Source organism: Geothrix oryzisoli, assembly GCF_022808865.1.
GTDB classification, from domain to species: domain Bacteria; phylum Acidobacteriota; class Holophagae; order Holophagales; family Holophagaceae; genus Geothrix; species Geothrix oryzisoli.
Genome location: NZ_JAKZLB010000001.1, coordinates 1 through 225,377, shown reverse-complemented (window position 1 = coordinate 225,377; position 225,377 = coordinate 1). Strand labels below are relative to the sequence as shown.

At 68.7% G+C, this 225,377-nt stretch carries 196 protein-coding genes and 1 tRNA gene (1 of these 197 running past the window's edge); 89 read left to right on the top strand and 108 right to left on the bottom strand.

Annotated elements, in window-relative coordinates; genetic code table 11:
- The 4 genes in view from MLE43_RS00980 to MLE43_RS00965 are tightly spaced (at most 1 nt apart) and all read right to left on the bottom strand, a layout consistent with a single transcriptional unit that may run on beyond the window.
- Positions 1-795, bottom strand: partial view of a hypothetical protein gene (locus tag MLE43_RS00980; protein WP_243300831.1) — the 5' portion only. Its footprint begins 66 nt before the window's first position; 795 of the gene's 861 nt are visible here — the first part of the coding sequence; the start codon lies at positions 793-795; its stop codon lies beyond the left edge, outside the window.
- Entirely contained in the window at positions 792-5,549 is a 4,758-nt protein-coding gene (locus MLE43_RS00975; protein WP_243300830.1) for an alpha-2-macroglobulin family protein, read from the bottom strand. Before MLE43_RS00975 ends, MLE43_RS00980 begins: the two co-directional genes overlap by 4 nt.
- Position 5,550: 1 nt before the next feature.
- Complete coding sequence (locus MLE43_RS00970) at positions 5,551-6,495, bottom strand: DUF1175 family protein (protein ID WP_243300829.1); 945 nt, start codon at positions 6,493-6,495, stop codon at positions 5,551-5,553.
- Entirely contained in the window at positions 6,492-8,663 is a 2,172-nt protein-coding gene (locus MLE43_RS00965; protein WP_243300826.1) for a hypothetical protein, read from the bottom strand. Before MLE43_RS00965 ends, MLE43_RS00970 begins: the two co-directional genes overlap by 4 nt.
- 108 nt (positions 8,664-8,771) lie before the next feature.
- Between MLE43_RS00965 and hutI the strand changes: the two genes are divergently transcribed.
- On the top strand, positions 8,772-9,980 hold the full coding sequence (gene hutI, locus MLE43_RS00960; protein WP_243300824.1) for an imidazolonepropionase: 1,209 nt from the start codon (positions 8,772-8,774) through the stop codon (positions 9,978-9,980).
- A 69-nt stretch (positions 9,981-10,049) separates the two neighbouring features.
- Here hutI and MLE43_RS00955 read toward each other — a convergent pair whose 3' ends face one another.
- Complete coding sequence (locus tag MLE43_RS00955; RefSeq protein WP_243300823.1) at positions 10,050-10,283, bottom strand: HP1242/YdcH family protein; 234 nt, start codon at positions 10,281-10,283, stop codon at positions 10,050-10,052.
- 148 nt (positions 10,284-10,431) lie between these two features.
- Here MLE43_RS00955 and MLE43_RS00950 point away from each other — a divergent pair, with 148 nt between their 5' ends.
- The 3 genes from MLE43_RS00950 (at position 10,432) to MLE43_RS00940 (ending at position 14,268) form a co-directional block, all read left to right on the top strand.
- Complete coding sequence (locus tag MLE43_RS00950; RefSeq protein WP_243300821.1) at positions 10,432-11,370, top strand: ABC transporter ATP-binding protein; 939 nt, start codon at positions 10,432-10,434, stop codon at positions 11,368-11,370.
- Between the two features lie 52 nt (positions 11,371-11,422).
- Entirely contained in the window at positions 11,423-12,883 is a 1,461-nt protein-coding gene (gene guaB / locus MLE43_RS00945) for an IMP dehydrogenase (RefSeq protein WP_243300818.1), read from the top strand.
- A gap of 92 nt (positions 12,884-12,975) precedes the next feature.
- Entirely contained in the window at positions 12,976-14,268 is a 1,293-nt protein-coding gene (locus MLE43_RS00940) for a dihydroorotase (RefSeq protein ID WP_243300816.1), read from the top strand.
- Positions 14,269-14,334: 66 nt separating this feature from the next.
- On the opposite strand, the gene MLE43_RS00935 is transcribed toward MLE43_RS00940, so the two are convergent.
- Entirely contained in the window at positions 14,335-15,207 is an 873-nt protein-coding gene (locus MLE43_RS00935; protein ID WP_243300814.1) for a winged helix-turn-helix domain-containing protein, read from the bottom strand.
- Between the two features lie 268 nt (positions 15,208-15,475).
- On the opposite strand from MLE43_RS00935, the gene MLE43_RS00930 reads away from it, so the two are divergent.
- Complete coding sequence (locus MLE43_RS00930; RefSeq protein WP_243300812.1) at positions 15,476-16,021, top strand: hypothetical protein; 546 nt, start codon at positions 15,476-15,478, stop codon at positions 16,019-16,021.
- Positions 16,022-16,102: 81 nt separating this feature from the next.
- On the opposite strand, the gene MLE43_RS00925 is transcribed toward MLE43_RS00930, so the two are convergent.
- The 3 genes from MLE43_RS00925 to MLE43_RS00915 form a co-directional block, all read right to left on the bottom strand.
- Positions 16,103-17,146, bottom strand: a complete 1,044-nt coding sequence (locus MLE43_RS00925) for an NAD(P)-dependent alcohol dehydrogenase (RefSeq protein ID WP_243300809.1) — start codon at positions 17,144-17,146, stop codon at positions 16,103-16,105.
- A gap of 123 nt (positions 17,147-17,269) precedes the next feature.
- On the bottom strand, positions 17,270-17,779 hold the full coding sequence (locus MLE43_RS00920) for a hypothetical protein (protein ID WP_243300808.1): 510 nt from the start codon (positions 17,777-17,779) through the stop codon (positions 17,270-17,272).
- A 62-nt stretch (positions 17,780-17,841) separates the two neighbouring features.
- Positions 17,842-18,624: a TrmH family RNA methyltransferase gene (locus MLE43_RS00915; protein WP_243300807.1), complete on the bottom strand. Its 783-nt coding sequence runs from the start codon at positions 18,622-18,624 to the stop codon at positions 17,842-17,844.
- 105 nt (positions 18,625-18,729) lie between these two features.
- On the opposite strand from MLE43_RS00915, the gene MLE43_RS00910 reads away from it, so the two are divergent.
- From MLE43_RS00910 to MLE43_RS00890, 5 genes are all read left to right on the top strand, one after another.
- Entirely contained in the window at positions 18,730-20,337 is a 1,608-nt protein-coding gene (locus MLE43_RS00910; RefSeq protein ID WP_243300806.1) for an aromatic amino acid hydroxylase, read from the top strand.
- On the top strand, positions 20,334-20,579 hold the full coding sequence (locus tag MLE43_RS00905; RefSeq protein ID WP_243300805.1) for a 4a-hydroxytetrahydrobiopterin dehydratase: 246 nt from the start codon (positions 20,334-20,336) through the stop codon (positions 20,577-20,579). The genes MLE43_RS00910 and MLE43_RS00905 overlap by 4 nt, the downstream gene beginning before the upstream one ends.
- Before the next feature lie 71 nt (positions 20,580-20,650).
- Positions 20,651-21,301, top strand: a complete 651-nt coding sequence (locus MLE43_RS00900) for a hypothetical protein (RefSeq protein WP_243300804.1) — start codon at positions 20,651-20,653, stop codon at positions 21,299-21,301.
- The gene (locus tag MLE43_RS00895) at positions 21,294-22,454 is read left to right on the top strand and encodes a cytochrome c biogenesis ResB family protein (protein ID WP_243300803.1); all 1,161 of its coding nucleotides are present in this window, start codon (positions 21,294-21,296) and stop codon (positions 22,452-22,454) included. The genes MLE43_RS00900 and MLE43_RS00895 overlap by 8 nt, the downstream gene beginning before the upstream one ends.
- A 1-nt stretch (position 22,455) precedes the next feature.
- A complete protein-coding gene (locus tag MLE43_RS00890) occupies positions 22,456-24,228 on the top strand; it encodes a cytochrome c biogenesis protein (RefSeq protein ID WP_243300801.1) in 1,773 nt (590 codons plus the stop codon).
- A gap of 72 nt (positions 24,229-24,300) precedes the next feature.
- Here the strand turns inward: MLE43_RS00890 and MLE43_RS00885 are convergent, their stop codons facing one another.
- The 4 genes from MLE43_RS00885 to murD form a co-directional block, all read right to left on the bottom strand.
- Positions 24,301-24,807, bottom strand: a complete 507-nt coding sequence (locus tag MLE43_RS00885; protein ID WP_243300799.1) for a lipocalin/fatty acid-binding family protein — start codon at positions 24,805-24,807, stop codon at positions 24,301-24,303.
- Between the two features lie 52 nt (positions 24,808-24,859).
- Positions 24,860-26,263, bottom strand: coding sequence for an SLC13 family permease (locus tag MLE43_RS00880; RefSeq protein ID WP_243300798.1), 1,404 nt, complete (start codon positions 26,261-26,263; stop codon positions 24,860-24,862).
- 35 nt (positions 26,264-26,298) lie between these two features.
- A complete protein-coding gene (locus tag MLE43_RS00875) occupies positions 26,299-27,717 on the bottom strand; it encodes an FAD-binding oxidoreductase (protein ID WP_243300797.1) in 1,419 nt (472 codons plus the stop codon).
- Between the two features lie 89 nt (positions 27,718-27,806).
- Positions 27,807-29,129, bottom strand: coding sequence for a UDP-N-acetylmuramoyl-L-alanine--D-glutamate ligase (gene murD / locus MLE43_RS00870; protein ID WP_243300795.1), 1,323 nt, complete (start codon positions 29,127-29,129; stop codon positions 27,807-27,809).
- A 102-nt stretch (positions 29,130-29,231) separates the two neighbouring features.
- Between murD and MLE43_RS00865 the strand changes: the two genes are divergently transcribed.
- Entirely contained in the window at positions 29,232-29,990 is a 759-nt protein-coding gene (locus MLE43_RS00865; RefSeq protein ID WP_243300794.1) for an EAL domain-containing protein, read from the top strand.
- 58 nt (positions 29,991-30,048) lie between these two features.
- On the opposite strand, the gene MLE43_RS00860 is transcribed toward MLE43_RS00865, so the two are convergent.
- Positions 30,049-32,832 (bottom strand): immunoglobulin domain-containing protein, encoded by a 2,784-nt coding sequence (locus tag MLE43_RS00860; RefSeq protein WP_243300793.1) that lies wholly within the window; start codon positions 32,830-32,832, stop codon positions 30,049-30,051.
- Between the two features lie 320 nt (positions 32,833-33,152).
- On the opposite strand from MLE43_RS00860, the gene MLE43_RS00855 reads away from it, so the two are divergent.
- Both MLE43_RS00855 and MLE43_RS00850 read left to right on the top strand, forming a co-directional pair.
- Entirely contained in the window at positions 33,153-36,254 is a 3,102-nt protein-coding gene (locus MLE43_RS00855; RefSeq protein ID WP_243300792.1) for a TonB-dependent receptor, read from the top strand.
- A 50-nt stretch (positions 36,255-36,304) separates the two neighbouring features.
- Positions 36,305-39,613, top strand: coding sequence for a putative Ig domain-containing protein (locus MLE43_RS00850; RefSeq protein ID WP_243300791.1), 3,309 nt, complete (start codon positions 36,305-36,307; stop codon positions 39,611-39,613).
- Positions 39,614-39,753: 140 nt separating this feature from the next.
- Here the strand turns inward: MLE43_RS00850 and mraY are convergent, their stop codons facing one another.
- The 9 genes from mraY to MLE43_RS00805 form a co-directional block, all read right to left on the bottom strand.
- Complete coding sequence (mraY, locus tag MLE43_RS00845) at positions 39,754-40,842, bottom strand: phospho-N-acetylmuramoyl-pentapeptide-transferase (protein ID WP_243300790.1); 1,089 nt, start codon at positions 40,840-40,842, stop codon at positions 39,754-39,756.
- Between the two features lie 27 nt (positions 40,843-40,869).
- On the bottom strand, positions 40,870-42,219 hold the full coding sequence (locus MLE43_RS00840; protein ID WP_243300788.1) for a UDP-N-acetylmuramoyl-tripeptide--D-alanyl-D-alanine ligase: 1,350 nt from the start codon (positions 42,217-42,219) through the stop codon (positions 40,870-40,872).
- Positions 42,216-43,202, bottom strand: coding sequence for an L-threonylcarbamoyladenylate synthase (locus MLE43_RS00835; RefSeq protein WP_243300786.1), 987 nt, complete (start codon positions 43,200-43,202; stop codon positions 42,216-42,218). Before MLE43_RS00835 ends, MLE43_RS00840 begins: the two co-directional genes overlap by 4 nt.
- Positions 43,199-44,656 (bottom strand): UDP-N-acetylmuramoyl-L-alanyl-D-glutamate--2,6-diaminopimelate ligase, encoded by a 1,458-nt coding sequence (locus tag MLE43_RS00830; protein ID WP_243300785.1) that lies wholly within the window; start codon positions 44,654-44,656, stop codon positions 43,199-43,201. Before MLE43_RS00830 ends, MLE43_RS00835 begins: the two co-directional genes overlap by 4 nt.
- Positions 44,653-46,794, bottom strand: a complete 2,142-nt coding sequence (locus MLE43_RS00825; RefSeq protein ID WP_338029040.1) for a penicillin-binding transpeptidase domain-containing protein — start codon at positions 46,792-46,794, stop codon at positions 44,653-44,655. Before MLE43_RS00825 ends, MLE43_RS00830 begins: the two co-directional genes overlap by 4 nt.
- 55 nt (positions 46,795-46,849) lie before the next feature.
- Positions 46,850-47,218, bottom strand: coding sequence for a hypothetical protein (locus MLE43_RS00820; protein WP_243300783.1), 369 nt, complete (start codon positions 47,216-47,218; stop codon positions 46,850-46,852).
- 11 nt (positions 47,219-47,229) lie between these two features.
- Positions 47,230-48,189 (bottom strand): 16S rRNA (cytosine(1402)-N(4))-methyltransferase RsmH, encoded by a 960-nt coding sequence (gene rsmH, locus MLE43_RS00815; protein ID WP_243300781.1) that lies wholly within the window; start codon positions 48,187-48,189, stop codon positions 47,230-47,232.
- Entirely contained in the window at positions 48,189-48,671 is a 483-nt protein-coding gene (locus MLE43_RS00810; RefSeq protein ID WP_243300779.1) for a division/cell wall cluster transcriptional repressor MraZ, read from the bottom strand. The genes rsmH and MLE43_RS00810 overlap by 1 nt, the downstream gene beginning before the upstream one ends.
- 206 nt (positions 48,672-48,877) lie before the next feature.
- On the bottom strand, positions 48,878-49,225 hold the full coding sequence (locus tag MLE43_RS00805) for a histidine triad nucleotide-binding protein (RefSeq protein WP_243300778.1): 348 nt from the start codon (positions 49,223-49,225) through the stop codon (positions 48,878-48,880).
- A gap of 11 nt (positions 49,226-49,236) precedes the next feature.
- Between MLE43_RS00805 and MLE43_RS00800 the strand changes: the two genes are divergently transcribed.
- The 4 genes from MLE43_RS00800 to MLE43_RS00785 are packed head-to-tail and all read left to right on the top strand — an operon-like array spanning position 49,237 to position 52,507.
- Positions 49,237-49,692 carry a tRNA (cytidine(34)-2'-O)-methyltransferase gene (locus MLE43_RS00800; RefSeq protein ID WP_243300777.1) on the top strand — a complete coding sequence of 152 codons (456 nt, stop codon included), beginning with the start codon at positions 49,237-49,239 and terminating at the stop codon, positions 49,690-49,692.
- Positions 49,693-49,711: 19 nt separating this feature from the next.
- Positions 49,712-50,110 (top strand): cobalamin B12-binding domain-containing protein, encoded by a 399-nt coding sequence (locus tag MLE43_RS00795; RefSeq protein ID WP_243300775.1) that lies wholly within the window; start codon positions 49,712-49,714, stop codon positions 50,108-50,110.
- Positions 50,110-51,474, top strand: a complete 1,365-nt coding sequence (radA, locus tag MLE43_RS00790; protein ID WP_243300772.1) for a DNA repair protein RadA — start codon at positions 50,110-50,112, stop codon at positions 51,472-51,474. Before MLE43_RS00795 ends, radA begins: the two co-directional genes overlap by 1 nt.
- 31 nt (positions 51,475-51,505) lie before the next feature.
- Positions 51,506-52,507: a hypothetical protein gene (locus tag MLE43_RS00785; protein ID WP_243300762.1), complete on the top strand. Its 1,002-nt coding sequence runs from the start codon at positions 51,506-51,508 to the stop codon at positions 52,505-52,507.
- Between the two features lie 146 nt (positions 52,508-52,653).
- On the opposite strand, the gene MLE43_RS00780 is transcribed toward MLE43_RS00785, so the two are convergent.
- The 9 genes from MLE43_RS00780 to MLE43_RS00750 form a co-directional block, all read right to left on the bottom strand.
- Positions 52,654-53,367, bottom strand: coding sequence for a hypothetical protein (locus MLE43_RS00780; protein WP_243300760.1), 714 nt, complete (start codon positions 53,365-53,367; stop codon positions 52,654-52,656).
- Between the two features lie 283 nt (positions 53,368-53,650).
- A complete protein-coding gene (locus tag MLE43_RS00775; protein ID WP_243300759.1) occupies positions 53,651-55,378 on the bottom strand; it encodes an NAD(P)H-dependent flavin oxidoreductase in 1,728 nt (575 codons plus the stop codon).
- Between the two features lie 122 nt (positions 55,379-55,500).
- Positions 55,501-56,523 (bottom strand): ketol-acid reductoisomerase, encoded by a 1,023-nt coding sequence (gene ilvC / locus MLE43_RS00770; protein ID WP_243300756.1) that lies wholly within the window; start codon positions 56,521-56,523, stop codon positions 55,501-55,503.
- A 52-nt stretch (positions 56,524-56,575) separates the two neighbouring features.
- Positions 56,576-57,118, bottom strand: coding sequence for an acetolactate synthase small subunit (gene ilvN, locus MLE43_RS00765; RefSeq protein WP_243300755.1), 543 nt, complete (start codon positions 57,116-57,118; stop codon positions 56,576-56,578).
- 10 nt (positions 57,119-57,128) lie between these two features.
- Positions 57,129-58,859 (bottom strand): biosynthetic-type acetolactate synthase large subunit, encoded by a 1,731-nt coding sequence (gene ilvB / locus MLE43_RS00760; RefSeq protein WP_243300752.1) that lies wholly within the window; start codon positions 58,857-58,859, stop codon positions 57,129-57,131.
- Between the two features lie 106 nt (positions 58,860-58,965).
- Positions 58,966-59,091 carry a hypothetical protein gene (locus MLE43_RS14750; protein ID WP_275975980.1) on the bottom strand — a complete coding sequence of 42 codons (126 nt, stop codon included), beginning with the start codon at positions 59,089-59,091 and terminating at the stop codon, positions 58,966-58,968.
- Between the two features lie 305 nt (positions 59,092-59,396).
- Positions 59,397-60,533 (bottom strand): 3-isopropylmalate dehydrogenase, encoded by a 1,137-nt coding sequence (leuB, locus tag MLE43_RS00755; RefSeq protein ID WP_243300739.1) that lies wholly within the window; start codon positions 60,531-60,533, stop codon positions 59,397-59,399.
- A gap of 2 nt (positions 60,534-60,535) precedes the next feature.
- On the bottom strand, positions 60,536-60,667 hold the full coding sequence (locus tag MLE43_RS14745; protein ID WP_275975979.1) for a hypothetical protein: 132 nt from the start codon (positions 60,665-60,667) through the stop codon (positions 60,536-60,538).
- Positions 60,668-60,671: 4 nt separating this feature from the next.
- Entirely contained in the window at positions 60,672-62,231 is a 1,560-nt protein-coding gene (locus MLE43_RS00750) for a 2-isopropylmalate synthase (RefSeq protein ID WP_243300737.1), read from the bottom strand.
- Positions 62,232-62,364: 133 nt separating this feature from the next.
- Here MLE43_RS00750 and MLE43_RS00745 point away from each other — a divergent pair, with 133 nt between their 5' ends.
- The 4 genes from MLE43_RS00745 to MLE43_RS00730 are packed head-to-tail and all read left to right on the top strand — an operon-like array spanning position 62,365 to position 66,207.
- Positions 62,365-63,285, top strand: coding sequence for a LysR family transcriptional regulator (locus MLE43_RS00745; protein WP_243300735.1), 921 nt, complete (start codon positions 62,365-62,367; stop codon positions 63,283-63,285).
- Complete coding sequence (leuC, locus tag MLE43_RS00740) at positions 63,282-64,691, top strand: 3-isopropylmalate dehydratase large subunit (RefSeq protein ID WP_243300734.1); 1,410 nt, start codon at positions 63,282-63,284, stop codon at positions 64,689-64,691. Before MLE43_RS00745 ends, leuC begins: the two co-directional genes overlap by 4 nt.
- A 1-nt stretch (position 64,692) precedes the next feature.
- Positions 64,693-65,295, top strand: a complete 603-nt coding sequence (leuD, locus tag MLE43_RS00735) for a 3-isopropylmalate dehydratase small subunit (RefSeq protein ID WP_243300732.1) — start codon at positions 64,693-64,695, stop codon at positions 65,293-65,295.
- A 36-nt stretch (positions 65,296-65,331) separates the two neighbouring features.
- Positions 65,332-66,207, top strand: a complete 876-nt coding sequence (locus MLE43_RS00730) for a YicC family protein (RefSeq protein ID WP_243300731.1) — start codon at positions 65,332-65,334, stop codon at positions 66,205-66,207.
- A 3-nt stretch (positions 66,208-66,210) separates the two neighbouring features.
- Here MLE43_RS00730 and MLE43_RS00725 read toward each other — a convergent pair whose 3' ends face one another.
- Together MLE43_RS00725 and MLE43_RS00720 are read right to left on the bottom strand one after the other, a co-directional pair.
- Entirely contained in the window at positions 66,211-67,077 is an 867-nt protein-coding gene (locus MLE43_RS00725; RefSeq protein WP_243300728.1) for a hypothetical protein, read from the bottom strand.
- A gap of 2 nt (positions 67,078-67,079) precedes the next feature.
- On the bottom strand, positions 67,080-68,108 hold the full coding sequence (locus tag MLE43_RS00720) for a GntG family PLP-dependent aldolase (RefSeq protein ID WP_243300727.1): 1,029 nt from the start codon (positions 68,106-68,108) through the stop codon (positions 67,080-67,082).
- A gap of 66 nt (positions 68,109-68,174) precedes the next feature.
- Here MLE43_RS00720 and MLE43_RS00715 point away from each other — a divergent pair, with 66 nt between their 5' ends.
- From MLE43_RS00715 to MLE43_RS00675, 9 genes are all read left to right on the top strand, one after another.
- Positions 68,175-68,498 (top strand): winged helix-turn-helix domain-containing protein, encoded by a 324-nt coding sequence (locus MLE43_RS00715; protein WP_243300725.1) that lies wholly within the window; start codon positions 68,175-68,177, stop codon positions 68,496-68,498.
- A complete protein-coding gene (locus tag MLE43_RS00710) occupies positions 68,495-69,220 on the top strand; it encodes a hypothetical protein (protein WP_243300723.1) in 726 nt (241 codons plus the stop codon). Before MLE43_RS00715 ends, MLE43_RS00710 begins: the two co-directional genes overlap by 4 nt.
- A gap of 38 nt (positions 69,221-69,258) precedes the next feature.
- Positions 69,259-70,140, top strand: a complete 882-nt coding sequence (locus MLE43_RS00705; protein WP_243300722.1) for an undecaprenyl-diphosphate phosphatase — start codon at positions 69,259-69,261, stop codon at positions 70,138-70,140.
- A gap of 368 nt (positions 70,141-70,508) precedes the next feature.
- Complete coding sequence (locus MLE43_RS00700) at positions 70,509-71,270, top strand: ABC transporter ATP-binding protein (RefSeq protein WP_243300720.1); 762 nt, start codon at positions 70,509-70,511, stop codon at positions 71,268-71,270.
- Positions 71,270-72,460, top strand: a complete 1,191-nt coding sequence (locus tag MLE43_RS00695; RefSeq protein ID WP_243300718.1) for an ABC transporter permease — start codon at positions 71,270-71,272, stop codon at positions 72,458-72,460. Before MLE43_RS00700 ends, MLE43_RS00695 begins: the two co-directional genes overlap by 1 nt.
- A gap of 86 nt (positions 72,461-72,546) precedes the next feature.
- The gene (locus tag MLE43_RS00690) at positions 72,547-73,077 is read left to right on the top strand and encodes a TPR end-of-group domain-containing protein (RefSeq protein ID WP_243300716.1); all 531 of its coding nucleotides are present in this window, start codon (positions 72,547-72,549) and stop codon (positions 73,075-73,077) included.
- An 18-nt stretch (positions 73,078-73,095) separates the two neighbouring features.
- On the top strand, positions 73,096-74,085 hold the full coding sequence (locus MLE43_RS00685; RefSeq protein WP_243300714.1) for a gluconeogenesis factor YvcK family protein: 990 nt from the start codon (positions 73,096-73,098) through the stop codon (positions 74,083-74,085).
- Positions 74,086-74,189: 104 nt separating this feature from the next.
- Entirely contained in the window at positions 74,190-75,314 is a 1,125-nt protein-coding gene (locus MLE43_RS00680) for a DUF4388 domain-containing protein (protein WP_243300713.1), read from the top strand.
- A gap of 23 nt (positions 75,315-75,337) precedes the next feature.
- The gene (locus tag MLE43_RS00675) at positions 75,338-76,045 is read left to right on the top strand and encodes a hypothetical protein (protein WP_243300712.1); all 708 of its coding nucleotides are present in this window, start codon (positions 75,338-75,340) and stop codon (positions 76,043-76,045) included.
- A gap of 74 nt (positions 76,046-76,119) precedes the next feature.
- Here the strand turns inward: MLE43_RS00675 and truA are convergent, their stop codons facing one another.
- Complete coding sequence (gene truA, locus MLE43_RS00670; protein WP_243300711.1) at positions 76,120-76,911, bottom strand: tRNA pseudouridine(38-40) synthase TruA; 792 nt, start codon at positions 76,909-76,911, stop codon at positions 76,120-76,122.
- 363 nt (positions 76,912-77,274) lie between these two features.
- On the opposite strand from truA, the gene MLE43_RS00665 reads away from it, so the two are divergent.
- The 5 genes from MLE43_RS00665 (at position 77,275) to MLE43_RS00645 (ending at position 82,487) form a co-directional block, all read left to right on the top strand.
- Positions 77,275-77,571 (top strand): HU family DNA-binding protein, encoded by a 297-nt coding sequence (locus MLE43_RS00665; protein ID WP_243300710.1) that lies wholly within the window; start codon positions 77,275-77,277, stop codon positions 77,569-77,571.
- Positions 77,572-77,811: 240 nt separating this feature from the next.
- Positions 77,812-78,660, top strand: a complete 849-nt coding sequence (locus MLE43_RS00660; RefSeq protein WP_243300709.1) for a bifunctional hydroxymethylpyrimidine kinase/phosphomethylpyrimidine kinase — start codon at positions 77,812-77,814, stop codon at positions 78,658-78,660.
- A complete protein-coding gene (locus tag MLE43_RS00655; protein ID WP_243300708.1) occupies positions 78,657-79,844 on the top strand; it encodes a hypothetical protein in 1,188 nt (395 codons plus the stop codon). Before MLE43_RS00660 ends, MLE43_RS00655 begins: the two co-directional genes overlap by 4 nt.
- 145 nt (positions 79,845-79,989) lie before the next feature.
- Positions 79,990-80,979 (top strand): cation diffusion facilitator family transporter, encoded by a 990-nt coding sequence (locus MLE43_RS00650; protein WP_243300695.1) that lies wholly within the window; start codon positions 79,990-79,992, stop codon positions 80,977-80,979.
- A 35-nt stretch (positions 80,980-81,014) separates the two neighbouring features.
- Entirely contained in the window at positions 81,015-82,487 is a 1,473-nt protein-coding gene (locus MLE43_RS00645; protein ID WP_243300693.1) for a helicase HerA-like domain-containing protein, read from the top strand.
- Here the strand turns inward: MLE43_RS00645 and dusB are convergent.
- The 5 genes from dusB to MLE43_RS00620 form a co-directional block, all read right to left on the bottom strand.
- The gene (gene dusB, locus MLE43_RS00640; protein ID WP_243300692.1) at positions 82,484-83,464 is read right to left on the bottom strand and encodes a tRNA dihydrouridine synthase DusB; all 981 of its coding nucleotides are present in this window, start codon (positions 83,462-83,464) and stop codon (positions 82,484-82,486) included. The two genes, MLE43_RS00645 and dusB, sit on opposite strands and share 4 nt — an antisense overlap.
- A 138-nt stretch (positions 83,465-83,602) precedes the next feature.
- The gene (gene rho, locus MLE43_RS00635; RefSeq protein WP_243302317.1) at positions 83,603-84,865 is read right to left on the bottom strand and encodes a transcription termination factor Rho; all 1,263 of its coding nucleotides are present in this window, start codon (positions 84,863-84,865) and stop codon (positions 83,603-83,605) included.
- A 97-nt stretch (positions 84,866-84,962) separates the two neighbouring features.
- Complete coding sequence (locus MLE43_RS00630) at positions 84,963-85,799, bottom strand: alpha/beta fold hydrolase (RefSeq protein ID WP_243300691.1); 837 nt, start codon at positions 85,797-85,799, stop codon at positions 84,963-84,965.
- Positions 85,796-86,272: a SixA phosphatase family protein gene (locus MLE43_RS00625; RefSeq protein WP_243300690.1), complete on the bottom strand. Its 477-nt coding sequence runs from the start codon at positions 86,270-86,272 to the stop codon at positions 85,796-85,798. Before MLE43_RS00625 ends, MLE43_RS00630 begins: the two co-directional genes overlap by 4 nt.
- Positions 86,273-86,281: 9 nt before the next feature.
- The gene (locus MLE43_RS00620) at positions 86,282-87,340 is read right to left on the bottom strand and encodes an acyl-CoA thioesterase (protein ID WP_243300689.1); all 1,059 of its coding nucleotides are present in this window, start codon (positions 87,338-87,340) and stop codon (positions 86,282-86,284) included.
- A 148-nt stretch (positions 87,341-87,488) separates the two neighbouring features.
- On the opposite strand from MLE43_RS00620, the gene MLE43_RS00615 reads away from it, so the two are divergent.
- A complete protein-coding gene (locus tag MLE43_RS00615) occupies positions 87,489-89,096 on the top strand; it encodes a DEAD/DEAH box helicase (protein WP_243300688.1) in 1,608 nt (535 codons plus the stop codon).
- Between the two features lie 92 nt (positions 89,097-89,188).
- On the opposite strand, the gene MLE43_RS00610 is transcribed toward MLE43_RS00615, so the two are convergent.
- On the bottom strand, positions 89,189-91,672 hold the full coding sequence (locus MLE43_RS00610; protein WP_243300687.1) for a penicillin-binding protein 1A: 2,484 nt from the start codon (positions 91,670-91,672) through the stop codon (positions 89,189-89,191).
- Between the two features lie 29 nt (positions 91,673-91,701).
- Here MLE43_RS00610 and MLE43_RS00605 point away from each other — a divergent pair, with 29 nt between their 5' ends.
- From MLE43_RS00605 to MLE43_RS00585, 5 genes are all read left to right on the top strand, one after another.
- A complete protein-coding gene (locus MLE43_RS00605) occupies positions 91,702-92,580 on the top strand; it encodes an NAD(+)/NADH kinase (protein ID WP_243300686.1) in 879 nt (292 codons plus the stop codon).
- Between the two features lie 179 nt (positions 92,581-92,759).
- Positions 92,760-94,160, top strand: a complete 1,401-nt coding sequence (vorB, locus tag MLE43_RS00600) for a 3-methyl-2-oxobutanoate dehydrogenase subunit VorB (RefSeq protein WP_243300685.1) — start codon at positions 92,760-92,762, stop codon at positions 94,158-94,160.
- Positions 94,157-95,587 (top strand): 2-oxoacid:acceptor oxidoreductase family protein, encoded by a 1,431-nt coding sequence (locus MLE43_RS00595; protein ID WP_243300684.1) that lies wholly within the window; start codon positions 94,157-94,159, stop codon positions 95,585-95,587. The genes vorB and MLE43_RS00595 overlap by 4 nt, the downstream gene beginning before the upstream one ends.
- A 26-nt stretch (positions 95,588-95,613) precedes the next feature.
- Positions 95,614-95,877: a hypothetical protein gene (locus tag MLE43_RS00590; RefSeq protein ID WP_243300683.1), complete on the top strand. Its 264-nt coding sequence runs from the start codon at positions 95,614-95,616 to the stop codon at positions 95,875-95,877.
- 50 nt (positions 95,878-95,927) lie between these two features.
- Complete coding sequence (locus MLE43_RS00585; protein ID WP_243300682.1) at positions 95,928-96,467, top strand: DUF1579 domain-containing protein; 540 nt, start codon at positions 95,928-95,930, stop codon at positions 96,465-96,467.
- 44 nt (positions 96,468-96,511) lie between these two features.
- On the opposite strand, the gene truB is transcribed toward MLE43_RS00585, so the two are convergent.
- Positions 96,512-97,405, bottom strand: a complete 894-nt coding sequence (truB, locus tag MLE43_RS00580; protein WP_243300681.1) for a tRNA pseudouridine(55) synthase TruB — start codon at positions 97,403-97,405, stop codon at positions 96,512-96,514.
- On the bottom strand, positions 97,406-97,798 hold the full coding sequence (rbfA, locus tag MLE43_RS00575) for a 30S ribosome-binding factor RbfA (RefSeq protein ID WP_243300680.1): 393 nt from the start codon (positions 97,796-97,798) through the stop codon (positions 97,406-97,408).
- A 105-nt stretch (positions 97,799-97,903) separates the two neighbouring features.
- On the opposite strand from rbfA, the gene MLE43_RS00570 reads away from it, so the two are divergent.
- From MLE43_RS00570 to tpiA, 3 genes are all read left to right on the top strand, one after another.
- A complete protein-coding gene (locus MLE43_RS00570; protein ID WP_243300679.1) occupies positions 97,904-98,641 on the top strand; it encodes a class I SAM-dependent DNA methyltransferase in 738 nt (245 codons plus the stop codon).
- 70 nt (positions 98,642-98,711) lie between these two features.
- Complete coding sequence (locus MLE43_RS00565; protein ID WP_243300678.1) at positions 98,712-99,908, top strand: phosphoglycerate kinase; 1,197 nt, start codon at positions 98,712-98,714, stop codon at positions 99,906-99,908.
- A 68-nt stretch (positions 99,909-99,976) separates the two neighbouring features.
- Positions 99,977-100,711 carry a triose-phosphate isomerase gene (gene tpiA, locus MLE43_RS00560; protein ID WP_243300677.1) on the top strand — a complete coding sequence of 245 codons (735 nt, stop codon included), beginning with the start codon at positions 99,977-99,979 and terminating at the stop codon, positions 100,709-100,711.
- On the opposite strand, the gene MLE43_RS00555 is transcribed toward tpiA, so the two are convergent.
- Together MLE43_RS00555 and MLE43_RS00550 are read right to left on the bottom strand one after the other, a co-directional pair.
- A complete protein-coding gene (locus MLE43_RS00555; protein ID WP_243300676.1) occupies positions 100,712-101,452 on the bottom strand; it encodes a zf-TFIIB domain-containing protein in 741 nt (246 codons plus the stop codon).
- Positions 101,452-102,204: a hypothetical protein gene (locus MLE43_RS00550; RefSeq protein WP_243300675.1), complete on the bottom strand. Its 753-nt coding sequence runs from the start codon at positions 102,202-102,204 to the stop codon at positions 101,452-101,454. Before MLE43_RS00550 ends, MLE43_RS00555 begins: the two co-directional genes overlap by 1 nt.
- Before the next feature lie 191 nt (positions 102,205-102,395).
- Between MLE43_RS00550 and aroF the strand changes: the two genes are divergently transcribed.
- From aroF to MLE43_RS00530, 4 genes are all read left to right on the top strand, one after another.
- The gene (gene aroF / locus MLE43_RS00545) at positions 102,396-103,427 is read left to right on the top strand and encodes a 3-deoxy-7-phosphoheptulonate synthase (protein WP_243300674.1); all 1,032 of its coding nucleotides are present in this window, start codon (positions 102,396-102,398) and stop codon (positions 103,425-103,427) included.
- Positions 103,428-103,465: 38 nt separating this feature from the next.
- Entirely contained in the window at positions 103,466-103,810 is a 345-nt protein-coding gene (gene secG / locus MLE43_RS00540) for a preprotein translocase subunit SecG (RefSeq protein WP_243300673.1), read from the top strand.
- Positions 103,811-103,876: 66 nt separating this feature from the next.
- Positions 103,877-103,962, top strand: a tRNA-Leu gene (locus MLE43_RS00535).
- A 93-nt stretch (positions 103,963-104,055) separates the two neighbouring features.
- Positions 104,056-105,147 carry an A/G-specific adenine glycosylase gene (locus MLE43_RS00530; RefSeq protein ID WP_243300672.1) on the top strand — a complete coding sequence of 364 codons (1,092 nt, stop codon included), beginning with the start codon at positions 104,056-104,058 and terminating at the stop codon, positions 105,145-105,147.
- On the opposite strand, the gene MLE43_RS00525 is transcribed toward MLE43_RS00530, so the two are convergent.
- The 6 genes from MLE43_RS00525 to MLE43_RS00500 all read right to left on the bottom strand — a co-directional run bounded on the left by MLE43_RS00525 (position 105,116) and on the right by MLE43_RS00500 (position 110,182).
- Positions 105,116-106,099, bottom strand: coding sequence for a GHMP family kinase ATP-binding protein (locus MLE43_RS00525; RefSeq protein WP_243300671.1), 984 nt, complete (start codon positions 106,097-106,099; stop codon positions 105,116-105,118). The two genes, MLE43_RS00530 and MLE43_RS00525, sit on opposite strands and share 32 nt — an antisense overlap.
- Before the next feature lie 2 nt (positions 106,100-106,101).
- Positions 106,102-106,815 carry a tetratricopeptide repeat protein gene (locus MLE43_RS00520; protein WP_243300670.1) on the bottom strand — a complete coding sequence of 238 codons (714 nt, stop codon included), beginning with the start codon at positions 106,813-106,815 and terminating at the stop codon, positions 106,102-106,104.
- A 75-nt stretch (positions 106,816-106,890) separates the two neighbouring features.
- Positions 106,891-107,610 carry a peptidoglycan-associated lipoprotein Pal gene (pal, locus tag MLE43_RS00515; RefSeq protein WP_243300669.1) on the bottom strand — a complete coding sequence of 240 codons (720 nt, stop codon included), beginning with the start codon at positions 107,608-107,610 and terminating at the stop codon, positions 106,891-106,893.
- A 66-nt stretch (positions 107,611-107,676) separates the two neighbouring features.
- Complete coding sequence (locus MLE43_RS00510; RefSeq protein WP_243300668.1) at positions 107,677-108,957, bottom strand: LpqB family beta-propeller domain-containing protein; 1,281 nt, start codon at positions 108,955-108,957, stop codon at positions 107,677-107,679.
- Between the two features lie 56 nt (positions 108,958-109,013).
- On the bottom strand, positions 109,014-109,376 hold the full coding sequence (locus MLE43_RS00505; RefSeq protein WP_243300667.1) for an NUDIX domain-containing protein: 363 nt from the start codon (positions 109,374-109,376) through the stop codon (positions 109,014-109,016).
- Positions 109,373-110,182 (bottom strand): ribonuclease HII, encoded by an 810-nt coding sequence (locus MLE43_RS00500; protein ID WP_243300666.1) that lies wholly within the window; start codon positions 110,180-110,182, stop codon positions 109,373-109,375. The genes MLE43_RS00505 and MLE43_RS00500 overlap by 4 nt, the downstream gene beginning before the upstream one ends.
- A 205-nt stretch (positions 110,183-110,387) precedes the next feature.
- On the opposite strand from MLE43_RS00500, the gene MLE43_RS00495 reads away from it, so the two are divergent.
- The gene (locus MLE43_RS00495; RefSeq protein WP_243300665.1) at positions 110,388-112,436 is read left to right on the top strand and encodes a S1 family peptidase; all 2,049 of its coding nucleotides are present in this window, start codon (positions 110,388-110,390) and stop codon (positions 112,434-112,436) included.
- Positions 112,437-112,640: 204 nt separating this feature from the next.
- Here MLE43_RS00495 and MLE43_RS00490 read toward each other — a convergent pair whose 3' ends face one another.
- Genes MLE43_RS00490 through MLE43_RS00465 form a run of 6 tightly spaced genes read right to left on the bottom strand, consistent with a single transcriptional unit; the run spans position 112,641 to position 118,007 of the window.
- Positions 112,641-113,312, bottom strand: coding sequence for a glycosyltransferase family 2 protein (locus MLE43_RS00490; protein WP_243300664.1), 672 nt, complete (start codon positions 113,310-113,312; stop codon positions 112,641-112,643).
- Positions 113,309-115,108 carry a M61 family metallopeptidase gene (locus MLE43_RS00485; protein ID WP_243300663.1) on the bottom strand — a complete coding sequence of 600 codons (1,800 nt, stop codon included), beginning with the start codon at positions 115,106-115,108 and terminating at the stop codon, positions 113,309-113,311. The genes MLE43_RS00490 and MLE43_RS00485 overlap by 4 nt, the downstream gene beginning before the upstream one ends.
- A 20-nt stretch (positions 115,109-115,128) precedes the next feature.
- Complete coding sequence (locus MLE43_RS00480; RefSeq protein ID WP_243300662.1) at positions 115,129-115,830, bottom strand: TetR/AcrR family transcriptional regulator; 702 nt, start codon at positions 115,828-115,830, stop codon at positions 115,129-115,131.
- 59 nt (positions 115,831-115,889) lie between these two features.
- A complete protein-coding gene (gene miaE / locus MLE43_RS00475) occupies positions 115,890-116,486 on the bottom strand; it encodes a tRNA isopentenyl-2-thiomethyl-A-37 hydroxylase MiaE (RefSeq protein ID WP_243300661.1) in 597 nt (198 codons plus the stop codon).
- On the bottom strand, positions 116,483-117,331 hold the full coding sequence (locus MLE43_RS00470) for an EamA family transporter (protein WP_243300660.1): 849 nt from the start codon (positions 117,329-117,331) through the stop codon (positions 116,483-116,485). The genes miaE and MLE43_RS00470 overlap by 4 nt, the downstream gene beginning before the upstream one ends.
- Positions 117,332-117,353: 22 nt before the next feature.
- Positions 117,354-118,007 carry a DUF2520 domain-containing protein gene (locus MLE43_RS00465; RefSeq protein ID WP_243300659.1) on the bottom strand — a complete coding sequence of 218 codons (654 nt, stop codon included), beginning with the start codon at positions 118,005-118,007 and terminating at the stop codon, positions 117,354-117,356.
- A 69-nt stretch (positions 118,008-118,076) separates the two neighbouring features.
- Between MLE43_RS00465 and MLE43_RS00460 the strand changes: the two genes are divergently transcribed.
- The gene (locus tag MLE43_RS00460) at positions 118,077-118,778 is read left to right on the top strand and encodes a hypothetical protein (protein WP_243300658.1); all 702 of its coding nucleotides are present in this window, start codon (positions 118,077-118,079) and stop codon (positions 118,776-118,778) included.
- Here the strand turns inward: MLE43_RS00460 and elbB are convergent.
- Positions 118,775-119,452: an isoprenoid biosynthesis glyoxalase ElbB gene (elbB, locus tag MLE43_RS00455; RefSeq protein WP_243300657.1), complete on the bottom strand. Its 678-nt coding sequence runs from the start codon at positions 119,450-119,452 to the stop codon at positions 118,775-118,777. The genes MLE43_RS00460 and elbB overlap by 4 nt on opposite strands.
- A 75-nt stretch (positions 119,453-119,527) precedes the next feature.
- Between elbB and MLE43_RS00450 the strand changes: the two genes are divergently transcribed.
- From MLE43_RS00450 to MLE43_RS00425, 6 genes are read left to right on the top strand one after another with little or no spacing between them, the layout of a single operon-like run.
- A complete protein-coding gene (locus MLE43_RS00450) occupies positions 119,528-120,685 on the top strand; it encodes a pyridoxal phosphate-dependent aminotransferase (protein ID WP_243300656.1) in 1,158 nt (385 codons plus the stop codon).
- A 26-nt stretch (positions 120,686-120,711) separates the two neighbouring features.
- Complete coding sequence (locus MLE43_RS00445; protein WP_243300655.1) at positions 120,712-122,733, top strand: DUF4178 domain-containing protein; 2,022 nt, start codon at positions 120,712-120,714, stop codon at positions 122,731-122,733.
- Positions 122,733-122,912 carry a hypothetical protein gene (locus MLE43_RS00440; RefSeq protein ID WP_243300654.1) on the top strand — a complete coding sequence of 60 codons (180 nt, stop codon included), beginning with the start codon at positions 122,733-122,735 and terminating at the stop codon, positions 122,910-122,912. The genes MLE43_RS00445 and MLE43_RS00440 overlap by 1 nt, the downstream gene beginning before the upstream one ends.
- Positions 122,912-123,130: a DUF350 domain-containing protein gene (locus MLE43_RS00435; RefSeq protein ID WP_243300653.1), complete on the top strand. Its 219-nt coding sequence runs from the start codon at positions 122,912-122,914 to the stop codon at positions 123,128-123,130. The genes MLE43_RS00440 and MLE43_RS00435 overlap by 1 nt, the downstream gene beginning before the upstream one ends.
- Positions 123,123-124,658 carry a polyamine aminopropyltransferase gene (locus MLE43_RS00430; protein ID WP_243300652.1) on the top strand — a complete coding sequence of 512 codons (1,536 nt, stop codon included), beginning with the start codon at positions 123,123-123,125 and terminating at the stop codon, positions 124,656-124,658. The genes MLE43_RS00435 and MLE43_RS00430 overlap by 8 nt, the downstream gene beginning before the upstream one ends.
- Positions 124,659-124,668: 10 nt before the next feature.
- Positions 124,669-126,276: an FAD-dependent oxidoreductase gene (locus tag MLE43_RS00425; protein ID WP_243300651.1), complete on the top strand. Its 1,608-nt coding sequence runs from the start codon at positions 124,669-124,671 to the stop codon at positions 126,274-126,276.
- Here MLE43_RS00425 and MLE43_RS00420 read toward each other — a convergent pair.
- The gene (locus tag MLE43_RS00420) at positions 126,247-126,777 is read right to left on the bottom strand and encodes a histidine phosphatase family protein (RefSeq protein WP_243300650.1); all 531 of its coding nucleotides are present in this window, start codon (positions 126,775-126,777) and stop codon (positions 126,247-126,249) included. The genes MLE43_RS00425 and MLE43_RS00420 overlap by 30 nt on opposite strands.
- Positions 126,778-127,066: 289 nt before the next feature.
- Between MLE43_RS00420 and MLE43_RS00415 the strand changes: the two genes are divergently transcribed.
- From MLE43_RS00415 to dsrP, 4 genes are all read left to right on the top strand, one after another.
- Positions 127,067-128,866: a DUF2339 domain-containing protein gene (locus MLE43_RS00415; RefSeq protein WP_243300649.1), complete on the top strand. Its 1,800-nt coding sequence runs from the start codon at positions 127,067-127,069 to the stop codon at positions 128,864-128,866.
- A 77-nt stretch (positions 128,867-128,943) separates the two neighbouring features.
- Positions 128,944-129,516 (top strand): cytochrome c3 family protein, encoded by a 573-nt coding sequence (locus MLE43_RS00410; RefSeq protein ID WP_243300648.1) that lies wholly within the window; start codon positions 128,944-128,946, stop codon positions 129,514-129,516.
- The gene (locus MLE43_RS00405) at positions 129,513-130,445 is read left to right on the top strand and encodes a 4Fe-4S dicluster domain-containing protein (protein ID WP_243300647.1); all 933 of its coding nucleotides are present in this window, start codon (positions 129,513-129,515) and stop codon (positions 130,443-130,445) included. The genes MLE43_RS00410 and MLE43_RS00405 overlap by 4 nt, the downstream gene beginning before the upstream one ends.
- 4 nt (positions 130,446-130,449) lie before the next feature.
- The gene (dsrP, locus tag MLE43_RS00400) at positions 130,450-131,703 is read left to right on the top strand and encodes a sulfate reduction electron transfer complex DsrMKJOP subunit DsrP (protein ID WP_243300646.1); all 1,254 of its coding nucleotides are present in this window, start codon (positions 130,450-130,452) and stop codon (positions 131,701-131,703) included.
- Here the strand turns inward: dsrP and MLE43_RS00395 are convergent.
- From MLE43_RS00395 to MLE43_RS00370, 6 genes are all read right to left on the bottom strand, one after another.
- On the bottom strand, positions 131,700-132,782 hold the full coding sequence (locus MLE43_RS00395; protein WP_243300645.1) for an HD domain-containing phosphohydrolase: 1,083 nt from the start codon (positions 132,780-132,782) through the stop codon (positions 131,700-131,702). The genes dsrP and MLE43_RS00395 overlap by 4 nt on opposite strands.
- A gap of 126 nt (positions 132,783-132,908) precedes the next feature.
- Positions 132,909-133,355 (bottom strand): hypothetical protein, encoded by a 447-nt coding sequence (locus MLE43_RS00390; RefSeq protein ID WP_243300644.1) that lies wholly within the window; start codon positions 133,353-133,355, stop codon positions 132,909-132,911.
- Positions 133,355-134,884 carry a glutamine-hydrolyzing GMP synthase gene (gene guaA / locus MLE43_RS00385; RefSeq protein ID WP_243300643.1) on the bottom strand — a complete coding sequence of 510 codons (1,530 nt, stop codon included), beginning with the start codon at positions 134,882-134,884 and terminating at the stop codon, positions 133,355-133,357. The genes MLE43_RS00390 and guaA overlap by 1 nt, the downstream gene beginning before the upstream one ends.
- A 90-nt stretch (positions 134,885-134,974) precedes the next feature.
- Positions 134,975-136,744, bottom strand: a complete 1,770-nt coding sequence (locus tag MLE43_RS14740) for a DUF1570 domain-containing protein (protein WP_275975977.1) — start codon at positions 136,742-136,744, stop codon at positions 134,975-134,977.
- 107 nt (positions 136,745-136,851) lie between these two features.
- The gene (gene glyS, locus MLE43_RS00375; RefSeq protein ID WP_243300642.1) at positions 136,852-138,924 is read right to left on the bottom strand and encodes a glycine--tRNA ligase subunit beta; all 2,073 of its coding nucleotides are present in this window, start codon (positions 138,922-138,924) and stop codon (positions 136,852-136,854) included.
- The gene (locus tag MLE43_RS00370) at positions 138,921-139,835 is read right to left on the bottom strand and encodes a glycine--tRNA ligase subunit alpha (protein ID WP_243300641.1); all 915 of its coding nucleotides are present in this window, start codon (positions 139,833-139,835) and stop codon (positions 138,921-138,923) included. The genes glyS and MLE43_RS00370 overlap by 4 nt, the downstream gene beginning before the upstream one ends.
- A gap of 58 nt (positions 139,836-139,893) precedes the next feature.
- Between MLE43_RS00370 and MLE43_RS00365 the strand changes: the two genes are divergently transcribed.
- Entirely contained in the window at positions 139,894-140,427 is a 534-nt protein-coding gene (locus MLE43_RS00365) for a GNAT family N-acetyltransferase (RefSeq protein WP_243300640.1), read from the top strand.
- Positions 140,428-140,469: 42 nt separating this feature from the next.
- Here MLE43_RS00365 and MLE43_RS00360 read toward each other — a convergent pair whose 3' ends face one another.
- Entirely contained in the window at positions 140,470-142,260 is a 1,791-nt protein-coding gene (locus MLE43_RS00360) for a tetratricopeptide repeat protein (protein ID WP_243300639.1), read from the bottom strand.
- 132 nt (positions 142,261-142,392) lie between these two features.
- Between MLE43_RS00360 and MLE43_RS00355 the strand changes: the two genes are divergently transcribed.
- Together MLE43_RS00355 and MLE43_RS00350 are read left to right on the top strand one after the other, a co-directional pair.
- The gene (locus tag MLE43_RS00355) at positions 142,393-143,340 is read left to right on the top strand and encodes a carbamate kinase (RefSeq protein WP_243300638.1); all 948 of its coding nucleotides are present in this window, start codon (positions 142,393-142,395) and stop codon (positions 143,338-143,340) included.
- A gap of 23 nt (positions 143,341-143,363) precedes the next feature.
- Positions 143,364-143,657 (top strand): YciI family protein, encoded by a 294-nt coding sequence (locus MLE43_RS00350; protein ID WP_243300637.1) that lies wholly within the window; start codon positions 143,364-143,366, stop codon positions 143,655-143,657.
- A gap of 69 nt (positions 143,658-143,726) precedes the next feature.
- On the opposite strand, the gene MLE43_RS00345 is transcribed toward MLE43_RS00350, so the two are convergent.
- The 9 genes from MLE43_RS00345 to cysK form a co-directional block, all read right to left on the bottom strand.
- Positions 143,727-148,136 (bottom strand): PAS domain S-box protein, encoded by a 4,410-nt coding sequence (locus tag MLE43_RS00345; protein ID WP_243300636.1) that lies wholly within the window; start codon positions 148,134-148,136, stop codon positions 143,727-143,729.
- A gap of 375 nt (positions 148,137-148,511) precedes the next feature.
- Positions 148,512-149,066, bottom strand: a complete 555-nt coding sequence (locus MLE43_RS00340) for an OsmC family protein (RefSeq protein WP_243300635.1) — start codon at positions 149,064-149,066, stop codon at positions 148,512-148,514.
- Between the two features lie 198 nt (positions 149,067-149,264).
- Positions 149,265-150,230 (bottom strand): MlaD family protein, encoded by a 966-nt coding sequence (locus MLE43_RS14735; RefSeq protein ID WP_275975976.1) that lies wholly within the window; start codon positions 150,228-150,230, stop codon positions 149,265-149,267.
- Complete coding sequence (locus MLE43_RS00325; protein ID WP_243300634.1) at positions 150,227-150,832, bottom strand: ATP-binding cassette domain-containing protein; 606 nt, start codon at positions 150,830-150,832, stop codon at positions 150,227-150,229. The genes MLE43_RS14735 and MLE43_RS00325 overlap by 4 nt, the downstream gene beginning before the upstream one ends.
- Positions 150,833-150,891: 59 nt before the next feature.
- Entirely contained in the window at positions 150,892-151,680 is a 789-nt protein-coding gene (locus MLE43_RS00320; protein WP_243300633.1) for an MlaE family ABC transporter permease, read from the bottom strand.
- A gap of 38 nt (positions 151,681-151,718) precedes the next feature.
- Positions 151,719-152,528 (bottom strand): transporter, encoded by an 810-nt coding sequence (locus tag MLE43_RS00315; RefSeq protein WP_243300632.1) that lies wholly within the window; start codon positions 152,526-152,528, stop codon positions 151,719-151,721.
- A 10-nt stretch (positions 152,529-152,538) separates the two neighbouring features.
- On the bottom strand, positions 152,539-153,168 hold the full coding sequence (locus MLE43_RS00310; protein ID WP_243300631.1) for a CAP domain-containing protein: 630 nt from the start codon (positions 153,166-153,168) through the stop codon (positions 152,539-152,541).
- Positions 153,169-153,213: 45 nt separating this feature from the next.
- Complete coding sequence (locus MLE43_RS00305; protein WP_243300630.1) at positions 153,214-153,711, bottom strand: DUF4395 domain-containing protein; 498 nt, start codon at positions 153,709-153,711, stop codon at positions 153,214-153,216.
- Positions 153,711-154,676 (bottom strand): cysteine synthase A, encoded by a 966-nt coding sequence (gene cysK / locus MLE43_RS00300; RefSeq protein WP_243300629.1) that lies wholly within the window; start codon positions 154,674-154,676, stop codon positions 153,711-153,713. The genes MLE43_RS00305 and cysK overlap by 1 nt, the downstream gene beginning before the upstream one ends.
- Positions 154,677-154,803: 127 nt before the next feature.
- Here cysK and MLE43_RS00295 point away from each other — a divergent pair, with 127 nt between their 5' ends.
- Complete coding sequence (locus MLE43_RS00295) at positions 154,804-155,235, top strand: RrF2 family transcriptional regulator (RefSeq protein WP_243300628.1); 432 nt, start codon at positions 154,804-154,806, stop codon at positions 155,233-155,235.
- Positions 155,236-155,263: 28 nt separating this feature from the next.
- On the opposite strand, the gene MLE43_RS00290 is transcribed toward MLE43_RS00295, so the two are convergent.
- Positions 155,264-156,655, bottom strand: a complete 1,392-nt coding sequence (locus tag MLE43_RS00290; protein WP_243300627.1) for an alanine/glycine:cation symporter family protein — start codon at positions 156,653-156,655, stop codon at positions 155,264-155,266.
- 40 nt (positions 156,656-156,695) lie between these two features.
- On the bottom strand, positions 156,696-159,812 hold the full coding sequence (locus MLE43_RS00285) for a C45 family autoproteolytic acyltransferase/hydrolase (RefSeq protein ID WP_243300626.1): 3,117 nt from the start codon (positions 159,810-159,812) through the stop codon (positions 156,696-156,698).
- An 89-nt stretch (positions 159,813-159,901) separates the two neighbouring features.
- On the opposite strand from MLE43_RS00285, the gene MLE43_RS00280 reads away from it, so the two are divergent.
- Both MLE43_RS00280 and MLE43_RS00275 read left to right on the top strand, forming a co-directional pair.
- The gene (locus tag MLE43_RS00280; RefSeq protein WP_243300625.1) at positions 159,902-160,771 is read left to right on the top strand and encodes an RluA family pseudouridine synthase; all 870 of its coding nucleotides are present in this window, start codon (positions 159,902-159,904) and stop codon (positions 160,769-160,771) included.
- Positions 160,768-161,715: a diacylglycerol/lipid kinase family protein gene (locus MLE43_RS00275; protein WP_243300624.1), complete on the top strand. Its 948-nt coding sequence runs from the start codon at positions 160,768-160,770 to the stop codon at positions 161,713-161,715. The genes MLE43_RS00280 and MLE43_RS00275 overlap by 4 nt, the downstream gene beginning before the upstream one ends.
- A gap of 77 nt (positions 161,716-161,792) precedes the next feature.
- Here the strand turns inward: MLE43_RS00275 and MLE43_RS00270 are convergent, their stop codons facing one another.
- Positions 161,793-162,470 carry a hypothetical protein gene (locus MLE43_RS00270; RefSeq protein WP_243300623.1) on the bottom strand — a complete coding sequence of 226 codons (678 nt, stop codon included), beginning with the start codon at positions 162,468-162,470 and terminating at the stop codon, positions 161,793-161,795.
- 292 nt (positions 162,471-162,762) lie between these two features.
- Here MLE43_RS00270 and murC point away from each other — a divergent pair, with 292 nt between their 5' ends.
- Genes murC through MLE43_RS00255 form a run of 3 tightly spaced genes read left to right on the top strand, consistent with a single transcriptional unit; the run spans position 162,763 to position 167,344 of the window.
- On the top strand, positions 162,763-164,130 hold the full coding sequence (murC, locus tag MLE43_RS00265) for a UDP-N-acetylmuramate--L-alanine ligase (RefSeq protein WP_243300622.1): 1,368 nt from the start codon (positions 162,763-162,765) through the stop codon (positions 164,128-164,130).
- Between the two features lie 2 nt (positions 164,131-164,132).
- Positions 164,133-166,751, top strand: coding sequence for a M14 family zinc carboxypeptidase (locus MLE43_RS14730; protein WP_275975975.1), 2,619 nt, complete (start codon positions 164,133-164,135; stop codon positions 166,749-166,751).
- Between the two features lie 11 nt (positions 166,752-166,762).
- Positions 166,763-167,344 (top strand): UbiX family flavin prenyltransferase, encoded by a 582-nt coding sequence (locus MLE43_RS00255; RefSeq protein ID WP_243300621.1) that lies wholly within the window; start codon positions 166,763-166,765, stop codon positions 167,342-167,344.
- Between the two features lie 6 nt (positions 167,345-167,350).
- Here the strand turns inward: MLE43_RS00255 and MLE43_RS00250 are convergent, their stop codons facing one another.
- From MLE43_RS00250 to MLE43_RS00240, 3 genes are all read right to left on the bottom strand, one after another.
- Complete coding sequence (locus MLE43_RS00250) at positions 167,351-168,280, bottom strand: cell division protein FtsX (protein ID WP_243300620.1); 930 nt, start codon at positions 168,278-168,280, stop codon at positions 167,351-167,353.
- The gene (locus MLE43_RS00245; protein WP_243300619.1) at positions 168,277-169,362 is read right to left on the bottom strand and encodes a hypothetical protein; all 1,086 of its coding nucleotides are present in this window, start codon (positions 169,360-169,362) and stop codon (positions 168,277-168,279) included. Before MLE43_RS00245 ends, MLE43_RS00250 begins: the two co-directional genes overlap by 4 nt.
- Before the next feature lie 114 nt (positions 169,363-169,476).
- Entirely contained in the window at positions 169,477-170,478 is a 1,002-nt protein-coding gene (locus MLE43_RS00240; RefSeq protein ID WP_243300618.1) for a DUF4388 domain-containing protein, read from the bottom strand.
- Positions 170,479-170,584: 106 nt separating this feature from the next.
- Here MLE43_RS00240 and ribB point away from each other — a divergent pair, with 106 nt between their 5' ends.
- Genes ribB through trxA form a run of 3 tightly spaced genes read left to right on the top strand, consistent with a single transcriptional unit; the run spans position 170,585 to position 172,529 of the window.
- Complete coding sequence (ribB, locus tag MLE43_RS00235) at positions 170,585-171,700, top strand: 3,4-dihydroxy-2-butanone-4-phosphate synthase (RefSeq protein WP_243300617.1); 1,116 nt, start codon at positions 170,585-170,587, stop codon at positions 171,698-171,700.
- Positions 171,697-172,191, top strand: a complete 495-nt coding sequence (locus tag MLE43_RS00230) for a Crp/Fnr family transcriptional regulator (RefSeq protein ID WP_243300616.1) — start codon at positions 171,697-171,699, stop codon at positions 172,189-172,191. Before ribB ends, MLE43_RS00230 begins: the two co-directional genes overlap by 4 nt.
- A gap of 17 nt (positions 172,192-172,208) precedes the next feature.
- Entirely contained in the window at positions 172,209-172,529 is a 321-nt protein-coding gene (gene trxA, locus MLE43_RS00225) for a thioredoxin (RefSeq protein ID WP_043483480.1), read from the top strand.
- A gap of 80 nt (positions 172,530-172,609) precedes the next feature.
- Here trxA and MLE43_RS00220 read toward each other — a convergent pair whose 3' ends face one another.
- On the bottom strand, positions 172,610-173,521 hold the full coding sequence (locus MLE43_RS00220) for an ATP-binding response regulator (RefSeq protein ID WP_243300615.1): 912 nt from the start codon (positions 173,519-173,521) through the stop codon (positions 172,610-172,612).
- Positions 173,522-173,544: 23 nt separating this feature from the next.
- Entirely contained in the window at positions 173,545-174,822 is a 1,278-nt protein-coding gene (locus tag MLE43_RS00215) for a 3-deoxy-D-manno-octulosonic acid transferase (protein ID WP_243300614.1), read from the bottom strand.
- 59 nt (positions 174,823-174,881) lie between these two features.
- Here MLE43_RS00215 and MLE43_RS00210 point away from each other — a divergent pair, with 59 nt between their 5' ends.
- From MLE43_RS00210 to MLE43_RS00180, 7 genes are all read left to right on the top strand, one after another.
- Positions 174,882-175,892: a CobW family GTP-binding protein gene (locus MLE43_RS00210; protein WP_243300613.1), complete on the top strand. Its 1,011-nt coding sequence runs from the start codon at positions 174,882-174,884 to the stop codon at positions 175,890-175,892.
- Positions 175,893-175,979: 87 nt separating this feature from the next.
- A complete protein-coding gene (locus MLE43_RS00205; protein WP_243300612.1) occupies positions 175,980-178,487 on the top strand; it encodes a Tex family protein in 2,508 nt (835 codons plus the stop codon).
- Entirely contained in the window at positions 178,487-179,089 is a 603-nt protein-coding gene (locus tag MLE43_RS00200; protein WP_243300611.1) for a hypothetical protein, read from the top strand. The genes MLE43_RS00205 and MLE43_RS00200 overlap by 1 nt, the downstream gene beginning before the upstream one ends.
- A 21-nt stretch (positions 179,090-179,110) precedes the next feature.
- A complete protein-coding gene (gene lepB / locus MLE43_RS00195) occupies positions 179,111-179,986 on the top strand; it encodes a signal peptidase I (RefSeq protein WP_243300610.1) in 876 nt (291 codons plus the stop codon).
- Between the two features lie 4 nt (positions 179,987-179,990).
- A complete protein-coding gene (locus tag MLE43_RS00190) occupies positions 179,991-180,830 on the top strand; it encodes a S1/P1 nuclease (protein ID WP_243300609.1) in 840 nt (279 codons plus the stop codon).
- A 201-nt stretch (positions 180,831-181,031) separates the two neighbouring features.
- The gene (locus MLE43_RS00185) at positions 181,032-182,156 is read left to right on the top strand and encodes a GNAT family N-acetyltransferase (protein WP_243300608.1); all 1,125 of its coding nucleotides are present in this window, start codon (positions 181,032-181,034) and stop codon (positions 182,154-182,156) included.
- A gap of 327 nt (positions 182,157-182,483) precedes the next feature.
- Positions 182,484-184,556 carry a polysaccharide biosynthesis protein gene (locus MLE43_RS00180; protein WP_243300607.1) on the top strand — a complete coding sequence of 691 codons (2,073 nt, stop codon included), beginning with the start codon at positions 182,484-182,486 and terminating at the stop codon, positions 184,554-184,556.
- Between the two features lie 31 nt (positions 184,557-184,587).
- Here the strand turns inward: MLE43_RS00180 and MLE43_RS00175 are convergent, their stop codons facing one another.
- Positions 184,588-185,256, bottom strand: coding sequence for a sugar transferase (locus MLE43_RS00175; protein ID WP_243300606.1), 669 nt, complete (start codon positions 185,254-185,256; stop codon positions 184,588-184,590).
- Between the two features lie 7 nt (positions 185,257-185,263).
- Entirely contained in the window at positions 185,264-186,451 is a 1,188-nt protein-coding gene (locus MLE43_RS00170; protein ID WP_243300605.1) for a DegT/DnrJ/EryC1/StrS family aminotransferase, read from the bottom strand.
- A 283-nt stretch (positions 186,452-186,734) separates the two neighbouring features.
- On the opposite strand from MLE43_RS00170, the gene MLE43_RS00165 reads away from it, so the two are divergent.
- A complete protein-coding gene (locus MLE43_RS00165) occupies positions 186,735-187,367 on the top strand; it encodes a PilZ domain-containing protein (protein ID WP_243300604.1) in 633 nt (210 codons plus the stop codon).
- Positions 187,368-187,389: 22 nt separating this feature from the next.
- Entirely contained in the window at positions 187,390-189,036 is a 1,647-nt protein-coding gene (locus MLE43_RS00160; RefSeq protein ID WP_243300603.1) for a right-handed parallel beta-helix repeat-containing protein, read from the top strand.
- Between the two features lie 13 nt (positions 189,037-189,049).
- On the opposite strand, the gene MLE43_RS00155 is transcribed toward MLE43_RS00160, so the two are convergent.
- From MLE43_RS00155 to MLE43_RS00115, 9 genes are read right to left on the bottom strand one after another with little or no spacing between them, the layout of a single operon-like run.
- Positions 189,050-189,910: an NAD-dependent epimerase/dehydratase family protein gene (locus tag MLE43_RS00155; RefSeq protein ID WP_338029061.1), complete on the bottom strand. Its 861-nt coding sequence runs from the start codon at positions 189,908-189,910 to the stop codon at positions 189,050-189,052.
- Between the two features lie 11 nt (positions 189,911-189,921).
- On the bottom strand, positions 189,922-191,124 hold the full coding sequence (locus tag MLE43_RS00150) for a glycosyltransferase (RefSeq protein ID WP_243300601.1): 1,203 nt from the start codon (positions 191,122-191,124) through the stop codon (positions 189,922-189,924).
- Positions 191,121-192,491 carry an O-antigen ligase family protein gene (locus MLE43_RS00145; RefSeq protein ID WP_243300600.1) on the bottom strand — a complete coding sequence of 457 codons (1,371 nt, stop codon included), beginning with the start codon at positions 192,489-192,491 and terminating at the stop codon, positions 191,121-191,123. The genes MLE43_RS00150 and MLE43_RS00145 overlap by 4 nt, the downstream gene beginning before the upstream one ends.
- Positions 192,488-193,597 (bottom strand): glycosyltransferase family 4 protein, encoded by a 1,110-nt coding sequence (locus MLE43_RS00140; protein WP_243300599.1) that lies wholly within the window; start codon positions 193,595-193,597, stop codon positions 192,488-192,490. The genes MLE43_RS00145 and MLE43_RS00140 overlap by 4 nt, the downstream gene beginning before the upstream one ends.
- The gene (locus MLE43_RS00135; RefSeq protein ID WP_243300598.1) at positions 193,594-194,580 is read right to left on the bottom strand and encodes a glycosyltransferase; all 987 of its coding nucleotides are present in this window, start codon (positions 194,578-194,580) and stop codon (positions 193,594-193,596) included. The genes MLE43_RS00140 and MLE43_RS00135 overlap by 4 nt, the downstream gene beginning before the upstream one ends.
- Positions 194,577-195,977 (bottom strand): oligosaccharide flippase family protein, encoded by a 1,401-nt coding sequence (locus MLE43_RS00130; RefSeq protein ID WP_243300597.1) that lies wholly within the window; start codon positions 195,975-195,977, stop codon positions 194,577-194,579. Before MLE43_RS00130 ends, MLE43_RS00135 begins: the two co-directional genes overlap by 4 nt.
- 37 nt (positions 195,978-196,014) lie before the next feature.
- Positions 196,015-198,204, bottom strand: coding sequence for a polysaccharide biosynthesis tyrosine autokinase (locus MLE43_RS00125; RefSeq protein ID WP_243300596.1), 2,190 nt, complete (start codon positions 198,202-198,204; stop codon positions 196,015-196,017).
- Positions 198,205-198,212: 8 nt separating this feature from the next.
- Positions 198,213-198,674 carry a low molecular weight protein-tyrosine-phosphatase gene (locus tag MLE43_RS00120; RefSeq protein WP_275975974.1) on the bottom strand — a complete coding sequence of 154 codons (462 nt, stop codon included), beginning with the start codon at positions 198,672-198,674 and terminating at the stop codon, positions 198,213-198,215.
- 44 nt (positions 198,675-198,718) lie between these two features.
- Positions 198,719-199,810: a polysaccharide biosynthesis/export family protein gene (locus MLE43_RS00115; protein WP_243300594.1), complete on the bottom strand. Its 1,092-nt coding sequence runs from the start codon at positions 199,808-199,810 to the stop codon at positions 198,719-198,721.
- Between the two features lie 270 nt (positions 199,811-200,080).
- Here MLE43_RS00115 and MLE43_RS14725 point away from each other — a divergent pair, with 270 nt between their 5' ends.
- Complete coding sequence (locus MLE43_RS14725; RefSeq protein WP_275975973.1) at positions 200,081-200,728, top strand: acyltransferase; 648 nt, start codon at positions 200,081-200,083, stop codon at positions 200,726-200,728.
- 24 nt (positions 200,729-200,752) lie between these two features.
- On the opposite strand, the gene MLE43_RS00105 is transcribed toward MLE43_RS14725, so the two are convergent.
- Genes MLE43_RS00105 through MLE43_RS00090 form a run of 4 tightly spaced genes read right to left on the bottom strand, consistent with a single transcriptional unit; the run spans position 200,753 to position 205,887 of the window.
- Positions 200,753-201,217: a hypothetical protein gene (locus tag MLE43_RS00105; RefSeq protein WP_243300593.1), complete on the bottom strand. Its 465-nt coding sequence runs from the start codon at positions 201,215-201,217 to the stop codon at positions 200,753-200,755.
- On the bottom strand, positions 201,214-203,082 hold the full coding sequence (locus tag MLE43_RS00100; RefSeq protein WP_243300592.1) for a tetratricopeptide repeat protein: 1,869 nt from the start codon (positions 203,080-203,082) through the stop codon (positions 201,214-201,216). Before MLE43_RS00100 ends, MLE43_RS00105 begins: the two co-directional genes overlap by 4 nt.
- Complete coding sequence (locus tag MLE43_RS00095) at positions 203,075-204,139, bottom strand: 3-dehydroquinate synthase (RefSeq protein ID WP_243300591.1); 1,065 nt, start codon at positions 204,137-204,139, stop codon at positions 203,075-203,077. Before MLE43_RS00095 ends, MLE43_RS00100 begins: the two co-directional genes overlap by 8 nt.
- On the bottom strand, positions 204,136-205,887 hold the full coding sequence (locus tag MLE43_RS00090) for a M28 family peptidase (protein WP_243300590.1): 1,752 nt from the start codon (positions 205,885-205,887) through the stop codon (positions 204,136-204,138). The genes MLE43_RS00095 and MLE43_RS00090 overlap by 4 nt, the downstream gene beginning before the upstream one ends.
- A gap of 91 nt (positions 205,888-205,978) precedes the next feature.
- Between MLE43_RS00090 and MLE43_RS00085 the strand changes: the two genes are divergently transcribed.
- The 4 genes from MLE43_RS00085 to MLE43_RS00070 are packed head-to-tail and all read left to right on the top strand — an operon-like array spanning position 205,979 to position 210,442.
- Positions 205,979-207,766, top strand: a complete 1,788-nt coding sequence (locus tag MLE43_RS00085) for an ABC transporter ATP-binding protein (protein ID WP_243300589.1) — start codon at positions 205,979-205,981, stop codon at positions 207,764-207,766.
- A 46-nt stretch (positions 207,767-207,812) separates the two neighbouring features.
- On the top strand, positions 207,813-208,964 hold the full coding sequence (locus tag MLE43_RS00080; RefSeq protein WP_243300588.1) for a shikimate kinase: 1,152 nt from the start codon (positions 207,813-207,815) through the stop codon (positions 208,962-208,964).
- Positions 208,965-208,992: 28 nt separating this feature from the next.
- Complete coding sequence (locus MLE43_RS00075) at positions 208,993-209,733, top strand: metallophosphoesterase family protein (protein WP_243300587.1); 741 nt, start codon at positions 208,993-208,995, stop codon at positions 209,731-209,733.
- 13 nt (positions 209,734-209,746) lie between these two features.
- Positions 209,747-210,442, top strand: coding sequence for a PilZ domain-containing protein (locus MLE43_RS00070; RefSeq protein ID WP_243300586.1), 696 nt, complete (start codon positions 209,747-209,749; stop codon positions 210,440-210,442).
- A 159-nt stretch (positions 210,443-210,601) separates the two neighbouring features.
- Here MLE43_RS00070 and MLE43_RS00065 read toward each other — a convergent pair whose 3' ends face one another.
- From MLE43_RS00065 to MLE43_RS00040, 6 genes are read right to left on the bottom strand one after another with little or no spacing between them, the layout of a single operon-like run.
- Positions 210,602-212,074: an MFS transporter gene (locus MLE43_RS00065; RefSeq protein ID WP_243300585.1), complete on the bottom strand. Its 1,473-nt coding sequence runs from the start codon at positions 212,072-212,074 to the stop codon at positions 210,602-210,604.
- A gap of 29 nt (positions 212,075-212,103) precedes the next feature.
- Positions 212,104-212,391 carry a hypothetical protein gene (locus MLE43_RS00060; RefSeq protein WP_243300584.1) on the bottom strand — a complete coding sequence of 96 codons (288 nt, stop codon included), beginning with the start codon at positions 212,389-212,391 and terminating at the stop codon, positions 212,104-212,106.
- Positions 212,391-212,645, bottom strand: coding sequence for a sulfur carrier protein ThiS (thiS, locus tag MLE43_RS00055; RefSeq protein ID WP_243300583.1), 255 nt, complete (start codon positions 212,643-212,645; stop codon positions 212,391-212,393). Before thiS ends, MLE43_RS00060 begins: the two co-directional genes overlap by 1 nt.
- The gene (locus MLE43_RS00050) at positions 212,642-213,886 is read right to left on the bottom strand and encodes an NAD(P)/FAD-dependent oxidoreductase (protein ID WP_243300582.1); all 1,245 of its coding nucleotides are present in this window, start codon (positions 213,884-213,886) and stop codon (positions 212,642-212,644) included. The genes thiS and MLE43_RS00050 overlap by 4 nt, the downstream gene beginning before the upstream one ends.
- Positions 213,887-213,903: 17 nt before the next feature.
- Positions 213,904-215,754 (bottom strand): aldehyde ferredoxin oxidoreductase family protein, encoded by a 1,851-nt coding sequence (locus MLE43_RS00045; protein ID WP_243300581.1) that lies wholly within the window; start codon positions 215,752-215,754, stop codon positions 213,904-213,906.
- A gap of 12 nt (positions 215,755-215,766) precedes the next feature.
- Entirely contained in the window at positions 215,767-216,243 is a 477-nt protein-coding gene (locus MLE43_RS00040; RefSeq protein ID WP_243300580.1) for a 4Fe-4S dicluster domain-containing protein, read from the bottom strand.
- Between the two features lie 317 nt (positions 216,244-216,560).
- Here MLE43_RS00040 and MLE43_RS00035 point away from each other — a divergent pair, with 317 nt between their 5' ends.
- Positions 216,561-217,454 (top strand): polysaccharide deacetylase family protein, encoded by an 894-nt coding sequence (locus tag MLE43_RS00035; RefSeq protein ID WP_243300579.1) that lies wholly within the window; start codon positions 216,561-216,563, stop codon positions 217,452-217,454.
- Position 217,455: 1 nt separating this feature from the next.
- Here MLE43_RS00035 and MLE43_RS00030 read toward each other — a convergent pair whose 3' ends face one another.
- A complete protein-coding gene (locus MLE43_RS00030) occupies positions 217,456-219,180 on the bottom strand; it encodes a hypothetical protein (protein WP_243300578.1) in 1,725 nt (574 codons plus the stop codon).
- Positions 219,181-219,324: 144 nt separating this feature from the next.
- On the opposite strand from MLE43_RS00030, the gene MLE43_RS00025 reads away from it, so the two are divergent.
- Positions 219,325-220,356, top strand: a complete 1,032-nt coding sequence (locus MLE43_RS00025; RefSeq protein ID WP_243300577.1) for an alpha/beta hydrolase family protein — start codon at positions 219,325-219,327, stop codon at positions 220,354-220,356.
- Positions 220,357-220,465: 109 nt separating this feature from the next.
- Here MLE43_RS00025 and secD read toward each other — a convergent pair whose 3' ends face one another.
- Genes secD through tgt form a run of 3 tightly spaced genes read right to left on the bottom strand, consistent with a single transcriptional unit; the run spans position 220,466 to position 224,829 of the window.
- Positions 220,466-223,312, bottom strand: a complete 2,847-nt coding sequence (secD, locus tag MLE43_RS00020) for a protein translocase subunit SecD (protein WP_243300576.1) — start codon at positions 223,310-223,312, stop codon at positions 220,466-220,468.
- Positions 223,313-223,368: 56 nt separating this feature from the next.
- Positions 223,369-223,680, bottom strand: coding sequence for a preprotein translocase subunit YajC (yajC, locus tag MLE43_RS00015; protein WP_243300575.1), 312 nt, complete (start codon positions 223,678-223,680; stop codon positions 223,369-223,371).
- A complete protein-coding gene (tgt, locus tag MLE43_RS00010) occupies positions 223,681-224,829 on the bottom strand; it encodes a tRNA guanosine(34) transglycosylase Tgt (protein ID WP_243300574.1) in 1,149 nt (382 codons plus the stop codon).
- A gap of 262 nt (positions 224,830-225,091) precedes the next feature.
- Between tgt and MLE43_RS00005 the strand changes: the two genes are divergently transcribed.
- On the top strand, positions 225,092-225,377 hold a 286-nt coding region (locus MLE43_RS00005; protein WP_243300573.1), incomplete at its 3' end, for a hypothetical protein.

The following is a 225,377-nucleotide window of genomic DNA, read 5'->3' as shown; positions in this document are numbered from 1 at the left end:
GGTCCAGCGGCGCTCCTGGTCGGTGCCGCCGTCCAGCAGGGCCTCGAGGCGGACCCGGGTCGGCCGGCCGCCCCGCCAGCCGCTGATCCATTTCAGCGTGTAGGTACCCGGTGGCGGGGTCTCGTGGGTGTATTCGCCGGACCAGCGCAGCATGCCGCCCGAGGGCGTGCGGCGCCCCCCCTGGGCCAGGGCCCCGTCCGGCTCCTGCACCTGGAGGCTGCCGCCGGGGTACTCGTCGCCAACCTGCAGGGACACCACGCGGAGGCGGGTCCGCGCCGTGGACACCCACCAGCTGCGAACCACTTTCAGGCCCGAATCCGGTTCCAGGATCTCCAGCCGGTTCTCGCCATTCTGGGCGGTGAGCTCGGTGTGCAGGGTGGTGCCCACGCTGGCCTGCCAGCGCAGCGCCGCACCGTTGAACCACACCTGCAGGGTGCGCGTCCGCCAGGCGTTGCGGGCGGCCTCGGCCTCCCGGGCCAGCCGTTCCTGCCGGAGCTGCTCGGCGGTGCGGGTGTCCTCCGTGCGAAGCTCGTCCTCGCCCCCCCCTTCCTCATCGAAGAACCGGGGCTGGGCCTGGTCCTTGGGCGGGTTGGGATCCCGGGGGTCCACCAGCTTGATCCGCAGGTTCACGGTGCGGTCCCCGGACCACCCGCCGAGGGCCGGCGACAGCTCCAGGCGCCACTGCTTGAGGTCGGGTACATAGGCCACCACGGGCTGGGGCCTGGTCGTCCGCGCCTTCTGGGCGCCCAGGAGAGGGGCTGTCAGCAGGAGGGGGAGAACCAGCAGCGGCCTCATCGCGCACCTCCATCCAGGACCTTCAGGCCCGCGCCATCACAGGTGGCCCACTGCCCTTCGTCCGACATGAGGCTCAGCTTGGCCGGCCGCAGCCGGTAGCTGCCCGCCATACCCGCCCGCAGGAGGATCCGCACCGTGTGGGTGTCCCAGCTCCAGGTCCGGGGGAACAGGAAGGTCACTTTGTCTGCGTGAACCTCGATGCGGGGCTTCGTCCAGGTTTCGGTGGCCCCCTCGTCCGTGAAGGACTTCCCTTCGAGGACGAAGCCCTCCAGCTTCACTGTGGGATTGAGGCCACCGGGGACGGGCACCTCCAGCATCACGTAGTCCGCGTCCCGGTCCGTGCGGAAGGACACCTCCATCCAGGCCTCCTCGCCTGCGTTCAGGGTCCCCGTCCAGCGCTGGCGGATCCAACCTTGGCGGGCATTGCCGGTTTCCTGCGGCGTCTTCAGCCGCCAGAGGCTGCGGGTCACGGACAGCCGCAGAGCCGAGGAGGCGTCGCCCTTGGGGATGGCCGCGGCACTGCCGGGCACCTGGTAGGCATAGGTCCACACCAGCAGGCCCTTGCCGCTGGCGGTGAGGGTGACGGGCTTCGGCTCCGCCATGGCGTAGCTGCCCGGGCGGGACTCACGGGCGTTCCACCGGCGGGGCTGGGGCCGTTCCTTGAAGTCCCAGGTGGGGCCACCCTGCACGGCCGCCTGGATGGCGAGCGGCCCCCAGTCCAGCTTGCGGACCTTCATCAGGTAGGGCAGCAGATCCACGATCTGGCCCGTGCTCCAGGTGGAGTACCAGCCGTAGCCGCGGTATTCCGAGGCCAGGAAGGTCTCGCCCTGGCGGATCAGCGGCGACTGGGGACGCGCCAGGCACAGAGCCTTCAGCGCCATCACCGTGGGCACCACATCACCCGAGGCATAGCTCCACCAGAACTCCCGGCGGCCCTCCCAGCGGGCCAGGCCGCCCTTCACCACGGCGCGCTGCTCCAGGCGCTCGATCAGCGCGGCCGTCCGCGGGTGCTTCGCCTGGGCGGCGGCCAGCGCCACCATGGCCAGCACGTGGTCACCGGGCCACTGTCCGCGCAGCACCTTGTCCGCGGCGCTGTCCAGCAGGCCCGCGAGGGGTTCGCCAGTCTGGGCCAGGGACACCAGCAGGAAGGCGGCATCCGCGGCGGGTTCCGTGGCGCGCCCGTGGTCGGCCCGGGCCTTGGGTGCAGATCCAGCCTGATCCGCCTGCCGGGCCACCTGCTGGAAGAGGTTCAGGGCCGCCATGCGGCCGCGGCGGTAGACCCCTTCATCCACGGCATAGCCCAGGCGCGCCATGGTGGCGAAGCTCTGGATGGCGTAGCCCGTCGTGTGGGGGTTGGCGTCCAGGCCGAAGTCCTTGGGCGCATACCAGCCCCAGCCGCCATTGGGCAGCTGATAGCCGTAGACCTTGAACACGCCATCGCGGATGTTGCGGTCCAGGTTCGTGAGCTGCTTCCAGTCCAGGTCCGGCATGGCGCCCTGCTTCACGAGGTCGGCCACCAGCAGGTTGGGCACGAAGCTCGAGAGCGTCTGCTCCACACAGCCGTAGGGATAGCCGATGAGGTAGGGCAGCGAGGGCGCGGCCAGGTGCTCCAGGTTGCCCACGGGCGTGAGCACCAGCGTCGCCTCGCCCTTGGCGCCCGGCGGGGTCGGGATGGTGAGGGTCTGGGAGCCTCCTTCCATCAGCAGGGAACCGGACATCGAGGCCGGGACGAGCTGGTCCTGGACGACGACCTTCTGCCGTTCGGCATCCTTCAGCCCGCCGCCTTCCACCCGGGCCGTCACCGTGAGCGGGCCGGTCTTGTCGGAGAACAGGGGCAGGGCGAAGCGGTACTCGCCCTGGTCCTGGAGGGTGAAGGTGCCATCGGGCGTCCCGGAGAAGCGGCCGTTCTGCACCTCCAGCCGGATCTTCCCCTGGATGGGCTGACCGGAGAGGTTGCGCACCAGGGCGATGGCCCGGGCCTCCTCGCCCACGCTCAGCGTGCGCGGCAGGGTGAGGGCCACCTGCAGGGGCTTCGAGGCTGGCTTCGAGGCCCGGCCCACACCCACCTTGGTATCGGCGGTGATTGCCGTGGCCGTGGCCCGCCAGGCGGTGAGGTTGTCCGGCAGCACCAGGTCCACGCTGGCCTTCCCGTCGCGGCCCGCAGCCACGAAGGGCACCCAGTGGGCCGTGTCCTTGAAGTTCTGGCGCACCTTGTCGTCGTCATCGGCCTTGAAGTCGCCGCGTTTCGTCTGCTTGAGGCTCCACACAGGGCGCTGCCGGCGCAGCAGATCGTGGAAGTTCCAGTCCGTGGAGCCGGAGCGCAGCACGCCGTGGCGGCGCGTGGGATGGAAGAAGCGCACCGGGTCGGGATGCAGTTCCTGGCTCAGGGCGTAGATGGCCTCATCCACCACGCCCACGCTGAGGTCCGCGGCGGAGGGCCTTCCGGAGGCATCCTTCACCTCCACGGAGACCTTCATGGGCTGGCCCGGCTGGTAGCGTTCCTTCTCGGTGGTGACGGCCACCTGGAGGCGGCGGTCGCGCTTCGGAACCCGGAGGGGCACTTCCGCCATCTGGCGGCGGCCCTCGCTCACGATCTCGAAGACGGCCCAGACATTGGGCTGCATGGCCGCGGTGACGGGGACTTCGATCAGGGCCGTGGTGCCCTGCACGGCGCGGCTCTGCTGCTGCCCAAGGCCTTCGTGCTCCAGCGCCCAGTGCAGGGTCAGCCTGGGCCGCGGCAGCTGCACGAGGATGCGGGCCGTATCGCCGGGCTGGTATTCGGGCTTGTCGGCGGCGGCGCGGAGGTCGGGCACGGCGGGCAGCGGCGTGCCTTCCGCCGCCACGGTGATCTGGCGCTGGGCGGTCACGGGCCGACCCTTGGAATCCCGGGCCTCGGCCACCAGCAGGAAGGCACCACCCTCGGGGATGCTCAGCATGGCCTGGGGGCCCCGGGCGGAGGCGATGGTCTCGCCGGGTTTCAGGGCCGTGGGTCGCGACCACCAGTAGGCGCTGTCCTTCTGGGCCACGATGCGCGCGGCCCGCAAGATGATGGGCACTCCCGACACCTCTTTGCCGTCCAAATCGAGGGCCCGCGCCGTCACCTGGAAGGGTTTCCCCGGCAGGGCCACCTGGCGGTCCGCGGCGATCATCAGCACCAGGTCGCCGGCGGCCGCCCGCACCTGAGCCTGGCCGCTGTTGCGCTGACCCGAGGCGTCGGCCACTTTCACGACCATGCGCCAGAGTCCGTCGCTTTCTGCCTTGAAGGTGGGCAGATCCGCCTGACCGTCATCGTCGAGCTCCAGCTGGCCGCTTTCCATCAACTCCGGGGCCGGACCGGCATCCTCCTCATCCCAGATCCAGCGGGCCTTGGGCGGCACCACCTTGTAGAGGAACCAGTCCGCCTTGGCGCCGCGCACCGCCGCGCCATAGAAGTAGCGGGCATTCGCATGGAAGGTCAGCGCGTCGCCCAGGCCCACCTTGCTCTTTTCGGATGTCACCTTCACCTCGAAGGCGGGCTTCACGAACTGCTCCACCTTGAACTCGGCCTGGCCGGGTCCCTGGGGCCCCTGGAACACCAGGCGGTAGAGGCCCAGGCGTCCCGCGCCCGGCAGGATGAACTGGGCGGCGTAGGTGCCGGTTTCGGCGTTCAGCAGCTTCGCCTGGCCTTCCGTCACCTTCGTGTCCTCGGGGTCGAGCACCGTGAAGGGCAGGCTCGCGGCCCCATTCACCACGCGGTTCTCCCCCTCGTCCACGCGGCGGAGGATGGCCTTGGCGAAGACCTCCTGGCCCGGACGGTAGAGCGGCCGCTCCGTGAACGCATAGAGGCGTTGGCGCACGGCGGCGGCGCTCTGGCCTTCACTGGCGAGAAGGGCGAAGCTCCCTCCGCTGCGGGCCAGAACCAGCCGGCGCACGCCTGGCGTGACCGTGGCCTCGGCCCTGCCGCCGCCATCGAAGGTCAGCGGCTGGACTTTGGCCCCTTCGAGGAGCTGGCCGGACACGCCGGCCTTCGGCGCGCCATCGCGCCCATCCACCGCCTGCACGCGGATCCGCAGGCCGTCCTGTTCCGACAGCAGCGCCAGATCGGTCACCATCCAGGGCACGTAGGCCGCCTCGCTGCCCCGCAGGATCTCCACCAGGTAGAGGCCCGTGGGCTGGGCCGGCAGCTGCACGCGGCTGGTGAAACCGTCATCACCGGATTCATCGTCCTCATGTCCCTTCTTCCCGGCGATGTCCTCGCTGACCCTGGGGATGATCTCGGTGACGAAGGTGATGCCCGGCTGTCCTTCGATGGGCAGGGCCGAGCCTTCGCGGACCCGGTCCGGGCTGGTACGGGCGGAGTGCAGCCGGTCCGTCTGCTTGGCCACATCCCGCAGGGTCCGGGTGGCGGTGCGATGCACGGTGACGAAGGCGCGGCGTCCGCCCCACAGGACCGCTTCTCGCAGCAGGTCGAGGGGATCCGAGACCCCGCGGCCCCCCGCCGCCGCGGCCTGGTTGCGGTCGGTCAGGACCTTCTTCAGGAAGGTTTCGGGATCTTCCACCCGGTAGATCCGGATGCGGGCTTCAGCCGGGATGGGACCGGCGGCCTCCAGCTGGCCCGGCTTCCCCGGGAGGGTCGGCCGCAGGGTGGCGAAGGCGCCGGTCCAGCCACCCTCGCGCCAGGGGGCTTCGGTGGCCCGCTTCTGGGCCGTACCGGCGGTCGGCAGCAGCAGGAGCGCCGGCAGCAACAGGGTGAGGATCGGTCGGAACCAGCGCATGTCAGGACCTGGGAAGGAATGGCTCGGAGGCTCCGCCCGCCAGCAAGCGCCAGCGGAAGAGGCCCAGGAACGAGGGATTTTCGGGTACGGGTCGGAAGTCGGGATCGGGGTGGTGCAGCAGATCATCCAGCCGGACGCGGCGGACCTCGCCGGGCTTCTGGGCGGTGCCGCTGCCCTCGGGTCCTGTGTGGTAGAGCAGCATGGGGGCGCCGTCCACATCCGGCCTCACGAAGGCCATGGCGTGGTCGGGCTGGGTGCGGGCTCCGCCGCGGGCGAAGAACACCAGGTCCCCGGGGCGGGCCAAGGCCGTATCGCGCCCCAGGGGCACACAGGCGAGACGCCGGAGGAAGGCACCCTTGGCGAAGGGGCGCGGCCCATCCGGTGTGGGGAACCCCTGCCGCCAGGCGGCACCGAGCGCGGGGGAGGGATCCTGGCCCGGGGCACCTTCGTTGAAGGCGACGCGGCTCCGCCACTCGGCCGTGTGCGGGGCGAGGGCCTCGCGGAAGGCGAAGCGGAGCAGACCCGCGCAGTCCCGTTGGGCGGGCTCCCAGGCGGGGCTGGGCGCCTCCACCTGCTGCTCGAGCAGCGCCACGAACCAGCTGCGGAAGGCCTCACGGTCGCCTTCATCCGGAAGGCCGCCCTGGAGCCGGGCGCCGGAGGCTGAAATGGACAGTGACTGTCGGAAGCCAGGCCAGGCCGTGACCTCCGCCACGACGGGCGCCTCGGCCACCAGGAAGAACCCTCCGGGCCCGCGCCAGGCCTGCACCCCGCGGACGCTCACGCCCCAGCCCGACCGACGCAGGCCCAGGAGCGAGCGACTTTCCACCCGGAGGCGGACCACGGGGTTGGCGGGGTCGGCCTCCAGGGTCGCCCGGTGCCGGACCGGCACCAGCGCGATCGCGGCGGCCAGCACGGCGCCCGCGGCCAACAGGAGGCGTGGATTCATCGGGGCCGCCCCTCCAGGCCGCCTGCGGTCCAGTTCCACTCCAGGCGCACGGGCCCCAGGCCCTTGAGGACGCCGAGGAAGGGGCCCAGGCTCCCCGCCAGCTCCGCGGCCGCCTCATCCTGGGAGGCCGATTCGCCGATCCACCAGCCGCTGCCTGTGCGGCTGCGGAGGAAGGCCAGCAGCAGGTTCTCCAGTTCGGAAGAAGCCCGAGCCCCATCCACCTCCATGCGCGCCCAGGCGCGGGAGTCGCTGTCGGCCAAGGTCGGGGCCTGGCCCAGGAGCCCCGCGGCCACAGCCTTCACGGCGGCCTCGTCCGTGCCCAGCACCAGGGTGTCGGCCACCACGATCCAGGCGGGCCGGAACGCCTGGGCGGTGAGAATGCGGTGCACCTCGGCGGCGCCGAGGGCCTGCTTCTGGTTCTGCCCCTGGAAGAGGCGCGGCAGGACCTTCTTCAGCAGGTTCTCCGCCTGGATCCGCCGGGCAGGCTGCAGGGGGAGGGCCAGGGCCAGGCTCGGGACCATGCCGGGCTCACCGAACCCGCCGAAGGCCGCCACCTTCCCCTCCTGCTGAGTCCGCATGGCCCGCCATGGATCCTCGCGCCGGAGCCGGGCCAGTTCCGTCAGGGCCGCCTTCTCGGCAGGATTCAGCGGCGGCGCCGTGACCCAGCCGTTCCAGAACAGAGCGGCGCCGCGGAGGTCCAGACAGGCCTGCAGCGCCGCCGCGTCCTGGCGGAGCAGGTTGCGCTGGCGGAGCTGCTCTTCCCCGCGGGCCACGGCGGCCTTGTACTCCGTCATCTGCGCGGGGCTGAGCGCCCGCCCGCCGTCTGCGAACTGGGGCATCTGAGGCACCGGAAGGTCGCGGGGATGGTCCACGCGCAACAGGGCCTCCACGAGCTTCTCGGTGGGCCCCGCCCCGAGCGCCACGGCCAGGGCCCCGGTACGCGGGGCGGCCTTGGCCACGAAGGGATTGGGCCAGGTGCCCTGCTGCGCGTTCACCTGCCGGCGGCGGAGGGCCTGGATCTCGAACGCTGCGTCCGCACCGATGCGCGGGGCCAGCCAGAAGGACAACTCGGTCTCCGACCCCATGGCCGACAAGGCCACCCGGGCCCACTCCGGGCGCTCGCCCAGGGTGGGAAAGGGACCCGGGAACAACAGCGCGCGCAGTGGGGCCTCGCGATCGCTGATCCAGGTGCCCTCGGCCATCTGGATCAAGTGGAAGACCCCACCGGATCCACGCAGCTGCTGGACTTCCGTGGAAGCCCCGGGGCCGGTCCACTTCACCACGCGGGAGCGGGCCCCCGCGCTCAGGGGGTTCAACTTGAGCAGGGCCATCATCAGCTGCGTCCGCGCCGGCAGATCACCTGGAACGAACACCAGGGTTCCCTGGATCCCTTCCGCGCCCTCCCGCGCGGGCCCGTAGTGCAGCACCCAGGCCTCGCGGTTCGCCAGGGGTTCCAGGGCCGGAGAGGCCTGCTTCAGCCATGGCTCCAGGTGCCGCACCGCGAAGCCCACGCGGCTGCCCTGGGCCAGCGCCGGGAGGATGCCGCCGGCAGGGCCGGCCTGGGCCGCCCCCTGCCCTCCGCCGAGGGAGACGAGCCGCTCGAGGTCGGGTCGCAGGCGCTTCAGGTGGATGAGCACGCCCGGCTGCGCGGCCTGGGCCAGGCCCTTCGGAAGGGCCGCCGTCCCAGATTGCGTGAACAGGGCCGGGCTGGGAATCCATTGGAACCGCCAGCCCGCTTTGTCCAGGTGGAGCCCCAGGCCATGAGTCCAGGGACGCTCCACGCGGTCCGGAGCACCCAGGTACGCGAAGGGGTCGGCGCCCGGACGCCGGTAGCCGATCCGATAGAGGGCGAGCGCCACCTCCGGATCCCCGGTCTTCAGGCCTTCTTCGGCCCAGACCGATGCGGTCCGTTGACCCAGGAAGGCCAGGGCCACCCGGCGGGCTTCGCCCCCTTGTTTCAGATGCTCCAGGAACTGATCCCACTGTTCAGCGGGCGTCATCTGGGCGAAGGGCACGGCCTGCCAGATGCGCTGCCCACGGCCATCCGTGCGGTAGGTGGACCAGTGTCCGGCCCGCTCGCGCGCCCAGGCCGGCACGGCCTCCTGGGCCGCCGCTCCGGAGGGCAGGAGCGCCCCCAGCACACACAGACCCTGCGCGAGTCGCCTCATGCCACGCCCCCTGCCCCGCACTGGAACCTCCGGTGTCGAGCGATGCTATCAAGCCCGGTCGCCGGCGCAAGGGACCTCGGGGGAATTATTTGCTGGCAGACTGATTTCATGTCGGATCGCCGTGTGCTCGTGAACCTCCGGGGCCTGCTGACCCCCGATCCCGCTCGAAGCTGGGCGGTGGACCGGGTCCCCGGGGCGGCCCTGGCCATGGAGAATGGCCGGGTGACCTGGCTGGGCCGGGAAGCGGACCTCCCCGCAACCTGGACCGATGCGCCCAGGGTGGACGGGGCTGGGGCCTGGGCCACCCCCGGCTTCGTGGATCCCCACACCCACCTGCTCTTCGGTGGCGACCGCTCGGGTGAGTTCAACCGCAGGCTCCACGGCGCCAGCTACCAGCAGATCGCCGCCGAAGGTGGCGGCATCCGGGAGACCGTGCGCGCCACCCGGAGCGCCTCGGTGGAGGAGCTGGTGGCCTCGGGCCAGGAGCGCCTGAAGGCCTTCCGCGAGCGGGGCGTGGTGCACCTCGAGTGCAAGACCGGCTATGGCCTGGAACTGGAGGCGGAATCCCGCCTCACGGCGGCCTACGCAGAGCTGAAGAAGCGGGGCTGGAGCCTCGATGTGACGCTGCTCCCGGCCCACGACCTCGCCCCTGAGTTCGCGGGAGACGCCGAGGCCAATGCCCGTGCCGTGGCCGAGGACTGGCTGCCGGAGCTGGTGCGCCGCCATCCCGGCGTGGCCCGGTTCTGCGATGTGTTCGTGGAGACCGGCGTGTACACCGCCGACCAGGGCCGCCGCATCTTCGAGGCGGGCAAGCGCCTGGGCCTGGTCCCCCGCGTCCATGCGGACGAACTCAGCTGGACCGGCGGGGCCGAGCTGGCCGCCGAGCTGGGCGCCGCCAGTGCCGACCACCTCATGTTCTGCAGCGAGGCGGGCATGCGGGCCATGGCCACCGCCGATGTCACGCCCGTCCTCCTGCCTGGCACCACCCTCTTCCTGGGCATGCGGGACTGGGCACCCGCCCGCAGGATGATCGAGGCCGGCTGCCGCGTGGCCCTGGCCACGGACTTCAACCCCGGGTCCTGCCCCTGCGTGGACCCCCTGACGATCCTGCGCCTGGGCTGTCTCCAGCTGCGCATGACCTTCGAGGAGGCCTTCACCGCGCTCACCCTGCACCCCGCCCGCAGCCTGCGCCGCCCGGACCTCGGCCACCTCTACCCCGGCGCCAAGGCCGACGTGCTGCTCTGGGATGTGAACGAGATGCTCGAGCTCGTGTACTGGGTGGGCGAGCCCTACCGGCCGAGGTTGCTGCCGGCGTAGTTCCCGCCCCGGCCCCAAAAACGAAGCCCCGGGCCGATTCCCGGGGCTTCTCCTGCGAGTGCGGAGGGCCTACTGTTCGGCGTGCTTTGAGGCCTCCTGCACGATGTGATAGATGCGTTCCTTGGCCCGGAGTTTGGTCTTCTTCAGTTCCACCTCCTCCAGGGATTCCTTGGCGGAGAGGGTGGGTTTCCTCTGGAGATCGCACAGGCGCGTGTCGGCGGCCCGGTGCTCTTCCATGAGCTTGCGGAATTCAAAGTGCTCCTTCATTAGGCGCTCCTGGAGATCTGGGCGCAGGAAATCCATGAATCCTCCTTGCCTGGGCGGGCCCGCCGCGGAACCCGCAGGGTGATCAGGTGGCCCAAGGGTAAGGCCCACCCAAGGGGCGTCAAGAGGCAATCCGGATTCACATGGAACCCGTTGACTTCCATCACTTCCATGCGATTCTTGGCCCATGTCCCTGGCCATCGACGCACTGCTCCTGGAACGGGTGGACGGGGTCCGTCTGCTGGGTCCCCTGGACCTCCGCCTGGACCCGGGAGAGCGCCTGGGCCTGGTGGGTGAGAGTGGTTCGGGGAAGAGCCTGCTGGTGCAGGCTTTGTTCGGCGTCCTGCCTCCTGGAGTGCGGCTGGCGGGGGGAAAGTTCACGGCTTTCGGCGTCCCGATGGACCAGCCCGGACGCGACCGGGACCTCATCCGGGGTGCCCGGATGGCCTGGATGCCCCAGGACCCCCGCCAGGCCCTGAACCCTCTGCTGTCCCTCGGCCAGCACTTGACCCTGCTGCCGGGTGTCCATCGGGGGGAGTCCCCCTCGGCCGCGCTGGAACGGCTGGGGCCCCTGCTCGAGCGTCTGGAGCTGCCCACGGGGGGGCCGTTCCTCGGCCGCTTTCCCCACCAGATCAGCGGCGGCCAGCGCCAGCGGATCTGCCTCGCCATGGCCCTCGCCTGCGATCCCGAGCTGCTGGTGCTGGACGAGCCCACGACGGCCCTGGATCCCCTGGCCGAGGCGGCCTTCCTGGACCTGGTCCTGGAACTCCAACGGCAGCGGGGTCTGGGTTTCCTGTGGATCACCCACGACCTGGCCCTGGCCTCCCGGGCCTGCGAGCGCCTCCTGGTCCTCTACGGTGGCGAGGCCATGGAGGCCGGGCCCGCCGCCCGCCTGCTTTCCGCCCCCCGGCATCCCTACACGGCCCGCCTCCTGACAGCCGCCCGGCGGCAGCCATCGTCGGAATCGGGCTTCCTTCCCGCCCCCCAGGACCGCCCCGCCGGGTGCCCCTTCCGGCCCCGCTGCCCCGATCCCGCCGGCACCTGTGGCGCCTGGGGATCCTGGCGCGGAAACCCGCATGACGGCCTGCGGTGCGAGCGGCCTCTGGAAGCCGCGCCTCCGGCATGAGACCATGGGATGCAAGGTCCCGCAGCCAGCGGGTCCGGATAAAGGCCCCCCGATGCTGACCTTGCCCCTGATGCACGCCCTCACCTTCGACGACGTCCTGCTCGTCCCCGGCTACTCGGAGATCCACCCCAACCAGGTGGACCTGGGTACCCGGCTCACGAAGGACATCGGCCTGCGCATCCCGCTCATGTCCGCGGCCATGGATACGGTGACGGAGAGCCGCATGGCCATCGCCCTGGCCCAGCTGGGCGGCATCGGCGTCATCCACAAGAACCTCAGCCCCGAGCGCCAGGCCGAGGAGGTGGACAAGGTGAAGCGGTCGGAATCCGGCATGATCACCGACCCCATCACCATCGGGCCCGACGCGCCGATCCGCGACGCCGAGGCCCTCATGGCCAAGTTCCGCATCAGCGGCGTGCCCGTGGTGGAGGGCCACCGCCTGGTGGGCATCCTCACCAACCGCGACCTGCGCTTCGAGACCCGCTGGGACATCCCCGTGCGCGAGGCCATGACCAAGGAGAACCTGGTCACCGTGCCCGTGGGCACCACGCTGCAGGAGGCCAAGGGCATCCTGCAGAAGCACCGCATCGAGAAGCTGCTGGTCGTGGATGCCCAGGGCCAGCTCAAGGGCCTCATCACCGTCAAGGACATCGAGAAGTCCATCGAGTACCCCAACGCCTGCAAGGATGCCCATGGGCGCCTGCGGGTGGCCGCGGCGGTGGGCGTGGGCAAGGAGCTGCTGGACCGCGCCGCCGCCCTGGTGGAGGCCCAGGTGGATGTCCTCTGCCTGGACAGCTCCCACGGCCACAGCAAGGGCGTGCTGGATGCTGTGAAGGCCCTCAAGCAGGCCTTCCCCGCCGTCCCCGTCATCGCCGGCAACGTGGCCACCTACCAGGGCGCCAAGGATCTCGCGAAGGCCGGTGCCGACGCCGTCAAGGTGGGCATCGGGCCCGGCTCCATCTGCACCACGCGCATCGTCACCGGCGCGGGCATGCCCCAGATCACCGCCGTCGCCGAGGCCAGCCGGGCCTGCCGCGAGGCCGGCGTCACCTGCATCGCCGATGGCGGCATCAAGTTCAGCGGCGACGTGGCCAAGGCCATCGCCGCCGGCGCGGACGCGGTGATGATCGGCAGCCTCTTCGCGGGCACCGATGAGGCTCCGGGCGAGACCATCTTCTATGCGGGACGGACCTTCAAGGCCTACCGCGGCATGGGCAGCCTGGGCGCCATGAAGCAGGGCAGCAAGGACCGCTACTTCCAGGAGGGCAAGGAGGACACCAAGCTCGTGCCCGAGGGCATCGAGGGCCAGGTGCCCTACAAGGGCAAGATGGGCGACCTCGTCACCCAGCTCATGGGCGGCCTCCGCGCCGGCATGGGCCTCAGCGGCGGCGCCTCCATCGCGGACTTCCAGGCCAAGGCCACCCTCGTCGAGATCAGCGGCTCCGGCCTCCGGGAAAGCCACGCCCACGACGTGATGATCACCAAGGAAGCGCCGAACTACCGGATGGAGTAAGGGCGCTGTCGACTGCCAGCTGCCGGCCACTGATAGCTGACAGCCGACAGCTGACAGCCCAAACTAGACCTGAAGGCATCCCCGGAGCTCCCATGTCCCTCCTCGTGAAGAACGTCCGCCTTGTGGATCCGGCGCAGAACCTGGACGGGCCCGGGTCGCTGCTGGTGGTCGAGGGGGTCGTGGCGGCCATGGGAGCCGATCTGGAACGCGATCCGCTGGCGGCGGGGGCCGAGATCCTGGATGGCGGCGGCGCCGTCCTGGCGCCGGGGTTCGTGGACCTCCATGTGCATTTCCGCGAGCCGGGCCAGACGCGCAAGGAGAGCATCGAGAGCGGCAGCCGGGCGGCGGTGGCGGGCGGGTTCAGCGCCGTGTGCGCCATGGCCAACACCAAACCCGTGAACGACAGCGTGGCCATCACCGAGATGATGCTCACCCGGGCCGCCAAGGCCGGCCTCTGCCGCTACTTCCCCATCGGCACGGTGAGCCGGGAGATGAAGGGCGAGGAACTCGCCGACATGGGCACCCTGAAGGCCGCGGGCTGCGTGGCCTTCTCCGACGACGGCCTGCCCATCGGCAACGCCTCGCTCATGCGGCGGGCCCTGGAATACACCCGCTGGCTGGACGTCCCCGTAGTGGCCCACGAGGAGGACAGGGAGCTGGCCGGCAAGGGCTACATGCACGAGGGCGCTGTGAGCGCCTCGCTCGGCTGCCTGGGCATCCCCGCCGCGGCGGAGGAGGCCATGGTGGCCCGCGATATCGTGCTGGCGGAGCACACGGGCGGCCACCTGCACCTGGCCCACCTCAGCACCAAGGGTTCTCTGCGGATGGTGCGGGACGCCAAGGCCCGCGGCCTGGCCGTCACCTGCGAGGTGACACCCCACCACTTCGCCCTGTCGGACAAGGAGCTGATGAAGTTCGACAGCGACTTCAAGATGAACCCGCCCCTCCGCACCGAGGCGGACATCCAGGCAGTCCTGGAGGCCATCGCCGATGGCACCGTGGACGCCATCGCCACGGACCACGCCCCTCACGGCTGGGACGACAAGGAAGTGGAACTGCCCATCGCCGCCTTCGGCGTCATCGGCCTGGAGACCGCCCTGCCCCTCACCCTGGAATTGCTCGTGAACCGCAAGGTCATCAGCCTCGCCAAGGCCATCAGCCTGCTCAGCTGGGAGCCCGCCAAGGTCTTCCATCTCGACCGCCAGGGCCTCGGCTGTCTCCGGCCCGGCACCTCCGCGGACTTCGTCCTCTTCGATCCGAACGCCCAGGTCCAGGTGGACCGTGCCTTCATCCAGTCCAAGTCCTACAACACACCATTCAAGGGCTGGAGCCTGCCCGGCAAAGTCCTCGGCACCTGGGTGGGTGGCGAGCGGGTGTGGGGCTGAGGAGCAGGTCCATCCACTCGGCGGGTTGCGTCCAAGCCCGCCATCCTCCCCTGCAGGGGCCATGGATCAAGTCCCCGGCGGAGAACCCTGGGCGGCCTGCTCCATGAGGAAAGCCGCAATGGCCTGATGCGCCCGGTGAAGATCCTCGGAGGAGACCTGGATCACCCGGTCGCCACGACCATGGCCCTGGGCATCGCTCAGGCTCATGGTGATGCGGTACCCCTGGGACTCCCTGGCCAAGGTCCAGGTGAGCCTCAGGCCATCGGGGGGCAGGGCCTCCTGCCCGGCGGATGCCGCCGCGACGGGCAGGACCTTCAACCGGGGCTCGGCCGCCAGATCCTGGGCCACTTGCCGGGTCAGGGCGGCAGCGAAGTAGTCCACCGCCGGGTCGCCGGTCACGTTCACCAGCGGGTGCATCACAAAGGCCACCGGCTTCGGCCTCAGGGTGGCCCACAGGATGGCGCCGGCGCCCAGGAGACCCAATCCCAGGGCGATCGACAGCCCCAGTTTCCACGTTCCCCAGCGCCGGTTGCCCCGAATCGCCGGGTGCAGGCTGGAGTTGGTGGAGGGCCGGAAGACCGGCATGGGGAAGGAGCCTGAAAGAGGAGGCGCCTTCCCGGGCAGGGGGAGCACCTTCCCGATGAAGCGGTAGCCCTTGCGGGGCACCGTCTCGATGTAGAGGGGCTGCTCGGCGGAGTCCCCCAGAACCTGCCGGAGCCGCCATGCCGCTGCATTGAGCCCATCCTCGAAACCAACGTGGATGTCCCCTTTCCACACCCGTTTCTGGAGCTCCTCGCGACCCACCACCTGTCCCGGCCGCTCCAGCAGGCAGAGCAGCAGCTTGAGCGGCTGCTCCTGGATGCGGACGCCCTCCTCCCCCTTCCAGAGTTCTCCGGTGGTGGGGTCCAGTTCAAAACCGCCAAAAGCCAGTCGGGTCATTTGGCACCACAGGTCGCGTGGCAAGTATGGGACCCACGGGGTCTTCTTCAATACAGGGATCTCACGCGGATCTAACAGCCGGGTCACGAGACACGGCCAAACCTCGCGATGGCCCCATACCCACGTTACAAACCACATCTAACCAATCTTTATGCCATAAGGCAGCCACCATGGCGCGGTGAGGCGCCCCGGCCAAGGTTTCCCCCTGCCGCAGCTTCGGCTGGGCATCCACCTGGGCCCGGCCGGGTCCCCTTCACGGAGGTGTTCCATGTTCCGACCCATCACCCTGCTCGCCCTGGCAGCCTTCTCCACCGCCCTGGTCGCGGACGACTTCGGCCCCGTGGTGAAGACCGCAGGCCTTGTCTTCCCGGGGAAGACCCACTTCGGAGTCGTCTGCAACTACGGCGTCACGAAGGAGCTGGTGGCCGACCTGCAGCGGGCCCTGCCCGACGGATCCACCCTCACGGTGATCGATGCGCGCTACCCCCTCCAGGTCGAGCGGGCGGCAGCCGTGCTCACTCAGCGGAAGGTCGAGCTCCTGGCCCTCATGCCGAGGGATCTGCTGGTCCACGACGGCTCGTCCTTCGCCACCCTGGTGGTCCACGGGGTCGCCGACCGGATTCCCGCCTTCGGAACCACCCCCGCCGCGCTGAAGAACGGCTGCGTCATGGCCCAGGGCCAGGCGACCAACTGGGCCCTGCTCTATGACCCGAAGATCAAGGGCATCATCGAGGTCACCGGGGCGGAGCCCATGCCCATGGGCACCAAGGGCGGCCCCCGGGCCACCCTGGATCTGGTGGCCGGCCCCTTCTGAATCGCCTTTCCCCTGGATACAGACGCCCCGCGATTGCGGGGCGTCTGTATTCAGGCTGCGGCTGCCGGCGGCACGGACCGGTCAGAGCGTCTTCATGTCCAGCACAAAGCGGTAGCGGACATCGTTCTTCAGCATCCGCTCGTAGGCCTCGTTCACCTGCTGGACGGGGATGAGTTCGATGTCGGAGACGATCCCGTGCTCGGCGCAGAAATCGAGCATCTCCTGGGTCTCCTGGATGCCGCCGATGAGCGAGCCGCTGAGGGTCTTGCGGCCGCCGATGAGCGCGTGGGCCGCCACCGGGGTGGGTTCAGGCGGCACGCCCAGCAGCACCATGGCACCCTCCACCCGGAGCAGGCCCAGGTACTTGTTGTAGTCGTGGGGGGCGGAGATGGTGTCGATGATGAGGTCGAACTGGCCCGCCAGCCGCTTGAAGGTGGCATCCTCCGAGGTGAGGCCGAAGTGGTGCGCGCCCAGCTTGCGGGCATCAGCCTCCTTCGACTTCGACGTGCTGAGCATGGTCACTTCGGCCCCCATGGCGGCGGCGATCTTCACGGCCATGTGCCCCAGACCGCCCAGACCCACCACGCCCACCCTGTCGCCCTTCTTCGTGTTCCAGTGGCGCAGGGGCGAGTAGGTGGTGATGCCCGCGCAGAGGAGCGGGGCTGCTGCGGCCAGGTCCAGCTTGGGGGAGACCTTCAGTGTGAAGGCCTCGTCGACCACGATGCTGGACGAATAGCCGCCGTAGGTCGGGGTCACCCGGTCCATCTCCGTGCTGTTGTAGCTCCAGGCCACGCCCTTCTCGCAGAACTGCTCGAGCTTGCGCTGGCAGCTGGGGCAGGTGCGGCAGCTGTCCACCATGCAGCCCACGCCGGCCAGGCCGCCGACCTTGAAGGCCTTCACATGGGCGCCCACGGCCGTGATCTTCCCGACGATCTCGTGGCCCGGGACCATCGGGTACTTGGAGCCACCCCACTCGTCCCGCACCTGGTGCAGGTCGGAGTGGCAGATGCCGCAGTAGGCGATCTCGATCTGGACATCGTGCGGCCCCACGGCCCGGCGCTCGATCTGGAAGGGCGCGAGGGCAGCGGTGGCGGAGGTCGCAGCGTAGGCTTTGGCGGTGGCCATGGGGACTCCTTGAAGGACAGGATTCCACTCTAGACCACGCGCACCTGGGAGTCAGAAGGCACCTTGGAGTGCGTGGCTTCCGGACATCCCGGTCGGCGATGTCCCTTCGAGAAATAGCCCTTGCTACTGGCGAAGGACGATCAGGTACCAGCCGAAGGCGGTCAGCAGGGGGATGTTCGGGCCTGTGCGCCGTTCAGGCGGGATCTCGACTTCCGCCTTCGTCCGGTGGGGCCAGGGCTCGCCTGGAGGCGAAGGTTCCAGCCGGAGCGTGAGCACCGCCTCGCCGCCCTTGTCCCGAAACGACCAGGTGCCTCGGCGATGGTCCGGGCGCCACGAGAAGGTCTCACCATCGGCGAAGGTGAGGTCCCCCCGGCCCAGGAAACCCGGGTGGAACACAGCCAGATCCTGGCTGGAACCCTTCTCGCGGATGTGGACCAGGGACGCCAGGATACCGGTCTGCCGGAAGGTCCAGCTGCGGTCCGCGGTCTCGGCCGTGGCGAAGGTGCGGCACAAGGGTTCCAGCGTGAGCCTCGCCACGACTTCGTCGCCGGCATGAAGTTCATACCGGGGCTCCCGCACTTTGGGATCCAGCCATTCAAGGGATGGCGAGGTGGGATGCTTCACGGCATTCATGGCGCCTCCTTTCCCGCGGGCCGCGGTCCGCGCCACCCCAAAGGTACGCCCCCGTGGGAGGCTTAGCCCGGCTCCACCATCCGGAACATGAGGATGGCCCCGGCGGCGGCCACATTGAGGCTGTCCATGCCGGAGGCCATGGGGATGGCCACGGCGCGGTCGCAGTGGGCCAGCTGGTCCGCATCCAGGCCCGTGTCCTCGGGACCCATCACGAGGGCGCAGCGGGCCGCGGGCCGCCAGGCGCGGGCGTTCTCCGCCTGCGGCGTGAGCGCGGCGGCGACGACCTCCGAGCCGGGGCCAGCAGCCTTCCAGTCAGCGAGAAAGGGCCAGGGATCCTCCACCCGCCACACCGGGATGCGCCAGATCGCGCCCATGGACACCCGCACCGTGCGGCGGCTCCAGAGACCCGGCCCCGGCCCCGCCAGCACCCCATCCAGTCCCAGGGCGGCCGCGCTGCGCAGCAGCAGGCCCAGGTTCTCGCCGTCGTAGAGCCTCGGCAGCACCAGCAGGCGCCGGGCCGGGAGCAGCGTCGAAGGCGGGGGCGGCGGGGGCACCTTCGCCAGGGCCATGAGGCCGCGATGGAAGGAGAAGCCCGCCAGTTCCGACAGGGCCTGCGGCTCGGCCACCAGCAGTTCCGTCCCGGCCGGAAGCAGGGCCCGCGCCGCTTCGGCGGCTGGGGTGGTCGCCGCCACGGATACGACCTGCAGGCGCCCCGCCCGGCCCGCCGAGAGCAGATCCTCCACGAGGATCCGGCCCTCGGCGATGAAGCAGGGTCCGTGCACCGGATGTTCCCGGGTGCCGGCGAAGCGCAGGTCGCGGTAGGGTTCCCAGGGGTCGAAGGGCATGGAACCAGGGTAGCCCGCCGCCGGCCGGATTCCCTGGACCTTTGTGGGTTCCCAGATTCAGGAATGGCGGGCGACGAGTCATTGATTTCGGATTAGAATTCAATGATGGCCTCCACCTCCGCGTCTCCCAGCCCCACCCAGCGCGCCATCGACCGGCTTCCGGCCCACCTGCGGCGCTATGTGGCGGCCCAGGACTATGAGGCGTACACCCCGCGGGACCACGCCGTCTGGCGGCACATCCTCCACCGCCTCGCCGACCGCCTGAAGGATACGGCCCACGGCAGCTACCTCACCGGGCTGGCGGCCACGGGGATCGGCCTGGAGCGCATCCCCAGCCTTGATGAGATGAACCTCAAGCTCGAAGGCCTGGGCTGGTCCGCCGTGGGCGTGCGGGGCTTCATCCCCCCGGCCGTGTTCACAGAGCTGCAGTCCCTGGGCGTCCTGGCCATCGCGGCGGACATCCGCAGCCACGAGCACATCGAATACACGCCGGCGCCGGACATCGTCCACGAAAGCGCGGGCCACGCGCCCATCCTCGCGGACCGCCGCTACGCGGACTACCTGAAGCGCTGCGGGGAGGCCGGGTTCCGCGCCATCGCCTCCGTGGAGGACCAGGCGGTCTATGAGGCCATCCGCAACCTCAGCGTGGTCAAGGAGGATCCCGAGGCCACCGGGACGGAAGTCCACCTTGCGGAGGAGCGGCTCCGGGCCGCCTCCGCCAGCCGCCGCTACGTGAGCGAAAGCACCAAGGCCAGCCGCCTCTACTGGTGGACGGCCGAATACGGCCTGGTGGGCGACCTGGCGGATCCGAAACTCTACGGCGCCGGGCTCCTCAGCAGCCTGGGCGAAGCCGCCCACTGCCTCACATCAGCCGTGGCCAAGGTGCCGCTGGGCCTTGGCTGCGTGGACACCGAGTACGACATCACCTGCATGCAGCCCCAGCTCTTCGTGGCCCGGGACTTCGATCACCTGTTCGCGGTGCTGGAGGCCTTCGAGGCCACCCTCAGCTGGCGCCGGGGCGGCGACCATGGCCTGGAGGAGGCCCTGCGGGCCCGCACCGTGAACCACCTGGGCCTGGAGGGTGGGCTCGAACTCACGGGCAAGGTGGTGGCGCGGATCCCCGCCCGCGGCGAGCTGGCCCCGGGACTGTCCACCGCCCTGGTGCGGGTGGAGGGCCCCGTGCTGCTCTCCCGGGGCGGTGTCGCGGAGGACCGTCCCTGGCCCGGCTCGGCGCTGGTGGCCTTTGGCCGCGGAGCCCTGCCCCCCCATGGCCCCTTCAGCCTGGACCTGCCCTCGGGGCTCTTTCTCACCGGCTTCCGGGTGGGCGAGCACGAGGTGATCAACCTGCGGGGCCACCAGGACGGCCGCCCTCTGGACCTGCCCAGCTGGGCCCTCCTCTTCCTCAGCCCGGGCCTGCCCTCCGTGGCCGGCGGCCCGGCAGACCCGGGCGCCTGGGACCGCTGGTACGGCGGGCTGGGCGCTTTTGCGGAAGGCGAGGCCGAGGCCCAGGCCCGGGCCCGCAAGGCCGCCTCGCTGCCCCCGGAGTTGGCCGGGCTGTACATGGAGGCCCGGGCCCTGAGAGAAGGGGGCCTCCCCAACGAAGCCCGGAGCCGGATCCTGGCCGGGAAGGCCCGCGCTTTCCCAGGCGAATGGCTCCTCCAGGCGGAGTTGGCTGAACTGGAGGCCACCCTGGCCCTGGAGGTGAAGCCGTGACCTGGATCGAACGGGACGGATGCCTGGTCCGGGAGTTCCGGACCCCGGACTTCATGACGGCCTTCCGGATTGTGACCGCCGTGGTGGAACCTTCCGAGGCCATGAATCACCACCCAGATATCATCTTTGGCTGGGGGCATGTCCGGATCACCCTCACCACCCACGACGCGGGAGGTATCACCGATAAAGACCAACAATTAGCCAAACTCATCGATGAAGCTGTCCAGCCTTTCGAACTGTAAGCCTTGCCCAATGTCACCTGTCTTCGCCCCGGAAGGTCCGGTATTCTGATGTGTCCCAGAGGAACCCCTTGTTGAAAACATCGACGCCTCCCCACCGCTCCCTGCCCTTCCTCCAGAAGGCCTCCCTGCTGGCCGGTGCCGGATTCCTGGCCCTGGCCGTCGGATGCAACCGAGACCAGGTGAGCCACTTCCGAGTGCCCAAGGAGGCGCCGACCGCCGGCTCCCCCATGGCCGCCATGGGCGAAGCCCCCGCTGGCATGCCCCTGGCCGAGGGCGACATGCCCGCCCCCCCCAGGCCCTCCGGCCAGGGCTCCCTGAAGTGGTCCCTCCCCAAGGGCTGGAGCGAGGCCACCGGCGAAGGGATGCGCTACGCCACCTTCAAGTCCCCGGTGGCCGGGCGCAACGAGGCCACCGTGGTGGTCCTGCCCGGACCCGCCGGCGGCGAGCTGGCCAACGTGAACCGCTGGCGCGGCCAGATCGGCCTGGGCCCCATCGACGAAGCGGCCCTGGCCGCCGCGCGGGTGGTGGTCAAGACCAAGGCCGGTGCCCTGAACGTCTACGACTTCACCAGCGAAGGCCAGACCAAGAGCCGCATGGTGGCCGGCCTGATCTCCACCCCCGACGGGAATACCTGGTTCCTCAAGCTCACGGGCGATGCCGGTCCGGTAGCCAAGGCCAAGCCTGATTTCATGCGCATCCTGGAGAGCCTCCGCCTTGATTAAGACACTCGCCTCCCGCATCTGGGCTTTCTTCAAGTCCTTCCAGCTCACCATCGTGCTGCTGGCCCTGCTCATGCTTCTCGTGGTGTTCTGCACCCTCGCCCAGGTGGAACTGGGCACGGCCGGTGCCGTGAACGCCTACATGCGCAGCTTCTTCGTCTGGCACCAGTTCAGCTTCCTGTCCTTCCCGGTTCCCACCTTCCCGGGCGGCGGCCTGGTGGGCCTCATGCTCACCCTGAACCTCATCGCCAAGACCCTCGACATCCAGCGCAGCTGGGCCAAGGCCGGCATGTGGCTGGTCCACGCGGGCCTGGTGATCCTGTTCGCCGGCGAGTTCGTGGCCGGCCTGATGCAGGTGGACACCAACATGTCCATCGAGGTGGGCCAGACCGTCAACTACGTCCAGAGCTACAAGAACATGGAACTGGCGGTCATCGACACCACGGATCCCACCTGGGACGAGGTCTACTCGGTGCCAGACACCCTGCTGTCCAAGGGCGGCACCATCGCCATCCCGGGCACGCCCATCACCCTGAATGTGAAGCGCTACTTCCCCAATGCCGAGCTCTCCAACCTGGGCGCCGGCGGGCAGCCTTCGGGCGCCACAGCCGGGATCGGCCCCAACGTCGCCATCGTCGAGCGGCCCACGGTCACCAACGACAACGAGATGAACATGGGGTCCGTCCTGGTGGAGCCCATCGCCGGAGGCCACAGCTACGGCATCTGGCTGGCCTCCATGGCCCTCGGCGCGCCCCAGTCCTTCACCCATGAGGGGCACACCTACTCACTCTCCATGCGCCTGCGCCGCCAGTACCTGCCCTACTCGTTCACGCTCAAGCAGTTCCGGCATGACGTCTACCCGGGCACCGACATCCCGAAGAACTTCTCGAGCCTGGTGCAGGTGGTGAACCCCTCCCAGAAGGAGTCCCGGGAAGTGCTCATCTACATGAACCAGCCGCTGCGGTACGAGGGCAAGACCTTCTACCAGGCGAGCTTTGGCAAGAACGACACGCTCTCTGTCCTTTCCGTGGTTGAAAATCCCGGCTGGCTTCTCCCCTATGTGTCGTGCGTGCTGGTCTCCCTGGGCCTGCTCGTGCACTTCGCCATCGTCCTGCGGCGCTCGCTGAAGCGGCGCCAGGACAAGAAGGAGGGCTGACATGACCTTCGTGCAGAAATACCTCGCCTGGGGCGCCGGCGTCCTCGCCCTGCTCATCGCGCTGATCTTCGCCCTGCCCGGCGGGAAGGTCCGCGGCTTCGACGCCGCCGGCTTCGGCAACATCCCCATCCTGGACGGTGGCCGCGTCAAGCCGCTGGATTCCCTGGCCCGCAATTCCCTGCTGGTCATCCACAGCCGCCAGGGCTTCCGCTACGAGGGCCGCACCATCGGGCCCGACGAGTGGCTCCTCGATGTGATGTTCCGGCCCCAGGTGGCCGACCAGCAGCCCATCTTCGTCATCGACGATCCGGATGTCATCGGCCTGATCGGCGCCAAGCAGACCAAGAACCGGAACTACTTCAGCTTCGCGGACCTGTCCTCCCACCTGGAGGAGATCCAGAAGCAGGCGCAGAACGCCCAGCCCATCGCGCCCCAGAAGCGGACCCGCTTCCAGAGCGCCATCGTGAACCTGTTCGACCGCGCCTACCTCTACTACAAGCTGCGGAACACCCTCCAGCTGGCGGGGTCGCCCGGCCTCGGCTGGGAGCTCCAGTCGATCAGCGATGCCGAGGCTTCCGCCCGCCACCAGGAACTGATGCAGTTCGCGGCCTTCCGCATTCTGCCCCCCCTGCCCGGCGGTAACCCCGACGCCTGGAAGAACGTGGGTGAGGGACTCCGCGCCATGGCTTCCGGCCAGGGCGTCCACCCGGCCCTGGTGCCGCTCGCCCGGCTCAACGCCGCCTATGCCGCCAACGATCCCGCCAGCTTCAACCAGGCCCTGGCCGACATGAATGGCGTGGTCTCCACCCTGAAGCCCGGCGCCCTGAGCCACGCGAACAATGAAGTCGTCTTCAACCGCGCCCAGCCCTTCTTCGTGGGCCTCTCCATCTACTTCGTGGCGTTCATGGTCCTGTGCATCTCCTGGATCTACAAGCCCGACCTGTTGCGCCCCACGGCCTACTCGCTGCTCTTCGCCGGCGCCATCGTCCACACCCTGGGCCTGGCGGCGCGCATCATCCTCCAGGGCCGCCCCCCGGTGACGAACCTCTATTCTTCGGCCGTGTTTGTGGGCTGGGGCGCCGTGATCCTCGGCCTCATCGTAGAGCGGATGTACCGCAAGGGCTTCGGCACCGCCGTGGCCGCCGCCGCGGGCTTCGCATCCCTCATCGTGGCCCAGAACCTCGGCACCGAGGGCGACACCATGGAAATGATGCGGGCCGTGCTGGACTCCAATTTCTGGCTGGCCACCCATGTCGTCACCATCACCATCGGCTACTCCGGCACCTTCCTCGCCGGTGCCATCGCCATCGGCTACGCCATCCGGAAGCACATCGTCACCAAGGTGGATCCGGAGACCGACAAGGCCCTGGTGGACATGGCCTACGGCATCATCTGCTTCGCCCTGTTCTTCAGCTTCGTGGGCACCGTGCTGGGCGGTATCTGGGCCGACCAGTCCTGGGGCCGCTTCTGGGGCTGGGATCCCAAGGAGAACGGCGCGCTGATGATCGTGCTGTGGAACGCCATCATCCTCCATGCCCGCTGGGCCGGCTACGTTCGCGAGCGGGGCACCATGGTGATGGCGATCTTCGGCAACGTCATCACCGCCTGCTCCTGGTTCGGCGTGAACATGCTCGGCGTGGGCCTGCACTCCTACGGCTTCATGGACCAGGCCTTCTACGCCCTGACCGGCTTCATCATCAGCCAGCTGGTCTTCATGGCCATCTGTTATGCGCCCGCCAGGTTCTGGGTGGAGAAACCACACGGGAAGGCCTGATCCTTCCCCTACATGCGAAACGGCCCCCGGAAACCGGGGGCCGTTTCGCATGTAGGGGAAGGCGCTTGAGGGTCACTTCACCCTGCGGGTGACACCTTCCAGGTAGGTCTTGAAGGCGTCGGGGGCGTTGGGCGGGGCGATCTCGAAGCGGACCGTGACGGTATCGGCGGCCCCGCGGAGGTAGGTCAGGCGGAACCGCGGACCGGGGGCCGCCTCGCTGGTGAAGGCCACCCCCTGGGGCACGGCGGCCGCCAGGTAGCGGATGACATGGCCCTCGTTGTCGACATAGAAGGCCTTGAGCTGGCCGCTTTCGGCGAAGACCGTCAGCAGGTCCTCGTGGTGGGCGGCGGGCCGGCCGTTGGCGGCGGGGTAGTCGGCGTGGCTGCGCCGCACCAGGACCTGCCCCTCCAGCTCGAAGCGGAAGGAGGCCGCGCCGCTGGCAGAGCCGGGCTTTCCATCCCCCTCGCCCACCCACTCCCCCGCCAGGAACCGGACCGGTGCCAAGGCATCGGCCTTGGACGGGGGGGCCTGCGCGAGAAGCGGGGCGGCGAGAAGGAGGGCGAGCAGGGAGGTGCGCATGGGATCTCCTGGGGGACTTTTCGAATCTACCGGGAGATCCCGCCGATGGCGATCACTGGACGAGGCCCAGCCACTTCCAGTAGGTGAAGACGACGCCGGTCATGAACACCGCGGCCAGGACGCTCATGACCGCCCCGGTCTTCATCAGCTCCTTGGTGGTGACGTGCCCGGTGCCCATGGCCACGGCATTGGGCATGTTGCTCACGGGGAGAAGATACTGGTGCTGCATGTTCATGCCGAGGATGAGCGCGAAGCCCAGGGGATTCGCGCCGATGGCCACGGCGTGGGCGATGATGATGGGCGTGAGGGCCGTGGTCTTGGGGCCGCCGCCGGTGAAGAAGATCTGGAGCAGGGTGATGAACCAGATGAGGATCACCATCTGGACGGCGTGGGGCATGGTGACGATGGGGGAGAGCATGGTTCCCGCCAGCCACTTGGCCGCGCCGGAACTGGCCAGGGCCGTGCCCATGGAGAGGCCCGCGCCGTACAGGACGAAGACGTTCCAGGGCACCTTCGCCTGGGCCTCCTTCCAGGTCATGACGCCCTTGCCGGGCCACAGCAGCAGGATCACGGACAGCATGCCGATGATCACCACGTTGATCTTGTGGAAGGAGTCCGTGGCCCAGAGCACCAGGGTGATGAGGAACACCACCAGGGTGTAGGCCTCCATGCCGCTGAACCTGCCGAGGGCGGCCAGTTCGCTGCGGACGAAATCCTGGCCCTTGCCCAGTTCCTTGAACTCGGGCGGCCACATCAGCTGGATCACGTAGACGGACACGAAGGCGAGGATGAAGGCCGGGGGCGCGCCCACCTTCAGCCACTGGGACCAGGAGATGGTGGTCTTGGTGGCGGTCTGGATGAGGCCCGCCGTGATGGGATTGCCGACGTGGGCCGTGAGGACGCCGATGCTCATCATGGTGCCGCTCATGGCCACGATGAAGAGCAGCGCCTTGACGATGTTGCTCTCGCCGGCCTTGGTGCCGAAGGCCTGCCCCACGCCCAGGATGATGGGGAGCATCAGCAGCGTACGGGCCGTGATGGAGGGCACCAGGAAGCTGAGGACCGCCATGACGACGGCCACGGCCCAATAGACCTTGATGGCCGAGCCGCCCGCCGCGTTCACGAGGAAGAGGGCAATGCGCTTGGACAACCCCGACTTCTCCATGCACGCCGCCATGATGAAGCCGATGACGATGAGCCACAGGGCCGTGTTGGAATAGCCCGCGAAGGAGCCTGTGAGGTCGGTGGCCTTCAGGGCCGCGAGCAGGAACACGATGACGAGGGCGCTCAGGGCATCGTCCATGGCCTGCGTGACCCAGACGATGATGGCGAAGACCGCGATGGCCAGCGAGGCCTTCGCGGCCGGCTTCAGGGCCGCCGAGGTCGGCATGAACCACAGGATCCCGGCCAGGCAGGCGAACGCCAGCACGAGATAGATCCACTTCTTTCCGCCCATGATTGGCTCCTTGAGAATCAGTCCGACATCCGGGTTCAGCCGAGCCGGGTGGTGCCCAGCAGGTCCTCGGGATCCAGCCGCTGCTTGAGCGCCTGGTTCACGGCCTTCACCGGCTCCGGGGTGTAGGCATCGTAGAACCGCTGGTTGTGGGGGCCGACGCCGTGCTCAGCGCTGTACGAACCGTCGAATCCGCGGACCGCCAGCTCGTAGATGCGCGACTGCAGCTCCTCGACGATCACCGCCGTCGGCCGGGGCGACTCCGCCTCGTTCCACACCAGGTTGAGGTGGGTCCCGCCATCGCCCCAGTGGCCGAAGTCGCAGCAGCGGACGAAGGGATAGTCCTGGGCCAGCAGGGCCACGGCGGCATCGGTGAAGGCGGCCATGCGGCTTCGCGGCACGCTGATGTCGAAGGCCAGCACCTTGCCCTCGTTCCGCAGGCTTTCGCTGATGTGGTGGCGGATGGCCCAGAAGTCCTCGGGCTTGCCCATGAAGACGTCCGTGATGCCCTCGCCGCCATCGGCTTCGAGGAAGGCCCCCAGGCGCTCCTCCAGGACTTCCGGCAGGTTCAGGGCCGTCTCAGGCAGGGTGGATGAGAGCTCCACCAGGGCGGTGTACGCCGGTGGCCTGGTGCTGCCGTAGGGATTCCGGATGGTGTCGTGGTGCTTGAACACGGGGTTCAGGGCGTTGGCGCTGATGACCTCGTAGGCCGTGAACACGTCCGCGAGTTCCCGCTCCAGGGCCTTCAGCAGGGCCAGCACCGCGTCCCCGGAGGCGCAGCCCACCAGGGCCGTCGCGTCCTGCCGGGGCACGGGCACCACCTGGAGCACCGCTCCGGTGATCACGCCGTAGACGCCGCTGGTGCCCACGAGGATCTGTTTGAGATCGAAGCCGGTGTTGTTCTTCCGGAGGTGGTTCATCACGTCCACCACCGTGCCGTCCGCCAGCACCGCCTCCGCACCCTGCAGGTTGTGGCGCACGTCGCCGTACTTCAGGAGCCGGGTGCCGCCCGTGTTGGTGGCGATCATGCCGCCGATGGTGGGATCCGCCCCGAGGTCGATGGGAAACATGAGGCCGTGCTCGGCGAGGGCCCCGTTCAGCGTGCTGAGCAGCACGCCGGCATCCACCACCGCCGTCCGGTTGACCGGATCGATCTCCAGCCGCTTGTTCAGCCGTTCCAGGCTGAGCACGAGCATCTCGCCGCTGGCGTCGGGGTTGGAGGCGCCGACCAGGCCGGTGTTGGCGCCCTGGGGCATCACGCGGACGCCCCGCTCGTGGCAGTAGGCCATGACCTCCGCAACCTGATCGGTGGTTCCCGGGCGGACCGCCAGCAGGGCCTTGCCCTTCCCGTACCGCCAGCCGGACTCGTACTTGGCGAGGTCCTCCACGTCGGTCAGGACGGCATCCTGTCCCAACATGATTCGCAGGTCAGCGGCGATTCGGGTGGCGTCATGCATCGGGGCCTCCAGCGGATCGGCATATCTGAACCTCGGGAGGCTCCAGGGGCCCAACCCAGCCAGATAAAGACGATCTATGGGTTATGTTATCAGAGCCAGGCCTGCACCAGCGCCTCGAACCGCTCGCCGCGCTGCTCGAAATTGTCGAACTGGTCGAAGCTGGCGCAGGCGGGACTGAGGAGCACCTGGTCGCCGGGGTGCGCAAGGGCAAGGGCCGCCCGGACGGCCTCGTCGAAGACCGGCACCACCTCGTGGGGCAGGTCGCCCAGGTCGCGGGTGAGCTGCGGAATCGCGTCACCCAGGAAGACCAGGCGGCGCAGCTTGCCATCCAGCGCCTGCCGCAGCGGCTCGTAGCTGGCGCCCTTGTCCGTGCCGCCCAGCAGCAGCACCAGCGGCCCCGGCAAAGCGCGGATGGCCGTCACCGTGGCGTCCACGTTGGTGCCCTTGGAATCGTTGTAGGCCTTCACACCGCTCTTCTCGCCACAGAAGGCGATGCGGTGGGCCAGGCCCGGATAGGTGCGCAATCCCGCGCGGATGGCCTCGAGCGTGGCGCCGCCGTGCCGTGCCAGAAGGGCCGCCGCCAGAGCGTTCTCCACGTTGTGGTCGCCGGGGATCCGCAGATCGTCGCGGTGGAGGAGCGCCTGGCCATGCAGGTGCAGGTGGCCCGCGGCATCGCACCAGGCCTCGCACCCGGTCCAGCCGAAGCGTTCGGTCCGCCCGTCGCCCGGCGCGTCCTGCCACCACTCGGGATGGGCCGCAGGCACCACCCGGAGATCCCCGGAGCCCTGCCGTTCGAAGATCCGCAGCTTGGCCCGGCGGTAGGCCTCGAGGGTGCCGTGCCGGGCCAGGTGGTCCGGCGTGAGGTTCAGGAAGGCCGCTGCCTCCGCATGGAATCCAGCCACGGTCTCGAGCTGGTAGCTGCTCAGCTCCACCGCGTAGAGCGAGCCGGGCGTGCCGGCGGCCACGGCCTCGATGACCGGGGTGCCCAGGTTGCCGCAGGCCACGGCAGGCCGGCCCGAGGTCCGCAGCAGGTGCGCCACCAGATCGGTGGTGGTGCTCTTGCCATTGGTGCCGGTCACGGCCAGCACCCGGCTGCCATCGTGACGGGCCCGCAGGGTGCGGTGGGCGAGTTCCACTTCCCCGATCACAGGAATTCCGCGAGAAAGAGCCTCAGCGACAAAGGGCGCGGTAAGAGGAATTCCAGGGCTGATGATGAGTTCGCGGCATTGTTCCAGGAGGGACGCAGGATGGCTGCCCCAGACACCGGGGATGCCCGCCTTCGCCAGCTCGAGTTCCAGCTCTGGTTCCGGGCTGGGCTGGGTATCGGTCAGCACCACCGACTGCCCCTGCGACACCAGGAATCGGGCTGCCGCCAGGCCCGAACGTCCAGCCCCCATGACCACGGTGCGCATGTCGCCCCCCATGTCCAGCGTAACCCGGGTTGAAGCTTCCTGCATGCGGACCGCCGGCACGCTACACTGGCTGCGGGACCCTTGAACGAGTGCGGAGCGGCCATGCCCAAGGGCATCCTGGAAAGTCTACTGAGCGGAGAAGGCGCGATCGTGCCTCACGTCCAACCCATGTACCGGCTCAGCGACAACCGGATGATGGCCCAGGAGTACCTGGCGCGCCTCCAGAGCCCGGACGGCGCGACTCATCCCGTGGGGCCGATCCTCCAGGACCCGACCCTGGCACCCAAGGACCGGCTGGCTCTGGATCTCCGCTTCCTCGAGGCCACCTTCACGGCCTTGAGCCAGGGCGGGAACGGGAGCCATCTGCACTTCGTGAACCTGGAGCCCGTGAGCCTGGAAGCTCCCGGATTCTGGCGCTGCCTTCCCCGCTGGCTGGAAGCCCTGCCCTTCCCGGTGGAATTCGTGGTGATGGAGTTCACCGAATCCCAGGGCGTGCATGACCTCGAGGCACTCCAGTCCTACGCCAAGCGGTTGCGCGACCTGGGCCTGCGCGTGGCCGTGGACGACCTGGGCGCCGGCGTGGCCAGCCTCACGCAGATGGCACGGCTGGCACCGGACTTCATCAAGGCCGACCGGAGCCTCGTGGAGCAGGTCCATCGTCGGCCCTACCAGGCCGCACTCCTCAACGCGCTCTCCCATTTCGCCAGGCACATGTGCATCGGCTTCATCGCCGAGGGCATCGAGACCCTGGAGGAGCTGGAGGCCGTCATGGACGCCGATGTGCCCTGGGGCCAGGGCTACATCCTGGGCCGCCCATGGCCCACCCAGCCGAAGCCGCTGGCCCTCGAGCCCCTGCCCTAGGACACCCACCCGGCCGGCCACGGAATCCGTGGACCGGCCGGCGGCTGTCTGGTGGGGGCTACTGGACGACGAAGTCGTCCAGGTTCAGCCGGGCAGTTGGTGTGCCGTCCACCGCCATCTTGAAGCGGATCGGGCCGGTGAGGCTGAGCCCACCGAAGGTGGCGGTGCTGAGGGTGTTGGAGGTGGCCGTCACCGAGTTGCCGATCTTGGTCCAGGTCACGCCTTGATCGTTCGAGTAGTAGAGGGAGAAAGCAGCGGACCTGGCATTCGTTTCGTCCGACTTGTAGACACCGTACGCCACGCTGACCGAGGAGACGGGCGTGGCGGCATCGCCGTAGTCGAAGTTCATCCAGACCGCACTGCCGGCCACGGCCTTCATGCGCAGGCTCTGACCGTCATTCTTGGCGTCGTTGGAGTCGCTGGTCGTACTCAGGGTCGTGACGAAGTGCCAGGAGCCGGTCGCCAGGGTGTAGTCTCCGGTTGAATAGCTGCCGATGCCTGCCCAGGTGAAGTGCTCCGCGAGCCCGGCCGGCGGCGGGGGCGTCCCCACGGAGAGGGTCAGGGTCTTCGTGGTGCTGGCCAGGTCCCCGTCCGTCACCTTGAGGGCGAGGGTGACCGTACCCGTGGCCCCGGCGGCGGGCACGATGTGGAGGATCGGGCTGGCCATCGTCCCCGCGACGGTGAGGCCGCCGTCTGGCACGATGGCCTGGTTGCTGGAGGTGGCTGAGAAGGTGACGCTGAGGGGGGCGACGTCATCAGTCACGGTGAACGGGATGTCCAGGGGCGTATCCACAGGCGTGGAGGCTGAGGCCGGGAGCCCCGCCACGGCCGGGGCCTGGTTTCCGCCGGTCAAGGTGAGCACCCGGGTGACGGAACGGCTGACCCCCAGGGCGTCCGTGGCCGTGAAGACCACGCTGTAGGTGCCATTCGCAGAGTAGGTGTGGGTGGCATTCGGAGTGGTGGCGGTGGTGCTGTCGCCGAAATCCCAACGCACCGAGGCCACGGAGCTGTTGGAGCTGGTGGCCTGGCCCTGGAAGGTGTAGTTCACGCCGATGGAAGCCGTGCCGTCCCAGCTGGGTTCGACCATGTGCACGTTGGGCGCGCCCGTCACCTCGAAGTGGCTGCCCCAGCCACGCACGTCCACTCCGGTCTTGAAGCCCGCCGGCAGGGGGACAGCCGCATTCGGGAAGAGGTCCAGGCCGGTGAGGGCCTCGATGCGCGCGACCGAAGTCGTGTACTGCTGGATCCCCGCGTCTGTGGCCGGCAGTCCCGATCGATTGGGAGTGAGGATGGCCAGGACCTTGGGCTGCCCCGGCGCCACTTCCCGGACGACGACTTTCCAGAAGCCGCTGGGAATGCGGACGGGGGCCACCGCCCCCGGAAGCAGGGCCGCATTCGCCTCGAAGGTCGGTCCGGTGTAGATCCAGATCCGGCCGCTGGCATCCGCCACGCCCGGGACCCAGGCCCCACCGCTCCCGGTGAAGCTCCCGCCGATCATCTGTTCCAGGTTGTTCCAGAAGTTGTTGTTGTGGTCCGTATCCTGCGGCGCGACATTCGACAGGCGGCACGAGTCCGTACCCGCCTGGGAACCGTAGCGGTAGGCCAGATCGGACATCATCACCTGATGGCCCCGGGTCCAGCCGCTTCCGGAGTAGTCGGCATCGGTCACCTGGGGGGCCACCAGCCGGTCATCCGCGAGGAAGGTCCGAGTGCCGTTGGCGTAGGCCGCGATGAACTTGAAGTTGGCGTAGGCCGTCCAGGCAGGGTTCTTCAACGACTCGTCGTAGCCCAGCCGGAAGGCCCCGTGGGGGAAGGCGGTTCCCACGTTGTACGAAGGCAGGACCGTGAGCGCCCGGGCGGGAACAGCGATGGGATCGCCCGCATAGGTGGGCTCTGGTGCCATGACCGTGAGGGTGGCGTTCTGACTGGTCGTGCCGCCGGCATCGTCCGTGACCACCACACTGAACTGGGCGCTGGTCTCCTGCAGATCCGTGGCGCTGACGGCATAGCTCGGCTGAGTGGCCCCGACGAGGTTGCTCCCGTTCTTCCGCCACTGATAGCGGAGGGTTCCCGTTCCGGTGGCGGACACGGAGAACGTCGCCCCGTCAGGCGCGACGGTGGTGAGGCTGAGCGGCTGGGCCGTGATGACGGGGGCGGTGCTGTTGGCCGGGTTCACCGTGAGCGTCGCCGCCGCGCTGGTCGTGCTGGCGCTGGTGCCATTCAGCGCATTGGTCACCACCACCGCATAGCTGCCGCCGTCGGCCAGGGCCACGGGATCGAAGGTCAGCGTACTCCCGGTCTGCCCCGCGAGGTCCGCTCCGTTCTTCCGCCACTGGTAGCTGAGGGTGCCGTTTCCGGTGGCCGTGACGCTGAAGGTGGCTTTCGCGCCTTCCAGCACCGTCTGGGACGCCGGCTGGGCGGCGATGATCGGCGAGGTCGCCTTCGGGCTCACCGTGAGCGTCGCCGCCGCGCTGGTCGTGCTGGCGCTGGCGCCATTCAGCGCGTTGGTCACCACCACCGCGTAGCTGCCCCCATCGGCCAGGGTCACGGGATCGAAGGTCAGCGTGCTCCCGGTCTGCCCCGCAAGGTCCGTTCCGTTCTTCCGCCACTGGTAGCTGAGGGTGCCATTTCCGGTGGCCGTGACGCTGAAGGTGGCCTTCGCGCCCTCCAGCACCACCTGGGACGCCGGCTGGGTGGTGATCGCCGGGCTGGAGGCCTGGGCAGAGGTGGTCCCGGTGCTGGCGCCGCCCCCGCCTCCGCCACAGGCAGGCATCAGGGCCAGGGCCCCCACCAGGAAGGCCGGGAGCACTCGGCGGAAGAATGGTTTCTGAGGGTTCGTCATGATGTCTCTCTGCTTCAGACCAGGGGAGAAAGGCGGATCGATTCCAGACCCTTCGGCCCACAAAGACCATGAGGCGACGGTCAAGCCGGCCAGGCGCCCCGGTTGGATACCCACAAGACTCAGGTGTTGGGATCACCCAGCGTAGCTCTGAACAGGCCAGGCCCCAATGGGAAAGCAGGGATATTACGCGCTTTTTACCCGGGACTCACGAAAATTGAAGCATAAAGTAGCGATGCCTCGTCTATGATGGACCGTTCCCCTTCAACCGGTGTCCCCGGATTTCCACGAGTACTGACGCCCTTCGGGCGAGGAGCCTTTTGATGCGACTGCGCGCAACCTCGACTCTTCTCACGGCTCTGGCCTGTGCCGTCATCGGGCATGCCCAGACAAGCACGACCTCCGGAGCCATCCGGGGCATCGTGAAATCGAGGCAGGGCGCGCCTGTGAAGGGCGCCAGCCTGGTCGCACGGAACCTGGAAACCGGCTTCTCCCAGACGCTCACCACCAATGAGCGGGGGGAGTACCACTTCGTCTTCCTCCCCATCGGGACCTATGATCTGGCGGTCACGGCCAAGGGACTCCGGGCCGGCAAATCCGCGAACATCCGGGTGAGTCTCGGGCAGACGGCAGACCTGAACTTCACCCTGGATTCGGCCGAAGCCGCGGCGGTGGTGGAAGTCGTCGCCCAGGCCGAGGGGCTCGACCTGACCCAGATCAATACCCAGACCTCCATCACGCAAGACCTGGTCGAGGCCGTTCCCATCAATGGCCGGAACTTCACCGACCTCGTCCAGCTGACGCCCGGCGCCGCCACCGGCGCGACCAGCTACTACACCTCCGTGGAAGGCGCCCGCGGCGTCCAGAACAACCTCCAGATCGATGGCATGAGCTTCAACTCGAGGTTCAACACGGAGCAGCGCGGCGGAACGCGGATCCCCTTCACCTTCGGGCAGGATTCCATCAAGGAGCTCCAGGTCATCACCAATTCCTTCGACGCCCAGTACGGCGACGCCGTGGGCGCGATCATCAACGCGGTGAGCAAGACGGGGACGAACGAACCGGGCGGCATGGCCTTCATCCTGTTCCGGCCCAGCAGCCTGGTGGCCAAGGTCAAGCCCGTGTCCTACGACCCGAAGGGCAGTGTGAACGACCCGGCCGTCCGCACCCGGAATTTCCACTCCACCCAGGCAGGCTTCAACTTCGGCGGCCCCATCATCAAGGACAAGCTCCACTACTTCATCAATGTGGAAGCGGCCCGGACCAGCGAGGACAGCGTTCCCGCCTTCGGCTTCAACGATGCGTATTCCGGCAACACGACGGCGGATTTCAACACCTTCTTCGGCCCTGGCGGCATGGGCTCCCTCATGACCACGATGCCGGGCCGGACTCTGGCCCAGGAGAACAAGGCCTCGTGGGCCGATCGCCAGACCAACCTGGCCGTCATGGGGCGGCTGGACTGGACCATCAACACCGACCACCGCATGTCCGTCCGCCTGAACTCCCAGTCGTACGAGGGACTCAACGACATCTACCCCGGGACCCGCAGGAGCGACACGGCGGAATCGGGCAACTCGACCATGAAGTTCTCCAGCCTCTCCACGGTGCTGGAGCTCAATTCGACCCTCAGTGCGAACCTGGTCAACGAGGCCCGGCTCCAGTTCGCCAACGAGAAGCGCCCCACCACCCCGAACACCACGCTTTCGGCGCCGGTGCGCATCGCCCGCATCGACACCAGCTACGCCATCAATGCGGGCCAGTACTACATCGATCCCCGGAACACCGAGGAGCGGACCACCCAGTTCCAGGACAACCTCACCTTCTTCACCGGCGACTGGACTCTGAAGGGAGGCGTCGATCTCCAGAGGGTCCACATGAACAACCGCTACCTGCCCAGTGGCCGCGGGAACTGGACCTTCAACACCTACGATGCGGCCAACCAGTGGTTCGCCGGAACCCTCAGCGGCACTGGCGTGACCTATTCGCAGGGCTACTCGCCTCTGGATGGCGTGAGTGCCTTCGACCTGGACTACCTGGCCGGCTACGCCCAGGTCCAGTACGGCGGCCTCTTCAACCAGCGCCTCCAGCTCAGCCTGGGTGCGCGGTATACCGTCGAGCGGTGGAGCGGCAACCCGAATCCCAATCCCCGCCTCCAGGGCCTGGACCGGGCCCCCAACGACAGTGCGCTGGACCCCCGGTTCGGCTTCACCTTCGACCTCTTTGGCGACCACCGCACCCTCGTGCGCGGAGGCTACGGCTGGTCCAGCGTGGGCAACCCCGGGCAGACCACCTCGGGCGCCATGATGAACAACGGCATCAACCTGATGTCCTACTACGTGTCCTCCGCTTCCGCCTCGAGCCTAGCCAACTTCCAGCCGGGCGGCGTGCTCTCCGCCGGTTCCCGCTGGTCCGGTCCTCTCACGGGCCCCGGCGCCCTGACGGCGGTCCCCATGAGCCAGCTGGCCTTGCTGCCCAAGGACTCCATCACCGTCACGCTGATCGACCCGGAGGCCAAGATGGCCCAGGCGCGCACCGCGTCCCTGGGCATCGAGCATGACTTCGGCAATGGCTATACCGGGGCGATCCGCGGGACCTACAAGCAGTTCAGGAACCTGCAGTACGCCGTGAACATCAACCTGGCCCAGTACGCCGATGGGAGCACCACCACCCTGAGCAATGCCATCTACAACGATGGCTACGCCAGTCCCTGGAACCACTTTTCCAACGCCGTCACCGCCCGGCCCTACAGCGCGATCGTGCGGGGCCATCAGCTGGACCTCCTCGGCTACGGCGACGTCATCCTCTCGAAATACGACGGGGAGGGCCGCTACAAGAACCTGGTGATCGAAGGCTCCAAGCGCACGACCAATGGCTGGGGCTTCCGGGGGAACCTCACCTTCTCCAAGGCCGAGGACAACAATTCCAACGACCGGGCCACCCTGACCTCCACCAATGCGCTGACCGAAAATCCGGCTGATCCCCTGGGGTCCTACGCCCTCAGCGACAACGACCACAAGTTCCGGGCCGTGCTCGCCTGGTACGCCCCTCCGGTCTACGGGATCCAGATTTCGGGAGTCACCACCTATACGACAGGACGCCCCTTCACGGCCGTCTACTACGACGATCTCAACGGGGACGGCAAGTACCTCGATACCGCCAACGGGCGCAACACCTACCGGCAGCCGAACGCGAAGACCTTCGATCTGCGGCTGACCCGGACCTTCCGCCTCACCCGGAAGGTCAGCCTCCAGGGCATCGTCGATGTCTTCAACGTCTTCAACTGGGCCAACCACTACACCTCCCAGACGACCTTCGCCAAGAACGCCTCGACCTATCCGGACAACTACTCGGCGATCTTCGGCGCCATCGACCGCCCCGACAACCGCACCCGGGAAGCCCAGTTCACGCTCAAGCTGCGCTTCTAGGCTGAATCCCTCCATCTGTCCCCATCGCACGAGATCCTTCAGGAGAGCACATGCAAACCCGTTCAACCCGCCTGAGCGCCCTCTGGGCGTCGGCCTGCCTGACATTCGGACTGGCCTTGGGGCTGGTCGCCATGCAGATCGGCTGCGCCTCCAACCCTTCGAGCTACGACCATCCCGCCCCCAACATCTCCGCCTTCACCACCGGCACCAAGACCGGGACGACCTTCTCGCCCACTCCCAGCGGCTCCACCCTGTCCATCCCCCAGGGCGGAACGGCCTGGTTCCGGGCCAACTTCTCCGCCACCAACGGAACCGCGGTCGTGACACCCGGGAACATTCCGGTCACGAGCAACGTCCCCTTCCCCATCTCCAACATCACGACATCAGGTGTGTACACCCTCACCGTGACCAGCGGTGACGGGCAGAAGGCCACGGCCACCACGGCCGTGACGGTGCTCCTGGCGCCCTCGGGCCTGACCTACGCCAACGAGAATGCCACCTGCTATGTGGATGTGCAGATCGCCGCCAACGCCCCCACGGTGTCCGGCAGCGCCCCGATCACCTACAGTGTGAATCCCCCCCTGCCCTCCGGACTTGCCATCGACCCCGCCACCGGCGTGATCAGCGGCACGCCCCAAGTCGCCGCGGCGCAGGCCACTTACACCGTGACGGCCACCAATTCGGTGGGCAACACCACCCGGCCCATCAAGATCACCGTGGCCGCCACCCCCCTCGCCTTCACCCTCAGCCCCGCGGTCATCAACCTGGGCGGCAGCACCATCCTGGCCTGGGATGCGAGCCTGGCTTCAGGGGTGTTCAGCAGCGTGACCCTCACCGCCAACCCTGCGGATGCGACCCTCGGGACCGGCCCCTTCGGCCTCTCCGGCACCAAGAATGTCAGCCCGGCTGTCACCACGACCTACACCCTGTCAGCCACCCCGGCCGCCGGCGGCGCGCCCGTGATCCGGACGGCGGGAGTCACCGTCGGCACGGCCCCCGTGTCCATCACCTCCTTCACGGCGGCGCCTGCTCCCACGACCTATGGCGGGACCTCGACCCTCTCCTGGTCCTACACGGGCCTGGCCGATACCCTCACGCTCAACGGCGCCAATGTGCTCGGCAGCACCAGTGCGACCGTCAATCCGGTCCGGAGGCAGAGCTTCACCCTCGCTGGCTCCAACACGCTGGGCGGCGATAGCCGCATCCTCAAGGTTGCGGCCAAGGGCCTGCATTACGTGGCGGGTTCCTTCAGCTCCGGCCGCGGCAATGTGGACGGCGGCGCGGATCCCCTCACCGGCTTCTCGACCGCCCGCTTCTACCGGCCCAACGCCATCGTCTGGGACGACAAGGCCAACGACGGCACCCTGATCGTGGCCGACTACAGCAACAACCTCGTCCGCCGCGTCACGCCGGACCGGCGGGTCACCACCATCGCCGGGACCCCTGGCCTGGCCGGCGCGGCTGCCACCAACACCGACACCACCACCCTGCTCTCCCCCCGCAACATGGCCGTGGACCCCGTGACCGGGGACATCTATGTGGGCGGCGAAGGCTACACCACCAAGCGCCTGCTGAAGCTCACCCCCAACGGGGATGGCACCTACGCGCCCGGTCTCGTGGCGAGCTTCAGCCTGAACACCAATGCCCTGGTGATCGACGCGACCCGCACGATGTACTTCGTGGAATACTCCGCCTCCGCGGGGAACCTCTACACCATGGACCTCACGGTGGGGGCCCCCGCCCCGGTGCTGGTCGCCAACCTCTACGCCAGCGGCGTGTCCAGCGCCACGGCCATGGCGAAGGACTTCAACGGCGGCCGCAAGCTCCTTTACGTGGTCTGCACCAACAAGGTCGTCAAGATCGACCTCTCGGGCGCCAGCCCGGTCGCCACGACCTTCGCCGGGACCGGCACGGCCGGCTTCGCCGACAACCTGGCTGCCACCAGCGGCCTGCTGAGGAACCCCCAGGGCGTCTCCGTGGACACCTCGGGCAATGTCTATATCGCGGACCGCGACAACTACGCCGTCCGTATGGTTCCGGCCTCCGGCTCCCTCGCCGGCGCCCTCATCACCATCGCTGGCAAGACCGGAACCCAGCTCGAAGGCTACGCCTCCTCCAGCATCACCCTGGATGGGACCACGACCCTCCCCACCTCCACCACCGCCTGCCTCAGCAACGTCTACTACGTGCTGGCCCAGGGCGATGGCACCGCCGGTTCGAAGATCTATGTGGCGGATGCCGGTGCAGGCTTCGACAACCAGGCCATCCGGGTGCTGGCCGTCTCCTCCCCCGCCACGGGCCAGCTGACCTACACCCTCGATGACCCCACCAAGCCCCTGGGCTATGCCTATGCAGGTTCGCCCCGGGTGACCGGCAACGCGGACGGCCTGGGCGTCAGCGCCAAGTTCACCTTCGGAACCGCTTCGGGCGCCAACCTGGCTACCCTTCCCGACGGCAGCCTCACGTTCGCCGCGGACACGGTCAACAACCTCGTCCGCGTCATGGCCACGGACGGCACGGTCACCACCCTCAAGGACGCCACGGCGACCAACATCGCGTTCTTCGCACCCAAGAGCGTCGCCGTGCAGGTGAACCCTTCGACGGGCGCCCTCATGGCCCTGTTCGTCGGAGACACAGGCGCCACCAAGAAGCTGCGCAAGTTCACTCCCAATGGGGATGGCACCTTCACCGAAGCCACCTTCACGGTGAGCGGTGGCACCTATCCAGCCACTCCGAACCACGCGGGTCTGGCCGTCGACTCCACCGGCGGTTTCGTCTACGCCACGGATTCCACTGCGGCCAAGGTCTTCAAGATCGACGCCACCACGGGTGCCAGCCTCGACTTCGTCGCCGCCACCGGCACCAACCCCACGGGCGTGGCCGTCGCCGCGGATGGCTCAGTGTGGGTCTCCATCACCGGCGCGAGCCAGGTGAAGAAGTACGACACCACCGGCACCGTGCAGATGGCCGTCGGCACGGGCACCGCAGGCTGGGTGGACGGCGCTTACACCACCGCCCAGTTCGTGGCTCCCCTCGGCATCGCGTCGGCGGGTGGCTACATCTATGTGAACAACTTCAGCAGCAGCACGACCAGTTCCCAGAACGGCATCCGCGCCATCGAGGCCGCCACGGGGAATGTCACCACCCTGCTCGGCTACACCACCAGCACCACGACCCAGACGCTGTTCGGCCTGAAGCCCGGCTATCTCAACCCGGACAATGGCGGGAACAACGCCAGCAAGAGCATGCTCGGGGCGGTTCTCTACGCGCCCCAGGGACTCACGGCCAACGCCGATGGGGACCTGACCGTATCCACGCCCCATTCGATCTACCAGGTGGTGGCACCCGCGAACCAGTAGGAGGATTCCCAGGCGAAGGGCCCCGGCTCCGGCCGGGGCCCTTCCCTGTACCCCGGCCGCCGCCGGGAATGGCTCCGGAGGACCCGGACAGCCCATGGCGGGTCCGCCTGAGACCCGCCTCTTTCCCCGAGGAGGGAGACCTACCGCAGCTTCAGGGAGCTGAGGGCCAGGATCGAACAGACGATGGCGGTGATCCAGAGGCGGATCACGACCTTCGTTTCCTGGAGGCCACCCAGTTCGAGGTGGTGGTGGAAGGGCGCCATGCGGAAGATGCGCTTGCCGCCGCGGAGCTTGAAGCTGCCCACCTGCAGGATGACGCTCACGGCCTCCAGCACGAAGAGCCCGCCCGCGATGACCAGCAGCACTTCCTGCTTGATGACCACGGCCACAGTGCCCAGCGCCCCGCCCAGCCCCAGTGAGCCCGTATCGCCCATGAAGACTTCCGCCGGGTGGGCGTTGAACCACAGGAACCCCAGGCAGGCACCCGCCATGGCGCCCATGAACACGGACAGTTCCGCGCCACCAGGCACGTGGGGCACCGCCAGGTAGGCCGCGATCTTGGCGTGGCCCACCACGTAGGCCAGGATCGCGTAGGTGAGCGACACGATGAGCGTGCCGCCGATGGCCAGGCCATCGAGGCCATCGGTGAGATTCACGGCGTTGCTGGTCCCGACCATCACCAGCCAGATCCAGGGGATGAGAAGCACGCCCACATCCGGCTTGAAGTTCTTGAAGAAGGGCACGGACAGGTGGCTGGTGGCGGAACCCCGCAGCCCGAAGTGGAGGATCAGCCAGGCCACCACCAGGGAGATGCCCGTGAGGAGGGCCATCTTCTGCCAGCTGGTGAGGCCGAGATTCTGCTTCTTGAGGAGCTTCTGCGCGTCGTCGAAGGCGCCCACGGTGCCGAAGCCCAGCAGGGCCATGAGGGCCACCCAGATGGCGCCACTCTTGAGGTCGCACCAGAGGAGGGTGGACACCGTGATCACCAGCAGGATGAGGATGCCCCCCATGGTGGGTGTCCCCGCCTTCTTCTGGTGGTGCTCGGGCCCGACGTCGCGGATGTGCTGGCCCATCTTGAGGGCCGTCAGCGTGCGGATCACCCAGGGGCCCAGCAGCAGGCTCAGCACCATCGCCGTGGCGGCGGCCAGGGCGCTGCGGAAGGTTACGTAGCGGAAGACCGAGAAACCCGGAATCACGTCGCGGAAGGGATAGAGGAGCCAAGGCAGCATGGGGGGTCCGGAGTCTGGGGTCTGAAGTCAGTGGAGGAGAAGCCAATCCACCGCGCGTTCCGCGCGCCAGAAGCGGCTGCCCTTCACCAGGATACGGGCTCCCGGCGGGATTGCGGAGAGGCCGGCGGCGTCCTCCTGGAGGGCCTCGAAATCCGGGAAGGCCACGGCCCTCAAGCCGAACCCCTCCGCGTAATCCTCCGCGAAGTCGCCGTAGGCCCAGAGCCTGGCCAGCCCCAGGGCCTTGAGGGCGGCGCCGGTCTCGCGATGGATCCGCGAGGCCTCCGGCCCCAGTTCCCGCATGGAGCCCAGCACCGCAACGGCCTCACCGCCAGGCAGCTGCATCAGGGCCCGAGCACAGGCGAGGATGGAGTCCGGGCTGGCATTGTAGGTCTCGTCCAGCAGGCAGCCGCCTCCAGCGAGCACATGGAGCCGGCCCCGCCCGGGCTCGGGCACCACCGAGCCGAGGCCTGCGACCACCTGTTTCGGATCATGGCCCGTGTGGATGGCGAGGGCCGCCGCCAGGGCGGCGTTGCGAACCTGGTGCTCTCCCGGCAGCTGGATCTGCACTGGATACGCCCCCATCGGGGTCCGCAGGAGGAAGGCCTCGCCCGCCGCGCCCAGGGACTCGACTGCCTCCCAGCCGTAGGCCTGCCCCTCACCTACCGGCAGGGCCTCCGCATGCTGGGCCCAGGGCTGTTCGGCGATCCACCCGCACCAGGGGTCCGCGGCGAGGTGAGCCCAGACGCCCCCCCGGACCAGGCCCGCCACCAGTTCGCCCTTGGCTTCGGCGATGCCCTGCTGGCCTTTCGCGAAATTCTCGGCGTGGGCGGTACCCACCAAGGTGATGAGACCGAAGTCCAGAGGCGCGATCTCCGTGAGGCGTCGGATCTCGCCAGGCGTGCTCATGCCCATCTCCAGCACCGCCGCGCCGAGGCCCTCCGGCAAGGTGGCCAGGGCCTCGGGCAGGCCCAGGGTGTTGTTGCGGTTGCCCGGCGTCTTCCAGCCACCCACGGCGGCCGCCAGCAGTTCCTTGGTGCTGGTCTTGCCGACACTGCCCGTGACTCCGAACACGGCCTTCGGCCGGACCGCCGCCAGCCGGGTCTGGCCCCAGCGCTGGAGAGCCGCCAGCGTGTCGGGCACCACCAGCTGCGGACAATCGGTGTCCACCGGATGATCCACCAGCAGGGCAGCCGCACCGGTGGCCACGGCCTGGCTCGCGAAGTCATGCCCATCCCGCTCCGCCCGCAGGGCCACGAAGCAGGCGCCGGGCTGGAGGGTCCGGGTATCCAGGGAAAGGGACGATGGCACCACGGCGCCATCCCCCAGGACCTCGCCACCCACCTGGGAAGCGGCCTGGAACAGGGACCAGAGGCTCATGGCAACTCCTTGGCGGAGGCCCGCCGCAACCGGTCACGGACCGCCAGCCAGCGCTCGCCCTCCGGTGGGCGCTCCATGAAGATACGCTCGAATCCAGCATCGTCCAGTTCGTGGAGGAGGGCGTAGAGGCGGGTCCCCACCGCTTCCGCGTCCAGTGGCAGGAGGATGCCGCGGACCCCTTCGGGCAGGGGGGGCAGCGAACCCAGCCCCACATAGGCCACCGTACCGGAGATGCCGCGCACCCCGCTCCCCGGCGCCACCAGCTCCAGCCTCGCGCGGGGGGCGTAGTGGCGCTCGGCCATGCCCGGGGCGGCCTGCACCTCGCCCGCCTTGACCGCGCCCTCCCACAGCTCCACGGGCCCCAGAAGGGCTGTCAGGTCCGCAGGTCCGATGGGGCCGGGGCGCAGGATGCGCGGCCGGTCCCCGGCCAGGTCGAGGATGGTGGATTCGAGGCCTGCGGCCGTGGCGCCGCCGTCCAGGATCAGGTCCACCGCCTCGCCCAGACTGGAGGCCACGTGCTGGGCCAGGGTGGGCGACAGATGCTGGCTGCGGTTGGCGCTGGGCGCGGCCAGGGGGCGGCCCGCCGCGCGGATCAGGGCCAGGGCCACGGGATGGGCCGGACAGCGCAGGGCCACCGACGGCCCGCCGGCCCGCACGATGGAAGGCACGCGGTCCGAGGCTGGCAGCACCAGGGTCAACGGACCGGGCCAGAACCGCTCCACCAGCACCTGCGCTTCCGCGGGCCAGTGGGACACCAGCGCCTGGGCGCCGACGGCATCAGCCACGTGGAGGATCACGGGGTTCGTCGCCGGCCGCCCCTTGGCTGCGTAGATCCGGGCCACGGCTTCGGGATTCAGGCCATCGGCACCGAGGCCGTACACGGTTTCCGTCGGGAAAGCCACCAGGCCCCCCCGGGCCAGGACCGCCGCAGCCTCGAGGATGGCCGGATCGTCCGGCCCCGTGACCTGGAGGAGGCGCGTCATCGACCGTCCCGCAGCGCGGCTTCCACGGCGGCCCGATCACTGTAGGGGTACTTCACACCGTGGATCTCCTGATAGGGCTCGTGGCCCTTCCCGGCAAGCAGCAGCAGGTCGCCGGGGCGGCAGTCCGCCAGAGCCCGGCGGACCGATTCGCGGCGATCGGCCTGACGGTGGTACCGCGCCGGATCGGCCCGGATCGCCTCGGGAACCCCCGGCGCCGCATCATCGAGGATGCGCTCGGGATCCTCCGTGCGCGGGTTGTCGCTGGTGTGCCAGAGCACGTCCGCGCCCGCGGCCACCGCGGCGGCCATGAGGGGGCGCTTGGCGCGGTCGCGGTCGCCGCCGCAGCCGAAGAGCACATGCAGCCGTCCACCCGGCGGCAGCAGGCGCCGGCCCTCCGCCAGCAGCTTCTCCAGGGCGTCCGGGGTATGCGCGTAGTCCACCATCACGCCGAAGGGCTGGCCGCAGTCCACGCGCTCCAGGCGGCCCGGGGCGCCGCTGACCTTCCGGGCCGCGGGCACCAGGCGGTCCAGGTCGAAGCCGGCCTCCGCGCAGGCCGCCAGGGCCGCCAGGAGGTTGTAGACGTTGAAGCGGCCCAGCAGCGGGGTCTGGACCTCCCAGCTTCCCTCAGCGGAGTGGAGGGTGAAGCGCGTGCCCGTGGGGCCCAGTTCCAAGCCGTGGGCCCGGTAGCAGGCGGGCCGGTCCACGGCGTAGCTCACGTGGCCCTCGCGTTCCAGGAGGCCACGACCCCAGGTGTCATCCGCATTCACCAGAAAGCGGTCGCACTGGGCGACGAGCCTGCGCTTGGCCTCGAAGTAGGCCTCCAGCGTGCCGTGGTAGTCCAGATGGTCCTGGGTGAGGTTCGTGAAGACGCCCACGCGGAATCGTGCGCCGTGGACCCGGCCCAGGCAGAGGGCGTGGCTGCTCACTTCCACCGCCGAGGCCGCATCGCCCGCCGCCACGCTGCGGTGCAGCCAGCGGTAGAAGGCCGGGCTTTCGGGCGTGGTGCGGACCGCTTCCTCTTCCAGGTCGCCCGCGGCATTCAGCACCGTCCCCACCAGGCCGCAGCCGATCCCGGCCTCACGCAGGAGCTGGCGGATGAGCGTGGTGGTCGTCGTCTTGCCGTTGGTGCCCGTGACGCCGATGAGGGCCAGGTGATCGTCCGGCGCGCCGTGGAGGCGGCGGGCCAGCCCGGCCATCTGCAGCCGGGGATCCCCCGTGAACGAGCAGACCGGAATCGCCCCCGGCACCTCCACGGTGGATTCCGCGAGGACGGCGCTGGCGCCCTGGGCCAGAGCCTGGGGCACATAGGCGGTCCCGTCAGCCTTCTCGCCCTTCAAGGCCAGGAAGGCCCACCCTGGGCGGACCTCGCGGCTGTCGCTGGTGAGATCCACCACCTCCGCGTCGGAACCGGAACGCCGGACCGCGAATCCCTCGATGAGCGCGTCCAGCTTCATGGCAGCCCCGCCTTGATCTTCACCACCGTGCCCGGCTCCAACGGCGTGCCCGGCGCGGGGCTCTGCCCCAGCACGTGGGTGGCCGTCTGGCCCGGGGACGCCTCCACCTTCGGGTTCCCGCCCACCAGCACCACGCGATGGATGGCAGCCTTCAGGCTGAGCCCCTGGAGGTCGGGCACGCGGCCGCGCTCCACATGCAGGGCCGCCTCGTCCGTCTCGCTCACGGGCCAGTCCCGCAGGGACAGCTTCAGGTCCGCCTCCCGATCCGGATCGGGCGAGGTCTGCCGGAAGCGCAGGATGCCGTCGCCGATGCGCTTGAACAGGGGCGCGGCCACGTCGCCCCCGGTGGTGTCACCAGCCGGATCGTCGAGCATCACGAGGACCCCGAACTGGGGCTTGTCCGCCGGGAAGAAGCCCATGAAGGAGGCGTAGTGGCGCTTGGGGTCGTATTGTCCGTCGATGAGCTTGCGGCTGGTGCCCGTCTTGCCGAAGGCCTCCACCCCGTTGTCGAGCTTGGCCCGCTTGCCGGTGCCCTGGGTGAGCACGCCCTTCAGCGTCTCTTTCATCAGGTTCGCCGTCTCTTCGCTGATGACCTGCCCGCGCACCGTGGGCTTGAATTCCTTCAGCAGCAGGCCCTTGTCGTTGTAGATGCGCTGGACCAGGATCGGCTGCATGAGCTTGCCCCCGTTGGCCAGGGCGCAGCCGGCCATGAGGATCTGCAGGGGCGTGGTGCTGAGGCCGTAGCCGTACGACATCGTGTACTGGGTGGGCACGCTCCACCGGTCCGGCGCGATGAGACGTCCGGAGCTCTCCCCCGGGAAGTTCAGGCCCGTGGCGTCCCCGAACCCGAATTTCCGCAGGTACTGGTAGTGCGCCGCCGGATCGAGCCGGATGCCGATCTTGGCCGCGCCGATGTTGGAGCTCTGCCAGAGCACTTCCTCGAAGGTGAGGAGGCCGTGGCGGTGGGTATCCGTGATGGGCGGGATCTTCGGGCTGTATTGCCAGCGGCCCGACATGCAGTCGATGCGCTCGCCCAGGTGGACCTTGCGCTCTTCCAGGGCCATGGCCGCCGTGAAGATCTTCATGGTGGAGCCGGGCTCGTAGACGTCCTCCACGGGATGCACCTTGCGGGCCGCCTTCTGGCGTTCCAGTTCGCGATGCAGCTCCTCCCGCTCGGCGGCCGAGAGCTCGGACTCGGCGCGATTCCGGAACTTCTTGGGGAGGATGTGGTTCGGATCGAAGGTAGGCGTGCCTGCCATGGCCAGGATCTCGCCGGTGCGGGGGTCCACCACCACGGCATAGGCCGTCCTGGGCCGCGAGATCCGCACGCCCTCTTCCAGGGCGTCCTCGACGATGTGCTGGATGGAGGCGTCCAGGCTGAGCTGGAGCGAAGCCCCGTTCACCGGCACCTGGCTGTAGTTCTCCTGCAGGATGAGCAGCTTGCCGTGGGCGTCCTTCGGTGCGATCAGCTCGCCCTTCACACCGGCCAGCTGCTTGTCATAGGTCTGCTCGATGCCCAGCTGGCCGAAGCCGTCGATGTTGGTGAAACCGATGATCTGCGCGGCCAGGCTGCCCCGGGGGTAGAAGCGGCGGCTCTCGGGCTGGAACTCCACGCCATCCAGGTTCAAGGCGCGCACCGCCGCCGTCTTGGTGGGCGGCAGGTGCCGTTCCAGGTAGACGAAGGTCTTCTTGCGGAGGAGCTTCTCCAGCACCTGCCCCCGGGTCTGCTCCAGGATGGGCGCCAGCTTCGCGGCCACCGCGGAGGCGGCCTTGCGGTCGGGCTCGCCCCACTGCCGGTCCTCGCCCTTCCCCGGCTTGTAGTCGGGGTAGAACACGCGGGGGTCCACGAAGAGGCTCTCGACCTTGATGGAGATGGCCAGGGGTTCTCCGCGGCGGTCCCGCAACTCGCCCCGGATGGGCGGGATGGGCACGATGGTGGTGTGCTGCTGCTCGGCCCTCGCCCGGTACCGGTTGTGCTCCACCCCCTGCAACCAGAGCAGCCGCATCAGGATGAGCAGGGCCCAGAAGGCCATGCCGCCCATGATCCAGGGCAGGCGCTGGCTCAGCAGATCCTGGGGATCCTGCCGGCCCAGGAGGCGGCGGGAGACACGGGGCTCGGTGGCGAAACGGAGGGACACGGGAAGGCCGGGGCTGGTGGAGGCGGTGACGGGGCCGCAGCCCCCAGCCTACAGACTACAATCCATCGGACGAGACGGGGCGGAGCTTGGCAAGACGCTGGTCCTCGGGCGTGAAGGCACGGCGGATCAGGTGCCCCTGCTTGCGGGGCTGGAGGCCGGCCTTCTGGGCATAGCCCTGGACTTCCTCGTCGCGCTGGTAGCGGCTGCGTTCCAGCAGGAGCTTGCGCTGGAACTCCTCTTCCTTGCGGATGCGCTCCTTCAGGTCGCCCATGGCATAACTCAGCCGCGTGCTCTGGATCTTCAGGTAGGCAAGGGTGGCCAGGGGCATGGCCAGGGCCAGCACCAGGAGCAGCATGCGCAGGATGCCCTCGCTCTCGACCATGCGGACGGGAGGGGCGGGGCTCGGGAGGGTTCCGGCGGCCATGGGTACCTCGATCAGGGGAGACGCTCCGCCACGCGGAGGCGGGCGGAACGGGAGGGGGGATTCGCGGCGGCCTCAGCTTCGCTGGGAGCGATGCCACCGGGCTGGATGAGCCTGAGGATCCTGGGGAGTTCGACGGGGGCCGTCCGGCCCGGTCCGTCGTAGATGCCCGCGAGGCGCCGCAGGGTCTGCTTGACGATGCGGTCCTCCAGGCTGTGGAAGCTGATGACCGCCAAGCGCCCTTCGGGACGGAGGTTGGCGACGGCGGTTTCCAGGGCGGCCGACAGGTGGTCCAGTTCGCCGTTCACGGCGATGCGGATGGCCTGGAAGGTGCGGGTGGCCGGATCGCTGTGGCCTTTCCGCTTGGCGGGTTCCCGGGGGATGACGGTATAGACGGCTTCGGCCAGATCCTTGGTGGTGGCCAACCGGCCCTCGCGGTGCGCCCGGAGGATGGCGCGGGCGATGGGCCGGCTGGCACGCTCTTCGCCGTACTGGTAGATCGCGTCGGCCAGGCTTTCGTCCGTCTGTTCCGCGATCCACTCCACGGCAGTGGGGCCGGAGGTGGTGTCCATGCGCATGTCGAGGGGGCCTTCATCCCGGAAGCTGAAGCCGCGTTCCGGCGTCCGGAGCTGGAGCGTGGACACGCCCAGATCCGCGAGGATGGCGTCGAAGCCGCCGGGGGCGAATTCGGCCTTCCAGGCCAGGAACTGGGCATCGCTCCAGATGTCTTCGTAGTTCCCCGCCAGGATCTCCAGGCGGATGTCGTCGCCCAGGCGCCGGCGGGCCTGGTAGCGCGCCTCGGGGTCGCGGTCCACACCCAGGTAGCGGGCGGCCTTGTCGCAGCGGGCCAGCAGGGCCTCGGCGTGACCGCCCAGGCCCAAGGTGAGATCGAGGACGCGGGCTGCGGGGGGCAGCAGGAGGTGGTCCAGCACTTCCTGGAGCAGCACGGGGACATGGACAGGAATCGTCATCATCAGATCCCCAGATCCGCGAGCTGGGCCAGGTCCTCGGCACCCAGAGGCTCCGCCGCCAGGCGGCGCTCGAAGCCGGCCTTGTTCCACAGGGCCAGATGGTCCATCTGCCCCAGCACGGCCACCTCGCCGGTGAGCTGGGCGGCCTCGCGCAGGATGGGCGGGATGACGAAGCGGCCCTGGGCGTCCGGCTCCACTTCGCTGCCGAAGTAGGCGGTCGTCTCCAGGAACTTGCGCTTGGCGGGGCTGGTGGAGGGCAGGTTCGCCAGGCGGGCCTCGATGGCCTCCCAGACCGGCATCGGGTAGAGGCGGGCGGAGCGGCCGTCCAGGGAAGTCAGGTAGTGCCGCAGGGCGCCGCCGTCACGCAGAGCCTGAGCCCCCTCGCCCTGGGCGAAGGTCTCGAGCTCGGCCTTGAAGGAAGAGGGGAGCTTCAGGCGTCCCTTCTCATCCACCGTGGCCGGTGAGTTCCCGCGAAGTCGCAGCACCAGCATCGCCTTTCAACCAGGCATTCAGGAGATACTGGGGGAGCGGAAGAGACCACTTTGATCCACTTCAGACCACTTTTCTCCACTGAGAGCCACTTCAAAGTCTAGAAAGACGCGGAGATGCCACAAGCGGAAATAAAAGCGAAAAAGACACGCAAACGCGTGTCTTTTTCGCTAAATATGAATAGAACGTATCTGGGTTCAGTTCAGAGGCAGAGCTTCCCGCCCAGGGGTTTGCCGCCCAGCAGGTGGAAATGGAGGTGGAAGACCGTCTGCCCCGAATCCGGCCCGCTGTTGGTCAGGAGGCGCCAGCCGCTGGCGGCGATCCCATGGTCCTGGGCGAGGCGCGCGGCCACCTGGGGAAGGCGCCCCACCGCCTCGGCGATCTCGGGCGTCATGTCCGCCAGGCCCTCGCAGTGGGCCTTGGGGATGAGCAGCAGATGCACCGGGGCCTGCGGAAAGATGTCCTTGAAGGCGAGCAGGCTGTCATCTTCGTACACTGGAACCGCGGGAATCTCCTTCCGCACGATCTTGCAGAACAGGCACTCGCTCATCAGGGACCTCCATGTTTCATATTGTGTTGCATCAACCCGAGATTCCGCAGAATACCGGAAGCATCGGCCGCCTGTGCGTGAACAACGGCGCCAGGCTGCACCTCATCCATCCCCTGGGCTTCGATACCAGCGACTACTACCTGCGGCGGGCGGGCCTGGACTACTGGGAAAAGCTGGAGCCCACGCACTACGAGGACTGGAAGGACTTCCAGGCGCGCAGCCCCGTCAAGCGCCTCTGGTTCTTCACCACCAAGGGGGCCCGCCGCCACACGCAGGTGCCCTGGGCCTACGGTGATGGACTGGTCTTCGGCCGCGAGACCGTCGGCCTGCCGGATGACCTCCTGGAAGCCTACAAGGACCATCTGGTGCGCATCCCCATGCTGGGCGATCACCACCGCAGCCTGAACCTGGCCCAGGCCGCAGCCATTGGCCTTTACGAAGCGCTGCGGCAGACTGAGAACTGGTAACCCATCCGCCGGAGCCCCCATGAGCCAGACCCCCATCCGCGTCGTCGTCGCCAAACCCGGTCTGGATGGGCATGACCGCGGCGCCAAGGTCGTGGCCCGGGCCCTGCGGGACGCCGGCATGGAGGTGATCTACACCGGCCTGCGCCAGACCCCTCAGCAGATCGTGGCGGCCGTGGTGCAGGAGGACGCCCGCGTGCTGGGCATGAGCATCCTCAGCGGGGCCCACAACCAGATCTTCCCCGAGGTGATGCGCCTGCTGAAGGAACAGGGCGCCGATGACGTGCTGGTGTTCGCCGGCGGCATCATCCCCGATGGCGACATCCCCGGGCTCAAGGCCATCGGCATCCGCGAGATCTTCCAGCCCGGCACGAACACCGATGACATCGTGGCCTTCATCCGGAAGGAAATCCGCGACTGATGGCCAAGACGAGCCCCCTGTTCGAGTGCACGGCCTGCGGCGCGCGCCATCCCAAGGCCATGGGCAAGTGCACAGGCTGCGGCGCCTGGGATACCGTGCAGGAGGTGCGCGGAAGCCTGAAGCGCGACCTCCAGCGGGCGGGCTCGGCCTACGCCCAGAGCCACTACGCCGGCCCCGTGGCCCTGCCCGATGTGGATGTCGCGGACACCCAGCGCAGCCCCACGGGCCTCGTGGAACTGGATCGGGTCCTGGGCGGTGGTGTGGTGCCGGGCATGGTGGCCCTCCTGGGCGGCGAACCGGGCATCGGCAAATCGACCCTGCTGCTGCAGTGGGCGGCCACGGCGGAAGGCACCGTGCTCTACGCCAGCGGCGAAGAGAGCGAGCGCCAGATCAAGCTGCGGGCCCAGCGCCTGGGTGCCGAGAACCCGGGCATCCACCTGCTGGCGGAAACGGATGTCCGCCGCATCATCGAAGAGGCCGAGCGCATGAAGCCGGGCCTGCTGCTGGTGGACAGCATCCAGACCCTCTTCGATCCTGATTTCGAGAGCAGCGCCGGCAGTGTGAGCCAGGTGCGCGGCTGCGCCGCCATGCTCACCCGCTGGGCCAAGACCACGAGCACGCCCCTGGTGCTGGTGGGCCATGTCACCAAGGATGGCGGCCTGGCCGGGCCCAAAGTGCTGGAACACCTGGTGGACACGGTGCTGGCCTTCGAGGGCGATCGCCACCACCACCACCGCCTGCTCCGCGCCCTCAAGAACCGCTTCGGCGCGGCCTTCGAGCTGGGCGTCTTCGCCATGACCGAGAAGGGCCTGGTGCCCGCCGAGGGCAACCCCTTCTTCCTGGACGCCGAGCCCCGCCCGGGCTGCGCCGCCACCGTGGTGCTCAGCGGCACCCGGCCCATGGTGGTGGAGATCCAGGCGCTGGTGGCCGCCGCGGGCCTGGGCATCCCCCGCCGCACGGCCCTGGGCATCGACGGACCGCGCCTGGCCATGCTCTGCGCGGTGGCTGAGCGCCGGGGCGGCGTGCAGCTGCACGACCGGGACGTCTACGTGAACGTGGCCGGCGGCCTGGAGATCGAGGATCCCGCCGCGGACCTCGCCGTGATCGCCGCCCTCTGCAGCAGCGCCGGGGGTCGCCTGCTGGCGGAGAAGTGCCTCTTCATGGGCGAGGTGGGCCTCACGGGCGAAGTGCGTCCCGTGGCCCAGCTGCCCCTGCGGCTCCAGGAGGGCGCCCGTCTGGGTTTTGCGGCGGCTGCCGTGCCCCGCCTGGGGCTTGAGGGGAAAAGCCCCCTCGACCTCTACCCCGAGACCAGCGTGGAGCGCCTGCGGAGCAAGGCCTGGCTGAAGGGCGTGGCGGAAGAATAGGCCGCGGCGTCGTTCAAGCTATGCTCTTCCGATGACCTGGAGACCCGTCCCCCGGACCGACGTGGATGCCCTCGCGCTGCCGCTCGACCCCACCCATGGCTTCCTCCTCTCGCGGCTGGACGGGACCCTGGACGTGCCCACCCTCGCAGCCCTCACAGGGATGCCCCAGGAACGGGTCGCGGCCATGCTGCGGGATCTGGTGGCCCTCGGAGCCGTGCTGCCGGAGGGTCCTGAGCCCCGCCCGGCGCCACGGACTTCGGCCCTGACTCCGGCCGCTCCTCCACCCGAGGCCGACCCGGCCACCGAGTCGCAGGAAGCGGAAGCCGAGGAGGACGCCCCCACGGCCGCCGCCCGGGCCGCGACCCACCGCCAGCTCTTCGAGCAGCGGCTGCACGCCCGGCCCGCGGACGAGCGGGTGGCCCAGGCGCGGGTGGCCGTGGAACCCGAGCTGAGCGCCTGGTGTTTCGACCCCACGGCCGAGGTCATCCGCGCCGTTCTGGAGAACCCCCGGGCGGGGCTGGTCCAGGCGCGGCTCATCGCCGCCCACCACCGCACCAGCGCCGGCCTGGAGGCCCTGGGCGGCCGCACCGGCTTCACGAACGACCTGGGGGTCCGCCGTGCGCTGCTCCAGAACCCCCTGCTCCCGACCGGACTCTACCGCCGGCTCTGGTCCCCCCGGCGCCTCCTGGAACAGTACCTGGTGGCCATCTCCCGCGATGCGCCGGAACAAGTGCGCGCCATGGCCCGCGACCTGCTCCGTGCCAGCTTCACCCAGCGCACGGGCGAGGAGAAGGCCGAGCTCATCTTCACCACCGAAGGCCGCTGCCTCGCCAGCCTGGTGGGCCTGACCCTCGATGGCCATGCCACCGCCCTGCTCTGCCGGCGCACCTTCGTCTCCACGCTGCTCATCCAGAACCTCGGCCGCTGGAGCGCGACCCCACCCCAGCTCATCGCCCACCTCCGCCGCCAGGACACCGTGAAGCGCAATGCCCCCCTGCGGCAGCTGCTGGAGCGGCATCCGAACGCGAGCTGAGCCAGGGGCTGTTTTCAAAGTGGGGTCTGGCCGCGCAAGGGGGCGCCGCCCAAGCGAGACGAGGAGCTTGACGCCGTATCGCGCCGGGCGCCGCCCCTTGCCCTCAGGGACGGCGTCGCGGCTCACATCCACTTTGAATACCGACCTTACCTCGTCACCCAGGTGGCGAAGGTCATCCAGAGCCCGGTACCCGCCAGGGCCAGGCGCAGCCAATGCGACAGAATGATGAAGAGCCCGCCCCACAGGAAGACGGGATGCAGGCGGCCGCTCCGCAGCCGGTCATAGACGGCGCAACCGATCACCGCCAGGTCCGTCAGTCCGAAATAGGCCAGAGGGCCCGCCTTGGCGATGGCGTCCAGCGGAATTCGCGCGATGGCGGCCGCGAGGATGCCCACACAGGAGAGCAGCATGAACCGCTTGTGGTAGTCCCCCCGGGCGCGGAAGCCGAGACCGGCCCCCACCATGGTCCCGAACACCACCATGTCCCCCAGCGGCACCACCAGGAAGATCAGGGGCGGCGGCCCCGGGGAGCGCCCCAGGCGGGCGGCGTTGACGGCCGTCACCGTACCGACGACCAGCACCGCCGCGGCGAGGAAGGCCCCGAGCAGGCCCAGCTGCTTGTGCAGGTCCAGCCGGCGGATCGCCACCAGCCGCGTCTGCACCACGAACAGGCCGAACCACAGGCTCATGATCAGGCCGTGCAGGTGGAGCAGGGGCGGGAGCGCCGGCGTGCCGAAAGCCAGCTTCAGGTAGTAGGTCTTGGCGAACCCCAGGAGCACGAGGCCGGCGACGGCCCAGGCTCCGAAGGTGTAGAGGCGATGGGGCGGAGCCAGTGCCGCCGGGCGCGAGTCAGTGGTCATGTCCGTCCTCTCAAGGGGCAGGTCAACGATGGCAAGGCAGGGGCTGGCCTCTCATATTCAATGACTGAGACACAAAATCAATTGTTTTTTATCGATATTTTCTAAAATAGATAAGTGGAACCTACAGGTGAACCCCTGCCAGCCTGCGACCTCATCAACAAGGAAGGCATGGCCAGCCATCCAGCCACCAAGGCCACCAGTGGCCGCGAAGGCGGATCGCCTGGGCGGTTCCTGGTGGCCTTGATGGCTTTGGGATGCTTCTGTTCTGGGAAGGTCCGCCGTCTCAGGCGTAGACGCGCTGGAGCCCGGGATCCTGAGTCAGCTCCTCGATGAGGTCGCGGACGCTGATGAGGTCGCGGAGCTTGGCGCCGTTGCTGCCGGTGAAGAAGAGGCCGTTCTCCTGGTCGCCCTTCATGGCATCGGCCAGACGATCGGCGATGCAGTAGCCCACGGCGGCGGCACCCTTGCCGTGACCGCAGGGCGAGAGGCAGTTGCTGACGCAGCGGATCTGGGGCGCGGTGCCGGCCTCGATGCGTGCCTGCAGGGAGGTGCGCACGCCGCGGGCGGGCAGGCCCACAGGGGACTTCATGAGGCCGATGTCCTCGGCCTTCGCCCGGAGGATGACCTCCTTGAAGATCGGCGAGGCATCGCACTCGAAGGTGCCGATGAAGCGGGTGCCCATCTGCACGCCGGAGGCGCCCAGGGCCAGGAACTTCTGGATGTCCGCGTGGTCCCAGACACCGCCCGCCACCAGGACGGGGAAGTCGCCCCACTTGTCCCGCTCTGCGATGACCTCGGGCAGGATGTTCTCCAGGGTGTGGGCCGGATCGGCGCAGCCCTCATGGCTGAAGCCCTGGTGGCCGCCGCTCTCGGGTCCTTCCAGCACCACTGCGTCCGGCAGGCGGTTGTACTTCCGCTGCCACTGCTTGCAGATCACCTGGAGCGCCCGGCCCGAGGACACGATGGGCACCAGGGCCACATCCGCGTCACCCACCATGCCCGGCAGGCCCAGGGGCAGGCCCGCGCCGGACACGATCATCTGGGCCCCGCCCGCGAGCGAGGCCTTCACGGCGGCCTCGTAGCCTTCGATGGCGCAGAGGATGTTCACGCCCACGGCGCCACGCCCGGCCGAGCGTTCCCGGGCCTCGCGGATGATCCATTCCAGGGCCTTGGGCGGGTTCAGCGAATCGGAACCGTCGGGACGGCCCAGGCGCATCTTGGGATTGGCGGAGCCGTGGTAGCCCGTGCCGATGGCCGACACCAGACCCACGCAGCCCTCGTGGGCGACGGCACCGGCGAGGCCCTCCCAGGAGATGCCCACGCCCATGCCGCCCTGCTGGATGGGATAGGCCAGGTCGAGGTTGCGGATGCGCAGGCGCGGCAGCGTGCAGGCACCCCGGCGCACCAGGGTCTGGGCCATGGAATCCAGGCCCGCCATGAGGCGGGACCGGAAGGCCGCCAGCGGTGACGCATCCAGCAGCGAGGGGGTGCGGGGCTGCAGCCCGATGGCGCCATCCGCCATGGCCTGCTTCGCCTCGGCTTCGGTATCGGCCGTGGCCATCACCGGCAGGCCCAGGGAGCGGAGGGCGGCCACCAGGCCGGGCCGGGCCAGGAGGGCCGATGCGCCGCCCGCCTTCGCCTGGGCCGCTTCCTCGGCGTTCTGGACCGCCACGATGCGCGGCAGGTTCGCCTGGCGCAGCAGATCCAGCGTGGGCGGCAGTTCCGCCGTGTGGAGCAGGAAGGCCACGCCGGCCTCGCGGGCGGCAGCCATGACGGCGTCCGCGCTGTCGCGGAGCCCGCGCAGGTCCAGCCCGATCTTGCCGCCTTCGCGCATGGAGGCCTTCAGTTCCTGCAGCCGCTCCCGGAGCTTGGCGGCATCCGGAAAGGCCTCAGTGCGGGGCAAGGCCCAGCCGCCGGCCCGAAGGAAGGCGGCCTGGAAATCCAGAGAACCGGGAGCCTGCCAACCCTGGAGGGTGGGGAGGGACGCGGTGTTGAAGAAAGACTCGGACATGCATGGCTCCGGGGGAGCGGAAAAGGCTTATCTCCCAAGGACTATTGTGAGGCCATTCCCCCTGTGACGGGGTTCAACCTTCTACCTGGAGTCAAAAGCCTTATCCGTTCCCCCGGATTCTCCTAGCCGCGCTCCGTCGGGGCCGGCGCCGGGGCCTCCACGGGATCGAGGAAGGGCATCATGCGCCGCAGCTCGCGGCCCACCTGCTCGAGGGGGTGGTCGTGATCGGCGGCCCGCTGGGCCTCGAACCACTTGCGGCCCGTGCGGTTCTCCTCGAGCCACGCGTCGGCGTAGCGGCCGTCCTGGATCTCCTTCAGGATCTCCTTCATCTCGGCCTTGGTCTGACTGGTCACGATGCGGGGGCCGCCGGTGTAGTCGCCGTACTCCGCCGTGTCGCTGATGCTGTAGCGCATGTAGCTGAGGCCGCCCCGCTGCATCAGGTCCACGATGAGCTTGAGTTCGTGCAGGCACTCGAAGTAGGCGATCTCGGGCTGGTAGCCCGCTTCCACCAGTGTCTCGAAGCCAGCCTTCACCAGGGCGCTGGTGCCGCCGCACAGCACGGCCTTCTCGCCGAAGAGATCGGTTTCGGTTTCTTCCGTAAAGGTCGTTTCCAGGACACCTGCCCGGGTCAGGCCAAGGGCTGCCGCATAGGACAGGGCCACGGCCTGGGCCTGCCCGCTCGCGTCCTGGTGGACGGCCACCAGGGCCGGCGTGCCGCCGCCTTCCACGAAGACCTCGCGGACGCGGTGGCCGGGGCTCTTGGGCGCGACCAGGCTCACGTCCACGCCCGCGGGAGGCTTGATGAGGCCGTACCGGATGTTGAAGCCGTGGGCGAACATCAGGGTCTTGCCCGGCGTCAGGTGCGGCTCGATGGCCTCGTGGTAGAGGGCCGCCTGGCCCGTGTCCGGCGTGAGCACCATGATCACGTCCGCCCAGGCGGCGGCCTCGGCGGGCGTCATGACGGTGAGGCCCTGGGCTTCGGCCTTCGCCTGGGAGGCCGAACTGGCGGGCAGGCCCACGCGGACGTGGACGCCGCTGTCCTTCAGGTTGAGCGCGTGGGCGTGGCCCTGGGAGCCGTAGCCCAGGATGGCGACCTTGCGGGCGCGGATGAGGCCGAGGTCGGCGTCGTAGTGGATCTTGGCCATGGGAGGCTCCTTGTGGGGTGGTCGGAAGTCGGTGGGTCGGGAAAGTCGGAGATCAGACGGACATGGCCTGGTTGCTGGCCGGTTCGGGAACCCGTTCGGGGCGGACCTCCGGTGAGGCCCTGGGCCCCCGGGCCATGGCGACGGCCCCGGTGCGGCCCAGCTCGAGGATCCCGAAGGGACGCAGCGCATCCACCAGGGCATCGATCTTGTCGGGGCCGCCGGTGCACTCGATGGCGAGGCTGTCCCCGGCGATATCCACCACGTTGGCGCGGAAGACCTGGGCCAGCTGGAGGATCTCGGAGCGGACCTCCAGTCCCGCCGCCACCCGGATGAGGGCCAGGTCCCGCACCACTTTCGGGCGGTCGCCCAGCTGCTGCACTTCCAGGACGTTCACCTGTTTCCGGAGGTGTTCCACCGCCAGCCGCACGGTGCTTTCCTCCGCATCCACCACGATGGTCATGCGGGACTGCCGGGAACGCTCGGTGGGGCCCACGGTAAGCGAGTGGATGTTGAAGCCCCGGCGGCGGAACAGCGAAGCCACCCGGGTCAGGACGCCTGGTTCATCATCGGTATAGACCACGAGCACATGGGGCATGGAATTCCTTTCAGACAGGGTCGGACCCGGTTTCGGCAATGGCGCTGGCGGACGGGCGTCGGATCATCTCGTGCAGCGCCGCCCCGGCCGGGACCATGGGATAGACACTGTCCTCCTGCTCCACCCGGAACTCGATGAGGGCGGTGCCCTGCTCTCCCCGGGCAGCGCCCACGGCTCCCGCCAGGTCCGCACGGGTATCCACGCGCTGGCCATGGATGCCGAAGGCACCGGCCAGCTTCACGAAGTCCGGCGACAGGATGGGCGTGGCGGCGTAGCGGCCCTCGTAGAACAGCTCCTGCCACTGGCGGACCATGCCGAGGAAGCCGTTGTTGATGACGGCGATGTTCACCTTCACGCCTTCCTGCACGGCCGTCATCAGCTCGGCGAAGGTCATCTGGAAGCCGCCGTCGCCGGCCACCACCCAGACCTCGGCCTCGGGCCTGGCCACTTTCGCGCCGATGGCGGCCGGGAGGGCGAAGCCCATGGTGCCCGCGCCGCCGCTGGTGATGAGGCTGCGCTCCGCATCGTGGTGGTAGTACTGGGCCTCCCACATCTGGTGCTGGCCCACGTCCGTCACCACCACCGCCTTGCCGTCGGTGAGCCGCCAGAGGTCGTGCATCACATGGGCGGCGTAGAGGTGGCCGTCGTCGGGCAGGTTCTTGATGTCGCGGACGGCGGAGTCGCCGCGCCAGCCCCGGATCTGCTTCAGCCACTTGGAGCGATCGGCCACCTGGACACCCGGCAGCAGGGCGCGCAGGACCGTGAGCAGGTCCCCGGCGATGGCCACGTCCACGGGCACGTTCTTCCCCAGCTCGCTGGCGTCGATGTCGATGTGGATCTTCTTGGCGTGGGGGGCGTACTCCTTCAGCTTGCCGGTCACGCGATCGTCGAAGCGCATGCCCAGGGCCAGCAGGAGGTCCGCCTCCTGGATGGCCTTGTTGACCCAGGCCTCGCCGTGCATCCCCATCATGCCGAGACTGAGGGGATGGGTGGCGGGCACCGCGCCCAGGCCCAGGAGGGTCAGGGCGAAGGGAATGTCCGCCCGCTCGGCCAGGGTGAGCACCTCGGCCCGGGCGCCGGACAGCTGGATGCCATGGCCCGCCAGGATGAGCGGCCGCTTGGCGTGGCGGATCAGCTCCAGGGCGCGGGCCAGGGCCTCGGGATCCAGTGGCGGCGGCAGGTGGCGCAGGTGCCGGATGGGCTCCGCCGCTTCCCAGTCGAGGTCCGCCCGGCCCTGCTGGGCGTCCTTGGTGATGTCCACCAGCACGGGACCGGGACGGCCGCTCTTCGCCACCGCGAAGGCCTCCCGCAGGGCGGGCACGATGTCCGCGGCCCGGGTGACCAGGTAGTTGTGCTTGGTCACCGGGAGGGTGATGCCGGTGATGTCCACTTCCTGGAAGGCGTCGGTGCCCAGCACACCGGAGCCCACCTGCCCCGTGATGGCCACCAGGGGCGTGGAGTCCATCATGGCCGTGGCCAGGCCCGTCACCAGGTTCGTGGCCCCGGGGCCCGAGGTGGCCACCACGACCCCCACGCGGCCCGAGGCGCGGGCGTAGCCGTCGGCCATGTGCACGGCGCTCTGCTCGTGGCGCACCAGCACATGCCGGATGTCGAAGCCCACCATGGCGTCGTAGGCGGGGAGGATGGCTCCGCCGGGATAGCCGAAGACGGTGGTGACGCCCTCCCGCGTCAGACATTCCCAGATGAGCTGGGCCCCGGTGTGCGTCGCGGACTTGGTCATGGTCTTCCTTCTGGGAAGGCCGCCGACCTCGGGATGGCAGGACCGATGTGAAAAGGCCCCGCATCGTTCGAGGTGCGGGGCCGGTTTCGGTTGGTTCCGAGAACTTTTAGGAGGCCCCCACCTCGCCGCTAATCATCAGCACGGCGGGAATGGCCACCAGGCCTGCCACGGGGCGCACAGACAGCGGCGAAACCGCCGGGGCTGTCTGCTGGCTGTGGGAGGAGAGGCTCATGGGGGACGAGTCTCCGGGGAGGTCTGGGAAAAGTCAAGGCTGGAGTCCGTTCTGCTCGGGTCATGGGGTTCCTCGGGAGGGTGCGGAAAGGGGGGTGCCGATGTAGAAAGGCCCCGCCTGGTGGGGTGCGGGGCCGGGGTCCGTGTGGTGTCCTCCCCTCCCCTAGCCCGCCAGCCACAGCACCAGCCCGGGCAGGCCGGTAATCACGACGGGGAACCCGACCTCGAAGGCGGGGATCGCGTCGGCGGGGGTGGCGGTGCGGGGCATCGGGAGGGTTCCGGGTGGAGGGTCAGAGGAACTGGGGTTCAGAGGTGGGAGCGGGCGCCTTCGGGCGAACCGCACCACGAATACGCGGAATCGGCCAGCCGGGCCCCCTTGGCACGGGGAGGGCGGATGGCGTCGCGGATCCGCTCGCCGAGGGCCCGGGTGCCGTGCTGGTGCTTGAGGCCCCCGAGATCCGAGGTGCCATGGCCGCCCTTGAGCACGCGGTCCACGGCGGCTTCAAGGGCCAGGGCCTCGGCCTCGAGCCGGAGGCTGTGGCGAAGCAGCATGGCGGCGGAAAGGATTGTTCCGATCGGGTTGGCGACATCCTTCCCGGCAAGATCCGGGGCGGATCCATGGATGGGCTCGTAGAGGCCCACGGGACCCCCCAGGCTGGCGGAGGGCAGCAGCCCCAGCGAGCCCGCCAGCACGGCGGCCTCGTCGCTGAGGATGTCCCCGAAGAGGTTCTCCGTCAGCACCACGTCGAAGTCCCGGGGGCGCGTGATCAGGGCCATGGCGAAGCTGTCCACGTAGGCGTGGGTGACCTTCACCGTGGGATAGGCCGGGGCCAGTTCGTCGACCACCTGGCGCCAGAGGCGGGAGGTCTCCAGCACGTTGGCCTTGTCCACGGAGACCAGGCGGCCCCGGCGGGCGGCGGCCAGCTCGAAGCCCACCTGGGCGACCTGCTCGATCTCGCTGCGGGTGTAGGGCAGCGTGTTCACGGCCCGCTCGTCGGAGAAGGACCGGGGCTCGCCGAAGTAGAGGCCACCGCCCAGCTCCCGGACGATCATCAGGTCCGTGCCGCGGACCACCTCCGGACGGAGCGGGGAGGCATCCTCCAGGGCCGGATGGACCTTGACGGGACGGAGGTTCGCATAGAGCCCGAGGGCCCGCCGCAGGCGCAACAGACCGGACTCCGGACGCTGGTCCCGGGGGTGGCGGTCCCAGGCGGGTCCACCCACCGCTCCCAGCAGGACGGCCCGGCTGGCCTGGCACTTGGCGAGGGTCTCCGCCGGGAACGGATCGCCCGTGGCATCCACAGCGGCTCCGCCGATGAGGGCCTCCTCCAGGTGGAACCGGTGGCCATAGGCCTTGGCCACGGCGGTGAGGCAGGCGGCGGCCTCGTGGACCACTTCGGGGCCCACGCCGTCGCCGGGAAGAAGGGTGATGCGGGCTTCCACGATCAGACTCCCCAGAGGTACTGGTCAGGGTCCGCCCCATCCTCCTGGGGCGGGGCGGGCAGCGCGGCGGCCGGAACGGGAATGTCCGTCCTGGCGGCGGTGAATTCAAGGCCCTCGGGCAATTGTTCTTTCATGCCATCACCTCGTGGCGGCGGGAGCCGGACCCGCCGCGGGCTGCTCGGCAGGGCGGCGGGCGAACAGCACCTTGTTGGAGGCATTCAGGTAGGCCCGGGCGCCGGCCTCGACGATGTCCGTACTGGCGCCCTTCCCCCCTTGGATGACGCCGTCGAACTCGACCTGTACGAATACCTCCCCCACCGCATCCGCGCCGCCCGTGATGGAATGCACGCGAAAATCAACCAGCCGGCCCTTCAATCCCGTGAGCTTGTCCATGGCGGCGAAGACGGCGTTCACGGGGCCATCGCCCATGGCGGTCTCCGTGGCCTCTCCCGCCTCGCTTCCGAGGGTGACGAGCGCCGTGGCGAACATGGCCGTCCCGGCCGTGGCCTGCACCGCGCGAAGCCGGAAGGTCTCGGGGATCTGGGGGAGGCCGTCGCGCACGATGGCGAGCAGGTCCTCGTCGAAGATCTCCTTCTTCTGGTCGCTGAGCTTCGTGAAGAGCTTGTAGGCCTTTTCCAGGGCCGGCTTGTCCAGGGGGTAGCCCAACTCCGCGAAGCGCTTGCCCAGGGCATGGCGGCCGGAGTGCTTGCCCAGCACCAGGCTCGTGCGGTTCGCCCCGACGGATTCGGGGGTCATGATCTCGTAGGTGGAGCGGTGGCTCAGCATCCCGTGCTGGTGGATGCCGCTCTCGTGGGCGAAGGCGTTCTTGCCCACGATGGCCTTGTTCGGCTGCACCTGGACGCCGGTAATGTTGGCCAGCGTCTGGCTGGCGCGGGTGATGGCCTCCCGGTGGATGCCGGTCTCGAAGGGGAGCACATCGCGGCGGACCGACAGCGCCATCACCAGCTCCTCGAGAGCGGCGTTGCCCGCCCGCTCGCCGATGCCGTTCACAGTGCATTCCACCTGCCGCGCCCCTGCCGCCACAGCGGCGAGGGAGTTCGCCACGGCCAGGCCCAGGTCATTGTGGCAATGGACGCTGATGGTCACGCCTTCGATGCCGGGCACCTTGTCGCGCAGGTACCGGATGAGGCGGCCGTACTCGTCGGGCACGGTGTAGCCCACGGTGTCGGGCACGTTGAGGACCGTCGCGCCCGCTTCGATGGCCACCGTGAACACCGCCACGAGGAAGTCCCAATCGCTGCGGGTGGCATCCTCCGCGGAGAACTCCACATCCTCCGTGAAACCCTTGGCAGCCCGCACCCCCTCGCGGATCATGGCCAGGGCCTCTTCGCGCGTCTTCTGGAGCTTGTACTCCAGGTGGATGTCCGAGGTGGCCAGGAAGGTGTGGATGCGGGGCCGGGCGGCTCCGGACACCGCCTGCCAGGCCCGCTCGATGTCCCTGGGGAGGGCGCGGCAGAGCGCCGCGATGATCGGCTTCCGGCACTCGCGGGCCACGGCCTGCACGGCGGCGAAGTCGTCCTCCGAGGCCACGGGGAAGCCAGCCTCGATGACATCCACACCCAGCGCCTCCAGCTGGCGGGCCATCAGCAGCTTCTCGTCCAGGTTCATGCTGCAGCCGGGCGACTGCTCCCCGTCCCGGAGAGTGGTGTCGAAGATGGCGATCCGCTCGCTGCCCATGAAGGTGCTCCTGGACCGGCTGGCGCCGGTGGGATCAAGTGAAGATCACCTAATCCGGTCCATAAATACATTTAATTTTTTTTATGATTACATAAGTAATACTTAAAACCCTACACTTTCCGACGGAGGGTCCATGGACCTCGGGCAGCTGGAAACATTCCTGGTGGTGGCGCGCGAGAAGAGCTTCTCCCGCGCGGCGGAGCGCCTCTTCCGCACGCAGCCCGCCGTGAGCCTCGCCCTGAAGAAACTCGAGGAGGAACTGGGCGAGACCCTCGTGGACCGCACCACCAAGGGGGGCACCCTCACGGACGCCGGCACGACCCTGCTGCCTCTGGCGCAGCGCATGTTCGACCTGCGCCAGGAGATCCTCGACACCTTCGGCGCGCTGAAGGGGCTCCAGCAGGGCCGCCTGAACATCGGCGCGAACGAGAGCGTGTCGGAGTTCCTGCTCCCCCGGATCCTGCTGGCCTATCAGCAGGCGTGGCCCGCCATCAAGATCCAGGCCTACCGGCAGACCTCCGAGCGCATCCCCACCGAAGTGCTGGAGCGGCGCCTCGACGTGGGCTTCGTCTCCTACGACGCCCTCCATCCCGAGCTCGTGAGCGAGGTCATCCACCGGGACCGCATGGTGCTGGTGATGCCGCCGGGGCACCGCCTGGCCCGCCGGAAGAACCTCAGCATCACTGACCTGGGCGAGGAGCGCTTCGTGGCGCACAACGCCCCCACGCCCACCCGGACCGCCATCATCGAGTTGTTCGCCCGCTGCAACACACCCCTCCGCCTCACCATGGAGCTCGCGTCCATCGCCACCATCCTGGAGTTCGTGGCCCTGGGTGCCGGGCTGGCCATCCTGCCCCGGATGACCACCACCGAGGCCGTCCGCGAAGGCCGGCTGGTGGAGGTACCCATCCGCGAGCTCCAGGTGGAGAAGCTCATCCGCATCGTCACCCGCCGCGAGGCGGCCCTGTCCCCCGCCACGCGGGCCTTCCTCGACCTGATCCGTTCCATCGACTTCAGCCAACCCATGCCCGCCCCGGGAAGGAAGCGTCCATGAGCCCCCGAACCCTCTACGACAAGATCTGGGACGAGCACCTGGTGGCCACCCGCGCCGACGGCACCAGCCTCATCTACATCGACCGCCACCTGGTCCACGAGGTCACCAGCCCCCAGGCCTTCGAGGGCCTGGTCCTCGCGGGCCGCGCGCTCCGGCGGCCCGGCAACATCCTGTCCGTGGCAGACCACAACGTGCCGACGGCGGACCGGGAGAAGGGCATCCGCGACGAGACCTGCCGCCTGCAGGTGGAAGCCCTCGAAGCCAATGTGAAGGCCCACGGCGTGCCCTACATCCCGCTCCTGGACGACCGCCAGGGCATCGTCCACGTGGTGGGGCCCGAGCAGGGCTTCACGCTGCCCGGCACCACGGTGGTCTGTGGCGACAGCCACACCAGCACCCACGGCGCCTTCGGAGCCCTGGCCTTCGGCATCGGCACCAGCGAGGTCGAGCACGTCATGGCCACGCAGACCCTGCCGCAGCGCCGCTCGAAGAACCTGCGGGTCCGCTTCGACGGCGCCCTGCCCCCCGGCACCGGCGCCAAGGACATGGCCCTCCGCCTCATCGGCCAGATCGGCACCGCCGGCGGCACCGGCTGCGTCATGGAATACACCGGATCCGCCGTCCGCGGATTGTCGCTGGAAGGCCGCATGACCCTCTGCAACATGAGCATCGAGGGCGGCGCCCGGGCCGGTCTGGTGGCCCCCGACGACACCACCTTCGCCTATGTGGCGGGCCGCCCCCTCGCGCCGAAGGGCGCCCTGTGGGACGCGGCCGTGGCCCACTGGCGCACCCTCACCTCGGATCCCGAAGCGGCCTTCGACCAGGAAGTGGTCGTCGACCTCCGCGGCCTAGCCCCCCAGGTCACCTGGGGCACCAGCCCCCAGTGGGTCACGGACATCACGGGCCGCGTGCCGGATCCCGCCCAGGCACGCACCGCGGACGAGCGCGACGCCATCCTCCGCGCCCTGGAATACATGGGCCTGGAGCCCGGCACGCCCATGGAGGCCATCGGGATCCAGGTCGCGTTCATCGGCTCCTGCACCAACGGCCGCATCGAGGACCTGCGCGAGGCCGCGCTCGTGGCCCGGGGCCGGAAAGTGGCGCAGGGCGTGCGTGCCCTCGTCGTGCCCGGGTCCGGGCTGGTCAAGAAGCAGGCGGAGGCCGAAGGCCTCGACCGGATCTTCCTCGAGGCGGGCTTCGAGTGGCGGCAGCCCGGCTGCAGCATGTGCCTCGGCATGAACGAGGACCGGCTGGAGGCCGGCGTGCGCTGCGCCAGCACCAGCAACCGCAACTTCGAGGGCCGCCAGGGCCGCGGCAGCCGCACCCACCTCGTGAGCCCGGCCATGGCTGCGGCCGCCGCGGTGACGGGCCACTTCACCGATGTTCGCCGGATGCTGGAGAACTGACATGATGCCCTTCACGACCCTCACCGGCATCGCGGCCCCCCTGCTCCGCGCCAACGTGGATACGGACCTCATCATCCCCAAGCAGTTCCTCACGACCCTGGTCCGCTCGGGCCTGGGCCGGCACCTCTTCGACGAGCTCCGCCACGATCCGGAGGGCCGGGAGGTTCCGGACTTCGTCCTGAACCGCGAACCCTACCGGAACGCCACCATCCTGCTGTCGGGGCCCAACTTCGGGTGCGGCTCCAGCCGCGAGCACGCGCCCTGGGCCCTGCTCGACTTCGGCATCCGCTGTGTCGTCGCGCCCAGCTTCGCGGACATCTTCTTCAACAACTGCTTCTCCAACGGGGTCCTGCCGGTCGTCCTGCCCGCGGAAACCATCGCCCGACTCGCGGCCGAGGCCGGCCCCCTCACGGTGGACCTGTCCACCCAGACCGTGAGCGGATCCGGCTGCGGTTTCCGCTTCGAGATCGAAGCCGCGCGGAAGGCCGCCCTGCTGGAAGGCATGGACGAGATCAAGCGCAGCGAGGCGAACCTCTCGGAAATCGAGGCCTACGAGACCCGGCGGCGCGTCGAGGCACCCTGGCTGGCGGTGGGCGGATGCTGAGGCGCTACTCTGGAGGCTCAACCTCCGGGGTACCTGATGAGATCCATGACCGCCTTCGCCGAGGTCGTCCGGCCCCTCGAGGCCGGGCAGCTTCGGCTGTCCCTCCGCAGCGTGAACAGCAAGGCCCTGGATCTCAGCCTGCGCCTGCCCCCCGCCCTGTTCCCGCTGGAGGCGGGGCTCCGCGCCCAGGTGCGCGAGGCCGCACAGCGCGGCAAGCTCGACCTCACCGTGGAGGTGCAGGACGAGCCCTCGCTGGAGCCCCGCATGAATCGCGCCCTGCTGCGGGCGGTGGCCAAGGGCTGGCAGGAGGACGCCGAGTGGCTCAACCTGCCGCCCCTCACCGCGGAGGCCTTCTTCCGCCTGCCCGGCGCCTTCCAGGCGCCCGCCTCGGACCTGGGCGAGCGCATGGAGGCCCCCGTGCGCGAGGCCCTGGCGGCCCTGCTCGCCACCTGGAACGAGGGCCGGGCCCGGGAGGCCGAACGGCTGCGCCCTTTCTTCGCGGATGGGCTGGCGCGGCTGTGTTCCCTGTGTGAGCGGCTCCAGGCCGAGGCGGACCTCCAGGCTGCGGAGCTTCCCGGCCTCTACCGCCAGCGCATCGAGCAGCTCCTGGAGGACGCCCGTCTCGCGGGCCAGCTGCCCGCCGAGCGGCTGCTGGCGGAAGCCGGTGTGCTGGCCGAGCGGCAGGACGTGCGCGAAGAGCTGACCCGGCTCGCCGCCCACCTGGACGACTTCGCGGAACGCCTCGCCAGCGGCCGGCTCGAAGGCAAGGCCGTGGACGTGTGGTGCCAGGAGGTCCTGCGCGAGCTCAACACCACCGGCAGCAAGTGCAAGCGCATCGCCATGACCCGCGCGGTCATGGAAGCCAAGGGCGCCCTCGACCAGATCCGCGAGCAATCGGCCAATCTGGAGTAGGCCTCAAAAACCGAGCGGGTCGTACGGCAGTTCCGTGCTGCTCTTCCAAACACCGAACAGCCGCGTGCGGGCCCAGTCCGAAGGTTCCGGCCTCAGGCGCCGCATGCGCCGGGAGAGGAACCACACGGAGCCGTCCTTCGTGCGGTACTCGTCGTAGGGCGCGATGCGGACCCTGGCCATGTCCTCAGGAGCGACCTGCCCGGGGAATACGGCCCAGGCCCAGCGCCGGGCGGCCAGGCCCTCGGCCCAGGCGCGGCTCTCCATCAGGGCGGGGTCCGTGCTGATGCGCACTCCGGCCAGCCCGGGACGACCAGGGGTGAACCGCTCGAAGCGGGTGAGGGTCAAGCCTTGGCGGATGAACGGTCCGCTGCCGGGAACCCGCCACTGGGCGAGCAAGGCGGGGAGCCCTTCCTGGCGGGTCCTGAAGCGCAGTTCGAGCGTGACCCCGTCGACCACGCGGAGCGTGCCCCCCAGCTTCCCCGCTTCGGCGGCGAGGGCTTTGGCCATCTGGGCCGCATCGAGCAGGGTCCCGTTCTGCAACCGCCAGCCAGGCCTCACCGCGAGCCGCCAGCGGCGACCGTGCCGTGAGCCTTCAAGCCCCGCCAGCAGCTGTCCCGCCCAGCCACCCTCGGGCGCCTTCTCCAGCAGGGCGAGGTCCGACTGGTTGACGAGGAACGCGTCGAGGGTCGGACCTGCCGGAAGCAGGACCTCCACCACCGCCTCATCCTCCCCGAACTCGGGCTGGCCGGGCACGAACCGCTGTTCGTTCGAAGCCAACGGCACCGGCACCAGGGCATCCAGGTACCACCAGGTGCCCCCCGCCACGAGGGCGAGGAGCGCCAGAGCCAGGAGGGCCATGCGGAGCTTCATGGTCAGGCGGTCCGCAGCAGGTGGGCCAAGGGCTCGATGCGGCGCAGGGCATCCTCGATGTCGGCCATCTCCAGGTCGCGGTGGGGGATGAAGCGGATGGCCGAGCCCACCGGCAGGGCCCTGACGCCGACGGATTCCAGGGCCGCCAGGGCCGCCGCCGCATCGGGCACCGGCACCAGCAGGACGTTCGTCTCGGGCGTGGGCGCGGCGATGCCGAACCCCCGCAGCCCTTCCGCAAGGCGCCGGGTCTTGGCGTGATCCTCGGCAATCCGGGGCAGGTAGTCCAGGGCCACCAGGCCCGCCGCAGCCACGACCCCGCCCTGGCGGACTCCGCCGCCCAGCATCTTGCGGAGCCGCCGGGCTTCGGCGACGGCGGGCTTCGAGCCCGCCAGCAGCGACCCCATGGGCGCGCCCAGGCCCTTGCTGAGACAGACCTGCACGGTATCCACGCCTTCCGTCAGCGCCGCGGGTGCCAGTCCCAGGGCGGCCGCGGCATGCCAGATCCGCGCGCCATCCAGATGTACGGCCAGCCTCGCGGCCTTCGCGGCAGCCACCAGGGCGCGGTGTTCGGCCAGGGGCGTCACAGTCCCCCCCGCGAAGTTGTGGGTGTTCTCCAGGCAAAGCAGCGTCGTGCGCAGCGTGTAGTACGGACCGGGCGCCCCCGCGGCCCTGGTCACCTGGGCCGGCGTGGGACGGCCGGGGCCGCCGTCCCACGCCAGGGCCTCGGGCATGCCGCCCGCCAGCCAGGCCGCCGTGCCGAGCTCCGAGCCCAGGACATGGGCCTGGGCTGGCGCCAGGAAGCGATCCCCGCGCTTGAGATGGAGCATCAAGCCGATGAGATTGCCCATGCAGCCGGAAGGCACCCACAGGGCCGCCTCCATGCCCAGCAGCTCAGCCACCCAGCCCTCCAGGCGGACCATGGTGGGATCGTGCTCCAGCACATCATCCCCGACCTCCGCAGAGGCCATGGCGGCGCGCATCTCCTTCGAGGGCTGGGTTACGGTGTCGGAGCGGAGGTCGATGGATCGCATGGGGAGATTCAAACACAAGCCGAGATGGGTGGTTGACAAAACAAGTTTGCAATACAAACTTGTTTCATGGGCAAAACAGGAACCAACCCCAAAGCCATCCTGGACCTGGACCGCATTGTCCACGAACCCGCCCGGCTCGCCATCCTCACGGTGCTGGCCTCAGCGGAGGAGGTGGCCTTCCTCTTCCTCCAGCGGGTCACGGGCCTCAGCAAGGGCAACCTCTCAAGCCATACGCAAAAGCTGGAGGGGGCCGGGTATCTCGAAACCGTGAAGGCCTTCCAGGGCCGCATCCCCGTCACCAGCTTCCGCATCACCGAGGACGGCCGGACCGCCCTCCGCGCCTACCACCAGCAGCTCCGGGCCCTGCTCCCGAAGGAAGGCAAGCCATGACCACCACGGACCTTGAAGCCCTGGCCACCCTGACCCGGAACTACGCCGTCTTCCAGGCCCGCAAGAGCGGCCTGGCCACGGCCCTGGGCGGGCTGATGGCGGTGCTCTTCCTCACGGCCCCGATGTATGTCGATGCGCTGGGAGTCCGCCCGATGGGGCACTACCTCCTGGAGTATCTGCTGCTCGCGCCCTTCGCCTGGCTGGTCCTGAAGACCCTCCTGGGCCGCGTGCTCTACCGTGATCTCGGGGAGGTCAAGGCCAGCCCGGACGCTGCCTACGAGCGCCGGAGATGGTTCTGGATCCTGGGCCTCGCCCTGTTCATCGGTGTTTTTCTCAGCCTCTGCATCCTTGGCTTCGCATCGGGGTTCCTGCGCGCCAATCCGGCGGGCGCCTGCCTGACCATGCCCTCGCTCGCCGCACTCTGGCTCCCCCTGCTCTACCTCGCCCCCACGCCGTGGATGCTGCGCGGCATCGAGGAGGCCCGGGTCTATGCCGTCCTTGTCGGCGAGTGCATGCTCTGGTTCCTGGCCTCATTCCTGGCCTTCTGGAGCGCCCGACCCTACCGTCAATCCTCGATGGAAACCGCCTCCACCGTCGTCCAGATCGTCCTGGTGATTCTCCTCCTGGGCATCCTCGTCTGGAGCGCCCTGGCCATGGTCCGGGGCTGGAAGGAGCACCGCGAGTACCTCGCCCTCCTGCGGGCGCTTCCGCGGGAGGCCTGATTCCTCTGGCACACTGTTCCTTTGCGCCGAGGGACTGAATGAATCTGCTGCACGCCATCCTCCTGGGGCTGATCCAGGGCCTGACGGAATTCCTGCCGGTGTCCTCCACCGCCCACCTCACCCTGGCCGAGCATTTGATGTTCGGCGGGCGGCCCATGCCCCTGGCCTTCGACGTGCTGCTGCACGGGGGCACCCTGATCGCCCTGATGATCTATTTCCGCCGCGAGCTGTTCCAGGTGGCCATGGGGTGCATCGGTCGGGACGCGGAGGGCCGGAAGCTGGCCCTGTGGTTGTTCCTCGCCATGATCCCCACGGGCATCTTCGGGCTGGCCACCAAGGGCGTGAAGGAGGCCGCGAAGGAGCACCTGTGGGTCTACGGGATCGGGCTGGTCTGCACCTCCGGACTGCTCTACCTCGCCAACCGCCTCAGCTGCGAGCGGAACAACCTGCGCCATGAAGACCAGGCAGGCCGGGGCATCGGTGATCTGCGCGCCTCGGACGCCCTGGCGGTGGGCGCCATCCAGGGCATCGGCGGCGGCTTCGGCCTGTCGCGGTCCGGCTCCACGATTTCCATGGGCGTCTTCCAGGGCCTGCGGCTCCCGGCCTCGGCGCGGTTCAGCTTCCTCCTGGGCGTGCCCACCATCGCGGCGGCCGCCGTGGTGGAGCTGCGGGGCCTGCTGAAGCCCCTGCTCCGCCATCAGCCCCTGCCCGCGGACTTGGCCTTCCCCGCCGGCTCGGCCTCCCCCGCCCTGCTCTGCGGGATCGGTGTCCTCGCCGCGGCCATCTCCGGCTACATGGCCATCGGGCTCCTCGACCGGTTCACCCGGAAACCGAGGCTCAACGGATTCGCCCTGTACTGCCTGGGCCTGGGCCTGGTGATGCTGGCGCTCAGCGCCACGGGCGCCCTCGGCCATCATTAGAGTGCCTAGCAAAACTCCCATGGGACCGCGCGAGGGTCGCCGGGCGAGCGAGGCGAGGAACGCGAGAAGACGCGTAGCGGGTACTACGCGCGACGAGCGTGACGCGGCTTCGCGACGCCCGCCGGCCCTCGCCCGAAGGGAGAAAGCCAGGTGGGCGCCCCGCAGCGTCACGGCCCTTGAACGATGTCCCGCATCGCCCTGCGGGCCCTTCCTTGCGGTGCATCCCACCTGGCTTTCTCGCGGCCCCGTCGGGGTTTTGTTAGGCACTCTAAGACTGCCGTTCACCGGCCCGACCGCACCGTTCGCCGGTCCACCCGACCGGCAGGCGGTCTTCCCCCTACACTGTGACCTTCCCACCCGGAGGCTTGGTGATCCAGCTCAGTGAGGTCCATAAATCCTTCACCGTCAAGGACCGGAAGACCCGACTCACCAAGCGCATCGATGCCGTGCGCGGCATCTCGCTGGAAGTCAGGCCCGGGGAGATCTACGGTCTGCTGGGCCCCAACGGCGCCGGCAAATCGACCACCCTGCGCATGATCGCCGGGCTCATGGAACCGGACACCGGCACCATCCATGTCTGCGGCCACGAGACCCGCCAGAGGCCGGAAGCCGTTCGCGGCTGCCTGGGCTATCTGAGCACGGACATGGGGGTCTACGCGCGCTTCACCCCCCGGGAGCTGCTGCGGATCTTTGGGGAATTCCAGGACGTGGAGCCCAAGGTCGCGGAGCGCCGGGGCATGCACCTGCTGGATAAGCTCCAGCTGGCGGATTTTGCCGATGTGAGGATGGAGGGCTTCTCCTCGGGGCAGAAACAGAAGGTGAGCATCGCCCGGGCACTGCTGCACGATCCCAAGGTGGTGATCTTCGACGAACCCACCACCGGCCTGGACGTGCTCACCGCCAAGACCGTGCTGGACCTGCTCCGCATCATGCGCGAAGAGGGCCGCACCGTGATCGTCTCCACCCACGTCATGCCCATGGTCGAGGACATCTGCGACCGCGTGGGCATCATCTTCGACGGCAAGCTGCACGGGGACGCCCCGCCCCGGGATCTCCTGCAATCGAGGCGCGCGAAGAACCTCGATGAAGTCTTCTTCCAGCTGGCAGCCGAATCCGAGGAGAACCACTGATGCGAGGCGCCCTCCTCATCGCCAAGAAGGAGTTCCTGGAACTCTCGAAGGACCGCAAGACGATGTTCTTCGCTTTCGTGCTGCCCTTCCTGATCTATCCCGCCATCTTCGGCATGATCGCCCGGATGGAGAAGCGGGACGAGGCCAAGAACCGCAACAAGGCCAGCCGGATCTACCTGACCGATCCCTCCGACGTCCTGGCTCCGGCCCTGAAGGCCCAGCCCCTGCTCTTCGAGCTGGTGCCGAGACCCGAGGGAAGCCTCGACCAGGCCATCCGAGACCAGAAGCTGGAGCTGGCCCTGGAAGTGGCCCCGTCAGCGGCCGCGGCCCTGCAGAAGCAGGAGACCTTCACCCTGGCCGCCACCATGGACGAAAGCGAGCGGGCCTCCGGGGTCGCGCTCAAGCGGCTGAAGGACACGCTCAAGGAGCAGGAGAAGAGCTGGGTGCAGGGCCGCCTCCACACCCTGGGGGCCTCCCCCCAGCTGGCGGAGCCCCTCAACCTGGAGGTGAGGAACGCCGCGGACGCCTCCCTCCAGATGGGGAAGATCGCGGGCCGGCTGCTGCCCTACCTCCTGATGATCATGATGTACGCGGGCTCCATGCAGCACGGCATCTACGCCACGGCAGGCGAGAAGGAACGCCAGACCCTGCTCAGCCTCATGGCCACACGGCTGCCGCGGAACCAGATCATCCTCGGCAAGCTGATCTACATCTTCAGCATCGGCGTCATTTCCGCCCTCCTGAACCTGCTGAGCATGGCCCTCTCCATCCCCTTCATCGGCGGCGGATCCCACTCCTCCATGCAGGCGGTGGCCGCCCTGGCCAACCCCCTGACCCTGGGCCTCACCTTCCTCATCATGGTTCCCCTGGGCCTGTTCTTCGCGAACTTCATCCTGCTCATGGGCATCCAGGCCAGGAACACCATCGAGGCCGGCAGCGCGATCGCACCCGGCATCTTTCTGGTGATGTTCCTCGGCATGTTCACCATGGCGCCCGGCGTGGACAAGATGTCCTTCCTCTCCTACGTGCCCGTGGTGAACGTCTGCCTGGCCCTCCGCAAGCTGTTCAGCCAGCAGCCCAACTGGGGCGAATACGCCATCGCCTTTGCCATGACTGTGGGCCTGGCGACCCTCATGACCTGGATTTCCACGCGGATCCTGAACCGTGAGAAGGCCCTCTTCAAGGCCTGAGGATGGATTCCCTGGGCCCGTCGGGGCCATTTGCCCGGGAAAAGCTGTCATCCTATAGTTTCTCCAAGGCTTCCAGAGGATCCCGCATGGCGACGAAGGCCAAGTCAGAACACGCTCCCAAGTCCGCCCCCGCTCCGGCCGTCCAGGCTTTCCCGCTCGCAGATGCGTTCGCGAAGGCCGTGAAGCTTGCGGAAGGCGGCAAGCACGCCGAGGCCGTGAAGGCCCTGGATGCCCTGATGGTGGAGGCCCAGGCCGCCGGTGACTGGGCGGTCAAGCGCCGGGCCCAGGTCTATCGCGCCCTGGCCGAATCCAAGCTGCATCCCCCCAAGGTCGCCACGCCCGACACCGTCACCGAGATCCAGGCGAGCCTCAACCGCCGCGATACGGACGGGGCCCTCAAGCAGCTCGAGAAGGCCATCAAGGCCCACCCCACGCACGGGACGCTGCACTACCTCCGGGCCGTGGCCTTCGCCCAGATGGAAAACGCCGAGGGCGCCGCGGAAAGCCTGAAGAAGGCCGTGGAACTGGAAGCGGACCTGATCTTCCAGTGGCACATGGAGCCGGACTTCAATTCCGTCCGCAAGTCCCCTCTGTTCGCCTTCACCGAAGGCCACTAGGCCGCGCCGGACCGTCCCATGTCAGGGCCCCGGGGTCTCCATGCCGACCAGCCCCTGAAGGTGGTGGCCCTGGGCGGCGGCACCGGGCTCGCTGCGCTGCTGCGGTCCCTGAAACGCGAGGCGGGGCGCAGCCGCGACCCCTGGAAGCTCACCGGCATCGTCACCGTATCCGACAACGGTGGCTCCTCCGGGCGGATCCGCGACGAACTTGGCGGCATCCCGCCCGGGGACCTGCGCAACTGCCTCTCGGCCCTGACTCTGGAGGATTCGGCCCTCTCGGATCTCCTGAACTACCGGTTCAGGGGGGACGGCAGCCTGGCCGGGCACTCCCTGGGGAACCTCATGCTTTGGGCCCTGGCGGACCTCACCGGTGACTGGGTGCGGGCCATCCGGCAGCTCTCGGGCGTGCTGGTGACCGTGGGCCGGCTCTTCCCCTCCACCGTGGTGCCCATCACGCTCTGCGCCGAAGACATGGAAGGCCGCCGCTACGAAGGCGAGACCGCCGTGGGCTCGTGCCGTCCGCCTCTGGCGCGCCTGTGGATGGAACCCGCCGGCGCCGAGCCGCTGCCCGAGGCCGTTCTCGCCCTGCTGCGGGCGGACCTGGTGATCCTGAGCCCCGGCAGCCTCTACACCTCCACCATCGCGAACCTGCTGCTGTCGGAGCTCCAGGAGGCGGTGGCCATCTCCCGCGCCCCCGTGGTGTATGTGGCCAACCTCATGACTGAACCCGGAGAATCCTCCGGCCTGGACCTGGAAAACCACCTGGCGGCCATCTCCTCCTTCGGGCGCGTGGGCATTTCGGCCGTGATCGCCAATTCGGCCCCGCTCCAGCCCGAGATGCTCGCCCGCTACCGGGAGGAGGGCGGCGAGCCCATCCTGGCCCCCTCCAGCGAGGTGCTGGGCATTCCTGTGCACCGCTTCCCCCTGCTGGATCCCGAAGCGCCGATGGCCCGGCACCATCCCGACCTGCTGAACCAGGCCATCCGCGAAACCCTGACCCGGCTTTGACTCCGGCCGATCCAGAAGCAGAGTCTGGAGGCTTGTAGAATCCTGATCGACCTGGGTTTCCAGCCAAGATCCAGGTTAGCCTTGTCCGGACAGGAGGCACGGTCTTGGCGTTGAGCGGTGATCTGGCGACGATGAGCCTGGAAGACATCTTCCAATGGCTGGCCGTCGGCAAGAAGACCGGCGTCCTCGAGCTTCGCGGCCCCCTGCACACCAAGCGCATGGCCTTCCACGAGGGCCGCATCACCAGCGTCTGGTCGTCCGATCCCCGGGAGTACCTGGGCCAGTACCTGCTCGCCTTCAACCGGATCACCGAAGATCAGCTGCGGGAGGCCCTGGCCACTCAGGAAGACGAACAGCAGCTGCTGGGGCGCATCCTCATCAACCGCCAGCTGATCACGGAAGCCGAGGTCCGGCGCATCGTGCAGCTGAAAGTCGAAGAGAGCATCTACGACACCTTCCTCTGGCCTTCGGGCAGCTTCGATTACCACGACGGCGCGGCCTCCCACCAGAAGGCCATGCTGCTCAGCCTCGACGTCACCGGCATCGTGCTGGAAGGCGCTCGCCGGATGGACGACTGGAAGCGCATCCGGCGGGTCATCAGGGGCGGTGATGCCGTGCTGGCGCCCGTTCCCGAAGCCATCGCCGAGCATCTGCCCCTGGCCTCCGAGGATGCGGACATCCTGGCGCGCATGGATGGGCATGTCCGCGTGGACCAGCTCGTCCTGAACATCCGCATGCCGGAATACAAGGTCAACAAGCTGCTCTTCGACCTCCACGAAAAGGGCCTGCTGCGCATCGTGAACCCCGGCGGGGACCTCGGGGAGAACCCCAGCCTCCATCTCCAGCGGGTCCGCGCCCTGATGGAGAAGCAGAAGCTGCAGGAGGCCCAGGTCGAACTCCGGCGGATCCTCAAGGACCAGCCCCGCCATGTGGACGCGGGCAGGATGATGGCCGTGGTCCAGGATCTCCTGGACGACCGGAAGCTGGATCAGGAGCTGGTCCCCGCGCTGGCCGTGACCCTGGATGAACTGATGACCACCGACCTCGGCCCGAACGAGGCCTTCCTGGCCAGCCGGGTGAACGGCCTGTGGTCCATCCGCGACATCCTCACCATCGCGCCTTTCGAGCAGGATGAGTGTCTCGCCATCTTCTCGCGGCTCATCAAGCGTGGGATTCTCAAGACATCGAAACTCACCAAGGGAGGCGATCAGCCGGGTTCCTTGCGCTGACCCCTCCCGGATCCGGAGGCGCCATGCGCATCGCCATCGCCCTGCTGCTGATCACCTTGCCCCTCGCCGCGGCGAAGAAACCCACCCCCGCCCAGCTTCAGGCCCAGGTCAGGCAGCTCACCGAGGAGCGGGACAGCCTCAAGCAGCGGCTGGCCGCCACCGAAGACCTCCAGCAGGAACTGGCCGCCGCCCAGAAGGCCCGGGACTTGTCCAAGGCGGCCGCGGAAGCCGCCCGCAAGGAGGCCGACCAGGTCCGTGCCACCCTCCAGGAGAACGAGCGCGGGGGCGACGCCATCCTGAAGGATGTCCGGGTCGCCCGGCAGGAAGCCGAGGAGGCCAAGGCCGAGGCCGCGAGGCTCAAGGTCGAGAACGAGGAACTCCGCCAGAAGGTGAGCGCCGTCCCCGCCGAAGGAGATCTGGTGATCCTGGGTGCGGAGGTGCAGCCCGCGCGGCCTCTGAACCTGAACCGGGTGGTCCCCCGGCTGAAATCTTCAGGGCTCTTCTCCGGCCGGCCCAAGGGCGTGGTCGTGGTGAACGTGCTGGTGAACGAGAAGGGCGAGGTGGTCGCCTCCCGCCTGATCCAAGGCCTCCCCGGCGACGGACCCGACGTGAAGGAGGCGGGCGAGGCCTGCGTGGAGGCGGCCAAGAAGCTCGTCTTCGACCCAGCCACCTCGAAGGACGGCAAGACCCGCTTCAAGGTCTGGCAGGGCGTCGGGTTCTATCTGGATTGAGGCTTCGGCCCTCAGTCTTCAGAAATGGACGGGAAGGGCGAAGCCTCACTGAAGACTGAGGACCGGGGACGGCTTCAACCCCGCTCACCCCAGGGGCTGGGCTCGCCGATCGCCCATGCGGCCTCGTACCAGACCTTCTCCAGGCAGAGGCCTTCGGGCGGTGCCGTGAGCCCAGCCCGGGTGCGGTCCTTCGCGGCCAGCACGGCGCCGAGAGAATCCGGGCGGCGCCGCCCCTTCCCCACCTCCACCAGCGTGCCGGTCATGATGCGGACCTGATGCATGAGGAAGCTGCTGCCCTCGAAGACGAGGTCCACGCCGCCCTCGCTGGGCGCGAACCGGATGCCGTGCAGGGTCCGGACCGGTGTCTTCGCGGCGCATTCGGTGCAGCGGAAGCTGGAGAAATCATGGGTGCCGAGCAGGGGCGGAACCGCCGCGGCCATGGCCAGGAGGTCGAGAGGTCCGGCCTGGCGGATGTGCCAGCGGAAGGGCGCCATCAGAGGATCCTCCGCCGGCCCCAGGCCCAGCCGGTAGATGTAGCGCTTGGCCACCGCATGCTGGCGCGGGAAGAACCCTGCTGGCGCGGGTTGCGCCCGCATCACCCGGATATCCCTCGGCAAGTGCGCGTTCAGGGCCGCCAGCAGACGGTAGGGATCCCACTCCCGGTTGGCCTGGATCAGCACGCCCTGCGCCCGGGCATGCACGCCCGCATCGGTGCGCCCCGTACCCTGGGGCAGGGGCGCCTCCGGATCGAAGGCCCGCAGCGCCTTCCAGAGATCCCCCTGCCCGCTCCGCAGGCTCGTCTGGATCTGCCAGCCGTGAAAGCCCCCGCCCGCATAGGCCACGGTGAGGAAGTATGGATGCGTCATAGGACCCATCATAGGCCCCGAACCGCCCCTCGGCAGGCCTTCCGCGCCGAGGCTCTTCCCCAATGGCCCGTTCTACGGTGATCTGTGCCATCCATGGAACTTAGGTGCCAGTATTTCCGCCCATCCGGATGTTCCATGCCAGCCTAGATTCCGCAGGGGAGCCGATCTCCGTTTTTTTTTCAAATAAAAGCCTTGACCGTGCTACATCTGCGGCGTAGCTTCTTGGCAGTTTAGGAAATACAGTATTCATGGGCCTTTGCGGGCAAATGATATTCGAAAATCCAGTAGCCACGGTCGTCTCCGCGTGGAGCCGATTCCGTTTCTCTCAACCCGGGGACACAGTCCCCAAATTCGGAGGTTTCCATGAACAAGGCTGAACTGGTCAGCGCCGTCGCCGACAAGGCCGGCATCACCAAGGCCCAGGCCGCTGCGGCCCTGGACCAGGTGCTCGGTGGCATCTCCGGCGCTCTGCGCACCGGCGACAAGGTCACCCTCGTGGGCTTCGGCACCTTCTCCGTCGCCAACCGTGGCGCCCGGACCGGCCGCAACCCCCGCGACAACAAGCCCATCAAGATCGCTGCCAAGAAGGTCGCCAAGTTCAAGCCCGGCAAGAAGCTCGCTGACGAAGTCAACGGCAAGGGCGGCAAGAAGCGCAAGTAGGACCAGCCTGACCGGCTTCGGCCGGACACCAGGATCGCAGGGCCCGCTTCGGTGGGCCCTGTTTCGCGTCAAAGCGCTTTTTTTAAATATTAATGGCCCATGACCCGTTGGAACCCGTGTGGGGCCCGGACCCTCGTTTTCCCCCGGTCGGAGCGCTGTAAACCCCGTCTTTCTTTGTGATCCGGATGAGCCTCGAGAGGAGCGCCGGGCCCTCATCCTGTGTCATCCTGGGACTTCGCCATGGATGACTCTCGCCTCAGCGCCCCGCCGGTCGCCCTGTGCCTGGGCGGGATGGACCCGTCCGGGGGAGCAGGTCTCCTGCGCGATGCCCTCGCCCTGGCGGAGCTGGGTTGCCAGCCCATGGCCGTGAGCTTGGCGGAGACGCTCCAGAACGGCCTGGCCTGCACCCGGATCGAGGCTCCGGGGATGGACCCGGTCCAGCGCCTCGAAACCCTCGCCCCCCATCTGGCGGGCCGCTGGGGCGTGAAGCTCAGCCTCTGCGCCCTGGAGGCCGGCCCCTTTCGGCGGCTCTGCGCCACCCTGCGCCACCTCGCACCGCCCGTGCGCATCTGGGACCCCATCCTGGCCCCCAGCGCCGGGGTGGGCCTGCACGACGGCGGCGATCTGCGCCGCATGGCTGCGGACCTGCTGCCCATGGGCGGCTGGGTGGTCAGCCCCAACCGGGGCGAAGCCGCCGCCTTCGCCGGTCTGCCTCCCGAGGCCATCCAAGGGGCCGCCCCGGAACGGCTGGCCACGCCCTGGCTCGAGGCTGGTGCCGCGGCCGTGTGGCTCAAGGGCGGCCATGCCCCGGGGGACTTGATCCAGGATTTGTGGATCACCCGGGAGGGCATCGAACGCCTCGAGGCCGCGCCACGCCTGCCCGGCCAGCGCCGCGGCACGGGCTGCCTCCTGTCCGCCACCTGGCTCGGCCTGCGCCTGGGAGGCCTCGAGGATCGCGCCGCCGCCCGGGAGTCCGCCCGTCGCCTCCGGGAGAGCTGGGCCCTGGCCTTCACGCCGGGCGGCGCGGGCCGGCCCATGTTCGCGCCCATGGCCCTGAGATCAGCATCCGCTGCCGGGGAGGCCCGGTGACGGAGGACGAAGGCCGGGGCTTCATGCTGCGCGCTGCCACGGACGGCCCCTGGGCGGGCTGGTCGGGCTCGCGCTTCCTCGAAGAAGGGCTGGCCTCGGTCCATGCGGCGCCGGGCCGCGCCCTGGCCCGGCTCATGAACCTGGCGGCCCTGCTCCCCGGGGGCTTTGGCCTGATCTGGGACCATCCCCCGGCCTGGATGGAGGCCCTGCCCGCCGAGTCCCGGCAAGGCTGGTGGGAGGCCATCTCCGCCATCCCCGGGCTGGCCCTGCACCTCGGGCCGGAGGCGGCGGCGCAGCTCCCCGGCGGCGCCTTCCGGGCCTGGCTCCACACCCCCGAGATGCCCGAGGGACCCCTCGGCGAAGCCTGGCGCCAGGGCGTGGTCGGCTGGGTTCCGCGGGTCGCCACGACCTGGCGCCTGCCGGACCTGGGCACGCCCGCGCCCGGCGACGAAGTGCCCCCCGGCTGGCTCTGGGGTGAAGTGACCCTGCCCCTCGGAGCCCTCTCCACCCTGGCCTCCGGCGAAGCCCTGATCACCGCCATGTCGGAGGCCCAGGGCGCGGCGGAACGGGGGTTGGCCCAGCGCCTGTCAGCGAACGCCTGGGTGGACCTCCCCTTCCTGCGCCGGGCCGCGGGCTGGCGGCTGGCCCTGGCAGGCGGCATCGAGTTCCAGCGGGCCGGAGGCGCCTGGCCCGCCGCCTTCGGGCAGCTTCGCGCCCTGAAGGCCCTGCTCCAGGAACGGCTGAGAACGCCGATCCACCTGGGTGCCTGCGGCGATCCGCGGATCGCCGCTCTGCTCGGGCGCCAGGCGCTTCGGGAAGGCCTGCCCTGGCGAGCGAGCCTGCCCCTTCCGCCCGCGCCCGGCGCCTTCACGCCCGGACTCGCCGCAGACCCGCGCGACCCCGCGCCCCTGGAGGCCCGCGCCCTCCAGCCCGCCGGCTGGACCGACACCCTCGACCATCCCCCCACCATCCTCCTGCGGGTACCCGCCGTGCCGCCCGAGGCCGGGGCCCAGGCCATGCTGGCCCAGATCCAGCCTGCCCCCGCCCTCCGCTGGCTGCCGCCGGACTTGCCGCCCCCGGCGCCCTTCGATCCTGATCGTCCCTGGTCCGCACCGGCGGCCTTCCCCTTCCCGGCCGACCCCGGGAATGGGTTCCAGCGGGGGCTCTTCGAGGACTTCGAATAGACCCGCAAAAGATCTCCACGAAGGGCGCGAAGAATCGAGCCGGACCACGAAGGATGAGTCTTTGTCTTCGTGTTCTCGTTTTCCCTTCGTGCCCTTCGTGAGTCCTTTCCTCCTTTCGGCTGGTACCGTGGAGGCCGGAGTTGCCATGTCCGCCGAACACCTCGAACAGCGATCCCGGGTCCGCATCGCCCTCCTGTCCATCACGGCAGGGGTGGCGGTCCTCGGCCTGAAATACCTGTCCTACCTGCTCTCGGGATCCGTGGCCCTGAAATCCGACGCCATCGAAAGCGTCGTGAACGTCGTGGCCGCCATCTTCGCTTTGGGCGCCGTGGTCTTCTCAGGCAAGCCCGCGGACAAGGAACATCCCTACGGCCACGGCAAGATCGAGCACTTCAGCGCCGCCTTCGAGGGTGGCCTCATCTCCCTGGCGGCCGCCTTCATCCTGTTCGAGGCCGCCGAGGGGCTCATCCACGGTGTGGTGCTGAAGGACCTGGGCCGGGGCCTGGCCGTCAACCTGCTGGCCGGCGCCCTCAATGGGCTGCTGGGCTGGTTCCTCCTCACCCAGGGCCGCAAGACCCGCTCCCGGGCCCTGGAGGCGGACGGCCACCACATCCTTTCCGACTTCTGGACCACCGTGGGCATCGCCTCCGGCCTGCTGGCCGTGAAGCTCACAGGCATCAAGTGGCTCGATCCCGTCATGGCCATGATCGTCGGCCTCCTGCTGGCCCGCACAGGCTTCCGGCTGGTGAAGGAATCCTCCCAGGCCCTGCTGGACATGGAGGATCCCGAAGTGCTCAGCAAGGTCCTGGCGGCCATGAACCGCACCCGCACCTGGGACATCATCGCCGTCCACGAGATGCGGACCTTCCGTTCAGGCCGGTACACCCACGTGGACGTGCACATGGTCGTGCCCGAGTACTACCCCGTGCGCCAGGCCCACGACCTCTGCGAAGGCTTCGGCAAGCGTGCGCTGGAGGGGGCCGACATCGAAGGGGAGGTGCACACGCACGTGGATCCCTGCGGACGCCTCTACTGCGAGCGCTGCCCGGCCGAGGCCTGTGCCATCCGGCGGGCGCCCCAGACCGGCGATACGGCCTTCTCCCTGGAAGAGGCCACGGCCGCAGGGCCGGCCTGAATCGATCGCATCCCCTCCACCTTCACGAGGCCCCCATGTCCGAGCCCCTGCTGATCGCCAAAGGCGCGTCTGATCTCGTCCTGCTGCCCCGCATGGCCAACCGCCACGGGCTGGTGGCCGGAGCCACAGGTACCGGCAAGACGGTGACGCTGCGCACCATGGCCGAGCGGTTCTCCGCCATCGGTGTGCCGGTGTTCCTGGCGGACGTGAAGGGCGACCTGCCGGGCCTCTGCAAGCCCGGCGGTGACAACCCCAAGGTGGCCGAGCGCGTCGACCAGCTGAAGCTCGAGGGCTTCGAATACCAGGGCTATCCCGTGGCGTTCTGGGACCTCTACGGCCAGCAGGGCCACCCGGTGCGCACCACCATCAGCGACATGGGGCCCCTGCTCTTCTCCCGGCTGCTGAACCTCAACGACACCCAGGGCGGCGTGCTGAACCTGGTGTTCAAGATCGCCGACGACAACGGCCTGCTGCTGCTCGACCTCAAGGACCTGCGCAGCATGCTCCAGTTCGTGGGCGACCATGCCGCCGAGTTCAAGACCCAGTACGGCAATGTCTCCGCCGCCAGCATCGGCGCCATCCAGCGCGGCCTGCTGGAGCTGGAGAGCCAGGGCGGCGAGGTCTTCTTCGGCGAACCCGCCCTGGACCTCGACGATCTCATCCAGACAGACGCCAAGGGCCGGGGCGTCATCAACATCCTGGCGGCGGACAAGCTCATCAATGCGCCCAAGCTCTACGCGACCTTCCTCCTCTGGCTGCTGTCGGAGCTCTTCGAGCGCCTGCCCGAGGTGGGCGATCCCGAGAAGCCCAAGCTGGCCTTCTTCTTCGACGAGGCGCACCTCCTCTTCAATGACGCGCCCGACGCCCTGCTGGACAAGATCGAGCAGGTGGTGCGCCTGGTGCGTTCCAAGGGGGTGGGCGTCTACTTCGTGAGCCAGAACCCGCTGGACATCCCCGAGAAGGTATTGGGCCAGCTGGGCAACCGCGTGCAGCATGCGCTGCGCGCCTTCACGCCCCGCGACCAGAAGGCTGTGAAGGCCGCCGCCGAGACCTTCCGGGCCAACCCGGACCTGGACGTGGCGACTGCCATCACTGAACTGGCCGTGGGCGAGGCCCTGGTGTCCCTGCTGGACGAGAAGGGCCGTCCCGGCATCGTGGAGCGCGCCTTCGTCTGCCCACCCCAGAGCCAGCTCTCGCCCATCACGCCAGAGGAGCGGCAGCAGGTCATCAAGACCTCTCTCCTGGCAGGCCACTATGAGCAGGCCGTGGACCGGGAGAGCGCCTTCGAGAAGCTCAAGGCCCGCGCCGAACAGGCCATGCAGCAGGAGGCCGCCGAGGCCCAGGCCAAGGCGGAAGCCAAGGCCGACAAGGAACCCGCGCGGCGCAGCGACTCCATGATCGAGGCCTTCGGCAAGAGCGTCATCCGCGCCGCCGGCAGCTCCATCGGCCGCCAGATCATCCGGGGCGTCATGGGGTCCATCTTCGGAGGCGGAGGACGCAGGCGCTAAGCCGCCTGGTGCCTCAGCGCGTCGATGGCGGCCATGAGGGCCTGGGGATCGCTGGCGGCGTGGAGATTCTGGCGGAAGCCGTGGCCGCCGGGCACGCCCTTGGTGAACCAGGCGCCGATCTTCTTGATCTTGTGCAGGGCCTCCCGGGGCTCCAGCAGGTCCAGCAGGATCTGGAAGAGCCGCAGGGTGGCGTCGATGCGCATCTCCGTGGTCACGACGAAGGCCGGCTCCAGGATCTGCCGGAAGAGAAAGGGGTTGTAGAGGGCGCCCCGGCCGATCATCACGGCCGCGCAGCCCGTCTCCTCGACCATGCGGTACGCATCTTCCCGGAGATTCACGTCGCCGTTGCCGATGATGGGATAGGAGGTGCCCGCCTCCACGGCCCGGGCGATGATGCTCCAGTCCGCGTGGCCCTCGTACTGCTGGGCGCGGGTCCGGGGATGGATGGCCAGCGCCTGCACGCCCGCGGCCTCGAACATGCGCAGGAAGTCCAGGAACTCGCCCCGCTCCTTCTGGGAGGCGTCCCAGCCCGCGCGCATCTTCACGGTCACGGGCACCTTCACGGCCTTCACCATGCCCGTGACGCAGCGCTCCGCCAGGCGGATGTCCTTGAGCAGGGCGGAGCCCGCGCCGCCCTTGGTGACGTTGCTGGCCGGGCAGCCCATGTTCAGGTCCACCAGATCCGCCCCGGCGGTCTCGCACAGCGCCGCGCCCTCGGCCAGCGCCTCCGGGCGTCCCCCGGAGATCTGCATGGAGAGTGGCCGCTCACCCGTGGCCGCCATCATCTTCTCGGCCTTCACCGCGTGGCGGATCAGCGCCTCGCTGCTGATCATCTCCGACACCACCAGCCCCACCCCCCCGATCTCCCGGATGAACTTCCGGAAGGGCTGGTCGGTGATCTCATGTAGCGGCGCCATCACGAGGCGGTTGGGCACCTCGACGTCGCGGATCTGGAAGGGTGAATGCGGGAAGGTCATGGTCTGTCCGACCTTCCAGTGTAGCGGGGGCCCGGAATCCGGCCCAGCCCCACTCAGGGGCCGGGCGCGAGCGGCCGGGGGGGGGGGCGTGTCGGGGTGGGCCCGGAATCCGGCCCAGCCGGATTCCGGGCCGGGCCGCTACCTGCGGGGTGGCGGCTCTTGCAGGTTGGCCAGGAACTCGTCGTTGGTCTTGGCCTTGCCGAGGCGGTCCACGAGGAGCTCCATGCTCTCGCTGGGGCCGCTGGCGCTGAGGATCTTGCGGAGGACCCAGATCTTGGCCAGCTTGGCGGCGTCGATGAGCAGGTCCTCCTTGCGGGTGCCGGACTTCTGGATGTCCATGGCCGGGAAGATGCGCTTGTCGCTGAGCTTCCGGTCCAGGACGATCTCGCTGTTGCCGGTGCCCTTGAACTCTTCGAAGATCACGTCGTCCATGCGGCTGCCGGTCTCGATGAGAGCCGTGGCGACGATGGTGAGGCTGCCGCCGGCCTCGATGTTGCGGGCGGCGCCGAAGAAGCGCTTGGGCCGCTGGAGGGCGTTGCTGTCCACGCCGCCGGAGAGCACCTTGCCACTGGGCGGCACCACGGTGTTGTAGGCGCGGCCCAGGCGCGTGATGGAGTCCAGCAGGATCACCACGTCCTTCTTGTGCTCGACCAGCCGCTTGGCCTTCTCGATGACCATCTCGGCCACCTGGACGTGGCGGGTGGCGGGCTCGTCGAAGGTGCTGGAGACCACTTCGCCCTTCACGCTGCGCTCCATGTCGGTGACTTCCTCAGGCCGCTCGTCGATGAGCAGCACGATGAGGAACACCTCCGGGTGGTTGGCGGTGATGGAGTTGGCGATGTTCTGCAGCAGCACGGTCTTGCCCGTGCGCGGCGGAGCCACGATGAGGGCGCGCTGGCCCTTGCCCAGGGGGGTCATCAGGTCCATGACGCGGGTGCTCAGTTCCTGGGCATCCCGCTCCATGCGCAGGTGGTGCTTGGGATACAGGGGCACCAGGTCGTCGAAGTGCATCCGCTCCTTGGCCGTCATCGGGGGATCGAAGTTCACGGCATCCACCCGCAGCATGGCGAAGAACTTCTCGCCCTCCTTGGGGGCGCGGATCATGCCGGACAGCGTGTCGCCGGTGCGCAGGTTGAACTTGCGGATCTGGCTGGGCGAGATGTAGATGTCCTCGGGGCCTGCCAGGTAGTTCTGGTCGGGGCTGCGCAGGAAGCCGAAGCCCTCGGGCAGCACTTCCAGCACGCCTTCCGCGAAGAACTGGCCCTCGCGCTCAGCCTGGGCCTGGAGCACACGGAAGACCAGCTCCTGCTTCCGCATCGAGAGCGGGCTCTCGATCTGGAGTTCCTTGGCCAGCTCGGCGAGCTTGCCGATGGACAGCTCCTTGAGCTCTTGCAAGCTCAAGATGGCGGGAGACTGAGAAGGGGTGGCCATAGGTCACCTCGGGGGCAGGGCGAGTCGGGAGTGGCTCGGGGAAGGATGTATGGTAGGCCAGTTTCCCCTATCGGCCAAACCCGGTGTCGACTTTATCCATAAAGGCGCGAGTCCTCGCAACGAACCCCTTGGGATCCTCCACAGGGTAGGCATGCCCGATGCCGGGCACGACCTCGAAGGAAGCGCCCGGGATGGACTGGGCTGTTTCCCGGCACTTCCACGGAGGGGTCAGCAGGTCCTCGGCGCCGGAGAGGAGCAGCACCGGATCCTGGATGAGACTCAACCGCTCCCGGATGTCCCAGCCCAGGATCCCCCGGATCTGGTGCAGGTTCCCGTGCATGGGCTTGTCGGTGCCGCCCGTCACGACCTGGTGGTAGGCCCGCAAGACGCCGTGGCGCGCCTCCAGGAAGGCATCGCCCCACAGGAAGGGCGCCACGGCATCGAACTGCATGAGGGGCCCGCCGACCTCCAGGCAGTGCGCCCAGTGCTCGGCCTTGAGGGCCATGGCGAAGTCGATGCGGGGCATGGCGCTCGTGAGGACCGCTCCCGCAAAGGCGCCGGGGTGGGTCGTGAGCAGCTCCAGGCTCATGGCGCTGCCGTTGGAGAGGCCCAGCAGCCACGGGCGTTCCACCCCCAGGAGCCCGAACAGCTCCCAGGTCTCCGCAGCCAGCAGAGCCGTGGGATAGGGCCCCTCCACGGGCGCCTCGGACTTGCCCTGCCCCCGGCTGTCGAAGGTGAGGACACGGTAGCGGTCCATCAGGCCGGGCAGCACGCCGGCCCACATGGTGGTGTCCGACAGCAGGCCGTTCAGCAGCACCAGCCAGGGCCCCTGGGGGTTGCCCTGGACGCGGTAGTGGAGCTTCACTCCCGAGCCGAGCGTCGCGAAGGTGGGCTGAGGCCTCATGCGCCGTGCCTCAGTTCCGAAGGCTGGTACTGCCGTTCGAAGCGCCAGAGGCCGTCCTCCCAGCGGATGACGGTGCAGCTGGCCTTCTTCACTTCGAAGTTGCGTCCCGTGAGGTGGAAGATCAGCTCGCCGAGGAACGGCTGGTGGCTGATGACCGCCAGGGTGCCGTCTGCTTCGGCCGCCAGGCCGCGCAGCCAGAGGTCCGCCTGCGGGACCCGGCTCTCCGGAAGCACCATCAGCGAGGTCTCCAGGGGGAAGGCCCCCGCCGCCTCCTGGAGGCAGGCCATGGTCTCCACGGCCCGCCGGTAGGGGCTGCTGAAGCCCCGGGTGGGGACATGGCCGCGGGCGACGAGGCCGTGCATGGCCGCGCGGGTCTTGGTCCAGCCCTCCCGCGTCAGGGCGCGGTCCGAATCGCGCTGGCCGGGGTGGAGGTCCTCGGCGATGCCGTGGCGGATGAGGAGGAGCGTGGTCATGCGGTGATCTTACCGCCTCCGCGACGCCTGCCAGGCCAGCCGCGCGGCGCGGCGTCGGTGGGCGGCCAGGTAGCGGGCATCCTCGGCGTAGGTGGTGGGATAGATGGGCGGCACGGGCTGGGGACGCAGCTCCTCGTCCACGTTCGCAAAGGTGAACACGCAGCTGTTGGAGAGGTTCGTCTGGGTCCGGTCGCGGCTGACGCGGATGATGTCCGTCTCCACGCAGACGCTGGTGTTCCCGGAATACACGGCCCGGCTGAGGAACTGGAGCTTGTCGCCCATCCGCACGGGCTGGACGAAGTTGATGCGGTTCACGGCCACGATCACGGGCCGGTGCGGAGCCACCTGCTCGGCGCAGATGGCGGACTGTTCGAAGGCCTGCCGGATCAGGTGCCCGCCGAAGATCTTCGTGGGGACGTTCTCGTGCTCGGGATAGGTGCGCTCCCACCCGCTGGTGACGCAATCCGCCGCCATCAGCCCGCGGAAACCGGGTTCGTCCTGGGCCGCGTGGAGGGACGTGAGGAGCGCGTACTCCTCGCGGGTGGGGGGTTCCTGGGCCTGGTGCAGCTGCTGGCGGTAGCCCTCCCGTCGCGCGATGGCCCGCTCCCACCGCCGCACCGCCAGGGCGTCGTCGGGGCCGAACGAGGGCAGCACCAGGCTCTCCGCGCCGGCTCCCGTGGTGCTCCGGGCCACCATGGTGAAGTAGCAGGAGGCGATGTGCGCGGGTGGGCTGCCATCGGGACCGGCGGCGTGCTCGACGCGGATGCCCACTTCCAGGCTGGTGCGACCCACGAAGTTGATCCGGGCGCGGAACACCAGGTCCCGACGCACGTCCGCGGCGCTGCGCACGTAGATGTTGTCGATGGCCGCCGTCACCACGCGGGCCTGGGGATGGATGCGCCGCACGTAGTCGAGCGCGCATTCCTCCGCCACCTTGTCGAGCACCTCCAGGATCAGGCCGAACCGCACATTGGCCGGGAGATCCTCGTCGAGCACCATGTAGCGCCGCTGGAGCGAGGGCTCGGAACCGAGGGGCAGCGTGAGGATGCGATCGTCGGGAAGGGGCATGGACCAGTATGCCCGATCCGCGATTCTTCCTGGAATATCAAGGCGTTTCATGGGATGCTGATCGTTTGGGCCCCTCCCGGCTGGCGCTGTTCGCCAACAGAGACTGCCATTCGGCACACTCGCGCAGGGATAGCCCCGGGAGATACCAGTGAGTGATACGACTTTTGCAGCCCTCGGCTGCAGCGAAGCCCTTTTGGCCGCCCTGGCCAAGCGCGGCTTCGAGACCCCCATGCCGGTCCAGGCCCAGACCTTCAAGCCGGGGCTCGAAGGCCGCGACCTGCTCGTGCAGAGCCGCACCGGCTCAGGCAAGACCCTGGCCTTCGGCCTGCCCCTGCTGCACCGGCTCTCCGATGAGCGCCACCCCCAGGCCCTGATTCTCGCCCCCACGCGGGAGCTGGCCCAACAGGTGGGCGCCGAGCTGCACAGCCTCATGCCCAAGCTCCCCATCGCCAACCTCGTCGGCGGCGTGGCCTACCCTCCCCAGATCAAGTCCCTGCAGATGGGCTCTCCGGTGGTCGTGGGCACGCCGGGCCGCGTGATGGACCATCTGAACCGGGGCACCCTCGACCTCAGCCGCGTGAGCATGATCGTCCTCGACGAGTGCGACGAGATGCTGAACATGGGCTTCCTCGAGGATGTGGAGACCATCCTCGCCAAGGTGCCCGAAGGCCCCCAGACCTACCTCTTCTCGGCCACCCTGCCGGTCCCCATCGCCAAGCTCGCGAAGCGCTTCCTCAAGGATCCCGTCCAGATCCAGCTGGCCGAGGCGGGCGAGCACGCGGTGCATGCGGACATCGCGCACACCCCCGTGCTGGTGCCCGACCACCAGCATGTGCGGGCCCTCGTGAACCTGCTGCTCCGCGACCAGCCCAGCTCCGCGCTGATCTTCACCAAGACCAAGGCCCAGACCGAGGAAGTCGCGGAAGAGCTGACGGTCTCCGGCCTGGCCGCGGCCTTCCTGCACGGCGACCTGGCCCAGGCCACCCGCACGCGCATCCTGGGGCAGTTCAAGGACGGCAAGCTGCGCTACCTGGTGGCCACCGATGTGGCGGCGCGGGGCCTCGACATCACGGGCCTGCCGCTGGTGGTGCATGTGGGCATCCCCACCCAGCTCGAGAACTACATCCACCGCAGCGGCCGCACGGGCCGCGCCGGCGCCAAGGGCACCAGCCTGGCCCTGGTGGGTTGGAAGGAAAGCCGCATCCTGCTGGCCTGGGGCCGCCGGGGCGGCCTCAAGCTCGACTGGCGGGCCGTGCCCACCCCCGCGGAGATCCGCGAGGCCCAGACCACCCGGCTCCTGGAGGGCATCCAGGGCGCCGCCAGCGCCGCCCTGCTGGCCCAGGCCGCCCAGTTGCTGAGGGAGGGCGATCCCGTTCGCCTGGTGGCGGGTCTTCTGGGCCTCGTCCAGGCCGAGCAGTCCTCGGGCTTCGACCTGCCGAACGAGCCCGAGAAGAAGGCCAAGCCCCGCTTCGACACCGCCCGTGAGCGCAAGGAAGGCGGCCCCCGGCCCCAGCGCTCCTATGCGGAGCGCAGTGCCGCCCGCGGCGAGGCGCCGAAGCCCGATTCCTTCTCCAAGACCCGCCCCGATGGCAGCTTCAAGCCCCGCCGCGAGTTCGACGACAAGCCCCGGCCCTACCAGAAGCCCAAGCCGGAGGCCGCGGCGCGCCCCAACCGGACCTGGGAGGACCGCCCCGCCCCCAAGGACACGCCCCGCCCCTGGAAGGCCGCTCCGGCCAAGGCCTGGAAGAAGAAGTAACAGGCCCTCCTGGCGTCAGTCCAGGGCACAAAACGAGGGCGCCGTGGCGCCCTCGTTTTGTGCCTATTGTGCCCTGTGGTTTGAGACCCACCCTAGGAATTCGGATCCGTCGCGTTGAGGTCCACGGGCTTGGGGGCCTCCTCAGCCGGCTTCGGGCGGCCCCAGACCCTGACTTCCACAGGCTGGCCCGCGGCCTTGTCCCGGGCCTCCTTCACCTTCTGGATGGCCTCGGCGTCGCTGCCCGACTTCGGGACGGTTCCGGGCTTGAAGGCCAAGTGGATGACCTTGTCGGCCGTGGCGGAGGTCGCCAGCAGGCCCGTGTAGCGGTCGATGTCCGCCCACTCCATGCCTTCGGGGGCCTGGAACTCCTCGCGCGGGGTGGTGGGCAGGGCCGCCTTCATGAAATCAACCCAGATGGGCAGGGCCACCTTGGCGCCATCCGCCCCGCGGAAGATGGTCTTCTTCTCGTCCAGTCCCACCCACACGCCGCACACGACGCGGGTGGAGAAGCCCAGGAACCAGGCATCGGTATGGTCGTCGGTGGTTCCCGTCTTGCCGGCCACCGGCCAGCCCAGTTCGTTGCTGCGGGCACCGGTGCCGCTGGTGGCCACGCCTTGGAGGCACTGGATGAGCTGATAGGTGCTCTGGGGGTCCAGCACCTGCTCAGTGGCCGCGCCGTTGTGGCTCTCCAGGACGCGGCCGTTGCGATCCACCACCTTCTTGATGAAGAAGGGCACGGGCGCCTGGAGGCCACCGTTGGCGATGGTGGCGTAGCCGCGCACCATCTCCTTGAGGGTGAGGTCCGCCGAGCCGAGGGCCATGCTGGGATAGGGCGGGATGCTGCTCGTGATGCCGCACTTGCGGGCGTAGTCGATGACGTTGAGGACGCCCGTCTCTTCCAGGGTGCGCACTGCCGGCACATTGCGGGAATCGCGCAGGGCCTCCCAGATGGGGATGGGCCCCCAGAAATCCCGTTCGTAGTTCTTGGGCTCGTAGGGTTTCACGCCGCCGCGCAGGGGCTTGTACTCCGAGGTGCCATCCGGGTTCGTGACCGTCAGGAAATCCACGGTGTCGAGGAAGCGTGTCGGCACGTCGAGCACCATGCTGGCCGGCGTCTTCCCGGCGGTGAAAGCCGCGCCGTAGACATAGGCCTTCATGGTCGATCCCACCTGGCGCTGGGCCTGGAGGGCACGGTTGAACTTGGAGCGGTTGAAGTCGTAGCCGCCCACCATGGCCCGGATCTCGCCCGTCTTGGGATCCAGGGCCATCAGGGCCCCCTCCACCTGGGGCTCCTGGTCCAGTTCCAGGGCCTTCGGGGTGCCGTCCTCGGTGGTCTTCACAAGGAAGAGCGGGGCCGCTCCCCGGGGGAGCAGCTTCTGGGGGTCCTTGCCGATCCAGCCGAAGGCTGCCTCGGGAACCTCCAGGGTGGCCTTGCCGATGCGCACCTGGGCCTTGCCAGCCTTCCAGCCCAGGATCACGCCCCGGACGTTGTCGCCGTTCTCGAAGTAGCGACGCCAGCCATTGAGCTGGGTCGTCTCGGGATCCGTCACGAACTGGACGGCATCCTTCCGGAAGCCGCGACGCCGGTCCACGGCCTTCAGGCCATTCCGCACGGCCTCATTGGCGGCCTCCTGCCAGAAGCTGTCCACGGTGGTCGTCACTTCCAGGCCGCCGTTCAGGACCTGTTCGCGACCGTACTTCTCGTAGAGGTACTTGCGGACCTCCTCGACCACATAGGGGGCGACGGCCTCCTCGCTGGCATTCTCACGCGCCAGGCGGATCGGCTTGTCGATCAGGAGGCTCCCCTCCTGTGCCTTGAGATACCCTTCCTTCACCATGCGGACCAGCACGTGGTTGCGCCGGGCCTTGGCCGCGGCGCGGGCCCGGGGATCCGGGTTGTAGGGGTTGTACCAGTTCGGGTTCTGTACCAGCCCGGCCAGCAGGGCGCATTCCTCCACGTTGAGCTGCGGGGCGCTCTTCCCGAAGTAGAACTCCGCCGCCGCCTCGATGCCATAGCGCCCACCGCCGAAGTACACCTCGTTGGCGTACATCTCCAGGATCTGCTTCTTGGAGTAGGCCTTCTCCAGCTTGCGGGCGAGGATGATCTCCTTGAGCTTGCGGTCCAGGCGTTTCTGCCGCTTGGCCGTGACGGTGCGGATGAGCTGCATGGTGAGCGTGGAGAAACCTTCGCGACGGCGGCCGAAGCTGGTGACCATGTTCTTGACCGACCGGAGGGCACCCCGGGCGGACACGCCGCTGTGCCCCCAGAAATCCGCATCCTCCGTGGCGATCAACGCGTTCACGAAGGCCTTGGGGATGTCGCCATAGGGAATCACCACCCGGTGTTCCTCCGCGAAAATGCCGATGACGTTGCCATCGTGATCCAGCACCTTCGTGATGGTCTTGGGCACGCGCAGCGCGAACAGGGTGAGGAAGCTGTCGGCATCGCGGGAGAGCACGGACCAGGACACCGCCAGGGTGGCGCCGCCGGCCACTGCGAGGGCCAGGAGCGCCCACAAGGCCCGACCGAGCCACCGGCGCGGAGAGTTGGGTGAGGAGGCATGGGTGGAAGCCATGCCCCAAGGATAGCGGTAGAGTTGTTGCCATGCCCCAGCGACTGATCCTCGTGGCCAAGGCCAAATCCCCGCGACTGGGTTCCACCCTGCGCGAGGCCCTGCCCCCCTTCCTCGAGCGCGGCTGGACCGTGACGGGTGAGCCGGAGCTGGCCGAAGCCTGGGCGCAGGCCGGCCTGGATCCCACCCGGCTGACCCTGGACCCGGACCTGGGCGCCTCCGGTCCCGTCGCAGACCTCTGCCTGGTGCTCGGCGGTGACGGCACCCTGCTTCATGCCGCCCGGCGCGTGGGCATGCGGGGCACGCCCATCCTGGGCATCAACCTCGGTTCCCTGGGCTTCCTCACGGCCCATCCCGTCTCCGAGACCGCCGGGGCGGTGCAGGCCTTCCTGGCGGGAACCCTCGTCGCGGACCGGCGCCCCACCCTGGAAGTGGAGCTCTGGCGCGGCGACCGGCTGCTGGCGCGCCAGACGGTGCTGAACGACGCGGTGGTGGCCAAGGGCGCCCTGGCCCGGATCATGGACATGCACCTGCGGGTGGGCGACCAGGACGCCGGTCCCATCAAGGCCGACGGCCTCATCGTGGCGACGCCGACCGGCTCCACGGCCTACGCGCTATCCGCAGGCGGCCCCATCCTGCATCCCAGCCTGGAGGCCTTCGTCATCGCGCCCATCTGCCCGCATACCTTGACGCTGCGGCCTTCGGTGGTGCCGGCGTCCCAGCCCATCAGCATCACCCTGGAGGAGGCGGAGGACGCCCACCTCACCCTGGATGGCCAGATCGGGCACCACCTGCTGCCCGGAGACGAGGTGCGCCTGCGCCAGGCCCAGACCCGTATCACCCTGCTCCAGCGGCCCGGCCTCGACTTCTTCGCCCTGCTCCAGCAGAAGCTGCACTGGGGGGATCGGTAGGGTCCAGGCCCCCGACTCCCAACCGGCGGTCTGTCCCCCGCAGACCGCTCTGTCTGCACACCATTCCTGACCTTTCGGTCGGCGGCGGTCTGCGTCGCAGCCCGCTTGTGACCGCGCGCACACGGGCCGGGCATGACACTTCCCCCTGGTTAGGACCTGCGTCCCTGCATGGAGTTCCCATGGCCCTCAAAGAACGACCGAAACCCTTCCTGCTGCCGGAGTATTGCAAGGGCTGCGGCCGGTGTCTCGACGCCTGCGCCAAGGACTGCATCACCCTCAGCGACCAGATCAACTCCATGACCGGCCTGGTGCCCGTGGAACTGGATCTGACGAACTGCAATGCCTGCGGCCTGTGCATGGACGCCTGCCCCGAGCCCTACGGCCTGCGGCCCGCCCACGAAGGCGAAATCCAGGACTTCGAGCTGGAGGACCCCGCCAAGATCTTCGGCGTGCGGCCCAGTGAAGCCCCGGAGCCCGTGGACATCCCCTCGGAAGTGATGCCCCTGCCCAGCACGGAACCCCTGGTCATCAAGGGCACCTACGCCTCGGCCCTGGGCGCGCTGCTGGCGGGCTGCCGCCACGTCTACGGCTACCCCATCACCCCCTCCACCGAGGGCGCCGAGCTGATGGCCAAGTTCCTGCCCAAGCTGGACGGCACCTTCATCCAGGCCGTGAGCGAAGTGGCCACCGTGAACATGATGTACGGCACCGCCGGCGCCGGCCTGCCCACCATGACCTTCACCTCCTCGCCGGGCTTCAGCCTGATGCTGGAGGGCGTGTCCTACATGATCGGCGCCGAGCTGCCGGGCGTCTTCGTCAACGTCATGCGAGGCGGCCCGGGCCTCGGCAACATCGCCCCCGAACAGGCCGACATCAAGCTGGCCTGCCACGGTCTGGGCCACGGCAACACCCGGGCCCTGGTGCTGGCCCCCTCCACGCCCCAGGAGATGCTCGACCTCACCATGCTGGCCTTCGAGCTGACCTTCAAATACCGCAACCCCGTGATCCTCCTCGGCGACGGCTACCTGGGCCAGATGACCGGCAAGGTCCAGCTGCCCGATACGATGATCAAGCCCGGCATCCCCAAGTGGGCGGTCTATGGCGACGCCATGCACCGCAGGAACGTCATCACCTCCATCTTCCTCACGGAGAGCGACCTCGAGGCCCACAACGTCCACCTGAACGCCAAGTACGAGGCCATGCAGGTGGAAGCGCGCGCCGAGACCTACCTCTGCGACGACGCGGAAGTGGTCCTCATCGCCTGCAACACGCCGGCCCGCACCGCCAAGGGCGCGGTCCAGGAGCTGCGGCACCAGGGCATCAAGGCCGGGCTCTTCCGGCCCATCACCCTCTGGCCCTTCCCCGTGGAGGACCTGAAGGCCGCCATCCATGGCGCCCAGCGCCTGGTGGTGGTGGAGGCCAGCGCAGGCCAGCTGGAGGATGAGGTCCGCCTCGCCCTCAGCAAGGCCGGCGTCCGCCAGTTCCCCGAGATCGAATCCGTGCGCCGCATGGGCGGTGTCCTGCCTCAGCAGAACGAAATCATGACCCGGGTCCTGGGCCGGAAGGAGGTGCTCGCATGAGCAAGACCAGCGTCTTCTACGACAGGTTCGAGCGCCACTCCCACGGTGAGGGCCTGAAGGGCCACGCCACGCATTACTGCCCCGGCTGCGGCCATGGGCTCGCCCACAAGTACCTGGCGGATGCCATCGACGAGCTGGGCATCCAGGACCGCACGGTGGCCGTGAGTCCCGTGGGCTGCTCCGTGTTCCTCTACTACTACTTCGATGTGGGCAACACCCAGGCGGCCCACGGCCGCGCGCCCGTGGTCGCCCTGGGCCACAAGTTCGCCAACCCCGAGAGCGTGGTCATCAGCTACCAGGGCGATGGCGACCTCGCCTCCATCGGCCTCGCCGAGACCGTGGCCACGGCCCAGCTGGGCGCCCCGATCACCGTCATCTTCATCAACAACGCCATCTACGGCATGACCGGCGGCCAGATGGCCCCGACCACGCTGATGGGCCAGACCAGCACCACCAGCCCGGCGGGCCGCAACGAGTACAACGGCCAGCCCCTCAAGATGGCCGAGCTCATCGCCGGACTTGACGGCCCCGTCTACGTGGAGCGCGTCGCGCTCTACGACGCCAAGCAGCGCATCAAGGCCAAGAAGGCCATCCAGAAGGCCATCAAGCTCCAGGTGGAAGGCCGCGGGTATTCCTTCATCGAGGTGCTGGCCGAGTGCCCCACCCACCTGAAGATGAACCCCGAGGACACCGAGAAGTGGGTCAAGGAGTGCATGGAGCCCGTCTACCCGCTGGGCGTGAAGAAGGACCTCACGGTCGATCCCTGGTTCAAGCGGAATGCGCCCTGCTTCAAGGGCGAGAAGATCCTCAGCCTGGCCGGGGCCACTTCCGAGCACCCCGAGCGCTTCTGCAAGGGCTTCCCCACCCATCTGGCGCTGAACGACATCTCGCTGAAGCTGGCCGGCTCCGGCGGTGACGGCGCCCAGACCGCGGCCATGCTCATCGCCCGGGCGGCCATCAGCGAGGGCTTCGACGCCACCCACATCCCCAGCTACGGCCCCGAGAGCCGTGGCGGCACCTCCTACGCCGATGTCCACGTGGCCGAGGACGAGGTGCTGAACCCCGGCTCGCCCGATCCCCAGGTGCTCATCGCCTTCAACGCGCCCAGCCTGGCCAAGTTCGGCCCCACGGTCCGCAAGGGTGGTTTCATCATCTACGACAGCTCCGTGGTGACCGACGCCCCCGCGCTGGATCCCAGCATCAAGCTGTTCCCCGTGCCCTTCACGGGCATCGCCACCGACCTGGGCAAGGCCGTGGTGAAGAACATCGTGGCCCTGGGCGCTCTCCAGGCCGCCACGAACATCTTCCCCAAGGACACCATGCTCACGGCCATCCGCGTGGCCCTGAAGGACAAGTGCGCCCTGATCCCCCTCAACGAAGAGGCTTTCGCCTGGGGCATCAAGTCGGTGGAAGCCCTCGCCAAGTAGGTCGGCATCTCCCTCAGGAGGCAGCCATGACGGACACCACCATCCAGACCACCCTCAATGCCGAGGAATGGAAGATCGTCATGGCCCTCCGGGAGATCCCGGACAGCCCGCTCCGGGCGAAGGTCTCCGGCCTCATGGCCGAGCTGGTGCGCTTCATCCAGCAGCCCCGGTGCCTGGGCCTGCAGAGCGACGGCTTCCCCTGCGGAAGCCCGCATACCAGCTGCGAGGAGTGCCAGCACATGCTGGCGGTCCTCGATGAATTGGCCGCAAAGGTGCCCGCCCAGGACTGAGGACACCTCGAGAGCGGTTAAGCTGTTGCTTTGTCCCGCTCGAGGATGTCATGACCAAGTTCGCCCTGGCGCTCGCCTGCCTGATCGGAACCGCTCCCCTGGCCCAGGCCCAGGACAGGCCCTCGGATCCCTGGTCCCCCCTCCGGTTCCTGGTGGGAGAGTGGCGGGGAGCCGTCACAGGCGAGCAGGGCACGGGCACCGTCACGCGGCGCTACCGGTTCATCCTGAGCGGCGAGTACCTCCAGGAGCGGAGCATGGCCAGCTTCCCGCCCCAGCCGCTCCATACCGATGGGACCGTGCTCAACTACGCGAGCTTCCTGATGCAGGACAGGGCCCGGAAGACTGTGCTGTTCCGCCAGTTCCACCAGGAGCGCGTCAACGGCATCTTCGTCCTCTCGAAGACCCAGAGCGGCCCCACGAAGTTGGTCTTCGAAAGCGAGCAGCTGGACAACGCCCCCGCCACCTGGAAGGCCAGGGAGACCTTCGAAGTGGTGTCCCCCGACGAATACGTGGAGACCTTCGAAGTCGCCGAGGGGGGCAAGCCCCTCGTGGTCCGCAGTCGCATCCAGTTCAAGCGGCAGCGCCCCTAGGCCTTCAGCCACTGACTGATCCATATTGAGAGCGGAGAGGCCCTCTAGAGGCCGCCCCGCAGGTTCGCGAAGGTGCGAAGCCCGCCTTCGGCACTCTTGAGCAGCGCCACCAGCCGACCTTCGTGCAGGGCGCGCAGCGGCGCGGCGGGGTCCGGGAACCCATCGGGCATGGCCCAGGTCGCAGGCTGGCGTTCACCCTCGGGGATGGCCCGGCCATGGCTCAGGTGGTCCGCTTCGACATCGGACAGCAGGCGCGACGGGCACCAGGGCAGCAGGTCGACGCCGGTGAGCAGCTGCTCTCGGCCTTCGCCAGGGTCAGTCCAGGGCCCGATGGCCGTACGGTGGAGGGCCGTCAGGTGGGCGCCGCAGCCCAGGGCGCGGCCCAGATCCCGGGCCAGGCTGCGCACGTAGAAACCGCCCCGGCAGGTCAGCACCAGGGTGCTCCGCCGCGGCAAGTCGTGGGCGCTCCAGCGGGCCGACAGCAGGAAGACCCGGCAGGGCTTCATCACGACATCCTCGCCCCGGTGGGCCTTCTTGTAGGCAGCCTCGCCGTCGATCTTCTTCGCGCTGGTGGCAGGGGGCACCTGCTCGGTCCAGCCCAGGAAGGGCGCCAGGACCGCGTCCAGGGCGGCCTGGGAGGGCCGAGCCTCCGATTCCGACACCGGCTTCCCGTGCAGGTCGCAGGTGTCCGTTTCCAGGCCCCAGGCGATTTCGGCCACATAGGCCTTCGGCAGGGGATGCATCAGCTCCATCAGCCGCGTGGCCTGGCCCGCCAGCACCAGCAGCAGGCCGTCGGCGAAGGGATCCAGCGTGCCGCCGTGACCCAGCGCCAGCTTCTTCTGGCCGGCCTCGAAGGCCCGGCGCTTGAAGGCCCGGATCACGTCAAAGCTGCTCTGGCCCACGGCCTTGTGGACGAGGTGGATGCCGGACTCGACCATTCAGCCTTCTTCCGCTTCCGGATCCGCAGGCCGCGCGGCCCGCTCCTTCTCGATCTCGGCGAGCAGGGTCTCCATGTGGTTGCCATCCTCCAGGGTGCCGTCCGGGAAGAAGCGCAGCTCGGGCACCCGGCGCATCTTGAGGCGGGTGGCCAGCTGGCTGCGCAGGAAGCCCGCCGCGCGACCCAGGGCCTTGCGGGTGAGGAGATCCTGGGCCTCCTGGTCGCCGCCGTTGGCGGGAAGCACGGTGAAATACACCTTGGCCACGCTGCGATCCGGCGAAAGGCGGACGGCCGTGAGGGTCACGAAGCCCAGCTCGGGATCCCGGAGCTCGCGCTGCACGAGCGTGGAGAGGAGGAAGTGGACCTGGTCTTCAAGGCGTTCGGGGCGTTGCATGAGGTTCCTTTGCAGCTCCCAGTGTAGCCGACCGGGAATTTCTCCTCGACGGGCGGCCCCCGGGCCGCCGGCTTGGATACTCTGGTTTTTTCAGAGGGCGCTGCCTTGGCCGACTGGTTCGAAGCGTGGTTCGATGACGACTACGCCCTGCTCTACGCCCACCGGGACGCCGGAGAGGCACGCCTGGCCGTGGGCCGGGCCCTGCAGGAGGCCCCGGAACTCGGCCGGGGGCCCGTGCTGGACCTGGGCTGCGGCACGGGGCGCCACCTCGAGATCCTGCGCCGGACCAACCCCCTGGCCTTCGGCATGGACCTCTCCCCCGCCCTGCTGGACCTGGCGCCTGCCGACTTGCGCCCATGGCTGTTGCGGGGGGACATGCGGACCGTCCCGGTCAAGCCCGGGACCCTCTCCGGCGTCTGCCTCTGGTTCACGCCCTTCGGCTATTTCTCGGACGAACAGAATCGCGCGCTGCTGGTGGACCTGGGGCGCCTCCTGCGGCCCGGCGGCGTGCTCCTGATGGATTACCTCAATGCCGATGAGGTGGTGCGGAGCCTGGTCCCCCAGGACACCCTGGAACGCGCTGGCGTGCGGGTCCTGAGCCGGAGAGTCATCGAGGGTGAGCGCATCGTGAAGCGCATGACGCTCACCCGCCTCGACACGGGAGAGACCCGCGAGGCCATGGAAAGCGTGCGCCTCTACCACCCCGCCGCACTCCAGGCCATGGCCCGGATCGCCGGCCTGGGCCTGCGCAGCGTCATGGGCACCTACGCCGGCGCCGCCTTCCACGAGGACAGTCCCCGCTGGATCGGGATCTTCGAGAAGGCTCCGACCACTGACAGCTGACAGCTGACAGCCAATAGCTGACAGCCTCCTCTTCCGTCAGAATGGATCTTTCCAAGTGCAAGGAGCAGCCATGGGCTTCCAGTCGGTGCGGGATCTCGACGTCAAGGGCCGCCGCGTCTTCCTCCGGGCGGACCTCAACGTGCCGCTCAAGGAGGGCCGCATCACGGACGCCACCCGGATCCGGGAGACCCTTCCCACCCTGAAGTGCCTGCTGGAAGGCGGGGCCTCCGTGGTACTGGCTTCCCACCTGGGCCGGCCCGAGGGCAAGGGCTTCGAGGCCGCCTTCAGTGCGGCGCCCGTGGCCGCCTGGCTGAAGGAGCAGGGCTTCGACTGCCGGCTGGCCAGCTACGTGAACGGCGAGGCCGTGGAGGCTGAGGCCGCCGCCCTGAAGCCAGGCCAGATCCTGCTGCTGGAGAACCTGCGCTTCGAGAAGGGCGAGACGAAGAACAAGGAGGAATTCGCCGAAAGCCTGGCGAAGCTGGCCGACACCTACGTGAACGACGCCTTCGGCGCCGCCCACCGCGCCCACGCCTCCGTGAGCGGCATGGTCGCGCACTTCCCCAAGGACCGCGTGGCCGCCGGCTTCCTCATGGAGAAGGAGCTGAAGGCCCTGGGCAAGGTCACCGAGAACCCGGACAAGCCGCTGGTGGTGATCTTCGGTGGCGCCAAGGTGAGCGACAAGATCGAGCTGATCCAGAACTTCCTCGGCAAGGCCGACGCCATCCTCATCGGCGGCGCCATGAGCTTCACCTTCCTCAAGGCCCAGGGCTTCCAGATCGGCAAGAGCCTCTGCGAGGAGGACAAGCTGGACCTGGCCCTGGACCTGCTGAAGCAGGCCAAGGCCAAGGGCACGCGGCTGCTGCTGCCCCTGGACCACGTGGCGGCCGACCAGTTCAAGGAGGACGCGGACTGCGCCATCACCGTGGACGAGAACATCCCGGCGGACCGCATGGCCCTGGACATCGGCCCCGAGACCGTGGCCGCCTATGCCGCTGAGATCCGCGCCGCAATGACCCTGCTCTGGAACGGTCCCATGGGGGTCTTCGAGATGGCCTCCTATGCGGCCGGAACCCTGAGCATGGCCGAGGAACTGGCCGAAGCGGCCGACAAGGGCGCCTTCGTGCTGGTGGGCGGCGGCGACAGCGTGGCCGCCGTGAACAAGGCCGGCGTGGCCTCCCGCATGAGCCACGTCTCCACGGGCGGCGGCGCCAGCCTGGAGTTCCTCAGCGGCCTCGAACTTCCCGGCGTGGCGGCCCTTTCCCGCTAGACTGCTTCCACCCATCCACCCCAGCCGGCAGCCGACAGCTGACAGCTGATTGTCGAGAGCCATTGCCCATGCGCTTCGTCGTCGCCAACTGGAAGATGAATTTCCTGTCCGGCCAGGCTCGCGATTTCTGCGAGATCTTCCTGGCGGACTACGCCCCGTCGCCCTCAGTGACGGCGGCCATCGCGCCTCCCTTCCACCTCATCCGCCCGGTGGCCGACAGCCTCCGCAGCCGCCAGGTGCGGGTGTTCGGGCAGAACGGCCACGCCGAGCCGAGCGGCGCCTACACAGGCGAGATCTCCATGGCCCAGCTGCACGATGTGGGCTGCTCGGGGGTGATCCTGGGCCACAGCGAGCGCCGCCAGCTGTTCGGGGAGACCGACGAGGCTCTGGTCGCCAAGGTGAAGGCCGCCCGGGACTGGAACCTCCTCCCCCTGCTCTGCGTGGGCGAGACCCTCGAGGAGCGGCAGCAGGGCCGTACGCTGGAAATCCTGGACCGCCAGCTCTCCATCCTGGCCCGCACGGGTCCCACGCCGCTCTGGGTGGCCTACGAGCCGGTCTGGGCCATCGGCACCGGCCTGCGCGCCGAAGCTGGGCAGATCCGGGAGGCCCACGCCTTCATCAAAGGCCGAGTCGGCACGCTCCTGAACCTGAGCTTCGGCCCCGTGCCCATCCTCTACGGCGGCAGCATCACCCCCGAGAACTTCCCCGAGCTGCTGGACATCCCCGAGGTGGCCGGCGGCCTTGTGGGTGGCGCCAGCCTGGATCCCACCAAGTTCGCCACCCTGGTCAAGCAGGCAAGCTGATCAGTCGCGACTCAGGAGGTGGTCGGCCACCTCCAGGGCCAAGCCCACCAGCCCCGCCGCCGAGAGCCAGTGCTCCGACAGGCCCCCCTGCTCGCGGAATTCCCAGGAGGAGGCCGGGTGCTCGGGGACCTGGACCACGGCCCGCTTGGCTTCCTTCAGATCCTCCAGGTCCCGCTCCCGGGCGCGGTCCAGGCCACCGCCGGCGATGAAGGCCAGGAGCCGGCGCAGCTCATCCCGGTCGAACCAGAGGCCGTGGGCCTTGCAGACATCCAGCACCACGCCGGATCGCCGGGCGTAGTTCACCCGGTTCATGCGCGCTCCGCAGGCGGGACACGGACGGTACTGCACTGGTTCCAGGGCCGCCACGGGCGAGGCCGCGGGCGCCGGGAGCGCGCCCAGCACGCCGCCCTGGCGTTCCCTGCTGGCGCCCAGCTGCTCGAACACGGCCCGATCCATCCACAGACCGCCGCACGCCAGGCAGACCCGGGCGTCGAGGTCCCCCACCCGATCGGCGGCCAGGGGTTTGGCGCAGGCGGGACAAGGGGCTTCCTCGGCCACGAGGGGCGTCCGGGGGGTCATGGCCGCGCCGCAGGCCGGGCAGTGGCTGGCCGACAACGACACCAGCGCGAAACAGGCGGGGCAGGCCACGGTGGCCAGCTGGGCCTGGCAGTAGGGACATTGCGACGCATCCGGCGGTACCGGGGCGCCGCAGCCGGGACAGCGGAGGGCTCGGGCTTCCATCAGTCCTTCTTCGGCTCCGGGTCCGGTCTCGCAGGGGGCGCCTCGTCCCGCTTGGCCGCGGGGTCTTCATAGAAGCGCTGCTCGGTGAAGCGCGTCCACCGGAAGTCGGTGGACAGCTTCTGCACCACCACGCGGGCGAAGCCCTTGGCCTCCTCCTCGCGGATGCGGCCATCGTCGTCCCGGGCTCCGGGCGGCAGCGGATCCATGGCCTCCACCACCTCGGAGGGCTCGATGGCCTCGACCCACAGCGGCTCTGGATTCCCGGGCTGCAGGAGCCGGACCTGGGCCCGGACCACCTGGGGTCGATAGCCCAGGCGATCCCGGGTGTGCTCCTGGGCCATGGCGGCGTGGGAGCCCGCCCACAAACCCCAGAAGAGACCGTCCATGACACTCCAGCCCCGGTTGCCGGAGGCGGCGCTGAGGGCCCCCACGGTCGCGCCCACGGCCACGCCCACCGCGGCGGGGCTGGGCTCGCCGGGCGCCGGGGAGACGTCCCGGATGTCCACCTGGAGCTCCACCGCCCCCACCGGCGGCTTCACCCCCTCGGGCACCACCACCACGCGGGTCGCCAACCGGGCGCGCAGGGCCGAGGCGTATTCCTTCTGGAAGCCCTCGCGATCCGCCAGACCCGTGGGCAGGCTCACCGACACGGTCACCGGCGTGGGACGCTGCCGGAAGGCTTCCACCTCTGGCCGTTGGCAGGCCAGGAGCAGCATCAGGGGTGCGAGGAGCAGGATGGGAGCGCGCCGCATGGGGACCTCCGCGCCCAAGTCTGGGGGCCGCCCGTCCTCCTGTCCAGGCAGCGGGTCCGCCCGGGCGGTAGAATCTGGATTCCTTGTGAGGCCGCATGCTCATCCTCCTCGCCCTGCCGGGCTCAGACCTCGGGGACAGGAAACCGCCCTCCCTCATTCGCCCGATCCTCTCCCCCCGCTAGGAGATCCGCGTGCTCATTTTGATGGAACCCACCGCCACCCGCGACCAGGTGGGCGAAGTCTTGGCTTTGCTGGAAGGCGCCGGCATCCGCGGACAGGTGAACGAGACCCCCGAGGCCCTCAGCATCGTGGCGCCGAACGCCTCCCGGGCCCTGAAGCCGGATCGCATCGAACCCATGGCAGGCGTCCGGCGGGTGGTGCCCATCACCAGTCCCTACAAACTGGCCAGCGCCGATGCCGTCACGGGCCGCACGGTGGTGGAGGTGCGTGGGGTGAAGATCGGCGGCCCCGAGCTGGCCCTGGTGGGTGGCCCCTGCGGCGTGGAGAGCCGCGAGCAGCTCTTCACCGTGGCCCGCTATGTGGCCGAGGCCGGCGTGAAGCTGCTGCGGGCCGGCGCCTTCAAGCCCCGCACCAGCCCCTACGCCTTCCAGGGACTTGGATTGGAGGGCCTGCGGCTGCTGGAAGCGGTCCGGGCCGAGTTCGATCTCGGCATCGTCACGGAGGCCACGGAGGTCGAAACCTTCGATGATGTGGAGCGCAGCGCCGACATGGTGCAGATCGGCGCCCGCAACATGCAGAACTTCGCCCTGCTGCGCCGGGCCGGCCGCTGCGGAAAGCCCGTGCTCCTCAAGCGCGGCCCCTCGGCCACCCTGGAGGAGTGGCTCTATGCCGCGGAGTATGTGCTGGGCGAGGGCAACCGCAACCTGGTGCTCTGCGAGCGGGGCATCCGCACCTGGTCCGATCACGCCCGCAACACGCTGGATGTGAGCGTGGTCCCCGCGGCCAAGGCCCTCACCCACCTGCCCGTCATGGTGGATCCCAGCCACGCCACGGGGCGCCGGGACCTCGTGATCCCCTGTGGCCTGGCCGGAGTGGCCGCGGGCGCAGACGGGCTGCTGGTGGAAACCCACTGCAACCCCGAAAAGGCCCTGAGTGATGGCCCCCAGGCCCTGCTGCCCTCGGATTTCATCCGCCTCGTGGAGCGCGCCCAGGCCGTGCACCGGGCCCTGCAGGCGCCCAGCCTCACTGGGCTCTGGATGTAACGCCATCCCCGTGCCAGACTAGGTGGTTCGGAGTTTCCATGAATGGCCTCGCCCTCGCACTTCTGATCCTCTTCGGTGTCCTGCTCATCGGGACGATCCTGCTGCAGCCCGGCACCAAGGGCGGCCTCGGCGCCTCCTTCGGCGGCGGCGGGGCGAACTCCGCCTTCGGCGCCCAGGGCGCCACGCCCTTCCTCTCCAAAGCCACCTACTGGCTCGCCGCCGGGTTCCTGGGCACCACGCTGCTCATCGAAATCCTGATCATCCGCGGGAACCGCTCGGTCCTCGAGAAGATCTCCGACAAGCCCGCGGCCACCGCCCCGGCGCCGATCGCGCCCGTTCCCGCACCGGCTCCTGCGCACGCGCCGACTCCCGGGAAGAAGTAGGTCCGCCTCGCGCGAAACGAGGCATTGACCGCGTCCGCGCTTTGAGTGAAGATGATTGTTCCACGTGCCCGCGTGGTGAAATTGGTAGACACGCCATCTTGAGGGGGTGGTGGCCACAAGCCGTAGCAGTTCGAGTCTGCTCGCGGGCACCAACAGAAAGAGCGCCGGTTCCGGCGCTCTTTTGCTGTCTGCCGTCAGCTATCGGCCACTGAAAGCCGACAACCGATAGCTGATAGCTTCAATCCATGCCCTGGCCTGCCGCTTCCGCCCTCCTCGCCCCCCTGGCCCCCTGGTTCGAGGCCGTGCGGAGGGACCTGCCCTGGCGCGCCCCGGACCTCGATGCGCCGCACCCGGACCCCTACGCGGTGCTGGTGTCGGAGTTGATGCTCCAGCAGACCCAGGTGGCCACAGTGGTTCCCTACTTCATCCGCTGGATGGCACGGTTCCCCACGATCAGGGCCCTCGCGGAAGCCGACGAGGACACGGTCCACAAGGCCTGGGAGGGCCTCGGCTACTATCGGCGGGCCCGGTTCCTGAAGGCCGCCGCCAGCCGCATCGCCGCCGAGGGCTGGCCCGGCGATCTGGAGGGCCTCACGGACCTTCCTGGGCTGGGTCCCTACACCGGCGCCGCCGTGGGTTCCATCGCCTTCCAGTGGCCGGCCCCGGCCCTGGATGGCAACGCCTTCCGGGTGCTTGCCCGGCTGCTGCTGATCGAAGGGGATCCCAAGGCCCGGGCCGCGGAGCTGCGCGGCTGGCTCGTTCCCGCCCTGGAAGCCCATGGCCCCTCCCGCATGACCCAGGCCCTCATGGAGTTGGGAGCCACGGTCTGCGCCCCCACGCCCGCCTGCGGGGGCTGCCCGCTGGCGGACCGCTGCCGCGCGCGGCAGGCCGATCGCACCGGGGAGATCCCGCCGGTGGCCAGGCGGACCCCGCCGAAGGCCTCGGCCCTCTGGCTGCTGGCTCTGGAAGCCGAGGGCCACCTGCTGCTCCAGGCTCCCGCCGCCAAGGGCCTGCTGGCGGGCCTCTGGCGCTGGCCGACGCTGGATGCGGAAACGGTCCCCGCAACCCCCGGCGCACCGTCGCTCATCGCCTGGCCCGGCTGGACCCAGGTCTACACCCACCGCCGCGAGAGCGTGAGCCCCTTGTTCCTTCGCGTGGAAGCGCGCTTCACGGCAGCGGACGGCCTGCGCTGGATTCCCCGGGACGAGCTCTCCGCCCTGCCGCTCGGCAAGCGGGACCAGCGCCTGCGCGATCTCATCGCCACCCCGGGACAACGGCCTCTGGAGGCCCCGGATCCCGCCGTCCTCACCCGAGCCTGTGCAGCCCCTTCGGCGTGATCCCCAGGTCCAGGGGCGGCAGGTCCATGGCCCGCAAGGTGGCTTCGGCGGCCTCCCGACAGCCATCCTTCACCACCAGCAGGCAGCAGCCGCCACCGCCCGCCCCGCAGGGCTTCATGCCTGCGTACCAGCCCTCCCGGTGGCCCCGGTCCCGCACCGCGCGCATGGCGTCCGTCTCCACGGCCGGTGACAGCCGCACCCGGGCCTGGCCTTCCCGCTCCAGCAGCACCGCCACTTCGGCAGGATCCGACGGCAGCGCCCGCGCCATCTCCCGGGCGATTCCCCGGATGTCGGACAGGGCCTGCCGCGTCTGGCGGTCGCCCTCGATGAACCGCTTGTAGGCCTCCCAGTTGGTCATGCCGGAGTGGTGCGGCTTGCCCGTGTAGAACACCACCAGATCCGCCAGCAGGCGCGGATGGGGTTCCAGGCGCTCCCAGCGCGGGTCGGGACCGTCCCAGTGCAGGGCCAGCGCTCCGCCCAGGGCGGCCGGGTAGTAGTCCTGCCAGCCCGCCGGGGTTTGAAGTTCCCTGCTTTCCATGTCCCGCAGAATCGGAACCTTGCGCGCAAGATCTTCACCGGCCTCCTCGCCCAGCGCACTGCCCAGCAGGCCCACCCCCAGACAGGAGGAGACCCCCAGCCCTGAGCCTTGGGGCACGGGGCTGTGGATGGAGATGGCCGCCGGCGGCGCGCCCGACCCGTCCAGCACGCGCCACACCCAGGACAGGCCATGGGGCGCCTCCGCGGGCCAGGACTCGAAGGCCGAGTCGAGGCCCAGGTCGCGGCTGGTGATGCGGTGCCCGGGGCCGCTGCGCACGACCTCCAATTCGATCCACAGGTCCACGGCGGCATTCACCGTGAGGCAGCCGCCCATCATGGCGTAGATGGGCCACAGGTCGAGGGTGCCGCCCGCGAAGTCGATGCGGACGGGTACGCGCCAGATTTCCGGGGTCACGCTCAGAGCCCCAGATCGCTCAGTTCCTGCTGGGCGGTGCGGGCCTCGGCGCTGCCGGAGAAACCGTCCACCAGTTCCCGGAAGGCTTTCACGGCCGCGGGCTTCAGGCCCTGCTTGAGGAGGCATTGGGCCCGCTTCAGCTTGGCGGGCAGGAACTGGGGCGAAGCGGCGTGATCCTTGATGATGCGATCGAAAGCCACCTGGGCCTTGTCGAAGGCCCCCAGGTTGTAGTGGCAGAGTCCCAGGAAGAAGAGGGCGTCCGGGCGCTTCGCACTCTGGGGATAGGTCTTCAGGAACTGGCCGAGGCCCTCGGTCGCCAGGGGGTAGTTGCCGCGGTTGTAGTCCAGCACGGCGGCATTGAAGGCGCGCTCGTCTTCGGAGGCCTGGGCCGCCGGTGGCGCCTCGGCGGCCGGCCGCGTCCCGGCCCGCGGCAGGCTGTTCAGCCGGTTGTTCAGCACCCGCGTGGTGTCCTGGACCTGGCGCAGGCTCTCCTGCAGATCTGCCTGGAAGCGGCGGTCCTGGGCCCGGGCCTCCTGCGCGGCCTTCTGCTCGGCCTCGGCACGCCGGTTCCCGTCTTCGGCCTGCTGGCGCAGCTTGAAGACTTCGAGCTTGAGGTCGCCCACTTCCTGCTCCACGCGTCGAAGCTGGTCTTCGGAACTGCATCCGAGGGTGAGGAGGGCGGTCAGGGCCGGAAGGAGCAGCGTGCGGGCATTCATGGGACCTCCGGAGTTCCTTCCCATCCTAAACGAAAAGCGGGGGCCGGAGCCCCCGCTTCACGGAATGCGGAATGCTTACTTGAGCTTGAACTCGCCGCGGCGGTTCTGGCTCCAGCAGGCCTCCTTGGCCTCGGTGCAGAGGGGCTTCTCCTTGCCATAGCTGATGGTGGTGAAGCGGGCCTCATCCACACCCAGGGTCTTCAGGTAGGCCAGGGCGGCGGCGGCACGGCGGTTGCCGAGGGCCAGGTTGTACTCGTTGGTGCCGCGCTCGTCGCAGTGGCCTTCGATCTCGACCTTGGCGGCGGGGAAGGCCTTCATGAAGTCGGCAATACCCTGGAGGAGGGCGCGGTCGCCTTCCTTGATGTCGGACTTGTCGAAGTCGAAGTGGATGGTCTTGAGAGCGGCATCGGCAGCCTTCTTGAAGGCGGCAGCCTTCTCGGCCTCGGCGGCGGCGGCCTTGCGGGCAGCCTCGTCGGCAGCGGCCTTGCGGGCGGCTTCGTCAGCAGCGGCCTTGTCGGCGGCAGCCTTGTCGGCGGCGGCCTTGTCGGCGGCATCCTTGTCGGCCTTGGCCTTGTCCCAGCCGTCATACCAACCCTGCAGCTTGTGCGGGTTTTCCTTGTCGCTCAGGTAGGGGTTGGTCGTGCGGGCCTTACCGTCCTTGAACGCCTGGTAGCCCTCATTGAAGGCCGCCTGGGTCTCCTGCTTGATCTGCTCCGCCGTCTTGGGGGGCTTGCAAGCGAGGCTGCCGAGCGTGAGCACGATAGCGGCAGGGACGAGGTAGGTTCCGTATCTCATGGGATTGTTCCTCCTGGATGAGCCTGAGTATAGAAGGACTGTACTCAGGAAATTGTCATTTATTTTTCAGCGGCCTCGGGTCCACTTGGGGCTTTGGCAGCCGGGAAGGTCCGTCATCCGGACCACCTGGCGACCCGAAAGATCCGTAGTGAATAGCTGCATCGAGCCGAACCGGTTGCTCGTGAATACAAGCCGGCGCTCATCTGGAGACCAGGCTGGCGACTCCGAAGTGCTCACGCCCGTGGTGATCTGATAGGCCTTTCCTTCTCCCAATTTATAGATAAAAAGATCGAACTTGCCCTCGAATCGTGACACATAGGCGATCATCGCTCCGTTGGGGCTCCACGCCGGACTGGCGTTGTAGGTGCCTTCGCCGGTCAAGCGGCGCAGATTCGAGCCATCGTCCTGCATGAGGAACACCTGGGGCCCGCCCTCGCGATCTGACGTGAAGGCGATCTGAGTGCCGTTGGGATTCCAGCTAGGTTCAGTATTGATGCCATTACCGTCGGTCAGACGGCGTGTGCGTCCGGTTTCCAGGTCCAGCACCATGATATCGCTGTTGCCGCGGCGGTCACCCTGGACGAAGGCCAGGCGGCGGCCATCCGGGGACCACGCGGGCGAGGTGATCATGCCCCCTGAGCCACTGGCGGGGTACAGCTTCTGGTGGGCGCCATCCCGGTGGCGCTGGCCCCAGATCTCGGGCGCTCCGCCCTTGTAGGTGACATAGGCCAGTCGGCCATCCGCGGCCACGGAGGGCGACAGGGTGAGGCTGCCGTGCCGGGTGAGCTGGACCAGGTTCGCTCCGTCGCGGTCGATCTGGAAGAGCTCCTTCACGCCCGGGGCCATCTGCCGGATGAAGACCACCCGGCTGGAAGCCACCCCCCGCTCGCCGGTGAGCCGGGCGACGAGGTCATCGGCGAGCGCATGGGCGAGGCGCCGGAGCGGCACCATCCGCTCGGCCTTGTAGGGCTTGGTGAAGACGGACTTTTCCGCCGCCGTGTCGAGCGCCGAGGCCTCGAGCTGGAGCTCGCCCACCGCGGCCCGCGTGAGCCGGACGCTCAGCAGCCACTGGGCGCCGGCTTCCTTCCAGGCCTTGGCCGGGGCGCTTTCGGCGGGCAGTCCCTCCTGGAGCACGGCGAAGACGCCCGTCTCATCCAGGTCGCGCTTGAGCACGGCCGTGAATTCCGTGGCCACCTGGGCTTCATCGATACCGGAGACCTTGGGCGGCGCCATACCCAGGACCAGCTTGGCGCTGCTGGAGGCGCTCAGCACCACCTCGGTCTGCTGGGCCTGCAGGGCCAGCGCGGCGAGGGCGAACAGGAAGGTCCGAACAAGGAATCGCGGCATGACAGCTCCGGGCCTGGGCAAAAGTCCAGCCTATCAGATCGGGTCGTGGCCCCCAGTCAGCGGGCCGTGGCCAACCAGCGGATGAGCTCACCGTTGGCCGGCGGAATGGGCAGGTGCGCCATCTCCCCCGGGGTGAACCAGCCCCAGGCCAGGTCCGTGCGCGGCCGGTCCGGCCCTTCGACCAGGAACGGATGAAGGCGTACGGGACCCTCGATGACCGGCAATTCGGTGGCCGCTTCGAACACCACCCCGACTTCCTCCCGAAGCTCCCGGCGCAGCGCGTCGAGGGGCGTCTCCAGAGCCTCCACCTTGCCCCCCGGGAATTCCCAGAGACCCGGCATCACCGGATTCGAGGCTGCCCTGCGCTGGAGGAAGCAGCGCCCGTCCCGGCAGATCAGGGCCAGCGCGACCTCGGTCATTCGAGGCCTTCCGCGCTGGCGAACTGGGCCAGCCGATCCGCATAGCGGCGGCGCAGGGTCTCCACCCACACCAGCTTCAGGCGGCCGTAGGCCGGCCGAAGGTCGCTCACCACCCAGGCCTGCAGTTCCACCACGCTGGCGCAGCGATCGAGGCTGTGATGCAGGGCGTCCCGCAGGTCCTCATCCACGCGCTGGAGCGCGGCCACCGGCGCATAGCTGATGCGGTGGACGGGGGACACCCCCAGTTCCGCGATGCGGGCCCGGTGCAGGGCCGTGCCATAGCCCTTGTGCTGGCCGAATCCGTAGCCGGGCTGCTGCTCCTCCAGGGCGATCATGAGGGCGTCCCGGTGGGCCTTGGCCAGGATGCTGGCCGCCCCGATGGCGCAGCTGATGGCGTCGCCATCCACCACCAGGCGCTCCGGCAGGCCGGTTCTCGGTCCGCGGTTGCCATCGATGAACAGGATGCGGGGTCTCAGGGACAATTCCTTCACGGACTGCCGCATGGCCATCATGGTGGCCTCGAGAATGTTCTCCCGGTCGATGGCCATGGCCTCCACCTCCGCAATGCCGTAGGCCGGCAGGATGGCCTTCAGTTCCGCCGCCAGGACCTCGCGCTTCTCGGGCGTCAGCTGCTTGCTGTCCCGGACGCCGATCAGCACATGCCGCCACCGGCGGACGGTGTCCGTGTCCAGCACCGCGCAGGCCGCCACCACGGGGCCCGCCCAGGCGCCCCGGCCCGCTTCATCGATGCCGCCCCAGGCCACGCCCGGTGGCACGTTGCCCAGATCCCAATCCAGAGGGTTCACCGGATCACCAGAGGGAATCCGGGGCCTTCCGCCGGCCGGAGCGAAGGTTGAGTTGTTCCAGAATCGTCCATGTCCATGGATCCAAGGTACCGCGAATTCACCGGGGCCCATTTGAGATACACTGCGGACATTCAAGGCCAGTAAGCATAGGTGCCACGCCCTCAGGCTGGATGAAGGTTTGTCCCCCATCATTCACGGATGCCCCATGAGATACCTCGCCGCCCTCCTTTTCCCGGTCCTGGTTTGCCTCCCCGCCCTCAGGGCCCAGGAGACTGCCCTCGCCCCGGCCGTCAAGGCCCGGGTCACCGAATCGAGCTTCGAGGTGGTGGTGCTCCGCCCCGATCCCGACAAGGATCCGGTCTCCTACGAGAAGGAGCTGCCCTGGGATCTGGTGCCCTTCAACATCCGCAATGACCGCTACATCTCGATCGGCACCGCCTTCGCGGTCTCGAAGACGGAGCTCGTGACCGCGCACCACGTCTTCCAGCCGGTTCACGCCTCCATGGGCTATCAGACCTGCTACATCCGTGACGCCAAGCAGAATGTCTGGGAAGTGGACCAGGTCGTCGCACTCGACGAGCAGCGGGACATGATCAAGTTCACCGTCAAAGGACGGACCTTCGACCGGTGGCTGGAACTCCGCAACGGATTCCAGGCCGGCGAGACCGTATTCACGGTGGGGAACGCCTACGGGGAGGGTCTGGTCATCCGCCCGGGAGAGGTGATCGGCACGCTGCCGGAGCCTCTGCGTGGCGCCTGGAACCTCCTGAAGAGCAGTGCGGGCGTGAACCCCGGCAACTCCGGCGGTCCGCTGGTGGACCCCCAGGGCCGCGTGGTGGGCCTGGTCCAGGGGAAGAAGGACAACATCTGCTACTCCCTGCCGACCGAGGAACTGAAGGCTGTGAAGGCCAACACCGCAGCGTTCTTCAACAAGTTCACCTTCGCCTTCGCCCTGCTGCCGGAAAAGTCGAAGGCGCTCGACCGGGCCTTCAACCTCCCCCTGCCCCGTCCCTACACCGAACTCCGCAAGGAGCTTGCGGCCCGGGCGGATGCGTTCAACACGCAGGCCATGGATGACCTGTTCACCAGCCTCGGAGCCGACCTGTTCCCGGGTGGCGAGGCCAGCGAAGCGGCCATCGCGGACATCCCGAGCAGCGGCGATCCCGAAGTCATCTTCCGCGACAAGACCACCAAGACCTGGAGCCTGTCCGGCCTGGAGTACAAGAGCAACGAGATCCCCAAGAACGGCCGCCTCTGGTACGCCGAGGCGAACGGTGTGTACCTCTTCAAGATGCGCCGTCCGGATGGAGTCGCCCTCGGCGACCTCCTCACCAAGCCGAAGGTCACCATGGACCTGCTGCTCAAGGGCGTCCAGGTCCAGCGAACCGTCGGCGGGCAGGACATCCGCGTGACCTCCTTCGGCCAGCCCTACCAGGTCAAGCCCCACACGGACCGCTTCGGCCGCGCCTGGCAGGAGGCCCTCTGGTTCACGCCCTACGATGATGGCTCGGTCATCACCTACACCACCCTCGTCCCCTCGGGGGTGGTCATGGCCGTCAAGTTCACGAATTCCTCATCGCTGAATTCCTGGCTCTATGACATGGCCAAGTTCCTGGATTACACCTACGTGCCCTACGGCGGCAAACTCAGCGACTGGGTGGAGTATCTCCAGCACCGGGATCAGCTTCCCGCCCCCCTCCGCACCATGGCGTTCTCCTTCAAGGAGGGCAAATCCCTGCATCTCCAGGCCCTCTGGGCGAAGCTGGACCTGGATGCCTCCCAGGTGGCCCTGTCGCCCAAGGACTTCCTCATCCTGAACATGGGCTTCTCGCGGAAGGGGCAGGACGTCGCCTGGGACCTGCGCCGGGTGAGCATTTCCGAGGACGAGGAGGACAACTACTTCGTCGTGCTCAAGCACATCCATCCCACCTCCGGCATGCCGGAGAACGACCAGAAGCGTTGGAAGGAGATCGCCAAGCAGCGGCATCCCTACACCCAGCGCACCTTCGAAGAGGACGGCGCCAGCCGGATCGCAGCGGTGCATCCCGCCTTCCTGAAGCCCGGGACAGCTCCGGTCGATGGCTCCGAGCTGTTCACCTTGTATCTGGCCCGGGTGGGCAAGGTGGAGGACAAAGAGATGCAGACCCGGATCCAGGCGCTGCTGCGGGCCGTCACTCCTGCAAGTGGAGCCCCGGCCCTGCCGGTGGTGCAGGTGCAGGGCCACGCGGCGGTCACTTCGGCCACCGCGCGCTGAGCCTGCAGGCAGCCCCATCCCCAGGAGGCGCCACGCCGATCGGGAGCGACCCTGGCGCTGTGCCGCAGCGCCAGGGCGCCGGTGGCCCGGACACCTCGACCCTTGAGTGGTCCCCAGGCGATCAGTCAGGTCAACCCGGATCAGGACCGCGTTTGGCGCTGCGGGGCAGCGTCAAACGACAAGGCCTGACCGGGCTGAAGCCCGCTAGCACTTCAGGGATTCCCAGGCGATGAGCCAGGTATCCATCACACCCCTGAAATGGCTTCTCGCCGGACCTGGCTGGTAGATGGCCCGGATGGGCACATGCGCCCAGCGCAGCCGCCAGTCCGCAGCCTTCATGGCGATTTCCATTTCGATGGCGAAGCCGGTGGCGCGAAGCTCCAGCCGGTCCAGCACCTTCTTCCGGATCAGGCGGAAGCCGCTCTGGCTGTCCTCCCAGGTCACCCCCGCAATGCGGCCCAGGGTCCAGGTGCCCAGCGCGTTGGTCCGCCAGCGCTTGGGGGGGATCTTGGCCCGATCCAGCAGCCGCGACCCGATCAGGAAGTCGGTGTCCGGATGCAAGGCGAGGTGGTCCAGGAACCGCTGGAAGTCGGCCGGGTCATGCTGGCCGTCGGCATCCAGGAACAAGTAGAAATCGAAGTCGTCGGAGCGCAGCCGGGCGATGCCCGCACGCATGGCCTGGCCTTTGCCGCCGCCCTCCCCAGACTCCAGGCGCAGCACCTCGGCGCCATGGGCGGCGGCTGTGGCGCCCGTGGCATCGGAGGAGCCATCGTCCACCACCAGGATGCGGTGGAGACCGAAGGGCCCCAGACCCGCGAGCACCGGTCCGATGTGGTCGGCCTCGTCGTGGGCGGCGAGGATCGCGGCGATCCTCACCGGCGCACGCCCCGCTTCACGGGTGCCGAGGGATGGGACTGGCCATAGGAGGTCGCGAAGGCGGCCCGCTGCGTGGGTCCGGCCTGCGCTTCAGGCACCAGCCGGAAGGTGCGCTCGGGGCTCTCGACCACCGGCAGGTCGACCTCGAAGACCCGTCCCCGGTCGGCCGCCAGCACCCTCACCTTCGCGCCGGGACCCGGCTCCGCAAGGCTGCGCTGGGCTTCCGCCGCAGTGGTGGTGCGCCATCCGTCCACGGCGAGGAGCTCCATGCCGAAGCTGAGGCCTGCCCTGGCCGCGGGGCTCCCGGGGATGACGTTCTGGATGGTGGGTCCGTTGGAAGCCAGCACGAGGCCCGTCCAGGCGCGTGCGCGACGCTGCGCCGCGGGGTCCTTGGCCTCCTCGGCGGAGAGGGCCTCCCAGGGGGCCCGGGCCTCCATGGCCAGGCCGAAGGCTTGGCGCAGGGGTGTGGCATCCAGCTCGGCCCGACCGGAGATGTAGGCATCCCAGAAGGGCGCGGGATCCTTTCCCGAGAGTTCCTGGAACGCCCGCCGCACATCCGCGTCCGTCAGGCCGGCTTCGCCGTGGCGCGTCCAGAGCCGCGCGAAGAGGTCCGCCAGGCCTGCCTTCCCCCGGCTCCCCTCGCGGAGGGTGGCATCCATGAGCCAGGCTGCCATCTCGCCCTTGTCGTAGTAGCTGACGGAACTGTTCGGGCTGAACTCGTGCTGCTTGTAGAAGCGGATCCAGGCATCCCAGCTGGATTCCTCCAGGCTCTGCTCGAGCCGCCCCGGGCGCTGCACCTGCTCGCTCCAGCACTTGGCCAGCTCCTTCGAGGTGTGGGCCCAGGGCACCACGCCGGCCCGCAGCACGATCACATGCTCCATGTACGAGGTGAGCCCCTCGTGGAACCAGAGCATCTTCGTCGGGTTCTCCCGGCTGTAGTCGAAGGGCCCGAGGATGGGGTCGTGGAGCCGCTTCACGTTCCAGGCATGGAAGAACTCGTGGGCCACCAGCTGGTACAGGGCGTAGTAGCCCTCGACCCGGTCGAAAGCATGACTGTCCGCAATGAGGCTGGTGCAGTCTTTATGTTCCAGCCCTCCGCGCAGCTTGGGCGTGAAAGTGAAGAAGAAGACATACCGATTGAAGGGGAAGCCGCCGAAGATGGCGCCCGCGGCCTCGACGATCTTCCGGGTGGCTTCGGCCATGCGGCCTTCCTCGCCGTTGTGGCGACCCGTGAACACCAGCTCGAAGGTGGTACCTCCCGCTTCGAAGCTGCGGGTCCGGAACGCACCCAGCTCGAAGGGGGAATCCACCAGCGTGTCGAAGTCCTTCGCGAAGTGGGCGCCCTGCTTCCGGGGCAGGGCCGTGGCCACCTTCCAGTCGCTTGGAAAACCCTCGAAGCGCACTTCCACCGGCCGGTCCAGCTGGCCCTCCAGGTAGAGGAAGGTGGCGGCGGGAATGATCTGGGCGTGGGTGGCATCCACATGGTTGGTGCGCACGGTGAGGTCGTTCCCGTACACGCGGTAGCGGAGCGTGAGGTCGCCCTTCGAGGCCGGCAGCTGCCAGCGCTGCTTGTCCAGCTTCTCCAGGGGGCGTTCCCTCCGGCCCTCCTGCAGGCGCACCCGGTCCACGAACCGCGCGTAATCCCGCACGAGGTACGAGCCCGGCGTCCAGGCCGGCATCGCCACCACCGCCCCGGAAGCCAGGGCCTCGGTGGGAAGCGTCAACTCCACCTCGAAGAGGTGCTGGAACAGATCCAGCGGACGGAGGATGGCCCGGATCGGGGCGGGCTTGGCCATGATGTCCTTCCTCAGATCGCTCAGCCCTGCACGCCGTGGAGCCAGCGGTTGGCCACCCACCGCACTTCCTCGCTGGAGATCTGGTACTGCGGATCCCGGAGTTTCTCCTCGATGAGCGCACCCACCAGGGAGGTGAACAGCAGCACCTCCTTGCGCGCCTGCTCCAGGCCGGTGCCGAACACATGGTTCATGAAGAGCCCCAGGGGGCTCAGGCCCTTCTCCACGAGGGGCATGAGGTCGCGAAAGCCGGAATCCGGAGAGGGCACCGCAATGGAACGCAGGATGAAGCCCGTGAATTCCTGGCTTTCCAGGAGCAGGTCCAGGTAGGCCTGGACCAGCCTCACACAGGCCTCGTCGATGGCCTTGGCGCCCCGGATGGGGGCCGCCAGGAACGGCTCGACCAGGGCCTGGATGCGCACGGCCATGGCCGAGAGCGAAACGAGGCAGAGCTGGCGGAAGAGACCTTCCTTGCTGCCGAAGTGGTAGTAGAGGGTGGGCTTCGAGACCCCCGCCTCCTCGGCCACCTCCTTCACCTGCACGCCGTCGTAGCCCTTGGCCGCGAAGTGGGAGAGGGCCGACAGCAACAGCCGGGCCTTGAGGTCGCCGCCCTCGCTGAGCCGCGCCAGCGCCTGGTGGAAGCTCGCGCCGGCATGGGCCCCGAGCGCGTCGGGTCCGAAGACCGGCACCATCTCTTTGAGACCATGGTCGGGAACTGTGGACATAGCGTGCCTCGGGGGACGCTCCAGGATGCCACGGTTGGGCTTACCTCTGGTTAAGAGACCTAGTGGACCGCAGATCTCCACGGCAGGGCCAGGATCGTCTCCGCCTCCCGGTCCAACCACCAGTCCAGGCGCTTCCGGGCCACTTCCCGGCCGAACCGGTCCTCGGCCAGGCTCAGGTAGGCGTGGGCGTGGCCCGCCTCGCAGCGCTCCAGCTCCAGCAGGAAGGCCAGCCAGGGGGCGGCTCCCAGGGCCGGATGGCCGGCGGCGGCGCGTTCCAGCAACCAGAGCCGCTCGCAGCTGCGGGCCTCGATGAGGGCGGCGATGAGCAGCTGATCCAGCAGGCCCTTCGACACCAGCTGGTGGAGCCCCTGGGCGTAGGCGTTCCCCCGGTCGGGCCGCAGGGTCCAGCCGAAGTCCTGGATCCCCTCCAGAACCCGGCGGTAGTGGTCCAGCTCCTCGTCCGCCAGGCGGGTCAGCAGTCTGGAGGCGTGGGCCTGGTCGCCCAGGTGCCGAGCCAGGTTCATGGCCGTGAGCGCCGCCTTCTTCTCGCAGTGGGCATGGTCGGACAGCAGGGCCTCCGGATCTGCCAGGGCCGCCTCAGCCCAGGCGGCGGGGGTTTCGGCCCGGAGGGCCAGCGGCGGCGTGAAGGTGGTCATGGCCGAACTCCAGAGAGACCATTCAACCCGAGGGCGCAGGCGAGGACCGCCCCGCCGGCGGCCAGTCTCGGCCAGTCCACGGCTTCGCGGAACACCAGGCCCGAAGCGAGGATCGCCAGCGGGATCTTCATGTTGTTGAAGACGGCCAGGGTGCCGATGTCCGTCCGGCGTGCCCCGGCGTTGAAGAGGAAGAAGCCCAGCCCCGAGGCCACCGCACCCAGGTAGACCAGCACGCCCACCTGCCGCAGGCTCATGGCCTGCACCTTGGCCCACGGGATGGATGGCGCGGCCATGGCCACAGCCACCGCGGAGGCACCCAGATACAGAAGGCCCATGAGGTCCCGGTCCCGCTTGCCTGAGGCCGGTGCCAGCTTCCGGTAGAGCACCTGGCCCAGGGCGAAGCACAGGTTCGCCCCCTGCATCAGCAGGAAGCCCAGCAGGATCCCCTTCCGGCCCAGGCCGGACCCCACGCAGATGCCCGTCCCCAGCACCGCCAGGGCCGCCGTGAGCAGGAACAGCCAGGAGAGCCGCCGACGCAGGACATCGGCCGCGAGCGTCACGAACAGGGGCGTGAAGATGGTGAACAGGGCCACTTCGGAGGACTGCAGCCAGCGGAACGAGGCGATGTACAGGAGGTACATGAGGCCGAACTGGAGGGCCCCGATGCCCGCGAAGGCGAGCACCTGCCTCCGCGACAACCCCCTCGCGTCCAGAAACGGGAGGAACACCAGGGCCGCGAGGAGGGTCCGCACGGCCGTCACGAAAGGCGCCCCCAGGTCGCTCACCTGGGCCGTGAGGCCGAAGGACAGGGCCCAGATGATGGAGACGATGAGCAGCAGGGACATGGCGCTCCGCGGTTTCGTGGATTCAGTCGAGGCTTCGCCCCAGTCTAAGGAAGATCCCGCGCCACGGTTCCGGGAGGGCCTCCGCATCCCGGGCGATGGTGGCCTCGTCGCCCCTGACGAAGGGTCCGGTGCGCCCGGCGGCACCGAGGGCGGTCACGTTGCGCAGGGTGGCCTCGGCCAGCGGCAGCAGGCCCCGGCCCGGCAGGGCCACGCCCCGGGCGCGCAGCAGAGCGTCCGCCCCCAGCCAGAGCGAGGCCGCGTGGCCCGAGGTGAGCACGGCCGCCGCGTGGTAGAGCGGCTTCAGGTCCGCAGGCAGGTCGAAGGCCGCGAAGCCCAGGTCGCCGAAGGCCCGCCGCAGGAGGTCCGGCACGGCCCCGGTGATGGCCAGGGGCGTGCCCGCCCAGTCCCTCGCCTCGCCGTCGAAGCTGGTGAGCGGGTGGGCGCAGGGCACTCCCGGCAGGTGCAGGCTCCCGGCCAGATGCACACAGCGGCCGGGAAAGGCCTGGGCCACCTCGGCGATCGCGCGATCCGGCACCGCGAGAAGGACCAGCCCGTCCGGCCGGGCGCCGTGATCCAGCAGCGCCACCCGCGCCCCCCAGGCCGCCGCCAGGGCCCGACCGGCGCGGCCCCGCCCCAGGATGGTGAACTCGGGAGTCATGGGGACAGTGTGGCGCAAAACGGTCCCCAGGCCTCAGCCTTCAGTCCGGACTCCGGACACCCGACTCGATTCCCCTAAACTCTCCCCATGCCCCGCACCTCCCCCGCCCCCTGGGCCCTGCCGCCTGAGATCCCCTGGTCGCGGTTCCTGCGGATGCTGCGGCATCCGGAACCGCCCCGGGGCTGGCTGGAAGCGGCGGCGGAACTGCCTGAGCTGCGGAAGCGGCCCCTGCTGCTGCGCTGGATCGCCCAGCACCCCAAGGCCACGGCCCACCTGCGGTCCTCGCTCATGGGGCGCCTGCCCTGGCGGGCCCTGGCCACAGTGGCGGTGGATGCGGCCGCCCATCCCCAGGCTCGCCAGCAGGCCATCGAGAAACTCCAGCAGCTCTGGAGCGTCATGACCACAGGTGAGCGCCGCAGCCTCGCGCTGCACGCGCCCCGGCCCTTGTGGTCCCTCGTGTGGCGGGCCCCCGACAGCGGCGTACTGGCCGCCTTCCTCCAGAACCCGAAGCTGGGGATGGAAGCCCTGGTGGCCCTCATCCAGCCACCCTTGCGCCCTGCCCAGACCGAGGCCCTGGCCGCCTCCCGCTGGCGCGAGACGGGCCCCGTGGCCGACCAGGTGCTGCGCGCCCTGGATCGCAGCCTGGCCCTGCCGGACTCCGGCCTGGCGCTGGGTCACGCGGTGCCCTGGATCAGGGCCATGGAGGAGGAAGCCCGCATCCTCGCCGCCAGCAGGATCACGACACCCGCCCTCCGGCGGATGGTGCACCCGCGGCGGGAACTCGGCTAGCAGCGCTTCAGGATCTCGGCCACGCAGCGCTCGATCCCCACCCACACATCGCTCAGCCTCGCATCATCAAACATGTAGGCGGGCGTGGTGACCAGCTTGTGGGCCTCGTCGATCACGATCTCCCGGGAGTTCGGGGTGTCCTTGTGGTGCTGGCCCAGCTGGTTGACCGCGGTGGCGCAGCCGGCGTCGTTCCCCAGCGTGAGGTCGACGGACGCCTTCCCTGAGAGCGCCAGGGCGACCAGGGCCGGGGCGATGCAGATGGCGCCCACGGGCTTCCTGGCCTCGAAGAAGGCCCGCACGAAGGTCGCCACGTCGGGCCGCACCTCGCCCTGGGCGCCCTTGAAGGCGAAGGTGCAGTGGTTCTTGGCCACCCCGTAGCCGCCGGGCATCACGAGGGCATCGAAGTCCGCGGCCTTCGCCTCCGCCAGGTCCAGGCACTGGCCCACCCGGGCGATGCGGCTCGATTCCTCCAGGATGTTGCGCCGCCCCCCCGGCACGGGCTGGCCCGTGGCGTGGTTGATCACGTGGTGCTGATCGGCATTGGGCGCGATGCACTGGAAGGCCGCCCCATGCTGATCCAGGGCCAGGAGCGTGAGCACCGCCTCCCGCACCTCTGCGCCGTCCAGGTGGCCGCAACCGGCCAGCAGCACCGCGACCTTGGGGGTCTTCGCCATGGGAGCCTCCTGATGGATGGGTCGATTATCCACCCCGGGAACAGGGCCCCCAGGCAATTCGTCTACCCTGGTCCCATGCGCCTGTCCGCCCGCCTTCCGCCCAGCTTCGAGCCGAACGCCCTGTCGGCTCGGCTGTCGCAACTGCGCTCGGAAGGTCGGCCGGTCCTCGATCTGACGGGATCCAATCCCACCCGCTGCGGATTCGCCTACCCCGAGGCGGACCTCCGCGCGGCCCTGTCGGCCCCCGCCGTGCTGGGCTACGATCCCGACCCCCAGGGCTCGCAGATCGCCCGCGAGGCCATCGCGGCCCACCACGGGCACAGCCTGCAGGCCGGGGAGCTGCTGCTCACGGCCTCCACCAGCGAGGGTTACGGTCTGCTGTTCAAGCTGCTGGGCGATCCCGGCGACGACGTGCTCGTTCCCAGTCCCAGCTATCCCCTCTTCGACTGGCTGGCCCGGCTGGAGGGCCTGCACGCCCGCCCGGTACCTTCGTACTTCCATGACCGCTGGCATCTGGATCTCGGCGCGCTCGAAGCGGCGGCGGGCCCCCGGACCCGGGCCATCGTGGTGGTGAATCCCAACAATCCCACCGGCCACTTCCTGTCCAGGGCGGAATGGTCCGCGCTCACGGATCTCTGTGCGAGGCTCGGCCTGGCCCTCCTGGTGGACGAGGTCTTCGCGGACTACGCCCTGGAACCACCCGCCGACCGCCTGGCCACGGCCCTCCTGGATCCCGACCCGCCCTGCCCGGTCCTCCTGCTCTCGGGCCTCAGCAAGGTGGCGGCCCTGCCCCAGCTCAAGCTCGGCTGGATCGCCGTCCGCGGGCCCGGCGCGGCGGAAGGCCTGGAGGCCCTGGCCTTCCTGGCCGACCAGTACCTGTCCGTGTCCGCTCCCGTACAGGCCGCCGCCCCGACCCTGCTGGCCCTGGCCCCCGGGATCCGCCAGCAGGTGCAGATCCGCCTGCGGGCCAACCTCGCCGCCCTGGACGCGACCTTGACCGCCCATCCCCACCTGTCCCGGCTGCCTGTGGAGGGCGGCTGGTCCGTTCTGCTCCGCCGGCCCGCCGTGGACGAGGATGGGGCCTGCGCCCTGCGCCTGCTCGAACGGACCGGTGTCCTGGTGCATCCCGGCTCATTCTTCGACCTTCCGGGCGACGGCCACCTGGTGCTGAGCCTCCTCACTCCGGAAAAAACCTTCCGGGATGGACTGGGCCGCATCTTCCCCTGCCTCTGACCGACCTGCATAATCACCGGGACCCCATGAGCCCCCTCGCCTCCTGCCCCAGCTGCGGTGCCTCCCTGAGCTTCCGGCCCGGGACCATGGTGGCCGTCTGCTCCTATTGCAAGGCCCTGGCCGCCCGGCGGGACCGCGATCCCGAACTCATCGGCAAGGTGGCCGACCTGGTGGACACAGGCTCGCCGCTGGGCCTGGGCGCCACGGGCCACTACACGGGACGCACCTTCACGCTGGCCGGCCGCGTGCAGCTCAAGCATCCGCTGGGCGGCGTCTGGGACGAGTGGTACCTGGCCCTGGACGATGGGCGCTGGGGCTGGCTGGCGGAAGCCCAGGGCCGCTTCTACCTGACCTTCACCCAGACGCCCCACGGCGTGCTGCCCGCCCCCGCGGACCTGCAGGCCGGCGGGCTCGCGGACCTGGGTCCCGACGGCCTCTGGACGGTGGGCGAGGTCAGCGAGGCCGCCTTCCACAGCGCCGAGGGCGAGATCCCCTGGGCCGTGGAACCGGGCGCCACCTACCGCTACGCGGACCTGTCCGGCCGCAGCGGCGCCTTCGCCACCCTGGACTACGGCGAGGATCCCCCCCTCTTCTTCCTGGGCCGGGAGGTGTCCCTGGCCGACCTCGGCATCCAGGGCGGCACGAGGAAGCCCCCGAAAGCGGGCGCCCAGAGCCTCAACTGTCCCAAATGCGGTGGGGCCTTGGCGCTCCGGGCGCCGGACCAGACCCTGCGCGTGGGGTGTCCCAGCTGCGGCAGCCTGCTCTCGGCCGAGGGCGGCAAGCTCGCCTTCCTCAAGAGCCTGAAGCAGCCGCGCCAGGATGTGGTGATCCCGCTGGGCGCCGCAGGCACCCTGCGCGGCGAGTCCGTCACCTGCATCGGGCAGCTGCGGCGAAGCTGCACCATCGAAGGCACGGCCTATCCCTGGAACGAGTACCTGCTGCTGGACAGCCGCCACGGCTTCCAGTGGCTGGTGCAGAGCGACGGCCACTGGAGCCTGGCCGTGGCCGTGGCGCCGGGCGAGGTTCCCCAGGTCCGCGACGGGCAGAAGAACCTCTGGACCCAGGGCCACAACTGGCGGCGCTTCCAGGATGTGGAGGCCGTGGTCGAAGGTGTGTGGGGCGAGTTCTACTGGACCGTGGAACAGGGTGAGCGGGTGGAGGTCTCCGAGTTCGTGGCCCCGCCCCGCAGCCTCACCCGGGAACGCCAGGCCCACCAGGGCGGGGGCGGCGAGGTCAACTGGAGCCTTTCGACCTACCTGGAACCCGGGGAAGTCTGGGCGGCCTTCCGCCTCGAGGGGGCGCCGGCCGCGCCCACCGGCATCGCCTCCTTCCAGCCCAACCCCCACAAGGTCGCCCTGGCGAAAGCCGCCCCCTGGCTGGTGGGCGCCCTGGGCCTGTTGCTGCTGCTGGTGATGGCGGAGTCCATCACGCACCGGAACACCGAGCTGTTCCGGCGGCAGTTGGATCTCTATGACCTGACTCCAGCCCTGCGGCAGATTCCTGGCGACTCCGCCCGACCCGGCCTGCCCGCGCGTCGGGGTGCGGGCCCCGCGACGCCGGCACCTGAGGCCCAGGAGCCGGTCTTCTTCTCGGACCCCATCGAGATCAAGGACAGCCACCAGAACCTCGCGGTCACCCTCAGTGCCCCCGTCAACAACAGCTGGGTGGGCGTGGAGGGCGCCCTGGTGAGCGAGACCACCGGGGTGGCCGAGCTCTTCCTGGTGGAATCGAGCTGGTACCACGGCGTGGATGGAGGCGAGTCCTGGTCCGAGGGTGGCCGCACCGACACGGTGTTCCTCAGCGCCGTGCCCGCCGGCACCTACGTGCTGCGCCTCGCACCCCAGTGGGACGGGAAGGTTCCGCCCGTCAGGGCCATCGATGTGCAGCTCCGCCAGGGCGTCATGCGCTGGCTGTACCCGGGGCTCGCCCTGCTGGCCATCGTCCTGGTGCCCCTGCTCATGGTGTTCCGCCTGGCGGCCTTCGAAAGCCGGCGCTGGCAGGAGAGCATGTACGCGCCGAGTGCGGCCGCCTCCGGGAGTGACGACTGATGCGCATCCTCTATCTGCTCTTCCTCGGCGGCGGCTTCAGCCTCATGGTGGCCAACGGCTTCCTCGGCCGGGAATTCTTCGGTAACCGGCGCCGCGCCGACCTGCCACCCAGCGTGCGCCAGACCCCGGGCGCCTACCGCACCTTCCTGCACAACAACGGCTTTCACGGAGGCAAGTGATGTTCACGGACCAGCTGCTCCACCAGCTTCTCGTCGCCGCCATCTTCTCCGTCCTGGGCCTCGTCATCCTCGGCGTGGTCTGGCTCGTGCTCGTGAAGATCCTGCCCTTCTCCCTCCGCAAGGAGATGGAGGACGACCAGAACGTGGCCCTCGGCATCGTCCTCGGCAGCCTCATCCTGGGCATCAGCCTCATCATCGCCGCCGCGATCCATGGGTGAGCCCGGCCCTGAGGCGCCGCCATCGACCCTCAAGGCACCCCTGCTGTTCATCAGCGTGCTGCTCATCGCCAGCTGCGGGCTGATCTACGAGCTGGTGGCGGGGACGCTCTCGAGCTACCTGCTGGGAGATTCGGTCACGCAGTTCTCCACGGTGATCGGCGTCTACCTCAGCGCCATGGGGCTGGGTTCCTACCTGTCGAAGTTCCTCCAGCGGGGGCTGGCGCGGCGCTTCGTGGATCTGGAGCTGGCGGTGGCGCTGGTGGGCGGGTTCTCGGCCCCCATCCTGTTCCAGGCCTTCGCCCACACCCATGCCTTCCGGGTCGTGCTCTACGGCGTGGTGATGGCCGTGGGCACCCTGGTGGGGCTGGAGATCCCCATCCTCATGCGCATCCTCAAGGACCAGGTGCGCTTCAAGGACCTGATCGCGGGTGTGCTCACCCTCGACTACGTGGGCGCCCTCTTCGCCTCCCTGCTCTTCCCGCTGCTCTTCATGCCCAAGCTCGGCCTGGTGCGCACGAGCCTCCTCTTCGGCCTGCTGAACGCCGCCGTGGGCCTGTGGTCCACCTACCTGCTGGTCTCCCAGCTGGGCCCCACCCGGCTGATCCGCCTGCGCTGCCTGGCCATCATGGCCCTGCTGGCCGTGGGACTGGTGTTCGCCGGGAGGTTCACACTGGTCCTGGAAGAGGAGGTCTTCGCGGACGAGATCGTCTACGCCAAGGACAGCGCCTACCAGCGCATCGTGCTCACCCGGGGCCGGGGCAGCTTCCAGCTCTTCCTCAACGGGAACCTGCAGTTCTCATCCGCCGATGAATACCGCTACCACGAGGCCCTGGTCCACCCCGCGTTCGCCCTCAGGCCCGAAGCCAGGCGCGTGCTCATCTGCGGCGGCGGCGACGGCCTCGCCGTGCGCGAGGTGCTGAAGCACCCTTCGGTCCAGGAGATCGTGCTGGTGGACCTGGATCCCGCCATGACCGACATGGCACGGCAACAGCCCATGGTGCGCCAGCTCAACGGCGCCTCCCTGGACGACCCCCGCGTGAAGGTGGTCAATGCGGATGCCATGGTCTGGCTCCAGGAGACGACAGGCCCGCCCTTTGACATCGCCCTGGTGGACTTCCCGGATCCCAACACCTATGCGCTGGGGAAGCTCTACACCTCGCGCTTCTACCGGCTGCTGCAACGCCGCCTCGCCGACGATGCCATGGTCGCCGTGCAGAGCACCTCTCCGCTGATGGCCCGGGAGTCCTTCTGGTGCATCGCCGCCACCATGGAGGCAGCCGGCCTGAAGGTGCATCCCTACCACCTGGCGGTGCCCTCCTTCGGCGTCTGGGGCTTCGCCCTGGCCTCGAAGCGCGATTTCGGGATCCCCACCCACGTGCTGCCCGGCCTGCGGCACCTGTCGGACGAGGCCACCGCCGCCATGTTCGCCTTCCCCCGGGACATGGATCGCGTGCCCACCGAAGTGAACCGCCTGGACAACCAGGTGCTCGTCCACCTCTACGCCCGGGAGTGGCGGCGGTGGTCGTGAGTCCACGGCCATGAAGCGCCGCGACTTCCTCGCCGCGGGTGCCCTCTCTGCGGTCTCCCTGGCCTGCCGCCGGAAGCCGGAGTTCCCCTTTCCCGGCGAGATCATCGGGCCGGACCTGCCACTCGGGCACTGGCTGCGCGGAGGCACCTTCCCCGAGCCGGAGCACTTCGAGCCCGTGTCCGCGCTCGTGATCGGGGGCGGCGCGGCGGGTCTCAGCGCCGCCTGGCGGCTGGCGGGCGGCGGGCTGGACGACTTCCGCGTGCTGGAACTCGAGCGGGAACCCGGCGGCACCTCCCGCTCGGACCGCAACCACGTGAGCGCCTTCCCCTGGGCCGCCCACTACCTGCCCGTGCCGGACCGCGGCAACCACGCCGTCCTGCGCCTGCTGGACGAATGTGGCGTCCTCCACGGCTTCGACGCCAAGGGGGATCCCGTCTTCGCCGAGGAAGCCACCGTGCGCGCGCCCGAGGAACGGATCTTCGCCTTCGGCCAGTGGTGGGAGGGACTCTACCTGCGGGCCGGGGCCAGCCCCGAGGATGAGCGGCAGTATCACGCCTTCTTCCGGGAGGTGGACCAGTGGGCCGCGTTCCGCGACGCCAAAGGCCGTCCCGCCTTCAGCATTCCACGGTCCCGCTGCTCGGATGCACCCGAGGCCGTGGCCCTGGACGGCCTCTCCTTCGCCGCCTGGCTCGACGCGCGCGGGTTCTCCTCCCCCCGCCTGCGCTGGCTGCTGGACTACGCCTGCCGGGATGACTACGGCTCCCGGCTGGACACCACCAGCGCCTGGGCGGGCCTCTTCTACTTCGCGGCCCGCAAGCAGGGACCGGGCGAGGACTCGCGGCCCCTGCTCACCTGGCCCGAAGGCAATGGCTTCCTCATCAACCATCTGCGCCGGGCCTGCGGCGACCGTCTGCGCTGCGGGGTGATGGCCACCGCCATCCACGAGGCCAAGGACGGGCTCATGGTCACGGCCTGGGATGCGGTGAACCAGGTGCGCGTCGGCTGGAAGGCCCAGCGCGTGATCTTCGCAGGCCCGCAACATGTGGCGAAGCATGTCGTCGAAGGCCTGGCCGCGGCGCGGCCGGCGGCGGCCCGCATCCGCAACGCCCCCTGGATGGTGGCCAATCTGACGCTCCGGGCGCGCCCCAAGGAGCCCACCTTCCCCCTGGCCTGGGACAACGTCCTGCGGGACAGCGAGGCCCTGGGCTATGTGGCGGCCACCCACCAGAGCCTGCAGGACTACGGCCCCACCGTGTGGACCTGGTACCGCCCCTTCGCGGGCCCGGACTGCGACCTGGAGCGGACGCGCCTGCGCTCCCTGGACTGGCCCACCTGCGCGCGCATGGTCATGGACGATCTGCGCGTCGCCCACCCGGACCTGGAAGGCCTGGTGGCGCGCCTGGACGTGATGCGCTGGGGGCACGCCATGGTGCGCCCCGCGCCGGGTCTGCTGTGGGATCCCGCCTTTCGGGCCCTCGCCGACCCCTTCGGCCGCATCCACTTCGCCCATACGGAACTCAGCGGCCTCGCCCTCTTCGAGGAGGCCCAGGATCACGGCCTCCGGGCCGCGGAGGAAGTGCTGGCGGCCTCAGGACGCCGTGGCCAGAGCTGGCGCTAGCTGCTGCTTCTGCTCCACCAGGCGGGCCTCCCCCTGGGCGGGGATGGTCACGATCCAGAGCCGGTCGTAGATGTCCAGGGACCAGTAGGGCACGGGCCCCTTCACACCCAGGGCGCGGACGACCTTCTTCATCAGATCGTGGTGCCAGACGACGACGACGGTCCGTCCTCGCTGATTCCGGAGGATCTCCGCGGCCAGGGCGGCGCTGCCCTCCTTCGGCCGCACGAGGGGAACCAGGCCGAGCTTCGCAGCGGTGGGGGCCAAGGTCTGCCGGGTGCGCTGCAGCTCCGAGGTGTACAGCGCGGTGGGGTGGAAGCCCGCCAGCAGCGGCACCAGGGCGTCGGCTCTGCGCCGGCCGGCTTCAGCCAGAGGCGAGTCTCCGTCGAAGATCGACTGGCGCTCGGCGTGCCTCAGCAGGACCACCGTCGTGTCCTGGGCGATGAGGCCCGCTGCGGAGAGGAGCAGCCAGGCGAAGAGAAATCCGGATCGAACACCAGTCATGGGGGGCTCCCTTCCCCAGGTTAACGGAGGCCCGGCTCCCCTGTGATGGCGGGCACATGCTCTTCCACCAAGGTGGGAGGTCCCGACACTTGCAGTGATCTGTTTCTTCCCATGTCCTCCGGCAACTGCGCCGGAAAACACGATTAGCCATGTGATAACACCATTCATTGTTTTCTTTATGAACCACTTGGAATGCATTGATCCTGCTTGACGCCCCGCGCGGCCGGGCCAGCATGGGGTCCAACCAACCCCTATTCATATTCGGTCCCACCTCCCCGGAGGAAGGTCGATGTCCACCGCTCAGGTTCCACCCCTGAAGGCCCCGCCAGGCGATCCGCCGGCCGGGGTGGAATCCCGCCTCGCCGCGCTGGCGGAGCTGGTTCACACCCTGGAAGCCAGGGTCCAGGCGCTGGAGGCGGCCCTCCGGGGGGCGCCGACCCTCACCCCGTCCCCCCAGACGCCAGTTCCCGAGAACGGGCCTCGCGGAGAAGACGGCCCCCTCCTCGACCCCGCCCTCCCGAGCCCCACCCGCATCCTGGGCCTCATCGGCCGAGTCTGTCTCATTCTCGGTGGCGCCTACCTCATCCGCACCCTAGTGGATGCGGGAACCCTGCCCCCTGGGGTGGGCGTGGGCTTCGGACTGGCCTACGCCGCCACCTGGGCCTTCCTGGGGGACCGAGCCCGGAGGCCTCTGGATGCCGCGTTCCGGACCCTCGCCTCCCTGCTGATCGCCTACCCGCTCATCGTGGAGTCCTCCACCCGCCTCGGCATCCTGACGCCAGGACTGGCGGCCCTCCTCCTGGTCGGCATCGCCGGGGTGCATGCCGCCGTGGCCTGGCGCCGCGACCTCCAGGCCATCCTCTGGCTGGCCACCTTGGCGGCGCTGGGCTCGGGCTTCATCGTGATGATGGTCCAGCGGGCCATCGAGCCCTTCGCCGCGGCCTTCCTCGCCCTGGGGGCCGGGGCCCTGTGGCTCACCTATGGTCGGCGCTGGCATGGCCTCCGCTGGCCCACCGCCCTGGCGGCAGATCTGGGTGTGCTGATCCTCACCCTCCTCGCGACCTGGCCAGGCGGCCCCCAGGGCATCTACCGTGGGCTGTCGCTGAACCGGGCCCTGTTCCTCGCTCTCGCCCTGGCCGCGATCTACATCGGCAGCTTCGCCGTCAGGATGCTCCAGCGACGCCGGGTGGTGAACGCCTTCGAGGTCATCCAGACGGCCCTGGTCCTGCTGGTGGGATTCGGAGGCGCCGTGCGCGTCTCCCTGGCCACCGGGGCCGGCACGGGCATCCTCGGCGCGGGCATCTCGCTGGCCGGCATCGGCTGCTACGCCGCAGCGTTCCCGTTCGTGGACGACCAGGAGGAGACCCGGGCCAACTTCAACTTCTTCACCTTCCTGGCCCTGGTCTTCCTCCTGCTGGGCGGTCCCTTCGTCCTCCCGCTGCCCGCCTTCGCCACCCTCGCCGGGCTCCTCGGCCTGGTGGCCATGGTGGCGGCGCTCCGCCTGCGCAGGAAGGTGCTGGTCTGGCAGAGTGGCCTGTACCTCACGACCTCCGCCGTGGCCTCCGGGTTGGGTGCCTGGGCCTTCCACGTGTTCATGGACCCCGCCGGACCCACCGCCCCGGTGACCGGGGCGGGGCTGGCCAGCCTGATCGCCCTGTTGGCGACGGTGGCGTACTTCCTGGCCCGCCGGCCGCCGGATCCCGTCACCGTCCTGATGCGGCCGGCGGTGCTGGTGATGGGGGGTCTGGCGGTGGCAGGCCTTGGCGCGCTTGCGATCTGGGCCTGCTGCGGCGGTCGAACACCCGACCCTGGCGGCCTGGCCCTGGCCCGCACCCTGGTGCTGTCCGCCCTCGCCATCACCCTGGCCTGGCTGGGGCGCCGGCTGCCCGTTCTGGAACTGCGCTGGATGGTCTATCCCCTCCTGGCCGTCACCACCCTCAAGTTCCTGTTCGAGGACATGACCGTGGGGCGTCCCCTGACCCTCTTCCTGGCCTTCATGGGCTTCGGAGCGACGCTCATCCTCGCGCCGCGCCTCCTGAGAAACCCTGCCACCCCGGGTGTGGACGAAGACAGCGAGGATGCCCCATGACACCGCCGCTCCGGCAGGCCGACCCCCGTCCGATTCCACCGCCGCCCTGCGGCCCAGCTGCACGAAAGGAACCTCTCATGCGCTTCCCGACTCTGTCCACGCTGGCGGCAGGCCTGCTGATCCTCCTGGGACCGGTGGCCTTCGCGGACCCGCCCGCCGCCAAGCCGCACCCTGGAACCACGACGGATGCGTCCGGCGCGCCCGAGGGCATCCAGGTGCCCAAGCCCCCCTTCAGCGAAGGCATCTTCCCCTGCAGCTCCTGCCATGACGGCAAGAGCATGAAGCCCAACCTCAAGCGCCGCGAATTGACCGACATGCACACGGACATCGTCCTGCATCACGGGCCGGCGAGCCGCTGGTGCCTGGACTGCCATGACGCCAACAACCGGGACAGCCTCCACTTGGCCAGCGGCGAGAAGATCCCGTTCACCTCCTCCTACCTGCTGTGCGGGCAGTGCCACGGCGACAAGCTCCGTGACTGGCGGGTGGGCGTGCATGGCAAGCGCACCGGCAGCTGGAACGGGCCCAAGCAGTACCTGCTCTGCGTCAACTGCCACAACCCGCATACCCCGCGGTTCCAGCCTCTGAAGCCGATGCCGCCACCCGCTCCTCCCGAACAGATCCAGACCCGGAAAGGGGGTGCCCGATGACGGACCACAAGCCCGAATGCCCCATTGGGGGCTGTGAGCCTCCCGCCTCGGTCGGCGGCAGCCGTCGGGAATTCCTCGGCGCCGCCACGGCCGCCATGGCCGCCGCCCTCACCGGCTGCGGCACGCTCAGCAAAGAGGAGTTCCTCCAGCACAACTTCAAGGAGCTGTCGAAGGAGGAGGTGCTCTCCGTCATCGATCGCCTGGAGAAGGAATACAAGGCGAAGTACGGCAAGGAGGTGAAGGTCGCCAACACTCCGGCCATTCCCGGCGTGATCTTCGGCTACGCACTGGACCTCAGCCGCTGCATCGGCTGCCGCCGCTGTGTCCATGCCTGCGTGAAGGAGAACAACCAGTCGCGGGAACCCGAAGTCCAGTGGATCCGCGTCCTCCAGATGGACAAGGAGGAGGGCGTCAACCTCCAGCACGCGGACCAGTACTACAACCCCGAGGAGGTGCCCCAGGAGGGTCACTTCTACATGCCGGTCCAGTGCCAGCAGTGCAAGAAGCCGCCCTGCACCAAGGTCTGCCCCGTGGGCGCCACCTGGCGCGAGAAGGACGGCATCGTGGTCGTGGACTATAACTGGTGCATCGGGTGCCGCTACTGCATGGCCGCCTGCCCCTACGGCGCGCGCCACTTCAACTGGGGCGAACCGCATCTGCCCGCAGACCAGGTGAATCCCAACACCCACTACCTCGGCAACCGGCCGCGGCCCAAGGGCGTGGTGGAGAAGTGCACCTTCTGCATCCAGCGCACCCGCAACGGCCAGTACCCGGCCTGCGTGGAGATCTGCCCCACGGGCTCCCGCAAGTTCGGGAACCTCCTCGACAAGGACAGCGAGATCCGCTACGTCCTCGAGAACAAGCGCGTCTTCAAGTTCAAGGAAGACCTGAACACCCAACCCAACTTCTTCTACTTCTACGGGGTGTGAGGCCATGTTCACGCTTAGAAACTTTTCGGGATTCTTCTCCGACACCCTCCGCCTGGTCACCAAGGGCGGCCGCCTCTACTACGCCTGGGTCGGCTTCCTCCTGCTCCTCATCGCCATCGGAGCCGGAGCCTACATCGGCCAGTTGAAGGATGGCCTCATCGTCACGAAGATGCGGGACCAGGTCTCCTGGGGCTTCTACATCGGCAACTTCACCTTCCTCGTCGGCGTGGCCGCCGCGGCCATCATGCTGGTCATCCCGGCCTACATCTACGACTGGGAGCCCATCAAGGAGATCACCATCCTGGGCGAGATGCTGGCCATCAGCGCCCTCGTCATGTGCCTGGGCTTCGTCATGGTGGACATCGGCCGCCCCGACCGCTTCTGGCACATCATCCCGCTCGTGGGCCGCCTGAACTGGCCCCAGTCCATGCTGGCCTGGGACGTGATCGTGCTGAACCTGTACCTGCTGCTGAACTGGTTCGTCGTCACCTACCTGCTCTTCTGCGCCTACACGGAACGGCACTACGTGAAGAAGCTGGTGCTGCCCCTGGTGCTGCTCTCCATCCCCATGGCCGTGAGCATCCACACCGTCACCGCCTACCTCTACAACGGCCTGGCCGCCCGGCCCTTCTGGAACTCCGCCATCCTCGCGCCGCGGTTCCTGGCCTCGGCCTTCTGCTCGGGCCCCGCCATCCTGCTCATCCTGCTCCAGGTGCTGCGGAAGACCACCCGCCTCAGCATCAAGGACGAAGCCATCTTCAAGGTGGCCGAGCTGATGGCCTACACCATGGGGTTCAACCTCTTCCTCACCGCGGCGGAGGCCTTCAAGGAGCTCTACTCCGGCACCGAGCACATGGTGTATTTCCAGTACCTGCTGTTCGGGCTCAAGGGCCACACCACGCTGGTGCCCTACGCCTGGGCCTCCATCCTCTGCGGCCTGGCGGCCTTCATCCTCTTCCTCGTGCCGCGCACCCGCACCAACTGGGTGACGCTGAACATCGGCTGCGTACTGATCTATGCCAGCGTCTACATCGAGAAGGGCATGGGCCTCATCATCCCGGGCCTCACGCCCGACGTGCTGGGGGACATCTACGTCTACCGCCCCTCCTTCACCGAGATCGCCGTGGCCGCGGGCATCTTCGCCATCGGCTTCCTGGTCTTCACCCTCATGCTGAAGGCCGCCGTCCCCATGATGCTGGGTGAGTTCACCATCACCAAGGGGCGAACCTCGGCGGAGGCCCCGCCGCAGCAGATCTAGATTCCAGGATCCTCGTCGCGTTCCTCATCAGGGTTCGCGGCGAGGATCGCCGCAAAGCGATCCAGGCTGCCCAGGAAGAGGTCCACCAGGTCGGGATCGAAATGGACACCCCGGCCCTTCTTGATGAGTTCCACCACCTGGTCCTCTGGCCACGAATCCTTGTAGTGGCGACGGCTGCTGGCCGCGTCGAAGACATCCACCAGCGTGGTGATGCGGGCCTCGATGGGAATGGCCACGCCCTTGAGGCCCTTCGGGTAGCCCGAGCCATCCCACTTCTCGTGGTGCCCGAAGGCGATGCGCGCCCCCATCTGGATGAAGGGGACCTTCGAGCCCTTGAGGATGGTGGCGCCCATGGAGGTGTGCCGCTTCATGGTCACCCATTCCTCTTCCGTGAGGGCGCCGGGCTTCTGGAGGATGGCATCCGGAACCCCGACCTTCCCGATGTCGTGCATCGGCGCAGCGGCTCGGATGGTCTCGATGGCATCCTCGTCCCAGCCCAGCAGCCGCCCCATCTCCGCCGCGTAGAGGCCAATGCGGCGGACATGCGTGCCGGTCTCGTGGTCCCTGTGCTCGCTGGCAGAGATGAGCCGGAGGGCGACCTCCTCCCGGGAGGAGCGGATCTGCTCGGTCTGCTCGCGAACCTTCCGGGCGAGCTGGGCCTCCCGGTCCCGGAAGGCGATCTCCAGCATGCGCCGCCGCAGAGCGGCGTTCACCTGCACCAGGATCTCCCGGGGCTGGAAGGGCTTCAGGACGTAGCCGAAGGCACCCTGCTGAAGGCACTCGATGGCGGTCTCCGCCGCCTCCGTGGAGCTCACCATCACCACAGAGATGTCGGGGATGCGAGGCTGCAGGGCCTTCACCAGGTCGAGCCCCGAGGCCCCCGGCATCTGGATGTCGCTGAGCACCAGGTCCGAAGGCTCCGCATCCAGCGCCTTGAGGGCCCCGGGCACATCCTCCGCCACCCGGCAGCGGTAGCCGGCCTTCGTGAGGATCCGCTCGAGGGAAAGACGGATGATGGGCAGGTCATCCACGATCAGGATGCTGACCTGCTGCGGCACCACCTGGATTTCCTCGCCCATGGACCTTTCCTGGATCGATGTTCAACGGAACGCTGGTCGGATGATTGTCGCAGTCGATCATCGCATGAGCGGAAAAAACCATGAAGTTTCCTTGCGGAACCCCCGTCGGGCCACCGCTGCGGAAACCTACCGGGCCCACTCCAGCGAATCGCGCTTCGCGGCGTAGTGCGCCCCGAGATCCAGGGCGAGGGCCCGCTCGCAGAGCTCCAGCGCCGCGTGGAAGTCCCCCAGCTCACTCTGGGCCTGAATGCCCCGCTCAAAGCAGGTCAGGCCCCCCAGCATCCGCCGGTACTCATGGGGGAAGGCGGCCTCCAGGTCCCCCAGGTAGCCGAGGGCCGAGGCCACGGAAGCGGCGCATTCCTCCCACAGCCCGCACTGGGCCTGGGCTTCCGCCATCAGGTCGTAGGCCGCCGCCTTCACCGCGTTCGGCAGGCTGGCCTGCCCCTCGAAGGTGCGGCGCAGGTACTTCAGGGCGGCTTCCGGCCCGCTGAAAGCCGCCTCGCGGTGCCCCGCCAGCAGGTCCTCCAGCACATCCTTCACCGACTTGCGGACGGGTTCCTGTCGCTTCGCCACTACTCGTACTCGATCGTGGCGGGCGGTTTCGAGGTGATGTCGTAGACCACGCGGTTGATCCCCTTCACCTCGCGGACGATGCGCTGGGCGATCCGGTCCATCAGCTCGTGGGGGAGCCGGGCCCAGTCCGCGGTCATGAAGTCCTCGCTGGTGACGGCCCGCAGGGCGCACATCCACTCGAAGGTGCGCTCATCGCCCATGATGCCCACGGTCTGCACCGGCAGCAGCACCGCGAAGGCCTGGCTGGTGCGGCCGTACCAGCCGCTCTCCCGCAGCTCCTGGAGGAAGATCGCATCGGCGTTCTGCAGGATGGTCGCCCGCTCCCGGGTGATGGCGCCAGGGAGGCGCACCGCCAAGCCGGGGCCCGGAAAGGGGTGCCGCTGGTTCATCTCCTCGGGGAGGCCCAGGGCCAGGCCGGTGGCGCGGACTTCATCCTTGAACAGCTCGCGCAGGGGCTCCACCAGCTTGAGTTTCATGCGCTCCGGCAGGCCGCCCACGTTGTGGTGGGACTTCACCAGGATGGCGCCGCCGATGCCGCTGGATTCGATCACATCCGGGTAGGTGGTGCCCTGGCCCAGGAAGTCGGCCTTCACCTTGCCGGCTTCGCGCTCGAAGACCTCGATGAACTTCCCGCCGATGATCTTCCGCTTCTGCTCGGGATCGGTCACGCCGGCCAAGGCCCCCAGGAACTCGTCCGAGGCGTCCACCCAGATGACATTGAGCTCGAAGGGCTCGAAGTAGGCCTGCACCTGCTTCATCTCATCCTTGCGCATGAGGCCATGGTCCACGAACACGCAGGTGAGCTGCTTGCCGATGGCCTTGTGCAGGAGCAGGGCCGCCACGCTGGAATCCACGCCGCCGCTGAGCCCCAGCACCACCGTGCCCTGCCCCACCTGCCCCCGGATGACCTTCACCTTCTCTTCGATGAAATTGCCGGCATTCCAGTCCAGGGCCATGCCGCAGTGCTTGAGGAAGTTCAGCAGCAGGGGCGTGCCCTGGGTGCTGTGGGTGACTTCCGGGTGGAACTGGAGGCAGTAGATCCCCCGCTTGGGGTCCTCCATCGCCGCCACGGGCACGCTGGGGGTCTTCGCAGTGACCGTGAAGCCCGCCGGGGCCACCTCCACATGGTCGCCGTGGCTCATCCACACCTGCTGGGCGTGGGGCAGGCCTTCGAAGAGCATGGACGCCTCGGGCATGGCCTGGATCTCCGCCTTGCCGTACTCCCGGCTGGCGGAGCGATGGAGCTGGCCGCCCAGGTTCCGGGCCAGCAGCTGCTGGCCGTAGCAGATGCCGAGGATGGGCACGCCGAGGCCCAGGATGGCCGGATCCAGATCCGGCGCCCCGGGTTCCAGCACCGAGTTGGGCCCGCCGGACAGGATCACGCCCTTGAGGTCGGCCCCCGCGATCTCCTGCGCCGTGGTGCCGGAGTTGTAGACCAGGCCGAAGGCACCCAGTTCCCGCAGCCGCCGGGTGATGAGCCGGGTGTACTGGCTGCCGTAGTCGATGATCGCGATGCGTTCGTGGTGCATGGAGCCTCAGGCGGAGGCCGCCCAGGGGTCCTGGGGGCTCTCTCCAGTGTGCCCCATCCAGCCGCTCCGGGACACCCGGATGGCCCCTGACTACCGGCCTCCCGCAGCGCCCCTGAGGATGTCCAGCAGGTTCTGGAGGGCCTTCCGGTCATAGGCGTAGCGGGCCTTGGCTTTGGCCGCCTCCACCTTCCGGATGGCCTCGTCGATCCGGTCCTGCCCGACCAGCTGAACGACCTCCGTCCCCAGGCCGGCCAGGTACGAAGGCAGGCTGAATTTCGGGAGCCTGACCGCAGCCGCCGGTCGCGGAAGCGGCGGTTCCTCCGCAGGGGACGGCGTGGACGCGGCCTGGGCCAGAGCCTGCCTCCCCTCCAGGAACCGGGCCAGCAGCCCGGCGTAAGACTCGGCCAGATTCCGTTCCATCGGGTTGGCGGCCAGCTGGTTCAGCTGGTTCCCCATCACCTTGGCTTCGGCCTCCAGGCCGAGGTTCATGCAGGCGATCCCCAGGTTGGCCCGGTGGGACAGATCCTGGGGCTCCAGTTCCACCGCGAGCCGCCCTTCCTTCAGCGCCCGCTGGGGATCTCTGGGCGCGGTGGCGTACTGCTGGCACAGGGCCATATGGACGGCGGGGAAATCGGGACACAGGCGGCACGCCGACTCCAGCAATTCCAGAATCCGGCTGGAATCAACCCGGTCCGCGCCGCCCCGCATCTCCCCCTGCAGACTGATGGCCAGTTCGTAGGGCGCCCGGAAATCATCGCTTCCGAGGTGCATGGCGGTTTCAAAGGACTGTCGGGCCGGGTGGATCTCCCCCCGGCCAGCCTGGGCGAGCCCGATCGCCACATGGACCCCGGGGTTCTGGGGCTCCAGGGCGAGGACCTGCGCCAGGAGCGGCTGCGCCTCCTTCTCCTGCCGGGAATGCTGCAGGAACTCGGCGCGAACCAGCAGCGACTCGGCTTCCCTCATGGGGCGCGTCCGGAAGTCCTTGTCCGTCAGCTTCACATCCAGGGGCAGGTTCCAGTAGCCGTAGGCATCCTTCCTCGAGTAGAGGCTCAGGTTCGCCTGGAGTTTCTCGAGGTCCCCGAACCCCTGCCGCGCGGCGTCCAGGGCCTCCCGGCCCGGGGTGAGGGCCTGCAGGTAGGCTTTGAAGAGGCCGGCCTTCTGGGCGGCCGCATCCATGAACAGGTAATGGACGAGCGCCCAGCTCTGGGCATAGAAGATCCCGGTCTTCTCGCCTTCCCGGTAATGGGGCGAGTCATGGGTCACCCGGAACAGCGTCTCCAGGGGAAGATGGACATGGGTGCGCATCTGCCCCAGGCGGCCCACGGGCACGCGCCCCAGGTAGACGCGTTCCGAGTGGATCTCGGTGGCCCCGTAGAAGTCCGCGAGCCCCTCATCCAGCCAGGTGGGCAGGGCCGGGAAGTTCTGGTGGACGATGCTGTGCGTGTACTCGTGGAACAGGACGAAATAGGGCTGGTCCATCTGGTGGTCGACATCCAGCCGGAGAACCGCATAGTTCCGTTCCCGGCCCGGGAAGAACACCCCCGCGGACCGTTTGGGATCCTTGCCTTCGAATTCCTTCGGCAGGAACCGCTTCATGGAGGCCTCGTCCTCCAGGACCAGGACCACCAGGGGCTTGGGGGCGTCCACCCGGATGCCCGGGAAGATCGTCCCGAAGACGCTGCGGATGGCCTCGAAGCCCTTCAGGGCCTTCCGCGCCTCCCTCTCGCCGGCATCGGAATAGGCGAGGAAGTGGGGCGACTTCACCTCCACCCAGGTCTCCTTGCGGGCCGCCTCCAGCCTGGCCCCGATGGCCAGCACGGGAAGAAGCAACGCGATGCGGATCAGGTTGGTCGGCTGCATGGGCCCTCCGCCCATCCGTGGAGATCGGCCTGATCTGTGAATGGGCTGATGGTCTCGATTCTAGCCAGGGACCCTGAGGATCGCATCAGGCCCGGCAGGGCCCCGGCCTATTGCCAGAGGCTGAAGTCCGCCACGCGCAGGAAGGCCTGGCGGAGCCGGTGCAGGAGGCTGAGCCGCGCGGCCCGGAGCGCCGGATCGTCGCACTTCACCATGACGGCGTTGAAGAAGGCTTCGAGGGGTTCCGCCAACTCGGCCAAGGCACCGAGCAGGGCCTTCTGGTCTGCGGTGGCTTCCAGCCGGCCGAGATGCTCCGCCAGCACCTTCTCTTCACCCTGCGTCAGCAAGGCACTGTCGAAGTCGCCGCTGGCGAGTTCGTCCTTCAGGATGTTCCCGATGCGCTTGGCGCTCTGGGCCAGGGAGGCGAAGCGGACATCCTCGGCGAAGGCGGAGAGGGCCTCGCAGCGGGCCTTGAGGTCCGCCAGGTCCTCCCAGCCGGCGGCCAGGGCGGAACGGCGGACCGAGCCGGCATACCCGGCCTGCTCCAGCTGGTAGGCCACGCGATCCTTAAAGAAGGTCAGCAGGGCTTCGGTGGTTTCGGGGGCCGGCTTCGTGGCCCGGGTCCCCACGACCCGGAGGCCGGCGGCGATGAGGTCCGCGGGCGTGAAGGCCCAGCCGCGCTCCCACAGGATGCGCACGATGCCCTGGCCCGCGCGGCGCAGCGCGAGGGGATCCTTGGAGCCGCTGGGGATGAGGCCCACGGCGAAGCAGCCCGCCACGGTGTCGAGCTTGTCGCAGAGCGACAGGAGGCAGCCCATGGGCGTCGATGGGACGGCATCGTCGGCGCCGATGGGCCGGTAGTGCTCCTTCACGGCCATCCAGACTTCCTCGTGGGCGCCTTCGTGCTTGAGATACTCGCCGCCCATGACCCCCTGCAGCTCGGGGAACTCGCCCACCATCAGCGTGCGCAGGTCGCACTTGGCCATGCGGGCCGCCTCGAGGGCGCGGTCGATGTGCTCATCGTCCTTGGACAGCTTCGTGGCAAGGGCCTTGGTGAGGGCCACCACCCGCCCCGTCTTGTCGTGATAGCTCCCCAGCTCCCGCTGGAAGGTAAGGGCCTTGAGCTTCTCCAGCCGGTCGGACAGGGGGTGCTTCCGGTCCTCCGCGAAGAAGAACCGGGCGTCGTAGAGCCGCGCCTTGAGCACCCACTCGTTGCCAGCCTTCACGAACCCGGCGGGATCATCCGTACGGTTCGCGGCGGTGAGGAAGTGGGGCAGCAGCGCGCCGCCCGGCCCCTCGATGCAGAAGCTCTTCTGGTGCTCCCGGAGGCTGGTGACCAGCACCTCCTTGGGCAGTTCCAGGAAGTCCACCGGGAAGTCACCCCGAACGATCTTGGGGAACTCCACGATCTCAGCCAGGGTGTCCAGCAGCTCCGCATCGGCGACGACGCGGCCCTTCGCCTCGGCGGCGAGCGTTTCCAGCTGCTGGGCGATGCGCGTCCGGCGGGCCTCCACGCTGACCACGACGCCAGCGGTTTCCAGCGCTGACTCGTAGGACTCCGGCGTGGGGATCCTCACCGGCCCGGGATGCTGGCGATGGTACAGGCGGTGGCCCCAGGTGCTGTCCGTGGCGGCGACGCCGTCCACCGTGATGGGCACGACCTGATCGCCGAAGAGGCACAGGATGTTGCGGATGGGGCGCACGAACTCGAACTCCGAGCTCCCCCAGCGCATGGCCTTGGGCACGTGCAATCCGGCGATGAGCCCGGGCAGGGCCTCGGCCAGGAGATCCACCGTGGGGCGGCCCTGCTTCGTGATCGTCACCACCGCGCAGGGTTCCTTCTTGCCCGCCGGCTGCTCGAAGCGCACGGCGCTGAAGGCCACGCCCCACTTTTCCGCGAACTTCAGGCCCTGGATGGTGGGCTGGCCGTCCTCGCCCACGCACATGCGCTGAGGCGGGCCCACCTGGGTATCGGTCTGGTCGGGCTGGGAGCCCGGCAGGCCGATACCACGCCAGGCCAGCTTCCGCGGGGAATAGAACGATTCAAGGCTGGCGGCGGCCAAGCCCTGCCCCTGGATCCAGGCCGACAAGGCCGTCGAGAACTCGTCCGCCAGCGGCTGCAGGAAGCGCGCCGGGATCTCCTCGCAGTGCAGCTCGAGCAGGAAGGTCTTCGTGGCGCTCACTTCGCACCTCCCTTCCCGGCGGTCTCGGCAGCTGCGGCGGCGCCCTCCTGGTGCTCCAGATATGCCTTGGCGCACCCGCAGGCCAGGTCGCGCACGCGCTTGATGATGCCGGGGCGCTCGGTGGTGCTCACGGCGCCGCGGGCATCCAGCACATTGAAGGTGTGGCTCATCTTGAGCGCCTGCTCGTAGGCGCTGAGGAAGTGCCCCAGGTCGTTCAGGAGGTGCCAGCCCTCCTTCTCGAAGGCATCGAAGAGGTGGCGGTGCAGGTCCAGGTCGGCGTGCTCGAAGCTGTAGGCGCTCAGCTCGAACTCCTCGCGCTGGCGCATCTGGCCGTAGGTCACGGGGAACACGCCGTCGTCGGTCTTCACCTCGCCATGCACGAGGTCGAAGATGTTGTCGTAGCCGCCCAGGAACATGCAGATGCGTTCGATGCCATAGGTCAGCTCGGCGCTCACGGGCCGGCAGTCCAGGCCGCCCACCTGCTGGAAGTAGGTGAACTGGCTGATCTCCATGCCGTCCAGCACCACCTGCCAGCCCACGCCCCAGGCGCCGAGCGAAGGAGACTCCCAGTTGTCCTCCTCGAAGCGGAGGTCGTGCTTCGAGAGGTCGATGCCCAGGGCCTCAAGGCTCTCGATGTACAGATCCTGGACCTTGGCGGGGCTGGGCTTGAGGATCACCTGGAACTGGAGGTGCTTGTAGACGCGGAAGGGGTTCTCGCCGTAGCGGCCATCCGCCGGGCGGCGCGAAGGCTCCACATAGGCCACGTTCCAGGGGCGGCTCCCCAGGGCGCCGAAGAAGGTCAGCGGGTTCATGGTCCCCGCGCCCTTTTCCAGATCGTAGGGCTGGCCGATGAGGCAGCCCCGGTCGGCCCAGAACCGCTGCAGGCGGAGGATCAGTTCCTGGATATGCATGGGGACTCGCCAAAACGAGTATTCTAGCGGGTTCTCGGCCGCTTGATAAGCTGGCGGGATGCGGATCCGGCCTGCCCTCCCACCCGATGCCCCGGCCCTGGCGGCCCTGGGCGAGCGACTCTGGCGCAGCACCTACGCGGGCCTGATCCCCGAAGTGAACCTGAACCTGCACCTCGCCAAGACGTTCGGGCTCCGCCAACAGGCCGCCGAGCTGGCCGACCCGGCCTGTCTCATGCTGGTGCTGGAGAAGGATGGCGACCTCATGGGCTACGCCCTGCTCCGCGCCGGTGGCCCGGAGCAGGGGACCGGCTCTTTCCACTTCGTCAGACCGCTCGAAGTCGCCAGGTTCTACGTGGATGGCTCCCTCCACGGCCGGGGTGCGGCCCAGGCGCTGATGGCCGCGGCCCTGGCTCACGCCCGGGCAGCAGGCCACGACGGGGTCTGGCTTCAGGTCTGGGAGCAGAACCCCCGGGCCATCCGGTTCTACGCCAAGGCCGGCTTCACCGATGCCGGCGAGGCCACCTTCCGCGTGGGCGAACAGGTGGACCGCGACCGGATGCTGGTGCAGGCCCTCCCGACCCGCGATCGGTAACAGCGACATCGTCCAGCCCGCGCCGCCCGGCACGGGAGCCGGTCACTCCTCGTCGGGCTCGGGCTCGGGCGGCGGTGGCATCGTCAGGCGCAGGTAGGCCGCCCGGGCCTCGGCATGGCCCTTGTCCATGGCCTTCCGGTACCAGGCGAGGGCCTGATCGATGTCGCGGGGGCCGCCGACTCCGCGCTCCGCATACTCGCCGAGCTTCTGCATGCACCCGGCATGTCCAAGGGTCGCCCCCTCCGCAAAGGCGTGCTTCGCCTTGGCGGGATCCCGGAGGTTCGTCTCTTCCCCCGATTCGTAGATCAGCCCGGCGTTCCACCAGCTGCTGGTGCTCCCCTTGGCGCCCGCCTTGAGATACCAGCCGAGGGCGAGTTCCGGGCTCTTGGGAACGATCAGCCCATGCTCATGGAACCAGCCGAGCTGGTTCATGGAGGCGCCACTGCCCTGGTCCGCAGCCACCTGGTAGCACCGGATGGCCTCCGTCAGATTCACGGGCACGCCCTCGCCAAATTCATAGGCCCAGCCGACTTGGTGCAGGGCCGTGGTGTCCCCCAGATCCGCCGCCTTGCGGAAGAACGCCAGCGACTTGGAGAGATCCCTCTCGATGCCGTCATTCGATTTGTAGCAGAACCCCAGCTGCAGCCAGGCCTGCGACCACCCCCGCTCGCCGGCCTGGTGGTAGTAGCTCACGGCTCTGGGAACATCCTTCTCCACGCCCCATCCGTTCTGGGAAAACCATCCGAGCAGGTAGATGGCGGACGGGGAACCCTTCTCGGCGCCCTGCCTCAACCAGGCCACGGCCCGCTTGTCGTCCTGGGTCACCCCCTCGCCTTTGTGGTAGAGCCAGGCGAGGTTGGAGAAGGCGGGCGGAAACTCGCGCTCGGCGGCTCTCCCGTACCACAGGACGGCCTCGGCCGGATCCACCGGACCGCCCAGCCCCCGCTGGCGGCAGTTCCCCAGAAGATACATGGCCGCGGCGGAGCCCATGCCCGCTGCCTGGCGATAGAGGCCCACCGCGCGTCTGGGATCCTTGGGCACGCCCGTGCCGTTCATCAGCATGCCCGCCAGCTCCACGAGCGCATGGGGGTCACCGAGGGCATCCGCTTGGGTCAGCCAGCCCAGGGCCGCTTGCGGATCTCTGGATACTCCGATGCCATCGAGGCAGAGATGCCCCATGTACCTCGGGGCGTCCGAGTAACCCGCCGCGGCGGCCTGCTGCCCGTACCGGAAGGCGGCGTTCGCGTCCTTCGGGAATCCCAGGCCCCGCTCGTGCATCCACGCCAGGGTCATCGGATAGAACCGGGCCACGGGCTGCTCGGCGGCCTTGGCAAACCAGGCCTCCGCCTCCCTGGGATTCCAGTCCACCCCCAGACCGAAAGAATGGCACTGCCCCAGTTCCGCCATGGCATCAGGGCACCCTTTCAACGCTGCGGCCCGAAGCAGGGTGGCGTACTGCGTGTGGTTCACCGGCACGCCGAAGCCGTTCTGGTACAGCTCCGCCAGATGGTAGAGCCCCCGGGCGTTGCCTTTCCCCGCGCTGGCCTTGAGCCACTTCAGAGCCTCGGCCGGATCTTTCGGGATGCCTTCTCCCCGGAAGTGCATCCGCCCCAGATGGGCCATGGCCTCCGCATCTCCGGCTTCGGCGGCCCTCCGATAGCAGGCCGCGGCCTGGATCCGGTCCCTGGGGGCCTCCTTCGAACCCGACCAGAACCGGTGCCCCTGCAGCAGCCAGCTCCCCTCCTGTCCAGGCTCTTCGGGGGTCTGGGCCCACGAGACTGCCGCGGGCAGGGCCAGCCAGAGGAGCAGGGTGAGGGGGATCGCGGAGCGCATGGGGATCGTTTGACAGTGTGCAAAAGCCGATGGGGCCTTGGCAAGGAAACTCTGGATGGAGCCGGCTCTGTGACGCCCGTCCTTTGATCCACCTGCCGGGCCCTGTAGAATCCTCGTTTCCCGGGGATCTGCATGACCCGAAAGATCGCACTCCTGGCCATCGGTGGAAACGCCCTTCTTAAAGAGAAGGAGCGCGGGCTGCAGGAGGAGCAGCTGGAGAACGCCCGGGAGACCGCGGAGATGCTGGCGCGGGTGGTGGCAGAGGGTTATGCGCTCTGCGTGGTGCATGGCAACGGGCCCCAGGTGGGCAACCTGCTCATCCAGCAGGAGGCCGGATCGGGCCAGATCCCGCCCTACAGCCTGGACATCTGCGGCGCCATGACCCAGGGCTCCATGGGCTACATGCTGGAGCGCATGCTCATCAACCGGCTGCGCTTCATGAAGCTCGACGCGCCGGTGACCTCCGTGCTCACCGAGGTGGTGGTGGACAAGGAGGACAAGGGCTTCCAGGATCCGACCAAACCCGTGGGCCCCTTCTACCCCGAGTTCCGGGCCCTGGAGCTGATGCGCTCCAAGCGCTGGAAGATGAAGGAGGACTCGGGCCGCGGCTGGCGCAAGGTGGTGCCCTCGCCCAGGCCGATCGAGATCGTCCAGCTGGACGCCATCAAGACCCTGCTCCAGTCCGGCAGTTCCGTCATCGCCGGCGGCGGCGGCGGCATCCCCGTGATCCGCGATGCCAGCGGGCTGCTGGTGGGCGTGGAGGCCGTCATCGACAAGGACCGCCTCAGCGCCCTGCTGGCGGCCCAGCTTGGAGCGGACCTCTTCATCATCCTGACCGGCGTCGCCAAGGTGGCGCTGGACTTCGGCAAGCCCACCCAGCGCTGGATGGACCGGATCACCGCCACCGAGGCCCGGAGGCACCTGGCCGAGGGCCAGTTCCCGGCCGGCAGCATGGGCCCCAAGATCGAGAGCGCCCTGGCCTACCTGGAGGGCGGCGGCCACGAAGTGCTCATCACCACCGCCGAAGCCCTGGCCACCGAGGACCCCGCCACCGTGGGCACCCGCATCGTGCGAGACTGAGGGCTCCCCGGAGGAAGCTCCCGATGTACGCCCTCATCCTCGTCCGCTACCGCCGTCCCCTCGTCGAGGTCGAGGCTGTCACCGAGGCCCACCGCGCCTATCTCAACACCCTGAAGGCGCAGGGCATCCTCCTGGCCTCGGGCCCCCTGGATCCCCGTTTCGGCGGCGCCTGGCTGGTGCGGGTGCAGGACGAGAACCCCCTGGCGGACCTGGACACCCTCCGCGACGGCGATCCCTTCCACAAGGCCGGCCTCGCCAACTACGAACTGCTGGTGTGGAACGTGATGGCGGGCAAGGACGGGCTGGATCGGATGTGATCCAGACCCCAGGCGGGCATTTGGACGGACACTCCCCGGACCTGGCTGCAAGACACCAGAGGCTGCGCCTCAGGGGAGGAGTTCGGCCAGCTTGGCCTGGAGTTCCTTCAGGCTGAACGGCTTCCTCAGGCTGTGCACCAGCGGCCGTCCGTCCATGTGGGGGGCGACGAGGTCGCTGCTGTAACCCGTGGCCACGAGGATGGGGGTGCCGGGCCGCAGGGCCAGGAGCCGCGGCAGGACCTGGGCGCCGCTCATCCCGGGCATGTTCATGTCGAGGATCACCAGGTCCGTCGGCAACCCCTCTTCCAGGAGGCGCAGGGCCTCCTGTCCCTCCGACGCCTGGGTGGGCTGGTGCCCCAGCAGCTCCAGACCCTGCATCAAGGCTTCACGGAACAGGTCATCGTCATCCACCAGCAGGATCTTCTGGCCTCCTGGGCCCATTGCCGGTGGAGCGGCTGGGCCCGGCTCGGGAGGCACGCCTCCCACCCGCGACGCCGGGAAGGTCAGGACCGCCTCCGTCCCCTGCCCCACTTGGCTATGCAGTTCCAGGGACCCCTCGTGGGCCTTCATGGTGCCGTACACCATCGACAGCCCCAGGCCCGTGCCCTTCCCCTTGGGCTTGGTCGTGAAGAACGGCTCCATGCACTTGGCGAGGACGTCAGGGGCGATGCCCTCGCCCGTATCCTGCACCCTGAGACTTATCCCGCCCTCGGGGGTCCGGGCGGTCTGGAGGCGGAGGGTTCCCCCGTCGGGCATCGCGTCGCAGGCATTGACACACAGGTTCATGAGCGCGTGGCTGAGGGCGCCGGCATCTCCCCGGATGAGCCCCAGCCCTTCCTGGAGATGCACGTCGAGGTGGATGTTCTTCAAGACGGTGTGGCTCAGGAGCTCGCTCATCTCCTGGATGAGGCCGTTCAGGTCGACCGGCCGCTCTTCCTGGATGTCCTTGTGGGCGAAATAGAGGAGGCTTTTCACGACGTCCCGGCCCCGCAGGCAGGCGCTCATGATCGTCTCGAGGGACCTTGCCGAGCGGTCCGACGGGTCGCTCCGCTCATGGAGGATCGAGGCCGTCCCGAGGATGGCGCCCAGCACGTTGTTCATGTCGTGGGCCACCCCGCCCGCCAGGCTCCCCAGGCTCTCCAGCTTCTGGGATTGGTAGAGCTGGGCCTCCAGCTGCCTCCGCTCAGCCTCGACCCGCCTCTGTTCTGTGATGTCTTCCTTGAGTGCGATGTAGTTGGTCAGCGTACCGGCTTCGTCCCGGACCGGGGCGATGGTCGCCCGCTCCAGGAAGGTCCGGCCCTCCTTCGTGAGGTTTGCGAATTCGCCCACCCAGACTTCGCCCCGTGCCAGAGTGCTCCACATCTGCGTGTAGACATCCGAGGGTGTTCCGGGCGACTTCAGGAGGCGGGGATTCTGGCCGATGGCCTCCTCGGCGGAGTAGCCGGTCACCTGGGTGAACCTGGGGTTCACATACTCGATGGTCCCCCTGGGATCCGTGATCACCACGCTGAGCGGGCTCTGCTCCATGGCCACCGAGATCTTCCGGAGGGCCTGCTCATCTTCCTTCTGCTCGGTGATGTCCTGGATGACGCCGACCAGCTCCGCTGGCCGGCCTTCCGGATCCCAGTGCAGCTCCCCCCGGCCATGCACCCATCGGGAGGCGCCATCGGATGGGCGGACGATGGGGTACGCGAGGTCGAAACGCTCGCGGCGTTCGATGATCCCGGCGACATAGCCTGCGAGCTGCTCGCGGGGGCCCGGGGGGACGAGATCGGTCCAGCCGGCCAGGGTCCGGGGATAGTCAGGTCCGATGCCGAAGATCCGGTCGAGGTAGGGGCTGCTCGTCCACTCGTCCTTCCCGATGTCCCAGGTATAAGTCCCGACGCCACCCGCCTCCTGGGCCTCCCTCAGCAGGCGCTCGCTCTTCTTCAGCGCGGCCTCGGCCTCGCGGCGGCGGGCCTCGCCCGCCAGATGGTCCAGGGCGTAGGACACATCCATGGCCGCCTCGGCGAGCAGCTCGGCCTCATGGACCCCGAAGAAATATTTCTCCCCGGCATAGACGGCCAGGGCGCCGATCACCTGCCCTCCCTCGCGGATGGGGAAGGCCGCGGCGGAGGCGAAGCCCGACCGGATGGCGGCCTCCCGCCAGGCCCCCGAATCCGGCAGGCCCAGGTAATCGTTGAAGACGCAGTGGCTGCCCTCCCGGATCGCGGTGCCCATGGGGCCGTGGCCGATGGGCGTATCATCGCTGCGCACGTCAAGAGTGTCCAGGTAGCCCGCCATGTCACCACACTGGGCGGCCCGGGCCACCTGGTGCGTGACCGGATCATCCAGGCCGACCCAGGCCATCCGGAACCGTCCGTGCTTCACGAGGGCTTCGCAGAGCCTCGCGAACAGATCTTCGCGGGAGCTCGTCCACACGATGGCCTGGTTCACCTGGCTGAGGGCGGCATAGAGCTGGGTCATGCGCTGGAGTTCCCGCTGCTGGGCCAGGCGCTCCGTGACATCCCGGATGAAGCTGACGACGATCTGCTCGTCCCCCAGGTCCACCACCTTGGCACTGACTTCCGCCGAGAAGGTGCTGCCGTCCTTGCGGCGATGCACCGTCTCGAAGCGGGTCGCCCCCAGGGCCTTCATCCTGGCGAACTGGGAAACGCCCTCGGCATGAGTCTCGGTCACGCGCAGGTCCATCGCACTCATGCTCTGGAGCTCCGCGAGGGAATAGCCGTAGTGCTCCACGGCCCGGGCGTTCGCCTCCCGGATCCGCCCTTCCCCGTCCATCAGCAGGATGATGTCGTTGGCTTGGCGCATCAGCCCTTCGAAGCGCTGGGAGAGGTTCAGCTGCCTGCGGACCATCTCGGCATCGTGATGCCGCACCATCAAGCCCAGCCCGGCGGCGACGATGACCACAATGCCGATGAGCCCGATCCCCCCGAGCCAGATCCGCCGGCGCAGAGGGCCGTAAACCTCGGCCTCATCCACCTTCGTCACCATGCCCCAGGGCATGGCCCGGATCTGATGGATGGCCGCCAGAACGGGTTCTCCGCGATAGTCCAGACCCGCCACCAGGCCCTCTTGGCCACGCGCCGCCAGGGCCGAGGGCATGCTGGGGTCGGCCTTCAGTGGCAGACGGAGACTCAGGGCCGGCTGGGCCCTGTGCCGGAATTCACTCAGGTAGAGGATCTCGTCACCCCCCCGGCGCACCAGCAGCGTCTCGGCGCTGGGGCTGGCCGTGGGCCAGGACGTGACCAACGGATAGAGAAATGTCCGGGGGTCCATGACCAGCAGCAGGGTCCCCTCGGCCAGGGAGCCGGGCTCTGAGCTCGCCCCGATCGGTATCCACAGGCTGAGGTGGATATCCGGCTTGCCCGGATGCTGATGGAGGTCGCGGATCATGACCTCCTTGGATCGCAGAGCCGCCTGGAGTTCGGAGGCATCCCTGTCTTCATCGCTGAAGGCCTCTCCACTGGGCACCGAGATCCGGACCCGGCCCAGCCGGTCGAACAACACCACCCGCCGGTAGGTCCCGCGTTGCAGATCCTCCATCGAGGCCCGCAGCTGCGCTTCGGGCGGCGCCCCGGGCGCTTCGGCCAGGAACCGCCGGAACGCCCCCTGGATCAGGTTCCCCCGTGCCACCCGATCGGCGACGGCGCGGCGTTCCGCCATCCAGGCCTCGATCTGATGGGCCTTGAACTCCGCGATGGTCGACAGCTCCGTGTGCACCTGCGTGCGGGTCGCCTTGAGCTGGGCCCGGAGGAAGAATGAACCGCCGCTGAGGACCAGCACGCCGAGCAGCAGGAACAGCGCCAGGGGGCCTGTGGTGAACCAGAGGGGCCGGGGGCCGCGCCCATGCCCCGGCACAAAACCGAACACGGCCAGAGGCCAGGTATCGCACCCGGCCGCGAGCATCAACGCGAGACCGAAACCGACGGAGCAGAAGGCCGAAGGCAGGGACATGGGTGCGAGGCCCGACTCGTACAACAGCGGCGCTCCGGCCGCATAGCTGATCAGCACCACCGTGCCGATCACCAGGGGGACCTGGGCCAGGAGCGAGGCGACCTGCCGCATCCGCCGGCGCACGAGCATTGATGACGCGGAGAAGGAAATGGCCAGCCCCGTGAGGAGCGACGCAGGCCGTCCGGGAATCGCCCAGCGCCCGAGAACGGGTACAAGCCCCAGCAGGCGCCAGGCCACCACCGCCAGGCCAAGGCACAGTCCAGCCAGAACCAGGCCCCTGGCCACGCGCCGCAGCAGCGCAGAGCCTGGCCAGACCCTCTCCAGCAGCAACGCTCCCCCCAGCACCAGCACCAGAACCGCCGCCGTGGGGGACATGGGCACCATGCCCTGGCTGATGGCGGCGAGATACCGGGTTTCCAGGACGAAGCCGAGCAGCGCCAGAAGGCCCACAGTGCAGATGGTCAGGCCAAGCCCGAGGATGGTGCGGCGGGCGACCTTCTGCATGAGCGGGGGACCGGTCAACAACCACACTCCCGGGAGGCGATCCATTCAGGGCCAGATCTCGTTTTCGAAGGGAGAATCGCGGAGTTGTCCAGGTTCTCCAGCCATTGCATTGAATTTCATAACTCGATTCAACGATCGCGGAATCGGGCTTGTGATATTGATCACACAAAGGTAATCAATGCTCAACCCAGCCCTCCGGTCGGCGTTCTGGAGTTGTTCGTCTCCTGCTCCCGAGGACGCGAGTGCCCGCTTCAGGGCCGCTGCCCCTCGTCTTCCGTTCGATCCGGATCCACCTCCATCGCCCGGAGGGATCCCGTACATCGCAGCGGGGCGGCTGGCCCAGGCCACACCGCCCCGCTCAGAACAGACCTGCACCTGCAGTGGACTGAGCCCTCAGTGGCTCATCTTGATGTCCACGGGATTCTTGAAGGTGTCGTAGAGCGGCGAGGTGCGGATCACCCGATCGTGGAGTTCCTGGATCTGGGCCGGGGTGCCGCTGCAGGCGAGGTTCACCTTCACCCGGATCTGGGACAGACCGGGCCGGATGTTCTTGTCCAGTTCCAGGAAGCCCTGGAGATCCGAGTCGGTCTCCATGTCGAAGCTCAGGCTGCTGATGTCCAGGCCCATCGCCGTGGCGTTATAGGCGTAGGTCACGCTCAGGCAGGCGCTGAGGGCGTGGAGCGCCGCCTCCCCGGCATTGGGCGCCAAGTCGGTCCCCAGGAGGGCCTCGGGCTCGTCCGCTTCGAGGAACATCGGCGTGCTCCGCTTGTGCTCCATGCCTGCCCCGTAGAGCGAATCGAAGGTGCTCTGGGAGTGGGCTCCGTTGATCCATTTGGCCTTGGACCGGAAGGTGAACTTGGCGAGGGCGGGATTGGCCTTCACCATCGAGACGGTGGTGTTGAGGGCATCCACATTCACGCCGTTGTGGATGGTTGCGATGCTGCCCATGGATCCTCCTGCTGGATCAGGCGCTGTCCCAAACGAAGGACCGGCCTCCGACGGGAAGCGCGTGTAGGACACCCACAAGGGTCCCGCAAGCCACGGGGCCCCCTGGAAAGAGACCCCCAGGATGGGCCCAGTTGAGCCTGAAACAAGGTCGCAAAATTCGAACCAGCCGGTCCCGCCACCTATGCGCCGAGGCCCCAGCTACTTCGGTGGCGGTACAGCCTTGGCCGCCTCCAGTGCCTTCCGGGCCTTCTCCCGCTCAGCTTGACCAGGGGTGCCCCAGATGACCCGGCTGGGCTTCTGTTTCAGCAGTTGCAGCAGTTCCTCCGCGGAATCCAGGGACCGCCGCAGCGCCTTGAGGCTGGCCTCCAGCTCGGGCTGGTCCTCCGCCCGGAACCGCGTCAGCAGCGCGTCCGACTGCTGGAGGGCCGAGGCCAGGCTCATCAGGATCTGGTCCAGCTCCGGGGCCCGCTTCTCCAGGAGTCCCCGGGTCACGGCCAGGCTCCGCTCCAGGTCCTCCAGGGCCTTGTCGGCCTCCCCCATGCTGCGGTCCGCATGGGAGGCCAGGCCCCGCCCCTCCCGGGCCAGGGCCTGGAACTCGCGCAGGGTGGCATCCAGGGAGCGCAGGGCCTGGGCCACGGAGGGGTGCTCCAGCAGGTCCCCCAGCCCCTTCTGCCGGAGGCGCTCACGCACGGTGTCGAGAGAGGCATTCAGGTTCGCCAGCAGGCGGTCGGCACGCTCCAGCACACCGCCCAGGGATACGCCCTCCTCCCCTGGGATCTGCTCGCCTGGCGCCAGCAGCACCAGGCGTTCCCCGGGCGGGGGCAGGCGCAGGTCGAGCATCACGCTGCCCACCCCCTTGGGCGCCACCACCGCGCGGGTGCCTCGCCACAGCCGGATGTCCGCGCGCACGGCCAGGGTGGCCAGGAAGTCGTAGTCCGAGCCTTCCTGGCGCATGTCCACCCGCTCCACGGCGCCCACCCGATAGCCCTTCAGCTGCACGTCGGTACCGGGCACCAGTCCTTCCATCTGATCCAGACGGACCACCAGCGGATACGATTTCTCCGTCACGGCACGGGCGTTCTTGTAGGCCAGCACGCCGGCAAAGAGGGCCAGGGCCAGGATGACGAAGAGCCCGAGGCGGGCATCCTGCTTCTCGAAGTTCATCTTGGCTCCGGAGATGTGGCCGCCAGGGCCAGCTGGATGGAGTTCGACGCCAGCCAGGGAAAGGCCTGGGCGTCCTCCGCGGCCACCACGAGCGTGCGGCCAGAGTTCCCGGCCCAGGCCCGGATCAGCTCCAGCGCCACGGCCCGGTCCACAGTGTCGAGGCCGTCCAGGGGATCGTCCAGCAGGACCAGCTGCGGCTCGAGGGCCAGAACGCGGGCCAGGTTCGTGTGCTTGCGGGCCGCGCCGCTCACGGCATGGGGACGGAGCCCCGCCACGGCCTCGAGATCGAGCCGCGCCAGGGCGTCCGCGGTCCGCCGGGCGACTTCGGGCTTTCCCAGGCCCAGGAAGCGCAGGGGCAGGGCCACGTTGTCCTCCAGGCTGAGGTTCGACAGCAATCCGCCCGCGGCGAAGGCGAAGCCCAGGCGCACGCGCCCGGCCAGCGGGAGGGCTCCGTCACCAGGCCAGACGGCAATGCCCGCAATCCGGAGTGCTCCACTCCGGGGCCTTTCCGTCCCCGCAAGCACCCTCAGCAGGCGGCTCTTCCCGGAGCCGCTGGGGCCCGTCACCAGGAGGTTCCCGCCCTCCGGCACCTGCAGATCCATCCGCTCCAGCAGGCATCGCCCATCGGGCGCTTCGCAGGTGACGCCCCGGGCCTGGATCATCAGAAGTAGAGGAGTGCGGCGATGAGGCCGTCGATGACGAACACGGCCACCAGGGCCGATACCACGGTCCTGGTGACGGCTTGCGGGATCTCGGTCTGGCTGCGCTGGACGCGGAGCCCGAAGTGGCAGGCGTGGAAGGTGATGGCGCCGGAGATGAAGACCACTTTCAGCAGGGTCGCCGCGAAATCCCGGTTTGACAGTGCCTGTCGCACCGATTCCATGAAGAAGCCCCAGGTGACGCCGTACTTCAGGCGGGCCACCAGGAAGCCGCCGCCCAGGGCCGCGGCGTCGAAGAACACCACCAGGGCGAAGACCGACACCAGCACCCCCAGCCAGCGGGGCAGCAGCAGATACCGGTAGGGATCCACCCCGTGGACGGCGAGAGCGTCGACTTCGCCGTTGAGCTGCATGGCCCCCAGTTCCGCGGCGATCGCCGTGGCGCTGCGGCCGATGACCAGCACGGCCGTCAGCAGCGGGCCCAGCTCCCGCAGGATGATGAGCACCATGAGCGTGCCGATGTAGTTCTCCGCGCCCAGGCCCGAGAGCTGGCTGAAGGCCTGGATGAGTGTCACCGCCCCGAGCAGCAGGGCCGTGCCCATCACGAGCACCCCGGCGTCGAGGCCCGTGAAGCGGATCTGGAGCTTCGTCTGCCCGCCCACCACCGCCAGCTGGCCGGATCGGAGCGCCAGCCCGGAACGCAGGGTCCGCCACACCAGGTGTGCCTGGTCGCCCAGGAACTCCAGGAAGCCGCGCACCGGCGCTCCCAGCCGCGCAAGGAAAGCCATCATTCACCCGAGGGATGGCTCCCAGGCTAGCAGAAAGCCGTTCAGGGCTGACCGCCCCTGCTCTGGGAGGGGCGGAGGCGTGCGCCTTCCAGGTCGAGGGTCACCTGATAGCCGAGGTAGAGGTGGGTCTCCCGGTCGCCCGACAGGTTCCGGCCGGCGCTGACCAGGAGGTGGTCCCGCTCCGACAGGTTGAAGATGGCCCCGAGGTTGAACCCCTCGGAGGCCCGTCCACCCAAGGTGGCCGGGGAGCGCCGGAACACCTCTCCGCCCACGGTGGCCCAGCCCGACAGATCGCGCTGGAGCAGCCACCCGAGGTAGTGCCAGTTGCGCCGGCCGTCCCCCGGGTTCCGCCACCAGCCGTACCCGCCGTAGCTGGTCCAGGAACCCCAGCTCTTCTGGAGCCAGATCGGGAGGTACACCTGGGTGTGCCCCGCGCCCAGCCCCCGGTCAGCCGCTCCCGTGGGAACCTCCACCAGGGGGAAGACGCCCACCTGGGGCCGCATGTCCGTTTCGCGCAGGACCCGGACCTTGAGTCCGATCTCGGTATCCCCGTACCCCCGCGTCACGGGCCCACCCGCGGGCTTGGCGTAGGCCAAGGGGGCCACGATGTGGAACTGCGTTTCGGGCAGGATGCCGTCGTTGAACTCCACCAGGGGCAGGCTGCCCGTGGCGCCGCCGGGCGTCCGGAGGCCCAGCCAGCTCAGGTACAGCTCCATGTGGTGGTACTCCACCGGCTCCGGATCATCGGTGGAGAAGGGAGGCCCCGCCAGCAGCGAAGCGCCCAGGAGCCCGGCCAGAAGCGGCCCGCGCCACCGGCCGCCCTGCGCCTGCGCGTCCGGGGGCCGGCCCATCTCCCCTGCCCTACCGCCCCGCCACGAACCCATCGGCATAATCGATCACCGTCACGGTGCGGTACTCCCGATGGGGCGCCGCGCCGGCACCAGCCTGGTGGAGGTCCGGGTTGAAGAGGTTCTTCCGGTGGCCGCGGCTGGCCACACCGTCGTCGATCAGGAGCTGGATCACCACCTGGCGGGCGTCCTCCTCTCCCGTACTGATGTTCTCCGCGACGAGCCCCTGCCAGCGGCCCAGCCGGTTGAGGCGGCCCGAGAGGCGGCTGCCGTCGGAGCCCGTGTGCTCGAGGCTGCCCCTGGGCCCGATGTCCTGCGCATGCAGCCGGGCCGCCAGGGCGAGGCCCTCGTTGAAGCGCAAGGGGCCCACGGGCCGCGTGGATTCCAGGAAGGCGATGGCCTCGTCCAGGGCCGCAACGCCCTCCTCCGTCCGCAACGGCACGCGCCCTGGCCGGTTCCAGAGCGTGCCCTCGAAATATGGCCGCAGCTCGCGCAGGTGCTTCGCGTAGGCCTTCGGCTGGACGCGGGCGTCGCTCATCTCCTGGACCACCGCCCGCTCGAAGGCCGTGGCCTTCCTGGCCTCCCCGGGGGCGGCCTGCACAGGAAGCAGGATCAGGACGAGCGGGAAGGCTGCGAACCGCATGTTGGGCACCTCGGTGGCAGCCTCAAGGATAGGACGGGGCGCCGCTCAGCGCGCCGGTTCGTCGACTCCGCCGGAGAGGGGCCGGACGGTGGCGGTGTGGACCCAGGGCAGCCAGGGATGGACCTGGCAGGCCAGACAGAAGCCGAAGAAGGCTTCCAGCCCCGCGCAGACCCCGAGGACCGCGGCCAGGCCGAGGCCCAGACCCCGCTGTCCGGCCAGCAGCGCCAGGCCGATCCCCAGGGAGAACAGGAACCCCACCGAGGCTGCGAAGCGCTTGGGTCCGGCATTGATCTTCCGTTCGGCCAGTCCAGCCCGGCGGCGCAGGAGGCCCGCCGCGCGCGCCACCGGACTGAGGGCCGGGCGCCCCAGGGCGCGCAGGGCGAAGTCGGCGGCCAGCAGCAGAACCGCCCAGCCTAGGCCGAACCCCGCGGCCAGGGCCAGCACCGCCAGCGACAGGAAGGCGGCGAAACGGCCGGCCGTCTCGTCCGTGAGGTCCCGGGAGATGGGGCAGCTCGGGCCCGGGCGGAACGCCGGTCGACCCATCAGAGCGCCGGCCCATCGATCTCCGCGAACAGCGGGTGCGTCAGGTAGCGCTCGCCGGTGTCGCAGAGCACGGCCACCACGGTCTTGCCCTCACCCAGCTCCTTGGCCACCTCCAGCGCCGCGAAGACGATGGCGCCGGTGCTGATGCCCGTCAGCAGGCCCTCCTCCCGGGCCAGGCGGCGGGTGATGGCGATGGCATCGTCATAGCCCACGGGGCGGACGCGCTGGAAGGCCTTCTTGTTGAGGATGCCCGGCACGAAGTTCGGCCCCAGGCCCTGGAGCTTGTGCGGGCCGGCCTTCCCTTCGCTCAGCAGGGGCGAGGTCTCGGGCTCCACGGCCACCACGAGGGTGCCGGGCTTCTTCTCCGCCAGCACCTCGCCCACGCCGGTCACGGTGCCGCCGGTGCCCACGCCCGCGACGAAGGCATCCAGCTCCGGCACCTGCTCCAGGATCTCCAGGGCCGTGGTGCGGCGATGAACGGCGGGGTTGGCGGGATTCTCGAACTGGCGCACCAGGAAGTAGGACGGATCGCCATCCGCCAGTTCCTGGGCCTTGTCCACGGCGGCCTTCATGCCCCCGGAGCCGGGCGTCAGCAGCAGCTCCGCACCATAGGCCTTCAGCAAGGAGCGGCGCTCCTGCGTCATGGTGTCGGGCATCACCAGCGTGATCTTGTAGCCCTTGGCCGCGGCCACGAAGGCGAGGCCGATGCCGGTGTTGCCGCTGGTGGCCTCCAGCAGCGTCATGCCGGGCTTCAGCGCGCCGCGGGCCTCGGCATCCTGGATCATGCTCAGGGCGATGCGGTCCTTCACGCTGCCGCCGGGATTGGCGCTTTCCAGCTTCACATAGACCTTGGCCGAGCCCTTGGGCACCACGCGGTTCAGGCGCACGACGGGGGTGTAGCCCACCAGTTCGTACGCGTGCTCGACGCGGTTGGGGCGGTCGGTGGGGCGGGCCGACTTGCTCATGGGGGCTCCTTCGAGTTCGGGCGCGGCCCGGAATGGAGAAGTATGGGAGGGAAACCCATATTGTCAAGTTTGTTAATTATTTTTATTATGCATTTCAGACGACCGCTAGACTGTCCGGGGAGGCCGCATGTTGAAGGGTTCAGCCAAAGGGCGCTACGGGCTGCTGCTCATGGTGGAACTGGCCCTCCATGCGGGCCGGGGCCCGGTCCTGATGGCGGACATCGCCGAGCGTCAGGCGCTCCCGGTCAAGTTCCTCCGCGTGCTCCTGGGGAACCTCAAGGCCGCCGGCCTGGTCAAGGTGCAGCGCGGCCCCAATGGCGGCTGCGAGCTGACACGCCACCCCAGCCACATCACGGCCCTGGAGGTGCTGGAGGCCCTTGAAGGCCGCTTCACCACCGGCGGCCTGCCCGCCGATGCGACTTCCGGCGCCCGCGCCATCCGCGAGCTCTGGTCCCGCAGCACCGAGGCCGCCCGGGTGGTCCTCCGGGGCACCACGCTGGCCGACCTCGCCGACCGGCACCAGGCGCTGGAAGTGGACAGCCAGGGCTACTCGATCTGAGCCCGGTCCCGACGGGCGACCCCGCGCTTCAGGCCTCCTTCGACGTGGCGTAACGGGCCGCGAGACCCACCAGGCCCACCAGACCGATCATGTTCGGGAAGACCTGCACCACGCTCATGAGGTCACCCCAGGCCCAGACGGCGGAGGGCTTGGCGATGGCTCCGAAGGGGATCAGCAGGCAGTAGACCCAGCGGTAGGCCTTCGTCCCCCGGCCGCGGAACAGGTATTCCATCGCCTGCTCGCCGAAGAAGGCCCACCCGATGAGGGTCGTGTAGCCGAAGAGGAACGAGCAGAAGGCGACGATCCACCCGCCCAGGGTGGGCATCGAGGTGTTGAAGGCGGCCGCCACGGCGGCCGTGCTGGTCAGGCCCGCGCCGCCCGCCCGGATGGCCGCGATGGACCGCTGGGCCACGCCGCTCACGAGGATCGTCAGCGCGCTGATGGACGAGGTCACACAGGAGATGATGAAGGTCTCCATGACGGCGTTGAGCCCCTGCCGGTCGGGGCGGTCGCTCCGGGCCGTGCCGTAGGCCATGGCCGCCGAGCCGTAGCCCGCCTCGTTGGCATACACGCCCCGCGCCACGCCGTACCGCATGGCGATGACGACACCCAGGCCCGCTGCCGTGCCGCCCGCGGCCCGGAAGGAGAAGGCCTCCCGGAACACCGTGGCCAGCACGCCCGGCAGCGCCGGGAGGTGCGTGAGGAGGACGATCAGGCCGCCGAGGAGGTAGAGGCCGACCTTGAGCGGGGCGAGCTTTTCCGCCACCCGGCCGATGGTTTTGATCCCGCCGATGACCACCGCCCAGGTGAGGACGCACACGGCCAGCCCCGTGAAGAGGGCGGTCCGTGACACGCCGCCCAGCCAGGGGAGGCTCACTTCCCCACCGGGAAACACCTGCGCCATGGCCACCCCGATGGAGTTCGGCTGCGAGAAGGGGGCCGTCGTGAGGGCCGCCAGGCAGGAGGCCAGGGCGAAGGTCCACGCGAGCGCCGGGGACTTCAACCCGTCGCGCAGGTAGTACATGGGCCCGCTCCGGACGGAGTCGCCGTGGACCACGCGGAAGTGGAGGCCGAGCACCGCCTCGCAGAACTTGATCGCGGTGGCGAAGAAGCCGAAGCACCAGATCCAGAAGAGCGCGCCCGGCCCGCCCGAGATGATGGCCGTGGCCACCCCGGCGATGTTGCCGGTGCCGATGGAGGCCCCCAGGGCCGTCATGAAGGCCTGGAAGGGCGTCAGGGGCCCACCGGCCGTCCTCGACTGCTCGGCGACCATCGCGCCGAGGGCCTCCCGGAACCGGCGCAGCTGCACCCATCCCAGCCGCAGCGTCAGGAAGACGCCGCCCCCCATCAGCACGATCAGGATCCATGGCATGAACAGCCAATCGGCCAGGCGCTGGATGAGGTCGGAGAGGTTGGTCATGGGCTGTCCGTCCAGGTTAGCCCATGACCCCGGCACCTTCTCAGGGTTTGAGGTCGGCCACCATGCCTTCGGCTGCGGCCTGCCCCTTGTCCTTGACCTCGCTGCCCCGATAGATCGTCCAGCCGGGCAGGCCCCGGGGCACGGCCTTCGTCATGGCCCACTGCTGGACGCGGCTGTTGGCGACGACGAACACCAGCATGCGCCTGGGGTTCCAGGGATTGGGGAAGGCAGCCAGGAGGCCGTCGTCGGGGCGGCCGTAGGTGCGGCCCTGCCACACGAACCAGCCCGGGCCGGCCTCGAAGGGCAGCCTGCCCTCAGCCTGGAGGCGCGCGGCGATCCCGTTCTCAGCCGGGCCACCGAAGAGCACCAGATCGTGGGCGGTCAGGTCGGCGTCGCTCACCTCGGCATCGGGTTTCACGGGCAGCAGCACCTCGGTCATGTTGTCGGCCAGGGCTTCGCGATAGTTCAGCGCGAGGGTGCGCTGGGCCTCCACCTCGCGGGCGGTGCCGAAGACCAGGAGGGTGGCGCTCCAATCGTCCAGCACATTGCCCGGAACCCAGAAGTTGACGCGGGGCATGGGCAGGTCGTGGCCAGCGTTGAAGACGATCCGCGTGGGCTTCGACTCGCTCCGGAAGCTGAACACGGCCCGGGGGCCCGGCACGGCCATCCGCTCCAGCCGAGCTCCCTTTTCGGTTTCCAGGCTGGCGAAGGCCACGAAGGGATAGGCCACGCCGGTCTGGTCGACTTCGACCTTCACCTGGTAGGCCTCGCCGACCTTCTCCACCCGGGCCTTGAAGCCCGGCCGGGGCAGATCGGCCCGCTCCAGCCATGGCTTCAGAATGGGCGCCACATCCTGCCCGGCCCCTTCGGACAGGGCCTTCAGGATCTCGGCGGTGGAGGCGGCCTTCCCGGCGAAGCGGCCGTGGACGGCCCCCATGGCCTTGGCGAAGGCCCCATTGCCCAGCTGCAGGCGCAGCTGGTGCAGGGCGAAGACGCCCCGGAGGCGGGGAATCTGGTAGGCGCCGTAACGGTCGTAGTCCGTGACCGTCGCCAGCGGGGCCTTGGCCCCTTCCGTGGCACCCAGCCAGAGGTGGCGGGTGGTCAGGTCGGCCAGCGCGGCGCCCTGCGCCTCGAAGGCCTTCGCCGGCGTGGCCGGCAGGTGCTTCAGCTGCTGCCAGTAGGCCGCGGAGCCGCTGACGAACCAGTTGTCCGCATCCGACGCGGGCCTGACCGTCCCGGTCCAGAGCCCCTTCGGGTCGAAGCTGTAGGCCTCCTTCACCGAAGCCACCTCAGGCGAGGGCGCCGCCTTCGCCTGCTTCTCTTCTTTCCAGGCCACCCGGGCGGCCTGGAGCTTGCCCGTCACCCAGATGGGGCTGAACGCCGTGTACCCGTAGGTCAGGTGGGGCGTGGCGCCCGGCAGATCCGCGATCCAGCGGCCGCCGACCAGCTTCTCACGCTGGGTCGTCTTGCCCTGATGGGCGATGAAGACGAGCTTCTCGGCCATTTCCGAGGTGGTCAGCTTGGCATCGCAGGCGTGGGGGCGATTGATGGGGCTGCTGGCCATCAGGCGGGTGGAGGCGTCGATGTCGAAGCCGCCCTTCCCGTAGGTCTTGAACGCCTCCTGGAAGGCGATGTCGCGGTTCCAGGTGTTGAAGGCCAGGTCCGCGGGCGCATTGTCGGGGTTGGCCACATACTCCCCGCGCACCTCAAGGTCGCGGTTGTTGTTGTTGGCCCAGATGAAGTCCCGGTGGTTCCCGGGTGTGTCGGCGGCCTTGTCCCTGGTGCCGGTGCGCCACAGCCGGGTCTTCTCGGTGCCCAGCAGGAAGCAGGCGCCTTCGTCCGTCTTGGTGTCGGCCATGGTCCAGTCGTTGGTGTAGAGGCCGTTGTTCTGCTTGAAGAGGATGGCGGCGGCCTCGTCGATGCCATGGGCATACTGGGCCGCCTTGCGGATGCGGTTGCTCTGGGGTGTGCCGTCGGCGTTGAAGGGCGTCTGGCCCACCGTGGTCTCGCCCATCACCAGGCCCGAGGCGTTGAGGTACCAGTCAGTGCCGCTGTGGATGCCGCCGGCGAAGGTCTGCATCACCAGGCGCTGGCCCTTCTCGGGAACGATGTCCAGCATCACGTTCCACTCGGTGCCCGTATAGCCGTTCCACATGAACATCTGCGTGAAGATGAAGCGGCCGGACCGGGTGGCGCCCTTGGTGGCCACGAAGGAGGAGCAGTGGTCGCCCTTCCCGCCCTGTTCCATCTCCTCGTCGCCGGTCATGAAGGTGCGCCCGGCGAGGGGGTTCGAGGCATGCGCCAGGCCTTCGCGCAGCTGGCTCATGTCCACGGCGCTGTTCAGCGTGACGATGTCCAGCAGATCCACCGGGCGGCCCTTGAACACCACTCCAGCCTTCGCGGCGCCATCGGCGATCCCCTTCATCTCCTCGAGATACTCCACGTCGTACTTGCGGAAGAAGAGGGCGTCCGCCATCTGGCGCTGGTCGGCCCAGCCCTGGACGGGGTCGGCGGCATTCTTCAACACGCCGAGCTTGGTCATGTAGCGCACGATCTCCTCGGCCATGAGCTCACCGTGCTGGCGGCCCCGGGCATAGGGCGTGCCCTCGATGTGCAGGAAGGTCCAGCCGCCCATCTCGTAGCGGAAGCCCTTGCCCGCCCAGCGCACCGTCTGCATGGGGATGAAGGCGGTGACGTCCTCGACCTTCTCCAGTCTCACGCCGCTGAAGATGGCGGCGCCCGTGGCCTTCCCATTGCGGCCCAGGTGCAGCTGCACGCGATCCGCGGGGGCGGTGGCCAGGAACAGGACGGAGACCTTGCGCTCGGAGGTGCCGGCCACGCTCTGCGAGGCGTTGGTGAAGGGGAAGCTCTCCATGGACAGGCAGGCGCCCAGGGCCGTGGGATACCGGGCCAGCGCGTCGGCCTTCACGCCTTCGGCGCGGATGGTGGCGCTCAGTCGGTACAGCTCGCCCACCTTCAGCGTCACGGGGGCCGAGGCCAGCACGGCCTCTGAACCTTCCGCGGCGGCCTGCAGGCGGAGCCCTCGGGCCTGGCCCGTGGAGCCGGGCTTCAAGGTAAAGCCGGACATCGGGATGTCGGCAGCCGTGGCCAGCACAGCCAGGGCCATCAGCAGCCCGGCACGGAGCATTCGGATCATGGGGAACCTCCGCCTTCAGCATGCCAAACTCATCCCCCGAAATCGCCTCGCTTTTTGAGGCAATCCGGCGCAGCGGCTACCCTGGGGACATGGCGCTGAAAAAATGGACCTTCACCGTGGACCCCGAGGACGCGGAGCTGCGTCTGGACCAGCTCATCGCCAAGCGCACGGACCTGTCCCGCCGGGCGGCCCGGGAGGCCCTGAAGCTGGGCGGCGTGCAGGTGGACCGCAAGCGGTTGAAGGTGGCCGGCAAGCTCGTGAAGCCGGGGCTCGAGGTCCGCGTGGCCTACGATCCCGACTTGCCGCCCGTGCCGACGACGGCCATTCCCATCGTCTTCGAGGACGCCTGGCTCCTGGCGGTGGACAAGCCCGCGGGGATCGCCACCCAGGGCACCTGGGCCACGGACCGCCATGACCTGCTGGCCCTGCTGAAGACCCAGCGTCCGGACCTGAAGCTCTTCCTGCACCATCGGCTGGATCAGGGCACCTCGGGCCTGCTGGTGCTGGCCAAGGACCCGAAAGCGAACAAAGGGCTGGCGGAGGCCTTTGCGGGCCGGGACCTTGAGAAGCTCTACCTCGCCAGGGTCTCCGAGCCCCTGGCCGCCTGCACCGTGGAGGCCCCCATCGGCCGGATCCGCGGCGCCGATCCCGGCCGCTTCGGCTGCGAGGGCGACCTCCTGGAGCCCAAGTCCGCCCGCACGGATTTCCGGCCCGCCACCGACGAAGAAACGGCCGGCCTCACCCCCGGCCACTACCTCGTGGCCCGCATCCACACCGGCCGCACGCACCAGATCCGCGTGCACCTCGCCCACCTGGGCCGGCCCATCCTCGGCGACGCCCTCTATGGCGGCGCGCCCTCCGACCGTCTCTGGCTCCACGCCTGGCGACTGGGTCTGAAGCACCCCGTCACGGGCGAGGACCTGAGGCTGGAGGCCCCCCCCGCGAGATTCCGGCCATGAGGCTGCCCATCCTCTTCAACCCCGCCTCGGGCACCACCCCCAAGGATCCGGACGCCCTGCTGCGGCCCCTGCCGAAGGAACTCCGGGAGCGCGTGGAGCCCATCCCCTTCGGCCCGCCCTGGGACTTCGCACCTGCCATCGACCAGGCCCGGCGGGCGGAGGGTCCCCTGATCGTCTGGGGCGGGGACGGCACGATCCACCACGCGGCCAGGGCGCTGATCGATCGCGGGTGCCCCGTGCCCCTCGGCGCCATCCCCGGCGGCAGCGGCAACGGCCTGGTGCGGGGGCTCCGGACGCCGCTGGAGCCTTTGGGCGCGCTGCAGCGCCTGCTGGATGGCCGGGAGCTGCGCATGGACCTGCCCCGCCTCGACGGGGCCCCCTTCCTGAATGTCTGCGGCACAGGTTTCGAGGCCGCGGTGGCCCACCGCTTCGACGGCATGGCCGGCCGCGGCTTCCTTACCTACGCCCGCGCCTGCTGGCAGCTCTGGCGCACCTGGACCGGGACGGGCCTGGCCTGGGACGCGGAACTGGCGCCCATGCCTGAGCCCACGGGGCGGCTCGACCGCCTCCGGCAGGCCTTCAAGGTCCCTGAAGCGGCGCTGCCGGAGCATGCCTGGAGCCTCTGCTTCGCCAACCTGCCCACCTACGGCAGCGGCCTTTGGATCGCTCCGGGCGCGGACCCCACGGACGGCTGCCTCCAGTGGGCCACCCTGGCCCGGCCCTCGTGGTTCGACCTGCTGGCGGAAGCGCCCACCTTGTTCCGGGAGGGCGGCCATACCCCCCTCCGCCACGAAGGACGCCTGCGCCGCGCCACCCTGCGCCTGGAGCGCCCCCTGCCCTGGCACCTCGACGGGGAGCCCGTGGCCGAGCGCGATCGCGCCGACCTCACCATCGATGCGCGGGCCTTCCGGATGCAGGTGACCGGGGCGTGTCCCTGGCAGTAGGCGCAGCCATGCGAAGGAACGGCCCCGCCCGGGGCCGTTCCTTCGCTGGAGGCCCTATCTAGTGAGGAAACACCGCTCTAGTGAGGAAACACCGCCGGCCCGGTCAGGCTGGGTCCCCGGAATTCGGCGCTGACGCTGGGGCTGGCCCCCCACAGGCCGGCCACCATCTTCACCTGGCTCAGGTCCACCTTGGCCGGATCCCAGTCCCGGCGGATGACCAGGGTGTAGGGGTTCTTCGCATCGGACCACCAGGCCGGGTCGTCCACGATGACGTAGACGGCGGTGGCCTCCTTGTTGGGGTTCTTGTAGGTCACAAGGATCGGCTGGGGCGCTATGGCAGCCTGCAACATGCCGGGCCCGGGATGGCCCCACTTGTCCACCAGCATGAGCCGGAACCAGCCCAGTTTGGCGTGCTGGACTTCGATCTGGACCGTGCCTCCCACGGGAACCGAGACGCCGTAGGCGCGCCAGCCGGCAGGCATCTGGACATAGTCGGTCAGGGCGTCCACGGAGTCGCCCAGCGGCGTCACCGGGATGAATCCCCGGCGCGAAAGCCACTGGATCTCGGCCATGAGGTCCCGCTGACGCCAGTAGAGCCCCGTGGGATAGACGGTGCAGCGGTTCCAGGCGGGCGGCACCACCACGCGAGTGCCCGGGTACAGGCTCACGCGGTTGATCGGGGGCGCCAGGGCCGTCGGACGGGGGTCCACCTGACGGGTGCGGGGCCCCGGACGGTTCGACGACCGGTCGATCATGTCCGGCCTCGACACGGGTCCGGACGGGACGGGGCGGGACGCGTCCGGCGCCGGCCGGTCGACGGGGGCGCGCATGGGCTGTGGCGATTCGCGACGGCTCCGCTCCTGTTGTGGCGCAGCGCTACAGACGGCCCCAGCCAGCAGCAGGGCCGAAAAGACGGTCGCGACGTGGCATTGCGGGCTTCGGGATCTCATCGCACACCCCCGGGGTTCCAGTGGAACGCCATTATCAAGCCAGAGCCATGCCAGCGGCTGGAGTATTCTGGCAATTCCTAAAGATGGGGGACTCAAGGTGTTCGGCAAGATCCAGCACATCCATTTCGTGGGCATCGGCGGCATCGGGATGTCGGGCATCGCCGAGGTGCTCGCCAACCTGGGTCACAAGGTCTCCGGCTCCGATCTCAAGGAAAGCGCCGTGACCCAGCGCCTCCGCAGCCTGGGCATCACCGTGCACCTGGGCCACGACGGCCGGGCCATCGAAGGCGCCCAGGTGGTGGTCATCAGTTCGGCCGTGAAGGGCGACAACCCCGAGGTCGTGGCCGCCCACGCCGCCAAGGTGCCGGTGATCCCCCGGGGCGAGATGCTGGCGGAGCTGATGCGCATGAAATACGGCGTGGCCGTGGCGGGCTCCCACGGGAAGACCACCACCACCAGCATGGTGGCCCAGGTGCTCAGCCACGGCGGCCTGGACCCCACCATCGTCATCGGCGGCAAGCTGGGCATCCTCGGCAGCAATGCCAAGCTGGGCAAGGGCCCCGTCCTGGTGGCCGAGGCCGACGAGAGCGACGGCAGCTTCCTCATGCTGAACCCCACCCTGGCCACCATCACCAACATCGACCGGGAGCACCTGGACCACTACAAGGATCTGGACGAGATCCAGGATGCCTTCGTGGCGTTCGCCAACAAGGTGCCCTTCTACGGCTCTGTCTTCCTCTGCATGGACGATCCCCACGCCGCGGCCGTGCGCCCGCGCCTGAAGCGCCAAGTGCGCACCTACGGCACCCACCCCCAGGTGGACATCCGGGCCCAGGAGATCCGCCAGGAGGGCTTCCACACCCACTTCAAGGTCCGCGCCTACGGTGAGGATCTGGGCGCCTTCAGCCTGGGCGTGCCCGGCCACCACATGGTGCTGAACGCCCTCGCCGCCATCGGCATCGCCCTCGAGCTCGAGGTGGAGCGCGAGGTCATCCGCACCAGCCTGGCCGAGTTCACGGGCGCCGACCGGCGCTTCCAGCCCAAGGGCGAGAAGAACGGCGTGCTGGTGGTCGACGACTACGGGCACCACCCCACGGAGATCGCCGCCACCCTCGCCGCGGCCCGCGCGGGCTTCCCGGACCGCCGCATCGTGGCGGCCTTCCAGCCGCACCGCTACAGCCGCACCAAGGCCCTGCTCGACGAGTTCGGCACGGCGTTCTTCGAGGCGGATTCCGTGGTGGTCACGGATATCTACCCCGCGGGCGAACCGCCCATCCAGGGCGTGGACAGTGCCGCCGTGGCCGAGGCCCTGCGGTCCCACGGCCAGAAGGACGTCCACCTGGCCGGGCGCATCGAGGATCTGCCCGAGGTCCTCAAGCGCCTCACCCGCAGTGGGGATCTGCTCATCACCTTCGGCGCGGGCTCCATCACCCAGGCGGGGCCGGCCTTCCTGGGCCTGGACTGACCATGGCCTTCGCGCCGCCCCGCCTGCTGCCCGTCCTGGTCGCCATCGCCCCTCTGCTGGCGGGGCTTCCACCGGGTCTGCTGCCGGCGAGCAACGCCCGCCCGGAGGTTCCCCAGCCGGACCTCGGGACCCGCTACACTCCCCACCCTGCGCTGATGGCCTATGTCCGCGCCCTGGCCGCCGCCGCACCGGACCGGGTGAAACTCCTCACCCTGAATGTCACGGAAGAAGGCCGCGAGCAGCCCTTCCTCGTCATCAGCTCGCCGGAGAACCTGCGGCGGCTGGACGAGTTCCAGGCCAGCAACGCGAAACTCGCGGATCCCCGGACCTGCGGGGAGGACGAAGCGCGCCGGATCGCAGAGACCCAGCCCACCTTCGTCTGGCTGGGCTACTCGGTCCATGGATCGGAGGCGTCCGGCGCCGAGGCGGCGCTGGCCGTGGCCTACCATTTCGCCGCCGCCCGCGGTCCGGAGGTGCTGAAGCAGCTGGACCGCGTGGTCCTCCTCATGGATCTCACGCAGAACCCCGATGGCCTGGCCCGGCATCTCCAGGCGGTGGCGGAGGCCGCGACGCCCTTCCACACCAGCGATCCGATGGATGCGCAGAACACCGGCCGGTGGCCCGGCGGCCGCTTCAACCACCGGCTCTTCGACCTGAACCGCGACTGGGCCTGGCAGACCCAGGGCGAATCCCGCGCCAAGGCCGCCGCCTTCCTGCGCTGGAACCCCCAGGTGCTGGCGGACCACCACGAGATGTGGCCCGAGGCCACCTACTATTTCCCGCCGACCATGCAGCCGATCCACGAGGCCCTGCCGCCGGTCCTCTCCGGCCGCTGGCAGGTGGCGTTCGGCAAGGGCCTGGCCCGGGCCTTCGACGCCCGCGGCTGGGCCTACTTCAGCCGCGACGTGTTCGACCTCTTCTACCCCGGCTACGGCGATTCCTGGCCCACCTTCCAGGGGGCCGTGGGCATGACCTTCGAAGTGGCCGGCCAGGGCGGCCCCGCCTACAAGCGCCAGGACGGCGAGATCCTCACCCTCGAGGCCCGCATCCAGCGCCATGTGGCGGCGAGCCTGGCCACCGTGGCCACGGCCGCGGCGGAGCGCCAGGCCCTGCTCTGGGACTTCCAGAGGATCCGCCGCGAGCGCCTGGCCCAGGGCGACCGCGCCGGGGCCTTCCTGTTGGCGGAAGGCGAGGATCCCGGCCGCGCCCGGGCCCTGGTGGACCTGCTGGGGCGCAACGGCATCGAGGTGCTCCGCACCACGGCCGACCTGGGCACCACCGGCCTGGAGCCGGTCGGCCTGGCCAAGGCCCCCGGCCTGCCCGCCGGCAGCTACCTGGTGCCCCTCGACCAGCCCCGCGGCGGCCTCGCCCAGGCTCTGCTCGAGGGCGAGGCCCACATGGGCCCCAAGCCCACGTATGACATCACCGCCTGGAGCCTGCCCCTGGCCTTCCACGTCCCGGCCTGGTGGGCGAAGACGCGACCCCGGATCGCCACGGCCCCTCTCGCCGTGGCTCAGGAAGGGGCGATCCCCACAGCCGCCTGGGGGTATCTGATCCCCGGCGGGCACGAAGGTGTCGAACGCACCCTGGCGACCTTGCACCAGGAGGGCTTCAAGGCCACGGCCCTGGCGGAAGCCGCTCTGTTCAAGGGCCGGCGCCTCCCGCCGGGCACCCTTGTCCTGGCCCGGCGCACGAATCCGGAAGCTCTCGCCGGGCGTCTCCAGAGCCTCGCGCTGGAGAACCACCACCCCGTGGTGGCCGTGGACACCGCCCAGATGGATGCCGGACCGGATCTGGGTTCCAACCGCGCCCTGATCCTCCGCACGCCCCGCATCGCCGTGCTCATGGACCGCCCCGCCAACCCCATGGCCTTCGGCGCCCTGGCCCACACCCTGACCGAGGCGGGCCTCCCGTTCGTGCAGCTGCGGGCTGACCGGCTCGGCGCCACTCCGCTGGCCCGCTTCACCCACGTGGTCGTGGTGGACGATGGCGCCCAGGGCAAGGCCTGGCAGCAGACCCTCGGCGAGGGTGGCGCGGCCAAGCTGAAGGCCTGGATCACGGAGGGCGGCAGCCTGCTCGCCTTCCAGGGTGGCGCGGCCTACGCCTCCCGGGCCGGCCTCACCCCCACGGGCTACCACCTGCTGGCCAGGGCCGCCGAGGAGGCCCGGCTCAAGGAGAAGGACCCCAAGCGCGAAGCCACCAAGGCCGATCCCGCCGAGCTGGTGAAACCCTGGGACAAGCGGGAGGAGCGCACCCTGGAGGAGAGCATCCCCGGGGCCTTCCTGAGGGTCCAGGTGGATGGCAGCCATCCCCTGGCCTGGGGTCTCCACGCCGAAGGCGGGGCTGCGGTCATGGCCACCAGCGATCCCATCCTCGAGCTGAGCCCCGGCGGCGAGAACCCCCTCCACTACGGCAAGGAGGACCTGAAAGTCTCCGGCCTGGTCCCCAGGGCGATGGAGGCGAAGCTCCACCAGACCGCCTACGCCTTCCGCGAGAAGCTCGGCCAGGGCGCCGTGATCCTGGTGGCGGGCGATCCCGTCTTCCGCGGCCAGGAGCCCTTCACCCGGCGCCTGCTGTTCAACGCCATTTTCTTCGGGGCCTACCGCCCCGCGCCGGAATGAGGGACACCCGAATGACGACCGCCCGCGGCCTCCGCTTCACGCTCGCCATCACCGGCGCCTCGGGCTCGGGCTTTGGCGTGGCGGCGCTGCGGCGCCTCTCCGCCAGTCCCGCGGTCGAACAGATCGCACTGCTGCTGTCCCCCACGGGGAAGCGCTGCCTGCTGGACGAGACGGGCCTCACGCCGAAGGACCTGGCCGCCCTGCCCAAGGTGGGTCTGCGCGACGAGCGTGATCTGGGTGCCGACATCTCGTCCGGTTCCTTCCGGCACGACGGCATGGCCATCGTGCCGTGCAGCGCGGGCGCCCTGGGCCGCATCGCCTCGGGTGTGAGCGAATCCCTGGTGAGTCGTGCCGCCGACGTGTGCCTCAAGGAGCGCCGCCCCCTCGTGCTCTGCCTGCGCGAGACGCCCCTGAACCGCGTCCACCTGGAGAACATGCTGCGCGTCCACGATGCGGGCGCCGTGGTCATGCCCATCATGCCCGGCTTCTACAGCGGCCCGAAGTCGCTCGACGACCTCTTCGACACCTTCGCCACCCGCGTGCTGGACCAGCTGGGGCTGCGCGAGGAAGACCCGCGGCGGTGGAAGAGCTAGGACCGCCTAGCCCGCACTCTCCAGCAGCGCGGCCTCGGCGCGCTGGGCGCGGCGGGTGGTCCAGAACGCCCACAGAGCGCCCAGAGCGCCCGTGACGGCTCCCACGAAGGCCAGCAGCGCCATGCTGCCCGCCGAGAAGAAGCCCAGCCGCGCCAGGTCCACCAGCAGGGGCGACAGGCCGCCCATGCCCCGGGAGACGGGCAGCCACAGGCCGAAGAGGCCCAGCAGGGCCAGCAGGCTGCCCCCCAGTCCGAGGGCCGCACCCTCCAGCACGAGCGGGGTGCGGATGAAGCTTTCGGAGGCTCCCACAAGGCGCATGATGGCGATCTCCTCCTCGCGGGCCAGGATGCTCATGCGGATGACGTTGCCCGTGGCGAAGCCCGCCGCCACCAGCAGCACGACACCCAAGCTGGCCAGCGCCGAGCGCAGCATGCGGGCCATGTGCTGGATCTGCTCCAGCCGCTCCTGGTCGGCCAGCACGTCGCCCACGCCCGGAAGGCCCCGCAGGCTCGCGCCCACCTCCACGGCCTTGCTGGTCTCAGCCAGGTCCTTGCGCAGGCTCAGTTCGAGGCTCTCGGGCAGGGCATCCTGGCCGGCGCTTTCCAGCAGCAGCCCGGCCTCCCGGGTCGCGGACTGGAACCGCTGGCGGTTCTCCGCCGCCGGCACCCGGCGCACCTCCCGGAAGCGCGGATCGCGCCGGAGTCGGGCCTCCGCCTCGTCCAGCGTCTTCCCGTCGGCGGCGTAGACCACCACCTTGGCCATGTCCTCCATGCGCCCCACGAAGCGGTCGAGGCTTTCCACCAGCAGCAGCCCGCCGCCCGCCAGAAGCAGGCCGGAAGCCAGGGTGAGGACCGCCAGCAGGTACTGGCCCCGGTGCCGGAAGAGATCCCGCAGCACATCCTGGAGCAGCAGGCCGAGCAGGCGGAGCGCGGTCACGAGGCGTTCCCGTCCACCGCCACACCCTTGAAGAGGGAGGTGGCGGGCGAGGCGGTGATGGTCTTCGCCGCGGTGCCGCCCATGGGCGATTTCCAGAGGTCGATGGTGCCGAAGGCCGTGGCCCCGGTCCCCCGCAGGCCCACCAGCCAGTCCTTGGTGCCGGCGTGGGCGATGACCCGGAGGTTGGGCTGGTCTGCGGCGCTCCCCAGGGTCGCGGTCGGGGCCTGGTCGTAGGCCTGGCCGAACATCCCGGTGGTGAAGACCAGGATCGGGGCCGTCGAGGCCCCGGCGTCGGTGTTGTGGCGGGCCACGAAGAGGTAGCCGTTGCCCGAATCGAGGGCGAGGGAGCCGTACTGGCCGAGGAGCGTCGAGGGGCCGATGATCGTGTTGGCGCTGGTGAATCCCGAGGAGGTCCCCTTCCGGAGGCGGGGTCCGGTGTAGGTCGTCACGGTTCCCACCGTGTCGCCGGAGAGCATGAAGGCGTAGACGGAGCCCGAAGCGGAGGCGACCCCCGTCCCGCCGCTGTCCCCGCTGGCCAGGAGCGCCTGCAGCGTGATCGTGGCGCTCTGGGGCTGGGTGCTGGCGTTGGCAACCACCCAGATCTGGGTGCCGCTGCTGCCGTTCTCGGTGATGTAGAGGGTATCGGTCTGGGGATCCAGGCTCGCCTGCCCAAAGGTGGAGCTGGAGAGGCGGCCCGTGCTGGACAGGCTGAAGGAGACCACGTCGGAACTGGCGACGTCTCCGCTCTGGGTCCGGATGTTGCTCACCCGCACGATGGTGCCGGTGTCCGAAACCAGGTAGAGGTAGCCGTTCTGCCGGTCGAAGCAGAGCCCGCCCCAGGCCAGGCTGCCGATCTTGCTGCTGAAGACCGAGGAGGTGATGGTCTTGCTGGGGGCCACGGTGGTGCCGGTGTTGTCGTACAGGGCGCTCAGGTCGCTCCAGACGAGCACCGAGCTGGTGGTGCTGTCGTAGGCGTAGAGGGCGACCCCGGCCGTGCCTCCCGAACTGCCATCGGGTTCCTTGCAGCCCATGGCCATCAGCAGGAGGGTGGCCGCAAGGCCTGCGAGAAGACGTCGGATCATGGGAGACCGCCTGCGGGGTGGCTTAGGGCGCCGTGAGATGAGATGCCCAGGGCGCGCGCGATGTTCCCGGTGCCGGACACCCGTGCGGGAAGAGATCGGATCATGGAAGGCGGCCTACTTGGTCGCGAAGAGCGCCTTGAGGTGGGTGTTCAGCGTGCGCACCATATCGGCGTCGCACCCTGCATCCACCGCGCCGCGGCTGATGGCCAGAGCGAGGTTCTTCACCGCCTCGGGACCATCGCCGGAAATGATCTGCTGGGTGGCCTTGGCCTGGAGCCGGTTCACCATCTCGTGCTGGGCCTCGGGCAACACCATCTTCGCGGCCTGGGCGATCCGCTGGGTGAAGTTCATGAGCTTGACCATGCGCTGGGGATCGTCCATCGGGGCGGGCTTGGCGGGCGCAGGGGCCGCGGCAGTCACGCTGCCGGCCGGCTCGGGCAGGGGCTCGATGCTTTCGGGGAAGCCCGCGGGACTCGGCGGCGGCACGGCGACAGGGCTTCCCATCTGGACCGGCGGAGCCGGCGCAGGTTCGGGCACCGCAGGCGCCTCGATCTTGGGCGGCTTGCCCGACCGGATGCCCTTGAGCACCACGTGACCGGCCATGACCAGGCCGTAGAGGTCCTTGGCGATGGTGAGCACCGGCTTCTGCATCGCCTCGGCGACCTCGGCGACGCTGTAGTAACCCGTGGACAGCGCCAGGGCCCGCGCCTCCCGGGCGTTCACGCCGTGCGGCGTCTCCCCGGGGAGCAGCGTGGAGGCGGGATAGAGGTCCACGGAGGGGATCTTCTGGCTGATGACCCGCCACTCGTCCATGCGGCGTCCCAACTCCATGAGGATGGAGGCATTGGGCTTGGTGATGGTGGACGGCACATCGGGCACCAGTTCTTCGAACCGGTAGGTGCCATCGAGCCAGAGGGCCACTTCCATGAGGGCCTCGAAGCCTTCGCCGGCCTGCGTGACCGCATGGATGATCCGCCCGTCCTTCAGGTAGATGCGGGCGCGCGAAGCCTCCTGCTGCACATGGAAGCACCCCGACTTCCCGCCCTGGCTCACGAGCTGGATGATATCGGGCAGCGGCGCCTCGCGCATGGAGCCTTGGATCACACCCTGGGACATGGGTTGTTCCTCTCGTCGGGAAAATAAAGGCCTACAGAAGATGTTCAACCTTACCACGGAGTGCGCCCTTCCCCCCCGGGTCCTCCTGCGCGATGCTGGGGTGTCTATGAGCACCCGCCCCGACTCCCCTTTCGCCTCCATCGAGGAGGCCATCGACACCATCCGGCAGGGCCGCATGGTGGTGGTGGTCGATGACGAGGACCGGGAGAATGAGGGTGATCTGACCCTGGCCGCCGAGCACGTGACACCCGAGACCATCGCCTTCATGGCCACCTACGGGCGGGGGCTGATCTGCGCCGCCCTGGAGGGCTCGGTGCTGGACCGGCTCCAGATCCCCCTCATGGTCCGGGACAACACCAGCCCCTTCGAGACGGCCTTCTGCATCTCCGTGGAGGCCCGCGAGGGCACCACCACGGGCATCAGCGCCCAGGACCGGGCCCGCACCATCCAGGCCCTCATCGCCCCGGATGCCAAGCCCCAGCACTTCGTGAAGCCCGGCCATGTCTTCCCCCTGCGGGCCCGGCCCGGCGGCGTGCTCACCCGCACGGGCCAGACCGAGGCCAGCGTGGACCTGGCGCGGCTGGCGGGCCTCCACCCCAGCGGCGTCATCTGCGAGATCATGAAGGATGACGGCACCATGGCCCGCGTGCCGGACCTGGTCCCCTTCTGCCGCCAGCATGGGCTCCCGCTCGTGACCGTGGCGGACCTGGTGGCCTACCGTCTCCGCCAGGAGCCCCTGGTCTCACCCCTCGAAGTCCGGGCCATGCCCAGCCAATGGGGGGCCCTGAAGGTCCACCGCTTCCAGAGCCTGCTGGATGGGGGCAGCCACCTGGCCTTCGTGCTGGGCGACCTGGGCGGTGAGCCGCCCCTGGTGCGGGTCCACGTCGAGACCCTGCCCGACGACCTGCATGGGTTCGAGACCGGCCTCTTCCAGAAGGCCATGGCCGCCATCTCGAAGGAGGGCCGGGGCGTCCTGGTCTACCTGCGCCGGCACGCGCACACCCCGGGCATCGCCGACGAGGGCCACGCCCAGCTCCAGGCCATGAACGACCGGGATTTCGGCGTGGGTGCCCAGATCCTGCGCCAGCTTGGGGTTGGCAAAATGCGCCTCCTGAGCCGGCACGAAACCAAGTACATTGGGCTGCGCGGTTTCGGCCTCGACATCTGCTCGCACGTGCCCCTGGAACCATCCCCGGACCAGCCCCATACGGATCGGCAGTGATCGATACCCTCTTCCTGACCCGCTCGCCCTTGTTCCGGAATCTGGACGAGGCGGAGCGTGCGCAGATCCTGATGATCGGCCAGGTCCGCCAGGTCAAGGCCGGCGACGTGATCTTCCGGGAGGGGGATGCCGGCGACGGCCTCTTCATCGTCCTGAAGGGCTCGGTGCGCATCTCCAAGCAGGGTTCCACCGGCGAGGAGGCCCTGGCCGTGCTGGAACCGCCCGCCTTTTTCGGGGAAATGGCGCTCATCGACCTCGCCGCCCGGGCGGCGGACGCCATCGCCAACGAGCCCGGCGAGCTGTTCTTCATCCCCCTGCAGGACCTGCGCTCCCTCATCGAGGTGCAGCACAAGGTCGCCCTCAAGATCCTCTACGCTCTCTGTGAAGTGCTGGCCCAGCGCCTGCGGGAGACCAACGACCGCTACATGAGCATCTTCACCATTGCCCAGTGGGGGGGTGCCAATCCTGGTGGCCCTCTGCCCGTACCCTGAACCTGAAAGGAGTTTTCATGTCCGACCTCGTTGCGCACATCACCGACGCCGAGTTCCCCCAGGCCGTCGCCCAGGGTGTCACCCTCGTGGATTTCTGGGCCCCCTGGTGCGGCCCCTGCAAGATGATCGCCCCCGTCCTGGACGAGCTGGCCGCCGAGATGAAGGGCCAGGCCAAGTTCGTGAAGATGAACGTGGACGAGAACCCGCAGGTGGCCGGCCAGTTCGGCATCATGAGCATCCCCACCCTGATCGTGTTCAAGGACGGCAAACCCGTGAACAAGCTCATCGGTGGCCAGCCCAAGCCCCAGCTGAAGGCGTTCGTGGAGAGCGCGTTCTGATTAGCTATCAGCTGTCAGCTCTCAGTAAAAGCGCCGGGGCGACCCGGCGCTTTCTTTGGCTTAAGGCTGATAGCTGATAGCTATTTCCTTCGGAGCACCAACCGCACCTGGTTCCCCTTCTCGTTGAAGTGGACCTCGTCCATCACGAGGAGGATGAGGGGCAGGCCCCGACCGCAGTGGGGAGCCATCTCAGAGTCCGGCTGCGGGGGAGCCAGCTGGCTGGCGTCGAAACCCCGGCCTTCATCGCTGATCTCCACCTCGAACCGCTCGGTGTCCATGGCCAGCCGCACTTCGACCAGCCGCCCGGCATAGTTGGGATCCGCCATGCGCTTCTCGCGGAGCGCGGCGTAGGGATCCTCTTCAGCGAAGAGGTCCCCCTTGAGGCGCGAGTCGAGGTCGAGGTTCCCGTGCTCCAGGGCGTTCACCAGGGCCTCGTGGATGGCCATCGCGATGACGTCGATGTTGCTGGCGGAGGCGAACCCCATGGGCACGAGCCGGTCCGTGAGGTGGTGCATCAGGCTCGGGATGTCCAGTTCGTCGGACCGGAACAGGAAGTGCCGCCGCTCGTTCACCAGGCCCCGCAGGCCATCGTCGGCCTTGCGGAGGTCCCGGTGCAGGTCCACCAGGTGGAACACGCTCTGCACCAGATCCCGCAGGGCGATGGGCTTCATGAACAGGTTGGACGCCCCCAGGCGCATGGCCTGGATGGCGTAGTCCATCGAAGCCTGGCCCGTCATGAGCGCCACCGGCAGGTGGGGGTGGGTCGCCTTCACCTTGTGGATGACATCGAACCCGTCCATGCCCTCCATGTTGATGTCGCTGAGGACCAGATCGAACGCCGGGGCGTTGGGGTTCTGGAGGAGCTCCATGGCCTGCGCCGCATCGGGATAGGCATGGACCTCCATCCCGTAGTGGGCCAGGGCCGACTGGACCATCTCGAGTACGGCGGAATCGTCATCGATCAGGAGGATGTGCGTTCCGCGGCGGATCATGGAGGCTCCGTCCCGTCAGGATACTAGAAGCGCGCCCCGGCGGCCGGAACGCCCGCGGGTGCTTCAAGGTACGGCGCCAACAGGCCGAGCGTGCGGGCGAGGGTGCCCTGGAGGGACTCGGGCACCGGGAGCGGGCCCTGTGGGCGCAGCGGCAGGGAGGCCAGGGCCTCCGCCGTGACTTGGGCCAGGTCCGAGGCGTCGACCACCCGCAGCAGGCCCGCGTCCCGCAGGGGGGGCACCAGATCCTCGAAATTGGCGAAGCCGGGACCCACGAAGGCCGGCACGCCCGCGCGGACCGGCTCCAGCGGGTTGTGCCCGCCTTCCGCAGCCCAGCCCCCGGCCACCAGGGCCAGCGTCCCCTCGCCGTAGGCGGCCGCAAGGTCCCCCAGCGTATCCAGGAGCAGCACCTCCACTTGCGACCAGACCGTGGTCCCAGGCCAGTCCAGGGAGGCCCGGCGGAAGGCGAGGCTGCGCCCTGCCAGCAGATCGGCCACCTCATTGAAGCGGCGGGGCTGACGAGGGGCGAGAATGAGGCGCAGGCCGGGAACCCGCTCCCGCGCCCGCTGCCAGGCCTCGATCACCAGGCTCTCCTCGCCGTCCACCGTGTTCCCGGCCACCACCACCCGGTGCGCCGCCCAGGCCTCCCGCAGGGCCGCCCAGCCTGCAGGCAGGGGGCGCGGCGGGGGGAGGTCGGCCTTGAGGTTGCCGCCCAGGTGGACTTCCCTGGCTCCCAGGCGACGGAACGCCTCCGCGCTGGCCTCGTCGCGGGCCGCCACCAGGCTGAGCCGCGAGGCCGCGCGCCGCAGCCAGGGACCCCCCCGCTGGGAAGACCGCTCCGTGAGCCGGCCGTTCACCACGATGCGGGGGATGCCGCGGGCTTCGAGGGCCCGGAGCAGGCCGGGCCAGAGTTCCGTCTCCAGGGCGAGGAAAGCGGCCGGCGCACGGCGCAGGAAGGGTTCCAGACCCGCGGGATCATCCAGGGGGAAGGCCCCTCCGCTGACCCGGCCCGTGCCATCGTCCCAGCCCGGCAGCCGCCGGGCCATCAAGGCCATGCCCGCCGGGGTGCCGGTGCTGATGTGGACGCGATGTCCCGCCTCCCGAAGCCGCCCCACCAGGCCATCCGCCAGCAGCAGCTCGCCCACGCTCACCGCATGCAGCCAGATCCAGCCTCTCTCAGGCAGGTCCGGCGCCTCGGCCTCCAGGCGGAGCCGCCAGGCCTCGGGCAGGCCCCGGACGCAACTCCGGGCCAGAGCCCCTGCCAGGGAGGCCGCCGCCAGGTAGCTGAAGTCGAGGAGATCCACGCTTCCACGCTCTCACATTTAGAGCGGCTGACAAAACCCGTGACCGGCATCATGGAGGGATGACCGGATCCGCCCTGCTCGAAGTCCTCATCGTCACCGGCCCCCTGGGCGCCGGGAAGACCACCGTCGTGAACCGGCTGTTGAAGGCCGAGGTGGCGGCGGGCCGCCGGGTGGCGGTCCTCATCAACGAGTTCGGCGCCATCAGCGTGGATGGCACCCTGGTCGATGCCGAGCGGCCGGAACTCGCCGGCGTGGAGAATCTCGTCAACGGCTGCGTCTGCTGCAGCCTGCGCAACGATGTGGTGGCCACCCTGCAGGCCTGGTGCGACCAGCCCGAAGACCGGCGGCCCGAACGCGTGGTCCTGGAGACCACGGGCCTGGCCGATCCCACGGATCTCCTCGACCTCGAACAGGAGGCCGCGCTGGCGGGTCGCCTGCGGCTCGCGGGCCTGCTCACGGTGATCTCCAGCCTGGCCCCGGTGGATCACCTGAAGACCAGGCCCCTGCTCCATCGCCAGGCAGCGCTGGCCAGCCTCATCCACCTGAGCAAGGCGGATCTCGATCCCTCCGCCGCCGTGGCCTGGGAAAGCGAATTGCGCGCCGCCTTCCGGCAGATCCCCCTGGTGCCGACCCGGCATGGCATGGCCCCCGAAGGCAGCCCGGATCCCTGGCGCGGCGACCTGCGCCCTCTGCCCGAAGGCTGGGAGGCGGCCGAGGGCCTGAGCTTCGCGGAAGCCCGCTCGCTCACCCTGCACTGGGACCACCCCGTGGACCCCGCCGCCCTGGAGGCCCTGCTCCTGGCGCCGCCGGCGGCCGGTGAGCTGCTCCGGGCCAAAGGCGTGTGCGCCTTCGCGGGCTGGGCCGCCCGGAACGACGGCAGCGATCGCTGGGCCTTCCAGCTGGCGGATGGCCGTCTGGAGATCTCGCCATTGCCCCTGTCCGCCGATGGCACCCCTCCGGCCTGCGCGGCCGTGGTCATCGGCACCGGATTGGAGGCCCTGCACTGGAAGAAGGCCTTGCGCAACCTGGAATGCGCCCCCGCGGGCCAGCGCAGAAAAACATCGCTCTGACACAGATCTGACGCCTGCAGGAGGCCAGATCCGCGCCCCCTTGGTATCATCGCATTTCCCCCGATTTCGGGGTCGCAAGGAGCAGGTGTGGATCAAGTGCTCGACCTCATGGCCAAGGAGCTCAAGCTCCCCCGCGCGGGCGTGGCCGCCATCGTGGCTCTGCTGGAGGAGGGCAATACCGTGCCCTTCATCGCCCGGTACCGCAAGGAGGCGACGGGATCGCTCGACGAGGTCGCCATCCGCGCCGTCGAGGATCGGCACGCCTACTACAAGGACCTGCTGGACCGCCGGAAGACCGTGCTGAAGTCCATCGACGAGCAGGGCAAGCTCACCCCCGAACTGAAGGCCAAGATCGAGGCCACCTGGGTGAAGGCGGAACTGGAAGACCTGTACCTGCCCTACAAGCCCAAGAAGCGCACCAAGGCCACGGTGGCGAGGGAGCGCGGCCTGGAACCCCTGCTGGATTCCCTGCTGGCCGATGAGAGCGGCGCGGACCCCTTCCTCATCGCCGAGCCCTTCATCAAGGACGAGGATGGTCTCCGTTCGCCCTCCGAATGCATGGAAGGCGCGGGTCACATCCTGGCCGAGCGGCTGACGGAGGACGCGGACATCCGAGCCTGGCTGCGCCTGGAGTTCCACGAGCACGGCGTGCTGAAGTCCGAGATCCGCGAAGAGCGCAAGGCCGATCAGGCCGCGCTGCGCTTCAAGCCCTACTTCGACTTCTCCGAGGCCATCCGCAAGATCCCCAGCCACCGCCTGCTGGCCCTGCGCCGGGGCGAGAAGGAGGAGATCCTCACGGTGAAGCTGCTCGTGGAGCGCGAGAACCTGGTGAGCCAGCTTGTCTCCAAGGTGCCGGTGAATCCGGGCAGCGGCTACCGCCGCTTCCTGAACGAAGTCGCTGGCGATGCCTTCGACCGGCTGCTGGCGCCCACCATCGAATCCGAAGTCCGCTATGAAGCCAAGAAGAAGGCCGACGGCGAAGCCATCAAGGTGTTCCAGACGAACCTGGATCACCTGCTGCTGGCGCCCCCCGCGGGCCAGCGCTGCACCCTGGGCGTGGATCCCGGCATCCGCACCGGCTGCAAGCTGGTGGTCATCAACCGCCTGGGCCAGCTGGTGCAGAACGACGTCATCTATCCTCTGGAGCCCAAGCGCGATCTGGACGGCAGCCGCGCCATCCTCGAGAAGCTCTGCACGGAGAACCCCGTCGAGGCCGTCGCCATCGGCAACGGCACTGGGGGCCGCGAGGTGGAGGCCTTCATCCGCGAATGGCTGAAGGAGACCAACCGCACGGGCCTCATCTGCGTGAGCGTGAGCGAGGCCGGCGCCTCGGTCTATTCCGCCAGCGACATCGCCCGGGAGGAGTTCCCCGAGCATGACGTCACCGTGCGCGGCGCGGTGAGCATCGCCCGGCGCTTCCAGGACCCCCTGGCCGAGCTGGTGAAGGTGGATCCCAAGAGCATCGGCGTGGGCCAGTACCAGCACGATGTGAACCAGACCGCCCTCAAGAAGGGCCTGGACGATGTCGTCGAGAGCTGCGTGAACCGGGTGGGTGTCGACCTGAACAGCGCCTCGTACAAGCTGCTGGCCTACGTGGCGGGCATCGGCGAGGGGTTGGCCAAGAACATCGTGGCCCACCGCTTCGAGCACGGCGCCTTCAAGCGCCGGGAGCAGCTCCTGGAAGTCGGCCGCTTCGGGGCCAAGGCCTTCCAGCAGGCCGCGGGCTTCCTCCGCATTCCCGGTGGCGAGGACCCCCTGGACGCCTCCGCCGTGCACCCCGAGAGCTATCCGGTGGTGCAGCGCATCTGCCAGCTGACGGGCAAGACCGTGTCCGAGCTCATCGGTAACGATGCGGTGCTGGACGGGCTGGATCCCAAGCTCTTCGTGGATGAGAAGGCCGGTGTGGAGACCGTGAAGGACATCCTGGCCGAGTTGAAGAAGCCCGGCCGCGACCCCCGCCACCAGTTCGAGGCCGTGCAGTTCCGCGAGGGCGTCAACAAGCCCAGCGACCTGGAAGTGGGCATGGAGCTCCAGGGCATCGTCACGAACGTCACCGACTTCGGCGCCTTCGTGGATGTGGGCGTCCACCAGGATGGCCTGGTGCACCTCTCCGAGATCGCCCACCGCTACGTGAAGAATCCCGCGGACGCCCTCACCGTGGGCCAGGCGGTGAAGGTGAAGGTGCTGGCCGTGGACCTTGAGGCCAAGCGCATCGCCCTGTCCATCAAGGCCCTGCTGGCCGCCCCCGAAGGCGCCGACCGGCCTCAGCCGCCCCACCACCGCCGTCCCCAGGGCCGGCCGCAGGGAGGCCCCCGTCCGCCCCGGCCGCAAGCCGGAGCGCCTTCGGGCCCCCAGGCCGGTGGCCGCCCCCAGGGCCCGCGTCCCCCGCGGCCCGAGAGTACCCGTCCGCCCCGCCCCGAAGGTCCGCGACCGCCCCGCCCTGAGGGGGCCCGTCCTCCACGGCCTCAGGAAGCACGCCCGCCCCGTCCCGAGCGTGAGGCGCGCCCACCCCAGCCCAAGCGGGAGCCGGCGGTTCCCGCCACGGGGACCTCGCTGACCGACCTGATGGCCAAGTTCAACAAGGGACTCCGCTGATGCGCCGAGCCCTGCCCCTGGTGGCGCCGGCGATCCTGCTGCTGTCCCTGGCCTGCCAGCCCCGGGCGGCGGCCCCCGTCTATGGCCCCTGGGAAGAGGGCCTCACCCTGGCCTTCGAGGATCCCTCCCAGCCGCAGCCCCAGCGCTCCGCCGACCGGTTGCAGGTGCGGGTCGCCCGGTCGTCCATGGCGCCCGGAGCCCCCCGGCTCGTGCAGCTGGACCTCACCAGCCTCAGGGGCCAGATGAGCCTGCTGGTCCGGCACCAGGATGGCGGCATCGCCCTCCTGGGTGACGATGGGCGCGTGGTTGCCCAGACCCTGCCGGCGGGGTTCCCCGCCGTCACGGCCTGGGAGGCCCGGGGCGCCCAGTTCCGAGTCGTGGGCCGTGCCACCTGGGAGGGCGCCGCGCTCCTCCCGGCCACCTCCGATCCCGTGGGTGTGTGGGTGGAGGCCAGACCACTCCAGGGCCCGCACCGCCGGACCCTCTACCTGCCGAACCTGGGCGAGGTGGAGGCCCAGGAGGAACGCGACGGTGCCTGGATCACCGTGAACCGGCTGGTGGCCCGCGGCTTCGTGGACCTGCCTGCCGCCCCGCGCCCCTGATCGACCATTCCCGGAGCCGACATGGCCGCTGACGCCCCTGACAAGACCCCCGAGACCGAGATCGAGCTGCCCCCCGGCGCCGCCAAGGGGGCCGTGCGGGACAACCTGGAAGTCATCTGTTTCGCGATGATCCTGATCCTGTTCTTCAAGACCTTCGTGGGCCAGCAGTTCAAGATCCCCTCCGCCTCCATGCGCAACACGCTGATGATCGGGGACCACCTGCTGGCCAACAAGTTCATCTTCGCCCAGCCGCAGTGGCACTGGGAGGAGACGCTGTTCCCCATGCGCGGCGTGAAGCGCGGCGACATCATCGTGTTCCGCTACCCCATCGACCGCGACCAGGACTATGTGAAGCGCTGCGTGGCCGTGGCGGGCGACACGGTGGAGATGCGGAACAAGCGGCTCTACGTGAATGGCAAGCTGGTCACCGGCCCCTTCGAGTTCCAGTTCGGCCGGAATCCAGAGGGCCCCACGCCCGGTCCCTGGCCCCTGACCCGGTATGCCGGCGAAGCGGAGCATCCCATCGGCCTCTGGCGCCATGCGGACTCGGAGGTGCTGGCCCTGCATGACCGCAACCAGATGCAGTCCATGAACAGCCTCATCCAGGAGGGGTTCAAGGACAACCTGGGCCCCGTGACTGTGCCGCCGGGCCACCTCTTCGCCATGGGCGACAACCGCGACAACAGCATGGACAGCCGCTACTGGGGCTTCCTGCCCATGGACCACCTGCGGGGCCGGCCCTTCATCGTGTGGTGGAGCTTCCGCGAGGGCGATACGGACAACGACAACGGCCGGGTGCCCGAGGGCCCCACGGACGTGGCCGCCGACTTCATCGACGCCGCCCGCCACTTCTTCACCCGCACCCGCTGGGAGCGGACCGGCACCATTCCCGAGTAGCCCCATGAAGGCACCCGTCCTCCTGCTGCTCCTGGCGGCCCTTCCCCTCTCTGCCTGGGGTGACAAGGGGCACCGCATCGTCTGCACTCTCGCGCTGAAGGGCCTCCCCCCCGAAGTGCAGGCCTGGTACGCGGGGCACGAGGCCGAGGTGGAGGACCACGCCTCGGATCCCGACCACTGGCGCCAGGACCGCAAGGAGGGGCCTCGGCACTTCCTCGACATGGAACCCTACGGTGGCCCCGATCAGCTTCCCCGGACGCTGGAACAGGCCCAGGCCCGCCTGGGTGGCGATTTCTACCGCCGGGGCGTGGTGCCCTGGATCATCCAGGACCGGTGGCGGGACCTGGTGGACGCCTTCCGGGCCCGGGATGCCGCCCGGGTGGCCCTGGCGACCTCGATCCTAAGCCACTATGTGGCGGACGCCCACGTGCCCCTCCACACCACTGAGAACCATGACGGCCAGGCCACCAACCAGCGGGGCGTCCACAGCCGCTGGGAGACCGGGCTGGTGGAGCGGTTCGTGCTGCGGGAGGAGATGCGGGCGCTCCCGGCAGCCGCCGATCCGCGCATCCTCGAGCGCCCCTGGGACTGGCTCCGCAGCTCCCACGCCCTGGTCCCCCAGCTGCTGGAGGATGACCGCGCCGCGGACCGCACCACGCCCGTGGACGGACACGGGAGAGCCGCCCGCTCCCAGGCCTACTGGATGATCTTCTGGGCCAAGCAGGGACCCACTGTCCAGGGCCAGCTGCAGCAGGCTGGCAAACACCTGGGGGATGCGGTGATCACCGCCTGGGTGGCTGCGGGCCGGCCCGAAGGCCCAACACCCCTGCCGGTAATTCACTAGTTGACCGTTGACTCCACTTTGGGCTGAGGCCAAAATGGAGCCAATGAATCCAGAGCCCAGCGTGTTAAAAAGCGGGGATCACCTCCAGCCATCCGGACCAGGAAGATCTGGGGGGTCACACGCGTCTCCCAGCCGGCCCGGCTGGCGGAGGCGTGGGTTCACACCCCACCGCTGCACATCCTGCCCCACCGGCATCCGCCCATGACCCCCTGCCGCGTCTTGACCACGAAGGACGCCGAGGCTTGGCGGGCCGCCCTCCCCACGGACACCAGCATCATGGGCAGCTTGGATTTCCTCCGGATCCAGGAACGCCAGCTGGGCTTGTCGGCCCGGCTCTTCGTGTCGGAAGAGGAGGGTTTCCGGGTCGCCTACCCCTTCTTCCTGCGCCCGGTCCCCGGCCCCGGAGCGGTGTCGGAATGGGACATCAGCACCCCGGAATACACGGGCCCGTTTCTCACGCTGTCGCCTCCCGGAGCCACCGGGCTTCCTCCCCAGGAGCGCCTCCTCGGGGACTTCGGGGCCTATTGCCAATCCCAGGGCATCATCGCTGAGTTCGGCCACCTGCACCCCTGGAACGAGGGCGTCGGACTGCTCGATCCCTCGCTGGTCGAGGTGAACCGCGAGATCGTGTATGTCGATTTGTCCATGAAAGAAGAGGATCTCTGGCGGCTGGCCACTCCGAACTGCCGGCGCCAGGTCAGGCAGGCCCGACGGGCGGGGGTGATCGTCCGGCGCGCCGAGACCCGCGGGGATGTCCTGGCCTTCCACCACCTCCACCGCCGGACCATGGAACGGCGTTCCGCTCAGGAGCACTACTTCCTGCCCCCGGAGTATCTCCTCGAGGTCTTCGAAACCCTGCCCAGGAACGCGTTCTTCCTCCTTGCGGAGCATCAGGGCGAGGTCGTGGCCGGCGGGCTCTATTTCCAGGATGCGACCGATGTCTATTGGTACCTGTCCGCGATGGACATGGATCATTCCAGCGTGCGCCCGGTCAACGCCTACCACTACGAAAGCATCAGGCAGACCGCCCTGGCGGGGAAGAAACGCATGATCCTGGGGGGGTTCCATCGGGAGGGCGATGGCATCTTCCGGTTCAAGGCCGGGTTCTCGCCCCTCCGGGTCCCCTTCCGGACCTACAAGCGCATCCATGACTCGGATCGCTATGCTTCGCTGACCGCAGAGTGGTCCCGGCTGAACGGCGGACTCCTGCCCGCTTCCGGGTTCTTCCCGGCCTATCGCGCCGCCCGCTCGCCGGAGCCCCCGCCGGGTGGCGTGGAAGCGGCCCAGGAAGCGCCCAGGGAGGCCTTGAGCCTTCGTCCTCGCTGAGGGGATTCGTGGCGGCCGGGGCGGATCGCCCCCATCACTCCTGTCATCAATACTTGACAAACCAAGACTTTGACTCACCTTGTGATCCCAGGGATTCGTTGGTTTAATGAATTCAAGCACCAATTGACGCATCATTTTTTTCACATAGATACCCATGCAACTCATTCCTGGAGTCCTTGTTGGCAAGACCCCTGCTATGTTTGAACCGCCGATGGATGCCGCACCCCAGACCTGGAAGTAAGACTCGTTCTCGGAATGCCCCCATCCACGCCCTTCGGCCGCAAGATCCCGCACCTCCAGAACCGCCTTCCAGTCCCCGGGGCTTCCATGCACCACGATCATGAGCCGATCCAGACCCGCGCCACCGCAAGGATCAGACAGGCCTTGCGGCTCCCCAACGTCCGCCAGGCCGTGAAGGTCCTGCTGGACGCAGGTTTCGCGGCACTTGCCTGGGTGGTGGCCTACAGCCTGGACAACCTCCTGTTCCCCCAGCCCGTCTCGATCCTGCAGTGGATCGCCTTCGCGATGGCGGTGAACCTCGCCTTCCAGCACACCCGCCGACTCTATCGCCTGACCGGGTTCGAGGAGGTGCGTTCGTTCCTGATCAGCCTTCTGGTCATGGTCGTCGTCGTGGTGGGCTATTTCGGGCTCGAAGGCTTCGTGCCCTGGAAGATCGAACCCCCCAGCATCACCCTGACCGCCAGTTCCGTGACGGTGCTGCTCTGGATCCTGTTGCGGGCGGCTGTGGTCGCCTACTTCCATCGCCAGTTTGCCCGCACCCATCGGCCCCGGCCTACGGTCTGCCGCCGGAAGGTGCCCCGCCCCGGCCAGTCCCTGGCCACGGACCTGGCGCAGCGGACCCTCATCGTGGGGGCCGGCATGGCCGGGTCACAGCTCTGCCAGGAGCTCCGGACCAATCCCGACCTGCGGTGCCATGTCGTCGGATTCGTGGATGATGCCCTCGAGAAGCAGGGCATCCGGATCCAGGGATTCCCGGTGCTCGGCCACTCGAAGCTTCTGCCGATCATCATCAAGGAGACCCGCGCCACCCAGGTGATCCTGGCCATTCCGAGCGCACCCGGGGCCCGCATCCGCGAGCTGGCCAACACCCTCCACGCGGAGGGCGTCCGCGTGAAGACGCTGCCGAGCATGGAGAGCCTCCTGGTCGGACAGGCCTGGAAGCCGGAGATCCGCAACATCGCCATCGAGGACCTGCTCCGCCGCGAGCCCGTCACCCTGAGCCTGGGGGCCATCCGCCAGGAGCTCGAGGGATCGGTGGTGCTCATCACGGGTGCCGGGGGCTCCATCGGCAGCGAACTGGCGAGGCAGGTCGCCAACTTCCACCCGTCCACCCTGGTCCTGCTCGGCCGAGGCGAGAACAGCCTCTGGGAGATCGAGCGAGAGCTCCGCCGCCTGTTCCCCGCCCAGCGGATCGAAGTGGAACTCTGCGACATCAGGAATCCCACGAGGCTCCATCAGGCCTTCGGCACCTGGCATCCCAGGTCCGTATTCCATGCGGCCGCCCATAAGCATGTCCCCTACCTTGAAAAGCATCCGGAAGAGGGCATCGAGAACAACGTCTTCGGGACCTTGAATGTCCTGAATGCCGCCACTGCTGTCGGCACCAAGAACTTCGTGAACGTGTCCACCGACAAGGCCGTGAATCCGACCAGCGTGCTGGGGGTCACCAAGCGCCTCGCGGAGTTCCTCGTCCTCCGCGCCGCCCAGGAGGAGCGGGCAGAGTGCCGGTTCGTGAGCGTCCGGTTCGGGAACGTGCTCGGAAGCCGGGGGAGCGTGATCCCCCTGTTCCGAGATCAGATCCGCAACGGCGGGCCGATCACGGTCACCCATCCCGACATGACCCGCTACTTCATGACCATTCCCGAGGCCAGCCAGCTGGTGCTCCAGGCCGGCATGCACGGGCATACGGGGAAGATCTTCGTGCTCGACATGGGCGAGCCCGTCCGGATCGTCGACCTGGCCACGGACATGGCCCGCCTCTCGGGGCTCAAGCCGGGCCTGGACATCGACATCGAATTCACGGGCGTAAGGCCGGGGGAGAAGCTCTACGAAGAGCTCTTCACCAACCAGGAGCAGAGCCGATCGGACGTCCACGCCAAGGTGTTCGAAGCCGTCATGGCCAAGGTCGACCGGGACTCCCTGGAGCATGGACTGGAGGCCATGCGCAGGGCCATCGACCTGCCCGACGGCCTGCGTCAACGGACCATCGTCCAGCGATTCATGGAGCTGGTGCCCTCCTATCGCCCCTCCCCATCCGGCCTGGGCAAGCACCTCAAGGAGCCCCTTCCCTCCGGCCAGGAGACGGCTTCCGCCGAAGTGCACCCTCCGGCGATCCCGCTCCTGAAATCCCCCCTCCCCCTCACCCAGCTCGAGGCCTAGGCGGGGTTCCCGGCAGCCGCTCGGCCCGCGATCACGGCCCGTCCGGCGATCCTGGCGAGGGGTCGTCCTGCGGCTTGGCGGGGGCGGTTCCGCGGAATTTCTGATTCGGGTCCAGCCCCGTGGGCGGGACTCCTTCCGACTTGAGCACCTTCTTCACGGTCCGCAGGAGGATGGACAGATCCAGAGCGACCGAGGCCCGGTCGACGTATTCCACGTCGAGACGCAGGCGCTCCTCCCAGCCCAGGATGTTGCGGCCGGCGATCTGGGCCAACCCGGTGATCCCGGGTTTGACATCGAGGCGGCGGCGCTGCTCGGGCGAGTAGTGCGGCACGTATTCCATGAACAGGGGCCTGGGCCCCACGAAGCTCATCTCGCCCTTCAGCACATTCCAGATCTGGGGGAGCTCATCCAGGCTCGTGCGCCGCAGCATCCGGCCGAAGGGCGTGATGCGGGCCGGGTCCGGCAGCGGGTTCCCTTCGGAATCGTTGGCGTCGACCATGCTTCGGAACTTTGCGATCCAGAAGGGTCGTGCGTCGAGTCCCGCCCGTTCCTGCCTGAACACGGCGGGCGAGCCCATCTTCAGGCGAACAAGGATCCACAGGATCAGGAGGATGGGGGTCAGGAAGGGCAGCAGCACCAGGGCACCCAGCAGGTCCAGGGTGCGCTTGGCGAAACAGTAGGCGGGGCGGGAGGGGGTCATCACGGAATCATCGGGAGGCTTCCCCGAGTACCTGGTCGCACACGGCGATGGCCTCATCCAGGTTCTGCCGGGTGAGGGTCGGGTGAATCTGGAACATCAGGCTCGTTTCTCCGAGTTCCCGTGCCACCGGGAGCCGCTCCGCGGGGCCGAGCCCCTGTTCGGTGAAGGCCTTCTCGAGGTAGATCTCGCTGCAGCTCCCGCTGAAGCACGGGATGTTGCGGGCATTGATCTCCGCCATGATCCGATCCCGGCTCCAGCCCTCCCTCAGATGATCAGGACGGACGAACACATAGGCCTTGTACGCAGCGTGGCCGATGCCCTCCGGGACCGGAGTGGTCCGGATGCAGGCGTGGGCGCCCAGGGCTTCGTTCAGGCGATGGAGGTTCTCGCGACGGATGCGGGTCCATTCCGGGAGTTTCCTCAGCTGGATGCGGCCGATCGCGGCCTGGACTTCCGTCATGCGCCAGTTCGTTCCGAAGGAGTCGTGGATCCAGCGGAATCCCGGGGCATGCTGCCGATCGTAGACGGCCTCCCAGCTCTTGCCGTGATCCTTGAAGCTCCAGGCCCGGCTCCACCATTCGGGATCGCAGGTGGTGACCATGCCGCCCTCTCCGCCCGTGGTGATGATCTTGTCCTGGCAGAAGGAGAACGCCCCGATATGTCCGAGCCCCCCCACGGGGCGGCCCTTGTAGGTCGCACCGCTGGCCTGGGCGCAGTCCTCGATCACCCGGAGGCCGTGGGACTCTGCCAGGTCCATGATGGGATCCATGTCGCACGGCCAGCCTCCCAGGTGGACCGGAATGATCGCCCTGGTCTTCCTGGTGATCACTTTCTCGATGGTGGCCGCGGTGATGTTCTGGCTCACGGGATCCACATCCGCCAGCACGGGGATGCAGCCCCGCATGACCGCGCAGCTCGCGCTGGCAATGAAGGTCCGCGGGCTGGTGATGATCTCGGAGCCGGGAGGGATGTCCAGCGCGTAGATGGCCAGCTCAAGTGCGGAGGTGCCGTTGCACAGGGCGATCCCCTTCTCGCAGCCGGCGGCCTCGGCATATTCCTTCTCGAATTCACGGGCCTCCTGGCCCGTCCAGTAGTTGACTTTCCCGCTCTCCAGAACCCGGGCCACGGCCTGCACCTCATCGGGACTGTAGTAGGGCCAAGGCGAAAAAGGCGCGCAGCGGATGGGTTCAGTCATGGGTGCTCGGCTCACGGGGTCGGCCACTCCAGCAAGGGCCCTGGGAAGTGCGGAGGCACTTGAGGGCGGGGAAAATCCCATCATAAAAAACAGCACATCCATTTTAGCGTCAATCGCTTTTTTCTGCATGACCACCATGACTCAAAAAGACATATGCAGATCATGCAAGGAAGTTCACCATTTGAAACCGGCGCCCTCCGGAGGAGGTGAGCCGCCCCACCCGGAAGGACTTTCCTGGCGGGGCCCCCCCCAAGGCCTAGCTTCAGCAGGAGGAGATTCCACCATGGAAAGGCTGGATGACTTGCGCGCCTCCAAGCGGATCCACATCGCCAGCCCGGTCGAGGTGGCGACGGCCGACAGAGAGGCCCAGCAATGCGCCGTGGCCGTCAACGTCAGCCTGGGGGGGCTTCTGCTCAGTCCCACCCCGCCCCTGGCCGTGGGCAGCCCATGCAGATTGGCCTTCCATCCCTCCGGTGAAGGGGACGGGAGGGACATCCTGGTCGAGGGGACTGTGGTCCGGAAGGGCCCCCAGGGAGCGGCGATCCGGTTCGCCAGGCAGCTCGACCACAGGACCTTCGAGGCCGTGGCCAAGCAGAGTGGCCCGACCGCCGGCGGCTCCATCCTCCGCCACTACCGGGACTATTTCAGGGTGAGCCAGCAGAAGGACCATGCGGCGGCCGAACGCCTGCTGCACGTCAGCCCGCAGAGGTTCCGATCCATCTGCCTGACCACGCTCCTCGTGTCCATCCCTGTGGCCGCTCTCCCAGTCTGGGCGCTGAGAGACAGCATCACCACGGTCCCCAACTGGCTGAAGGTGTCCCTTTCCTTTGTCTACGCTGGAGCCTGGCTCTTCATCGTCCAGCCATCGATCGACCTGCTGATATTCCGATTCCGCAAAGACAAACGCAAAGCCTGATCAAGACCGTCTCGGGGGCCCCATGCACGTAGGGAGCATCCAGTTCCGATTGCTGGGAACGATCGTGGTGGGGACGATCTTCTCCCTGATCGCCTGCAGCGGCGGCAGCGGCAGCTCCTCGGCCACGACCACCACCAGCTCGTCCCCGTCCGCCTCCCCGGCTTCGCCCGTCATCATCGCCCCCTCGGCCGTGGCCCTGGGAAGCACTGGGCTCACAGCCCGCATCGCCTCGCCCCAGGTGAACGTCCAGTACACCTGGAGTGTCCTTGGCGGAACCATCCAGGGATCCAACGTGGGCACCTCGGTGGTGTTCTCCGCGGATCAGGCCGGCACCCTCTCACTCACCTGCCAAGCCACCCAGGCAGGTCTGACTCGCAGTGCCTCGCTCCAGGTCCTGGTCGAGGGAACGCCTCCCAACGCCCCGCAGATCGTTGCCCCCACCAGCATGGGCGCTGGCGCCACGGGCCAGCAGGCCAGCGTGGCGGCTCCGGAGAGCGGCTCCACCTACGCCTGGACCATCGTCAATGGAACGATCACCGCTGGAGCCGATGCGACCACCGCCACGTTCACCGCCGGAACGGCAGGGACGCTCACCCTCTCCTGCAAGGCCACCAACCTGGTGGGCAGCAGCACCTCGCAGGCGCAGGTGCAGGTGGTATCCACGACCCTGAGCGCCCAGACCTACCTCGTGCCATCCACCATCGACGGGACCGGAGCCACGGATGTGACCGCCGCCCTGAACACCTGGCTCACCTCGGTTCCGGACGGGACGGCCTCGAATCCCTCCGTGGTCAAATTCCCAACGGGCAGCGTCTACCTGTTGAGCCAGGGTATCCAGTTCAAGGATCGGTCCTACCTGACCTTCGATGGCTACGGGTCGAAGCTCAAGTTGAATCCCTCCGCCGGGTTCGGCCAGCTGCAGAGCCTCTTCCTGCTCGGTCGGAACTACGGTGGGTACTGGAGCGGAACCAACCGGAACATCATCATCAAAGGCTTTGAATTCGAAGCCAGCAACCCGACCCCGGGCGTGTGGAACGCCGGCAGGGAGATGGCTCACGCCGTCGAGATCGACAACAGCAACGGCGTGGAAGTCTTCGACATCCTGGCTCATGGCATCGGAGGAGACGGCGTCAAGATCGGCGACAGCGCCAACGTCCGCATCCACAACATCCATGTCCGGGACGCCGGGAGGCAGGGCGTCTCCGTGATCTCCGGCGACAGCATCCTGATCGAGAACAACCAGTTCGACGATGTCGGCTATTTCGTCTTCGACATCGAGCCGAACCTCAGCACGGAATCGGCGACGAACATCATTTTCCGGAACAACACCGCTGGATCCTGGGGACCCGACCTGGGGGTCGGAGCCGGGTTCTTCGCCTGCGGCAGTGGAACGGCCTTCAACCAGATCGGCAACATCACCATCACGGGGAACACCCTGACCGGCACCGCCAACGCCTCCCTGCTGACCATCGTCAACAACAACCAATACAAGCGGATGTACAACATCACCTTCACCAACAACAAGGCCACACAGGCCGCCTCCGGCCCGGTGCTCACATTCAAGGCCGTCGATGGACTGACCGTGACCGGCAACACGCAGCCGCTCACGGCCAACACCCTGCTTGCGATCACCAACTGCACCTCGGTCACCAGTTCCCCGAATCCCTAGGGGCCCAGCCGGTTCACCGAGCCTGGAGCCGGAGGCCCGTGGCCAAGGCGGCGACGGTGGTCTGGAAGGAATCGACGACGTACCTGCCGTTGAAGTGATCGAAGCCTCCGCCGTAATAGAGGTCTCCGTAGAGGGAGCCCAGACGCTCCAGGGCCAGCCAGCCTGAGAAGGGGGCTGGGATCCTCGCCATGCGGATATCCCGGTCGAAGGCTCTGGCGATTGCGCCCAGACGATCCTGTGTGCCGTACGCGTCCAGGTCATCGGGGCAATGAACGCCCTCGGCCTCCTGCTGGATGATCAATCGGAGCAGCTCGCACAGATTCCGGATGCCGATCATGGACAACCGGTTGTCCCGCAGGGACGGAAACACCGGCAGGCGGCGCCCCATCCACATCAGCCGGCGGAAGTAGTTGCCCGGGCATTCGGCACCGTAGACCATCGGGGCTCTCACGATGCCCAGCCGGAAGGGGTGGCGAGCCCGCAGTTCCAGAAGGTCGCCTTCAGCCGCATGCTTGCTTTCGCCATAGGGCGTGCCGGGGCGGCATTCCGTCGCCGGCGTGATCTCGCCCGCGCCCTCGTAGGAAGGCGACCGGCCGTAGACAGCCATCGTGCTCATGAACACGAACTGGCGGACCCCTTCCTGTACGGCCTTGCGGCAGATCTCCCGGGGAAGATCCCGATTCACCTGGAAGTACAGGTCCCGATCCTGGATGCGGGGCTGGTGCACGATGGCGGCCACGTGGAGCACGGCATCGTAGGGGCTGAAATCATGGGTGCGCCAGGCCTCGTCGCGAACCGACACTTCGTCCACCCTGCAGGCCCCGCCCACATGGCGCATGAAGGAGCGCCCGACATAGCTGCCTTCGCCTGTGATCAGAACCCGCTTCAGAGCAGCCCCTCCTTGTCGGCAAGCACATGCTTGAAGTACGCCTTCCGCTCGAAGTGGTCCCTCACGAAGGCGGCCGCGTTCCGGCCATACTCCGCGCGCCGCTCTGCCTCCGTCAGGAGTGCCTGCAGGGCCTCGGCCAGCGCGGTCTCGTCCCTCACCGGAACGATCAGGCCCGTCGCATCCGGCACCATGGCATCGATGGGTCCGGGCACATTGCTGACGACGACCGGAACCCCCATGGCCTCGGCCTCGACGACCACCGAACCGAAGCCTTCCCGGTAGCTGGGCAGGGCGAACACATCCATGCAGGACATGTATTCGGGTATCTCCTGATTCGCCGGCACATGGATCACCTGGGGTGACTGCTCGGCCCAGTCGCGCAGGTCCTGGTCGATCGTCTCGTAGAAGAGCTTGTCTCCGACCAGCAGCAGCCGCGCATCAGGCATGCCGCCGAAAAACCTCCGGCAGGCGGCGATGAGTTCGTTGCTGCCCTTGTCCCGGCGGATGGAACCCACGAAACCGACCACGAGGTGGTGGGGATCCAGCTTCAACCGCTTTCGATAGGCGGTCCTCCAGGCGTCCTTCTGGGCGACATCGAACCGGGCCAGATCCACCCCGCTCGCGCTGCCGTTCCAGATCACCCGGCCTTTCCCCCGCGGGTACAGCCCCTCCCTGATCGCGAATTCGAGGTTGCTGAAGCTGTCTGGCTCGATGAGCGTCGAACGGCTGCAGCACCACCGCTCGAGCCCTTTGAAGAGCCGGCGGGCCAGGCCCTCGAACCCGACGTACCGGATCCCCCACTGTGCGTAGAGGCGCACAGGGACGCGCGCCAGCCATGCGGCAGTGCTCGCGTAGAAGGCCGCATTCGGCGTGGAGTACTGGACGATGTCGAAATGTTCCCGCCTGAACAGGCGATACAAGGACACGATGGCTCTCGGAATCCCCAGAGGGTCGATGCCCCGCTTGAACGGCATCCAGATGTACCGGGCGCCAGCTGCCGTCCCCTCTTCCGGGGAGGGACTGTCTGCGCAGACGCAGGTGACATCCCAGCCCTGGCTCACCAGGTATTCAGCCTGCGGCCGGACGAAGTGGCTCAGGGTCAGGTGCAGCGTCGTCACATAACAGATCCGCTTGGCCGGAACCGGGCCGGACAGATCCCGCGCGTCCTCCGGGCGCTGCACCCCGTGGCCCATGTTCATCCCTCCCTCGGTTCGGACCGGGCCAGTGTGCCGGCCCGCAGCACCCTCCAGCCGCCCGGAATGGCCCTGCTGGCAGGCGCCTCGTCAGGATCCTGGGCGCGTCCGGCCAGGTAGACGCCCACCAGCAGCCAGTACAGGTACGAAGCCGAATAGGCGAAGGGCACCGCACTCACGCCATTGATCACCAGCGCGATGCTGACCACCGCCAGGAGCCGCTCGTGCGCCCCGGCCCCGCGGATGAGCCCGATCCCCCGGAAAAACGCCAGCAGCAGGGCCAGGAGGAAATAGAAGCTCCCCTGCTCCAGGACCGCGATGAACTGGTTGTCGGGCGGCAGATTGATCACCATTTGCGGGGACCCCAGGGATCCGAAGGGATGTTGGGCCAGATACGCGTAGGCCGCATCCCAGTACTCGGTCCGGCCCTGGAAATTGGCATCGGCGGCGGCCCCCTGGGAAAGCACTTTGGCCCCCGAGGCGTACCGGTCGATGGCGCGTTCCACCAGGGTGACCCCCTTCAGGGGCTTCAGCAGGGACTCGGCTGTGCCGGGAATGGCGAGGGCCACGATCGGCAGGGCGCACACCACCACCAGCAGGGTGGCCTTCAGCCGCTGCTCCCGGTTCGCCCACAGGAACATCCAGAGGAGGCCGTAGACCGCGGCGCTGGCCAGGAGCGCCGCAAGGGTTCCCCTGGATTGGGAGAGGAGAACGGTGGCGAAGGATGCGGCAACCCCGATGGCCCGCTGCCGGCCCTTCAGGAGGAAGAAGCTGGTCCACAGGGCCAGGAGGGCCCAGATGCCCAGCGAATTGGGATTGAGATAGAACCCGGTGGCGCGGCCCTGGATGATGTTGTCCGGCTGGTACAACACCTTGAAGCGGAAGTCCCAGTTGTCGATGAAGGAGAGGAAGCCCGGCAGATAGCGGAGTTGGCCCAGGGTCTGGATGAGGGACATGACCAGCTGGGCCAGCACCGCGAACAGGAAATACCCCCTCAGGGCCTTGGCCGCCTCCGGAAGGCGGGCCACGCCCGCACCCGCGCACCCGAGGGCCAGGAAGGTGAAGGGGACGAGGCCGTTCCAGGATGCGAAGAGGGTCCTGATCGGAAAGGCGACGAGAATCACGCCCAGGATGGGGAGGAGGAAGGTCAGGCCCAGGAAGGGCAGCCAATAGGTGACGAAGGTCCGGGTCCAGAGGGCCCTCTTCACCTCGGCCCGGAAGGGGATGACCACCAGGAAGAGCGAAACCCAGGGCTCGCAGAGGTTCATGATCGGAATGACCCCCTGCCCGCCGGTGTTCAGCGAGACCAGCAGGCGCTCCGAGAAGATCGCCTGCGCCAGGGCCAGGATCATGACGACATGGAGACGGATCATGCCTTCGCGGCTCCCTTCATGACGCTCTGCAGGATGTCCAGGGTGTCCAGGCTGCGGCGGTCCCAGGAATGTTCCCGGGACACATGCTCGTGGCCCCGCCGGCCCATGGCAAGGCGTTCGCCGGGTTCATTCACCAGGCGGGCCACGGCCCTGGCGAGGGCCGTGGCATCCCCGGGCTTGATGACCAGGCCCGCCTGGGCGCGCTCCACGACCTCGAACTGGCCCGGAAGATCGGTGACCACCACAGGGATGCCCACCGCCATCATTTCGTAGAGCTTCAGCGGAGACCAGCCCGTGTTGGCGTGATTGCCGCCATCGTCCTTGACGCAAAGCCCCACGGCCGCTGGGGCCACGAAACCGGGAAGGTCCCGATAGGCCTTCACGCCCAGGTACACCACCCGGTCATCCGCGGCTGCAGCGGCTTCCACCTTCGCCTGCTCGGCGCCATCCCCCGCCAGGACCAGGCGCGTGCCCGCGGGCCACTCCGGGGACTTCACGGCCTCCAGCATCGTGTCGATCCCCTGCCAGGGCGAGAAGGATCCGAAGAAGATGGCATAGGAGCCCGAGGGGGCCTCCGGGTGGCGGGCGCCAGGATGGAAGAGATCCAGGTTGGCCCCGTTGGGCACCACGTGGACATTGGGGTTCCCGCTGCCCTTGGCGCACCAGGCCGCCATCTGGGGCGTCACCGCGATGATGGCGGCGGCCATCCGGCGTTGGGACCGCGTGAGGGCGCTCAGAAGCGCATCCAGCCGCCGGGTCCATGGATACATGACGTATAAATCTTCAAGCGGGCCGTTCACCTCATGGACCTGGGGCACGCCCAGGGCCCTGGCCCCCCAGATGGCCAACCCGGCCATGAAATGGCTGCGGATGTAGAGCAGGTCATAGCGCCGCAGGCAGAAGATGAGCCGGCACTGGACCGTCAGGTAGCCCCAGGCCTTCCCCAGCAGGCCGGGCGGCCGGTCCCCCTCTCTCCAGTAGGGTTCATAGAGGTCCACCTCGACGCCATGCCGGCGGAGCCCGTTGATGATCTCGTTCACGTGGGCGTAAGAGGCCTGGCCCTCGCGGGTGGCCTGCATGCAGAGGTAGGCTACGCGTCGGATCATGGCTTCGGATCCTCCATGAGTGCGGGTGGAGCCAGGTGCCGGCGAAGGTCCGACAGGTAGGCATCGCAACGCTGTTGCAGATCGAACATCTCCTGCACATACCGGTGACCGGCGAGGTTGGGCGCCAGGTCGCCCGCCTCGAACCTCTCGTGCAACCCCCGGAGGGCACTTTCCAGAGCTTCTGGATCCTGATAAGGGACCACGGTCACACAGGGGATGGACTGGGAGTAGATGACGTGGCGGCCCGCCTGCAGGGCCTCCAGAACGGTCCCCCCCATGCCGTCATGGCGCACCAGGCGCACCACGACCGAGGCGCGGGCCAGGAAGGGCCTCACATCCTTCTGCCAGCCGAAGAAGGTCAGGTTGGGGAGCGGGCTTCGCACCCAGGCGCCCTCGCCACCGATGACTTCGAACCGGATGCCGGGAAGCGCCTGGGCCGCCCGGAGGATGGTGGGCCCATCGTAGAACTCGGGGCGGGTGTCGGGGATGTAGGTGAGCACGGTGAACGGGGCGGGGAGGCGTGCGGGTGGCTGGACCTCGCGGAGGGGCACCGGCAGGGCGATGTACCTCGCCTTCAGGCCGACTTCGGCCAACTCCTCCACCAGCCACGGGGCGTCGGCCCAGTGCAGGTCTTCCTGGGCGCGACGCAGCGGGCCCTGGCGGAGGCGGCCGCTGCGATGGTCCTGGAGGGTATGCAGCACGTCGGTTCCGATCCAGTAGTGGACGGCCTTGGCCCGGGGGTTCAGGGTCCTCAGGAAAGCCCACAGACCATCGAAGAGCCGCCCGCGCCAGGTGCGCGCCCCTGGCCGGTACCCCATCCGGAGGAGGATGTCCGCCGCCATCGCCACCCGCAGACCTCCGGGCCGGGCCAGATCCCCGGGGGGAAGGAAGCGGGCCTCGACCTCGCCTCCGCTCCCCTCCCGCAGGATGTCGGCGAACCGGAGGGACCAGAAAGGCTGGCCCAGCATCACGACCCGGATCAAAGCAGCTTCTCCCGGCGCAGGAACTTGAAGGAGAGCATCCCCACCACGCCCAGCCCCACCACGGCCGCGGCCAAGGTCCCCAGGAGGCTCGCCCGGTGCGCCGCTCCCCACACCAGGAATCCCAGGGGAAGGTTCAGGGCCAGGAGGATTCCGAACCGGGTCGCGACAGGTCCGAATTCGACGCCCGCCGCATGGAGGAACCGGCCCACGGAGGTGATCGAGACCACGAGTCCTGACAGGGAGATGTAGATGGCCGTCGTGTACATGGAGCCGGAACGCTGGCCGAAGTAGATCGCCGCGACGATCCCGAGGAGCTCGAACACGGTGAAGGCAAGGCTCTCCTTGAGGCGGTCCCGCACCAGGAGCATCCCGCAGATGGGCCTCGCCAGAGACCAGACCAGCGTCATGGGGGCGAGCACCTGGGCATACCGGCCAGCCTCGACCCAGCGCCCGCCGAAGATCGCGGGGAACAAGAGGCCCGCTCCCGCCAGGGCCACGGTGTAGAGGGGCAGGAAGGCCGCCGAAAGGATGAGGAAGATGCGGGTGGTGATGTGCGCCAAGGGCTCGCCCTCCCTGGCGCGTTCCGCCGCCTCGCCCAGGAACACCTGCGAGATGGCACTCCCGACGAAGCTGGCCGGGAGGAAGAGCGTGCGGTAGGCCAGGAAGTAGTACCCCGCCGCTTCCGCCCCGAAGAAGACGGGGATGAGCAGGAAGGGGACCTGGATGGCGGCCAGGTTGAGGATGGAGGCGCCGGCCATGAAGAGCGGGAAACGGACGAAGGCGACGGCGACCCGCCGGATCCCGGCCAGGGAGAACCGCCTGAGAATGGCGGTGAACGATCCGCTCCAGGCGAGCCGGAGCGAGCTCGCCACCCGCCCCACCAGGTCGCCCGACACCAGGCCGATGGTGCCCACGGCCGTGAAGCCCAGCCCGACCTGGATCGAGGCCTGGGTCATGCCCTGCACAACCCGGGACTGGGCGAGGGAGGCGAAATCCTTCCGGCGGATGGCGAAGAAGTTGAGCGCCTCATAGACCCCCGCGGCGGCGGTGGTGAAGGGCAGCAGCCAGAAGTAGGGGGCGAGGATAGGGACTTTGACCAGGCGGCAGAAGGCCCCGCCCCAGACCCACACCGCGACTCCCAGGAGCAGGCTGAAGGCCCCGACCAGGACGAAGCAGAGCCAGACCATGTGGCCCGCCGCCTCTTCGTCTTCGGCCACGGGAATGGCCATCTCATAGCGCAGGGAATTGGTGGCGTTGAGCAGCAGGGCGGTGGTGGAGAACACGCTGAAGGCGCCGAGTTCGACGGGGCTGTACTGCCTGGTGAGGATGGGAGTGGCCAGCACGGCGATGGCCTGCCCGACCGCCGCCCCCCCCGCGAGGGAGGCGAGGCTGCGCATGAACCCCTTTCGCCCGGTGGCAGCGTCCATGGCGGGCCTACTTGTACTTGTAGTGATAGGCATACCGGTAGCCCTGATAGCCGTATCCCAACCCCGTCGGCAGGATGTCGTTGAAGATGCAGCCATCGATCCGGATGCCGTGGCCCTCGGCCCGCTGCTGGCAGGCGCGCAGGTCGTCGATGGAATCCTCGCCGAACTTGGCGACCAGGATGACGGTGCCCACGAAGGCGCCGATGATCGTCCCATCGGTCACCGGCAGCAGCGGCGGAGCGTCGAAGATCACATAGTCATAGGCGGCGGAAACCTCCGCCACGAAGGCACCGAAGCGCGGCGAGAGAAGCAACTGCGAGGCGTCCGCCGGAAGGACGCCGGTGCTGACCAGGTCCAGCCCCGGGAATTCCGTCGGACTGGCGGCCGAAGACCAGTCGCACCGGCCGGAGAGCACGTCGGACAAACCGGTCAGCCGCCCCTTGGGACCGAAGTACCGGTGCAGGATGCCCTTGCGCAGATCGGCGTCCACCAGGAGCACCCGGGCCTCCATCTGGGCCAGCATGATCGCGAGGTTGGCGCTGAGGAACGATTTGCCGACCGAGGGCCTGGATCCGGTGAGCATGATCGTGCGGCTCTTCGCGTCCTTCAGGCTGAAGAGCAGCGAGGTCCTGAGGCTCCGGAGGCTCTCGATGGCGAGGTCGTCCGGTTGGTGGGCGGCGAGCAGGTGGGAGCCTTCCAGCCCCAGGTCGACGGCCGTGGAGTGCTTCTCCTGGTCGCGGCTGTGGGGGATGGTGACCAGGACGGGGAGCCCCAGCTTGGACTCGATCAGGCGGTGGTCCTTGATGCCCCGGTGGAGGAGTTGACGGATGACCGTCGCTCCGATGCCGACCAGGGCCCCGAGGGCCGCGTAGAACGCGAGCATGACGGGCGCCTTCGGCCCGATGGGCTCTCCGGTCGTCGTGGCCGGGTCCACGACCCCCACGCTGCCCACCTCACCCGCGCTGCTGATCTGGAGCTGCTGGATGTTGTTCAGGAGCGCCGTGTAGAGCTCTGTGTTGACCTGGACCGCCCGGGAGAGGCGCACGACCTCCTGCTGGGTGCCCGGCAGGGCCCGCATCCGTCCGGATACCCGCGCGGACTCCGCCTTCAGCTGGTCGATCTGCTGGTTGAGGGTCCTCACCACATCCGAGTTCTCCTGGTAGGTGCGGAGGGCCTCCTGCTTCTTCTGTTCGAGGTTCGAGATCTGGGTGCCCAGGTTCGTGCCCTGCGTCAGCAGGGATTCCGCCTCCCGGGAGAGATCCACGGCCCCGAACCGGCTGCGGAACTGGTTGAGCCGCTGCTCAGACTCGTCCAGCTGGGCCTTGAGCGGCCCAATCTTCTGTTCCAGAAGGGCGCGCGTCTGGTTGGCGTCACCCGCCTTCTTCTCGAGTCGGTACTGGACATACTGGGCCATGATCGCGTTGAGCACGTCTTCGCAGCGATCGGGGCTGGTGTCCTTGTAGACGAGCCCGATCACATCGGTTTCCTTGCCCCGCTCGGCCACCTCCAGGCCCTGGCGCAAGTCACGGATGCACACAGCCAGTGGCTTGCGGTACACCAGGAACTCACGGCCAGGCTTGGTGGCGAGGGCCTGGACCTTCAGGGCGAGGGGGTCCCCGTCCAGGACCGCAGACACCGTCTCGCCAGGTTTCCCGGTGCCCAGGGGCTTGCCGGCGGGGGAAAGCCACTGGAAGGTCCCGTCGGAGAGCACCGTGATCCGGAAGGCCTTCGACATCAGGCGCTCCGGGACCTGGAGGACCTCCAGCTTCAGCTCAGGAGCCCGCGTGCCGCCCTGGTTGTGTCCCCGGCCGAAGTGAGTCAGATCGACGGGCTCGGCGACCAGATCCAGCCCCAGGCTGCGCACGGCCCGGCCCAGGACCAGATCGCTCTTCAGGATCTCGACTTCGGCCAGGGCCGTGCCCGGATCGGAAAAGAACCGCTCCATCTTGGCGAAGGCCGGATCGGACGGGAGCGGCTTTTTCGCAGAGATCTGCAGCAGTCCCTCCGCCTGGTACACAGGCACCGAGCGCCAGCGCAGGCAGCCACCCACCACCAGGAACAGGAACATGCCGGCGAGGATGAGATACCGCCCTTCCCACAGGTCGTCGAGCCACTCCCAGAAATGGATCTCCTCCGCTTCATGGGCCGTTCTCACATTCCGGCGGTGGGACGGCTTCGGTCCTGGATTGGTGCTCATGTCGTCCTTCAGATGGTGGGCAGATGGTCTCGCCAGGTCAGTACGGATTGGAGGATTTTTTCGAATGCGAGGGAGAAGGCTTCAGGGGGCTCCCGGATGGGATCTGCGATGTCCTGACGCTCCGGGGGCAGCCAGCAGCCGAGCAGGAAGACCCTGCCCCGGGTGCCCGGAACCAGCGATTCGCACCAGGCCTTCTGCTCGTGATCCATCACCAGGATGAGATCCGCCGCAAGGGCCATGGCGGGCGTCACCTGCCGGCTCCGATGGGTGGTGATGTTGATGCCCCGCTCCGCCAGGAGCCGGATGGCCTCCGGATGCGGGGCATAGCCATCCTCCGCCGCCAGGCCTGCCGACTCCACGCGGATGGCGGCCCCCAACTCGGCCCTCATGAGGCCTTCGGCCATGGGACTTCGGCAATGGTTCCCCTCGCAAAGGATGAGGATGAAATTCAGCGATCGCCCCGGTTTCAACAGACAAGATCCATGGAGTTCGTGGAGAGGTTCGCCATCAGATGTCAGCGGACTTTGAGATACCGGATTTCAGCCGCGGACAGGGCCGTCGAGGCGGCTGCCGACACCGTGGGCACCAGCATTCCCATGACCCTGCTGAAACGGGTCAGAGTGCCGGCATCCACGTAGACGATGTCCCGCGGATTGAGGCGGAAGTTGTCGGCCAGGACCATGGCTGCCGGATTACGCGCATCCAGGTGGAACACATCCACCGAGTCCGCGGCCCCGGCCTGGCGGATGACGTAGATAGACCGCGCATCGGCGCTGATCCCCTGGATGCCGCCGGCCTCTGCGATGGCCTGGGCCAGGGAGAGCTTCCCGTGGATCATCGGCATGATGCCCGGCTTGACCAGTTCCCCGAGCATGTAGACGGGATCTTCGTTGCTGCTGGGGACATGCAGGAAATCCCCGTCCTTCAGGAGGAGCTGCCCGCCCCGGTCGCCGGGCGCCATCAAGGCCTGGAAGTCCAGGCGCCACGAGCGGTTCCCGCGGGTGAGGACCAGCCGGCTGTCATCCGCCGTCGCGAGGAACCCCCCCGCCCGGTTCACCGCTTCGGCCAGGGTGCAGGGGACATCAGTGATCGGGTACATCCCGGGCGTCTTGACCTCGCCTCCGATGTAGACCTTCTGGGACCGGTAGGCGAGCACCTTCACGTCGACCTGGGGCTTCTGCAGCACCTTGGCGAGTTGGGCCGTCAGCGCCTCGCGCACCTGGGAGGTCGTCAGCCCCTTGACCGCGACCCGGCCCACATAGGGGAAATAGAGGAATCCCTCCTCATCCACCACCATCCCCGTCGCCGCATCCGAGCGGAACTGGCCCAGCGGCAGGGTGATCTCGGGATGGTCCCAGACCGTCACCAGCAGAATGTCCTGGGGACCCACCCGGTACGGCGGCAACTCCCCACGGGTGATTTCGGCGAGGGACACGGACTCGGTGGCGCGGGCACTCTGGGCCTTCAGCGCCTGGTCATCCAGGGGATGCAGCGTCACGCGGATCCCATCCATCTGGGTCGTGGTGACCTTGGTGCTGGGTTTGACATTCAGCTTCATCCCGGGTGAGGCGCAGGCGACGAGCGTCAGCAGGGAGGCAAGAGCCACGCCCAATCCCGGCAAGACCGCCCTGAGGCGGGGAACCAGACGGACCCTGAGGATCGGCACGGAGGGATCCTGGTCTGCACGCTGATTCGAGAAGGTTGCAAGAGGGCACATCGTCATCTCCGCGCTGAGGGGCGACTCCGGTTGCAAAGAGAATACAATAAACACAATATCGGCATCATTTTTGAAGTGGCAATGTAATTTACAATAAATAACATGATGGGCCAAGGGTAGAACCGCCACCCATCCGAACGACCCCAGCGAGGCTCATCCATGAACCATCCGACCTCCGAATCCGACCAGCCGCCTTCGACCGGACCTGCGGGAGGGTGCGAGGGGCCCTCCGACGCGGGGTTGGCCCGGCGCTCCGGCGAATCGGCCCTGAGCTCGCTGAAGCGCCTGTTCGCCTTCAGCCTCTATTACGGGTTCGCCCGCCATCTGCCCGGCTCCAGCCGGGCCTACGCCTTCGGAGCCGGTCCTCTGCGGCGATGGCTGGGCCGCTGGCTGCTGGATGGCGTGGGGCGCGCCGTCAACATCGAACACGGGGCGGACTTCGGCAGCGGCAAAGGCATCCGCATCGGGGACCGGTCCGGGCTTGGCGTCGACTGCCGGGTCGGCGGCCCGCTGGACATCGGCCAGCAGGTCATGATGGCTCCGGGAGTCATCATCCTCACCCGGAACCACCGGTTCGATGCGCTCGACGTGCCCATGATCGACCAGGGCTATGAACCCGGCGAAGGTGTCGTGATTGAGGATGACGTCTGGCTCTGCACCAACGTCATCATCCTGCCGGGCTGCCGCATCGGGAAGGGCGCCATCGTGGCCGCCGGGGCCGTCGTGACCAAGGATGTCCCGCCGTACGCCATCGTGGGGGGCAATCCCGCCAAGTTCATCCGCCAGCGGGGTCCTGGGCCGGCCTAGCGCCAAGCCTGCGCGCGGGCCCTTCTACTTCGGCCCGTCCCAGCGCTTCCGGCTCAGCCAGACCTGTTCGTCCTTGCCCTGGGGATCCCTGCCCTGCCAGTGGAGCTTCAGGGGTCCCAATGCGTCCTTCTTCAGGATGGAGACGCCGGGGCCCTCCCCGTCGCGCAACAGGCGCAGCAGGGCCTCGACACTGGCCACCTGGGGCAGGAAGGGCAGCGGCAGCTCCGCCAGGGTGGCGGCCCGCTGGTCGACCTTCTGGCGGGGCACCTGGAGCCGGTAGCCCGAGGCCCGGTCCCCCTCCAGGAGCAGCAGGCGCTCCCCGAGCCCGTGCAGCTCCGCCACCAGATGGCCGGAGGCAGGCTCCATCAGCAGGTTCAAGGTGCCCGTCCCCTCGCCGCCGGCGCCGGAATAACCCCAACCGTACTGGGCGCGCACCGGTACCGCGGGAGCGGGTGCCGCCGCGGCCGGAGGGGTCTGCAGAGGCATCATGGCCGCTCCTCGTCATCGTCATCGGGGAGGGCGTCCGGGGCGGCGGTCTGGGTCTCCTCCGCCGCGCGGGCCCGCTCCCGGGCCAGGCGGATGCGGAGTTCCCCCAGCCGCTTTTCGAGCGCCGGACGGTCCGGGAAGACGAAGGCCAGGGCTCGTTCCCACTGCTCGGCGGCCTCGGCCAGCTTGCCCCGCTTGACCAGCACCTCGCCGAGGTGCTTCCGCACCTCGTGGCTGAAGGGGCTCAATTCCGCAGCCTTGCGGAGGGTGGCTTCGGCCTCGGCGAGCTTCCCCAGCTTGAACTGGGCCCAGCCCAGGCTGTCCAGCACATTGCCGTTGTCCGGGGTGGCCTTGGCGCTGGCCTCGATGAGGGTCGCGGCCTCTTCCAGATCCCGCCCCTGCTCCAGCAGCAGGTAGCCCAGGTTGTTCTGCACCATCGGATTCCCGGGATTCGCCTTCTGCGCCTCCCGGAGCACCCGCAGCGAGTCGTCGGTGCGTCCCGCCTGCTCGTAGGCGCTGCTCTGCATGATCAGGATGTCCACGTTCCGGACGGGCCCCAGGGTCCTGGCCCTCTCGAGGGCCTCCAGGCACTTGTCCCAGCGCCGGAACTCGGACCAGATCGCCGCCATGCCCTCCAGGTGGAGCTGCTCCAGGGCGGCCCGGGTCTCCTTCCGGGCGAAGAAGCGGTACTCGAGATACTCAGGGGGCAGCTGGGCGGCCTGCTGGAAGAAGGGCACCTTGGGAAACCGCGTGATGCCGTCCTTCAGGGCGACCAGGGCGCTCTTCCAGTCGTTGCGGCTGATGAGGGCCTGGCAGGTGAACACCTGCAGCTCGCCCGCAACCTGGGGCCGGCCCGGATGCTCCTTCAGGAAGGTCAGCAGGGCGCCGCCCTTCCCTTCGAGCAGCAGGGCCTCCGCGTACAGGGCCTGGGAGCCGTCGGCGATCCAGTCCTCCTGGATCTTGTCGGCGAGAAGCCCGGCCAGCCGGGTCTCGGCCTCTTGGAACCGGCCGAGGTTCATGAGGGCCCGGGCCGAGTTGAAGGTCGTCCGGGGCGTCGGCTTGAGGGCTTCCGCCTTGCCCAGGCTGTCAAGAGCCTCCTCGAACCGGGAGGTCTGGATCCGCACCAGGGCCACGTTCTCCCAGAGACCCGGCTCCCGGGGAAGGTGCCGGGCCAGCAGCAGGAAGCTCTCCTCGGCGTGGGCCAGGTAGCCCGCCTGGATCTGGTCCCGGGCCAGGTCCTCCAGCATGCGCAGGTGGCGTTCATCGGGGGTGCGGGTGTTGTTGAGGGCCAGCACCGCCTCCCGCCGGCCTTCATAGTTCTGGAGGGCCCGGGCGTGGATGGCCGCCCGTTCCCAGGCCGCCTGGAAGCTGGGGCGGAGGCGGCCCAGGTGCAGCCAGGCGCGCATGGCGCCCTCGCCGTCCTTCAGCCGCTCGGACACTTCGCCCAGCCGCGCCCACAGCTCGGGGTCCTGGGGCAGCAGGGCCGTCGCCGCCCGCAGCTCCCGGGCCGCATCCGCGGACAAGGACTCGTCCTTCTGGGACAGCTGGTAGAGCAGCAGGCCGAGATGCGCCCGGGCCTCGGCGTTGCGGGGGGCCAGGACCACGGCGCGCCGGGCCGGGGCCAGGGCGCCCTGGGCGTCCTCGTTCTCCTGCAGGGCCTCCGACAGCCGCAGGTGGACTTCCGCGCTCTCCGGGACGAGGGCGGCCACACGCTTGTAGATGGTCACGGCCGCAGCGGGGTCTGAGCCCCCTCCGCGGATTTGCAGGGCCCGGGCCTGCAGCATCATCGCCCGCACGTCCTCAGAGGGCGCCGAGGCCAGGCTCGCCGCCAGAAGGGCCGCGAGGAAAGGAAGCCGCAGGTCAGGCACGGGAAGCCTCCCGGTCAAGCAGGTCGATGAGACGGGCCAGTGGGGACTCCCAGACCTGCGGTGCCAGTGTGCGCTGGATCGCCGGTTCCCCGTAACGCGGGAGGATGCAGTGGATCTCGGTGGCCGGCTCATCCCCGGCCGCCCCCGGGACATGCTTGGCCTTCTTGTCGCGGAGCAGCAGGGGCAGGCAGGCCGACCAGGGAGCGACCAGGGGCAGCAGCGGGGCCAAGCGGTGCGCCAGGGCTTCGAGAAACGCGGCCGGGAAGGGCTTCAGGCCCAGGTCCTCGGCCAACAGGCAGGAGCCCAGCAGCCCCAGCCCCACGGCCTCGCCATGCAGCAGGCCGTAGCCGGAGGCCGCCTCGAGGGCGTGCCCCAGGGTGTGGCCGAGGTTGAGCAGCCGCCGCTCGCCCGCCTCGCGCGGGTCGCGATGCACCACGCCGGCCTTGTAGGCCAGGGCCCGCTCCACCCAGGGGATCTTCACGGGACCGTCCTGGAGCATCTCCGCGGCCCAGGCCATCTCGCCCTGGATGAGGGCGGTCTTGACCAACTCCCAGCGGCCGTTCTCCAGGTGGCGGGGGGGGAGGCTCGCCAGAAACGACGTGCAGGCCACGAGGCGGCGGGGGGCGTGGAAGGCCCCCACCAGGTTCTTCCCGGCCGCGAGGTCCACTCCGGTCTTGCCGCCCAGGGCCGCGTCCGCCATGGCCAGCAGGGAGGTGGGCCACACCTGCCAGGCCACACCGCGCAGGTAGAGCGCCGAGGCCAACCCCGCCATGTCGGACAGGACCCCCCCACCCAGGGCCACCACGGTCGCCTCACGGTGCAGCGGCACCCGGGCCCAGTGCTCCAGCCAGGGGAGGATGGTGCGCAGCTTCTTCTCGTCCTCGGCGACCGACACCCAGAGGGCGTGGCTGGGCTCGGGCAGCCCGGCGCCCGTCCAGGCCTCACGCAGGCGGACGTCGCCCACGAGGGTCCAGGGGCCCTCGGGCAGCAGCGACGGGTCCGGGGTCTCCTGAATGAAGACCTCCGTGGCGAATCCGGTGGGCGTGGCGAGCCTCATGGGCGGCCTTTCAGCGTGGCCTCGGCCTGCATGGTGTGATCCCCCCGGATCCATTGGACCATGGTCTTGTCCCCGGGCTTATGGGCGCCGAGGGCATCCATGAAATCGTAGATGGACCTCACGGGCCGGTCACCGAACCGGATGATGATGTCGCCCCCCTGGAGCCCGAGGGCCTCGGCGGTGGATCCCTTGGACACCCCGTTGATGCGGAAGCCCCGGGGGTTGTCCGCGTAGTCGGGGAGGGTGCCGAAGGCGATCCGCATGGGTCCGCCATCGCCCCGCATCGGCACCTTGGCGGTGTCGGGGTCGAAGGCCGGCAGCGCATCCGCATTGGCCAGATCCAGCACCAGGGTCCGGCCGTAGCCGGCCAGCTTCGCCAGGCCGGCGAAATCGATGCGGTCCGCGGTGTCCGTGGGCCGGTGGTAATCGCCGTGGATCCCCGTGAAGAAGAAGAACGTGGGGATCTTCGCCTGGGAGAAGCTCATGTGGTCCGAACCGCCCACGGCCGCGCCCACGTCGGCGCTGATGGCGAAGCCCTCCGGCGCCAGCTGCTTCGCGGCCTCCAGGGCCGCCTTCGGGGCGCCCAGGCCGCCCATCAACAGCCTGGGCGACGCAGCATCCAGGCGGCCCACCATGTCGAAGTTGAACATGAACTTCACGGACTCCAGCGGATGGGTGGGGTGCTGGATCCAGTAGCTGGAACCCAGCAGGCCCTCCTCTTCGCCCCCGAAGTGCAGCAGCAGGATGGACCGGCGGGGCCGGGGCCGCCGCAGTTCCCGGGCGAGTTCCACCACCAGGGCCGCACCGGAGGCGTTGTCATCAGCCCCGGGATGCACCTGCCCGCGGGCCTCCGCCCCGCCGAGGCTGTGGCGCTCACCCAGGCCCAGGTGGTCCAGGTGCGCCCCGAGGACGATGTATTCCTTTCTGAGTTTGGGGTCGCGGCCCGGGATCTCGGCCACCACATTGGGCACCTGGGCCTCTTCGCGACGGAGCTTGAGCCTCAGCGTGAGCGTCGTCCAGGGCGCATAGATGAAGTCCTGGCTGGCGGGCCGGCCGGTCTCCCGGATGGCCTTGAAGCGGGCCTGCAGGTCTCCGCAAGCCGTGCCGATGGCATCCGCGCCCAGGCTGAGCACGGGAATGGCCAGCTGCACGGGCCCCTCCTCCCGCTGCAGCGGGCGGGCCGGGCCGTCCTCCAGCACCAGCACCGCGGCCGCCTTGGCCGATTCCAGGCGCTTGATGCGCGCCAGCAGGCTCCGCTCGCCCCGGGGCAGGTGGGCGAAGACCTCCGTATCCGGCAGGGTGCGGGCGATGACCGCCACGCGGTCCCTCACCTCGATCCCGGCGAGGTCGTCGTACCCCCCGGGGATCCGGACGCCATAGCCGAGGAAGGCGAGGGGCTTCATGCGGAAGTCCGCGTCCCCGCTGTAGCCGAAGGCCTCGATGTCCCGTCCCCAGGCCAGCGTGCGCCCAGTCTCGCCCTGGCTCAGGAGGGCGCCCTGCTCCTCCCGCACCACCTTGGCGATGAAGGGGAAGCGCTGGATCTGCGCCTTCAGGCCCAGGGCCTTCCACTCCCGGAGCAGGTGGGCGGCGGCCCGGTCCAGTTCCGGGTACCCATTGCCCCGGCCCTTGAGTTCCGGTGAGGCCAGGAACGCCACCTCCCGGCGCAGCCGCGATTCGGCCGTCGACCCCGCAGGAGGCGCCTGCGCCACGAGGGTGGCGGCGAGGAAGGCGGTGATCCAGGGGCCCATGTCGTCTCCGGCGATCCCTCTACTTTACCGGCGCCGCGGGGATCCGTCCCGGATCCCGCAGGAATCCGGCCGCCTGTGGGAGAATGGGCCCATGTCCGAACAGGGAGCCTTCTTCCAATCCGACCGCATGGACCAGCGGCCCATGCGCCACACGCTGCTGTGGCGCCTGGCCGGGTACCTGCGCCCCCAGTGGGCGGCGCTGCTCGCCCTGCTGGTTCTGATGGCCTTCGGCGCCTTCCTGGAGGTGATGCCTTCGGAACTGACCCTGCGGCTCATCAACCGCTTCATGAGCCAGGGCAGCCTGAGGGGCGCGGCCCCCATGATCGCGGGCTTCTTCGGGGTGCTCATCGCGGGCTTCCTGGTCAGCTTCGCCCGCTACTTCCTGCTGGCCCGGGTGGGCCAGAGGGCCATGCTCGACCTGCGGGTGCAGCTCTTCGCGCACCTCATGGGGCGCAGCACGGAGTTCTTCCACCGCAACCCCGTGGGCCGCCTCATGACCCGCGTCACCAGCGATGTCCAGAACCTGAACGAGATGTTCGCCTCGGGCTTTGTCGCCATCGTGGGGGATGCCCTGTCCCTGCTGGCCATCGTGGCCTGGATGTTCTGGACCCACCCCGGCATGGCCCTGGTGGCGCTGGGGATCCTGCCTTTCCTGCTGGTCGCCACCGAGATCTTCCGCCGCCGCGCCGGCGAGGCCTTCCGCGAGACCCAGCGACGCTACGCCAGCATCAACGCCTTCCTCCAGGAGCAGATCTCGGGCATGGGCCTGGTCCAGGTCAACGCCCAGGAACATCACAGCGATCAGCAGTTCAAGGGGCTCAACGAGGACTACTTCCAGGCCTTTCTCCGCACGATCTTCGCCTACGCCGTGTTCTTCCCCGTGGTGGAGTTCATCACCTCCGCCACCCTGGCCGCGCTCATCTTCTATGCGGGGTTCAAGCTCCAGGCGGGGGCCATCACCTGGGGCCTGCTGCTGGCCTTCATCCAGCAGTCGGGGCGCTTCTTCCGGCCCATCCGGGAACTGGCCGAGCGCTACAACGTGATGCAGACCGCACTGGCCTCCAGCGAGCGCATCTTCCGCCTGCTGGACAACCAGGAGGAGATCCCCGAGGCGCCGGGCGCCAAGCCTGCGACCTTCGCCCGGGAAGTCCGCCTGGAGAACGTCACCTTCGCCTACGAAGAGGGCGGGCGGAAGGTGGTGCGCGGCCTGAGCGGCGTCATCCCCAAGGGCCGGCGCGTGGCCGTGGTGGGCCACACGGGCGCCGGCAAGAGCACCCTCATCAACCTGCTCATGCGGTTCTACGACGTGCATGAAGGCCGCATCACCGTGGACGGCGTGGACGTGCGTGACCTGAAGATCCGCAGCCTGCGGGACCTCTTCGGCCTGGTGCTCCAGGATGTCTTCGTCTTCTCCGGCACGCTGCGCGACAACATCGTGCTGGACCGGCCCATGGACGAGGCGCGCCTGGCTTCGGTGCTGGAGCAGAGTCAGCTGAAGGACCTGGTGGGCCGCCTGCCCCAGGGTCTGGACACTCAGGTGGGCGAGCGCGGCCAGAAGCTCAGCGCCGGCGAGCGGCAGCTGCTGGCCTTCGCGCGGATGCTCTACCTGGAGCCCGCCGTGCTGCTGCTGGACGAGGCCACCGCCAACATCGACTCCGAGACCGAAGCCAAGATCCAGAACGTCATCGAGCATGTGAGCCACCGCCTCACCACCTTCACCATCGCCCACCGGCTGTCCACCATCCGTGATGCCGACGAGATCTGGGTCATGGACCAGGGTGCCCTCGTGGAGCGCGGCAACCATGACGCCCTCATCGCCCAGGACGGCGTGTACGCCAAGCTGGTGCGGCTGCAGTTCGCGGAGGGCGAGGCAGCCTGAAGGGTTGGGTCCGGGGTCGAAGGGGCTTTCTGTAGACTGAGGTCCCATGCTTCCCCTCCCGCCCCTCTACCCGATCACCGACGCCACGCGCCCGGAAGCCCTGTCCGCGCAGGTTCGCCGGCTGGGTGAGGCGGGCTTCCCGCTGGTGCAGTTCCGGGGCAAGCCCCTGGATGCCAAGGCCCAGTGGACGGAACTCCGGGCCGCCTTGGCCGACGCGGCGGCGAACGGCGGATGGCCCTTCATCTGCGTGAATGACCGGACGGATCTGGCGATGCTCGCGGCCCGGGAGGGGCTGGCGCCCTGGGGCCTGCACCTGGGCCAGGAGGACCTGCCAGCTTCCGAAGCGATCGGGCTCCCGGGCCTGGGCGCCTGCCATGTGGGCGCCTCCACCCACGCCCCCGCGGAATGGGAGGCCGTGGATCCGGCCTGTGATCACGCGGGAGTGGGCCCCTTCCGGGGCACGGCCACCAAGTCCGACCACGCCGCGCCCATCGGTCTGGAAGGACTGCGGGCAGGCTGTGCGGCGCTGCGGGCCAGGCATCTGGCCCCCGTCGCCATCGGGGGCCTCGGCCTCGCGGACGCCGCCCCCTGCTTCGAGGCCGGAGCGGAGGCCCTCGCGATGGTGGGCGAAGTCCACCAGTCCACCGATCCCGCGACCCTCGGCTGGGAGGTCCAGCGGCAACGGTGGCGCGTCCGGCCACCCTTCCGCCCTGGCCAGGGCATCGTGCTCCTGGGGGGCAGCGGCGCGGGCAAGAGCACCCTCGGCCGGATCCTCGCCCAGCGGCTGGGCCTGCCCTTCCACGACCTGGACGATCGCATCGAGGCGGACCAGGGCGTTCCCGTGAGTGTGATCTTCGCCGAACGGGGCGAAGCGGCCTTCCGAACCCTGGAGACCAGCCACCTGTCCCCCCTGCTGGCCACCCCCGCCGTGGTGGCCCTGGGCGGCGGCGCCTGGGAGGCCCCGGCCAACCGGGACCTCGTGGCCGTCGCCGGATTTTCCCCTCTCTGGCTGGCCGAGCCTCCGGTCCGGGCCTGGGGGCGGGTGGGCCACGATCCCCGCCGCCCCCTGGCCCAGGGCCGGAGCGCCTTCATGGCCCGGTGCGCGGCCCGGGCCGCGGCCTGGTCCCTTGCGCCCACCCTGCTGCCCTTTGGCCGGGGTCCGGAGGATCTTGTCTCCGCCCTAGTGGCGGCTTGGTAGACTGGAGTTCCTCCCCAGGAATATCCCAGTGGATTTGATCCTCTCCGACCTGCACTCGAACCTGCACGCGCTCCGTGCGGTGCTGCGGTTCGTGCGGCGGCGGGCCATCCACCGCTTCGTGCTCCTGGGCGACCTGGTCGGCTATGGGGCCCACCCCAACCAGCTGCTGGACAAGGTGCGGGAGCTGCGGCCCCGGTTCATGGTCCGGGGCAACCACGACAAGGTCTGCGCCGGGCTCGAACCCTATGACGCCTTCAGCCTGCCCGCCCGGCAGGCGGCGGACTGGACCCGGGAGAAGCTTCGCCAGGACAACTGGCGCTTCCTGGCCGACCTGCCGGTGGGACCGCTGTGGGTGGGCGAGGACTACCAGATCGCCCACGGGTCGCCGGTGGATGAAGACGCCTACCTGCTTCACATGCGCGAGATCGGCCAGGCCTTCGACGCCTTCGAGGGACCCCTCTGCTTCTTCGGCCACACCCACCTGCCGGGCTGCTTCGAATTGGACGAGGCGCAGGGCCGGCTGAATTGGATCTGCCTCCAGCCCGGCGACTGGTTCCAGATGCAACCCCACTGCCGGTACCTGGCGAATCCGGGTTCCGTGGGCCAGCCCAGGGACCGCGATCCCCGAGTCTCCTTCATGACATACGACCCCAAGCGGCGGCGAGTGCGCCTCCACCGCCTGGATTACGATGTGCATGGCGCCGCCAAGGCCATCCTGGCTGCCGGGCTCCATTCGAACCTGGCAGACAGACTGAGCCAAGGCATTTGAAAGGCACCACCCCATGGGACATTCCTCCTTGTCGGCCCCCGTCCTGGAACAGTTCCTCATCCAGGCCCGTCTCACCAAGGCGGTGGTGAGCCTCCGGCTCCAGGGCGCCAGTTCCAGGCTGCTGGGTGATCTCCGCATCCACAGCTTCCGTCCCGGCTCGACGCTCGAGCTATCCGGCCTCCACGCCCGGGACGCCATGCCTGCCGAAGGCACACCCGTCACCCTCACCGTGCTGCTGGGGGAGGAAGTGCTGACCCTGGAGTCCATCCTCCTCCCGCATCTTCAGGACGGAGCCGGAGACACCCTCCTATGCCTCGACTGGCCCCATGAACCCGCCCAGCTGCACCGCCGCCGCGACATGCGCGTCGCCGCCCCGGAGCAGGCGCCCCTGAAAGTCCGCGTGGGCCTGGGCGGACAGGTTCTCGACGCCCTGCTGGTGAACCTCACGGAAACCGGGGTCGGCCTCGCCCTGGAGGAGGTCCTGATGGTGGACCTCCACGCTCCGGTGGACATCGATGCGGTGCTGCCCGATGGCTCGATCCTCCACTGCCCCGGTGAAGTACGGCACCTGGCCTATCTCGAGGGCCAGGACTATCCCACCCGCCTGGGCGTGGTCCTGAATCCCACCCCCGGCATGGACCTCGAGCCGATCCACCGCTTCATCCAAGCGCGACGGACCGACCGGTCCGAGGGGTTCCGGCAAGGGTAGCCGACCGCCGGATCGCGGAGTGGCCTGCGGGGCAGGCCACGGAGCGAGGATCCGGCGAGGAGGCTATGCCACGAGACCGCCGGATCGCGGAGTGGCCCGCGGGGCAGGCCACGGAGCGAGGGTCCGGCGAGGAGGCTATGCCACGAGACCGCCTCTGGATCAGCCCTTGCGGAGGCTGACGATCGCCCCGCCCGCGCCCAGGGCCAGCATGATCACCGCCTGGACCAGGGTCTTGTAGGAGACCTCCGCCCCGGAGACCGCCGACCAGACGAACAGGACTCCCGCGGCCAGCAGCAGGACATAGATCCCCAGCATGATCTTCCGGGCCTTCTCGTTGGTGGCCGGCGTGTCCGCGGCGAAGAAGCGGTCGTAGAGGATGAGCCCCACGGCCGCCAGGATGTTCAGGCTCACGAAGAGCAGCCAGAAGAGGCGGGCGGCGGCGGGACCGCCGGGCTGGCCCACCAGGGGTTTCAGCATGGAGCCGTAGAGCATGCCTCCCAGGCTGGAGCCGATGAGGCTGCCGATGACGCCGTAGAGGAAGGCGTAGCCCATGTAGACGGCCTTCTTGTCCGCCGGAGCCACCAGGCCCACATAGCTGTAGTACTTCGGGTGGGCCGTCATCTCGCCGATGGAGAACACCGAGATGCCCAGGATGAACACCCAGACGTTGGTGGAGGCCGCCAGGCACAGGAACCCGAGGGTGCCGATGACGATGCCCGACACCATGGTGGGCAGCGGCCGGATCTTCTTCACAATGCGGCTCACGAGGACCTGCAGCAGGATGATGGTCCCGCCGTTGACCACGGTGACGTGCTCGGCGTCGAACTTGAGCGGCACGCCGAAGGACGCGAAGAACCGGTTCACGGGCGTGGCATCCACGAAGTCGCGCAGGTACCAGAGCACGGAGCCGAAGTTCTGGAAGTAGAGGATCCAGAAGCCGGAGTACACCACGATCATCAGCATGAAGCGGGCGTCGCCCAGCACCAGGGCGGCGCCATGGGCCACCTCGCGCAGGCTCTTGGTGTTCTCGGGCTTCGGCGGATCCTTGAAGAGGAAGACTGTGGGAATCAGCATGGCCGCGCAATAGAGGGCCGAGGCGATGAAGACGTAGCGCCAGGAGAAGCCCTTCAGCACGCTCACGACGAGGGGCGCCAGGAAGGCCCCGATGTTGATCATCCAGTAGTAGATGCCGAAGCCGAACCCGGAGTTCTCCTCCGTGGTGGTGCGGGCGAGGGTGCCGGAGATGATGGGCTTGAAGAGGCCCGCCCCGGTGGCCATGACGAGGAGCCCCGCGAACACGGCCCCGTAGGAGGTGACATTCCCGGCGATGAAATAGCCCGCCGTGAGGATCGAGAAGGCGAAGAGGAGCATGCGCCGGTAGCCGTAGCGGTCCGCCAGGGCCCCGCCCGCGATGGGGATGACATAGGTGAACGCGTAGATCAGGCTCTGGAGGAAGCCGACGGACTGTTCCGTGAAGCCCAGACCGCCCTTCACGACTTCGTTCGTGAGGTAGACCGCGAGCACCGAGTTGAGGCCGTAATAGGCCGCCCGCTCGAAGAGCTCCATGACGTTCGCCAGCCAGAAGACGGGCGGGAAGGAGCGCAGGATTCCGGCAGGGCGTTGGGTCGGCATCCGGGGATTATACGGGACCTGCGGGTTTTCTAGCCTCCGCCCCGCTGGAATCCACGATGGAAGCGGGTCAGGAAGGCCTCCGCCTCCCCCTCCGCGTAGCCTTGGAGATGGATCTCGACACGGTGCCGGGGCAGGACCACGCGACCCACATGAAGATCCGGCAGAGGGACGAGCCGGATCCGCCAGCGCCGGGGGCCATCCCGCCCCTCGAACCCATCCCCCTCGCCAGGTCCCCCAAAGGACCCTACGGCCCCCGGCAGGAGGCGCAGGAACTCCTCCCGGGAGAGGGTCATCTCCAACGTCAGGCGGTGCTCCATCAGCCGCCGGCCACGGGAGGCCAGATGGCCAGGGCCTGGCCTTCGGAGAGCACCCGGGAACCCCATTCCGACGCCGCCACCCAGACTCCGTCCACCAGGACGATGGCGCACTGGCCGGGGGGAACACCCTGGTGGCGGATCACATCGGCCACGGTGGCGCCCGGGGCCACCTCCAGGTCGATGCGGTGGCGGGAGCGGGCCTCGGGTGGCAGGTGGACCTCGAGGGAGGCGAACAGCTTGAAGGTGATCTTCATGCCACGCGATGCGCCGCTGCGAGATAGGCTTCCATGATCCGGGTGGGATCCTCCAGGAGTCGCTGCTTCCATTTGCCCAGCCGCACCCGGCCCTCGATGAGGCCCCGGAAGGCGCCCACGTGATCGGCGAAGCCCACGCAGTTCGCTCCCACCAGGCGGTCCCCCTCGAACTGGAGGTTCAGGTAGCGGTAGCGGGCCTCGTCGAGGACTTCGGTGGACTCCCCCTGGGGCACGCCCTGCCACTCCCCGAAGGAGGATGAGACCAGGCCGAGCGTGGTGAGCACGTTGAAGACGAAGCTTCCCCGGAACTGGGCGGGCTGCCCCGCCATGTTCAGCGCCGCGATGCGGCCCTGCTCCACGGCATTGGGCTGGATGGCGTTGAGTTGCCGGCGGCCCGTGAGGCAGTCCGTGGCCTCGGCGACGTCCCCGGCGGCGTAGATGCCGGCGACGCTGGTCTGCATGGTGGGATCCACCAGGATACCGCGGTCCACATCGATGCCGCTGCCCGCCAGGAAGTCGAGGTTGGGATCCACGCCTACCGCGCTGAGATAGAGGTCCGCCGGCAAGGTCCGCCCTTCCGGTAGGGCCACCCGGAGGGCGCCGCCCTCGGCCGTGATGCCGAGGGGCTGGGTGTGGGTGAGGATCTTTACGCCCTTGGCCTCGCACCATCTGCGGATCATGCCGCTGGCGGTGGGGTTCATCATGCGGCGCACCATGTAGCCGCTGCGGACGAGGATGGTGAGGTCCACGCCGCGGGACAGCAGGCCCTCCATGATGATGCAGCCCACGAAGCCCGCGCCCATCTGGACGATGCGGGTGCCGGGCCGGGCCTTGGCGAGGAGGGTCCGGGCATCTTCGAGGGTCCAGCAGCTGTGGACGCCGGGCAGGTCCATGCCCGGGATCGTCTCGAGGCTGGGGTGCGAGCCGGTGGCGATGAGCAGGCGGTCGAAGGGCAGGCTGCGCCCGTTGCCCAGGTCCACGGTGCGGTTGGCGGTGTCGATGGCCCGGGCCCGGGCCTGCACCAGCTGGATGCGCAGGCGGTCGTAGTGGTCGGCATCCTTCCGGATGTGGGTGCCAGCCTCCTCGATCTCCCCCTTCAGCAGGTAGGGGATGGCCATGCGGGCATAGGGCAGCTCGCCCTCGCCGCAGAGCAGGGTGATCTCCGCGGCGGGGGCGACCTTGCGCAGGGTCTCCGCAGCGATGACGCCGGCGGGCCCGCTTCCGATGATGAGGTGTCTCATGAGAGACCTGCGCTCGTTCACACGCCGAGGCGCTTGCGCGTCTCGGTGGTGGGAACGCCTTCCGGTGTCCAGCCACGCAACTGGTAGTACTCGGGCAGCATGACGCCGAGCTTGGACACGGCGCCCTTCTGCGGGCCGGTCTTGGCGGGTTCCTTCATCAGGCGCGGTGGGAGGTTGTCGTCCTTGGCCGTGAAGCCGGCGGCGAGGTTGAACTCCCGCTCCAGGTTCCAGATGCGCTCGCCGACCAGCAGGAGCCGTTCCTCGGACCAGTCGCCCTCGCAGGCGGCCTGGATCTGCGGCTGGATGTCCGACAGGCCCCAGGCGAAGGTGGTGAAGAGGCAGATGCCGGCGGAATCCACCACGGCGGTGAGATCCTGGAAGGCCTTCAGCATGGCGGGCTTCCCTTCGGTGGCCTGGGGCTCCATCTTCACGGGGATGCCCAGGACCTCGGGCGACACCATGTAGCCGCGCAGGTGGCAGGCGCCCCGGTTGTTGGTGGCGTAGGCCAGACCCATGCCCTGCAGGGCGCGCCCGTCGTAGGCCGGAAACTCCTGGCTCTTGACGGTCATGGACAGTTCCGGGTGCCCGTACTTCGTGCAGAGCCGCTTGGAGCCCAGGCCCATGATCTTGCCGAAGCCCTCGCCCTTGGCCGTCAGCTCCGCCAGCTTGACCATGGCCTCCGTGGAGCCGAAGGGCAGCTTGAATCCCACCTCCTTCTCGGTGAGGACGCCCATCTCGTAGAGCTCCATGGCCGCACCCACGGTGGCCCCGAAGGTGATGGGATCGAAGCCGTCCTCGTTGCAGAGGAAGTTGGCGTAGGTGAGGGCTTCCAGGTCGTTCACGCCGTTCGCGGCGCCCAGGGCCCAGGCGGCCTCGTACTCCACACCGCCGGAGGCGCCGTGGTACTGGGGCTTGTCCTTGACGCTGAAGTGGCCGGGATCCATGCGGGAGATGCGGCCGCAGGCGATGGTGCAGCCGAAGCAGGCGCCGTTGGTGACGAGATTGGCCTTGCCGTCCGTGGGCCGCTTCTCGTGCATGGCCTCGCCGGAGATGTCATGGGCGCCTTCGAACTGCACGTCCCGATGGTTGCGCGTGGGCAGCGCCCCCAGCTCGTTGATGACGTTCATGAGCACCTGGGTGCCGTAGGTCGGGAGCCCCTGCCCGGTCACGCCGTTGGCCGCCAGCACCTTCTTGCCGGCCTCGGTGGCGGCGAAGAAGGCCTCCGGGTCAGCCAGGTGGTAGGCGTCAGTGCGGGTGCCGCGCACAGCCACGGCCTTGAGGTTCTTGGACCCCATGACGGCGCCCACGCCGGAGCGGCCGGCGGCGCGGTGCAGGTCGTTCACGATGGCCGCGTAGAGTACGCGGTTCTCGCCCGCCCGGCCGATGGAGGCCACGCGGATCTGGGGGTCCTGGTGCTGGGTCTTGATGATTTCCTCGGTCTCCCAGACCGTCTTGCCCCAGAGGTGGGAGGCGTCCACCAGCTCGGCCTTGCCGTCGTTGATCAGGAGGTAGACCGGTTTGGGCGAGGCCCCTTCGAAGATCACCATGTCCCAGCCCGCGAACTTCATCTCGGCGCCGAAGTAGCCGCCGGAGTTCGAGCAGGCGATGGCGCCCGTGAGCGGTCCCTTGGTGACCACCGAATAGCGGCCGCCCGTGGCGGCCATGGTGCCTGTGAGCGGGCCCGTCACGAAGATGAGCTTGTTCTTGGGGGAAAAGGGATCGATCTTCGGGTCGATCTCAGACACGAGGTACTTGGTGGCGAGGCCCCGCTGGCCCAGGTAGTCCTGGGCCCACTGCAGGTTCAGCGGCTCCGTGGTGCAGGTGCCGGCCTCGAGGTTCACGCGGAGAACGTTCTTGGTCCATGCCATGGCAGTCGCTCCTCACACTGTCGCCGGGTTGGTGTCGGTCTTGCCGGCCCACTGGCGCATCCTGCCGAGGCCCGTCCAGTCGGCGTCCACATAGGTGATGGCGCCGGTCGGGCAGGCCTTGGCACAGGCCGGCTCGCCGCCGCAGAGGTCGCACTTCTGCACCTTCCCCGACGAGGCCACGTAGTTGATGGTGCCGAAGGGGCAGGCGATCGTGCAGACCTTGCAACCCACGCAGGTGGGCTCCAGCACGATCTTCGCGCCGGTGACCGGGTCCAGGCGGATGGCGTCCACCGGGCAGGCCGTCATGCACCAGGCCTCGTCGCACTGCGTGCAGGTGTAGGGCACGAAGCGGCCTTCGTGGTGGAACGTGAACACCTTGATCCGCGACTTGGCGATGGTGAAGCTCCGATGGTTCTCCCAGGCGCAGGCCATCTCGCATTGCAGGCAGCCCGTGCACTTGTTGGGATCGATGTGGAGGGACTTCTGCATGGCGATACCTCCTATGTGATGGGACTGTCTGGAATGGATCGCGATGATCATAGATCGGATAACGCCAGGCAGAATCCCTTTTTCATGCAGGGAGGTGCGGCCTGTCCGGAGGCAGGAATGACGGGCGTTCCCGGGATGGTCGCGGCAAACAAGAACAAGAGACTCTGTCTCGTTATTACCCAACTATCGCGACGGGTCCGGACCCGTTTCCTGTCCGAATCCAGAGCGGACACCTCTGGGTCGGGTCCCAGTCTCCGGGAGTCATGCCTTGTGGGAGGGGCCATTCGCGGGTGCAATGGAAGCTTCGAGGAATCAGCATGAAAGCCATTTCCCTCCGCGTGGACGTCGACACCCTGGAAGGCTCGGTCACGGGCATCCCCACCCTGCTGCGCCTGCTGGACAAGCACCAGATGCGGGCCAGCTTCTACTTCAGCTTCGGTCCCGACAACAGCGGCAAAGCCATCCGGCGCATCTTCCGCAAGGGTTTCCTGGCCAAGATGCGGCGCACCAACGCCACCAAGCTCTACGGCTTCAAGACCATGATGTACGGCGTGCTCATCCCTGCGCCCATCATCTGGAAGCGGGCCGCCGCCGAGATGCAGGCCGCGAAGGCGGCCGGCCATGAGGTGGGCATCCACGCCTGGGACCATGTGCAGTACCACGACCTGCTGGACCGCAAGTCGCGCCGGTGGCTGTCGGACTGGTACGCGAATGCCCACGAGGCCTTCGGCACGGTCTTCGGCGAGAAGCCCCTGGGCGCCGTGAGCCCCGCCTGGCGCTGCAACGACACCACGCTGGAGCTCCAGGAGGCCTACGGCCTAGCCTATGCCGGCGACTGCCGGGGCCTCGCGCCCTTCTACCCCGTCGTGAAGGGGCGCGCGCTCAGCACCCTCCAGATCCCCACCACCCTGCCCACCCTGGACGAGCTGCTGGGCCTGGACGGCCGCACGCCGGACCAGGTGAACCGCGAGGTCTGGGACCTGGTGCGCGAGGACGCACTGAACGTGTACGCCCTGCACACAGAGGTCGAAGGTGGCGCCCTCTTCGAGACCTTCGACGCCTTCCTCGGCGGCCTGCGCGAGCGCGGCGTCCTGGCCCGCACCCACGCCGATTGGCTGCCGGAGCTCAAGGCCGCCAACCCGCCGGCCAAGGCCGTCTCCCGCCGGGAGATCCCGGGCCGGGCGGGCTGGGTGAGCTGGGAAGGCGACTAGGCTACTTGAGGTTCCGGAGCAGCGAATCCTCGGTGGTGGCGAACTTCCGCAGGATGTTCGAAATCAGCTCTATGACCTTGGCCCGCTTGTCCATGGCCTGCTGGAGCTGCAGTTGCTGCATCTCGCTCATCTCGGACAGGTCGTCCAGGTTGCCCTTGGTCCTGGCCAGTTCCGCCTCGACCTGGGCGGCCGTCAGATCCTGGCGCGGCGCCGGCGGATGGATCAGGTCCGGAGCCAGCCTGGGCAGCTCCAGGTTCAAGACCGGAGTCCTCGTCACGCTCCGCGGCACCTTGGACGCCACCCGGAGCAGCCCGGGCGCCACCGCCACGCCAGGCGTGGCCTGCCGCATCGGCGCCTGGAGCCGCCGTTCCTGTTCCTGCAGGCGCTGGGCCTGGTCGCGCTGGGCCTGTTTGGCTTGATTGATCTGCTCCATGGCCGCCAGCGCATCCCGAAGGTCCTGCTCCGCCGAACGGGAGGTTTCCATCAGGACCATGGCCACCAACGCCTCGATATCGGGACTCGCGGCCCCCGCGAACTGGCCCCTGACCGCGTTCTGGGCGACGGTGCGGAGGTCCGCGGCGGGCGTGCGCATGGCGCGCAGCACCTCGGTCCGGACCAGATCGTAGCGGAGTCGGGCCGGGCCCGGAATGCGGGCCGCCAGCCGCTGGCTCCGTCCGGCGACGTCGGGGGGCACCTCCGGGAGTTTCGGGACGGGGAGCAGCTTCACCTGGATCGCCGGGGATCGCTCCGGGGGCGCAGCCTGCACGCCCACGGGCGGAACGGCGGAAGCCGGGGTGCGGACCGCCGCAGGAAGGCCCACAGCGGGTCGGCCGGCGGGATGCGCCGTCATGGCGGTGAAGGTGACCGCCTTCGGCTGGGTGGCGCGGCCGGCGCGATCCACCACCACGATCGACAGCTGCCCCGGCGTGGAGCGGCGGTACTTCGCGGGGATGGTGACGCGGAAGACGTTGTCGCTTCCCGTGGAGGTCCAGTTGGGCGTCATCTCGTATCCCACGGCCGCGTCCTCACCGGGCACTGGAGCCGCGGCGTCGCCATTGAAGATGACCTGGCAGGCCCCGCTGGCGAAGGTCCCGTAGATGCGCAGGCGGTAGTCCTGGCCCGGCGCCCCCAGCGTGAAGTCCGCCGGCACGAGGCGGCTGATGACGGACGGAGCCGACGGCGAAGATGCGGGAGTGGGCTTCGTGGCGCCCGCAGGGGCCACATCGATGGTCTTGATGGCCGACCAGGAGCTGCTCATGCTGCCGGAGCCGACGGGATCCGCGGCTCCGGTGGCCGTCAGCGAGACCCAGAGCTTCACCTGGAGGTGGCTCCCGGGCTCGCTGAGGTAGCGGGCCGGATCGATGCCGAGGCTGAGCCCGCTCGTGGAGGTGCCGCCATACATCTGGCAGCCGTTCGCGGCGGTGGCGGGAACCCAGGGGGTCGCCTGATCTCCGTGGGGGGAGACTCCCCGGATGAAGATGTGCTGATAGCCCCCATCCGGGCCCGCAGGATGGCTGTAGCCATCGTTGGGGGCGAGATTCTCCCCGTAGAGCGTGATGACCACGCGGCCGCTGGCATCCAGCCAGCCAGGGCTGCCTGGATAGACCATCTGGGGGTCGGCGCGGACCAGGATGGGGGTCGGCAGACCCTGCGCCTGGGCCGGCACCCCGGCGGCAAGGGCCACGATGGATGCAGCGACGGCGGAGCCTCTCAAGGCCTGGGTCATGGTTCCTCCGGGGAAGACGGGATGGGCAAGAATCACCCTCGATGGTCAAGGGAACCCCTGGGTTTGTCCACACTCCGCCATGGCGATCTACCCTCGCGTGACGAGGCCACCCGCGCTAGGCTGGGCTGAAAATGGGAGCTGTCCATGCGCTTTCCGATCAGGCCGTCCGCCGGCCTTCCCGTCCTTCTCCTCGTGTTGCCGCCTGCGCTTCACGGCCAGGCCAACCCCGGCGCCGACCGCCTCCAGAGGGTGGAGAGCGGCGTCAAGAGCCTCAACTGGGAACTCGATGCGGTGCGGAAGGCCGCGGATGACCAGCTCTGGTTCCAGCGCCTCTCGGACGTGGCAGTGGTGGACAAGGTGACCTACACCGGCCCGCCGAACCCGAAGGGCGAGGAGACCTACGGCATCAAGAACGCGCGGCACCCGCTGAAGATCCAGCAGTATGTCTTCGTGCCCCGCAAGGCCGAGAAGGGACGGAAGCTGCCCCTCATCGTCCTGCCGCATGGCGGCGTCCACGGCGATTTCGGCACCTACCACGTGCACATCGTGCGGGAGATGATCGAGCGCGGCTACATCGTGATCGCGCCGGACTACCGGGGCTCCACGGGCTACGGCAAGGGCTTCTACGAGGCCATCGACTATGGCGGCCTGGAAATCGACGACGTGGTGGCGGGCCGGGACTGGGCCGTGGAGCATCTGCCCGTGGATCCGAAGCGCTGCGCCATCGTGGGCTGGAGCCACGGCGGCCTCATCGCCCTCATGGCCGTCTTCGACCATCCGGAGAAGTTCGCCGTGTCCTATGCCGGCGTGCCCGTGTCCGACCTCATCACGCGCCTGGGCTACCTGGGCCAGGACTACGTCGCCGAGTTCTCCGCCAAGTTCCACATCGGCAAGGAGCCCAAGGATGCCGTGGACGAATACCGGCACCGGAGCCCCGTATGGAACGTCCAGAAACTCCGCACCCCCCTGCTCATCCACACCAACACCAATGACCGAGACGTGAATGTGGTGGAGGTCGAACAGCTCATCAACGCCCTCAAGGCCGCCGGGAAGACCTTCGACTACAAGATCTACCAGGACGCCCCCGGCGGCCACAGCTTCAACCGCATCGACACCACCCTGGCCCAGGAGTCCCGCAGGGAGATCTACGCGTTTCTCGAGAAGCACCTGAAGTAGGGCTCTCGGTTATCGGCTATCAGCTGGAGCAAAGAAGAAGCCCGGCTTCGCCGGGCTTCTTCTCGGGGGTCCGGGGGCGTGCGCGTCAGCGCGGACCCCCCGGAGAACATTAGGCGTGCTGCTTGAGCTTGTCCTTGCCGCCGAACCACTGGTCCCAGTACACCACCACGGGGCTGGCGATGTAGATGGACGAGTAGGTGCCAGTGATGACGCCGATGACCAGCGGGAAGGCCAGGTCATGGAGGGCCGGGCCGCCGAAGAGCCAGAGGCAGACCGACACGAACAGCACGGACAGGGAGGTGAGGATCGTCCGGCCGAGGGTCTGGTTGATGGAGTCATTCACCAGCTTGGTCACTGTGGCGCGGCGGTACTCCGGCCGGTGGCTGTTCTCCCGGATTCGATCGAACACCACGATGGTGTCCGCCATGGAGTAGCCCATGAGGGTGAGGAAGCTGGCCACCACGGGCACATTGAACTCATAGCCGAAGGCCGCGAAGAGGGCCAAGGCCATGAGCATGTCGTGGATCAGGGACACGATGCCGCCCACGGCGTAACTCGCCGTGAACCGGAACATCACATAGACCAGGATGGCGCCAAGCGCCCAGGCCACGGCCGTGAGGGTCTTACGCGTCCACTCGCCGGAGATGCTGGGGGAGAAGCTCTCGTCCTTGAGGATGCCCACGGAACCCAGGCGGTAGTTCTTCTGGACCGTGTCCTTCACCGCTTGCGGCAGGTCCTGCGGGAGCTCTCCGAAATTCTGGTAGAGGCCCGAGGGCAGCCGGTCGCGGCCGGCAATGATCTTCTCCGCGAAGGGGGTGTAGGTGGCCTGCAGCGCCGTTTCATCCCCACCGATGCCGGCGGGATTGGCCTTCACCAGCGTGTCCGTCAGCGTCTTGGAGCCTTCGAGGTTGATGGCCGGGAGCGGGTTGCTCGCGCCTTCGGGGTCCATCTGCTTGAAGATGGCGCGAAGGGCGTTGGCCTGGATGGTGCTGTCCTTCTGATCCGCATCCTTCCGGGCTTTCACCTTCACGGAGAAGTCGCGGATCGTCTTGTCGGCATTCTCGTAGGCCACGACGGAGGCGTCCGTGTAGCCGTTCCTGGCCAGGGCGGCCCGGATGGTTTCGGGCTCCATGGCGCCGCGGAACCGCACCGTCATGTCGTTGCCGCCCACGAACTGCATGCCCAGGTGGATGCGGTTGCTGTGGGTGAGATTCCAGGGCCGCACATAGAGGAGCGAGATCAGGATGATGCCCCAGCTGATGGCGATGGCCGTGCCCTTGTACTTCATGAAGTCGTAGGACGAGCCCTTGAAGAACGTGTGGGTGCCCACGGAGAGCGTCTTGGTGCCCGGATGGTGCTCCAGCACCCAGTCGTAGATGTAGCGGCTGATGTAGATGCTGGTGAACAGCGAGGCCACGACGCCCACGGTGAGGGTCACGGCGAAGCCCTTCACGGGGCCCGTGCCGAAGATGAAGAGCAGCAGGGCCGCGAAGAGCTGGGTCACGTGGCTGTCCACGATGGTCCAGAACACCCGGTCGAAGCCCGCGTCGATGGCGCCGGGCACACTCTTGCCCAGGCCCAGTTCCTCCTTGATGCGCTCGAAGATGAGGATGTTGGCGTCCACGGCCATGCCCAGGGTGAGCACGAACCCGGCGATGCCCGGCAGGGTCAGCGTGGCCCGGAAGGAGCCCAGGAGGCCCATCATCACGATCACGTTCACGGTGAGGGCCACGATCGCGTTCGCACCGGACCAGTGGTAGAAGATCACCATGAACCCGATGATGGCGGCGAAGCCGATGACGGCCGCCCGCACGCCGGCGTGGATGGAGTCGCGCCCCAGGCCGGGACCCACAACGCGCTCCTCGAGGAACTTCATGGGGGCGCGCAGGGCGCCGCTGCGAAGCTGGCTGGCCAGGTCATCGGCCTCCTGCGCGCTGAAGCTGCCGCTGATGCGGACCGCGCCGCCGATGATCTTCTCCTTGGCGCTCAGCTCCGTGACGATCTTGCGGTCGAGCACGATGGCGATGAAGCGGTTCTCCTCGGAGGCGATGCCGGTCAGGCGGGCGAAGTCATCATCGCCCTTCTTGTTGAGGGTGAAGTTGACCTCGTTGGCCTCGGTCTGCGAGTTGGAGGCGCGGTGCGAATCGATGATGTCGGCACCATCCACGGCCACGCGGCTTTCCAGCAGCACCCAGCGGCTGATCTTCTCTTCACCGGGCTTGGCCTTCACCACGGCCTGGCCCGTCCGACGGGCCTGGCGCTCGCTCTCGATCTCGGGCAGCAGTTCGAACTCAGAGGGGATCTGTCCCTTGTAGGCGGCCAGGGCCTCTTCCTTGGAGTTGAAGTAGAGCTGGGGCGCCTTGGCCAGCAGGCGCTGCTCCAGGTGACCCGGCGTGGCCAGCAGCTTCTTGATGCGCTCGCGGTCGCCCTCCTCGATGCCGGGGATCTCGACCACGATGCGGTTGCCTTCGGCGCCGCTGGCGGTGATCTCGGGTTCCAGCACGTTCGCGGGGTCGATATCGCGGATGCGCTTCTCGATGACCTCCAGAGCCCGCTTGTTGGCGTCATCCTTGAGCTGCTTCTGGTAGGAGTCCTTCTGACTGAGCCGGAAGACATCCCCCTCAGCCGCGAAGGTGTAGCCGGAGAAGAAATCCTTGGCGACCTTCTCCACCGTGGCCTTCTGGTCGGCGCCCACGCCCTCCACCCGGAGGGCATCGCCGTCCAGGCTGACCATGGCGCCCGGAAGGCCCTTCTCCTTGAGGCGGGCCGCGAGGCGGTCCTTGCTGTCGCGCAGGTCGGCCGCGAGGGCCTCCTGGCCCTGGACTTCCAGCTCGAAGTGGACGCCGCCCCGGAGGTCGAGACCCAGTTTCACCTTGGACAGGGGCGTGAAGAAGTAGCCGCAGCCGAACAGCACGGCGAGGACGATGGCGAGGCGCCAGAGGCTCCGTTTGGTCACGGGGCGCTCCTAACAAAAGGCGGGCCGGCTGGAGCCGGCCCGGCAGGTCGGGAAGATCAGTTCTGGGATTCGGGTTCGTTGGCCAGGGCCGCCACAGCCGCCCGCCGGGCCTTGACCACCGAGCCGCCGAGCTTGAGCCAGATGTGCTTGTCCTCGACGCGGTCGATGGTGGCGTAGAGGCCGGAGGTCAGCACGACCTCGTCGCCGGCCTTCAGCTTCGACAGGCGGGCCTCCATCTCCTTGCGGGCCTTGCTCTGGGGCCGGATGAGGAGGAAGTAGAACATCAGGGCCATGCCGCCGATGAACACGAACTGGATCCACGCCGGACCACCGGTCGCGGGCTGCTGAAGAAGGGCGTACATCATCATCTAGGGCTCCTCGGTCTGCCATCGGGCGCGCGCGGTCTGGGCGAACGCCGGAAAGCGGTTTTCCAGCAGGGCCTGCCGCGCAGCGCGGGTGAGCCCCACAGTGTAGCTCAGGTTGTGGATCGTGTTCAGCGTGAAGCCCAGCAACTCGCCGCAACGGAAGAGATGGTGCAGGTAGGCCCGGCTGAAGGTCCGGCAGGTGTAGCAGGCGCAATCCGGGTCCAGGGGCAGGTCCGCCTCCCGGTGCCGGGCATTCTTGAGGTTCAGCTTGCCCCGGCTGGTCAGGATCCGGCCGTGCCTGGCTTCGCGGCTGGGCAGGACGCAGTCGAAGAGGTCCACCCCCTGCTCGATGCCGAAGAGCAGGTCCTCCGGCGTGCCCACGCCCATGAGGTAGCGGGGCCGGTCCGCCGGCAGCTCCCGCACGAACTCCGCCAGCACCGCGTTCATCTCCGGCTTGGGCTCGCCCACGCTGAGGCCGCCCACGGCGAAGCCCTGGAAGGGCGTCTTCGCGTCCTGGTCCAGGGCCTCCGCCAGGTGGCGCCGGCGCAGGTCCAGGTGGGTGCCCCCCTGGTTGATGGCGAAGAGGCCCTGGTGGGGCTGGAGGGGCACGGCCCGGCTCCGGGCCAGCCAGCGGGTGGTGCGGGCCATGCTGAGTTCCAGCTTGGACCGCTCCATCCGCCCCGGCGGGCACTCATCCAGGGCCATGCAGATGTCCGAGCCCAGGTTCCGCTGGATCTCCAGGCTGCGCTCCGGCGACAGGAACTGGGGGCTGCCGTCCAGGTGGCTCTGGAAGGTGACCCCCTCCTCGGTCATCTTTCTAAGGGATGCGAGGGAGAAAACCTGGAACCCGCCTGAATCCGTGAGGATAGGCCCATCCCAGCCCATGAACCGGTGCAGGCCGCCATGCTGGGCCACCAGGGCGTCGCCCGGACGGAGCCCCAAGTGGTATGTGTTCCCGAGAATCACCTGGGGCCCGATCTCCCGGAGCTGGGCGGGGGTGATCCCCTTCACCGTGCCCTGAGTCCCAACCGGCATGAATGCTGGTGTTTCGACTTCACCATGCGAGGTGTGGAATCTCCCGGCCCGGGCTGCCCCGGAGGACCCCCCAGACTCGTGGATGAATGAAAAATATGGACTTGTGATCTTCGGCATGGGGAGTTCCGACTTTCTTAACAAAAATTAACAATGCCACCCTTTTGAAACGCAGATGGGTGTTGCGAAACCCAGCAAAAAAACGCCGAATGCCCTGTTCATGGGGGCTTGCGCCCGTTATTCCAGCTTGACCATCCGCCCGCCCTTTGCCATCTTAGCCGTTGGGCTTGCCCCAGTTCTTTATCTCCATCTCCGTAGCCGGATCGATGTTCCCGTCGGTTCGGCTCGCTGTTTTTTCCCCTGGATCTTTCACGGGAGTCGCATGAGCAAAGATCCCAAGAAGTCAACCCCTGCAAAGCCGGCACCTCCCCAGGAGACGCTGGAGGACGCGGTATACAAGTCCTCCCTCGCCGCCGGGAATGATGCCATCAGGCGGGGCAACCCCAAGGTGACCATCCCCACGACGATTGCCATGTATGCGCTGTTCGCGCTCGTGGCCTTCCAGCTGGCGAAGCACACGGAGGCCGGCCAGAAGGTCCTGAAGACCATGGCCATCGATCTCGCCGAGCAGGCTGAGGTCGCGCCGCCCCCACCTCCCCCGCCTCCCC

Excerpts from the sequence above, each read along its gene's own strand:
- MLE43_RS00885 (WP_243300799.1), bottom strand. The coding sequence starts at position 24,807 with ATGCGCACCTCCCTGCTCGCCCTCCTTCTCGCCGCCCCGCTTCTCGCG.
- MLE43_RS00955 (WP_243300823.1), bottom strand. The coding sequence starts at position 10,283 with ATGGATTTCCTGCGCCCAGATCTCCAGGAGCGCCTAATGAAGGAGCAC.
- MLE43_RS00695 (WP_243300718.1), top strand. The coding sequence starts at position 71,270 with ATGCGAGGCGCCCTCCTCATCGCCAAGAAGGAGTTCCTGGAACTCTCG.
- MLE43_RS00060 (WP_243300584.1), bottom strand. The coding sequence starts at position 212,391 with ATGGAGCACCGCCTGACGTTGGAGATGACCCTCTCCCGGGAGGAGTTC.
- MLE43_RS00605 (WP_243300686.1), top strand. The coding sequence starts at position 91,702 with ATGCCCCAGCGACTGATCCTCGTGGCCAAGGCCAAATCCCCGCGACTG.
- rbfA (WP_243300680.1), bottom strand. The coding sequence starts at position 97,798 with ATGCAACGCCCCGAACGCCTTGAAGACCAGGTCCACTTCCTCCTCTCC.
- MLE43_RS00220 (WP_243300615.1), bottom strand. The coding sequence starts at position 173,521 with ATGATCCGCCGCGGAACGCACATCCTCCTGATCGATGACGATTCCGCC.
- ribB (WP_243300617.1), top strand. The coding sequence starts at position 170,585 with ATGAGCACCCGCCCCGACTCCCCTTTCGCCTCCATCGAGGAGGCCATC.
- MLE43_RS00395 (WP_243300645.1), bottom strand. The coding sequence starts at position 132,782 with ATGGGCGAGGAAATCCAGGTGGTGCCGCAGCAGGTCAGCATCCTGATC.
- MLE43_RS00275 (WP_243300624.1), top strand. The coding sequence starts at position 160,768 with ATGAGGCTGCCCATCCTCTTCAACCCCGCCTCGGGCACCACCCCCAAG.
- MLE43_RS00070 (WP_243300586.1), top strand. The coding sequence starts at position 209,747 with ATGGGACATTCCTCCTTGTCGGCCCCCGTCCTGGAACAGTTCCTCATC.
- MLE43_RS00935 (WP_243300814.1), bottom strand. The coding sequence starts at position 15,207 with ATGACCCGACTGGCTTTTGGCGGTTTTGAACTGGACCCCACCACCGGA.
- MLE43_RS14745 (WP_275975979.1), bottom strand. The coding sequence starts at position 60,667 with ATGAAAGAACAATTGCCCGAGGGCCTTGAATTCACCGCCGCCAGGACG.
- MLE43_RS00495 (WP_243300665.1), top strand. The coding sequence starts at position 110,388 with ATGAGATACCTCGCCGCCCTCCTTTTCCCGGTCCTGGTTTGCCTCCCC.
- MLE43_RS00860 (WP_243300793.1), bottom strand. The coding sequence starts at position 32,832 with ATGACGAACCCTCAGAAACCATTCTTCCGCCGAGTGCTCCCGGCCTTC.
- MLE43_RS00555 (WP_243300676.1), bottom strand. The coding sequence starts at position 101,452 with ATGGAAGCCCGAGCCCTCCGCTGTCCCGGCTGCGGCGCCCCGGTACCG.
- MLE43_RS00255 (WP_243300621.1), top strand. The coding sequence starts at position 166,763 with ATGACGACCGCCCGCGGCCTCCGCTTCACGCTCGCCATCACCGGCGCC.
- ilvN (WP_243300755.1), bottom strand. The coding sequence starts at position 57,118 with ATGCCCCATGTGCTCGTGGTCTATACCGATGATGAACCAGGCGTCCTG.
- MLE43_RS00645 (WP_243300693.1), top strand. The coding sequence starts at position 81,015 with ATGTCCGAGCCCCTGCTGATCGCCAAAGGCGCGTCTGATCTCGTCCTG.
- MLE43_RS00805 (WP_243300778.1), bottom strand. The coding sequence starts at position 49,225 with ATGAGCGAGTGCCTGTTCTGCAAGATCGTGCGGAAGGAGATTCCCGCG.
- MLE43_RS00630 (WP_243300691.1), bottom strand. The coding sequence starts at position 85,799 with ATGAGGCCTCAGCCCACCTTCGCGACGCTCGGCTCGGGAGTGAAGCTC.
- MLE43_RS00030 (WP_243300578.1), bottom strand. The coding sequence starts at position 219,180 with ATGACCCAGGCCTTGAGAGGCTCCGCCGTCGCTGCATCCATCGTGGCC.
- thiS (WP_243300583.1), bottom strand. The coding sequence starts at position 212,645 with ATGAAGATCACCTTCAAGCTGTTCGCCTCCCTCGAGGTCCACCTGCCA.
- MLE43_RS00305 (WP_243300630.1), bottom strand. The coding sequence starts at position 153,711 with ATGGGTCGACCGGCGTTCCGCCCGGGCCCGAGCTGCCCCATCTCCCGG.
- MLE43_RS00565 (WP_243300678.1), top strand. The coding sequence starts at position 98,712 with ATGGGCTTCCAGTCGGTGCGGGATCTCGACGTCAAGGGCCGCCGCGTC.
- pal (WP_243300669.1), bottom strand. The coding sequence starts at position 107,610 with ATGAGATACGGAACCTACCTCGTCCCTGCCGCTATCGTGCTCACGCTC.
- MLE43_RS00780 (WP_243300760.1), bottom strand. The coding sequence starts at position 53,367 with ATGACCACTGACTCGCGCCCGGCGGCACTGGCTCCGCCCCATCGCCTC.
- MLE43_RS00840 (WP_243300788.1), bottom strand. The coding sequence starts at position 42,219 with ATGAGCCTCTGGTCCCTGTTCCAGGCCGCTTCCCAGGTGGGTGGCGAG.
- MLE43_RS00430 (WP_243300652.1), top strand. The coding sequence starts at position 123,123 with ATGGGTGAGCCCGGCCCTGAGGCGCCGCCATCGACCCTCAAGGCACCC.
- truA (WP_243300711.1), bottom strand. The coding sequence starts at position 76,911 with ATGACGCATCCATACTTCCTCACCGTGGCCTATGCGGGCGGGGGCTTT.
- MLE43_RS00835 (WP_243300786.1), bottom strand. The coding sequence starts at position 43,202 with ATGACGCGCCTCCTCCAGGTCACGGGGCCGGACGATCCGGCCATCCTC.
- MLE43_RS00520 (WP_243300670.1), bottom strand. The coding sequence starts at position 106,815 with ATGAATGCCCGCACGCTGCTCCTTCCGGCCCTGACCGCCCTCCTCACC.
- MLE43_RS00950 (WP_243300821.1), top strand. The coding sequence starts at position 10,432 with ATGTCCCTGGCCATCGACGCACTGCTCCTGGAACGGGTGGACGGGGTC.
- MLE43_RS00530 (WP_243300672.1), top strand. The coding sequence starts at position 104,056 with ATGCCCTGGCCTGCCGCTTCCGCCCTCCTCGCCCCCCTGGCCCCCTGG.
- MLE43_RS00675 (WP_243300712.1), top strand. The coding sequence starts at position 75,338 with ATGCGCATCGCCATCGCCCTGCTGCTGATCACCTTGCCCCTCGCCGCG.
- MLE43_RS14735 (WP_275975976.1), bottom strand. The coding sequence starts at position 150,230 with ATGAACTTCGAGAAGCAGGATGCCCGCCTCGGGCTCTTCGTCATCCTG.
- MLE43_RS00150 (WP_243300601.1), bottom strand. The coding sequence starts at position 191,124 with ATGAACATGGGCCACGGGGTGCAGCGCCCGGAGGACGCGCGGGATCTG.
- MLE43_RS00170 (WP_243300605.1), bottom strand. The coding sequence starts at position 186,451 with ATGACTGAACCCATCCGCTGCGCGCCTTTTTCGCCTTGGCCCTACTAC.
- MLE43_RS00610 (WP_243300687.1), bottom strand. The coding sequence starts at position 91,672 with ATGGCTTCCACCCATGCCTCCTCACCCAACTCTCCGCGCCGGTGGCTC.
- cysK (WP_243300629.1), bottom strand. The coding sequence starts at position 154,676 with ATGAGCAAGTCGGCCCGCCCCACCGACCGCCCCAACCGCGTCGAGCAC.
- MLE43_RS00440 (WP_243300654.1), top strand. The coding sequence starts at position 122,733 with ATGCGCATCCTCTATCTGCTCTTCCTCGGCGGCGGCTTCAGCCTCATG.
- MLE43_RS00850 (WP_243300791.1), top strand. The coding sequence starts at position 36,305 with ATGCAAACCCGTTCAACCCGCCTGAGCGCCCTCTGGGCGTCGGCCTGC.
- MLE43_RS00405 (WP_243300647.1), top strand. The coding sequence starts at position 129,513 with ATGACGGACCACAAGCCCGAATGCCCCATTGGGGGCTGTGAGCCTCCC.
- MLE43_RS00040 (WP_243300580.1), bottom strand. The coding sequence starts at position 216,243 with ATGCAGAAGTCCCTCCACATCGATCCCAACAAGTGCACGGGCTGCCTG.
- MLE43_RS00185 (WP_243300608.1), top strand. The coding sequence starts at position 181,032 with ATGACCCCCTGCCGCGTCTTGACCACGAAGGACGCCGAGGCTTGGCGG.
- MLE43_RS00325 (WP_243300634.1), bottom strand. The coding sequence starts at position 150,832 with ATGGATCTGCAGGTGCCGGAGGGCGGGAACCTCCTGGTGACGGGCCCC.
- MLE43_RS14725 (WP_275975973.1), top strand. The coding sequence starts at position 200,081 with ATGAACCATCCGACCTCCGAATCCGACCAGCCGCCTTCGACCGGACCT.
- MLE43_RS00510 (WP_243300668.1), bottom strand. The coding sequence starts at position 108,957 with ATGCCGCGATTCCTTGTTCGGACCTTCCTGTTCGCCCTCGCCGCGCTG.
- MLE43_RS00865 (WP_243300794.1), top strand. The coding sequence starts at position 29,232 with ATGCCCAAGGGCATCCTGGAAAGTCTACTGAGCGGAGAAGGCGCGATC.
- leuD (WP_243300732.1), top strand. The coding sequence starts at position 64,693 with ATGATGCCCTTCACGACCCTCACCGGCATCGCGGCCCCCCTGCTCCGC.
- MLE43_RS14740 (WP_275975977.1), bottom strand. The coding sequence starts at position 136,744 with ATGCAGCCGACCAACCTGATCCGCATCGCGTTGCTTCTTCCCGTGCTG.
- MLE43_RS00415 (WP_243300649.1), top strand. The coding sequence starts at position 127,067 with ATGTCCACCGCTCAGGTTCCACCCCTGAAGGCCCCGCCAGGCGATCCG.
- MLE43_RS00145 (WP_243300600.1), bottom strand. The coding sequence starts at position 192,491 with ATGATCCGTCTCCATGTCGTCATGATCCTGGCCCTGGCGCAGGCGATC.
- MLE43_RS00180 (WP_243300607.1), top strand. The coding sequence starts at position 182,484 with ATGCACCACGATCATGAGCCGATCCAGACCCGCGCCACCGCAAGGATC.
- MLE43_RS00160 (WP_243300603.1), top strand. The coding sequence starts at position 187,390 with ATGCACGTAGGGAGCATCCAGTTCCGATTGCTGGGAACGATCGTGGTG.
- MLE43_RS00035 (WP_243300579.1), top strand. The coding sequence starts at position 216,561 with ATGAAAGCCATTTCCCTCCGCGTGGACGTCGACACCCTGGAAGGCTCG.
- vorB (WP_243300685.1), top strand. The coding sequence starts at position 92,760 with ATGGCCCTCAAAGAACGACCGAAACCCTTCCTGCTGCCGGAGTATTGC.
- MLE43_RS00965 (WP_243300826.1), bottom strand. The coding sequence starts at position 8,663 with ATGAGGCGACTCGCGCAGGGTCTGTGTGTGCTGGGGGCGCTCCTGCCC.
- MLE43_RS00470 (WP_243300660.1), bottom strand. The coding sequence starts at position 117,331 with ATGTCCCTGCTGCTCATCGTCTCCATCATCTGGGCCCTGTCCTTCGGC.
- MLE43_RS00920 (WP_243300808.1), bottom strand. The coding sequence starts at position 17,779 with ATGAATGCCGTGAAGCATCCCACCTCGCCATCCCTTGAATGGCTGGAT.
- MLE43_RS00485 (WP_243300663.1), bottom strand. The coding sequence starts at position 115,108 with ATGGCCAAGCCCGCCCCGATCCGGGCCATCCTCCGTCCGCTGGATCTG.
- MLE43_RS00800 (WP_243300777.1), top strand. The coding sequence starts at position 49,237 with ATGTTTCATATTGTGTTGCATCAACCCGAGATTCCGCAGAATACCGGA.
- MLE43_RS00050 (WP_243300582.1), bottom strand. The coding sequence starts at position 213,886 with ATGAGACACCTCATCATCGGAAGCGGGCCCGCCGGCGTCATCGCTGCG.
- MLE43_RS00425 (WP_243300651.1), top strand. The coding sequence starts at position 124,669 with ATGAAGCGCCGCGACTTCCTCGCCGCGGGTGCCCTCTCTGCGGTCTCC.
- MLE43_RS00940 (WP_243300816.1), top strand. The coding sequence starts at position 12,976 with ATGTCCCTCCTCGTGAAGAACGTCCGCCTTGTGGATCCGGCGCAGAAC.
- MLE43_RS00240 (WP_243300618.1), bottom strand. The coding sequence starts at position 170,478 with ATGTCCCAGGGTGTGATCCAAGGCTCCATGCGCGAGGCGCCGCTGCCC.
- MLE43_RS00175 (WP_243300606.1), bottom strand. The coding sequence starts at position 185,256 with ATGACCCCCTCCCGCCCCGCCTACTGTTTCGCCAAGCGCACCCTGGAC.
- MLE43_RS00685 (WP_243300714.1), top strand. The coding sequence starts at position 73,096 with ATGTCAGGGCCCCGGGGTCTCCATGCCGACCAGCCCCTGAAGGTGGTG.
- MLE43_RS00550 (WP_243300675.1), bottom strand. The coding sequence starts at position 102,204 with ATGCGGCGCGCTCCCATCCTGCTCCTCGCACCCCTGATGCTGCTCCTG.
- MLE43_RS00975 (WP_243300830.1), bottom strand. The coding sequence starts at position 5,549 with ATGCGCTGGTTCCGACCGATCCTCACCCTGTTGCTGCCGGCGCTCCTG.
- MLE43_RS00410 (WP_243300648.1), top strand. The coding sequence starts at position 128,944 with ATGCGCTTCCCGACTCTGTCCACGCTGGCGGCAGGCCTGCTGATCCTC.
- MLE43_RS00445 (WP_243300655.1), top strand. The coding sequence starts at position 120,712 with ATGAGCCCCCTCGCCTCCTGCCCCAGCTGCGGTGCCTCCCTGAGCTTC.
- tgt (WP_243300574.1), bottom strand. The coding sequence starts at position 224,829 with ATGCCGAAGATCACAAGTCCATATTTTTCATTCATCCACGAGTCTGGG.
- MLE43_RS00590 (WP_243300683.1), top strand. The coding sequence starts at position 95,614 with ATGACGGACACCACCATCCAGACCACCCTCAATGCCGAGGAATGGAAG.
- MLE43_RS00715 (WP_243300725.1), top strand. The coding sequence starts at position 68,175 with ATGGGCAAAACAGGAACCAACCCCAAAGCCATCCTGGACCTGGACCGC.
- MLE43_RS00690 (WP_243300716.1), top strand. The coding sequence starts at position 72,547 with ATGGCGACGAAGGCCAAGTCAGAACACGCTCCCAAGTCCGCCCCCGCT.
- dsrP (WP_243300646.1), top strand. The coding sequence starts at position 130,450 with ATGTTCACGCTTAGAAACTTTTCGGGATTCTTCTCCGACACCCTCCGC.
- MLE43_RS00085 (WP_243300589.1), top strand. The coding sequence starts at position 205,979 with ATGTCCGAACAGGGAGCCTTCTTCCAATCCGACCGCATGGACCAGCGG.
- ilvC (WP_243300756.1), bottom strand. The coding sequence starts at position 56,523 with ATGGCCAAGATCCACTACGACGCCGACCTCGGCCTCATCCGCGCCCGC.
- MLE43_RS14750 (WP_275975980.1), bottom strand. The coding sequence starts at position 59,091 with ATGAGCCTCTCCTCCCACAGCCAGCAGACAGCCCCGGCGGTTTCGCCG.
- MLE43_RS00280 (WP_243300625.1), top strand. The coding sequence starts at position 159,902 with ATGGCGCTGAAAAAATGGACCTTCACCGTGGACCCCGAGGACGCGGAG.
- MLE43_RS00665 (WP_243300710.1), top strand. The coding sequence starts at position 77,275 with ATGAACAAGGCTGAACTGGTCAGCGCCGTCGCCGACAAGGCCGGCATC.
- MLE43_RS00095 (WP_243300591.1), bottom strand. The coding sequence starts at position 204,139 with ATGAGGCTCGCCACGCCCACCGGATTCGCCACGGAGGTCTTCATTCAG.
- MLE43_RS00360 (WP_243300639.1), bottom strand. The coding sequence starts at position 142,260 with ATGCGCTCCGCGATCCCCCTCACCCTGCTCCTCTGGCTGGCCCTGCCC.
- MLE43_RS00210 (WP_243300613.1), top strand. The coding sequence starts at position 174,882 with ATGACCGGATCCGCCCTGCTCGAAGTCCTCATCGTCACCGGCCCCCTG.
- MLE43_RS00320 (WP_243300633.1), bottom strand. The coding sequence starts at position 151,680 with ATGATGGCTTTCCTTGCGCGGCTGGGAGCGCCGGTGCGCGGCTTCCTG.
- MLE43_RS00105 (WP_243300593.1), bottom strand. The coding sequence starts at position 201,217 with ATGATGCCTCTGCAGACCCCTCCGGCCGCGGCGGCACCCGCTCCCGCG.
- MLE43_RS00065 (WP_243300585.1), bottom strand. The coding sequence starts at position 212,074 with ATGCCGACCCAACGCCCTGCCGGAATCCTGCGCTCCTTCCCGCCCGTC.
- guaA (WP_243300643.1), bottom strand. The coding sequence starts at position 134,884 with ATGCACCACGAACGCATCGCGATCATCGACTACGGCAGCCAGTACACC.
- MLE43_RS00450 (WP_243300656.1), top strand. The coding sequence starts at position 119,528 with ATGCGCCTGTCCGCCCGCCTTCCGCCCAGCTTCGAGCCGAACGCCCTG.
- MLE43_RS00620 (WP_243300689.1), bottom strand. The coding sequence starts at position 87,340 with ATGCCCCTTCCCGACGATCGCATCCTCACGCTGCCCCTCGGTTCCGAG.
- MLE43_RS00200 (WP_243300611.1), top strand. The coding sequence starts at position 178,487 with ATGCGCCGAGCCCTGCCCCTGGTGGCGCCGGCGATCCTGCTGCTGTCC.
- MLE43_RS00830 (WP_243300785.1), bottom strand. The coding sequence starts at position 44,656 with ATGAAGCTGGACGCGCTCATCGAGGGATTCGCGGTCCGGCGTTCCGGT.
- MLE43_RS00595 (WP_243300684.1), top strand. The coding sequence starts at position 94,157 with ATGAGCAAGACCAGCGTCTTCTACGACAGGTTCGAGCGCCACTCCCAC.
- MLE43_RS00290 (WP_243300627.1), bottom strand. The coding sequence starts at position 156,655 with ATGACCAACCTCTCCGACCTCATCCAGCGCCTGGCCGATTGGCTGTTC.
- MLE43_RS00660 (WP_243300709.1), top strand. The coding sequence starts at position 77,812 with ATGGATGACTCTCGCCTCAGCGCCCCGCCGGTCGCCCTGTGCCTGGGC.
- MLE43_RS00585 (WP_243300682.1), top strand. The coding sequence starts at position 95,928 with ATGACCAAGTTCGCCCTGGCGCTCGCCTGCCTGATCGGAACCGCTCCC.
- MLE43_RS00710 (WP_243300723.1), top strand. The coding sequence starts at position 68,495 with ATGACCACCACGGACCTTGAAGCCCTGGCCACCCTGACCCGGAACTAC.
- trxA (WP_043483480.1), top strand. The coding sequence starts at position 172,209 with ATGTCCGACCTCGTTGCGCACATCACCGACGCCGAGTTCCCCCAGGCC.
- MLE43_RS00365 (WP_243300640.1), top strand. The coding sequence starts at position 139,894 with ATGCGGATCCGGCCTGCCCTCCCACCCGATGCCCCGGCCCTGGCGGCC.
- MLE43_RS00140 (WP_243300599.1), bottom strand. The coding sequence starts at position 193,597 with ATGATCCGACGCGTAGCCTACCTCTGCATGCAGGCCACCCGCGAGGGC.
- MLE43_RS00270 (WP_243300623.1), bottom strand. The coding sequence starts at position 162,470 with ATGATCGACCGGTCGTCGAACCGTCCGGGGCCCCGCACCCGTCAGGTG.
- MLE43_RS00720 (WP_243300727.1), bottom strand. The coding sequence starts at position 68,108 with ATGCGATCCATCGACCTCCGCTCCGACACCGTAACCCAGCCCTCGAAG.
- MLE43_RS00625 (WP_243300690.1), bottom strand. The coding sequence starts at position 86,272 with ATGACCACGCTCCTCCTCATCCGCCACGGCATCGCCGAGGACCTCCAC.
- mraY (WP_243300790.1), bottom strand. The coding sequence starts at position 40,842 with ATGCTGCCTTGGCTCCTCTATCCCTTCCGCGACGTGATTCCGGGTTTC.
- MLE43_RS00730 (WP_243300731.1), top strand. The coding sequence starts at position 65,332 with ATGAGATCCATGACCGCCTTCGCCGAGGTCGTCCGGCCCCTCGAGGCC.
- MLE43_RS00745 (WP_243300735.1), top strand. The coding sequence starts at position 62,365 with ATGGACCTCGGGCAGCTGGAAACATTCCTGGTGGTGGCGCGCGAGAAG.
- MLE43_RS00795 (WP_243300775.1), top strand. The coding sequence starts at position 49,712 with ATGAGCCAGACCCCCATCCGCGTCGTCGTCGCCAAACCCGGTCTGGAT.
- MLE43_RS00090 (WP_243300590.1), bottom strand. The coding sequence starts at position 205,887 with ATGGGCCCCTGGATCACCGCCTTCCTCGCCGCCACCCTCGTGGCGCAG.
- MLE43_RS00315 (WP_243300632.1), bottom strand. The coding sequence starts at position 152,528 with ATGGGCCGGCCCCCGGACGCGCAGGCGCAGGGCGGCCGGTGGCGCGGG.
- MLE43_RS00650 (WP_243300695.1), top strand. The coding sequence starts at position 79,990 with ATGTCCGCCGAACACCTCGAACAGCGATCCCGGGTCCGCATCGCCCTC.
- MLE43_RS00190 (WP_243300609.1), top strand. The coding sequence starts at position 179,991 with ATGAAGGCACCCGTCCTCCTGCTGCTCCTGGCGGCCCTTCCCCTCTCT.
- tpiA (WP_243300677.1), top strand. The coding sequence starts at position 99,977 with ATGCGCTTCGTCGTCGCCAACTGGAAGATGAATTTCCTGTCCGGCCAG.
- MLE43_RS00910 (WP_243300806.1), top strand. The coding sequence starts at position 18,730 with ATGGCCTCCACCTCCGCGTCTCCCAGCCCCACCCAGCGCGCCATCGAC.
- MLE43_RS00725 (WP_243300728.1), bottom strand. The coding sequence starts at position 67,077 with ATGAAGCTCCGCATGGCCCTCCTGGCTCTGGCGCTCCTCGCCCTCGTG.
- MLE43_RS00310 (WP_243300631.1), bottom strand. The coding sequence starts at position 153,168 with ATGCGGTTCGCAGCCTTCCCGCTCGTCCTGATCCTGCTTCCTGTGCAG.
- MLE43_RS00045 (WP_243300581.1), bottom strand. The coding sequence starts at position 215,754 with ATGGCATGGACCAAGAACGTTCTCCGCGTGAACCTCGAGGCCGGCACC.
- MLE43_RS00340 (WP_243300635.1), bottom strand. The coding sequence starts at position 149,066 with ATGGGCAGCATCGCAACCATCCACAACGGCGTGAATGTGGATGCCCTC.
- MLE43_RS00785 (WP_243300762.1), top strand. The coding sequence starts at position 51,506 with ATGACCTGGAGACCCGTCCCCCGGACCGACGTGGATGCCCTCGCGCTG.
- ilvB (WP_243300752.1), bottom strand. The coding sequence starts at position 58,859 with ATGACCAAGTCCGCGACGCACACCGGGGCCCAGCTCATCTGGGAATGT.
- murD (WP_243300795.1), bottom strand. The coding sequence starts at position 29,129 with ATGCGCACCGTGGTCATGGGGGCTGGACGTTCGGGCCTGGCGGCAGCC.
- MLE43_RS00480 (WP_243300662.1), bottom strand. The coding sequence starts at position 115,830 with ATGTCCACAGTTCCCGACCATGGTCTCAAAGAGATGGTGCCGGTCTTC.
- hutI (WP_243300824.1), top strand. The coding sequence starts at position 8,772 with ATGTCGGATCGCCGTGTGCTCGTGAACCTCCGGGGCCTGCTGACCCCC.
- MLE43_RS00855 (WP_243300792.1), top strand. The coding sequence starts at position 33,153 with ATGCGACTGCGCGCAACCTCGACTCTTCTCACGGCTCTGGCCTGTGCC.
- MLE43_RS00925 (WP_243300809.1), bottom strand. The coding sequence starts at position 17,146 with ATGGCCACCGCCAAAGCCTACGCTGCGACCTCCGCCACCGCTGCCCTC.
- MLE43_RS00370 (WP_243300641.1), bottom strand. The coding sequence starts at position 139,835 with ATGCATATCCAGGAACTGATCCTCCGCCTGCAGCGGTTCTGGGCCGAC.
- dusB (WP_243300692.1), bottom strand. The coding sequence starts at position 83,464 with ATGACCTTCCCGCATTCACCCTTCCAGATCCGCGACGTCGAGGTGCCC.
- elbB (WP_243300657.1), bottom strand. The coding sequence starts at position 119,452 with ATGGCGAAGACCCCCAAGGTCGCGGTGCTGCTGGCCGGTTGCGGCCAC.
- MLE43_RS00880 (WP_243300798.1), bottom strand. The coding sequence starts at position 26,263 with ATGGGCGGAAAGAAGTGGATCTATCTCGTGCTGGCGTTCGCCTGCCTG.
- MLE43_RS00890 (WP_243300801.1), top strand. The coding sequence starts at position 22,456 with ATGACCTTCGTGCAGAAATACCTCGCCTGGGGCGCCGGCGTCCTCGCC.
- MLE43_RS00750 (WP_243300737.1), bottom strand. The coding sequence starts at position 62,231 with ATGGGCAGCGAGCGGATCGCCATCTTCGACACCACTCTCCGGGACGGG.
- MLE43_RS14730 (WP_275975975.1), top strand. The coding sequence starts at position 164,133 with ATGGCCTTCGCGCCGCCCCGCCTGCTGCCCGTCCTGGTCGCCATCGCC.
- miaE (WP_243300661.1), bottom strand. The coding sequence starts at position 116,486 with ATGACCACCTTCACGCCGCCGCTGGCCCTCCGGGCCGAAACCCCCGCC.
- MLE43_RS00775 (WP_243300759.1), bottom strand. The coding sequence starts at position 55,378 with ATGTCCGAGTCTTTCTTCAACACCGCGTCCCTCCCCACCCTCCAGGGT.
- MLE43_RS00165 (WP_243300604.1), top strand. The coding sequence starts at position 186,735 with ATGGAAAGGCTGGATGACTTGCGCGCCTCCAAGCGGATCCACATCGCC.
- lepB (WP_243300610.1), top strand. The coding sequence starts at position 179,111 with ATGGCCGCTGACGCCCCTGACAAGACCCCCGAGACCGAGATCGAGCTG.
- truB (WP_243300681.1), bottom strand. The coding sequence starts at position 97,405 with ATGGTCGAGTCCGGCATCCACCTCGTCCACAAGGCCGTGGGCCAGAGC.
- MLE43_RS00080 (WP_243300588.1), top strand. The coding sequence starts at position 207,813 with ATGCTTCCCCTCCCGCCCCTCTACCCGATCACCGACGCCACGCGCCCG.
- MLE43_RS00460 (WP_243300658.1), top strand. The coding sequence starts at position 118,077 with ATGCCCCGCACCTCCCCCGCCCCCTGGGCCCTGCCGCCTGAGATCCCC.
- MLE43_RS00295 (WP_243300628.1), top strand. The coding sequence starts at position 154,804 with ATGTTGAAGGGTTCAGCCAAAGGGCGCTACGGGCTGCTGCTCATGGTG.
- MLE43_RS00285 (WP_243300626.1), bottom strand. The coding sequence starts at position 159,812 with ATGATCCGAATGCTCCGTGCCGGGCTGCTGATGGCCCTGGCTGTGCTG.
- MLE43_RS00355 (WP_243300638.1), top strand. The coding sequence starts at position 142,393 with ATGACCCGAAAGATCGCACTCCTGGCCATCGGTGGAAACGCCCTTCTT.
- MLE43_RS00130 (WP_243300597.1), bottom strand. The coding sequence starts at position 195,977 with ATGCGCAGCCTCGCCTCCCTCGCGGGGGGGGCGGCGGTCGGGCAGGCC.
- MLE43_RS00245 (WP_243300619.1), bottom strand. The coding sequence starts at position 169,362 with ATGATCCGACGTCTTCTCGCAGGCCTTGCGGCCACCCTCCTGCTGATG.
- MLE43_RS00705 (WP_243300722.1), top strand. The coding sequence starts at position 69,259 with ATGAATCTGCTGCACGCCATCCTCCTGGGGCTGATCCAGGGCCTGACG.
- radA (WP_243300772.1), top strand. The coding sequence starts at position 50,110 with ATGGCCAAGACGAGCCCCCTGTTCGAGTGCACGGCCTGCGGCGCGCGC.
- rsmH (WP_243300781.1), bottom strand. The coding sequence starts at position 48,189 with ATGATGACGATTCCTGTCCATGTCCCCGTGCTGCTCCAGGAAGTGCTG.
- MLE43_RS00930 (WP_243300812.1), top strand. The coding sequence starts at position 15,476 with ATGTTCCGACCCATCACCCTGCTCGCCCTGGCAGCCTTCTCCACCGCC.
- guaB (WP_243300818.1), top strand. The coding sequence starts at position 11,423 with ATGCTGACCTTGCCCCTGATGCACGCCCTCACCTTCGACGACGTCCTG.
- yajC (WP_243300575.1), bottom strand. The coding sequence starts at position 223,680 with ATGATGATGTACGCCCTTCTTCAGCAGCCCGCGACCGGTGGTCCGGCG.
- MLE43_RS00125 (WP_243300596.1), bottom strand. The coding sequence starts at position 198,204 with ATGAGCACCAATCCAGGACCGAAGCCGTCCCACCGCCGGAATGTGAGA.
- MLE43_RS00025 (WP_243300577.1), top strand. The coding sequence starts at position 219,325 with ATGCGCTTTCCGATCAGGCCGTCCGCCGGCCTTCCCGTCCTTCTCCTC.
- secG (WP_243300673.1), top strand. The coding sequence starts at position 103,466 with ATGAATGGCCTCGCCCTCGCACTTCTGATCCTCTTCGGTGTCCTGCTC.
- MLE43_RS00350 (WP_243300637.1), top strand. The coding sequence starts at position 143,364 with ATGTACGCCCTCATCCTCGTCCGCTACCGCCGTCCCCTCGTCGAGGTC.
- MLE43_RS00420 (WP_243300650.1), bottom strand. The coding sequence starts at position 126,777 with ATGACTGGTGTTCGATCCGGATTTCTCTTCGCCTGGCTGCTCCTCTCC.
- MLE43_RS00915 (WP_243300807.1), bottom strand. The coding sequence starts at position 18,624 with ATGCCCTTCGACCCCTGGGAACCCTACCGCGACCTGCGCTTCGCCGGC.
- MLE43_RS00875 (WP_243300797.1), bottom strand. The coding sequence starts at position 27,717 with ATGCATGACGCCACCCGAATCGCCGCTGACCTGCGAATCATGTTGGGA.
- MLE43_RS00820 (WP_243300783.1), bottom strand. The coding sequence starts at position 47,218 with ATGGCCGCCGGAACCCTCCCGAGCCCCGCCCCTCCCGTCCGCATGGTC.
- leuC (WP_243300734.1), top strand. The coding sequence starts at position 63,282 with ATGAGCCCCCGAACCCTCTACGACAAGATCTGGGACGAGCACCTGGTG.
- MLE43_RS00505 (WP_243300667.1), bottom strand. The coding sequence starts at position 109,376 with ATGACCGAGGTCGCGCTGGCCCTGATCTGCCGGGACGGGCGCTGCTTC.
- MLE43_RS00970 (WP_243300829.1), bottom strand. The coding sequence starts at position 6,495 with ATGAATCCACGCCTCCTGTTGGCCGCGGGCGCCGTGCTGGCCGCCGCG.
- MLE43_RS00435 (WP_243300653.1), top strand. The coding sequence starts at position 122,912 with ATGTTCACGGACCAGCTGCTCCACCAGCTTCTCGTCGCCGCCATCTTC.